The following is a 230,686-nucleotide window of genomic DNA, read 5'->3' as shown; positions in this document are numbered from 1 at the left end:
TAAAGCTACAACATTCCCCCTACTCAAAGGGAACTTATACGGAGCCTAAGCCAGGTACAGAAGCCAATTTGTAGCACCTTCAGTCCCCTCTCCTTTTGGGAGAGGGCTAGGGTGAGGGGCGTCACTGTGCGTATTGTGATGCATTGCTTAACTAACAGCCATTATCGTAACTTACTACTAATGCTCATCCACAAGGATTGATGATGACAGCACAAATACCAAGCACAGTTTTTACTGTCTGTGTCTCTGTGAGTGACTGGACATGTTGCCCTGACGAGTACGGCCCTTTCTTCCCTAATACAGATTTAAAAGCAGTGCTGGAGGCCATGCACATCAGTCTTAATCTCTGTGGTCTGTGCGATTACTATTTTGACGAAATTGCGGTAGGGACTGGCGATATCCTAGTGTTCACATCATCCAGATTTACAGAGACCTACTTCATCGCTGACCTGTATCGAGGGATGACCGACCAACTAGACTCTGTCACCTTTTATATAAGTTGCCCTCACCCAGAAGTTTTTGAGCAGGTAAAAACTTACCTACGGCGCTTCTTCGATAAGGCTAACCATCAATTTTCCTACGAAGAAAGCAGTGCATCAATGACCGTCGGTGACATTATTGAAAGCCAATCGGGCGATACCTATTGCGTGATAGAAGAAACGGGTTACCAACAAAAAGTAATTTTTCAATCCGGGGATTTTGCCCACGGAGTGGCAGTTCCATTGGTGCCCTAGATAACAGTCCCGTAATCGCCTTACTGAGTGGGGTATTTGATAATCCAAACGGTCCTGCGCTGGCACCGGAATATCATTCGTTTGAATATATGAAACCCGAATGGTGGCGGAAACTGTTTCCCAATAGCCCATCTTGACAGCGCGCAGTATTCGTCCGATCTTAGGTTTGTCGTGACACCAACTTAAGGAAGATACTATGGTGATTTACAGTTTTTTCGTGAAGGGCGAGCAGATTGTGGTACTGGATAACTCTGTACCCGATTTCGCAGATAATCAAAAGCACCTGCTAGATAAAGGCTATGCCAAGCAATTTGAAGAGTTGCAAGCCACCTCCCCGCAGGCGGCCCTTGCCAGATTTAAAGACATCAAGGGTGAGGAATACAAAACAGCGCATGCCTTTACCACTGGGGGCGTGTTTACCTCACTGATTGGTGCTTTATTGTCGAAAGGATGACAGCACAGTTTGCTGGGGGCTCAGGCGAATGACTTATGCCCCCACCCACCAATCAAAGACTGTCCCACTCCGGCAACTTATTTACCCGTTTTCGCCAATAATGAAATAACGCCATTGATAAGCCAAACAATACCCCAGCCAGCAAGCTTGTCTGCAGCGCCATCAATACGCTGTAGCATTGGCTTTTCCAAGTCGTAAACCACATGAACAGACCCCATACAGAGCCAAAAAAGCCACCGAAGCACAGCACATTCTGCCAGAACGGCATAAACGGCGGCGGTGGGATCTGGACGCCTAACTTCCACAGCAGGCGCAGGAGCGGTGGAGCATAATTGCTCCGCCACATTTTTTTCTCTGCCATCAACGCTAATGCCCGTTCTTTCTTCTCTTGAAACGCCATCGTCGAATCCCTTCATTGGAAACAGGTCTTCTTTTTTATCAGGTAGAAACATGTTTGAAAACTAGTGGAGAAAATTTTTTATTTACCACCTGGATATCTAGCCGCCTAAAGTAAACTTAATTATCGGTAAAGGTTATGCTAACAATTAATACCTTTCCTGCTCAAAAAACACTTAACTAAAATAGTAAAAAGCACTTTCAAAACAATCAGCTATACTGTAATGATAATATTCACCTTTGGGAAAGTCACCGTGCAGACAAAACTAGACCTCAACCTTGCGCGTATTCTTTGCGAGGTAATTGAAGCAGGTTCCGTTTCTGCCGCCGCAATGAACCTTAAAACCAGCATCTCTGCGGTCAGTATCGCGCTAAATAAACTGCGCAAGCACCATAATAACACGCTGTTTTTCAGGCAAGGGAATGGCATGATGCCGACGGCTTTGGCGCTGGAGCTATACAAACTTTATCAGCCAGCGCTCAATCTGTTTGACGAAGCAGAGAAACTCCAGGCTGATGCCTTGTTGCCTAACCGTGTACAAAAGCTACGCATTGCCACCGTTCCACTGTTTGATTTATTCCTGGTAGACAAGTTTTTGGATTCCCCTGGCTTTTGCAATGGGGCGGGTTGGGATGTGCTTGCCATTTCTCAGGATCCCACGGTGCGGATAGAGCGCCTGCGCAGAAAGCAGATCGATCTCGATATCGGCACGGCGCTGCCAACCGACAGATCGTTGCTCAGTTATCCTATTTTTTATGGGGGTATGACGGTGGTTTGTGCGAAAGATCATCCCCGCATCACACAGTCGGTGACGTTAGAACAATTTCGCCAAGAGTCATTATTAGGCTTTATCTACTCGGAAGAAAAACTGGGTAAGGAAATACCCGGTATTCAGCATAATGATGAAGAGCTATTATTCCGCAACTTTCGCTCATCATCCATTGTTACTATCCTGCTGCAAACGGCAAAAAGAGATCTGGTTACGATGATACCCTCCCCATTGGCACCCTGGGTGTGTGAAAGGTTCGGTTTACGCGTGGTGGAACATGATTTCCCCGTTAAACATACCGTTGGTTATTACACCCACATTCATCGCTCAGAAAAAAACAATCCTTTGCTACAAAAAATAATCAACTTTTTATCTGAGCTAGGGTAATTTTATCAGCATCATTCACTGAGTGAAAAGATCGGAGAACACTAGCGATATAACCCCGATATCAAAGTGGTTATATCGAGCGTGTCAACGTTCTATATCTGATATTGCCTGTATTACTTCCAGTTTATTGTTTATACTCAAAAGCTACGGAATGGAACCTGCCGATAACAATGTATGTTTTTCATTAATAAGGATATGGCTATATGCATACTATGACTAATTGAGAGGTCACAATGACAAATCGCAAATATCTTACCTTATCTGAGGTGGAACGCCTGCTGGAGGCAACAAGACAAGGTTCTGACCCGGAGAGAGATTACTGTTTAATCTGGATGTGCTTTATCCACGGATGTCGGGTCAGCGAGATCAACAGTTGGCGCCTGTCCGATATCGATCTGCCCAATAACCGCATATTTATACACCGATTAAAGAATGGCCTGTCTACCATCCATCCCCTTTACGATGTTGAGCTCAAAGCACTTAATGGCTGGATGAACGTTCGCTCCCGGCATAAGTACGCAGACAGTGAATGGTTCTTCCTGTCGCAAAAAGGCAACCGGCTCTCACGCCAGCGAATTTATGACATATTGCGTGATTGCAGCAGCCGTGCAGGATTAGAAGTGGATGCACACCCTCACATGTTACGCCACGCCTGTGGTTTCGCGCTGGCGGATAGAGGTATGGATACGCGATTGATCCAGGATTATCTGGGCCACCGCAATATTCAACACACCGTGCTTTATACCGCGACCAACGCCCAACGCTTCCTGCGTGCCTGGTAATCAATAACCAGATAGGAAAACCACTCGGAAGGAATGTAATAATTTGTGATTCTATGGACATATTGTTCCAAACTGACCACGATACTAAAGAGTAATAATTTCCTTGTCAATAACCCTATATTTTCCGCAGTTTCCATTCATTTAAACCAATAAAATCAATCAATTATTTGTAAACCCTCCAAATCCTCCTTTTTATTCCAACAGAACTTAACAGATCTTTTAACAATAAAAAAAATCCCATAGCGAGTTTGTTAAACAAATTATCGGAATAAAAAACCACATTGAAGCGCTAAACACCGTTAAAACTCTAGGAAAACCCCTCATCCAGTTTGAAAACCAGTGGTAACCACCAAACTGGTCAAATTGGAACAAAATGAACAGTTATCTGCTCACTTCGTAACCCGAACAACCAAGGAAAACATGCGTTGAAACGCATAACTATCAATGAGATGCGCGCATCTCGACCCAAAAGGAAGTTTTACATGAAAAAGAATCTGATTGTTGCTGCTCTGATGACCGCCGGTGTTCTGTCTGCTTCTGCCTTCGCTGCTGACGGCAAAATCAACTTCATTGGCGCCATCACTGACGACGCTTGCACCGTAGTTAATGACATGAGCAACCCACTGGACGTTACGCTGGGCACCGTTAAGAGCTCCGCGTTCACCACCGGTTCTCTGACTGCAGCACCGACCAAGTTCACCATCAAACTGACTAACTGCCCGGCCACCGTCACTTCAGCCAAAGTGAAGTTCGATGGCCTGGCTAATGCCAACGATAACACCATTCTGGCCCTGACTCAGGAAACCGGCGTGGCGACTAACGTGGGTATCCAGTTGATGGATAAATCTCAGACTGTAGTTCCGTTGTACACCGCGTCTACCGCGTATGCACTGACTGTTGGTGACAACAACCTGGACTTCGTGGCCCGTTACCTGGCGACTTCTCTGCCAGTAACAGCTGGTCCTGCGAACTCTACCAGCAACTTCACCATCGTTTACAACTAATCGGTTGTTCCTTCCCCACTGTGTCCTGGTCGGGAAGGCATCCCCACGGGCCGACTTCGGTCGGCCCGTATTTTTTCGGAGTACTGCATTGTCATGAATATCGGATTTAAACTTCTGGGCCTTTCCTTATTACTCACCGGCGCGTTGGCGCAGGCGGCCGAGACCGGCGGCGTCACCGTGGGCGGCACCCGCCTGATTTACAACGGCGGTAAGAAGGAGGCTTCACTGAGCGTCACCAACACTGACATCAATCCCTATCTCATCCAGTCCTGGGCGGAGACCCAAAACGGTGGCGCTGAGAAAGCCCCCTTTATTATTACGCCTCCGCTGTTTCGCCTCGACGGTAACCAGCAGAACCTGCTGCGTATCGTGCGCACCGGCGGCAACCTACCTGAAGACCGCGAGTCTCTCTACTGGCTCAATATCAAGTCCATCCCGGCCGGTAGCAAAAAGGAAGGCTCCAACTCCCTGCAAATCGCCGTCAAGACCCGCATCAAGCTGCTCTACCGGCCACAGGGCCTGAAGGGCGTGCCGGAAGACGTGGCAGGCAAGCTGACCTGGGCACAGAGCGGCACCCAACTGACCGTCACCAACCCGACGCCGTTCGTCATGAACTTCCAGCAGATCAAAGTCGGTGGACGTGAACTCAAGGACATCACCTACGTGCTGCCGATGGGGCAGACCACCTTCACCACCCCGGCCGGCGTCAGTGGCCCGGTCAGTTGGAAACTCATCAGTGACTACGGCGGTACGGGGGCCGAGCACACCCCGGGGCACTAACAGCATGTTGATGCGGAGCATGGACATTCAGGAGCGGGAGGGAAATATCCCCCCGCACGCAAGGAGTAGTGAAGGATGAACAATAATAATAAACCCCGAGTGCGGCTGCGCTTGAGCCGGGTGGCCTGCTTTGTGGCGGCCCAGATGGCGCTGATGTCCGGGACAATGATGAATGCACAGGCGCGGGACTACTTCAACCCCGCGCTGCTTGAACTGGGGACGCCCGGGCAGAAAGCCGTGGACCTCACCTCCTTTGAGGACAAGGGCGGCCAGTTGCCCGGCACCTACCGCGTCGACGTGTTTCTCAACAACGAAAGGATGGACACCCGCAACGTGGAGTTCCGCCTGGGCAAGGACGGCAAGGGCAACGAGACCCTACAGCCCTGCATCCCGGTCGACGACCTCGCCAACTGGGGCGTACTGACCAAAAAATTCCCGGAACTCGGCGCACCGGGCAGCGCCTGCGCCAACCTGGCGGCCATTCCCCAGGCCAGCAGCGATTTCCGCTTTGCCCGCCAGCAACTGTTGCTGAGTTTCCCGCAGTCGGCGATCAACAACTCCGCTCGTGGCTGGGTGGACCCGAAGTCGTGGGACGAGGGCATTCCGGCGGCCCTGTTGAACTACAGCGTCACCGGTTCTAACAATTACGCTAAAAGCGGGCACGGCACTGACAGCAGCAGCCAGTACGTCAACCTGCGGCCCGGTATCAACATCGGTCCGTGGCGCCTGCGTAACTACACCACCTGGACCCGCAACAGCACGGACGGTCCCAATAGCAAGACCACCGACAAGTGGGACACGGTCTACACCTATGCCCAGCGCGACATCATTGCCCTCAAGGGCCAACTGACCGCCGGGGACACCACCACCGCGGCCGACGTGTTTGACAGTATCCCGTTCCGCGGGGCCCAGTTGGCCTCCGATGACGACATGCTGCCGGAAAGCCTGCGCGGCTATGCGCCCATCGTGCGTGGGATCGCCCGCACCAATGCGCAGGTCACCATCCGCCAGAACGGTTATGTGATTTACCAGACCTACGTGTCGCCGGGCAGCTTTGAAATCACCGACATGTTCCCCACCGGGGGCTCCGGTGACCTGAACGTCACCATCAAGGAATCCGACGGCAGCGAACAGCTGCTGGTCATTCCGTACGCCTCGCTGCCGGTGTTGCAGCGTGAAGGACGCCTGAAATACTCGGCCACCACCGGGGTGTACCGCTCCTACGACAACAGCGTGGACAAGACCCCGCTGAGCGAAGGCACGCTGATTTACGGCCTGCCGGGCGGCTTCACGATTTACGGCGGCGGCCAGTTCAGCAGCAAGTACCAGTCGCTGGCGGCCGGGGTCGGCAAGAACCTGGGCGACTTTGGGGCACTGTCCGTCGACGTGACGCAGGCCTGGGCGAAGCAGAAAGATCTGCAGAAAGAGAGCGGCCAGTCCTGGCGGGTACGTTACAGCAAGAACTTCGTGGCCACCGGCACCAACTTCTCGGTGGCGGGCTACCGCTATGCCACCGACGGTTACTGGGGCATGCAGGAAGTGCTGGACACCTACACCAGCGGCAACAGCTATGCCTTGCAGGAGCGCCGGCGCAACCGGGCGGAGCTGACGCTGTCGCAGGACCTGTGGGAGGGCGGCGGCAACCTGGGGATCACCGCGGCGCGGGAAGACTACTGGAGTACCGACCGGCGCATGGAATCCTACGGGGTGAGCTACAACAACTCGTGGGACGGCATCAGCTACGGGCTGACCTACACCTACAACCGCAACTCGCAGGTGACCTACGGCACCGCCGAGTCAGGCAGTAGTGGCCGGACGTACGACAAGGATCAGTTGGTCTCCGTCAGCCTGAGCGTACCGTTGAGCAAGCTGTTCGGGGATAAACACCCGACCTATGTCAACTACATGGGCAACACCAGCAAGAACGGCAACACCACGAACAGCGTGAGCGTGGGCGGCACGACGCTGGCGGACAACAACCTGAGCTGGAGCGTGCAGCAGGGTTACGGGACCAAAGGCCAGGGCAACAGCGGCAGTGCCAACGCCGACTGGCGGGCGACCTACGGCGAAATCAACGGCGGTTATTCATATGACAACAACAGCCAGCGCCTGAACTACGGGGTGCAGGGCGGGATTCTGGCCCACGAGAACGGCGTGACGGTCGGTCAGCCACTGGGCGAAACCGTGGTGCTGGTCGCCGCCCCGGGCGCGAAGGGCGTCGCGGTGCAGGGGCAGACCGGGGTGAAAACCGATTACCGGGGCTATGCGGTGGTGCCATACGCCAGCCCGTACCGCAAGAACGACGTGACGCTGAACACCGAGACCTTCGGCGACGACACCGAAGTGGCCATCACCACCCAGACGGTGGTGCCAACCCGCGGTGCCGTGGTGAGAGCGCGCTACCAGACCAGCGTGGGCAACCGGGTGTTGATGACGCTGCTGTACGCCGGTGGCAAGCCGGTGCCGTTTGGCGCCATCGTGTCGGCGGGCAACAGCAAAGATGCCGAAGGCTTTATCGTTGGCGACAACGGCCAGGTGTACCTGACCGGGCTGGAACAGAGCGGCCAGTTGAAAGTGCAATGGGGCAGCGGCGCGGATGAACAGTGCAGCGTGAATTACAGCCTGCCGCAGAACGTGAATGGCATTGCGACCATCAATGGGCAATGCCGGTGAGGAATAAACCATGAAGTTACTATTTAAATTAACGATCGTTTTAGCGGGGCTGCTGTTTTATACGGGCTACAGTCAGGCTTCGTGCTATTTCAACCAGCTATTTACCAGCACAACGTATATTGGAAATGTCGTGGTGCAACGGGATACGCCCGTGGGAACGACCATTGCCACAGTGTCTACACCCACGCCGCCAGGCCTAGGTACACCCGTTTATACTTGCGATAATGGCGGGGGAACTCTTTTTTATCAATTTACATATTTGGGCGGAACGCCGACGAGCTTCAGTAACGTTTATGCAACAAATGTCCCTGGGGTAGGCATGTCTTTTGGCAGTTTTAGCAACCCAGCTTATAGTTTTTACCTTGGTAACGGTAGTGGAACCCAGTGGGAAACAAACCCACGAATAATAAAACTGGTTAAAACGGGCCCGATAACCTCCGGGGTCTTGCAAACAGGAATGTTTGCTCGCCATTACGCAGGCGGTGATGGAAGGAACGCTGGAGAATACTATCTGGGTAGTGGTAGTGTCACTCAGGTTGCCTGTTCCATTACCACGCCTAATGTTAATGTCCCGTTAGATCCGGTAGCTGCCGCCAGCTTTACCGGCGTCAATTCCACCAAGGGCGATACTCCCTTCACCATTGGCTTGAGTTGCGATCCGGGCGCGCGTATCAACGCCTCACTCAGCTTTACCCAGAATACCAGTACCTCGGATAACAGCGTTATTCAATTGACCGGGGCGGGCACTGCGGGCGTCGCCAGCGGTGTGGGTATTCAACTGCTCTATGGCGGCACCATCTTGCGCAATAACACCAACGTGGTGCTCAAGACCTCCGTCGGCGGCTCCGAATTCCCGGCCGGGGCCTTTACCGCCCGCTATTTCCAGACCGCTGGCACGGTCACCACTGGCGATGCCAATGCCACCGCCACGCTCAACCTGACATACCAATAAGTTTTACCGGCCGGTGCTGTTTTCAGCACCGGCCGCAGAGTCACGCAACCTCAAATAATAAGGATATCGACCATGACTGTTTTGCATTCTGTTAAAAAAGGACTTTGTACCTTAGCCGTAATGGGGGCGCTGGCCAGCAGCGCGTTTGCCGACCCGGTCACCATCAACATCACCGGCCGCGTCACCGCCGCCGCCTGTACCATCGACAGCAGCGGCACCTATAACGTGCCCATGCCCGATGTCACCGCGGCCGTGCTGAACACGACCAACTCCGTCGGCGAAGGGAAGACCTTTGACGTCACCCTGAGCAACTGCCCGGCCGGCACCACCTCGGTCAAGGCCACCTTCGACGGCATCGCCGACGCCGCCAATGCCAACAAGTACGCCAACGCCACCGGCACCGGCTATGCCACCAACGTCTCTGTCCAACTACAGAACCGCTCCGGCACCGTCGCCGACAAGGGCAAGAACAGCACCATGACCGTCAACGTCGACGCCAGCCGCAACGCTACCTTCGACCTGAAGGCCAGCCCGTACAGCACCACGGGCGGGGCGACCGTGGGCAACATCAGTACCGTAGTACTGATGAACTTCACCTACAACTGATTGCACGACCCCCTGGCAGGAGAGCCATTTTATGTTTAAACGTGTTTTTCTTCTCAACATGTTGCTGTCCGCCCTCGCTGTCCTGCCGGGCACGCAGGCGCAGGCCGCTGATGTCAACATCACCGGCAAGGTCATCGCGTCCTCCTGTACCGTCAGCCCGGTGCTGGCGGCCGGGCAGACCGTCGACCTCGGCACCCTGGGCAGAACCCATTTTCAGGCCGCCAATGATGCCGGCACCTGGACGAGCTTTGCCCTCAACCTGACCAACTGCCCGGCCGGTACCACCTCCGTCAAGGCCACCTTTACCGGTATCCCGGACGGTACCAACAGTAATCTGTATGCCAATACCGAACCGGCCGCTACCGCCGCCCCCAACATGGCGGTACAGATGGCTGATGACGCGAACCGCAGTACGGTGCTCAACACCGGCAGCGTCATGAGCGTCAACGTAGACACGCTGACCGGCACCGCCACCTTCCCGCTGGCCGCCCGGCTGTATACGCCCACTGGCGGTGCCCAAGCCGGCCAGGTGTCCAGCAGCGTGCTGGTGAACTTCACCTACCAGTAATTATTGCGTCATCATCCGGTTGCCCGCCCCGGTGGGCAACCCACACCACAAAGAGAGAGAAGCATGTCTTTTCTAATGGAGAATACCGGCGTTCCTGAGCGCACCCTGCTGGTGCTGGAGCCTTACGACATTCCCTGGCTGGGGATACAGCAGATGCTGCGTACCCAACTGGGTCACCGCGTCTCGCTGATACGCCTGCACGACACCGACCGGCTGGCCGAGACCGCCCAGCGCCAGCAGGTGGATGCGATACTGCTCAGCGCCGTCGGCCACCGCACCGAGGTGCTGCCGCTGTTGCAGCAACTGTCCCTCATCCTGCGCTGCCACAAGCAAGCACACATCGCCGCCTACCTGCGCAAAGACCTGCCGCACCTGGAGGATTTACTGCAGGCCTTCGGCGTCGATACCCTGTTCCGCGGGCCGCTGGACGCGGCAGACCTGGCCCATTACCTGCTGCCCCACCCCCCGGCCTGTCCCTTCGTCCGGTTGACCCACCAGGAATGCCGGGTGGCCCAGGCCCTGCTGACCGGCAAAAGCGTCACCCGGGTGGCCCAGTTGATGCACAAGGACATCCGCACCATCAGCGCCCACAAGCAGGCGCTGCTCGGCAAGCTCAACATGGTCAGCCGCGGTGAACTGCAGGTGCTGGGCGGCCGCCTGATGGCCGACGGGGTCCGGTTATGAACCCGGATACCCGCACACCGTTCACCGGCAAACAGGGTATCGTGATGCACGCCTGCCCGCTGGTTCGTCAGGGGCTGCTGTGCCTGCTTACCGCGCAGTTACCGGACTTTCGCTTTCAGACCACCGACGCCTTCAGCCACCTGGGCCGCCTGCCCGGGTTGACCAGCGCCGATCTGGTAGTGAGCGATCTGAGCGATGATGAACATAACGCGGCCTACGGTGCCGACTGGCTGGCGTGGCTACAGAACATTCGCGGCAGCCGCCCGTTGGTGGTCATCACCGAGGAACTGTCACACCCGCAGTGGCTCACCCTATCCCGGCAACCCACGCTCTCGGCGCTGGCCTTGCAGACGCCGCAGGCCGAACTGGGCCAGCAGTTGCACCAGATACTGGCCGGAACACCGCTCATCAGCCCGCGGCTGTTGCAGCAATCACCACCACCACCCGTAATGAGCAGGCTGACCGGGGGCGAGCTGCAGGTGTTCGCACTGCTGCATGCAGGGTACAGCGTGACGCAGATTGCCGCGCATCTGCACCGCAGTGTGAAAACGGTGAGTACCCACAAACGGCACCTGATGTACAAGCTGCGGGTCGACAATGAAATCGCGCTGTTTGCCCGGGTGAAAAACCTCGATGAGCAGACCTGCGTCCTGGATAACGGGCAACAGTTTATCCGGCATTCCCAACTGAACGCGCCGTAACGCACAAGGACGAGCCGCCCACCCCACCGTCAAGGTTGCGGCGGTGGCCCGTTAATAATCTCTCTCACAGGATGTGTCTCATGATTTATCTGGCTACCGATGATTACTATTTTTCCCTGGGTGTAGAAGCCATTTTCCAGGGTCTGAACCGACCTTTCACCCTTATCCCCCTTGATGCGGCGGGTGACACCGGCGTTCTCCCCACGTTGAGCGGCAACGATACGCTGCTGCTGGCCGTGGAACGGACGGAGATGTTGACCCTGCTGCTGGTCTGGGCACGCCGTCAAGGTGCCCGGGCGCTGCTGATGATGGACAATGCCTCCGCCCGGACGCTGGACAACATCACCCAGTGGTCGCAGGGGGTGCTGTCGAAGAAGATGTCGCTGGCCAACTTGCCGTTGTGTGTCGGGGCAGACTGCGCCCACTTGAAAGACCTCTCATTCCTTACGGCCCGGGAAATCAGCATCATGGGGTCGCTGGCCGGAGGAAAAACGCCGCACCGGCTCTCGCGGGAGCTGAACCTGTCGGTAAAGACGATCTTCTCGCACAAACTGAGCGCGTTGAAAAAGCTGGGGCTGAACCACCTCAATGCCCGCTCGGTGCTGATCTTCGGCAAGATCTTCCAGGGTCTGGCGCCGCTGTAACACGCATTGAACAGCCTGGGGCGACCTTACGTTCGACCCGGGCTGTTTCCCCTCCCCAATCGCCAACATTATCACCCCGCCACCAGCAGTAAAATCCTGGTTCTACCAGAATAATCATCACCATCAGCCTTATAGCCCATTGTTTTCCGTAAGCTTTATTAATTCGTAAAAGTGGATTTTATGAATTGCGCGTATCCTGACCTAAGATTTCTCTGTAGATTCTGTCTCACGCCTTAATGAGGCATTCAGAATACCTTACTGGGAATAAACAAATGACACAGAGAAAATACCTGCTGGCAAGTGAAGTAGAAGCCATGATTAATGCCGTGCCTCAAGGGCTGAATTATCATCGCGATCGCTGCTTGATTATGATGTGTTATTTTCACGGTTTAAGGGCCAGTGAATTATGTCACCTTAAGCTGTCTGATATTCAGGGGGAGTATATTTATATTTCCCGTTTGAAAAGTGGACTATCCACTACACACCCTTTGCAGAAATGTGAACTGGAAGCCTTGGCATTATGGTTGGAAAAGCGTAAGGGCTGGCTCAATAACGACACGCCTTGGTTATTTTTGTCCCAACATGGCAACCCACTCTCCCGCCAGCAATTCTATGAATTGATTAAGAAGTACGGCATTGCCGCCAAGCTAAACGTTAAGGCCCACCCACATATGCTGCGCCATGCCTGTGGCTACTCCCTGGCAGATAAGGGGAAAGATACGCGACTGATCCAGGATTACCTGGGGCACCGTAATATCCAGCATACCGTGCTGTATACAGCAACCAACATGGCACGTTTTAACAGTATTACCTTTGACGTTGAGCAACAAGCGGCTTTGTAATCGCTTTTATTCCACAATGGCATAGACAATAGTTTAAGACGCAAAGTAAATAATAAAACTTATTACCCAGCCTATTAACCCTAGTGGACAAGTGCCGCCAAAAATCATTCAGCAGGATATAAAAATGATATATCTGGTTTCCGATGATAGTTTTTTCACCTTGGGCGCTGAGGCTTTTTTCAGCACTGAGAATAAAAATGTTACAGTGATTGATGTCAATATTGAAAAAGAGAGACTAAGTACCCTTAATTTTACTGGTGAAGATATACTGCTGATTGCCATAGAACAGGCGGATATCATTACCGCTCTGCTGGCCATTGCGCGTATGCATGGTGCCAAGGTGTTGCTAGTCATGGACAACGCCTCAGACAAAACGCTCAATAACATCAAGCAATGGTCGCAGAGTGTGCTTGCCAAAAAAATGCCCCTCAACGATCTTCTCAACCTGTTAGAGGCTGATTTTACCTATCTGAAAGATCTGTCATTCCTGACCCGGCAGGAAATAAAAATAATGCAGGAATTAACCACCGGAAAAACACCGCATAATATTTCCAGAGAGTTAAACTTATCGGTAAAAACCATTTGCTGCCACAAGGTCAACGCCCTGAGAAAGCTGGGCTTAAATCACTTGAATGCACGTTCGGTGATGATTTTTGGCAAGATATGCCGCGGGTTATCGTACTTTTGAATGGACAAGCCCTTAACTATCGGTGTGATGCGATTCGCATCTCTTGGACAGGACTAGCCATATCATTGGCGTTTGAGCGCAGAAAGGAAAGCCGAAATGGATCCACTACATGCAATCACCCTGACGATCGGCCTGTTTGTGTTAACGTTTTTCAACCCCGGCGCCAACCTGTTCGTCGTGGTGCAGACCAGCCTGGCCTCCGGTAGCCGGGCAGGCATGCTCACCGGGCTTGGCGTTGCGCTGGGTGACGCCGTTTATTCCGGGCTGGGCCTGTTTGGCATGGCAACGTTGATCACACAATGCGAGGGGATATTCTCGTTCATCAAGGTCATCGGCGGGTTATATCTCCTATGGTTTGCCTATAAGAGTATCAATAAGCAGGCAACGCCACACTCCCCTGCGCTGCAACAACCGCTCAGTGCGCCTTGGTATGTCTTCTTCCGCCGGGGCCTGATCACCGATCTCTCTAATCCGCAGACGGTGCTGTTCTTCATCAGCATCTTCTCCGTAACCCTGAGCACCAATACGCCCACCTGGGCCAAACTGAGTGCCTGGCTGGGAATAGTGCTCAGTTCGGTTATCTGGCGAGTTTTTCTCAGCCAGGCATTCTCTTTGCCAGCGGTACGGCGCACCTATGCCAGCATGCAACGGGTAGCCAGCCGAGCGATCGGTGTGGTGATCGGGGCTTTCGCCATTAACCTGATTTACGAAGGCCTCACGCGCCGCTCCCTATAGCCGTATATATCCAATGGTGTGAATGAGCTCAAGTTTGGGGCTTTGCCTACCGCTTGAAAAAACACGTGCATTTTTCCGTCAATTACTTTAGCATTTACTAAATTTAGCAAATACTAAAGTAATTAATGACAGACGAAAACGCCTCGCTGCTTGCCAGCGCCAACGCCGCCGCGATGTTGCTCAAAACCATGAGCAACCCCCGCCGCCTGTTGATCCTTTGTATGTTGGTGGACGCGCCAGGTACTAGTGCTGGTGAGCTGGCGCTGGCTACCGGGCTTAGCCCATCAGCGACCTCACAGCATCTGGCCAAGATGCGCGAGGAAGGACTGATTGAAAGCACCCGCGATCGGCAGCGCATCAACTACTCAATTAAAAATAGCGCCGTACAGCAGGTCATCAGCACGCTAAAAGCCATCTATTGCCCCTGAGGACACCATGAACATAGAAACGATAACTGCCCAGCAAGCGCAAAAATTAATCATGCAGGGAGCGCAGTTGCTGGATATCCGCGGAATGGATGAGTATGCCCACGAGCATATTGCCCAAGCCAGCTTGCTGTCGCTGCCTGATATTGAGAAAGGTGGTAAGCCGCAGGCGGTTAACGAGCAGGATGTGGTGATTTTTCACTGTCAGTCTGGCCGCCGTACGGCAGAAAACGCAGCGCTATTGGCAGGGGCCGCAACGCCTGCCAAGGTTTATCTGCTTGAAGGTGGTATCAACGGTTGGAAGCAACAGGGATTGGCTGTCGTCAAGGGTAACAACCAGCCGCTACCCATCATGCGACAGGTGCAGATTGCTGCTGGCTCCCTTATTCTGGCTGGGACAATCTTGGGGTACGTAATCTCTCCCCTGTTCTTCCTGTTGTCCGGCTTAGTCGGTGCCGGGTTGCTATTTGCCGGTATCAGCGGATTTTGCGGCATGGCGACGCTGTTGGTCAAAATGCCTTGGAACCAGCCAAAATAGCGAGATGCCCAACCGAAGGGGCGCCGCTACGCCCTCAACATCAAGGTTAGGCAAGATCCAACGAATAGACCCGTGACGACTCGCCCCACGGGTGATAGCCAAGCCCATCAAAGCTGAAACCCAATTTCTCGTAATAGCCCACATGGTCGGTACACAGATGCAAGCGGGGAAATCCCAGTTCGTCTGCGGCCTTGGCTACGTGGTTGACCAACAATGCGCCGCAGCCCTGCCCGCGATACTGCTCATCGACGTACAACGCACATAGCCACGGATACAGCTCCATGCGGCTGATAAAGTCATTGGTAATCAAACCCGCGCAACCCACAACGGTTTCCCCATCCAGCAACAAATACCACTGCGGCAGCGGGTTTACCGCGTCGATACAACGGGTTATCGAGTCCTGATACAGCATCATGGTTTCTGGCGATGCCCACTGACGCTGGAAATAATCGATAGCCACATCGCGATAGGCTGGCTCCTGACGCACCGAAATAATTTTCACTCAGGCCCCTCTATGACAAAGTTTTACACTCATAAATACACACCTATACCCTTTGGATTTCAAGTTGCAGCTAGGCGACAAGCTTGATCATCCCCAGGAACTTACTTTTGTAAGTGACTGGGGTGGACAAGTGCAGGTAACAACGCTGCAGCTTGAAAGACAATGGGGAGAGGCCCTATTTTTATTGGCAGTCTGTTTGCTGAACGAATACCATTAACGCGCCGCGCTGTTATGCGGTTTATTTAATACAGGAGACGTTATGTCGCAAAATATCTATGACAATCAAACCTTCTTCGACGGCTATGCACAGCTCAGCCGTTCCGTGCAGGGTTTAGATGGCGCACCGGAATGGTCAACTATCCGCAGCATTCTGCCAGATTTGCAGGGCAAAAAGGTGATCGATCTTGGCTGTGGCTATGGCTGGTTTTGCCGCAGCGCTCGTGAACAAGGTGCAGCCCAGGTACTGGGAATGGATCTTTCAGAGAAGATGTTGGGCAAGGCAAAAGAGATGACCAAAGATCCGGCGATTGAATACCGCCAGCAGGATCTGGAAGCGCTACAGCTCCCGGCAGCCAGCTTTGATTTGGTCTATAGCTCGCTAACGCTGCACTATATCGAAGACCTCGGCAAGCTGTTCGCAACCATTTATCAGGCATTGGTGAATGGTGGGGAATTCATTTTTACCGCCGAGCACCCGATTTATACTGCGCCAAAGCATCAGGGCTGGTTGGTGGATGAAGCAGGGCAAAAATCCTGGCCAATCAATGGCTATCAGCAAGAAGGACAGCGTATTTCCAACTGGCTGGCGGAAGGAGTGATCAAGCAGCACCGTATGCTGGGCACCTATATCAATTTGCTGGTCCAGCAGGGATTCACCATCCGCTATCTGAACGAGTGGGGTCCTTCGGCTCAGCAAATCGCCGACAACCCGGCACTGGATGAAGAAAAAGAACGCCCGATGATCTTTATCCTGGCGGTACAAAAACTCGCTGCGTAATGGCTATTCGCTTTATTAAATATCGTTAAAACATCCAATATTGGGGAGGCTGCCTCCCCCCAATACTTTCCAGGCTTATTCACAGCGAACGGTTCTGGGCAACTTCAGGACAACACCGTTTCACTGTCGGTACAACTTACTCGCTCGCCATTTCGCCTTCGTGGCTTTCAGGCTCAGGCTCGCTCTGAACTTCCTCAACCGGCGGCATTTCCAAACGCAGATCGATCCAGCGCCCTTCGGGAATATCCATCGGCTCCCCGGCAACGATTGCTGCGGTATCAATATCAAAGCGGCGTTTGCTGACCTTGACCGTGATCGTGCCGTCTTCGGCCGCTTCGGTGGCGACGAAGCATAGGCGGTTACCGTTGACGTCTTGTGGGACTTCGATGTTCCAGCCTTCCAGCGCAAAGCCTAGCGAACCCGTCACTTTGTATACGCCAACGGAGACTCGCTCAGCGGTAACGCCCGCAGCCTCGCCATTTACCGCCGCCAGCCCGGACAGGGTAAAGCCATCCAGGTATTCGTCGGACATTTTCTCTGGGTTGCTGGTGAGGCGGGCGATGGGTGAAGCTTTTTTCAGGAAGCCGTTGGCGTCTACGGTGGTGTTACCGGTAGTAAAGAACTCATAGTCCTTCCCACCATTACCATAATAGCGATACCCCATTCGGCCATTATTACTGAGAATAATATCAACACTTTGGGTAGGGGAAGAATTAGCTCTAAAAATTCTTAATCCGAATCCCCAGGTATTATTACTTATCCATGCAGGAACCGATAATCCAGCAGCAACTGTAGCCGTTACACTTGATGCTTCATAAGAGAAAAATGTAGTTTCTGCCTTACCTGTCGCATGGTTAAACCTATACGTATCGCTTAGGTTATTAGCACCAAGCACATCGCCACCGAGACCATAATCACCTGATTTAACAACGGTCTTAGTCCCAATATATAAATTATTTAAAACGTGCGCAGTCCCTGCACGAGCATTAACAAAGAACACTGGTTTCCCTTGCTCTACCCCTGACCCTAAACCAATTGCAGTTGTAGGGATGACCGAAAAACCGTTCCAAGTACCAATGCTATAATTATTAGGCTTATCAAACCCAGCATAATCTGTACCGCGAAATGTTATGGGTGCGCTGTTAGCTGCAACTATATCAATAACATCTTGGGGCGTTGATATTGCCGTTGCTATAAGATGCCCTTTGGGCACTGAGACCAGACCATCTGTACGACAAGCCATCGTATAAGCTGTACCATTCCAGCGGATATTCATAGCTCCAGTATCGGTCTGGGCATAAACAGCCCCTTTCTCTACACCTGAAATATCCCTAAACCTTAATAATAGGTTAGAGGTTGTCACCCCAGCCTGCATGGATTGGTCGCCGACAGAAACCAAACCACCAATCACAGATAAATATCCAGACCAGCTTAACTTACCAACAAGATTTATAGCCGATCCATCAGTACTCCAGAAGTTCCATCCCCCTTGATAGCCCCCTTTATGAGTAATGAAGTCTGTCGCACCAGTGAGGCCATCATCCATTGATGTCTTCCTGTTCCAAGATACCCACGCTCCCTGAGAGGCCGGTATAAAACCTGTTGAACCAGATGCTGTCGATAATCGAACAGGCTTTGCAAGAAGCACTGTACTAGAAATACTCTGATCTAGAGTGGATGTTCTTGATACATAATCCGACTGGATCTTCGCCAACGTAGGTACGGTTAGCTTTGTGCCATCGTCCTTGGTAAAGGTCATATCCCCAGCCCCGGTAAACCAACTCACCGTATCATTGCGGCTGCCCTGAAAGAAGGTGAGCATCGCGGCAAAGCGAGCGGAGAACTGGCTGATATCACCTTCATAAGTGGTGATAATCGCATAACTCTGCCCGTTAGCCGTTGAACCTGCATAATTGCTGTTTAGGGTCAGAGAGGTATTGCTATTAACCTGTTTAACTTCATACAACTTATTATCCGGGGCCAGTAAAATCATGCCTGGCATTACGCCAAACTTGGCATCGGCCCACGCAGTGCCTGTACCGGTTACGGTTGCGTTATTAGCGGTTAAATTGATAGTTCCTGTTTTGTACCACATAGATATTTACTCCAAATAAAAATCGCTCATAGCGGATTCGGATTGAGAATTAAATTACCTTATATTATCCCGAGTTATTCATTTGTAATTTAACTAAAAATAAGAATACATCTAAAATAAAAAACGCCTTAAAAATCACATAACCATTTTTTTAATTACATTTTGGCATGAATTGATAAAGGTGTTTAAATTCTGGATTAGCATTACTAATCATCTATTGAGCCAGAACTGATTCCGGTTAAAATACTGGCTCAGGCTCATCAGTTGCGGGCATTTCAACGCGCAAATCAATAAAACGCCCCTCAGGGATATCAATCGGAGTACCGTCCGGCATCTCAACAAAGATCGGTTGATTTTTCTTATCGGCTTCCCCGCTATCCATAGCCTCGATGTTACGCGCTGAATATGGCCCTGTGTCGTAAGTGCGGTGATATGTGCGGATCTCGATATCGCCATCCGATAAAACTTTTGACTCTACCCATACTAATGGGCGCTTATTGTCATCGACCGGGATTTCGATGCCGTTTCCAGCTCCTCCCCACGCTCCGTCAGCATTAAAACCACGAACGCCGGATACCAGGTAAACACCTTTACTAATGCGCTCAGTAATAACACCTTGGCTCTGGTCATTAAGTTCACTCTCACCGGTACCGAACAGTTTGACGATAGGGGAAGCAGCTTTGATAAAGCCGTTAGCATCTACAGTCGTGTTCCCACTGTGGCGCAATGATAGCCAGGATGAGAGGGTGCCATTTGGCGCTCTTACTTGCGTTCTCAGATCTACAGTTGCAGATCCCATGGCCCATGCCATTTTAAAGCGGGATGCTCCATCGTACCCACCCATGATACCTGCCCATGCGCTCGTACCTGGTGCACCAGAGGTGTTTGCATTAAATCTGAAAAATTGATTTACACCTGCCGCAGTATTATCAGTGACAGTTTGCGATGTGTAACCACCAATCCCACCATCCCCGGCCTTTAGAACTGACTGTGTTCCAACTTTAATATCATTAAGAGCATAAACGATGCCAGAACGGGCACTGACGGAGAAAACAGGTTTTCCTCTTTCAACGCCTTCAGCCAATCCATCCGCTGATGTAGGGACAATAGCAAAACCAAATGACGTTCCTATATTTACCGTATTCGGCGTACCAGAGGATATCCCCCCTGTATTTGGCCCCCTAAAAATAACAGGCAATACGCCAAGATCAGGGACTGATTCCGCTGTATTGTATGCTGTATTAAATGTTAGACCATTGGACAAGGAAACAAAACCATCAGGTCTGAAAGTAGCGGAATTTGTTATACCATTCCATCTTATGTTTAGCTGCCCAGTGTCCGTCTGTGCATAAATAGAGCTTTTCTCCACACCGTCAACATTTTTAAAACGTAGCAACAAGTTTGCCGTAGATGGATCGGCTTGAATATGCTGATCGCCAATTGAAGACAAGCGGCCTTTTGTTGTTATATTTCCTGTTGCGCCAATAATGGTTAAAATATCTGCTGTTTTACCATCGGAATTCCAAAAATTAAAACCACCAGGACGAGCCCCTTTGTGGTTCATAAATTCAGTTGCGCCATCTGCATAGCCTGGGGTTGCTTGCATTCGATTCCAACCTACCCAAGCACCTTGTGCTCGAGGTAAAAAACCAGGCGAAGTGTTGAGAGAAAGCCCCGTAGGCTGGCTAAATGAGACAGATCCGGCGACATGCTGATTTGCTGTTGATGACCTAGACAAATAATCTGACTGAATCTTTGCCAGCGTCGGTACGGTTATCGTTGTGCCATCATCTTTGGTAAAGGTCATATCCCCGGTGCCAGTAAACCAACTCACCGTATCATTGCGGCTCCCCTGGAAGAAAGTCAGCATCGCCGCAAAGCGTGCGGAGAACTGGCTGATATCACCTTCATAGGTGGTGATAATCGCATAGTTCTGCCCGCTGGCCGTTGCACCTGCATAGTTACTGTTAAGGGTCAGCGAGGTATTGCTATTAACCTGTTTAACTTCATACAGCTTATTATCCGGTGCCAATAAAATCATACCTGACATCACGCCAAACTTGGCATCGGCCCACGCAGTGCCGGTACCGACTACTGCTGGGTTATTAGCAGATAAATTGATCGTACCTGTTTTGTACCACATAAACACTACCTCTATAGAGCTAAAATTAGATCTATTCATTTAAAAATAGACAATGTTAACCAATAAAACAACTTAACATGAGACATGGAAAGCATAGGGAAAATCATTAATAACAGAATGGAGTTAAGCCTTGAACACCATAACAGTAATAATATCAAGTACTGTCGATGGTCCTCCACCACTACGAGATGAGCTATAATAAAGTGACACAGCTTTATTTTCAGGTAATACATATAAAAACGTGCTCATTCCAGTATCTGAGTCCCTCATACTGTTTGTCGATGCTGAAACACTTTTTTCTAGAGCGCCATCAATGTAAATAGATGATATAGAAGATGCGTAATTGTAAATGGGTGCTCCACTTGTTGGCGTTGTGCTCTTTCCTGCAGTACATAATATTACTGGCACAACAATATTACGAGAAAAAGGCTGCGCAGGAATATAAACCGTGTCACCAGACTTAACTACAAACACCTTAGTTATGTCACCAACAATGTTTTGAGCATAAACTGTACCTTTTACAGTACAGTTCTCATTTATCACTACATTATTGAAAGTTCCGGACGATGCATCAATATGCCCCCGAACAGTTGCATTATTAAAAAGAGCACCACCATTTTTATTAATCGCCCATCCAGTGCTGCCATCCTCTCGATAGTTACTTGAAGAGATAACATTACCAATTTTCGCGTTAGTAATCGTCCCATCAGCAATAAAAGCCGAGTTAATAAACGTCTGGCCATTTTGCACGGCGAAGGGAACAGACACATTGCCTTCATCTTTGGTCACCAAGGCAAATCGATCGGCCCGCACCAGGAATTGCCGATTCCCCGCGTCATCCACCCCCAATGCCAAACCGGCAACGCTGCTTTCCCCCTTCTTACTGGTTTCAACTTTTACCGACCAGGTTGCAGAGACCTTGCCATCCAAGGTCGCCTGCGCAGAACTCACCTGTTGGACTGCCGCCTTGTTATCCCCCACCGCCGTATTCAATAACTTGATATCGTTAGCCGTTGCCGATTGGTTATCAGTCACGGTTTTCGACAGCGAGGTAATAGCCGAAGTATTGTCACCAGTAGCGGATTGCAAAGCGCCAATTTGCTGAGCCGTCGCGCTATTGCTATCGGTCAGCGTTTGGCTCAGGGCGGTCACCGAAGCCTCATTCGCCCCTGTTCGGCTGGTCAGATCGTTAATCAGCTTGGCCTGGGCGCTGTCCGTATCTACCAGCACCTGCAGTTGCTGATTGAGTTGGGCATTGTTGTCCCCCACGGTGCCTGCCAGCGCTGTCACCTGCTGGGATAACGCCTTGTCTGCTTCCGCACGTACCGTCTGTTCCGTCATCAAGCGCGCATCAACATCACCAAAGCTTGCCCGTAATTCGGTGATCTGCTGCGCCTGGGCGCGCTGATCGTCCGCCATTACGTTCTGCTGGGTCTTGATCGATGCGGTGACCACGTCATTGCTGATAACGTCTTCCGCCTGCTTTAACGACTGCTCGATATCCGCCTTGGCAATGGCTTCAAGCGAGCTGCTAAGTGAAGCCTGCGAACCGGCCGAGTCGCTTTGTGCCTGCTTAAGCTCGCCGATCGCCGCGCTGTTTTCGCCAGAGGTCGCCGTTAATGAACCAATCTGCTCCGCCATGGCCGAGTCTTGATTCGCCAACGTCTGCAGCCGATCATTGATGGCCGCCGTGTTTTGCCCAACGGTGGAGTCCAGCGAACTCAATTGCCGAGATAGCGCTTCATCCGCCGTGGTCCGCGCTTGCGATTCAGCGGCGATCGCTGCTTTATTTTCGCCACTGGCTGCCTCTAGGCCGGTAATTAACGACGCTTGAGCACTGCCGCTATCCACCAGCGCCTGCAAACGCTGATTCACCTCGGCCTGATTGCTGCCGACATCTGCGCTCAGATGGTCAAAGCGTTGCGACAACGCGCCGGTCTCGCTAGCTCTAGTGGTGATCTCCTGCTGTAACTGCGCAGACACGTCGCCAAAGTTCGCATCCAGCTGCGTGATCTGCTGGGCCTGCGCCTGCTGCCGATCGGCGAAAACGGTTTGCGCCGTGGTTAACCGGGCGCTGCTCTCGTCCAGACGTTGAACATCGTTATCCTGTTTAAGCGCCTGTTCGATATTCGCCTTGGCCGTGGCCTCCAATGCCTGTTGCAGGCTGGCCGTGCTGCTTTCGGCTTCGGTTTGCGCGATGCCAAGGCGGGTGATGGCTGCCGTGTTTTCCTGGCTAGTCGCCTGGATCACGTCAACCCGTTGGCTCAGCGCCCCGTCGGCATCGGCACGGGATTTCGCCTCTGCCTGGATAGCCGCAGTGTTACTGCCCGTGTTGGCTTGCAAACCGGAAATCTGCTGGGCCTGAGCAGAGTCTGTCGCCGCCAGCGTTTTCAGCTGTTGGGTCACCTCCGCCCGGTTTTCGCTAAACTCGGAAGTCAGCCCGCTGAGCTGCTGGCCCTGCGTTTTCTGCTGATCGGCCAGCGCTTCGGTTTTCTGCGTAACCTGCGAGTTAACCTTGTCCTGTTCCGTCTTGTTGCTGCCGATTGCCTTGGCGTTGGCGGAAACATTGGACTCCACCTTAGCCAAAGCAGAATCGGCATCGGCCTGCGCCTGCTCCAGCTTGATAATCAAACCTTGCTGGTTATCCGCCGTGGCTTTCACCGAGCTGATATCCTTGGCTAACGCCCCATCGGCATCCACACGCGCCGCTTTCTCCTGCGCGATTTGCGCAGCGTTCCCTTCGGCCTTGGCAGTCACCACGTCTAGCTTGCTGGCCAGTTGTTGATCACCATCCTGCAATTGGGTGATCTGCGAAGCGACCTCGGCCATTGCCGAGTTGGTGTCACCGGTAAGAGCATCGACCTTAGCCTGCAATTCAGCATCTGCATGCGCCAAACTGGCTCGGGTGCTGTCAATTTCCCCGCGTGCATCCTTGATATCGCTATTAAGTGCCTCCTGAGCCTGGGAGAGTTTTTGGCGGTTATGCTCAATGGTCAGGCTGTTTTCGATGGCGGCTTTGCCCAGCTGCGTCAAATCCTGTTGCAGCACGTCGACAGCATTGCTCAGATCGGCATTCCGGCCCGCCAGCTCGGCGTTAACCTTGTTCAGCGCCGCATGCAGGGTATCGACATCCCCTTGCAGCGCATCCCTGTTCGCCTCGATATCGGCCTGCGCCTGGGCGATCTTCTCGGCCAGATCCTGCACGTTCTGATCCGAAGGCAGGCTGTTGATCTTCTCCAACAGATCTTTGCCCAGTTCGGTCTCGGTAATGCTTTGCGCAATTTGCGCCAGCACCACGTCCGCACTGTCCGAAGCCATTCCACGCACAAACTCGCTCCAGTCGGACTGGTTGCCGGTTTTGTCGGTAAAAGCTGCACGGAAATACAGCACCTGCCCGGCACGCAAGCCCTGCATGTCATAGCGATGCTGCGGATAAGGCACATCGGCCAGTAAGCGTTCGTCGGCGAAATCCGCCCGGCTGGCTACCATCAGGGTGGTTTTCAGGCCGTCGGCAGAGTTCTGACCAAAGCCCCAGGCAAGCTGGATGCCAAACACCACATCCTTGGTTGCCGTCAGCGAAACAATCTTGGGCGGCACACCCGCTTTTCCTGCCAGATAGCTCGGCTCGGCATGACCCCACTGCGAGGAAACGCCCACCGCATTCACCGCTCGTACCCGCACGTCGTAGTTACCGGCATAAATGCCGTTGACGTCAAACCCGAGTGAAGGCGTCGCGCCCACATTTACCCAGTTGCCGTTATCTTTACGCCACTGGGCTTCATAGGTCACCGCGCCAGCAACAGCACGCCACTGCACCCGCATTGAAGCAACGTTAATCCCCTGGCTGACGTAGTCATAGCGCGAGATGGCAATATTCGCCGGAGCAGGCATCGCTCCTGGTGGAGTGACGGTGATTGGCGGCGCGTCCAGGCGGATGCCGTTATCGATAAAGGCGTATTTATCCGGATCGTGCTCAACGGCGTTAATGGCGAAGGTGCCATCATCGTTGGACTGGACCGACACCACGCGGAACTGCTGGATCGCCAGGCTGTCGGAATCGATACTCCAGACCGCTTCAGGCTCTGGTTGCTGGCGGAACGGGGCGGTCAGCGTCACCGTAAGCTTGTCTGCCGCGATACTGGCGATAGTGCGAGTTTGTGCCGTGCCGTCCGGCAGATTGACGATCAGACGATCGCCTTTGCCGAACGCCACTTCACGATCCAGCACCACTACACGATCCTGCGCGGAATGGATACGCCCGCCGTTGGTCTTGCCTGCCAGCATGGCATCTGCAATGCCGATGATCCGAGCTGGTAGCGGGATATTGCCATCTAATCCGACGGTAAAGCTGACGGTACGATCTTTGGCGTTACTCAGGATTGCCCAGCGCCCACGGCGGTGAGCCTCGGTGCGCCGCGTACAGCCAATGGCGGTGATTTCAGTCTGGTTAACGCCGTAGCGCTTCACCAGTTCGTTATCGTAAGCCGCTTCCACCGCGTCGGCATAATGGTTGGCCGGATCGCCCCACTTCACCAGCGCCGAGGTATAGCGATTCTTATAAGACCCCGACGCATAGGCAAATTCACCACCGATGACGTTGGCCCGTGAATAAACGAAATCCACATCGCGCGGCATATCCGCGTAGGCAAACAGCTGATCGTTACCCCAGTAGGTGATGCCGCGGAAGATGGCGGCGATATCACGCAATACGGTGTAGGCATCCTGCTGCGACTGGATATACACGTCGCACAGGAAACGCGGCTCTTTGCCCCCGCCCCCCAAACCATCATCAATCAATTCATCGCAATACTGTGCGATGCTGTACAGCCCCCATTTGTCGATCTCGGCGGCGGTAACCCGGTTGCCTAAGCCGTAATTCTTGTCCAACGCGATGTCGTAAAACACCCAGGCCGGGTTGTTGCTCCAGGCCCATTTAAAGCTGCCATCCCAATTGCCGCTGTAGGTCCGCGCCAGCGGATCATAGTTGGCCGGGACGCGGATGATTTTGCCCTTCGGCTTGAGCGTAATTTTCGGTACCGAGCTGAACTGCTGGGCATCGAACTCGATAAACAGCAAGGCGGTGTTGGGATAGCGGAACTTGGCGTCCACGATCTCGGTGTAGGTCTGGATCTGGGTAGTGTTTACCAGCTTGCTGCTGGTGGAGTCTGGGGTGATGCGCTTGATGCGCAGCGTCCAACTGGTGGTTGCCTTAGGTAGATTAATCCGGTGATCGCGCTCGTACAGACTGGTGGTTTTGCCTTTTAGCGTGCCGGTGACCACGGTTTTATAGGCTCCGCCGTCGGTGGAAAGCTCGATCAGGTATTCCACCAGCGAACCGTTCATATCGCCGTTATCTTCCTGCTGGAACAGCGCCGGGAAGCCCATGCGAATGCGCAGCGCGTCGATATCGGTTCGGGTGAAGGTTTTGGTCCAGACGTTAGTGGTGGTCAGCTTGACGTTGACCGGCGTTTCAGACTCCACATCCGGCATGCCCTGGATATAATCCTGAGCCTGGGTGCCGTTACGCACCTCCCACTTCAGGCCGGTAAAGTTTTCACTGCCATCGGGGTTATGTACCGGGGTGCCGTCGAGCAGGATGCGGGTGCCGTCTAACTCACCGGCAATTTCACCTTCAGACAGCGCCAGCAGGATTTTGATTTTAGCGTTGGACTGCAAATCATCGGGGGCTTCAACCGGCGTATGCGCCGATCCACCACCGCCCTTGCGCCCATGAATAAGTATCTTTGTCATATTGCGCCCATAAAAAAAGGCCGCTATACCCGTCGCCTTTCAAGCTGCAGCGTTGTTACCTGCGCCTAGCTGCAGCTTGAAATTCTTAGGGTATAAAACGACCAATAGAGAAGGATTACTGTTGGTTTTCAGCGTAAATACCGGCGGAAATTACCGCGCCACCGATTTCCCGTTCGCCGTACAGCACCGGCACCGGGTACCCCTGCGCCGTGGTGTTGACCGGTGAACCGAAGGCATAGGAGGGTTTGTTTTCCACCGATTGTGACGAAGACATGCCGAAATTCGGCTGTGGCGTCATCAGTTGCATGACACCACCGAGTACCATCGTTGAACCCAGCAGGGTTAAGTTGGTAACAGCCGCCACGGCGGATGCACTGAGTGTCGCTGTCGCTCCCGACGCGCCAAGTGCACCACTCCAAGCACTCAACGACCAACCTGCGGTGTAGAATGCCCCGACCAACGCCGCCACGCCGATGACAATCTGGAACATCCCGCCACTCTTACTCCCCGCAATCACCGGCATAATGCGGATATCAGCGCTGCCTTTAGAGGTAGCAAACTCGGCCAGGCCGATATTCTGCGAGCCATTGAAGAAGGCAAACTGCACGCCGTCCTTATGGGCATTCATCATAAAACTCTCAAATCCGGGCAAGGTGATACACAGCGCCCGCAGCGCTTCGCGCGTATCCGCCACCACCAGCCGATGAGTTTTACCGAACTTTTTACCCAGTTGGCCACCCAACCGGATCAGTCTTGTCGTTTGCATCATAGAAGCTCCTTTCTGCGGACTACGCGTACCGTCCGCTCCTGAAAATATCCGCTGTAGGGATAACGCTGGCTGAGCTGGCCGAACAGGTGATGCAGCATCATGCCGTCCCCCAGATAGATGCCCGCGTGGTTGGTAACCGGGGCTGAAACCTGCATCATGATCATATCGCCCGCGCGCATCGGCCCCTGAAATTCCCGGAACCCTTCGGCGTACCAATGATCGTCATACAGGCGGGTTTTGCCGTCGATCCACCATTCATGCTCCACCGAGTAATCGTTCAGCGCGATGCCGTGTTCCTGGCGATAGTAATCCCGGATCAATGACCAGCAGTCGGCATGCCCCAACAGCCAACTGCGCCCAACCAACGGGCGCTCACCGCGTGGCACAACTTCGGTGTAATCTCCTTCCGGCCACGAGACGATGCCCCAGACAATGCCCGAGTGATCGCACTGCAGGCGATCCATCTCCGAAGGGATCAAAACGGGCACATCTGGGTGGCTGTGGATGATGCGAATGATCTCGCCTTGATCCTCCGCCTGCGCGTATTCCTGGGGGGAAATGACAAAGTTATCCAACGCGTTTTCCGCCACATTGCGGCACGGCAGATAACGCGCCTTACGCCCGTTCTGCACCACAAAACCGCAGGACTCATTGGGATACTCCGCTGCGGCATGCTCACAGATGGCCTGCATGATTTCAGCCTGCATCATTACCTCCCCAACAGGTTGGATCCTGGGAACCCGCCAAAGGCCAGGGGTTGCGCATCACCAAAGCGTTTTTTACAGGAGGACACCCGGCCACCGCAGACGTCCAACGCCGGATCGTCGATCGGTTCATCGTCCTTATCAAAACAGGCGCCGCCGCTGTAATCGCAACCTCTGCCGCTGCGGTACCAACCCCGGATACACCAGGTGCAAAGCCCGTGAATTTGTCGCGAGGGCAGTTGCTGGCCTTGCAGATCGAACGGTGTGCAGAGCTGGAACTCCACCACGCTGTTGGTTTCGGTGCTTTTGCTGTCAATGTAGAAAACCTGCACTCGCTCCTGCGAAGCATCGGCAAGGGCATTCCCCTCGGGGAAGTTGACCGCATCCAGGTATTTGGCAAAGGTGTCATGCACCCGCACTTTAGCCTGCACCATGTCGTTGAAGGTAAGGCACAACGAAGACACCAGATTGCTGAGGTTGGCGACGCTGAGCCTGGGCGTTGGTTGCGAACCGTCGCTGGTTGCTGCCAGGCCGGTGATCTCGTAGGGATAGGCTTCATACTCGTTTCCCTGCCACCAGATCGATTTTGGTTTCAGCCGCTGGGCATCGGTGCCCGCCGCCGCGATCTCGGCCTGAGTGTGGGGAATATTGTGCGCATGAAAGCGCATGATGGCCGCGCCAAAGGCAGTGCCATCAATTTCAATCAGCTGGATCAGTTCCCCAGGTGCCAGCTTTTGCACTTCACTGTTAAATGACATGATTGCACCTATACGCCGAAGGCTTGTTCAAAGGCAAAACTCAACGCCTCCACATTGCGCGCAAGCGGTGTGACGGAGATTGAATCCGATTTGACGCGAAATAGCGCTTTCTTGCCGTTGGGCGGCGTCCAGAAAAAGGCGACGAGCACGTGTTGATTTAAAAAGGCCAGCATCGACTGGGTCACGGCCGGATGGCCGGTATAGGCCAACTGCCACTGCTGCACCGCCTGGTTCAGCCCATTGCTGCTGACCTGTTTATAGCCGTCGCCGAACTGCGCACTTCTGACGTTATGGACAAAGTTACCGCTAGGCGAGGCCTGGGTTTGCCATTGAAAGGTATCGATAAGCATAAAGACTCCGAGCAGTAATAACCGTCAGTCACAGGGCCAGAATGACCCCTCACCCTAACCCTCTCCCACAGGGAGAGGGGACAGTACGTGCCACATCTTGGCTAATACGTTCATCCTCCCGTTCCCCCCGGTTACAGCCTGAACAAGGGAGAGGGGACTGTACGTGCCACATCTTGGCTAATGCGTTCATCCTCCCGTTACAGCCTGAACAAGGGAGAGGGAACTGTATGTGTCACCAATTGGCTACAGCACTGATCCTCCCTATCACCGCTGCAACTGAATACAGCTCCGGAGCAGCTCCCTCTCCCTGTGGGAGAGGGTTGGGGTGAGGGGAAATAACGATTGAGGTGCAATTAATAAGGCCAGATGCCAGACCGCGGTTGTTACTATTGATGATTGATAAGAAGATTCAGCGGGCCGCTGAGGCATTCCAGATCAGGCCGCCCGGCTTAAGCTCTTTGCCCAAACGTTCGGTGATTGCCTGATTAACGATGCCCTGCACCAGCTTACCCATGCCGTTACCGGCAGAGGAGCTATTGGCCGCATTCGCCGAGCCATCATTGTTCATTACTACGGTGCTGTTGACCGTAATGCCGCCCCCCTGCTCTGCCGCCAGGCCGTACATCGGGGCTTTGTTGCCGCCAACTAGGCCACCATCCGCATAACCACGCATCATGGCGTAAAGGTTGCCAACGCCGATCCGCTGGGTGGCTTCTTTGGTCATCACGAACTCGCCACGGTGTACCACACCCGCCTGATCGTATTTACTGCCGTCGCCGGTATAACCACCCGAATCAAATGAGAAGTTCTGAGCTGTGCTCGAGGCGAAAAAGCCTGTCAGTGTTTCCCCACCTGTGACCAGTGATTTAGGAGGAGTAAACGCATCCTTAAGCCATCCCATCGCGGCTTGTATGGCATAAGCCACCAGCATTTGGTTTATTATCTGGACAATCATGGTGATAATCGACGTGCTAAACTCCTTGAAGTTAGCTTTACCGGTCGTCACCAATTCGGTCAGATTGTCAGATAATCCTTTGTGGGCCGCCTGGCCAATTTCATTGAGCCCTTTATAACCATCGGTGACGCTTTCGAAATATTCCTGCCAGGTTTTCTTATCCTCATCCAGCTTCTCCTTGGTGGGATCCTCTTTTGCCTCTCCGCCACCACCTTCTGCTAATGCTGCGGCATCGGCCCCGCCCACCGCCGTTTTGGCAGCGTTATCCGTAGCCGTCTTATTGGGATCCGCCGCAGGGAAAAAGGTTGAGTCTATCCATTTCACCGCTTTATCAACCGCAAATCCGCTAATGATCTTGCTGAATAACCCGGCGGACATCTGCAAAATAGAAGAAGAAAAAGTATGAAAACTAAAGCGGCCCGTAGTAAGTAATCGGGTAAGGATCTCCGTCAGCCCCTCGTGGCTGGCCTTGGCCACCTGAACTACCGCAGCAGAAATATCGGTTACGCTATCCAGGTAGCTCTGCCAGCTTTTTCTACCAGCCTCGGCCTGTTTATCTGAAATATAGTCACTCAGCAAACCCGGTTCTTTTTTCGGATCTACTTTAAGTTCATAAGCTGGCAATGGACGCAATGATTTAAGAAGGTTCTCTCTTCTTAACCTATCCCCATCCATACTTTTCTGAAGCTCACCCAACGCCGGAATGAGCAGCATCTGCCGAACTCCGGAGTTCTCATTAATAGTCCTCAACCCCAAAACGAATTTTTCACCCGCCTCATTGTACCGAGCGGTAATCCTCCTAAGACCATCTATTGCTTTAGGAATATCTTTATTATATAGCTGCTGCATCTTATTGATGTTCTCACGCAGCAACATAGAGTCTGAATTGGCCATACTGCCCTCCAACCAACTTAATGCTGGTATAAGTATTTATTTACTATGAATGATCCTAAGTGCTGCGCTTTCCATTACGCGAATATCACTGAACGCGCTTGCCTCATCGTCCACGCCATAAAGCGTCATCAGCCAAGGCAGGCAGTTATAATCCAGCCCGCTGACACCCTGCATACCTATGCGCCACTGAGTTCCCATGGCCTGAAAAACCTGAAACGCTGGCCAGATATCGGGCCAGGCTTCAACGATCTCCGGATCATAATCGGCGGCGCTCAGGCCAAAGGCTCCGAGATCTTCAATGGCAGGCTCTGGCGTATAAAACGCTTCGGCAAGCGCTATCAGTTTTTTCCGCGTGCGGCCATCAGTTCGCGGGTAAACAGAGTGGCAATTGAATCAAACGCCCGCGGGTAGTTATCCAACAACACCAGCATGTTTTCGCGATTAAACTCGTCAGGCAAAGCCCAGCCAGCGCAGATTTCCAGCAAAAAATCCGCCATCGGCTCATTGCTGTAAATACCCGTTTCGCTCTGCTGTTCCAGGGTTTCACGCAAAGACTTTTCCAACAGCTCTAGCTGGGTACGCTTTTTATGCTTGAAGGTAAAAGTCAGCACGCCATCTTCATCTCCCGGGCGCGGAACGGAGACATCCGCCTTAAACGTCGGCTTGGGATTCAATTTAAATTCAACCATGATTTCCTCATTTTCCAGATTAACTCATCCTTATTAGCCCCTCGGGCAACCAAGCCTGAGGGGGAAATAGACGTGTTTAAGCAGTCACTTTATAGAACGTCATATCGCAAGACTGCACCGCCAGCGCCACCTGCACGGTTTCAACCTGGTTAACCGCGGTGGTGGGTTGCGGATCAAAAGCCGGTACCGCAGACCAGTAGCGCAACTCCTTGGCTTTTGGCACGTGCATGTAGAACGCCAGCGTGACGCCATTGCGATCGGCATCCTGCAGCAGGCTGTAGATCGGCTGAGAAGCATCGTGCGCAAAGGTAAAGGTCTGCGTTTTGGCCGCTTTAAAGGTGGCCAGGTTACGCTGACGATCGTCTTCCAGGAACTGTACCTGCACGTATTGCTGATCGCCGCCAGACTGCGCTACCTCGGTGATCTGAGGAATTTGCGTCCAGTTGGCGATCTTCTGCAAGGAGCCTTTGCCGCCACCGGCCGGGAAGAAGCTCACGTCGGTAGTATTGATGGCACCGATGGTGATACTGGTATCCACTTGGGCAGTGATCTTGGCCACCAGGCTGTCGATCAGGCCCCAACCGGAGCGTACCATTACGATGTCACCCACTTTCAGAGTGTGGCCGGTGGCCACGGTAAATACGGCGCCGTTAGCATTGCTGACTGCGGTAGTGACTACGCCTGGTGCTGTTGGCGCGCCAGCAAATACGGTGGCGCCATTTGGTAATGCAAAACCCATGGTAATTCTCCAATTTCAGATATTAAAAAACCGCCGGATGGCGGTATGCTTGGTTTACTTGCTGGATAATCACTCCAGCGATGTTTACAACGTTATACATCTTTATACCCTATGGATTTCAAGTTGCAGCTTGAAAGACGACGGGTATATTAATAACCAGCCCAATAACCGATAGTCACCGGCAGGGTATATAATTCATCTTTGGCAATCGCTGGCAGGATATTGCCACCAGCATTGACATAACAGTTAAAAGCATCGTCCGCCAGCACCAACCCCCTGGGAAATAATGAAATTATCTCTTCCGCCAGTTGATAGCCCGTTTTCGCGCCGGTTCCTTTCTTCATCACAATATTAACCTGATAATTCCCGCTGTAGGTCTGCACTTCTTGGGAAATACCTAACGCCACCGCAGGCTCCGGAGCAATAAACGGTTCCAGATGAAGATCGTCATCCGCCGTAAACGTCACGTTAGCCAAGGTGTATTTAATATTTTTCTCTTCAGCCCAGGCCGTTAACCTGGACTCAAATAAATCATTGATACGCAAGGTGCTCATAGCGGCTCCTGGTTTAACCCTATTGATAAGAGTGCATCACCTTGGGTTAAACCAGTAATAGCACTCTAGCTGATATATTTCGTAGCGAGAAGTTTATTTTTATATGCCCGTCGTATTTCGAGCTGCAGCGTTGTTACCTGCACTTGCCCACCCCAGTCACTTACAATAGTAAGCTCCTGGGGATAGGCAAGCTTGTCGCCTAGCTGCAACTCGAAATCCATAGAGCATAAGCATTATTAAAAGCCCAAACATCAAATAACCACGCTATCAATTTACTAGATAAAACTCGTAGCGAATAGATTTTTATTAAATTATTTTTCGCCATTAATTTAAAATAACAAAACCACCCCGCATTGCGGGGTAGTAATTACTTCAATTTAAAAAGTCTTTAATTTTTATTATCGGTAATAGTTTATCTATCCATTTCCAAACGAATATTCTGGCTGACCAGACAACCCTCGATAAAACTTTCTGCCACCTGCATCTGTTGCCTTACCCGGCCTTCCGAACATTTCCAGCCACGAGCAATGGCGGACTTCGATTGCCCATAAACGTAGTAACGCAAGATCAGTTCCAACTCCTCCGGCTGACGTAGGGCCTGGAGGTGAGCAACAGCGCGATCAACGACCAAGCCGTCCTCGTCACAGCAAGAGGCCTGCTGTTTGGTACTGCCCGGCAGCAACCCTTTAAAACCGGCGGCGATAGGCGAATATCCCAGAGAAGAACTTTCCCGCGCCCACACGCCCCAACGCCCCAAAACCTGTTGAATGTCCCGCATAAGACCTCCTTATTTTTATTGGCTCTAGTGTAACCAGACGAGGCAAAGCCGCACATCGATGGGTGTTGTAGGAAACCTCACAGGACAAAGCAGGGGGAAAACCGAGCAGAAAATGAAGGTATTGGTGCAGCACCATCGCGGGAAGATAGCGCCAGCGGTGGAAAAAAGCATTAAATCTCAACCTTCGGAGGAGATGCCTCCCCCAAAGAGGACGCAGATCAAGACATGGCAAACTGCTCGAGTACCTTGCCTTCCATACGATAGCGCACCCATTCATCTTGCGGAGCCGCACCAATGCTGAGATAGAAATCAATCGCTGGCTGATTCCAGTCCAGCACGCTCCATTCCAGGCGTCCGCAACGGCGTTCGCAAGCAAGCTGAGCGATATGGCGCAGCAAGGCTTTGCCCGTTCCCGCCCCACGGAACTTGGGCGTGATGTACAAATCTTCCAGATAGATGCCGTTTTTACCCAGCCAGGTCGAGTAGCTCATAAAGAACACGGCATAGCCTGCTGGCTCGCCGTTGACACTGCAAATCAGCGCCTCTGCGCAGGCGTTGGGGCCAAACAGGCTTTCCTCGATCTCTGCCACGTTAGTGCGTACTTCATCGCGGGCCTTTTCATACACGGCCAGCTCGATGATCATATCCAGAATTAGCTTGGCATCGGCTTTCACCGCCGGGCGAATTTCAATTGTCATCATGTTCCCTAAATAGAGTGATTTTCCTGCCGCCAGCATAATACTTAACCAATTCAGGCACAAACGGCAATTTACCGGGCATCTGAGTGGACGCGCCCCTAGTAAGGTGGCAGTTGAGGAATGTTGATAGAGGAATGCCTGCGGTCTCCTATACTCAGTTTTCCCCCTAACAGATCTGGAGAAACGATATGTCATTTAGCGTGGGTGATTTTGTGCAGCGTAAAACCGGTGGGCCAAAAATGACCGTTATCGAAGAGGATGGAGAGGCGCTGATATGCAGTTGGGTCGAATTGGGGGTCGAGCAACGCACCGAGGTGCAGGCCAATGAAGTGAACCCCTATCACGAAGACGACGACTTCGGCGTCTGCTGATATTCCGTGAGCTCTCTCACGCCATCTCCCTAGATAAAATGTGAAGTTGATCTAGTATTTACCAGGTACAGCAACCTATTTTGGGTAGTGGTTAAGGGGTTCACAATGAGCGAAAGTTTAAAAGACGGCACCATTCTGTTGGCCAGAATTTTGCTGATGATCCTGTTTCTGATTTTCGGTTGGATGAAGCTGACCAACTTTGGTGCCACGGTCACGGCAATGGAGGGCTACGGTACGCCAATGCCTTACCTGGCCGCGGTTGTCGCCGTGGTGGTGGAGTTCATTTTCGGTATCTTCATCGTACTGGGGGCCTTCACCCGGCCCTTAGCCATCATCTATGCACTCTATGTGCTGGGCACCGCCTTTATCGGCCACCCGTTCTGGCGCTTTAGCGGGGCAGAAATGATCGGCAACGAAATCAACTTCTTTAAAAACATCAGTATTATCGCCGGTCTGCTGCTGCTTGCCGTCACCGGTGCTGGCCGTTACTCTCTGGATTATAAGTGGTTTAAACGCTAGCTCTCCCCTATGGCGGCGCTCCCCTGCGCCGCCATGCTCATACCTTAGCGGCTATGTTTGGCATGGCGTTCGAAGTTATCCGCCTTGGCTGCGGCAGACTTACGCAAGGTGACGTAGCACGCCCCTTCACCACCGTCACGTGGCAGTGCCCGGCAAAACGCCTGCACTTGCTCAAACTGCCCTAGCCATTTGGCCAGGTAGCTGCGGATGATATTCGGATGGCTTTGATCTGTGCGCCCACGGCCATGCACAATCAGCAACGAACGCAGGCTGTCTTTCTCCGCCTGGATGATAAAGCGGAACAGCGCCTGGCGGCAGTTCTCGACCGGCTGGCGCAGCAGATTGAGGCTGACCTGTGGCGGATAGTGGCCGTGACGCAGCTTATCCAGCACCCCCTGCTGAATACCTTCGCCCTTATATTCCAACGGAGTATCGCAGGGAATGATGTCCAGAAAGCCAGTGCTGAGGAAGTTCTCCAACTGTAACGCCTGAGCTTCCCGGCGAGCGCGTTTATCGACGGGATCCTGCGCCTTGAGGTACAGCGTGGATTGCCCCGCGGATAACGGCCTCACATCTGCCATCGCCTGGGCAAAAAAATCGTTCTCTTCGTTGCTCATTTCACATCACTCTCGGGAGATTTCACCCACCGGCGGACTATTGCTTTTAGTGGGAATGGCTTGATTGTAAGACGCCTTGCCAGGGTTGCAAGTAAGGAATTGACGGCAACGGGTGAGGTTGTGAGCGGTTTTCGTTATACTGCAGGCCATTATTGAGTGCCGCAAAGGATCCAACCCATGAATATGCGCGAGCTGGAAATCCAGTTTCAGAATGCAATGAATGAGTTACAAGCCAGCTTCGAACAGCAGCACCGTGAATGGCAACAAAGCTACCAGGCTCTGCAACAGCAGCTGGCCGAAGCGCAACGGCGTGAAATCGCGCTGCGCATGCAGAATGAACAACTGGTCAACAAACTAAGCACCGCCAGTTCGGTGCCGGAACAGCATGCCCTGGTCAAGCAGATCAAGATGCTGGGTGCCCATTTGGATGCGCTGGCACAAGATGCCGCCACCTTTAATCGCCATGTCCATAATAAACAACGGGCCGCAGACAATTTCAGCGGCGAGCAACACTGACAATTTCGGGCGCGGATGCTGCGCACCAAGACGGTAAAAATCATACATGACGTGGATCATCATCGCCGCCCTGATCGTAGTTTTCATTATTGGCTATCGTGTCCTGACCTCCGACACCCGCAAGGCGATAGATTCACTGGCGCATTTGCTGAAAGTAAAACCGATGCTGGTGGAGTCCATGCTGCAGGAAATGGGCAACCGCCACAGCCAAAGCTTTATCCGCATGTTGAACAACGGTTATACCGAAGAGATGCATCAGGCCGCCTATATGCTGTTTATCTACCTGACGTTTATCAAGCAGGCGGACGATGAGCAGATTGGCCTGTGGCGGGAAACGCTGCTGCGCGCCGGGCTGTCGCCGGAACTGCACGCCGAGCACACCGAGGCGGCGCTGTTTTACTTTGCCGAACTGGATCTGGATGCGTTTGAACTGGCGCAGTTCCGCCGGGCCTACAACGAACGCTATAACCGGGAAGCGCTGGGCAACTGGTGAAGCTTTCCCCCGCTCACGGGGGAGAGTTTAAAGGAACATGCTGTAGAGATAGCGCGAGAGCGCATCGCGGGAGCTGAAACCGTGAGGAATGCCGTAACGCGTGTTGGGCGTATCACCGCTTAAATCCAGGGGAAACTCAAGATACTGCTCGCTGTTACGCATCAACGAGGTGGGCGTGGCAAAATGGAGGCTCTTCTCTTTTAGCGCCGGGTGGATCACCAACGCCATTCTGCCCATTCGCGCTTCCCGATTCACATACACGTAGTGCTCGCCCTTGCGAAAACCGTAGGTCTGATCGGTGATATAATCACGCTCAAAACCGGTACTCTCTAACACCTTAGCCACTTCATCCGGCCGTAAATACATCTATTTCTCCTCTCAGTTCTGGGTAGCTTTGCGACCTTACCGTAATCAGGAGATGAAACAATTAATTTATCCGTACTCATTCTGGTTTAGGAATAATCTGCAGCTATAGGCCCCCCGCCTGCTGTCTACGCCATTCGCTGGGGCTCATCCCCTGAACCCGCAGAAACTCACGGTTAAAGTTGGATTTGGTGCTGAAACCGGCCTCCAGCATAATCTCGGTCACCGGGCGATCGCTGCTGCTCAACCACTGCGCCGCTTGCTGAATACGTAATTGATTCACGTATTGGGATACGTTCATCCCCGCCTGCTGGTTAATCGCCTGGGAGACCTTACGTGCCGGTATGCCCACCTTGCGCGCTAACCGTGCCAGGTTCAGCAACGGTTCCAGATAGAGATCGTCCTGGCGTAGCCGTTGGTTGATCAGTTCAAAGCAGAGCTCGTCATCCTCTGTTAGCGCCTCGACTTTCGCTGGTGGCAAGGGCTGTTCTTCGGGTTCCGGCTGTTGGCGATCACGGCCAAGCACCAATCCGACTCCCAAGACCATCATCACATTGCCAAAGGCCGCCAATGCGCCAGCATGTCTCCCGGCTAATAGCGAATAATCCAGAGTGATCGCCAATTCGGTCAGGCCGCAGACGATCAGCAGGCCGCCCAATCCGCACCATAAGCGATAGCTCAGCCAACTGTCCGCCAGCGCCACCTGCTGCAAGGCATTCTCGCCGCGCCGCAGGTACAGCAAAATAGCTGCGCCATAACCGAGATAGCCAATAACGATCAGCCCATCCAGCGCCGCCAAGGCGCGCCACTGTACCAATAACACCAGCAGCGGGAACGTCAGATGCCCAACAATGCGCCAGCCCATCGGCCCACGGGCTTGCAGCATTAGCACCAGATAACACAAGGGCGGGATCAGGGCAGCCCCCAGCGGTTGCAAAATAGCGACCCAAGGTTGCTGATAGCCAAAACGGCTCCCCACCAGCAGGCTTTGCCAGGCGCAGATCAACAGCAACAGCTGTAGCAGCCAACGGTGTGGCCGTGGCCAACCAAGACGCACGATCAACGCCAGGCACAACAGGCTGAAGAGAAAAGACAGCGGGATAAGCGGCATGTTACCTCAGTGGTGATTCGGGGACGCCCCAGTGTAGAGACCATAATCAGCTAAAACAATCGCTTAACGACCTGGATCGCGATCGAGGTCGCGCCAGGAGAACGCGGATGCGATGGTTTGATTTTCCCCTTGAAGGAGTCATCATGAAAAAGTTATGGATCTTGTGCCTGCTATTTAGCAGTTTAGCCACCGCCGCGCCCTGGCAGGTTGCCAGCCGCCTGCAAACGTTTTATAACGGCGAACGCCCATTGGTCACCCGTATCTATTACCCCACAAACGCTCAAGACCAGCTGCAACAGGTTGGCGGCAGGCCGGTATTTGCAGGGATCCCTGCTCTGCCAGACGCCCCGCCAGCAACCGGGCATTTTCCCTTGGTGATCATCAGCCACGGCAGCGGTGGCAACAATAGCAGCCAAGCCTGGCTGGCGAAGGCGTTGGTGGAACAAGGAACGATCGTGGTTGCAGCCAATCATCCGGGCAGTACCAGCGGTGATTCCATCCCGGCAAAATCGCTCGAACTGTGGCAACAAACGCGCGATATCTCGGCGCTGATCGACGCCATGCTCAAGGATGGCACATGGCAGGTGCGGATCAACGCACAGGCCATTGGCGTGGCGGGGCATTCCAAAGGGGGTTACAGCGCCATCTCTGCGATTGGTGGCCGGGTCGCGTTAAAGGATTTTATTGCCGGTTGCCAACATCAACCACGCTCGCCTAACTGCCTGTTTTATGCCGGTGTTAACAAGAACAGTATCTCTGCCACCCAGTTTGACGCTAATTACACCGATGCCCGCATCCGCTTCGCCATCGCTCTGGACCCAGGCATGGTGCCCTATCTGCAACCGGCCAGCCTGCACCAAATCAGCGCGCCGCTGCTGGTCATCGCCGCACAACATTTTATGCCGGGTAACGATCCGGAAAGTCTGGGAGCTGAGTCGCTAGCAACGCACAGCGGGCAGCAGCCAATCAAGGCCGTCGTTTTGCCGGGCAGCAATCACTTCGATTTCTTACAGCTTTGCACCCCAGCCGCCCCGGAGATATTAGCAGAAGAAGGGGAAGCCTTTATCTGTGGCTCTTCTCCCACCGAGCGTGAACGCGCCCACCAGCAAACCATCGCTGCCGTGCTGGCTTTTATTCAGCCATGGCTATCCGCGCCCGCAGGAAATCGATAAACGCCCGGACCTTCTCCGGCACATGGCGCGTGTTGGGATAGAGCGCATAAATGCTCTGTACCGGGAACTGGTGATCAGGCAGCAGGTGGCACAATTGCCCGTTAGCAATAACGGGCCGTACCAGCCATTCTGGCAGCAGGGCCACTCCCGCCCCCTGTAACGCGAAAGTCAGCAACGCAGTGGCACTATCGGCCATCAGCCTGGCGTCATCTTCCACCCTGAACAACACCGCCTGACGTTCAGGGGTGAGCACTGGCCAACTCAGCGGCGAAGGGAGGCGGCTGTGGGCCAGCCAGGCAGCCTGAGCCAGTTGAGGCAATGACGCGATCGGCCACTGTGCCAGATAGGCCGGTGCCGCCACCGGCAAGATAGCGAAGTTATCGATCAGCGCTGCATGATGATTGGAGTCCGCCAACTGACCCAAGCGGATAGCCACGTCAAACCGCTCGGAAATCAAATCCGCGTGGTAGGAAGAAGATACATGCTGAATGCGTAAGCGCGGATGCAACTGCGCGAAGGCGGCCAAGGCCGGAACCACCACCTGCGCACCATATTCCGGCGTACTGGTAATGCGCAGAATGCCACTCAAGCCATGATGATCGCGGCGCACATCGTCGAGCAGGTATTCCGCATCCTGTAATAGCCGTTGGCAACGTGGATAAAAACGCTCGCCAGCATCGGTCAGTGACAGCCGCCGCGTACTGCGCACCAGCAATGAAACGCCTAGCTCGCTTTCCAACTGTTTGATATTAAAGCTGACCACCGCCTTGGTTTGCCCCAGTGCCTCCGCCGCAGCGGTAAAACTGCCGGTGTCGACCACCGCCGCAAACATCGCTAACCTGGCTAAATTGAGCATCTTTCGCCGACCCACTGTCAAAATATTTTTGACAGTGTAATCGCCCAGCGCCGATTTATCAGCCCTTTCCCGCCCGCTACACTGCACGCCTTCAACCGGAGGCTTCATGGCTTATCGCACTAAAGTGGCAATCGTCTATCTGCTCGGATTCTTTGTCGATCTGATCAACATGTTTATCGCCAACGTCGCCTACCCGGCGATTGGCCACGCCTTGCAGGCCAGCATCAGCCAACTGGCCTGGATCAGCAACGGTTACCTGCTTGGCCTGACGCTGGTGATCCCGCTCAGCGCCTGGCTAGCGCAACGCATTGGGGGGCGGCGGGTCTTTCTGCTGTCGTTGGTGCTGTTTATGTTGGCTACCACGGCGGCAGGCCGCGCTGGCTCGATCGAAGCACTGATCGGCTGGCGGGTGATACAAGGTATGGGCGGAGGGTTGCTGATCCCGATTGGCCAAACGCTCACCTATCAGCTGTTTCGCAGCCATGAACGCGCCGGGCTTTCTGCCGCCATCATGCTGGTGGGGCTGCTGGCTCCGGCGCTATCCCCGGCATTGGGCGGCCTGATTGTCGACCATCTTGACTGGCGCTGGGTGTTCTTCAGCAACCTGCCGCTGGCGGCGCTGGCTCTGCTGTTGGCTGTTCTGTGGCTGCGTAACGAGCCTGCGGCCAGCGAGGTTAAGCGGCTGGACGTCACCGGGCTGATTAGCGCCTGCCTGGCACTCACCTTGATCCTGCTTGGCCTGACCCGTCTGAGCGAACCCCATTTGCTGTTGCAAGGCGCTATCTTGCTGTTCGCTGGGCTGTTAGTGTTTGCTTACTACCTGCGGCACAGCCTGCGCCATCCACACCCGCTGCTGAACCTGCGGTTGGTGCGGGACCCACAATTGCGTATCGCCATGATCGTCTACCAGTGCATCCCTGGTCTGTTCATCGGCGTCAGCCTGGTGGCTATGCTGTATCTGCAAAACCAGCTAGGTATGTCGGCCACTCAGGTGGGCGGGCTGATGGTTCCCTGGTCACTGGCCTCTTTCGCCGCCATCACCCTGACCGGCAAGGTTTTCAACCGTTGCGGCCCGCGTCCGCTGTTTATTGCCGGTTGTGCTTTGCAAGGGCTGGGGATGCTGGCCTTATCGCAGATCGGCGATGCCGGGCAGCATAGCTGGCAAATCTTCGCGTTTGCCTTGATGGGGCTGGGTGGCAGCCTGTGTAGCAGCACGGCACAAAGCTGCGCCTTTCTCACCATTGCCGACACCCAGTTGGCCGATACCAGCGCCCTATGGAATATCAACCGCCAGTTGAGCTTTTGCTTTGGCGTTACCCTGCTCAGTCTGTTGCTCAATCTGTTGCTCGGCCATATGGAAGCGCTCGTGGCCTATCGTTACTGTTTTTATCTCGCCGCAGCCAGTACGCTGTTCCCGATGCTGCTGTGCCTGCGTATTACCAACCGCGCCATCGTGCGCCATCTCAACGCTGAACAGGGATCCTGATGAATCGTTATTTTACCGAAGTGATTGACGCCCATGTGGCTATCGCCGACTGGCTGGGAAAAGGGGCTGGGGAATTGCAACCGCTCTTGGCGCGGTTTCAGGCAGATTTTTGCATGATTGCCCTAAACGGCAGCAAGCTGGGGTCCAACGAACTGGAGGGATTTTTCCAGACGCATCGGGCTGCAAAGCCGGGGCTGGAGATTGCGATCGAAGAAATGAAGATGGTCGCAGAATGGCCAGAGGGGGCCGTAGTCAACTATCGCGAGAAGCAAACGCTGCCAGGCCAACCTGCGACCCTGCGTTATTCTACCGTGGTCTTTACCCAAAGCGCAGACGGGCTACGCTGGCTGCACCTGCACGAAACGCCTATCGGGCAATAATTACAGGAAGCTGCTGGCCAGGAACAATTGCCAAGCAACCACCAGACCACATAACGTGACGGCACTGAAGATCACTTCAAACAGGTAGCGGTTCATCATGATGACCTCACCTCAAAAAGAAGACACCCGGAAAACCGGGTGTCAGAGTATTCAGCAGAGGATGCGGAACCTTTGACGGCTCCGCTATCTTCACTTATTTAGCTGCAGGAGCTGCGGCTTTCTTGCTTGATTTGTGGTGTTTTTTAGCAGCCTGGGCTTTCTGAGCGGGTTTAGCTGCGGCTTTGTGATGCTTTTTAGCAGCCTGAGCTTTCTGAGCTACTGGAGCTTTGGTCGCGGCAGCTTTGTGGTGTTTTTTAGCGGCCTGAGCTTTTTGAGCGGGTTTGGTGGCGGCTTTGTGATGCTTTTTGGCAGCCTGAGCTTTCTGAGCTACTGGCGCTTTTTTGCTGTGCTTTTTAGCGGCCTGAGCTTTCTGCTCTGTTGCTTTTTTGGTGGCTTTCTTGTGTTCTTTCTTGTGGTGAGTCGCTTTAGCTGGAGCTTTCTCAGCCGCAGGAGCCGCAGTAGTTGGAGCCGCAGTGGGTGCCGGTGCAGCCGCAGTATCAGCAGCGAAAGCAACAGAAGACAGGCCCATGGTGGCAGCAACGATCAGCGCTAATACTTTTTTCATCTTTAAATCCTCAGATTGTGTTTTTCGGTAAGCCCGGTTGGGCCGTTGAGGAGATAATAGAGGAATCAATTCGCCGCTTCCGTGAGTGATTGGTTTCGCTGAGTAACCAAATGTACAGAGCTTGTAGTCAGGCCCTCAGGCTGGGGTCAGGCCCGAAAAAAGCTTCGTTTTTCGTGGGGATAGCCATTAATTTTCGTGATCGCCAGCACACTTCCCAAAATGGTCTACACTTAAAGGACATGTGTCGTAACGGAGAGTCGAATGTTTAACAAGACAGATAAAGTAGAACGAGACATCGATCAGGACGTGAACCTGCTGGCCGATACGCTGGATGAAGTATTACGCGATTCCAGCAGCAAGACCAAAGAAGAACTGCATGAACTGCACAGCAAGGCAAAAGGGATATTGCGCGATGCCCGTGCACGCTTCAGCGGTTCCAGCAGCCTGACACAACATGCTCGCGACGTAGTTGGCAATGCCGATAGCTATGTACGAGACAAGCCTTGGCAGGGCGTAGGCATCGGTGCCGCTGTTGGTATCGTCCTCGGCGTCTTGCTTGCACGGCGTTAACCCATGTAGCTGGTTTTAACCATAAAAACAGATGTGCGTCTGGCCCACGGTTTTCCGTGGGCCGCTTTATTTTCCGCTCTCGATAATCGCCGCCAGCCGTTCCACCGCGCGCTCCGCTTCGCTATAGCTGGTGAAGTTGCCAAAGCCCATCAATAAGCCATTATCGGCAGGCGTAGACATTTGCCAATCCGACAATGCCTGTATCGATAACCCCTGTTGCCAAGCTCTCTTCGCCAGCTCGCGGTCATTGAGCCCTGCTTGCAAATGAGCCAGCATCTGGATGCCCCCTGCCTGCGGTGCCACCGTCAAATAGTCTGCAAGCCGCTGTGTCAGGGCCTGCACCAACCATGCGCGACGCTGGCGATACAGCAACCGCATGCGCTTCAGATGGCGGTAAAAATGCCCGCCGTTGATAAAATCGGCCACTCCGGCTTGCAGTAACGGTGGGCAACCGCAGCCTCGCAGCTGGCTACAGCGCTCAAAAGCCGCCGTTTGCTCTGCGGGCACCACCAGATAGGCCATGCGTAACGCCGGAAACAGGGTTTTGCTGAAGGTCCCGGCGTACAGCACCCGCCCCTGACGGTCGAGGCTTTTTAGCGGTGGCAAGGGTTTGCCGTAGTAGCGACATTCGCTGTCGTAATCGTCTTCGATGATCCATGCCGAGTGACGGGTCGCCCAATCCAGCAGCGCCATACGCCTGGCCAGGCTGAGGGTAACCCCCAGTGGGCTTTGGTGAGTCGGCGTCAGCACCGCCATGCGGGCGTCTGGCCGGGTGGCAATACCTGCATCAATATCCATCCCTTCCTCATCAACCGGCACTGGGACAATTTGCATTCCGGCGGCGCTAAACAGCGGCTGGGTAACCGGATAACCTGGGTCTTCCAGCCAGACCGCCTCTCCCGGCTGCAACAACGCGTTGATCACCAGCTCTATCAAAGCCTGATAACCCGCGCAGATAAATACCTGTTCCGGCCGACAGACGATGCCACGGGAAAGGTGCAGGTAATGCACGATTGCCTCGCGCAGTTCCGGCAGGCCATTAGGTGGCGGGTGTGCCAGTGAGGCCATCGTGGTGCCACGCAGCTGTCGGGCAACGATGCGCTGCCATACCGCCCGTGGGAAGGCATCCAGCGCGGGTAGGCCAAGCTGGAAGGGTTGAGTCGGCCCGGCGGGATGAGACTGAAATGCGGAGGGGGCAGGAGTCGCCAAGGTGGGTACCGCTGACAGCTTGGGGCGCTCAGGCATTTTCAGCAACTGGGAGGAGACATAGGTTCCCGCCTGGCCCCGGCTTTGCAGAAAACCTTCGGCCACCAGCGCAGCGTAGGCATTCTCAACCGTTGCACGGGCTACCCCCAGATCGCTAGCCAAGCCGCGCACCGAAGGCAAACGGCTGTTAGCTACCAGGGTTCCCTGCACGATAGCATCTTTGATCCGCAGATAGATCTGCCGGTATAGGGGCTCTGCCTGTTGGTGATCCAGGCATAAGGAAGCAAAAATATGGCGTGTCATGGCCTGGTTAAATAATCATTTTATGGCTCTATAGCATAGACCATATCGCGGCTAAAGTAGCGCCATACATTGGTTACGTCATTAATCCGAGGTTTGAACATGATCAAGCAACGTTTGCAGTACGCCGAACTGTCACCGGCTCCTTATAAAGCCATGGTGAGCGCATTGGGCGGGTTAGAGAAAAGCTCGCTGGATAAAGCGATCATTGAGTTGATGTTTATGCGCGTTTCGCAGATCAACGGCTGCGCTTTCTGCCTGGATATGCACGGCAAGGCGCTGCGTGCAGGGGGAGCGAGCCACGCCAAGCTGGATACGTTGGCGGGCTGGCGCGTCAGCCATGAATTCAGCGAGGCAGAACGTGCCGCGTTGGAATGGGCCGAAGCGGTCACCCTGATTGCGGCAACCGGCGCACCGGACAGTGCCTTTGACGCCCTGAAAGCCCATTTCAGCGATGCCGAAATCAGCGATCTGACCTTTGCCATCAGCATTATGAACGCCTTTAACCGCCTGGCAGTCAGCATGCGGCAGTAATTTTGCTGGCCGGGGCAACCCGGCCTGCTCGATCCTCATCGCAAAAAATATTTCCCCACCGATTTTCCAGCCTCGGCGCGGCCTGCGCACCAAAAACCGAAAAACACCACATATAGTGATGTTGATAATATAAATATCCACATATAGTATTCATTCATCAACACAGGGGGAAACGCTTGGGTTGGTGACGCCGTCAGAAACGCCCTATCATGCTCAACTTTCTGACTTATCCGCCTTTCCTTCAACACAAAAGGTAAATGCGAATCATGAGTATTATTATTTACACTAAACCAGATTGTGTCCAGTGCAATGCCACCTACCGTGCCCTGGATAGACAAGGGATCGACTATCGCGTGGTCGATCTGACCCAGGATCAGCAGGCGCTGAACCATGTTAAAGCACTGGGCTATCAGCAGGTTCCGGTGATTATCGCCGGTAACGATCACTGGTCTGGTTTCCGCCCGGACAAGATCGGCGCGTTAGCTAACGCCCTAACCTCCTGAGGTGTGCCATGGATCCGCTGGTCTACTTCTCCAGCAGTTCGGAGAACACCCACAGATTCGTTGAGAAGCTGGCACTGCCCGCGATACGCATCCCGATCGCGGGCAGTAAAAAAGTGCTGATGGAGCACCCTTATATCCTGATCGTGCCCAGTTACGGCGGCGGCAGCAGCGTCGGTGCCGTACCGATCCAGGTGATCCGTTTTCTCAATGATCCACAGAATCGCGGTTACCTGCGCGGTGTGATTGCCGCAGGTAACACCAATTTCGGCGCAGCGTATGGCATCGCCGGTGACATCATCGCCAAAAAATGCCAGGTACCGGTGCTTTATCGTTTTGAGCTACTCGGCACCACACAAGACGTCGCTATCGTTCAACAGGGAGTCACCGCATTTTGGCAACGACAGAACTGACCAGACCCGCCAGCGCCACGCTGGATTACCATTCGCTCAACGCGATGCTCAACCTTTACGACGCCGAAGGGCGCATCCAGTTCGATAAGGATCGGCTGGCCGCCAGGCAATACTTTTTGCAGCACGTGAACCAAAACACCGTGTTCTTCCACAATCTGGCGGAGAAATTGCGCTATCTGGTGGATGAGGGCTATTACGAAGCGGCGGTGCTGGAGCAGTATGAGTTCCCCTTTATCAAGCAGCTGTTCCAGCAGGCCTATGCCAGGAAATTCCGCTTCGAGACCTTCCTCGGCGCCTTCAAGTATTACACCAGCTATACGCTGAAAACTTTCGATGGCCAGCGCTATCTGGAACGCTATGAAGACCGGGTGTGCATGGTTGCGTTACGGCTGGCGGCGGGCGATACCGCGCTGGCGCAGGATCTGGTGGAAGAGATCATCTCCGGGCGCTTCCAACCCGCGACGCCCACCTTCCTCAACTGCGGCAAACAGCAGCGCGGCGAGCTGGTTTCCTGTTTCCTGCTGCGTATTGAAGACAATATGGAGTCGATTGGCCGCGCGGTGAATTCGGCACTGCAACTCTCCAAACGCGGCGGCGGTGTGGCCTTTCTGCTGAGCAATATCCGCGAGGTTGGTGCGCCGATCAAGCGCATTGAGAACCAGTCTTCCGGAGTGATCCCGATAATGAAAATGCTGGAGGATGCCTTTTCTTACGCCAATCAGCTGGGGGCTCGTCAAGGCGCCGGGGCGGTGTATCTGCACGCCCATCACCCCGATATTCTGCGCTTCCTGGATACCAAGCGGGAAAATGCCGACGAAAAGATCCGCATCAAAACCCTGTCGCTGGGGGTAGTGATCCCGGATATCACCTTCGAGCTGGCAAAAAACAACGAAGAGATGTACTTGTTCTCTCCCTACGACGTGCAGCAGGTATACGGCACGCCGCTGTCAGAGATTAGCGTTAGCGAAAAATACCGTGAGATGGTGGATGACAAACGCATCCGCAAATCCCGCATCAACGCCCGTGAGTTTTTCCAACTGCTGGCGGAGATCCAGTTCGAATCCGGTTATCCGTACATGATGTTTGAAGATACGGTCAACCGCAGCAATCCGATCGCCGGGCGCATCAATATGAGCAACCTGTGCTCGGAGATCCTGCAGGTCAACAGCGCCAGCCGTTACCATCAGGACCTGAGCTATGCCGAGATCGGCAAAGATATCTCCTGCAACCTTGGTTCGCTGAACATTGCCAAAGTCATGGATGCGCCAGACTTCGGCAAAGCGGTGGAAACCGCGATCTACGGGCTGACGGCGGTAGCGGATATGAGCGATATCGGCTCGGTGCCGTCTATCGCCGCCGGGAATCAGGCCTCCCATGCCATCGGCCTGGGCCAGATGAACCTGCACGGCTATCTGGCACGCGAGCGCATCTTTTACGGTTCGGACGAAGGGATCGATTTCACCAATATCTATTTCTACACCGTGACCTACCACGCCCTGCTCGCCTCAAACCGGCTGGCAATAGCTCGCGGCAGCAGTTTTACCGGTTTCGAGGACTCCAACTACGCCAGCGGAGAGTATTTCAGCAAATACATCGAGCAGGCGTGGCAGCCAAAAACCGCGCGGGTGCGTGAGCTGTTCGCCAACGCCAATATCGCCATACCTGGGCGTGAGGAATGGTTGGCACTGCGCGCTGCGGTGATGATGCACGGGCTGTATAACCAGAACCTGCAGGCGGTGCCGCCTACCGGCTCCATCTCCTACATCAATAACTCGACCTCCAGCATTCATCCGATCGTCTCACGCATCGAGATCCGCAAGGAGGGCAAGATTGGCCGGGTCTATTACCCAGCCCCCTACATGACCAACGACAACCTGGAGTATTACCAGGATGCCTACGAAATTGGCCCGGAAAAGATTATCGATACCTACGCCGCCGCCACGCAGCATGTGGATCAGGGGTTGTCGCTGACGCTGTTCTTTCGCGATACCGCCACCACCCGCGATATTAACCGCGCGCAAATCTACGCCTGGCGTAAAGGCATCAAGACCATTTATTACATCCGCCTGCGCCAGATGGCGTTGGAAGGCACCGAGGTGCAGGGCTGCGTGTCCTGCGCGCTGTGAGGAAAATTATGACAATGCAACGAGTGCAGGCCATCAACTGGAACAAGATTGATGACGACAAGGATCTGGAGGTGTGGAACCGCCTGACCAGCAACTTCTGGCTGCCGGAAAAGGTGCCGCTGTCGAACGATATTCCGTCCTGGGCTACGCTGACCGCCAAGGAACAACAGCTCACCATCCGCGTGTTTACCGGGCTGACGCTGCTGGATACCATCCAGAATACTGTTGGCGCTCCGGCGCTGATCGCCGATTCCATCACCCCGCACGAAGAGGCGGTGTATTCCAACATCAGCTTTATGGAGGCGGTACACGCCCGTTCCTACAGTTCGATATTCTCCACCCTGTGCCAAACCCGGGATGTTGACGAGGCTTACCGTTGGAGCGAGGAAAACGCCACGCTACAGAAAAAAGCCAGCATCATTCTGGCGCACTATCGCAGCGACGATCCGCTGTTGAAAAAGGTCGCCAGCGTGTTTCTGGAGTCGTTCCTGTTCTATTCCGGCTTTTACCTGCCCATGTACTGGTCGAGCCGGGCCAAGCTGACCAACACCGCCGATCTGATCCGCCTGATCATTCGCGATGAGGCGGTGCATGGCTACTATATCGGCTACAAGTTCCAGAAAGGTTTAGAGCAGGCCAGCCCGGCCCGCCGCCAGCAGGTGAAGAACTTTGCCTTCGATTTGCTGCAGGATCTGTACGACAACGAGGTGCGTTATACCGCAGAGCTCTACGACGGGGTGGGCTGGACGGAAGAGGTGAAAACCTTCCTGCACTATAACGCCAACAAGGCGCTGATGAATCTGGGCTACGAGGCGCTGTTCCCACCGGCAATGGCACAAGTGGATCCGGCGATCCTGTCGGCGCTGTCACCCAACGCCGATGAGAACCACGATTTCTTCTCCGGCTCCGGCTCTTCCTATGTGATGGGCAAAGCGGTGAATACCGAAGATGAAGACTGGGAATTCTGAGCCTGATAGGGAACAGGATGCTGCGCCTCTAGCTAAAACCTCAACAATTAATAACCCAGTTCCTTCTGGCTACGGATGGCCAGAACAAATACCGTATCAATATCGGGCACGTACTTATAAAGCGCCAAATATCCTCGCGTTTGCTGGCCAATAATCAACTCACGCGTTCCTGAGCCAAGTGGCCTGCCAATCAACGGATTATGTTCCAGTACCGTAATCGCCTGGATAATCTCCTGAATTCGCTGCCCGGTATCGGCTACCTCATAATGCGCCAAATCGTCGAGAATACGCTCGATATCATCCCTGACCTCTGGCGCCAACTCGATTTTGGTCATCGCCCCCCCAGTTTTTTCGCTACAGGCTGGGTGGCCGTGCTATTTCCGGCTACATAGCTTTCCAGATAACCGCGCATATCGTCCCAGGAAATGGTCTCACCCGTGGCGATAATGTTGGCATAACGCTGTTCCGCCTGTTCCTCGAAATCGCGACGTAACTCTTCCCGCTGAGTTTTTTCCGTAATAGCCTGCAGAATAAAACTGTGAGAACTCACGCCAACATTGTCTGCTGCGGCCGCGACGCGAGCTTTAAGTTCTTCAGGCAGGCGGATGGTGGTGGTTGACATGGTCAAACCTCGGCGATGACAAAAAATGTAGCTCAATTGTGCTACACCACTCTTGAATACTCAATAGCTATGGTTGTTTTTTAATCAGCAAGAGTCACTTAACCTCACCGCCAGACCCCTCACCCTAACCCTCTCCCACAGGGAGAGGGGACTGAACGAGCCACCTCTCAACGACTATGTTCTACTTATACATCAACAAATTACAGATTAATCCCTCAAGATTGGTATGAAAGTACCAGGACCTATCATGTACATTAGTCGACCCACCTTCGCTGAGATTTTCGCCTATCTCCCAACAGAGCAGGGGCTTTCAGCTCCCTCTCCCTGTGGGAGAGGGTTGGGGTGAGGGGTCATCAATAGAAATGCGACAGCACCAGCAGCGACAGCGAAACGTTGATCGCTCCGCCGATGCGCGTTGCGATCTGGGCGAAGGGCATCAGTGACATCCGGTTGCCCGCCGTCAGGATCGCCACGTCACCGGTTCCGCCTTGTCCGCTCTGGCAGCAGGAAACAATGGCCACGTCGATCGGATGCATACCAATCTTCTTGCCAACCAGGAAGCCAGTGGCCACCAGCGTGCTTACCGTGGCCACGATCACAATCAGGTTCTGCACGGTGAAGGCATCCACCAGCTCTTGCCACGGCGTAATAGCAACCCCTACGGCAAACAGGATCGGATAGGTCACGGCGGTGCGGAAGAATTTATACACCACCTGCGATCCTTGCTGAATACGTGGCGAAACGCCGTGTGCCAGCTTCACCGCCACCGCGGCAAACAGCATCCCTACCGGGGCCGGCAAGCCGATCAGCCGGTGTAACAACATGCCCACCATATACAGCAGGATGGCCAGCAGCGCGCCACAGGCAATAGTGGCGACATCCACGTTACCGCTCAGTTTCTCCGTTGCCGCGACCTGGCTATCGCCCTGCTTGCTCGGCATCAGGCTGCCTTCGCCGGTAAGGTGTGGATAGCGTTTCCCCAATTGGTTCAACAGGCCAGCAATCACGATCGCCGTCAGGCTGCCCAACATCACGATCGGCAGGATACGCCCCAAAGCTACGCCCTGCTCCATATGCAAAATGGCGGCATAGCCCATCGACAACGGGATCGCCCCTTCCCCTACGCCACCGGCCATGATCGGCAGGATCAGGAAGAAGAAGATCTGGAACGGATCCAGGCCCAACGCCATACCCACCGCCATCCCGACCAGCATTCCGGCCACTTCACCGCACAACATCGGCACAAAGATACGCAGGAAACCCTGGATCAGCACCTGGCGGTTCATGCTCATAATGCTGCCGACGATGATGCAGCAGATGTAGAGATAAAGAATATTGGTCGACTTGTAGAATTTGGTGGTGGATTCAACCACCACGTCCGGCAGCAAACCATAGTGCACCAGTGCGGAAGGTATAAAGGTGGCGCAGATGGCGGCAGCCCCCATTTTCCCCACCAGCGGCAGGCGCTTGCCGAACTCACCGCAGGCAAAGCCGAAGAACGCCAGCGTCGCCACCATCACCACGATATCGCTGGGTAATTTCCCTGCCAGGCAATCGAGCAGGATCAGCACTCCGGCCAGCACGAAGAAGGGCAGCGGTATAATTCCTATTTTGTAATTATCCAGAATATGCCACCATTTTTCACGCAGCGGAATATCGGCAGTTTTGTCTTTGGCAACAAGGTAGGAATCATCGGTTGTGCTCATAATCTGGCCTCTTATTGTTTGTTCGGCCATCATAGAGAAACGCCTGGAGTCACCGCTGTGATTTTGTTCAAAATAAAAAAGGGTTTTTAATGGGGGTTATGGTTTCTATGGCGTTAATACCCTTTATGTAAAATAGCCCGTGGAGTTAATGGCGTTAATAATAGACTTAGTTTAAGTTTTACTGATTTTATCGCACGTTCGGTGTTCACTACGCCGCTGTGCAATATTCCTCCTTACAATAAAGCCGTGCCGATGCTCACAACTTGATCTTGGGCAATATTACTTCAAGGGCGACTCATGATAGGGTAGTCATCCAAACAGACACCAGGACCCGCGGCAAACCATGCACATCAAACTCTCTTTTCATATCAAGCTGTTCCTGTGCCTGGTCGCCTTTTCCTGCGTGTTGCTGACGCTGATCGGGGTATACACTTACTACCAACTGGATGCGCAGTTGCATCGCGATCTGGGTGCCCGTGCCCAAGTGCAGGCACGTGAGATTGCGCTGATCCCCTCCCTGGTCAGCGCCGTTGAAAATAACGACACGCAATATATCGCCACACTGATGAAAAAAATCCGTGCCAGCAGCGATGCCAGCTATATTGTGATCGGTGACCGCCAAACCATGCATCTTTATCATTCCGAACACCCCGAGCAACTGGGCAAGCCGATGATCGGTGGTGATAATAAAGAAGTGCTGGAAGGCAAAAGTATTATCTCGATCCGCAATGGGGGGATTGGTATTTCATTACGCAGCAAGGCCCCGATCCTGGATGACAATAACCGGGTAATTGGCATCGTTTCCGTCGGCTACCTTAAATCCCATATCGACAGTTTAAATGCCCGCACGCTGACCCAGATCGTGGCCTCGATCGTCTTGCTATTGATGGCGCTGTTTATCTTTTCCTGGCTATTATCGAAAAACCTGAAACGCCAGATGTTTTCATTAGAGCCGAAAGAGATCGCGCTGCTGGTGCGCCAGCAAAAAGCCCTGTTGGAGGCCATCTATGAAGGAGTGATCGCCATAGATCCGCAACTGCGCATCATCACCATTAACCACGCCGCGCGTGAGCTGCTGGATCTGCGCCAACCGGCCAGCAATCTGATGGGCCAGCATATCGGTGAGATCATCCAGTCGCAGCCCGATTTCTTTGCCGCTACACAGCTGGGGCATGACACCCATGACGAGGTGTGTCGTTTCAATCATGTCCGAGTGATTGCCAGCCGGGTGCGGATCATGCAGGAAGAGGAGCTACAGGGTTGGGTGATCAGCTTTCGCGACAAGAACGACATCAACACCCTCAGCAGCCAGCTTAGCCAAGTAAAACGCTATGCCGATAACCTGCGCATCATGCGCCACGAACAGCTGAACTGGACGGCCACGCTCGCCGGCTTGCTGCATATGCAACGTTATGACGAAGCCGTCCGCTATGTGGAGGCCCAGTCGGAAGGCGCACAAGAGATCCTCGATTTCATTTCCCAGCGCTTCAGCTCCGCCGCTCTATGTGGCCTGCTGTTGGGTAAATACTCCAGCGCACGGGAAAAAGGCATTGAACTCCGCTTCGACCCCGCCTGCCAACTGCGCCAAATCCCCGCAGCGCTGAATGAAACCGAGCTGATGTCGATTATTGGCAACCTGCTGGATAATGCGTTCGATGCTACGCTGCGTTGCGCGGCACCGCACGAAGCGGTAGAACTCTATATCAATGACAGCAGCAACGAGCTGGTGATCGAAGTTGCCGATCGCGGCACCGGGATTGCACCGCAGGTTCGTGATACGCTGTTTGAACAAGGCGTAACAACCAAAGATAAGGGCGACCACGGTATTGGCCTGCACTTGGTGGCCAGCCACGTCGCCCAGGCGCATGGCAGCATCGAAGTGTCGGACAACGATCCGCACGGCACCATTTTCTCGCTGTTTATCCCCAAAGCTTAAGCACCCGGATCCAACCTATGCAACCTGAGACACTGGACGTTCTGATCGTGGAAGACGAGCCGCAACTGGCCACGCTGCACGCAGAATTTCTTGAGAAAAATTTCAACCTGCGGGTGGTGGCCTATGCCGCTACCCTGGCGGATGCCAGAGCAAAAGTGAATGCTCACCAGCCCCGGCTGATCCTGCTGGACAACTTTCTGCCGGACGGCCAGGGGATTGCGCTAATGGAAGAAGCCGCGGTGAAAAAGCCCGGCTGCTCGGTGATTTTTATCACCGCCGCCAGCGATATGGATACCTGTAGCCAGGCGATCCGCAACGGGGCCTTCGACTACATCATCAAACCGGTATCCTATAAGCGGCTGCGCAATTCGCTGGAACGTTTTATGCAGTTTGTGCAGACCCAGCGTACCTTCAAGGTCATCGACCAGAGCAGCGTCGATGCGCTGTATAACCTGCAGTCCAAGCAGTTTTCCAACGAGCCCAGCGCCAAAGGGATTGAAACCATCACCCTGGAGTTGGTGCAGGCGTTGTTCATCGATCGGCCGGAGGTAGCCCATGCGGTGGAAGACGTGGTGGCACACGCCGGCATTAGCAAAACTACCGCACGCCGCTATCTGGAATACTGCGTAGCAACCCAGTTTGTGCACGTTGAAATGCTCTACGGCAATATCGGTCATCCGCGTCGTCTATACCGCAAGGCTTAGGCTGACATCTGCCTGTCATATTGCGGGGTTATGCTGATTCACAGATATCCCCTTCGATATCGGCATCAATGTTACATTCAGCTCTTTTTACCCGGCCAAGACTTGGCCGGGTTTTTTATTGGTGTGGTTTAAAAGGTATACCGCAACCCTACGCGGATACGATACTGCTCCTTATTATAATCGTTCCAGCGGTCCAGCCATTGCAGCTCCAGATAGGGCATCCAATGGGTATCGATTTTATAGCTGAACTTATTGGTGATCTCCCAATGGTGACTCTTGCCATTCTTACTGTGGAAATCGTTAACCCGGATAAAGTAATGTGGCTCGAAGGTATAATTTAACTCATCGCTGAGTTTAAAGTTCCAGTAGTTGGCAATTTCATGGGTATCATTACGCGCCGGGTTGCCGTTAAAATCGATGGAATCGTAGTTATTATGGTTATAGCGATAACGTACGGTCAGGTTGAAAAACGGCAGGAATTTATAGTTGTTGTCCAGATAAACGGCACCGCCGGAGCCCGCGCTGCTCGAGTTGACCAACCCGCCGGGAGACACCGTCCATTTATCCGTTGGCCGGAACAAGGGATACCAGCCCTCAAGCTCGTTATAGCTGTGCTTGAGCTGATCAAACTTGCCAATGTTATAGGCGTTGGTGGCCATCACACCGGCTCCGCCATCAAAATTATAGCCGCCGCGCAGGATGATTTCGTTTAATTCCGAGGCGGTATTATAAGCCTCACGAGTTTCCAGATAGGCACGCCCGGCCTGAGCGCTGGTTGAGGCAAACAACGCCGCCACCAGCAGTATCATATTGGTTTTATTGCTGCCAGAACCCCAGAAAGTAGACATGGTTAAGTTTCCTTGTGACATTGTTCCTGATAAAAAGCATGCAGAAATCCCGCCGCCATGCCGTTAGGCATGACAGCTGTGCGTTATTATTGGTAATACCCTGGTTTAGACTTCTTTGATTATTGCCGTATTGATTGCCGGATGAGGCTCGGCCTGTTGGTCGCGGTTTCCTTTTTTGTGATTAATCTCGGTGATGATTTGCATAAATAGCTGCTCATTCAACTTATAGAAAAAACCCATCATGACGGCGGCAACCATCGCCAATACGCAGGGATAAATAAAGATTAACTCGCGCAGGCCTTTCAGCACCGAGGCAGACTGCTCAACATTCGGAATATAGCCGATCTGCGTCAGCATAATGCCCGGTAACAATCCGGCTAGCGCGGCGGAGATCTTGCGTGAAAAGGTATAGCCGGTATACACCGAGCCTTCCGCGCGGATGCCGGTTTTCCATTCGCCGTAATCAACGGTATCGGGCACCAGCGCCCAGTTCAGGCTGTTGACGAAGGCCGTACCGAAGAAGGCCATGCAGGAGAATGCTACGAAAGAGAGCGAGCTGTCGCCCCAGGCGTAGTTACACAGATCGCCCAGGCACCACAGCAACAGGCCACCAAGGTAGACCCGCTTTTTGCCAAAGCGCTTCACCGCCGCTGGCACCATCAGCACACCAATCAAAATGCAGCCCATGCTGAAAAAGCCCATATAGGACAGTAAATGGATATCGTGCAACACGTATTGGGTGTAGTAGACCTGGATCGCCAGCTTGATATTAAACGCCGCCAGCGTACACAGGTTGGCGATGCACAGCACCAGCAACGGCGGGTTTTGGAAAATGGCGCGGAAGGATTTGAAAATGCCAGGTTTATGATGCGCCGGTACCACGTCAACATAGCGCTCTTTGACCCCGGCATGGCACCACCACATGCAAAACACGCCACAGGTCGCAAACACCACCGCGGCAACCAGATAACCTATCTCCGGGCGTGAAGTGAACAGCATCTGGATCGGGACAAAGCCCACGGTGCATAACAGCAGCCCAAGCGTTGCACCGCCCTGCCGCCAAGCGGCCAGTTGAGCGCGCTCCTGCGGGTTTTTGGTGATGGCTGGCACCATCGCCCCATAGGAGCAGTTCATCAGGCTGTAGAACAGACCGAACAGCATAAACAGTACGGTGGCCAGTACGGTTTTGGTATTCAGGCTGAACCCGCTATTGAGGAAATTGGCCACGGCCAGCAAGGCTACCGGCAGCGAGGCATAGAAGATAAACGGCCTGAACTTGCCCTTGGCACCGATATTACGCCGGGAATCCAGCAGCACGCCGGTCAGCATATCGGTGAAGGCGGTGAAGAATTTGGCGATCAAGAAGATCACGCCGCCGTAGATGGCGGGTAACCCCAGAATATCGGTATAGAACTTCAGCAAATACAGGGTACCGATACACAGCATCAGGTTGGAACCGAAGTCCCCCATGCCGTAGGCGAACTTTTCGCGCAGCGGCAACCGCAGCGTAACGGGGTCTTGGTAGGATAAAGAGTTGGCCATCTGACGGGTCCTTATTATTGTCTTACATCCTGCGTTTTTCTGGTTGCAGGGGCGAATACATTCGCCCCGATTAACACCAGGCCGCTTATAGCGCCGGGCTTACCACCCGCTTGCGCTCTTCCAGCTCACCGACGATCTTGAGATAGTTCTTCTCCGTCAGGTGATAGAACAGCCCCATGGTCAATGCGGTCAGCACGGCCAGGCCACAGGGATAGAGGAAGATCAACTGCCGCAAGCCTTCCAGCGTGCCAGGCCCCTGCGCCACGTTGGGAACATAGCCGATATAGGCCAGCATCACGCCAGGGAAGAAACCCGCCAGCCCTTGGGAAACCTTGCGAAAGAAGGTAAAGCCGGTATAAACCGTGCCTTCCGAACGCACGCCGGTTTTCCACTCACCGTATTCCACGGTGTCCGACACCAGCGCCCAGTTGAGGCTGTTAACGAAGGCAGTGCCGAAGAACGCCAGGCAGGAGAACAACACAAACAGTGTGGAGGTATTGCCCCACATATAGTTCATGGCATCGCCCAGGATCCACAGCGACAGGCCGCCCAGATAGACGTTTTTCTTGCCAAAGCGTTTCACCACCGTCGGAACCAGCAGCACCCCGAGCAGGATGCAGCCCATGCTGAAGAAACCCATATAGGACAACAGGGTGATATCGTTGAGGACGTATTGGGTGTAGTAAATCTGGATCGCCAGCTTGATGTTGAAGCCCGCCAGCGTGCACAGGTTGGCCACGCACAGCACGAACAGCGGTTTGTTACCCGCGATGGCCTTGAAGGACTGCAACAGACCCGGCTTGGGTGCGCCCGGTTTCGGGATCTCGACATAACGCTCTTTGACACCGGAATAACACCACCACATGCACAGCATGCCGACGAAAGCGAAGATCGCCGCCGCCACCAGATAACCTACCTGTGGGCGCCCATCAAACAGCGACAGGATCGGCACAAACGCCACGGTACATAGCAACAGACCCACCGTCGCCCCACCCTGCCGCCAGGCAGCCAGTTGCGCACGTTCCTGCGGGTTTTTAGTCATCGCCGGCACCATCGCGCCGTAGGAACAGTTCATCATGCTGAAGAACAGCCCGAACGCCATAAAGATCAGCGTGGCGATCACCGTTTTAATGGTGACATCAAACGAGGCACCCACGCCGATAAAGTTGGCCACCACCAGCAATGCCACCGGCATTGAGGCATAAAGGATAAATGGCCGGAACTTGCCTTTGGGGCCAATATTGCGCCGGGAATCGAGCATCAGCCCGGTGCCCATGTCGGTAAAGGCGGTAAAGAAACGCGAGATCAGAAATATCAGCCCGCCCCACGCGGCGGGGATCCCCAACACGTCGGTATAGAATTTCAGCAGATACAGCGTGCCGACACACAACAGCAGGTTGGAACCAACATCGCCCATGCCATAGGCGAATTTCTCGCGCAGGGGCAATATCAGCTTCACCGGATCCTGGTTAGCTTCACTCATGGTGATTCTCCTTGGAAAACACCTATTCCCAGAGATAGCCGCCCTTGCCGGTTGGGCAACGGGCGGCTGACAGTTGGTGATTACAGCGTACGTAGCGAGGCGAACAACTCCGCCCACTCGCTATCCGCCCGATAGAACACCGGCGGTTGGCCCATTGGTGCTGCTATCGTCACCTCGGCCCCTCCGCTATGCCGCTCACCGGTCCACAGGTTGATCCAGCTATCCTGTGGCAGGTAGAGCGTCCAGTCGGTACGCCCTTCTTCATGCACCGGTGCCACCAGCAGATCGCGGCCAAACAGGTATTGGTATTTCAGGCTGTAAGTGTGGGCATCGTCTTCATAATGCAGGAACAGCGGACGCATCACCGGTAAGCCGGACTGCGCATTGAGCGCCACCGCCTGCTTGATGTACGGCTTGAGGGAGGTGAATACCTGGCTCATGCGGGCAAACTGGCGGATGGTTTCCACGTCATGATCGAACTGCCAGTTATCATCTGGGCGGTTGCCTTCATGGGTACGCATCATCGGCGTGAAAGCGCAGAACTCGCACCAGCGCATCAGCAGTTCTTTGCTGCGTTTCATCTCAAACAGCGTGGTATAACCGCCAATATCGCTGTGGTGCAGACCGTGGCCGGTCATCGCCAACGACAGCGCCGCCGGGATCACCGAAGCCAGGCCGTCGTCCAGGCTCCAGTCCACGTTCTGATCGCCCGCCCACATCATCACCGAATACTTCTGGCTGCCGGTATAGCCCGCGCGCATAAAGAACAGGATCTCGCCCAGCTTGCCGCATTCTTCCAGCGCATCGTAGTTGCACTTGGCCCACAGTGCTGGCCAGGCGTTATGCATGATTTCCGCATCGATGCCGTTATGCAAAACGGTATCGGTCGGCAGATATTCGCCAAAGTCCGCCATCCAGCCGTCGAGGCCAAACTCGATCAGGTTGTTTTTGATGACGTTCTTGTACCAGTCATAGGCTTCAGGCTTGGTAAGATCGACCACGCCAGCATAGAACTCGCCAAACTCGACCTGATAGTCTTTGCCATCGTAATCCTTGGTCAGATAGCCTTTTTCTGCCGCCTCGGCATACAGCTCTTTCTCGATGGCCACGTAAGGGTTGATGTACCCCAGAAAATGTACCCCCTCCTTCTTCCACTGCGGGATGCGCTTATCCAGTTCCGGGTACAGCTCTCTGTCCCAGCGCCAGTTCCACATCAGGCGTTTGCCAAAAGAGGTGATCCGCCGTCCTTCCCAGTCCTGCGCCCAGATCCCGCTGACTTTGACACCGTGCTCGCGCATCACGTCCAGCTTCTGTTGGCAAACTTCGGTGCCGCCCTGAATGCCCAAGATGACGCCGTCATACACCCAGTCCGGCAGTTCTGGCTGGCGGCCAAGCAACGCGGTCAGCTTTTCCAACAGGCTGATGTAGCTGTCGGCGCAGTCAAAGCGCAACACCGCCTGATCCTGCCAGATCGCCAGTTCATGGAACTCTGGGGCAGAAAAATCGAAGTTCATGTAGCAGCTGTTTTCTACGTGGCAGTAATATTTCTGGCTGCTGACAAACGTCGGCTGCGGGAAGAAGGTCCAGTAGTAATCACCACCGGCGTTTTCCTGGCAGTCCGCCTGCCAGGTAACGTAGGTCTGCTTGTTACGGCCAACTCCCTGCTCACTGGTCCATAATGGGAAAGGCTTGCCGCGCAGGTCGAAATAGGAAAACTGTTCGCCGCAGCCATAAACGTGATCTTGCTGCTGAGCAGCCAGGCGCAACCACATGCGGTTGTTCTGCTCGTCGCTGTTGCGCAGCTGCATTTCCAACCGCCCTTGCGCATCGGTAGTGATTGCCAGCGTGCACTGGGCCACATCGCCCCGGCTAAAGCGGATCAGCCAGCCTTTGCCCTGTGGGACGATCTGAGTTTCGGTCAGCGCCAGTTTTTCACTGAGCTGGTCTTTGATGCTGAAGTTGCCGCGGAACATTTCGATATCCGCCTTGCCGCGCCCAATCCACAGGCACGGAGCCGTAGTCGTGTGTTGTATCAGCACACGCTGCTGAAAGGTCAGCGTAAATCCACCTGCGTGTTGCGTAAGTTCCAAGCCTTGCTGAGAAGCCATGATCCATTCTCCAAAAGGTTAAATGCCGTATTGTTCCAAGCGTGGTCGCCCGCTCAGGTCAGTTCAATCACGTCCAAACCAAGCAGACCGGCCACTTTGCGCAGCAGCGGGCGGTGCTCGCCGTAAACCAGCGAGGTATGGTGCTCCATACCCGCCGCAATCAGGCGCTGGCGGTAAGTGTCTGCATCCACATCCAGGCGCGCGGTCCCGGCTGTGCCGGAAAACGCCAGCGGAGCCTTGATCATTTCGCCACCGGCCAGCATCAGGCGCAGCTTGCCCTCGCCCTGTGTGATACGGCATAGCGTGATGCGCCCCGGTTTGAGAGCAAATTCAGACAGCAGAGGAAGCTTGCGGTTGGAATGGATAGTGGCCTGCACCGGGCCATCGCGATCGGCCATTTCTATCGGTGCCTGCCCGCAGTGCCAGAACACCACGCTGTTATCCTGCGGATCGATATCCACCAGGTCGGTATTGAACGCCGCGTTGCCAGAGGCCCACTGCGCCATCAGCGAAGAGAGCACGCCAAACATGTCGGCTTCACAGCCACACGGCACTTTATCTTCGTTCATCAACGCCAATGCCCCGCAGGCAGCGCAGCCGTAATCGGTAAAGAAATCCGGCCAGCAGCGCACGGCAATGCCGGTGTAACCTTCACGCTGCGCTTTTTCACGCAGGGCAGAGTAAACCTTGAGCGTTTTGCGGGTGGCCGTTTGATCCATCTCTGCCAGGTTAGGGAAATCCTTGGCACGGCGGACATAAGGCGCATCGGCCACGCTGTCCGGCAGTGCCTTCACCTCGTCAATAAACTCCAGCACCGGCTGGCGAGTCACCTCAACGCCAAAGTGCTGCGTCAGCTGCTGCTGGTTGTAGTTGCAGGCGTCAAAACCCAGCGGGTGTTCGCCAATCACCATCACCTTGGCCTGTTTGAAGCGCTTAACGATGGCCGCGGCCTGCGCCAGCTGCTGTAATTCGTTAATCACCCGGCTGTCGTCCGGCAGGCCGTGCAGCGTTTGCACGTTGATAGCTTCACGGCTCAGGGCATGGCAAGCCAGATTCACCCCGCAGAAAGAGTTCAGGCGCAGACGGCCACCGGTTCGGGCTTCCGGGAATGACCACATCGCCGTGGGCACCGGGAAATCACGCACCACTTCGGTGGTAAGGGAGGCATCGGTAAAGGTCACTTGCAGGATCAGTAGCAGATCGAGATCGGCCTGTTTGAGTGCGGGCAGTATTTGCAGAGCCGATTCGGCATCAAACTGCAATACCGGTTCCCCCACCAGCTCGATATCCATCCCGCTCAGCGTCTGCCAGGCTTGCGCCAGCATCTCTTGCGCGTAGGGCACGTCGAAGGTCGCACGGCCAAGTGCCAACACGCCCACTTTTGCTTTATTTTTCATCATATTGCTTCCAGTAATCGAATAAATCTATGCCACGGTGCTGAAGCGGTGTTCAGTCTGGCTGTAATAGTTTTCCCCTGGGCGCAGCACCACGTTGCCAAAATGGGCGTGGTGAATGCTGTCTGGGAACGCCTGGGTTTCAAGGCAGATGCCGGAAAACGCCTGATAGCGATGGCCAGCCTTGCCATTCCAGATCTTGTTGGAAAGCTTGAAGGCGTTATAAAACTGCACGCCCGGCAGCGAGGTGTGTACTTCCATCACTCGCCCGGTCTGTGGGCAGATCAAGGTCGCGGCGGGATGTAAAGCACCGTCAGCAGGCTTAAGCACATAGTTCATATCAAAATCCTGTGCCGGGCGGTGCAGCATGGCGTCCCCAAGACGACGGGCGTTGCGGAAATCAAATGCCGTCCCGGCAACGCGGCGGATTTCTCCGGTGGGTAGCATGGTGGTTTCATCTACCGGCGTCATAAAGTCGGCGTCGATCTTGAGCTGCTGATCGTGGATCAGGTGCTGATGCCCGCGCAGGTTGTAATGGCTGTGATTGACCAGGTTGACCAGCGTCGGCTTGTCCGTCTGCGCCTCAAAGCTCAGCGTCATCACGTTATCATCCGTCAGGCCGATGCGGTGGCTAACCTGCAGATTGCCCGGATAACCTTCCTCACCATCGATAGAGGTACGGCTGAAAATAATGCCGTCACCGTCTTCCTGTGCCTGCCAGACATACTTGTCAAAACCCCGACGTCCGCCGTGCAGGTGTTGCCCGGTAGGAAGCTCGTTGGTGGCCAGAATATATTCCTGACCGTCGAGGCTGAAACGTCCACCGGCAATACGGTTGGCGCAACGCCCGGCAATCGCGCCGAAGAACGGATGCCCAGCCTGATAAGCCGCCAAATTGTCGAACCCCATCACGACATCTTCCGCTTGCCCATGGCGATCCGGCACCCAAAGCTGAGTAATGATGCAGCCGTAATCGGTCACACACAGCCGCATCCCGTTGGCATTGGTCAGCGTGAAAAGGGAAACGGCCTGCCCTTGATGTTCGCCAAAATGCTGGCGTTGAATGGTTGTCATAATCTGTGCCCTATGGTGAGCGCGGCAGCTTGCCGCGCAACGGATGCTTAAAACCGAGCGGCTTTACCCTGGCTGCCAAACAGCCTGATTTTTTCGGCGACCTTGGCCTGCATCACATCACGGCCATGCCCGAGCGACACCGCCAAGACAAACTCGTGCGGATCCTTGTCTAGCACTTCAGCCATGCCCTGGGTGAAGGCCTGCCGCAGTTCGGTGTCCACGTTCACCTTGGCGACGCCCAGTGAAACCGCCTTGCGGATCTGATCGTCCGGTACGCCAGAGCCGCCGTGCAGCACAATCGGCTTTTTGACGATCTCGCGGATCTCTTGCAGGCGTTCGAACGCCAGCTTGGGCTCCTGCTTGTACAGGCCGTGAGCGGTGCCGATGGACACCGCCAGATAATCCACCGTGGTCGATTGAGCAAACTGCAGCGCTTCGTCACTGCTGGTGATCAGGGCGTCTTTTTCGTCGACCGAAATATCATCCTCAGTGCCGCCGATCTTGCCGATCTCACCTTCGACCCCAATGTTCAGCGCGTGGGCCACGTCCGCCACAGCACGGGTGATCCGCACGTTTTCGTCAAATGACAGGTGAGAGCCGTCAAACATCACCGACTGGAACCCGGCCTGCACCGCATGCATGGTCTGTTCGAAGCTGCGGCTGTGATCCAGGTGGATGCACACCGGCACCGTGATATCGTGCATAAACGCATCGATCATCGCCTTCATGGGCTCCAGACCCATCACGCTAATCACTTTCTGCCCCACCTGGATCATGATCGGGGCCTGCTCCTGTTCGGCTGCCAGCAAAATGGCGCGAATGGTTTCGGCGTTGTGTGCGCTGAACGCGCCGATGGCATAGCCGTTTTCCCATGCATGTTGGATCATGGTGTTACCAGATAAATAAGGCATTTCTTCTCCCCTCTGCGCGCTGCATAGCAACCGCAATTACGTTAAGTGTTACGCGTGATCCGCTCTGCCCGAAGCAGCCCGAACCTGTTCCAAAATGGCACTCCAATCCTGACGCCCACGCCCGCTGGCCCGCGCCTGGCTGTAAACCTCGCGTGAGGCTGCGCCCATCGGCATGGCAACGTGCAACTGATTGGCCACATCCAGCGCTATGCCCAGATCCTTGTGCGCCAGATCGATCATGAACGCCGGGCTGAGATCGCCCTTCAGCACCTTGTTTGGCCAGGTGGTGGTGAAATGCCCCTTGCCTGCCGGTGTGCCGCTCATGACTTGCAGCGCAACGTCAAACGACAGCCCTAACGCCTCGCACAGCACCGCAGCTTCGGCAGACAGCGCGTTGAGCGCGATGCTCATGTAGTTGTTGATCAGCTTCACGCGGATCCCCATGCCCGGACCACCGGCGTTGATCAGCTCCGAGCCCATCGCCATCAGCACGGGCGTCGCACGCTCCACCTGCTCGGCGGTGCCACCTGCCAGGATCAGCAACGTGCCAGCCTGAGCATGGTCTGAAGTCCGACCGACCGGGGCATCCATCAGGCTAAAGCCCCGAGCCTGCATCTGGGCAATCAGCCGATCCGTTTGCAGTGGGTGGATGGTGGACATGTCCATCACCAATGCCGCAGGCGATAAGGTGCAGCACACCCCCTCGGCACCAAACAGCACCTCATGCACCAGTTCACCGTTAGGCAACATGGTGATGACGAACTCCGCGTCCTGTGTCGCCTGCGCCGGGCTGGCTGCCGCTTTGGCCCCCTGAGCAACCAAGGTGCTGACCGCCGCCGGGCTGATATCAAAAACGTTCAGCCGGTGCCCCTGCTTGATCAGGTTGCTGGCCATCGGCGCGCCCATTTGCCCTAGCCCGATAAATGCGATCTGTGCCATGGTTCTCTCCTGTTGGTTACTAGTGTCATCTCTGTGTCATCTCTCCGGCCACAAATCAGACCGTTTTTGTCTGTTTTTGATCGTATTTGTAATTTATGGTCAAAAAATTGACAGCCGTCACTCTTTTAACATTTGAGTGAATTAAAATGGTGGCAGCGTGATCGGTAGCCACTTTTTGCTGAAAACCGTTCGCTTACACAGTTCAACATCCAGGGATCCAGACCATGACTCGAATCGCATGCGTAGGCATTGCAGTGCAAGACCGCCTGTATTACGTAGAGAAACTGCCTGAAGGCGGGGGGAAATATGTAGCCAACGACTACCGCGAAATTGGCGGAGGCCCGGCGGCAACGGCTGCGGTGGCTGCAGCCAGATTGGGCGCAGAGGTAGATTTCATTGGCCGGGTCGGGGACGATGCTACCGGGCAAACCCTGTTGGCCGAGCTGGGCAGCTATGGCGTCAATGTCAGACATGCCCGCCGTTGCCCACAGGCGCGCTCATCACAATCGGCTGTGCTGGTGGATGCCCAGGGAGAACGCATGATCATCAACCATCCCAGCCCAGATTTACCCGAGGATGCCGAATGGCTGCATGACATCGACTTTAGCCGGTACGATGTGGTGTTGGCGGACGTGCGTTGGCATCAGGGCGCGCTGACTGCCTTCACCTTGGCCCGGCGCGCGGGTGTCACTACCCTGCTGGACGCCGATGTCACACCACAAGATATCCGCCCGCTGGTTGCTTTGGCCGACCATGCCGCCTTCTCCGAACCGGGCTTGCTGCGGATGACGGGAAAAACGGATATTGAGCCGGGATTGCGTACGGCAAAAAATGACAGAAACGGACAAGTTTATGTCACTCAGGGTAAACATGGCTGTTTCTGGCTGGAAAACGCTCAACTGAAACATCAGCCAGGCTTTCCGGTTGAAGTAGTGGATACCACGGGCGCCGGAGACGTTTTCCACGGTGCGCTGGCGGTAGCCCTGGGTTCACAACCCGATATAGCTAAGGCGGTGCGTTACGCCAATGCAGTTGCCGCATTGAAGTGTACTCGTCCTGGCGGGCGCGCGGGCATCCCCAATTGTGATCAAACTGACTCTTTCCTGGCCAGTTTTGTATAATATGGTTGGCCGATGACAATATTAAGGGAGTGGAGCATGAGTCTGACTGAACTTACCGGCAACCCACGCCACGATCAGCTGATCCAGCTGATCGCCAAGCGCGGCTATATGAACATCGACGAGCTGGCGCAATTGCTGGAAGTGTCAACGCAGACGGTCAGGCGCGATATCCGCAAACTGAGCGAGCAGGGGCTGATTAGCCGCCATCATGGGGGAGCAGGTCGTGCCTCCAGCGTGGTCAACACGGCCTTTGAGCAACGGGAACTCTCTTACACGCAAGAGAAGATAGCCATTGCGGAAGCCATTGCCGATTATATTCCCGATCGTTCCACCATTTTTATCACCATCGGCACCACCGTTGAGCATGTTGCCCGGGCGCTGATGAACCACAGCCACCTGCGCATCATTACCAACAGCCTGCGGGTGGCACATATCTTGTATAAAAACACCGAGTTCGAAGTGATGGTGCCGGGCGGTACGCTGCGCCCCAATAACGGCGGTATCATCGGCCCCAGCGCCGTAAGCTTTGTGGAAGGCTTTCGCGCCGACTACCTGATCACCAGCGTAGGGGCAATCGAAGCCAACGGCGATCTGTTGGAATTTGACGTGAATGAGTCCAGCGTGGTGAAAGCGATGATGGCGCACTCCCGTCATATTCTGCTGGCTGCGGACCACACCAAGTTCCATGCTTCGGCGGCAGTAGAAATCGGCAATACCCGACAGGCGACCGCGTTATTTACCGACCTCTCTCCCCCCTCTGCAATGGGATCGGTGTTACAGCAGCAGCAAGTGGAACTGGTCGTTATTCCCACCAGCAGCGAAGAACCCACGCTCTGATCCACGGTGGTAAACCCGCTGATTTTCCTGCCGTTCGTCAATGCACGCAGAACTTTACCATGCGTGCATTAATTACCCGTTTGACGCTGCCAATATTCCCTTCAAATAGCTGCCGTAGTCACCAATATATCTGGCCATTTTCTATTGCTCATTATGGTTAAATAACCGCGTAAAAATCGGGTAATTATGCCCAATCATCAAACCGGATATCACTAGAAAAATCTCACGATATGAACATTGAGGGTTGTCTCAGAATGTCAGTGTGTTAGGGTATAGGGCACTCTTATTTTCTATTAGGACAACTTTAGCGTTTGATAATAAACCAAAGGAAACAGCGAATTGCATGGCAATTAAACTAGAAGTTAAAAATTTATATAAGATATTTGGTGAGCACCCGGAACGCGCATTTAAGCTGATAGACAAAGGTTTGACGAAAGACCAGCTGCTGGAAAAAACGGGGTTATCACTTGGCGTCAAGAACGCCTCTCTGGCCATTGAAGAAGGCGAGATATTTGTCATCATGGGGCTTTCCGGTTCCGGTAAATCCACCTTGGTACGCCTTCTCAATCGTCTGATAGAACCCACCCGCGGTGAGGTGCTGATTGACGGCGAGGATATATCCAAAATATCCGATGCTGCGCTGCGCACCGTACGGCGTAATAAGATCAGCATGGTGTTCCAGTCATTCGCTTTAATGCCGCATATGAACGTATTAAATAATACCGCATTCGGCATGGAATTAGCGGGTATTCCTTTACAGGAACGCCAGGAAAAAGCGTTGGACGCTTTGCGTCAGGTTGGGCTGGAAAATTATGCCAATGCCTATCCCGATGAACTGTCCGGTGGTATGCGCCAGCGTGTCGGCTTAGCCCGCGCCATGGCTAACGATCCGGATATATTGTTAATGGATGAAGCCTTCTCTGCGCTGGACCCATTAATTCGTGCCGAGATGCAAGATGAGCTCGTCAAATTACAGGCGAAACATCAGCGCACCATCGTCTTTATTTCCCACGATCTGGATGAAGCGATGCGTATTGGCGATCGCATTGCCATTATGCAAGGCGGCGAAGTGATCCAGGTGGGTACCCCGGATGAAATATTAAATAATCCGGCCAACGATTATGTGCGCACCTTCTTCCGCGGCGTCGATATCAGCCACGTTTTCAGTGCCAAAGATATCGCCAAACGTCGCCCGGTGACCCTGATCCGTAAGACCCCCGGTTTTGGTCCGCGCTCTGCGTTGCAGATCCTGCGTGATGAAGACCGTGACTATGGCTACGTGCTTGAACGCGGCCAGAAATTTATCGGCGTGGTATCGATAGACTCTCTCAAGCAGGCGCTGGCGGCCAATCAAACGCTGGACGATGCCTTGCTGGATGCCCCACTGCCCGTTCCGGCGGATATGCCGCTGAGCGAGCTGATCTCACTGGTAGCACAGGCTCCTTGCGCCGTGCCGGTGGTCGGGGAAGACAACAACTATATCGGTATTATTTCCAAAGGCATGCTGCTGCAGGCTTTAGATAAAGAGGGCCCTACGAATGAGTGATAATCAGGATCCATGGGCAACAGCTGCCACATCCCCTAACGACGCCTCGGCAACTCAGGCTGCTACCAGCAGCGATCCCTGGTCAACCGGCGCACCGGCAGACAGCGTACCCCACGATGCCGCTAATCAGGCCGCATCGAGCGCTGACTGGCTTAACAGCGCCCCAGTGGAGCCCGAGCACTTTAGCCTGCTGGATCCGTTCCACAAGGCTTGGGTGCCGTTTGACAGCTGGGTCACCCACGCCATTGATTGGCTGGTGCTGCACTTCCGTCCGCTGTTCCAGGGCATTCGTGTGCCGGTGGATTTCATCCTCAGCGGTTTCCAGCAGTTTTTGTTGGGTATGCCTGCTCCAGTCGCCATTTTGCTGTTCTCGCTGATCGCCTGGCAGATATCCAGCCTCGGCATGGGAGCCGCCACGCTGCTGTCGTTAGTCGCCATCGGCGCTATCGGGGCCTGGTCACAGGCAATGGTCACGCTGGCGCTGGTGCTCACCGCCCTGTTCTTCTGTATCCTTATAGGTCTGCCGTTGGGCATATGGTTGGCACGCAGCAAACATGCCGCCAAGGTGATCCGGCCACTGCTTGATGCCATGCAGACCACACCAGCCTTCGTCTATCTGGTGCCGATCGTCATGCTGTTCGGTATCGGTAACGTGCCGGGGGTAGTCGTCACGATCATCTTCGCCCTGCCGCCCATCGTGCGTCTGACGATCCTGGGCATCAAACAGGTGCCGGAAGATCTGATCGAAGCCGCCGAATCCTTCGGCTCCAGCCCGCGCCAACTGCTGTTTAAAGTGCAGTTGCCGCTGGCCATGCCAACCATCATGGCCGGGGTTAACCAGACGCTGATGCTGGCGCTGTCGATGGTGGTTATCGCCTCGATGATCGCCGTGGGCGGTCTGGGCCAGATGGTGCTGCGTGGCATCGGCCGCCTGGATATGGGGCTGGCCGCCGTGGGTGGCGTCGGTATCGTTATTCTGGCCATTATTCTCGATCGCCTCACCCAGTCACTGGGGCGCGATCGCCGCAGTAAAGGGCTAGGCCGCTGGTATACCCACGGCCCAATCGGGTTGATCGCTCGCCCGTTTATCAAAAAAGCCTGATCGCACTTCCCGCCAGCGGCTTACTGCACTGGCGGGCTATCTCCAAACAACATCAATAACAGAGGAAAAACTATGCGCACTACAGGGATCTGGGCTATTGCCCTTACCACACTGCTTGGTTCACAGGTTGCTTCCGCTGCTGATTTGCCAGGAAAAGGTATTTCGGTACAACCGATACAGAGCACCATCTCCGAGGAGACCTTCCAAACGCTGCTGGTCAGCAAGGCATTGGAAAAACTCGGTTATGACGTGAAAGAGCCGCGTGAGGTGGACTACAACGTGGCCTACACTTCCATCGCCGCTGGGGACGCCACTTTTCTGGCGGTGAACTGGGATCAGTTACACGCCGATCAGTATCAGGCCGCCGGGGGCGATAAAAAATTCTATCGCGAAGGGGCTTACGTCAGCGGTGCCGCTCAGGGCTACCTGATCGACAAAAAAACCGCCGAGAAGTATCACATTACCAACGTTGAGCAACTAAAAGATCCGAAAATTGCCAAGCTGTTTGATACCAACGGTGACGGCAAGGCCGACTTGACCGGCTGTACCCCGGGCTGGGGCTGTGAAACGGTGATTAATCACCATATTGACGCCTATGGCTTGGGCAAAACCGTGGAGCATAATCAGGGCAACTACGCCGCCATGATCTCCGATACCATCACCCGCTTCAAAGAAGGCAAGCCGGTGCTGTATTACACCTGGACGCCTTACTGGGTCAGCGATGTGATGGTGCCAGGGCGTGACGTTGTCTGGCTACAGGTGCCGTTCTCTTCCCTGCCGGGCGAGCTGAAAGATGTCGATACCAAGCTGCCGAACGGGGCCAACTATGGCTTCCCGGTCAACAACATGCATATTGCCGCCAATAAACAGTGGGCGCAGGCCAACCCTGCCGCCGCCAAGCTGTTTGCCATCATGAAACTGCCAATTGCCGACGTCAACGCGCAGAACCTGCGGATGCATGCAGGCCAGTCATCCGAAGCTGACATCCAAAACCATGTCAATGGCTGGATCAAGGCTCACCAGGCCGCGTTTGACGGCTGGGTGAAAACCGCCGCCGAAGCCGCCAAGTCATAATAAGCCCTCACCCCAACCCTCTCCCACAGGGAGAGGGAGCTGTTAGCCCCTGCTCTTTTGGAAGTAAGGGGCTTTCTCAGCAAACTCGATTGTCCCCTTATCCAAGGTATATCTCAGCAAACTAGATTGCCCCCTTTTCCAAGGTAAATCACCGAATTTTCAGACCCGCTCGATCGGTTCCCTCTCCCTGTGGGAGAGGGTTAGGGTGAGGGCCCGTTTTCTTTGCTTAACTGTCCGACATCCCTCCTGCGGCATACTGATAAAAATTATACATTGCCTTAACATTCTGTTGTGTCTGATACTTTGATCACAAATTTCCATTATTGAACAATTATGAACCAACCAACCGAACACCCGGGGCTTAGCCCTGCACTGACGCTGTTAATCGCGATGGCCACCGGCCTGGCGGTTGCCAGCAACTACTACGCCCAGCCGCTGCTGGAAACCATCGCACAAAACTTTAATCTCTCGGTTAACCAGGCCGGATTTATCGTCACCGCGGCCCAGCTAGGCTATGCGGTTGGCCTGCTGTTTCTGGTGCCGTTGGGCGATATGTTTGAGCGCCGCGGGCTGATCGTCTTTATGACGCTGTTAGCTGCCGGGGGCATGCTGATCACCGCTTCCTCCAGCACCTTATCGATGATGATCCTCGGTACGGCCCTCACCGGCTTGTTCTCTGTCGTGGCCCAGCTTTTAGTGCCACTCGCCGCTACCTTGGCGCACCCGGCAAAACGAGGTAAAACCGTCGGCGTGATCATGAGCGGCCTGCTGCTCGGCATTCTGCTGGCACGTACCGTCGCCGGTGCTTTGGCGGCCCTCGGCGGCTGGCGTACCATCTACTGGGTGGCCAGCGTGTTGATGATCCTGATGGCCCTGCTGCTGTGGCGCGCCTTGCCACGCTATAAGCTGCATTCCGGTCTGAACTACCCGCAGTTGCTGAAATCCATCTTTTCCCTGTTCTGCTTCACCCCGTTGCTGCGTACCCGCGCGATCATCGGCGCTTTATCATTCGCCAACTTCAGCGTGCTGTGGACCTCAATGGCTTTCCTGCTGGCTTCCCCACCTTTCAACTATTCCGAAGGTGTAATTGGGCTATTTGGTCTAGTGGGTGCTGCTGGCGCCTTGGCTGCCTCACGTGCCGGTCATCTGGCCGATAAGGGCAAAGCAGGGCTAACCACCAGCGTCGGATTGGTGCTATTGCTGTTGTCGTGGATCCCGATTGCGTTGGCACCGTACTCTCTCTGGGCGCTGATTATCGGCATTTTGGTGCTGGATCTGGCGGTGCAGGGGGTGCATGTCACCAACCAAAGCGTGATTTACCGCATCATGCCGGAGGCGCGTAATCGCCTGACCGCCGGTTACATGACCAGCTATTTTATCGGGGGTGCCGTGGGTTCAGTGCTTTCCGCCGCCGCTTATCAACATGCTGGTTGGAACGGCGTAGCGGCGATTGGTGGCGTATTGTGCGTGCTGAATCTGCTGACCTGGTGGCGTGGCAAGCGCTATGACCCGCAGGGTCCGGCCACTATCTAGTTAGCAAGAAAATAATAACTCAGGAAATTTATTAGGCCGCAGGGTGTGAAAATTACTTACACTCTGGTAATATTGTCGCGGTAAATTATTGGCGACCTATGCACCCTGCGCCCCGGACCACCATGAACGACCTTACTCAGGTAAGTTTTCTTTCTATCCCCTCCGCAGGATGCCGTAGTGCCCCGCCCAGTGACTTAAACAAACCTTACCTATCTCAGCCTGCGGAACGGCAGAATTTGTGCCTTCAATCACAAGACCTTAGAGTCTGTGGCGTTAAGCATTTACAAACAACTTACAAATGACACGAATTGCTAAATTATTCCCCTGGCTGAAGATTTACATTATTAATCACTATCGTTACTATACCGAACGAAATTAATGAGGCACTAAATTATGGAAAGCTCGTTTACCCCCATAGAGCAAATGCTGAATTTCCGCGCCAAACGTCAGAAAGACTTCCCATACCAGGAAATCCTGCTGACCCGCCTGTGCATGCATATGCAAGGCAAGCTGTTGGAAAATCGCAATAAAATGCTGAAAGCACAGGGAATCAACGAAACCTTGTTTATGGCTCTCATTACGCTGGATGCGCAGGAAAACCACAGCATTCAGCCTTCTGAGCTAAGCTCGGCCCTGGGTTCGTCACGCACCAATGCTACCCGCATTGCCGATGAACTAGAGAAACGCGGTTGGATTGAGCGCCGGGAAAGCGATCACGATCGCCGCTGCCTGCATCTGCATATGACCCAGGCTGGGGAAGCGTTTCTCGAACAATTGCTGCCACCGCAGCATAAATGTCTGCACTTTCTGTGGTCTACGCTGAACGACGAGGAGCAGCAGCAGCTTGAAATGCTGACGCGCAAATTGTTGACCCGTTTGGATCAGATGGAAGTTTCAGAACAGTTATCCCAATAATTCCTGTTCAGGTAATCATTTTATGCGATCCCCGTTAAACTGGAGAGTCACCCCGCTGTTCGCCGTTCTATTGCTGGCGGGGTGCGCATCTACCGATAATATTGCCCCGCAATCCAAGATGATGGAACCGCAACAGTTGCAGCTTGCCCAGTCGAAAGTCAGCTCGCTGGCCATCAGCCCGCAATGGTGGCGCACGCTTAACGATCCCCAGCTTGATAGCCTGATGACCCAGACGCTGCAAAACTCGCCTTCGCTGCAACAGGCGGGCGCTCGCGTGCGTGAAGCGCAAAGCGTGGCGGGGGAAGCCAGTGCCGCCAACGGCCCCAACCTGGATCTGAATGCCAGCATCAACCGTCAGCGTGTGGCGCAAAACACCAACCTGGGCTTTGGCTATTTACCCAACCCGGTGTATGAGTCCTCTAACTCCCTGGGCCTGAATCTGGCCTATGAGTTTGACTGGTGGGGAAAATATCGCAATCAGGTCAATGCGGCAAAAGCGCAGATCGACGCCGCACGTGCCGAGCAGGCGCAGGCCGCTCTGACGCTGACCAGTTCGGTAGCTTCAGCCTATTACCAGTTACAGGCGAATTACGCGCTGGAGAATGTGCTGCAACAAGAGGTGGATAATAATCAACGCCTGGCCGACCTGCGCCAAAAGCAATATAAAGCCGGGATCTACGGCGTGGAAATCCCGCAACAGACCCAGGCACAAGCAGACAGTGCCAAGCAGCAGATCATCCAGCTGCAGTCACAGATTGAACAACTGAAACACCAGTTGGCCGCCCTGGCCGGTCTTGGCCCGAATGCGATGCAGTCTGTGCATCCGGTGGCCATGCCAAACGAAGAACAGTTAGCCCCCAAAGGCGAACTCACCGCAGAGTTACTGGGTAAACGCCCGGACATCGTGGCACAGCGCCAACTGGTAGAGTCCTATAACCAACGGGTCAGTGCGGCACGCAAAGAGTTTTACCCTAGCCTGTCGATCTCGGCCTTTGCTGGCTTGACCACCACCAACGTCGGCGGCACCAGCCCGAATCTGTTTGAAGCCGCCAGCCAGGCGTGGGGCGTGGTTCCAGCCATTTCCCTGCCTATCTTCCATGCCGGTGCGCTACGCAGCAAGCTGGGGGAAGAGTCTGCGCTCTACGATCAGGCGGTGGGTTCCTATAACCAAACGCTCGTTAATGCGTTACAGGAAACGGCCGACGCCATCACCATTCAACAGAACAGTAGCAAGCAGCTGCTGCAGGCAACCTCTGCCTCCCAATCCATGCAGGATGTGTACCGGGTCGCCAACGCCAAATACCAGGCAGGGATTATTGGGCGTGATGAACTGTTGACCAGCCAGACGCAGCTATTGCAGCAGCAACAGGCACAACTGAATGCCAGCAGCAACTTGATGCAGGCGAAGATAGCATTGGTACGCGCGTTGGGGGGTGGCTACCAGGCCCCGGCGGCAGCGGAACCTAAAGCATAATTTTAGAGCGTGGAGAATACCATGAGTGCAAGTGCGGAAACTCAAACCCCGCAGCAACCGGCTGGCAAAAAACGGCAGCGTAAATTCTGGCTGCTGCTGTTAACGTTTATTTTTGTAATTATTGGGGTGGCCTATTTAGTTTATTGGTTCCTGGTGCTGCGTCATCACCAGGAAACCGACGATGCCTACGTGGCCGGTAATCAGGTGCAGATCATGGCCCAGGTTTCCGGTAGCGTGAACAGCGTGACCTTCGATAACACCGACTTTGTCCGCAAAGGCGATGTGTTGTTAACGCTGGATCCTACCGACGCCGAACAGGCGTTTGAGCGGGCCAAAACCGCGCTGGCCAACAGCGTGCGCCAAACGCATCAGTTGGTGATCAACGGTAAGCAGTATCAGGCTAACATTGCCCTGCGCAAATCCGAGCTGAGCAAGGTAGAAAACGATCTCAAGCGTCGTATCGTGCTGGGCAACGCCGATGCCATTGGCCGCGAAGAGCTGCAACATGCGCGTGACGCGGTAGACAATGCCAAAGCGGCACTGGAAGTCGCAGTGCAGCAATACAATGCCAATCAGGCGATGGTGCTGAATACTCCGTTGGATAAACAGCCCGCCGTGCTGCAAGCCGCCGCACAAATGCGCGACGCCTGGATGGCACTGCAGCGTACCCGCATCGTCAGCCCAATCACCGGCTTCGTTTCACGCCGTAGTGTGCAGGTGGGGGCACAGATCTCCCCAGGGACGCCTCTGATGGCCATAGTGGCACCGGACCATGTCTGGGTGGATGCCAACTTTAAAGAAACGCAGATCGCCAATATGCGTATCGGCCAAGAGGCCACCGTGGTGAGTGATCTGTACGGCAGCGACGTGGTGTTCAAAGGCAAGGTCGTGGGTATCGATATGGGTACCGGCAGCGCGTTCTCACTACTGCCTGCACAGAACGCGACCGGCAACTGGATCAAAGTGGTGCAGCGTTTACCCGTGCGTATCGAACTGGATGCGCAACAGGTTGCTGAGCATCCTCTGCGTATCGGTCTTTCTACGCTGGTCAAAGTCGACACCACCAATCTGGACGGCCTGGTGCTCTCCGATACGGTACGTCAAAAACCGCTGTTTGAAACCAACGCGCTGACGCTGGATCTGGCACCGGTGAATCAGATGATCGCCGATGTGATCCATGCAAACGCCGGTTAAGCGAGCGGGAGGCTACCTTGGCACAGAAACCGCTTGAAGGTGCCCAGCTCGCCTGGATGACGGTCGCGCTCGCCATGGCGACCTTTATGCAAGTGCTGGACTCCACCATTGCCAACGTGGCGATACCGACCATTTCGGGTAACCTCGGGTCTTCCAACTCACAGGGCACCTGGGTGATCACCTCGTTTGGGGTGGCCAACGCCATCTCCATTCCGATCACCGGCTGGTTGGCGAAACGCGTGGGTGAAGTTCGCCTGTTCCTGTGGTCCACGGCGCTGTTTGCCCTGGCCTCCTGGCTGTGCGGTATCTCCAACAGTCTGGGCATGCTGATCTTCTTCCGCGTGATCCAGGGCATCGTCGCCGGGCCGCTGATCCCGTTGTCGCAAAGCTTGTTGCTGAATAACTATCCCCCCGCCAAGCGTTCGATGGCCCTGGCGCTATGGTCGATGACCGTGATCGTCGCGCCGATTTTCGGGCCGATCCTGGGCGGCTATATCAGCGATAACTATCACTGGGGCTGGATCTTCTTCATCAACATCCCGATTGGGCTGTTCGTGATCCTGGTCGCGATGTCGACGTTGAAAGGCAGGGAAACCAAAACCGAGATCAAACCGATCGATACCGTCGGGCTGGTACTGCTGGTGGTTGGTATCGGTGCGCTGCAGATTATGCTCGATCAGGGCAAGGAACTGGACTGGTTCAACTCGACCGAGATCATTGTCCTGACCGTCGTGGCCGTGGTGGCGTTGGTGTTTCTGGTGGTGTGGGAGCTCACGGACGATCACCCGGTGGTGGATTTGTCGCTGTTCAAATCGCGCAACTTTACCATCGGCTGTCTGTGTATCAGCCTGGCCTATATGCTGTATTTCGGGGCGATCGTGCTGCTGCCACAGTTGCTACAGGAGGTCTATGGCTACACCGCCACCTGGGCTGGCTTAGCGTCTGCGCCGATCGGGCTGCTGCCGGTGATCTTGTCACCGATTATCGGCCGCTTCGGTCATCGGCTGGATATGCGCCGTTTGGTTACCTTCAGCTTCATCATGTATGCCGTGTGCTTCTACTGGCGCGCCTACACGTTTGAGCCGGGGATGGATTTTGGCGCTTCCGCCTGGCCGCAGTTCTTCCAGGGCTTTGCGATTGCCTGCTTCTTTATGCCGCTGACGACCATTACCCTGTCTGGGTTGCCGCCGGATCGCATAGCGGCAGCATCGAGCCTGTCGAACTTTACCCGTACCTTGGCGGGCTCTATCGGCACCTCGATCACCACCACGCTGTGGACCAGCCGGGAGGCGATGCATCACTCGCAGCTGAGCGAGTTTGTGAATCCATTCAACCCGCAATCGCAGGAGATGTACAGCAAACTGGAGCAGCTCGGCATGAGCAAGCAGCAGGCTTCGGCGTATATCGCCAACGAGATCACCGCGCAGGGGCTGATCATCTCGGCCAACGAGATATTCTGGCTTTCGGCGGGGGTGTTCCTGATATTGCTGGCGCTGGTCTGGTTCGCCAAACCCCCGTTCAGTTCCGGGGGCGGCGGGGGCGGAGCCCACTGATCGAGTCACGCCCATAAACTCCAATGGAAGTGGCTAAAGATCTTCTGTGATATGGGGCGGTTCAAAGATGGACCGCCTTATAGAATTGGATGATTATTACTAGGTTTGTAAAGCTCATAGCAGCGCTGCCAGGGCCTCGGCTACTGTAATAACATGAGGTATTTTAGCCGCGACTTGTTCTGACGGTATGCACGATTAATTAAATCTGACTGTCGGCGAAGAGCAGACGTTAGCGCTTTCGGTTCATAATTACGAAAATGCTATTGGATATCTCCATCGAAGGTATAGTGATTCAGACAAAATCCATCAGTTGAAGATACCAATAAGTGCCTGCAGGGAATTGATTTCAATAATGGGGATAGGCACGGTGAGCATCGGTGTTAACGCCATTGAAAGCGCAGTGCCGGCAGTCGCCCGATATGGCAAGGGCCAGAGAGCAGGGGCTCTTGTGCCCCCCTGCTACAGCGTGTTCACTGATGGAGGGATAAATACCACTCGTTTAGCTCTCGAAACGATGCATAAGCTACAGAAAGGCGTCATTTTATTGCAATAATTTTTTCAAAAGTATATAAAAATTAAGCCTCATAGACATTACAAACACATTATAATAACTTGTCAAAATACATAGTCTACAAGGGAGCAGAATGGTGTATACAATCCAAACGGATACAGTAACGAATGACGTTATTAGCGACATTTTTGCCCGGGACTGCGTTCTCTGGCTCACAACCAAAAACTTACAGCCCGGTAGTGAATTTGACTCATTGTTAAACTTGATAGATGGTCCATGGCGAGCAATTTTTGTTGAATCAACTTCCGGAGCTTTTGGTCAGATTCTTGCCGAAAAAGCGCGCACAATATTATCTTCAGGCCAGGCGAATGGATTTAGCCATCTTATCGCTAGTGATCCACTATCACTTACACTTCAGCGCCACTCAAAACCAATTTTCTTTTTAAATGGTCGTGAAGATCTTTCAGGATTAGAGTCTAACAATCTTTCAAAACGGAGCATTGATCGTCGACGACTAAATATGACAGCTCGTTTGAAGGATTTAGAGCCAAGGCGCGTAATTATTGTCGGTGAATGCCCTACCTTAGCGATAGAGGATCTTGCAGATCTCTGGCAAGATGATTTTCGCTCCCTAATCAGCATCGTTTCCACAGATGTAACTGAAGTACAAACGTCGATTGAGAATTTTGAAAAACATACAAATCTAAAGCTCATTCACTGGCTCACCCAAACAGTTACACAATTTACTGACAAGCTCAATGTTAGGCTCGAACAGCTACTAGCAAGCTCCAATATACTTGTCAATGTAAAACTACCAGGAAATATAACAGTAGAGGTTGATCTTAAAACAGCAGAGTTTGCGGAATCTCCTCTTCAAGACTTTTGCGATTTTATTAGAGTCTCGGACACTCTTCCATTAGCAGCCGAGGATTTAAAAGAAGAAGAGTTTCAATCTTTCTTTTCACGCCAAGGTTCTGGATGGAGAAATTATGCGGCTGGACTCCCTTGGATTCCAGATCCAGAACCCCAGAGAAATCTATTAAAAGGGCTCAACAATCAGCTTGCAGATGCTCCAGGGTCAGTACATGTATACTCTATAGTGTCAGAAGCAGGGGCAGGAGGTACGACTCAAGCACGAATACTTGCATTCGCGGTTGCAAAAGAAGGGTTCCCAACTCTTGTTTTAAAACAAGAGTCTCAAATACCTGACGCAATTGAGCTTACTGGTTTCTTTTTCCGAGCAGTGGCCGAGACTTCTGGTCGTGCACTAGAGACTGGACTTACGGACGTGGGTGAGCCAGTGTGGGTGCTAGTTCTGGACGTGCAGCATGCGGACAAATCTACAGACGAACTTGAGCGTTTGTGTGGAGAATTTGTGCGAAGCGGGAGGAAGGTAGCCATTATAAAAGTTACGCCACCAAACCGCCCATTAGACCTCCCCAAACCAATACCTCATCAAGAATTAGTGTACATCCGCCACTCACTTGAATCAGCCCAGGTTTTACATCTTGGTAAACATCTCAACTTATTTCTACGTAGATTTGGCAAAGAAAAAACTGACGAAGAATGGGAGAGATTTTGGCGCTCGCATAGTCCTGAGTTAAACTCAGGCCTTGCAAGCTTCTGGATCACTCTTGAGTTTTGGCTGCGTGGATTCTTAGATATCGGAGAATCTGTTCAAAGTTGGATCATGCAACAGTTTAAATCTCTTCCAACGATAGAGATTCAATATGCAATAATGGAAATTGCATCACTTGCAATTGAAAGAAAATCGACCCCTGAGAGACTATTAAAACCTCTAGCATCACCAAAGTATCCTTGGTCCTATGCTCTAGAAGAAGCACGATCCGAATCACCCGGATTGGGACTTATGGAGGGAGAATCCTTCCCAAATGGGCGCGTCTGGATCATCGCTCACGATTTGCTCGCCCGCTATTTAATGAACGGCATCTGGAATGATCGTTTACTGTGTGAAAAGTTGAGTCTGCCACTATATGAAGACACTATTGCTCTTCGCTTAGCAATGATATCCAAGCTCGCCAGTCGAACGGCAATGGGAGAAGCATTTGCTAGATCGTTTGCGGTTACATTAGCGATGAATGTATTAAAACTGGACGAGAGTAGTGGTAATGCAGAGTTTTTTAAACACTGGAGGTCAGCACTTTCAATTTTAGAAAGTATCCCACTAGAAGTGACTGTTAGTAGCCGCTCGTTCAATCATCACCTAGCTATTTCCAAAAGACGCGTCACCCAGGATGACCTATTCCAAATTGACGATAATGAGAAGCAAAGACTGCTAAAGGAAGCTGCTATATCGGTAGAATTTGCAATAGACAATATCGCGTCAACGCCAGAAGATGAGACCAACTTAAATCTATTCAATACATTAGCTCTGATTTACCAAGATCTAGCCGAGCTTGAGAGAAAAAATGGAGACCAAGTAAGGCTGAATCAGCTTCTCGAAAAATGTAACGAAGTTACCAATAGGGCTCTCAAAGAAAACCCAAACAGCCCCTATGTCCTAGAGACAGTAGCAAAAAATCTCCTACGTCAAGGAATGACGGGCGAGGCATCTAATGAACGGATTGAGTCAGCAGCTAAGGCCTTATCGTTCGTCTTTCAAGCATCTCAACTTGATAGCGCATTTACCCGTAGAATGAAACTTGGACAGTTGGCTGCACAGGCGCTTAAGATACTACGTGATGATAATGCAAGCTCAAAAATAGATAGTTTGTGCGCTCAAGGAATATCCTATGGCTACATAGCTAAGGCTTGGTGCTCTCTACCTATATCAACTGCCCAAGCATCGCTACTGCTTGATGATATTAATGCCGAATTGGCAGCACCAGCTATCGAAATACTGAGAGGCTCGCCAAACCGAGACTGGCTTCTAGTCCGGATACTGTACGATTTAGTAGTAATTGCTGAGCCCAAAAACTTCCAAGAGCAATTACACCTTTTGGATGAGCTATCAGGAACAAAAGGGTATCAGCTTTCATTACAGCAAGTTTTAGAAAGAGCTATATTACTCATGATTGCGGGACAACATAAACAGGCAGATGAAGAGTTTAAATGGCTCAGACCAAGGGTGAAGGAATCACAAACTCCTGTTTTTGTGCCAAATAGGTTGAGGTGGTTGCTTACACCCGAAAGCATGACACGGGCTGTTTGCACAGGGCAAGTAGTCGACAGCGCGGCTTCGTTACGAGGGATGGCTAAGGTTAAGGAACTTAGTAATATTTGGGCTCCTTACAATCCACAAGAGTTTGGGAAAAGCAGAATGGGGCCAAATGAACACTTCAAATGCCAAGTGACCTTTGGAGCGATGGGGCCATTCCTCAAACCTGTTGAAACTAGCCATAGATGAGGAATTAACCATGACAGGGAAAAGACCTGAAATATCTGGTTGCGAGTGGTTTGCTTCACAGCGTGGCTGGAATTTGAAGCGTGGTAATGTGATGGTCGAAGGTACTTCAGATGTAGATTATTTCAGCCATGCCTCACTGCTTTATGAAATTGCTAATGGAATCCCTCTTCTTGATGAAGATTTTTCTATTTTCGCTGCTGGTCTAGGTGATGAGGGGGGAACTTACGGTATTTCTGAAAGATTTCCGACTCTATTTAATCTAGCCGATATTGACGTAAAGAATAACCCTAAAAAAAAGTACTCAGTAATAGCACTAGTAGACGACGATAAAATGGGGAAAGCAGCTGCTAGCGGTATATCTAAAGGTCACAGAAGTATAATCGAGTACGAGGTCATCTTCAGACTACGAAGGAAAATGCCTTTACGCGCAGGCTCTTCGAGAGTATTAGAACAGAAAACGAAAGAGGTTAACTCTGAATATATGAACCTTGAATGTGTTATCGAGGATCTAATCTCGTTAGATTTTCATGAGAAATTCATCACAAAAATGCCACATGCGCTCAGAAAAGCTAGCATTTATAAAGGTACTGGCGCGCATCACTATCTCACTGATGATGGTAAACGAGAGTTCTTAAATTTCACTATCAAATCAGCGACAATTTCTGATCTGCAAGCTGTAATTGATGTCCTTAAAAGTCTCCGCAGCTATGTAGGGCTTCCTCCAAACTGAGGTTATTAACAGGACAACACCATACTTCTCAAGCCCCATTTCTCAATGAAAAGGGGCTAATTTGGTAAAATGAATCTCAGGGTGAAATGAATCGCCACGGATAATCTAGACACTTCTGAGCCGTTGATAATATTGATTTTCATATCCCGTCGGTGACATCAGATCACTCGAACCATGCCGACGCTTACTGTTATAAAACATTTCGATGTAATCAAAAATATCACTGCGAGCTTCTTCCCGCGTTCCGTAGATCTTTTTCTTTATCCGTTCACGCTTCAGTAGCTGGAAAAATCTTTCTGCAACTGCGTTGTCGTGACAGTTACCACGACGGCTCATACTGCCCTCCAGTCCATGTGATTTCAGGAATGACTGCCATTCATGGCTTGTGTACTGACTACCTTGATCAGAATGAACCAGCACCTGTTTTTGAGGATTACGCCGCCACACGGCCATCAGAAGCGCATTCAGGACAATATCTTTTGTCATCCGGGGTTGCATTGACCAGCCGATAACTTTGCGCGAGAACAGGTCAACAACCACGGCCAGATACAGCCAGCCCTCGTGGGTTCGGATGTAAGTTATGTCCGTTACCCAACGTTCATTCGGTGCTTCCGAGTTGAACTGCCGCTGGAGTCTGTTGGGTGTCACGATACTGGCTTCCCCTTTACGTGCTCTTGGGCTTCGGTACCCGACCTGAGCCTTTATCCCGGCACGCTTCATCAGCCGCCAGACTCGGTTAATCCCGCACTGTTGCCCGCTATCTCGCAGGTCGAGATGGATCTTACGATAGCCATAAACGCAACCGGACTCCAACCAGAACTTTTTGATTTGTCCTGTCAGCCTCATATCCGTCTGATGCCGTGGTGAATGTGGCTGCTGAAGCCAGGTGTAAAACCCACTCGGATGAACATCCAGCACCCGACAGAGCAGACGAACAGGCCAGCAACAGGTGTTATCACGGATAAAGGCGTACCTCAGTCGGACAGCTTAGCAAAGTACGCCGCGGCTTTATTTAATATGTCCCGTTCGTCAGTAACCCGCTTCAGCTCTTTTTGGAGTCGGCGGATCTCGGCCTGAGCATCTGACTGTTCTTTGTTGGTGGAAGAGTCAGGCCCGTACTTCTTTATCTAGGCGTAAAGACTATGGGTGGTGTAATGGTCAAGTAAAACAGGACACCGATTTAGGCACATTGTTGTAGTCGTCGTTCGTATTCATCCGGCGAGATGTTTCCCAGCCGGTAATGCCGCCGCTTCAGATTATAAAAACTGTCGATATAATCGATAACGTCTGCAATACCCTGACTTCGGGTTTCATAGCGACGATAGTTAACTCTCTCTGCTTTCAGACTGCGGAAAAACCTCTCCGTAACCGCATTATCCAGGCAGTTACCCTTACGGCTCATGCTGCCCGTCACAGCAAGTTCCTGCTGGCAGGATTGGAACTGAGTACTGGTATATTGCGCCCCTTGATCGCTATGGAATACGACTGGACCTGTTGGCCGTCGTTTATTGATCGCCAGCCGTAATGCCCGCGTAGTCAGCGCGCTGTCCGGTTTGTCTGAGAAGGCCCAGCTCACTATTTTTCTTGAACATAAGTCCATGACAATAGCCAGATACAACCAGCCCTGAGCCGTGCGAAGATAGGTGACATCACCTGACCACCAGGTATTCAATGTCTCTGGATTAAATTGCCGATTCAGTAGGTTATCTGCCACTACAGCCGGTTTTCCACCACGGGGATAACGGTGACGTCCGGGACGCTTCGCAACCAGCAACAGGGCTTTCATTACCTGACGGACGCGGTATCGGCCTACGTTAAAACCCTGTTCACGCAACTCAATACACATACGCCTACTGCCGTACGTCGCATCCATTTCAGCATGAACATGTTTAGCCGCTGCGTGAAGCATAAGAACATCGGCTTTGAGCGCTGGCCGGCTGCTCCGTGCGTAAAATACGCTGCGCGTAAGCGACAGGCAGCGACATACCTGCTGGATATTTGCACCAGCCTTCTTCAGCTTTACCGCGACTTTTTGTCGTTGTTCATTTCCATGGCGAAGAAGGCCGAAGCTTTTTTTAACAGGTCATTGTCGCTCTGTAGCTGACGTACCTGCTTTTCAAGTTCCTGTATTCGCCGTTGTTCAGGTGTAATGGCACTGGCTGCTGGCGTCTCGCCCCGTACTTCTCCGCGATACTGGCGTAGCCAGCGCTGCAATGTGGAAAGACCAATATTCATTGTTTCAGCAGCTTGTGTCACCGGGTAGTTGTGCTGAAGGACCAGATTGACACATTCCTGTTTGAACTCATGGGTAAACGTTTTTCTGCGCATTCTCACCTCGTTAGTGCTGCTTATTATATCTCTAACAAAGTGTCCGGGATCATTAGACCATTACAGTTAAACCCGTGGCGATTCAAAAAATTAATTTTTAGTCCTATCTCCTCTTGTTGCTATTTTGCCCAATCCTCCAGTATCAGATCTGTTACCCGCTCAAACTCCCGCGTGTTATTGGTTACCAGAATCGCACCGGCCGCAATGGCATGACCAGCGATGGCGGTATCATTGGGGCCAATAGGTGTGCCAGCCGCAGCAAGCGTAGCCTTAATGTTTGTTGTCGCATCAACAGCAGCCCGATCCCAAGCCAGCACCGCATCAAGACGGCTACAGAACGCTTCAACCAACCGGGCGTGGCGCGGTGAGGCCTTTTTACCAATAGTCCCGAAACACATCTCGGCGTAGGTAATAGCCGACACCACGATGCGGTGATTGCGCATCACGGCCTGCTCCAGGCGTCTGATCACGGCCTCTGGTTGCTCACGCATGATAAAGGAGCAAATATTGGTATCCAGCATGTAGGTTTTGTTCATAGTTCAAAACGTCCCTCGTCGCTGACAATCTCCTCGCGTTCTGTCATAAAGTCCGCGTCGGCCTTTTCTTCCTGCAGGAATGAGCCCCAGCTGGGGCGAACCGGGCGCAGAATGATGCTATCGCCTTCACGGGTAATTTCCAGTTCACTGACACCTTCAAAGTCCATATCTCGGGGCAAACGGATAGCACGGTTATTGCCGTTTTTAAATACCGATACAATTCTCATAGTGATCCTTCCCGAAGTTATTTATACATGCAAACCCTATACACAGAAGCCGCTAGCACGGCAGGTTTCTGTACGTATGTTGTACAGTATAAGGATATGCTTAGCATATGTATAGATGAATGCGAATGAGGGGGAGGGATCTTTTTGAGCATAGTAGCCAGTCGGTTTTTGTACTGACTCTGATAGATCAAAGCCCTGGCTTTGCGGCCAGGGCTTTGTCATTAATCGGCTTTTGTCGCGTAAAGCATTACGCCTGGTTCTGACGCCACCAATCGGCCAACAGAATACCGGTAGCTACCGAGACGTTCAGGCTTTCTACTTTGCCAGTCCCGCCGATAGACACGCTCATATCACCCTGTTGCCAAGCACTGTCGCTCAGGCCATCACGTTCCTGGCCCAACACCAGCACCATCTTGGTTGGCAGTTTAGCCTGCGCCAACGGCGTGCCTTTATGGCTGGAGGTGGTGACGATGGTGTAACCCGCTTTGCGGAACGTATCCAGCACGGACAGGAAGTCATCGGCATTGATTGCCTTGATGTGTTCCGCCCCGCCTTCAGCCGTACGCACTGCTGCGCCAGATTCCAGCACCGCTGGATCCTGTAGCAATACGCCGTTCACGCCAAAGTGTGCACAAGAACGAACGATCGCACCCAGGTTGTGTGGGTTGCCCACTTCTTCCAGTGCCAGCACGCAATCTTTGGCCGGTGCATTCTGCAGGTAAGTCTGCGCATCCAGACCTTGACGTTTTTTAATCAGGAAGCACACGCCGCCGTGATGTTCGGTACCGGACGCTTTGGCCAGTTCCTCTTCATCCACCACGTGGTAAGCCTTGCGGTTAGCCGCCATCCAACGCAGTGCCTCACGGAAACGTGGGGTTACGGATTGCACAAACCAGGCACGGACGATGGCATCTGGACGGCTGGCGAACAGGGCTTTACAGGCGTTTTCACCGTAAACACGGGTTTCTTCCGCACGTTGGCGGCGCAGCTGCTCGGGATCGATAAAGCTTTTGCCACTGATGCCACCATGATCGAACGCCGGTTCTTCTTGCGGAGCACGGGACACGGTTTTCCACGGTGATTCATAACCACCGCTGTCTTCGGTACGCGCCGGACGGCGAGGACGATCGCTTTCACTGCTGCTGCGACGGGGATCGGCACCCCGACGGTCACCACCGCGCGCCTTATCCTGACCGGCACGGCCAGAGCGTGCATTGTCAGCCGGGCGGCCTTTGCCGTCAGGTCGTTTATTCTTGTTACGGTTGTCGCCGCTATCGTCGTCACTACGGACGAACATCACTTTAACCTTACCGTTCTTGCCACTAAATGAATCGTTCATTGTCTTCTCCACCAACGCGCAGGGCGCGAAGATTACCTGATGTTGGTGCGCTAAGCCACCAACTTGCGCTAAAAGCTAGCATCTATCAAATTCATCGAACAAATCACTTGGTCGAATGCCACGCTTTTACCGATAATAAGCAACATTAAGGATACATATACGCGGCTAACATGCTGCGTCAGCCCCAGAGGTAACCATGAATACAGTTTGTGCAGCTTGTAATGCCACCAACCGCGTGCCGGAAGAACGTCTGGCGGACGGCGCTAAATGTGGCCGCTGCGGCCATGAATTGTTCGACGGTGAAGTGATTAACGCCACCGCCGCCACGTTGGACCAGCTCCTGCAAGACGACTTGCCGATCGTGGTCGATTTTTGGGCCCCGTGGTGTGGCCCGTGCCGCAGCTTCGCGCCGATCTTTGAAGACGTGGCACAGGAGCGTGCTGGCAAGGTGCGTTTCGTGAAGGTCAACACCGAAGCCGAACCCGAGTTGAGCGCCCGCTTCCGCATTCGCAGCATCCCTACCATCATGGTGTTCCGTGAAGGCAAGATGGTCGATATGCTCAATGGCGCGATGCCGAAAGCGCCGTTCGATAACTGGCTTAACGAGCTAGTTTAACGCAAAAGCGCTTACTATGCCGCCAGTTGTTGTCGGCATAACATCGCCCAGATAGCCCGTGCGCCTCTCCCGCCGGGCTTTTTTCTGCGCTACAATGGCGGTTTTTCAGGATAGTTATGACTGACAACGCCGTACTTCGTCTGCGCCAAGACCGTTTAGACCGCGCCACCCGCCCGTTTCTGGCCAGAGGTAGCCGCGCCGTGCGCTGTCAGGGTTGTTTGCTACCGCAGCAAAACTGCCTGTGTGCCACCATCAAACCGCAGCAGGCCAACAGCCGCTTTTGCCTGATCATGTTCGGCGCAGAGCCGTTGAAGCCCAGCAATACCGGCCGCCTGATCGCCGATATCCTGCCAGATACCCAGGCGTTTACCTGGTCACGCACCGAAGTCGATCCGGGCCTGCTGGCAGCCATCAACGATCCCACTCGTCAACCCTACGTGGTATTCCCGGCCTCTTATGCCGATGCGGATCGCCCGGTGGTTAGCAGCGTGCCCACCGGCGGCAAGCCGCCTTTATTTATCATGCTCGACGGTACCTGGTCGGAAGCGCGCAAGATGTTCCGTAAAAGCCCCTATCTGAATCAGTTCCCGGTCTTTTCACTGAACGTGTTGGCCTCATCGGACTATTTGCTACGTGTTGCCAGCCGCCCCGAACAGCACTGTACGGCAGAAGTCGCTGCCGCCCTGCTCCAACAGGCAGGCGATGAACAGGCCGCGACCGGGCTGAGCCAACATTTCAATTACTTCCGTGAACAGTATCTGGCCGGGAAACCTCACCGCCCAGAGGCACCGGTCACAGCAAATCTGCCACAAAGCGCCTAGAATCAGACGATAATTTGCCTCTTTCAGGCAAACCTATCAGGAGCAGGAGCCGCACATGAGCCAGAGAGGGTTAGAAGCGCTATTACGTCCCAAATCAATTGCCGTGCTCGGCGCTTCGCAACAGCCCGGCCGGGCTGGCTATCTGATGATGCGCAATCTGCTGGCTGGCGGTTTTACCGGCCCGATACTGCCGGTCACGCCTCGCTACAAGGCAGTCTGCGGCGTAATGGCCTATCCCGACGTAGCCAACCTGCCGCTAACCCCCGATCTGGCCGTGCTGTGTACCAATGCCCAGCGTAACCTGGCACTGATAGAAGCCCTGGGTGAGCGCGGCTGCAAAACCGCCATCGTACTTTCCTCCCCCGTGGAACAATTCGCCGAGCTGAAGGCCACCGCACAACGCTACTCAATGCGCCTGCTGGGGCCAAACAGCCTGGGCTTGCTGGCGCCTTGGCAAGGTATCAACGCCAGCTTTTCGCCGGTCCCCATTCAGAAAGGCAAGCTGGCGTTTATCTCCCAGTCTGCCGCCGTGGCGAACACCATTCTGGACTGGGCGCAACAACGGGAGGTTGGCTTCTCCTACTTCATCGCGTTAGGGGATAGCCTGGATATCGACGTCGACGATCTGCTCGACTTCCTGGCCCGCGACAGCAAAACCAGCGCCATTCTGCTGTATCTGGAAAACATCAACGACGCGCGGCGTTTCCTTTCCGCCTCCCGCAGTGCCTCACGCAATAAGCCGATCCTGGTGATCAAAAGTGGCCGTAGCCAACAGGCACAGCAGCTACTCAACAGCCAGCAGGGATTAGACGCCGCCTACGATGCTGCGATCCAACGCGCCGGTTTGCTGCGCGTGCAGGATACTCACGAGCTGTTTTCCGCCGTGGAAACCTTAAGCCATATGCACCCGCTACGCGGTGAGCGGCTAATGATTATCAGCAACGGTGCGGCCCCCGCAGCCATGGCGCTGGACCAATTACTCTCCCGCAACGGTAAGCTGGCAACGTTGACGGATGAGACTCAGGAGAAGCTGAGCGCTGCCCTGCCGGAGTTTATCCGGCCAGGAAATCCTATCGATCTGCGTGATGATGCAACCCCCAAGCGCTATCTGGCCGCTCTGCAACCGCTGCTTGACAGCCACGACTATGACGCCCTGCTGCTGATCCATGCCCCTAGCGCCGCCTCTCCGGGCACTGAGACCGCCGAACGGCTGATCGAGGCCATCCGCCAGCACCCACGTGGGAAACGCATTACGCTGTTAACCAACTGGTGTGGCGAATACTCCTCTCAGGAGGCCCGCCGCCTGTTTACCGAGGCCGGGATCCCAACCTATCGCACGCCAGAAGGCGCGGTCACCGCGTTTATGCATATGGTGGAATACCGCCGTAACCAGAAGCAGCTGAAGGAAACCCCGGCGCTACCGATTGGGCTTACGGCCAATACCGCTGCCGCGCACCAGTTAATCCATCAGGCATTGGCCGAAGGGGCGAGCCAGTTGGATACCCATGAAGTCCAACCGATTTTGCAGGCTTACGGCCTCAGCACCCTGCCAACCTGGATTGCCAGTGACAGCGCTGAAGCGGTGCACATTGCCGAACAGATTGGCTACCCGGTAGCGCTCAAGCTGCGTTCTCCGGATATCTCGCACAAATCCGAAGTTCAGGGGGTCATGCTTTATTTACGTACCGCCACCGAGGTGCAGCGGGCAGCGGAAGCGATCCTCGATCGGGTGAAACGTACTTATCCTCAGGCACGCATCCACGGTCTGTTAGTGCAAAGCATGGCCAACCGTGCCGGAGCACAAGAATTGCGGATTGCCGTTGAACAGGATGCCACCTTCGGTCCGCTGATAATGCTCGGCGAAGGCGGCATTGAATGGCGTAAGGAAAACCAGGTCGCCGTTGCCCTGCCGCCGCTGAATATGGCGCTGGCGCGTTATCTGGTGTTGCAGGCGGTGAAAGGAGGCAAAATCCGTGGGCGCAGTGCGCTGCGGCCGCTTGATATCCCCGGCTTAAGCCGCCTGTTGGTGCAGGTTTCCAACCTGATCCTTGACTGCCCAGAGATCTCACGCCTCGATATTCATCCGGTATTAGCCTCCGGTAGCGAATTTACCCTGCTGGACGTTTCCATGCAGTTAACGCCTTTCAGTGGCGATCCACAGGCGCGCCTGGCGATCCGCCCTTATCCCCATGAGCTGGAAGAAGCCATTGAATTAAAAGACGGTTCTCAATGCCTGTTCCGCCCGATCCTGCCGGAGGATGAACCGGCGCTGAAGCACTTTATCGACCGCGTCACCAAGGAAGATCTCTATTACCGCTACTTTAGTGAGATCAACGAGTTTAGCCACGACGATTTGGCTAACATGACCCAAATCGACTACGATCGAGAAATGGCTTTCGTAGCGGTACGCGATGGCGAAGAGATCATCGGCGTGACGCGCGCTCTGTCAGATCCGGACAACACCGACGCCGAATTCGCCGTACTGGTACGTTCCGATCTGAAAGGCCTGGGTCTGGGCCGACAGCTCTTGATGAAAATGATTGGCTATGCGCGAGCGCAAGGTCTGACCCGCCTGACAGGCATTACCATGCCGAATAACCGCGGAATGGTCACGCTGGCACAAAAGCTGGGGTTCAAGGTCGATGTGCAAATTGATGAAGGGATTGTCAATTTAACCCTGCCGCTACAGGATGGGGCGACGCCGTGACCGCTGTCGCAATGTAATACGAATCCACTACTTAACGCCAAAACATACGCACAATCGGGGCAACTAGTGGTATTATCGCCCGATTGTTCGAAGCATTTTATTCATGGAAGTGGCGTTCCGGCCATCCAAATATGAGAGAAGAAGCGCACTGTGATGTTGTCAAAATTTAAACGTAGCAAACATCAACAACACCTTGCACAACTGCCCAAACTCCCCCAGACGGTTGCTGATGTCCGTACCCTTTTTACGCCGGCTGATTTCCGTGCAACGCTGCTGGAATCGATCGCTAACGCAACAACCCGTATTTATCTGGTAGCGCTCTATCTGGAGCATGACGATGCGGGCCGCGATATCCTCAATGCGCTCTATCAAGCCAAGCAGCAGCGCCCTGAGCTGGAGATCTGCGTGTTGGTAGACTGGCATCGTGCTCAACGTGGGCGTATCGGTGCGGCAGCGGCCAATACCAATGCCGACTGGTACTGCGCTATGGCGGCACAACACCCGCAGGTTTCGGTGCCGATTTACGGCGTTCCAGTCAATACTCGCGAAGCGCTGGGCGTACTGCATTTGAAAGGCTTTGTCGTTGACGATACGGTGATCTACAGCGGTGCCAGTATTAATGATGTCTATCTGCACCAGCATGATAAGTATCGTTACGATCGCTATCAGCTGATCACCAATAATCTGTTGGCGGTAACCCTGTGCGATTACATCAAACAGCATCTGTTAACCGCCGGTGCCGTACAGCGTCTTGATCGTGCTGACAGGCCCAAGAGCCTCGAGATCAAGAACGAAACCCGCATGTTCCGCTTTGCCCTTCGCCGTGCCGCCTATCAATTTCAGGGGAGCGCCAGTAATGATGAGCTGGCCGTCACCCCGTTAGTCGGCCTGGGCAAACAGAGCATTCTGAACAAAACGATCCACCACCTGATGTCCAGCACCGATCAGAAACTGACGCTGTGCACGCCTTACTTCAACCTGCCAGCCTTGCTGGTGCGCAATATCATTTATCTGCTGCGCCAAGGGAAACAGGTGGAGATCATCGTGGGGGACAAGACGGCCAATGACTTCTACATTCCTGAAGATCAGCCGTTCAAGATTATCGGCGCACTGCCTTATCTTTACGAAATCAACCTGCGACGTTTCCTGAGCCGCCTGCAACGCTATGTTGATACCGGCCAGCTGATTGTGCGCCTGTGGAAAGACGGCGATAACAGCTATCACCTGAAAGGGATGTGGGTCGATGACGAGTGGCAATTGATCACCGGTAACAACCTCAACCCGCGCGCCTGGCGGCTGGATCTGGAAAACGCTATTCTGTTCCACGATCCCAAGCACGAAATGCAGGAACAACGGCATAAAGAGTTGGAAACGATCCGTACCCATACCACAGTGGTGGGCCACTATCTCGAATTGCAAAGCATTCAGGAATATCCGGTCAAGGTGCGTAAACTGATCCGTCGTCTGCGTCGGATCCGTATCGATCGCTTGATTAGCCGTATATTGTAAACTCGCTATAATTAACTGCACCACAGCCCGGCAATGCCGGGCTTTTTTGTCCATATTGAAACAGGATGTTTTCACTATGCGCCCACTCTGCCTGTTTATCCTCCTTCCAGTCCTGTTGTTCTCCAGTGGCTGTACCCATATGGCTAATGATAGTTGGACCGGTAAAGACAAGGCTCAGCACTTTGTCGCTTCCGCTGCATTTGCCGCCGCTGGCGCAGCTTATGGCGATCATCAGAACTGGAATGAGGCACGTAGCCGCAGTTTTGGCCTGCTATTTTCGATTGGCTTGGGCGCGGCGAAAGAGCTGTATGACAGCCGGGAAGGCGGTACGGGCTGGAGCTGGAAGGATTTTGCCTGGGATGTGGCAGGGGCTGCAACGGGGTACAGTATTTATCATCTGGCACGTTGAGGCTTGGTAATGACCCCTCACCCTAACCCTCTCCCACAGGGAGAGGGAACCGATCGAGTCCGCTGGTATTCCTCAGAACTTCTTATCTTTCTGATTACTCATCACTGCCGAAACGGCATGGGTTCATCAAAGGTTCCGACTTGCCGAAGCCGCACTCACTCATCCACGACGCCGGACTGCTCCCTCTCCCCCGCACGGGTGTTCAGTTGTTCTCAGCTGGTACTCTGGGAGAGGGTGGGGGTGAGGGGCATTTCTGTTTCCGACACATAGCAAAAAGGCCATCCTTGCGGATGGCCTCTTGGCTTAATTGATGCCTGGCAGTGTCCTACTCTCGCATGGGGAGACCCCACACTACCATCGGCGCTACGGCGTTTCACTTCTGAGTTCGGCATGGGGTCAGGTGGGACCACCGCGCTATTGCCGCCAGGCAAATTCGTTTCATTCCAACCGCTTCACTCTCGTGTCGCCATCGGAACCAATCTCGGAACGTCGCTGAAAATCTCTACAATCTCTCTAAAACACCTTTGGTGTTGTAAGGTTAAGCCTCACGGATCATTAGTACTGGTTAGCTCAATGCATCGCTGCACTTACACACCCAGCCTATCAACGTCTTAGTCTTAAACGTTCCTTCAGGGGCCTTAAAGGCCCAGGGAAGACTCATCTCGAGGCAAGTTTCGCGCTTAGATGCTTTCAGCGCTTATCTTTTCCGCACTTAGCTACCGGGCAGTGCCATTGGCATGACAACCCGAACACCAGTGGTGCGTTCACTCCGGTCCTCTCGTACTAGGAGCAACCCCTCTCAATCTTCCAACGCCCACGGCAGATAGGGACCGAACTGTCTCACGACGTTCTAAACCCAGCTCGCGTACCACTTTAAATGGCGAACAGCCATACCCTTGGGACCTACTTCAGCCCCAGGATGTGATGAGCCGACATCGAGGTGCCAAACACCGCCGTCGATATGAACTCTTGGGCGGTATCAGCCTGTTATCCCCGGAGTACCTTTTATCCGTTGAGCGATGGCCCTTCCATTCAGAACCACCGGATCACTAAGACCTACTTTCGTACCTGCTCGAGCCGTCACTCTCGCAGTCAAGCTAGCTTATGCCTTTGCACTAACCTCACGATGTCCGACCGTGATTAGCTAACCTTCGTGCTCCTCCGTTACTCTTTGGGAGGAGACCGCCCCAGTCAAACTACCCACCAGACACTGTCCTCACCCCAGATTATGGGGCCGAGTTAGAACATCAAACATTAAAGGGTGGTATTTCAAGGTTGGCTCCATGCAGACTGGCGTCCACACTTCAAAGCCTCCCACCTATCCTACACATCAAGGCTCAATGTTCAGTGTCAAGCTATAGTAAAGGTTCACGGGGTCTTTCCGTCTTGCCGCGGGTACACTGCATCTTCACAGCGAGTTCAATTTCACTGAGTCTCGGGTGGAGACAGCCTGGCCATCATTACGCCATTCGTGCAGGTCGGAACTTACCCGACAAGGAATTTCGCTACCTTAGGACCGTTATAGTTACGGCCGCCGTTTACTGGGGCTTCGATCAAGAGCTTCGCCTTGCGGCTGACCCCATCAATTAACCTTCCAGCACCGGGCAGGCGTCACACCGTATACGTCCACTTTCGTGTTTGCACAGTGCTGTGTTTTTATTAAACAGTTGCAGCCAGCTGGTATCTGCGACTGGCTTCAGCTCCGAGAGCAAGTCTCTTCACCTACGCGCCAGCGTGCCTTCTCCCGAAGTTACGGCACCATTTTGCCTAGTTCCTTCACCCGAGTTCTCTCAAGCGCCTGGGTATTCTCTACCTGACCACCTGTGTCGGTTTGGGGTACGATTTGATGTTACCTGATGCTTAGAGGCTTTTCCTGGAAGCAGGGCATCAACTACTTCTGCACCGTAGTGCATCGTCATCACGCCTCAGGGTTAGTAAGTAACCGGATTTACCAGGTCACTCCCCCTACACGCTTAAACCGGGACAACCGTCGCCCGGCTAGCCTAGCCTTCTCCGTCCCCCCTTCGCAGTAACACCGAGTACAGGAATATTAACCTGTTTCCCATCGACTACGCCTTTCGGCCTCGCCTTAGGGGTCGACTCACCCTGCCCCGATTAACGTTGGACAGGAACCCTTGGTCTTCCGGCGAGCGGGTTTTTCACCCGCTTTATCGTTACTTATGTCAGCATTCGCACTTCTGATACCTCCAGCAAACCTCACAGTTCACCTTCAACGGCTTACAGAACGCTCCCCTACCCAACAACGCCTAAGCGTCGCTGCCGCAGCTTCGGTGCATGGTTTAGCCCCGTTACATCTTCCGCGCAGGCCGACTCGACCAGTGAGCTATTACGCTTTCTTTAAATGATGGCTGCTTCTAAGCCAACATCCTGGCTGTCTATGCCTTCCCACATCGTTTCCCACTTAACCATGACTTTGGGACCTTAGCTGGCGGTCTGGGTTGTTTCCCTCTTCACGACGGACGTTAGCACCCGCCGTGTGTCTCCCGTGATAACATTCTTCGGTATTCGGAGTTTGCATCGGTTTGGTAAGCCGGGATGGCCCCCTAGCCGAAACAGTGCTCTACCCCCGAAGATGAGTTCACGAGGCGCTACCTAAATAGCTTTCGGGGAGAACCAGCTATCTCCCGGTTTGATTGGCCTTTCACCCCCAGCCACAAGTCATCCGCTAATTTTTCAACATTAGTCGGTTCGGTCCTCCAGTTAGTGTTACCCAACCTTCAACCTGCCCATGGCTAGATCACCGGGTTTCGGGTCTATACCTTGCAACTATTCGCCCAGTTAAGACTCGGTTTCCCTACGGCTCCCCTATACGGTTAACCTTGCTACAAAATATAAGTCGCTGACCCATTATACAAAAGGTACGCAGTCACACCACGAAGGTGCTCCCACTGCTTGTACGTACACGGTTTCAGGTTCTATTTCACTCCCCTCGCCGGGGTTCTTTTCGCCTTTCCCTCACGGTACTGGTTCACTATCGGTCAGTCAGGAGTATTTAGCCTTGGAGGATGGTCCCCCCATATTCAGACAGGATGTCACGTGTCCCGCCCTACTCATCGAACTCACAGTTAATGCATTTTAGTGTACGGGGCTATCACCCTTTGCTGCGCGACTTTCCAGACGCTTCCACTAACACAAGAACTGATTCAGGTTCTGGGCTGTTCCCCGTTCGCTCGCCGCTACTAGGGGAATCTCGGTTGATTTCTTTTCCTCGGGGTACTTAGATGTTTCAGTTCCCCCGGTTCGCCTCGTATGGCTATGTATTCACCATACGATAGTGTGTCGAAACACACTGGGTTTCCCCATTCGGGTATTGCCGGTTATAACGGTTCATATCACCTTACCGACACTTTTCGCAGATTAGCACGCCCTTCATCGCCTCTGACTGCCTAGGCATCCACCGTGTACGCTTAGTCACTTAACCTCACAACCCGAAGGTGTTTCTGTAAACAGAAAACACTGTCGCGCTGTTTATTTGAGAGACTCTATGACAGGTTAATCCTTACCCCAATACATCTACGGAGGGATAAGTTTCAGCTGTCATGTTTCAATTTTCAGCTTGTTCCAGATTGTTAAAGAGCAAAATACTTCGCAGCATACTGTTGCCAGTACACTCTGAAGTATTATCAAGGACTATATGGATATGGTGGAGCTAAGCGGGATCGAACCGCTGACCTCCTGCGTGCAAGGCAGGCGCTCTCCCAGCTGAGCTATAGCCCCATACAGTCACTTGCAGAAACCTTTATTTACCACTCGCGTGAATAACAGTCTTTCCTGTTGGAAATCCTGTTAATTCGTGCTTAGGCAAGGCATGCGGAAGGGAAGTTTACTGTTGGGTAAACGACCGCGCGCATAACGCAGCATAAGTGCGAATTTGGTAGGCCTGAGTGGACTTGAACCACCGACCTCACCCTTATCAGGGGTGCGCTCTAACCACCTGAGCTACAAGCCTATAAAGGTATTTCTGCTCGTTACTTTTTCATCAGACAATCTGTGTGGACACTGCACTCAACTGCATATCTTTAGGTAAGGAGGTGATCCAACCGCAGGTTCCCCTACGGTTACCTTGTTACGACTTCACCCCAGTCATGAATCACAAAGTGGTAAGCGCCCTCCCGAAGGTTAAGCTACCTACTTCTTTTGCAACCCACTCCCATGGTGTGACGGGCGGTGTGTACAAGGCCCGGGAACGTATTCACCGTAGCATTCTGATCTACGATTACTAGCGATTCCGACTTCACGGAGTCGAGTTGCAGACTCCGATCCGGACTACGACATACTTTATGAGGTCCGCTTGCTCTCGCGAGTTCGCTTCTCTTTGTATATGCCATTGTAGCACGTGTGTAGCCCTACTCGTAAGGGCCATGATGACTTGACGTCATCCCCACCTTCCTCCGGTTTATCACCGGCAGTCTCCTTTGAGTTCCCACCATTACGTGCTGGCAACAAAGGATAAGGGTTGCGCTCGTTGCGGGACTTAACCCAACATTTCACAACACGAGCTGACGACAGCCATGCAGCACCTGTCTCACAGTTCCCGAAGGCACCAATCCATCTCTGGAAAGTTCTGTGGATGTCAAGAGTAGGTAAGGTTCTTCGCGTTGCATCGAATTAAACCACATGCTCCACCGCTTGTGCGGGCCCCCGTCAATTCATTTGAGTTTTAACCTTGCGGCCGTACTCCCCAGGCGGTCGACTTAACGCGTTAGCTCCGGAAGCCACGCCTCAAGGGCACAACCTCCAAGTCGACATCGTTTACAGCGTGGACTACCAGGGTATCTAATCCTGTTTGCTCCCCACGCTTTCGCACCTGAGCGTCAGTCTTTGTCCAGGGGGCCGCCTTCGCCACCGGTATTCCTCCAGATCTCTACGCATTTCACCGCTACACCTGGAATTCTACCCCCCTCTACAAGACTCTAGCTTGCCAGTTTCAAATGCAGTTCCCAAGTTAAGCTCGGGGATTTCACATCTGACTTAACAAACCGCCTGCGTGCGCTTTACGCCCAGTAATTCCGATTAACGCTTGCACCCTCCGTATTACCGCGGCTGCTGGCACGGAGTTAGCCGGTGCTTCTTCTGCGAGTAACGTCAATCCAACAGCGTATTAAGCTATTGGCCTTCCTCCTCGCTGAAAGTGCTTTACAACCCGAAGGCCTTCTTCACACACGCGGCATGGCTGCATCAGGCTTGCGCCCATTGTGCAATATTCCCCACTGCTGCCTCCCGTAGGAGTCTGGACCGTGTCTCAGTTCCAGTGTGGCTGGTCATCCTCTCAGACCAGCTAGGGATCGTCGCCTAGGTGAGCCATTACCTCACCTACTAGCTAATCCCATCTGGGCACATCCGATGGTGTGAGGCCCGAAGGTCCCCCACTTTGGTCCGAAGACGTTATGCGGTATTAGCTACCGTTTCCAGTAGTTATCCCCCTCCATCGGGCAGTTTCCCAGACATTACTCACCCGTCCGCCGCTCGTCACCCAGGAGCAAGCTCCCTGTGCTACCGCTCGACTTGCATGTGTTAGGCCTGCCGCCAGCGTTCAATCTGAGCCATGATCAAACTCTTCAATTAAAAGCTTGATTTGCTTACAATGAGTAAGCGATGCTCGAAAATTAACTTTCGTAATAATTCATTCGCATGAATTACTGCTTGGTCACTCTTCAAGACTTGATATTTTTTTGCTACCGAAGCAGCTGGATATCGTCTTGTGAGTGCCCACACAGATTGTCTGATAAATTGTTAAAGAGCAGTGAGTTACGCGCTTTCGCTTGCTAACTCGAGGTGGCGTATATTACGCTTTCCTCTTTCAGAGTCAACCTTAATTTCAGGTTTTTTCTCTGCGACCCCCGGATACTCTGTGAAGTTGTTCACATGTTCCGTGTCGATGGAGGCGCATTATAGGGAGCTGGTTCAGAATGACAAGGGATAATATGCACTTTTTTTCTGACCGCTCACTATTCATGCATAACGCTGCTTAAACCCGCTTTTTAATCGCTGCAGGCAGCTCTTGCAGGCTGTTTAGCACCCAATCCGCCGCTTTCTCACCTTCTTCAGTGACTGGCTTGCCGGTGCGCACCAACACTTTAGTGCCTACCCCTGCAGCTGCAGCCGCCTGCATGTCCTCGATTTTGTCGCCAACCATATAAGAAGCGGCCAAATCGATGTTCAGTTCTTTCTGCGCCTGCAACAACATGCCCGGCTGCGGTTTGCGGCAATCACAAACCTGGCGATACTCTTCTATTACTGCTTCAGGATGATGTGGGCAGAAATAGATGCCGTCCAGATCGACGTCGCGGTCAGCCATCGACCAGTCCATCCATTCTGTCAGACGCATAAACTGGTCTTCGCTGAATTTACCACGGGCAATGCCAGACTGGTTGGTGACCAGCACCAGTGCGAAGCCCATGCTTTTCAGTTCACGGCAGGCGTCAATCACGCCATCGATAAACTGGAAATCATCTATTTCATGGACGTAGCCATGATCGATATTAATCGTGCCGTCACGATCTAAGAAAATTGCTGGAACGCGTTGTGTCACCGGTATGCTCCTGAAAGCCTGAAAACCGCCACAGTATCGCATGTTTTCGCCGAGACTGAGAATGATGAAGAATAGCGTTAACGTTGACTTGGACGTCTAGACGCCTTAACATCTGATCCAGACCTTGGCGCTGATCAAGGTCTCTCTTTATTAGGCCACGGCAACCAAGCTAAAAATAAGAAGAATATGATTAAACTTTCCAACATCACCAAAGTGTTCCAGCAGGGGTCGCGTTCCATTAGCGCACTCTCTGACGTGACTCTTCACGTTCCTGCCGGACAGATTTATGGCGTCATCGGTGCCTCAGGCGCCGGTAAGAGTACGCTGATCCGCTGCGCAAACATGCTTGAGCGCCCAACGTCAGGTACCGTTCTGGTTGATGGCCAGGATCTGACCTCCCTGTCTGAAGGTGAGCTGACGCGCGCACGCCGCCAGATTGGCATGATCTTCCAACACTTTAACCTGCTCTCTTCACGTACGGTCTTCGGTAACGTTGCCCTACCGTTGGAGCTGGACAACACCCCACGCGCGGAAATCAAAAAACGCGTGGTCGAGCTGCTGGAGCTGGTTGGTCTGTCAGACAAGCACGATGCCTACCCTGCCAATCTGTCAGGCGGCCAAAAGCAGCGTGTGGCCATCGCCCGAGCGCTGGCTAGCAATCCTAAAGTGCTGCTGTGCGACGAAGCGACCAGTGCGCTGGATCCAGCCACCACCCGCTCCATTCTCGAACTGCTGAAAGATATCAACCGCCGTTTGGGGCTGACCATCCTGCTGATCACCCATGAAATGGACGTAGTGAAACGTATCTGCGATCAGGTCGCGGTTATTAGCCAAGGTCAATTGATTGAGAAAGACAGCGTCAGCGAAGTGTTCTCACACCCTAAGACGCCGCTGGCACAGCAGTTTATCCAGGCTACTTTGCATCTGGATATCCCGGACGACTACGCCGCGCGCCTGGTGTCTGAACGTACCGGAGGCCGTCAACCGCTGTTACGCCTGGAGTTTACCGGCCGCTCGGTCGATGCACCGTTACTGTCAGAAGCGGCTCGTCGCTTTAACGTGAACAACAATATTATCAGCGCACAGATGGATTACGCTGGCGGCGTGAAGTTCGGCGTGATGCTGGCTGAACTGCACGGCTCCGATGAAGATGCACAGGCAACGATTAAGTTCCTACAAGAAAATCAGGTAAAAGTAGAGGTTCTGGGTTATGTCTGAGGCAATGATGTGGTTAATGGCACGTGGCGTGTGGGAAACCGTTACGATGACCTTTGTCTCCGGCTTCTTTGGCTTTGTTCTTGGCTTACCGGTTGGCGTACTGTTATATGTGACCCGCCCTGGGCAAATCATTGCCAACAATACCGTCTATAAGGTGTTGTCCGGGTTGGTGAACATTTTCCGTTCCATCCCGTTCATTATCCTGCTGGTCTGGATGATCCCGTTTACTCGCATGATCGTTGGCACCTCTATCGGTTTGCAGGCGGCTATCGTTCCACTGACCGTGGGCGCGGCTCCCTTTATCGCCCGTATGGTAGAAAACGCCCTGTTGGAAATTCCGTCAGGTCTGGTTGAAGCCGCTCGTGCCATGGGTGCGACCCCAATGCAAATCATCACCAAAGTGCTGCTGCCTGAAGCGCTGCCAGGTTTGGTGAATGCCGCTACCATCACGCTGATCACCCTGGTGGGCTATTCTGCAATGGGCGGTGCCGTCGGTGCCGGTGGCTTAGGTCAAATTGGTTATCAGTATGGTTATATTGGTTATAACGCTACCGTGATGAATACGGTATTAATATTACTGGTGGTGCTGGTGTATCTGATCCAGTTTGGTGGCGACCGTATCGTGAAGGCCGTTACCCACAAATAGTTTTACCCACGCGCTGACATCTACTCGATAGCTTTGCTGCATCTGGCAGGATAAAGAGTAAGGCGTATTTCATATGCGAGTCTAATTGAGGAAGGGATATGTCGTTAAAGTTTAAATCCATCGCAACAATCGGCGCACTGATCGGTACTCTGGCTCTGGCCGGTTGTGGCCAGGATGAAAAAGATCCAAACCATATCAAAGTGGGTGTTATTGTTGGTGCTGAGCAGCAAGTGGCTGAAGTGGCACAAAAAGTAGCAAAAGATAAGTATGGCCTGGACGTTGAGCTGGTCACCTTCAACGACTACGTGTTGCCAAACGAAGCCCTGAGCAAAGGCGATATCGATGTCAACGCCTTCCAGCACAAGCCTTACCTGGATCAGCAGATCAAGGATCGTGGTTATAAGCTGGTTACGGTGGGTAACACCTTCGTATACCCGATCGCCGGTTACTCCAAAAAGATCAAATCCATTGATGAGCTGCAAGAAGGTTCACAGGTAGCACTGCCTAACGATCCAACCAACCTGGGCCGTTCACTGTTGCTGCTGCAAAAACAGGGTCTGATCAAGCTGAAAGACGGTGTTGGCCTGCTGCCGACCGTGCTGGACGTGACCGAGAACCCGAAAAACCTGAAGCTGGTTGAACTGGAAGCACCACAGCTGCCACGTTCACTGGACGATCAGCAAATCGCTCTGGCCATCATCAACACCACTTACGCCAGCCAGATTGGTTTGACGCCGGCCAAAGACGGTCTGTTTGTTGAAGATAAAGACTCACCTTACGTCAACATCATGGTTGCCCGTGAAGATAACAAAGACGCGGAAAACGTGAAGAAACTCGTTCAGGCTTACCAGTCTGACGAAGTTAACGAAGCGGCCAACAAGATCTTTAACGGTGGCGCAGTAAAAGGCTGGTAATCATTCATTAGCCATTTTATTCCGATAATTGCAAGACGGGCTACGGCCCGTCTTGTTATTTGTGCCAGAGATTGCTTCAATAGCGCCACTTTGATTATAAAATGGCAGGGACTCTCAATGCGTGTTTTACCTCTCTGTTTGTTAGCGCTCGCGCTGACTGGATGCTCAACGCAGCACACGGCTCCATCCACAACAAACAGCACAACAACTACGGCCGCTCCCGCTCCGGTAAAAGCCACCCCAGCAGCCCGCCCGGCCCCGGTAAAACTGTACAAGAGTGCAGAAGAACTGGTCGGCAAGCCTTTCCGCGATTTAGGTGAGGTTTCTGGCGAATCCTGTCAGACCACGGTTCAGGACTCTCCGCCAAATCTGAATACCGCACGTAAGCGTATGCAGACCCGAGCTTCCTACATGAAGGCCAATGCGGTGCTACTGCATGACTGTCAGATTGTCAGCGGCGTCGCCGGTTGTTACCAGCAGGCCATCTGCCAAGGCTCTGCGCTTAACGTCTCAGCCAAATGACCGATTTTGTTTTTGAGCAGATCGGCACCATCCGTTCTCCGTATAAAGAGAAATTCGCGGTTCCCCGTCAGCCAGGGCTAGTTGAAGACGGCGGCGGTGAACTGGTGTTGTTGCCGCCTTACAATCAGCCCGAAGCGGTACGTGGCCTCAGCGAGTTCAGCCATCTGTGGGTGATGTTTGTGTTTCATCAAACCATGGAAGGAGGCTGGCGTCCCACTGTGCGGCCTCCTCGTCTGGGCGGCAATGCGCGTATGGGCGTGTTCGCCACCCGTTCGACCTTTCGCCCAAACCCGTTGGGTATGTCCTTGATCGAACTGAAAGGCATACGGACTCAAGGGGGCGAGGTGGTACTGGAGCTGGGCAGCCTGGATTTGGTCGACGGTACGCCGGTGGTCGATATCAAACCCTATTTGCCGTTTGCCGAAAGCCATCCGCAAGCGCGAGCCGGGTTTGCACAGGCGGCTCCGGCCGGTGATATGCCGGTGTATTTCTCGCCCGAAGCGGAACAACAGCTGCAGCAACATGTGCGGCGCTACCCCAACCTGCGCCGTTTTATCACTCAGGTTCTGGCGCAAGATCCTCGCCCCGCCTATCGAAAAGAAGAAGCCAGCGGGCGCGAATATGCGGTATGGTTGTTGGAGTTCAACGTGCGCTGGCGGATCGTTGATAGTCAAAGCGAAGTGTTGTCGCTCGACGCCCGTTAAAATTCCGCCCGCTCTCTTTTGACAACCGGCTCGCGCTGGTAAACTAAGCCACTTTTGAAAATTTTGGCGGCCAACCCTGGCAGCCCGATGCAATTTGCAGTTCTAACGGAACCAAAACACCATGCGTACAAGCCAATATCTGCTCTCCACACTGAAGGAGACACCTGCCGACGCCGAAGTGATCAGCCACCAGCTGATGCTACGCGCCGGGATGATCCGCAAGCTGGCCTCCGGTCTTTACACCTGGTTGCCGACCGGCCTGCGCGTTCTGAAGAAGGTTGAAAACATCGTTCGCGAAGAAATGAACAATGCTAACGCGATCGAAGTTTCCATGCCGGTAGTTCAGCCCGCAGACCTCTGGCTGGAAAGTGGCCGCTGGGAGCAATATGGCCCGGAATTGCTGCGCTTTGTCGATCGCGGCGAGCGTCCCTTTGTGCTTGGTCCAACCCATGAAGAAGTGATCACCGATCTGATCCGCAACGAAATCAGCTCCTACAAGCAGCTGCCGCTGAACTTCTTCCAGATCCAGACCAAATTCCGTGACGAGGTTCGCCCGCGTTTTGGCGTAATGCGCTCGCGTGAATTCCTGATGAAGGACGCCTATTCCTTCCACACCACCCAGGAATCCTTGCAGGTCACCTACGACGCGATGTACGAGGCCTACAGCAAGATCTTCAACCGCATGGGTCTGGATTTCCGTCCGGTGCTGGCCGATACCGGTTCTATCGGTGGCAGCGCTTCACATGAGTTCCAGGTGCTGGCAGACAGCGGTGAAGACGATATCGTGTTCTCAACCGGTTCCGACTATGCTGCCAACATCGAGCTGGCCGAAGCGGTTGCCCCTGCTCAGCCACGTGCTGCGGCAACCGAAGAACTGCGCATCATCGATACGCCGAACGCCAAAACCATCGCCGAACTGGTAGAGCAATTCCAACTGCCAGTAGAGAAAACGGTGAAAACCTTGATGGTGCACGCCCGTGAAGAGAGTGGCCACAAGCTGGTTGCCCTGCTGGTGCGCGGCGATCACGAGCTGAATGAAATCAAGGCCGAGAAACTGCCACAGATCGCGGCTCCACTGACTTTCGCCACGGAAGAAGAAATCCGTGCAATCGTCGGCGCAGGCCCAGGCTCCCTTGGTCCTGTCAACCTGCCGATCCCAGTGGTTGTCGATCGCAGCGTAGCGGCCATGAGCGACTTTGGCGCGGGCGCCAACATCGATGGCAAACACTACTTTGGCATCAACTGGGAGCGTGATCTGCCGCTGCCACAGAGCGCCGATATCCGTAACGTGGTGGAAGGCGATGCCAGCCCAGACGGTAAAGGTACGCTGCTGATCAAGCGCGGTATCGAAGTGGGCCACATCTTCCAACTGGGTACCAAGTACTCGGAAGCGATGAAAGCCACCGTACAGGGTGAAGATGGCCGTAATCAGGTGCTGACCATGGGTTGCTACGGCATCGGCGTAACGCGCGTGGTAGCTGCAGCCATCGAACAGAATCACGATGACCGTGGCATTATCTGGCCGGACGCAATTGCCCCGTTCCAGGTAGCTATTCTGCCAATGAACATGCACAAGTCATTCCGCGTGCAGGCTCTGGCTGAGGAACTGTACGATACCCTGCGTTCACACGGCATCGACGTGATCCTCGACGATCGTAAAGAGCGCCCAGGCGTGATGTTTGCCGATATGGAACTGATCGGCGTACCTCACTCCATCGTGATCGGCGATCGTAACCTCGACAGCGAAGAGATTGAGTATAAAAATCGCCGTGTTGGCGAGAAGCAGATGATCAAAACCGGCGAAATCGTTGATTTCCTGCTGGGCCAGATCCAACGCTAATCGCTAGACAAAGCCCCCCAGATGGGGGGCTTTATTAATGGATGTTGTTGTTAAAGGATTAACTTATGCCATTACGCAGCCCCTCGGCTACCCGCCTGTTTGCTTTGCTTTCGGTGTTTTTGACCGGTTGCACCATGGATGTAGGCTTATCCGACCGTGAAAAACACCCCATTAATCCCGTCAACGTTCAGTTCCAATCGTTAAGCTCCGCCCCTGGAAAAACTCTGCGAGAAATCAATCAGGCCGATCTGCAAGAGGGAGACCTGCTGTTCTCCTCAACTATCGGTTTGAAATCACTCGGGATCCGTATCTTGAGTACTTCGTCAGTCAGCCATGTGGCCGTGTATATTGGCGAAGGTCAGGTTGCCGAAGCGGTAGGGGAAGGCGTGCAGATTATCAGCCTGAAAGACGCGCTGACCCATAGCGACAAGATGTTTGCTTTGCGCATCCCCGATCTGACACCGGAGCAGGCTAGCCAGATCCGCCATTTCGCCAGCCAAAAGGCCGGCAGCCGGTATAACTATCTGGGCATTGCCGAGATGGTGCCCTTTATGATGACCAAGCAGCTGTGTTCGCTGAACCCCTTCTCTGCCGATTTCCGCCAGCAATGTGTCAAAGGCTTGGCCGCAGCCCAGCTCAAGTCGCCGACCGGCACCGAGTCGTCCTATTTCTGTTCGGAGTTTGTGATTGCCGCGTTTGAAAACGCCGGGCATCCGTTGACGTTGGCCGCCCCAGGCTGGGTCAGCCCAGGCGATTTACTGCATATGCGGGAAGGGGATATTGCCACGCTGGCACCTAGCAAAGCGCTGGTTTACGTTGGCCATATCAAGCCGGGGATCTATTTACGTTCGCGGACGTTAGCAAAAAACCAGGGCCCTCACCCTAACCCTCTCCCACATGGAGAGGGAACCGATCGAGCTCGCTGATTCTTCTGCGTATTACCTGTTTACTCCTCCATTTCCGAAGTTGCACAGGCCAGCCAAACGCCACAAACTGCGCCCACAGGGAGAGGGAACCGATCGAGCTCGCTGATTCTTCTGCGTATTACCTGTTTGCTCCTCCATTTCCGAAGTTGCACAGGCCAGCCAAACGCCACAAACTGCGCCCACAGGGAGAGGGAACCGATCGAGCTCGCTGATTTTTCTGCGTAATACCTTATCTTTTTATTCCTACGCCCTACATTCCGAAGCCGCACGAACTAATCAACAACTCCGGGCAGCTCCCTCTCCCTGTGGGAGAGGGTTGGGGTGAGGGGAATCAGTTAGCACAGCTCTTATTGCTATCAAAGGCGATTTTGCCACCCGGCTCCGGGATCAGCGCTTTTTCCATCTGCCCTTCTTCCATAGAAGGTTGCACGCTGAAATGCCCGTTCAACATCAGGAATACCGGTTCGCCCGGTGCCCGCTGAGCCTTCAGATAGCCCTGCTCCAACGCGATATTATTCGCTACCGGGAAGGTTTTGCCAGTGGCACAATCCTGGAATACCGCCGCGTCGGCCATATAGGTATACAACCCGGTCAACGGCATCGGAGTTTTCGGCAAGGCTTTGGTCACCGGCGACAGCACATAATTAAGCTGGGAGACAATCGGTGCTCCACTGCGGTCCAGCATTCTCAATTGCTTGCCTTCCGGATGGAAATAACGTTTTTCACCGTTGCTTTCGGTCAGCACCAGCTTGTCTGCCGTACGCGCCCATGTGCCGTAGCTAGCAAAGGTGCTGTCGCCATCTCTTGAGCCGCGATAGGTTTCCTGCAAGATAAAGGTGCCGTCTTGATCGAGGAACAGTGTGGTATCCAGCCCAGTGCAATCGGCACAAGGCAATAATCCCTGATAGCTCTGTTGCATCGGCTGAAGCGGCTGTTCTTTTGGCTGGTATTGATTGTTACATCCCAGCAATGAAAGGGCTCCTGCCGCTAAAAACAGGGCAATGGTTATTTGCTTCAAGTTATTCTCCTGTTGTCATCCGTTGATGCCAAGACGCCGCCTAAGGTAAAACCTTGCCGCGCAGCGCCTTGGTCGCGCCTTTACGCACTTTGCCTTCGAGACGGCGTAATTTGGCACCTTTACTCGGTTTGGTGGCCCTGCGCGTCTTTTCGACCACCATCGCCTGTTGGATCAGCGCCACCAGCCGGGCCAGTGCCGCTTCACGATTCATTTCCTGGCTGCGATACTCCTGCGCTTTGATAATCACCACCCCATCACCGGTCACTAAATGATGATTAAGCGCCAGCAGCCGTTCTTTATAGTACTCTGGCAGGCTGGACGCCCGGATGTCAAAGCGCAAATGGATCGCCGTTGAGGTTTTGTTCACATGCTGGCCACCCGCACCCTGCGCGCGGATCGCCGTTAATTCTATTTCGCTGTCCGGTATGGCTACGTTTCTTGACAGTTCCAGCACCGGTTATTCCTGCGCCTGCTGCCATTCGGCAAATTGAATTTCCAGACTATTCTGAAGGTCTGACAGCCAGATAGTGCCTTCCTGCAGCGTGGCCTGTAGCGTCATATTGCGGCAGGCTAACGCGGTCAAGCGGGACAGTTGTTCATCATCGAGAAAACGGATGCTCAGGTTCTTGTGGTTGGCCACCTTGCTCTGCATAGACTGCCACCAGACATGCCCAGCGCGATCGCCATAGGCGTAAAGCACCACCCGAGGTGACTGATTACAGGCCTTTTTGATGCGTTTCTCATCCGGCAGCCCCAGCTCTATCCACATTTCCAGCCCGTTATGGTCGTTACGCCGCCAGATTTCCGGCTCGTCTTCCGCACTCAGGCCTTTGGTAAACGCCAGGCGTTCATCGGCATGGCAGATCCAGGCCAGCAGGCGCAGCATCATGCGCTGTTCGGTTTCTGAAGGATGCTGGGCCAGGGTGAGTGTGGTATCAAAGTAAAAGTGACGATCCATATCAGCGATATTGAGCGTGGCTTTGTAAATTGTTGCTTTCAGCGCCATGGGTAACCTCTTTATTAACAAGCCACATTGTACTTGATCAGGGCAGCCCGCAGCCAGCACGGGGAGCGTCAGGAGTGGACTAATGCCCAAAAAGAGGAACTAATAACTCACTAACACCTGTGCTATAGTCCTTTAGATAGGATTTAACCCCGAGTGTCTGTGCCTTATTGCAGCCTGCGTGGCGATAATGCAGAGATCCTAAAGGGAGGCCATTGTGCAACAATACTGTGAGTTAGTACGACGTTTTTACGCTCAGATCGGCAGTGGAGATCTAGGCTACGTGCCGGATGCACTAGCATGTGTGTTAAAGGCATTGGACGAGGTTGCCGCGAATAGCGAGCTACCGTCCTCCGTTAGGGAACAGGCGGCATTTGCCGCCGCTAACTTATTGGTGAGCGACCATGTTGATGAATGATGAGTACCAATCCATCAATTGCGATGACTATGAAAGCCTGGAACTCGCCTGTCAGCATAACTACATTCTGAAGCTAGAGTTACGCGACGGAGAGAAGTTCGAAGGCATTGCCACCGAGTTGAAATTTACCAAGGGCGTTGAGTACCTGATTGTCGATCAGGCCGGTAGCGCTCTCAGCTTGCGTCTGGATCACATCCTCAGTTTCAGTCATCCGGAAATCGGTACCGTGGTTGTCAGCCTGTCAGACTGACTTTGCGGTAACGCCATCTCCACAGGGCAGCCCACGGGCTGCCCTCGTCATTTAAGGCTTCAGGCTGGCGTAATAGGCCGCCAGGTCGGCAATATCCTCATCCGACAGACCCGATACATAGGCCTTCATCACTTCAGCCTGCCCGCCAGAGCGCTCTCCTTTCTTGTAAGCCTGCAAAGAGTGCTCCAGGTACATTTGATTCTGCCCGGCCAGGTTCGGGTACATAGGTACCGAAACCTTACCTTCCGCGCCGTGGCAGGCCATGCAGCTGGCCGATTTATTCTTTCCTGCCGCCGCATCGCCCGCCGCCATGGCGGAAAAACTCAGCACGCCGGCCATCACTACCATCAAGCTCACCAATTTCATTGCCCACTCCTCACAGCAGATTGTTATTATTTTTTTTCCAGCCAAGCCGCCAAGCCGGTTGCCCCGCAGACGCTTGCCCTTCCTCAGTAATAAATACGCCCACGGCAGCGATTAACTGCTCATCATAGTAGAGCAATGGGATACGTTCACGCTGCCACGGTGGAATCGCCAACTCTTGCCACAGTTTTTTTATCGGACGTGAACCGGCACGGCCAACAATCCGCGCCCTACCCTTGGCGGTAAAACGCACGCTGACCGACTCATGCTCTAAAGGGGCACGTACCTGGCATTCACCTTCGCCCACGTACAGAGTACCCAGTCCGTCTGGTAACGCCAATGGAGCCTCATTAGGCCAGGGCAATTGTGTGCCGCTAAGATCAGGCATCAGCGGTAGCAGATATAAGCGCTGGCGAAAACGGCGGATCTGGTAGTTGCCGAGTTGCAGTTGCGGTTCGGCATCTTCCCGGCTTAACGCCACTTCCTGCCATAGCCGATGCAAGCCATCTCGCGCAGGCATGGTGACGCTAAACAGCCCAATCCAGCGCCGTAGCAAAGCATAGCGCCTGGCCGCAGAACAGGTAGCCAATTCGGCGATAGCGAGCGAGTTTTCGCCATCCAGCAGTTGGGCCAATTGCTCGGCCAGCAGCTCATCCAGCAGTTGCTCCTGCTCGGCGCATAATTCAGCGCTGCGGGCGGTGGCGGCAGCAAAATGCGGCCAACGCTGATTCACTATCGGCAGAACGTTCAGACGTAAGAAGTTGCGATCGAAGCGGGGATCCTGATTGCTGTCATCCTCGATCCACTGCAATTGATGCTGGTGTGCGTAAGCTTCCAACTGCTGGCGCGATATTCCCAACAGCGGGCGCAATAAGGCATTGTTCCCCAAACGGGTTTGTGCCGCCATGGCAGACAGCCCCGCAGGGCCGCTGCCCCGTTTTAAGGCTAGCAAGAAGGTTTCACATTGATCGTCAAGATGCTGCGCCGTCAGCAAAGTCTCGTCTACGGCCAACGTTTCTGCGAAAGCAGCGTAGCGGGCCGAACGGGCCGCGGCTTCAATGCCTCCTGGCCGTCCCTCAAGCTGCACATGTTGCACCACCAGTGGCACCTGCCAGCGTTCGCATTGCTGCTGGCAATGTGCCACCCAATCATCGGCAAAACGGCTCAGGCCATGGTGGACATGCACCGCGCGCAGGGCAATGTCCGGTTGCTGCTGGCGCAACAGCACCAGCAGATGCAACAGTACGCTGGAATCCAGGCCGCCGCTGAACGCCAGCAGCAGTTGGCGCTCAGCCCCTAGATGGTCGGCAATCTGTGTCAGGAGGTGGTGGGTCTTCATCAATTGGGCTTAGTGACATCTACATAGCTGCACGTTAACCAGCCCACCGCCATCAATCAAGCATTAACCGCACTATCATTGCGCCGGGTCATTCCCCACCACAACGCCAGAGCCGCCAGCACCAAGGCGGCACTGCCTGCAGCTCCCCAGCCTATCTGGGTGAAAACCTTGCCGTAAGCTTCAATCATCGCATTACCCAATTGGCTTTCGGTGGTCTGGTTGGCAATCAGGCCCGCGAGATAATTAGCCACCGAGCCGGTCGCCAGCATATAAATACCGGTCAACACGCCGGTGACGCCAGGAATATCCAACCGGGTGATTTGGGCCATCGCCACCGGGTCGATAAACAGTTCGGCAAATCCCATCACCGCCAGCCCCGCCACCATCATCCCCATCGAGGCCTGGCCATGCAGTTCCCCCCAGCGCGCATTTAGCGCCATCAGCATAAAGCCCACCGCAATCAACAGCAGGCCAAAGGCAAACTTGCACCAGATGCGCACGGTCTGAGCGTTTCCCTGGCTGCTACGCATCAGCCAGGCCAGCAGCACGCCGCCCAGCATGACCGCAAAGGCGTTTACCGACTGGAACAGCGCCGTAGGCACCGACCAGGAGAACCATTGCCGGTCAACAAAGTGATCGATAAACAGGCTGATCGAACTGCCGCCCTGTTGGGCAAAGGCCCAAAACAGCGTCCCCAGCAGCATCAAGATGATGATTTGCCATAACGCCCGACGCTGTTCACCACTCACCCGCCAGAGGATACGCATGACGATCACCACTGCCGCGGCGCACACAACACCAAGCAGATACCCGGCCCAGTTGTGAATAAACAACAGCGCGAAAAACAGTGGAGCACACAACACCCCAACCACCAGCCAGAACCAATGCGGCAAGCGTAGCGTGGTGGCCTGTATCAGCGGGATATTCACCCCGCGCGTATGCCGAAAATGTTTACTCCCCGACAGGAAGATCATCAGCCCGGCAAACATCCCTATTCCCGCCAGCGCAAAGCCGACGTGCCAGCCATAACGTTCAGCGGCCAACCCACAGGCGATCGGAGCCAGGATAGAGCCAACGTTCCCCGCAGCATACAGCAGAGAAAACCCGCCTTCCCGCCGTGGGTCCTGCGCCTGATACAGCTCTCCCAGCAGGCAGCTGATATTGGATTTAAACAGGCCGTAGCCGCAGATGATAATGCCCAGCGCCAGATAAAGAGAGTTGGCAGAGACCGCCCCCAGCCCCAGAACGATGTGACCCAAGGTCATCAAGGCCGCCCCGGCAATCACCGAGACGCGGTTGCCCAACAGGCGATCGGCCAGCAGGCCGCCCAGAATGGGGGTGACATAAACCAAAGAGGCGTAAGCGCTGAAAAGGGTGATGGCGTGGCTATCGGAATAGCCTAACTGGTGGGTCAGATAGAGGATCAGTAACGCGCGCATGCCGTAAAAACTAAAATACTCCCAGATTTGGATCGCAACGACATAGTAGATAGCGCGCGGCTGTGAGGGTGTTTTCATGGTGTACTCCCATCAGGATAACCAAGGGGAAAGCGTCTATGCTTTCCCCTGTGATGCCATTATTCCGCTTTCAGCACTTTCACCGTGTAGCGGCCATCCGGCTGGCGGTACGCCCCGTGAATATCGGTCTCAAAGCCCGGATAATGCGCGCCGATTTCACACAGCATTTGCAGGAACTCCAACACCGGGCGGCTTTCTTCGGTCAGCATTTCCCCCGGCATCACCAACGGTACACCTGGAGGATAAGGCAGGATCATATTGGCATTGACCTTGCCGACCATATCCTCCAGATAGACTTCCTCCACTTCGCCGTGCAGCTCTTTCTGGAAGGCGTGGTAAGGGTTCATCACCATGGTTGGCAGCACTTCAAACGCACGGTACATCAGGTCCGGCAGGTTGTGATGCTCGACCAGGCGATGAATGTTCTGCGCCAGATCCTGGATGCGCATGTTTTCATAGAACTCAGGCGCTTCCTGATACAGCGATGGCAGCATGTTTTTCACCCGCAGGTTCAAATCGAACGAGCGTTTGAAATCGGTCATCGCGCGCAGCAGGCTCAACGCTTTAGTTTTATCGATACCAATGCTGAACAGGAACAGCAGGTTGTACGGGCCGGTTTTCTCCACGATGATGCCGCGCTCATCCAGGTATTTGGCGACCAGGCTGGCCGGGATACCGAACGGCTGCATCTCACCTTCTTTGCTCATCCCTGGGGTGAGAATGGTCACCTTGATCGGGTCGAGATACATGTGTTCGTTATCGATGTTTTTGAAGCCGTGCCAGGCGCTGTCGGAACGCAGCGGCCAGCATTCTGGCTCATCGATATGCTCCGGCTGCCAGACGTCGAAGAACCAGCCTTCGGACTCCACTTTCAGCCGTTTGATTTCCTTACGGAACTTGATGGCACGCTCGATGGAACCGTTAATCATGCGCTTACCGGCGTTGCCCTTCATCATCGCAGCGGCGGTTTCGGTGGACGCCACGATACCGTAATGAGGCGAGGTAGTGGTGTGCATCATATAGGCTTCGTTAAAGGTCTCTTCGTTGATGTCCCCTTTAACGTGGATCATCGAAGCCTGCGAGAACGCCGCCAGCAGTTTGTGGGTCGACTGGGTTTCATAGATCACCTTGCCTTCAACCCGGCCCCCGCTCATACCGCATTTGCCTTTGTAGATCGGATGGAAGTTGGTGTAAGGCACCCAGGCGGAATCAAAGTGGATCGATTTAACGTCCAGAGTCTGTTTGATGAAATCGGTGTTGTAGAGCAGGCCGTCGTAGGTGGAATTGGTGATCACCGCGTGCGCTGGCCAGCTGGCGTTCGGCGTTTCTTTCACCCGCTTGGCGATAGTGGCGTGGCTGAATTCGCTCTGCGGGATACCGCCGAGAATACCGTAGGCATTGCGGGTTGGCCGGAAGTAGATCGGCGTGATGTCACTCATCATCATCAGATGGGTCAATGATTTGTGGCAGTTACGGTCGATCAGCACGGTGCTGCCTGCCGGAGCGGCATACATACCAACAATCTTGTTGGCGGTGGAGGTGCCGTTGGTCACCATGTAGCTGCGTTCGGCATTGAACACGCGGGAAATGTACTCTTCGGCCTCTTTGTGCGGGCCGGAGTGATCCAACAGCGAACCCAGTTCGGAAACCGAAATGGAGATGTCAGACTTCATGGTATTCGGGCCAAAGAAGTCATAGAACAGGCTGCCCACCGGGCTTTTCTGGAAGGCGGTGCCGCCCATATGGCCTGGAGTACAGAAGGTATATTTGCCTTCACGCACGTATTTGAACAGCGCCTTGGTCAGCGGTGGCAGGATGGCATCGATATACTCGTCGGTGTTCTGTTTGATCTTGTCGGCGATATCTTTTGCCGCGCCCAGCGCGTATTCGAAGAAGCGCACCTGCATGCGCAGATCGTTAAGGCTGACATCGAGCGTCGAATAGGTGTTGGCAAAGGCATACAGCGGCATGTATTCATTGAGTTGGCTGATCTCTTCGCACAGCTCAAGGTTGTATTTGTCCCAGTCGAAAATCACGCCGCACAGGCGGGCATTGTTTTCGATCAGCTTTAATAAATCTTCACGGTCATTAGGGTAGACGATGCGGAAGTCCAGGCTTTCCAGCGCCTGATGCAGTTCGCGGATCGGCTCTTCTTTGAAGTAGACACCCATGTGATTCATGATGGCAATAACGTTCATAATCATTTCTCCAGGCAGTCGGGCCCCTTCCCGTCGCGGCTGACAGGTCGGAAAGAAAGGGGCTGGGTAAATTCAGTGGGTCAGAGCACGCAATCTCAGTGCGCTTTGGCCGTGGCGCTGTCGTTGACCGCTGCGGCTGCTTTGGCAACCTGGCGGGTATTCATTTTGCGGGCATAGAACATCAGGATGATCAGGCTGACGATAAAGGTGCCGGACAGCTCGAAGGAGTTGGCGCCCATCAGGGCGATAAAGCAGAATCCACAGCCCAGTACCGACGCCACCAGGCTTAGCAGGTTACGCACGTTGACGCCTTCAAAGCGGATCAGGTCAACGCAGGAGTAGAAGTAAGGCAGCATGGTCAGCAGCACCGCGATACCAGTCAGTTCGCCGAACAGGTCGGAAGCCTTGCCGCCGCTGGAGTTCATCACGGTGATCAACACCATCAGCGCGGTCATTTTGCAGCTTGCCAACAGCAGGCCCTTCTTCGGAATGCCGTTTTTATCCAGTTCGCCATACACTTTCGGGAAGTTGCCGTCGTTGGCCGCACGCACCCCGGCCTGACCTACCAGCATCATCCAGGACCCCAACGAGGTCAGGCAGGCAAAGGCGGTGAAGGCGGATACCATCGGAGCTGCCCAGTTACCCATAATGGCGGAGGCGCTGATGGCGAATGGCGCACCGCTGGCGGCCATTTGCTCCGCAGGGAACATCCCGCTCATCACCTGAGTGGCGGCAATATAGATAATCCCAGCCAGGCCGGTACCCAGCATGGTTGCCAGCGGCACGGTACGTTTGGGGTTTTTCACCATCCCGGTGCTGACGGCGGCGGATTCAACGCCGATAAACGCCCACAGGCAGAGCAGGATACTTTTCACCACTGCATGGCTATCGGTGGTGCCCGAGGTATTCCAGTTGGCTTGATAGGTGGCAACATCAAACCAGTGCCAACCGGCCACGGCGGTGACCACTACCGGGATCAAGACCAGCACCAGGCCCAGCGTGGTCAAGCGGCTGACCCAGGTGCCTCCCAGCAGATTGACAAAGGTGAATATCCAGACGATGGCGATACAGGCAATCCCGGCCGGTACCGGATTATTCAACGCGGGGAAGAAAGTCGAGAGATAAGAAACGGCGGTAATGCCGATTGCCAGATTACCGATCCAGTTGGCATGGTAGTAAAGTACGCCAGTCTGGAAACCGAACGCCGGGGAGATTTCCCCCGCATAGGCAATTGGCCCACCCTGCTGCGGGTTTTTGGTCGCCAAACGGGCGTAAACATAAGCCAATGACATCGCGCCGATGATAGAAATCACCCATCCCCAGATGGCGATAGATCCCAGACTTGCCAGGTTTGCCGGTAATAAGGCAATCCCGCTGCCCATCATATTACCGGCGACGACGCCGGTGCAGGCAATAAGCCCTATTTTCTTGGATGAAGCCATGGTCAGTTTCTCCTGATTATCGATGCTGGTAAGTGCTGAGCATTAAGAGGCGAGATTAATGAACAGACTTGATAATCAGGATGCTAACGATCGGCCAAAATAAAGTCCTAAAGATAAGGTGAAATTACGCTCAGGGTGCGACAAATGATAACCGGAGGTTTTTGGTGAAAACATCAAGATGGCAGGATGAGCTAAAGAAAATATAAAGCTTGTTTATAATCAAAAAGATAATGACATAAGGTCGCGGGGATTAACAGTGAAGCAGAGGGGAGCCATACAGAACGCCGACACGCCGTAAACCCGTCCATGGGGGCTCGAATCGCGCATCCCTGCGCTCAACGGTCGGCTAACCTGTATGGCTCCCCTCTGCCTTAAGCTTTAGGTGGTGCTGTATTTATGGTAATGGTCAACAATGAAGTTATTTTTGCGTGTCGTAATTGTCCAAATAAGGAACAACTGCGGTGACTGAGGTCTGGAATACGCCATTACGGATCCAATGCAGCGTATTTTCACCGGGGCGAAGGTTGAAAGCCGTAATATAAGAATCCGCAGCCTGATGGTTATGGCCCTGCATTTCGTAGACTTTGCCTAGTAATACATAGTTCAACCATGACATCTGTAGATCGATAGCTTTATTAATGGCGCGATAAGCCTCATCGGTTTTTCCCTGCGACAAGGCATCGACGGTAACTATCTGCTGCAAGATGGGTGAATCTACCAATGCTGGTAACGTCCCCAGGCGGGTAATATCCGTTCGTAGCTGTGCTAGTTCGGCCGCATCAAGGGGTTGGTAGGAGTTACGCAACAAATCCACCAGCGCTTTTTCGGCGACAGCATACTCAAAGTCCGGCGAGGCTTTGATTATCGCCTCCAATTGGCTGCTGGCGCGGGTCAGTGAGTCCGCATCTCCCTGTACCAGCAACTGATGTGCCTGATAGAAACGCTGCAGCGCCGGGCCATTTTGCGGCAGCAACTGCGCCAAACGCTGTGCCAGTTGCTGCGGCCAAGGCTGTTTCAACGCTGCCGACAGGCTGGTAAGGAAATCCTGCTGAATTTTTAGCTGATTATCGGTGGTAATAAAGTAGCGCTTATCCAGCATGATCGAGCTGTCGGCATTATCCACCAGCCGCACCGACAGGAAGCATTGCTGGGCACGGTAATGGCGTTGGTTAACGAACTCGATATACAGCGACTTGCCGGAGCTGCTCGGCCCGGCAAAGTTGTAATTGGTCTGATCGTGTACCAGGAACGTGGAATAGGTATTCAGCGCGTCGGTGACCAGTTCACTCACGCCAACCACGTAAGAGAGCTGTGGCGTCCAGTTGCTGCAACTGTTACCCCCCTGGATACGAATATCGATATCACGCGGGTTGAGCAACACCGGCATAGTGGACACCGGTATGCGCTGAGACAGGGTCGCAATGCCAACAAAGGCGACGCAGGCAGACAGCGCCGCCAGGAAAGCCAGCCAGACCCAAAAGGGTGAGCGTTGATAAAAACGGCCTGCCGCAGTAGGTAACAGGGTCTTTGGCTTGGTGGCCGGGCGCGGCGGTATATAGGCGGGAGCCTCTTCCTCGCTGCCATCTTCCGGCTCATGCATTACCACGGCCACCTGGGGTAGCAACGGCGGCGCGTCTTCCCCCTCTTCACACCACATGACCGGTGCCGTCAGTTTATAACCGCGTTTGGGGACGGTGATGATGTATTCGGGGCTGTCTGGATCGCCGTCTTTCAGATATTTGCGCAGTTCGGAAATACACTGGGTCACCACATGGTTGGTGACGATATTGCGCTTCCAGATGTTATCAATCAGCTCGTCGCGGCTGAGCACCACGTCCGGGTGCTGAGCAAAGTACTGCAACATATCGATCAGGCGCGGTTCCAGCGTCCGTTGACGCCCATCACGGCTTATACGGTTGTCGGCCGGGGTGATCAGCCACTCCCCGACGCGGAAAACAGGCTCTTGCATGGTGGAAATAACTCTGTGGACACTGAGGGCAAGGGCGCGATGATAGCATAACGACCCATAACTTGGGCCGTTCTCAGCAGATTAAGCATTCATAGTTCATATAATTCGAGCGGTAATCCGTCAGGATCGCTGAAAAAGGTAAAACGGGATTGGGTATAGGGATCGACCCGAACCGGCTCGCAAACGACCCCTGCCGCCTGTAAATGCGCGATCGACGCCTCGATATCCTCTACGCTGAATGCCAGGTGACGCAGGCCACAGGCCTCCGGGCGGCTCGGCCTGGCAGGAGGGGATGGGAAGGAGAACAGTTCAATGACGTATTGGCCATTCAGTGCCAGATCGGCTTTCCAGGAGTCACGCTCTTCGCGGTAATATTCCGCTAACAGGGTGAACCCCAGGATATCGCAATAAAAGTGCTTACTGGCGGCGTAATCAGAACCAATCACCGCTATATGGTGAACCTGTCGTAATGCCAACATGGATGGACTCCGTAAGTTATTTAGTGACCCCTCACCCCAACCCTCTCCCACAGGGAGAGGGAGCTGGTACAGAGCCGTTTTCAGGTACAGAAGTCTGTCTTTAACCAGGCTAGTGTTGAGGACCAATGCAGTAGCAAAGATGTGGCACTATCGGTCCCCTCTCCCTGTGGGAGAGGGCTAGGGTGAGGGGCCATTATTACCTAACTGGTTTTCAGCACCTTCACCAGATAGCGCCCATCCTCGGTCAGTTTAGCGCCGTGGATATCGGTTTCAAAACCTGGATAGTGTTCACCGATCGAGCACAGCATCAGCAGGAAATCGAGCACCGCACGGCTCTCTTCGGTGATCATCTCCCCCGGCATCACGACCGGTACGCCCGGCGGATAAGGCAGGATCATGTTCGCCGCCACCTTGCCGATCAACTGATCGATCTCGCAGGTTTCCACATTGCCGCGTACCTGCTGCTGGAACATCTCATAAGGCGTCAGCTTCATTTCTGGCAATACGTCAAACGCACGCAGCATCAGGCCCGGTAAATCGTGCTGGCGGATCAGCTGGTGGATCCCGGCAGCCAGATCCTGAATGCGCATATGGCGGTAGAAGTCCGGATCTTCAGCATACAGATCCGGCAGCATGTTTTTCACCCGCAGGTTAAGATCGTAAGCTCGTTTGAAATCCGTCAGGCTGCGCAGCAGGCTCATCGCCTTGGTCTTGTCGATACCAATGCTAAACAGGAACAGCAGGTTGTATGGACCGGTTTTTTCCACCACGATCCCGCGCTCATCCAGGTATTTCGCTACCAGCGCGGCAGGGATCCCGCTTTCCTCCAGCTCACCCAGTTCGTTCATCCCCGGCGTCAAAATGGTGACCTTGATCGGATCCAGATACATATGATCGCTGTCGGTCTGGCCAAAGCCATGCCAGTTGTCGTCCGGGTTCAGCGGCCAGCACTGTGCCTCGTCAATCTCTTCCGGCTGCCAGATATCGAAGAACCAGGTGTCACTCTCGGCACGCAGGCGTTGCACTTCACGGCGAAAATGCAGGGCTCGCTCCACCGAGCGGTTAATCATGCGCCGCCCCGGATTACCACGCAGCATCGCCGCGGCGGTTTCCATCGAAGCCACAATGCCGTAATGCGGCGAAGTGGTGGTGTGCATCATGTAAGCTTCGTTAAAGGTATTCTCGTCATAATCCCCTTTAATGTGGATCATCGAAGCCTGAGAGAAGGCAGCCAGCAGCTTGTGGGTCGATTGAGTTTCATAGATCACCTTGCCAGGGATGCGATCGCCACTCATGCCGCTCTTGCCGTCATAAATCGGGTGGAAATTGGTATAAGGCACCCAAGCCGAATCGAAGTGGATCGACGCTACGTCCAGCGTTTGCTTGATGTAATCGGTGTTATACAGCAGACCGTCATAGGTAGAGTTGGTGATCACCGCATGCACCGGCCAGCTGGCGTTGGCGGTGTCTGCCACCCGCTTGGCGATGCTGTCGCGGATAAATTCGCGCTGGGGAATACCGCCTAAAATACCGTACGCGTTACGCAGCGGGCGCAGGTAAATCGGCACGATGTCACACATCATCAGCAAGTGACACAGCGATTTATGGCAGTTACGGTCAATCAGTACCGTACTACCGGCAGGGGCCGAATACATGCCAACAATCTTGTTGGCGGTAGAGGTGCCGTTGGTCACCAGATAACTTTGCTCCGCGTTAAACGTGCGGGCAATGTACTCTTCCGCCTCCAGATGCGGGCCGGTGTGATCCAGCAGCGAGCCGAGCTCCGTCACCGAGATGGAAATATCCGCCTTCAGGGTGTTGGCACCAAAGAAATCGTAGAACAGGCAGCCCACCGGGCTTTTCTGGAACGCGGTGCCCGCCATATGGCCCGGCGTACAGAAGGTATATTTCCCCTCCTTCACATAGGTGAACAGCGCCTTGGTCAGCGGAGGGGTAATGGTATCCATATACTCATCGGTATACTGGCGAATGCGCTGGGCGATATCGTCGGCAGCGTTCAGACCATACTCGAAGAAATAGAGCACCATACGCATTTCGTGCAGGTGAACGTCGAAGGTGGAGTGAGTGTTGATAAACGCATACAGCGGCAGGTATTCATTCAGCTCGTTGATTTCGCTGCACAGCTCCAGGCTGTATTCGTCCCAGTCGAAGATCACCCCACAGATACGCGCATTGTGTTCGATCAGCTTGAGCAGATCACCGCTGTTCTTTGGGAACACCAGTTGGAAACCCATTGAGGCCAGCGCCACGTGCAGCTCGCGGATAGGCTCGTCTTTGTAATACACGCCCATCGGGCTCATGATCGCAATGATATTCATCGCAGCTATCCTTCAGTTAACTACCAATAGCTTATAACAACATAAAAAGCCGGGGCTGTCCTACGCGCATAAAAAAACCGCCCCGAAAGGCGGTTAGTCATCAGGCGTACCAACTCAGCAGTAGCCGTAGTTCATCAGCCGTTGATAGCGACGGTTGAGCAACTCTTCGTTGTTCAGGCCATCCAGATCCGCCAGGTCCGCCAACAGTTGGGCTTTCAACGAAGCCGCCATTGCCGGTACGTCGCGGTGAGCGGAGCCCAAAGGCTCTGGGATCACAGAGTCGATCAGCTTCAGCTCTTTCAGACGCGGTGCAGTAATGCCCATCGCTTCTGCGGCAATCGGTGCCTTATCGGCACTTTTCCACAGGATCGAGGCACAGCCTTCCGGCGAGATCACCGAATAGGTGCTGTATTGCAGCATATTCACTTTATCGCCCACGCCGATCGCCAATGCCCCGCCGGAGCCGCCTTCGCCGATCACGGTGCAGATCACCGGGATATTCAGGCGAGACATTTCACGCAGGTTGCGGGCGATCGCCTCAGACTGGCCACGCTCTTCCGCACCCACGCCAGGATAAGCACCTGGGGTGTCGATGAAGGTGATCAGCGGCATCTTGAAGCGGGAGGCCATTTCCATCAGGCGCAGCGCTTTGCGATAGCCTTCCGGTGCTGGCATACCGAAGTTGCGGCGGATTTTCTCTTTGGTTTCACGCCCTTTCTGATGACCAATGATCATCACCGGGCGGCCATCGAGGCGCGCAATACCACCGACAATGGCTTTGTCATCGGCATAGGCGCGATCGCCTGCCAGCTCTTCAAAGTCGGTAAAGATGTGTTCGATATAATCCAGGGTATAAGGACGGCGCGGGTGGCGTGCCAATTGGGCAATCTGCCAGGCCCCAAGATCGGAAAAAATCTTGCGCGTCAGCTCAACGCTCTTCTCACGCAGGCGCTGAACCTCTTCGTCCAGATTAATATCTAATTTTTCGTCTTGACGGCTGACTGCGGTCAGCGAGTCAATTTTCGCTTCCAGCTCTGCAATCGGCTGTTCAAAATCAAGAAAATTCAGACTCATAGCATTCCTATTTTAGTCAAATTCCAGTTCCACCTGCTCATTACCTACCAAGGTCCGCAAATCTATCAACAAGCGGTCGGTCGGCGTCACGCGCCAAGTTGCACCAAAGCGCAATCTTGCCCGTGCATCTTCCCGTTGATAGTAGAGATGCACTGGAATCGTCCCCGAGCGATGGGGTTCCAAAGACTGACGGAGACGGTTCAAAAGCTGGTCATCAATTTGCCTGTCCGTCAGCGAGATAGCAAGCCCGCGAGCGTATTTTTCACGTGCTTCACTGATGTCCATTAATTCACGAGCGGTCATTTTAAGCCCGCCGTTAAAGTCATCAAAGCTGACCTGTCCAGTCGCGATCAGGATACGGTCTTTTTCCAACAAATGCTGGTATTTTTCCAAGGCATCGGTGAATAACATGATGTCCAGACGCCCAGAACGGTCATCCAACGTACAAATGCCGATGCGGTTACCGCGTTTGGTCATCATGATCTTGGAAGCAATCACCAGTCCGACGGCGGTAGTCATCTTGCCGCGATCCGTCGGGTGCATATCCTTCAGACGCTGGCCACCGGCATAGCGTTCGATTTCTTTGAGGTACTGGGTGATCGGGTGGCCGGTAAGATACAGCCCCAGCGTTTCTCGTTCACCATCCAGCACCACCTGTTCCTGCCAAGGGGGAACGTTGGCGTAGGATTGCTCCACCTGCTCCGGCGCTTCCGCCAGCACGCCAAACATATCCGCCTGGCCGATGGCTTCGGCTTTGGCGTGCTGATCGGCCGCTTTAAGCGCATCCCCCAGGGAGTTCATCAACGCGGCGCGGTGTGGCCCCAGGCGATCGAACGCCCCAGACATGATCAGCTTTTCCAGAATACGGCGGTTGAGCTTTTTAATATCGGAGCGGGCGCACAGGTCGAACAGATCTTTGAAATACCCCTGCTCGCCGGAATTGCGCGCTTCGATAATCGCTTCGATCGGCCCTTCCCCTACGCCTTTGATCGCACCGATGCCATAGACGATCTCGCCCTCGTCATTAACATGGAAGTGATACTGCCCGCTGTTGATGTCCGGCGGCAGGATTTTCAGGCCCATGCGCCAGCACTCATCCACCAGCCCCACCACCTTATCGGTGTTATCCATATCGGCGGTCATGACCGCGGCCATAAACTCGGCCGGATAGTGGGCCTTCAGCCACAGCGTCTGGTAAGACACCAACGCATAGGCAGCGGAGTGCGATTTGTTAAAACCGTAACCCGCGAACTTCTCTACCAGATCGAAGATTTTTACCGACAGTTCGCCGTCAATGCCGCGCGATTTCGCACCATCTTCAAAACCGCCGCGCTGCTTGGCCATCTCGACCGGGTTCTTTTTACCCATGGCGCGACGCAGCATGTCCGCACCGCCCAACGTATAGCCAGCCAGTACCTGAGCGATCTGCATTACCTGTTCCTGGTACAGGATGATGCCATAGGTCGGCTCCAGAACCGGCTTCAACGATTCATGCTGCCACTGGATATCAGGGTAGGAGATCTCTTCGCGCCCGTGCTTACGGTCGATAAAGTTATCTACCATGCCGGACTGTAACGGGCCGGGGCGGAACAACGCCACCAGTGCGATCATGTCTTCGAAGCAGTCGGGCTTCAGACGTTTGATCAAATCCTTCATGCCGCGCGATTCAAGCTGGAATACCGCAGTGGTTTCCGAACGTTGCAGCATGTCGAAGCTTTTCTTGTCTTCGAGCGGAATGGCCGCGATATCTATCGGCTCCAGCCCGGTCTTGGCGCGACGGGCATTGATCATCTCCAACGCCCAGTCGATGATGGTCAGGGTACGCAGGCCGAGGAAGTCGAACTTCACCAGCCCGGCATATTCCACGTCGTTCTTGTCAAACTGGGTGACCGGATGGTTACCTTCGGCATCGCAATAAAGCGGGGCAAAGTCGGTGATCTTGGTTGGCGCAATCACCACGCCCCCGGCGTGCTTACCGGCGTTACGCGTCACGCCTTCCAGCTTGCGCGCCATGTCGATCAGCGCTTTGACCTCTTCGTCTGCCTCATAAATTTCCGGCAGCTGCGGCTCTGCGGCAAAGGCTTTTTCCAGCGTCATACCCGGATCGGGCGGCACCAGCTTGGAGATACGGTCAACGAAGCCATAAGGATGGCCCAGCACGCGCCCCACGTCGCGGATCACCGCTTTCGCCGCCATGGTACCGAAGGTGATGATCTGCGATACCGCCTCACGGCCATACATGTCCGCCACGTGCTCGATGACCAGGTCACGCTTTTCCATGCAGAAGTCGACGTCGAAGTCGGGCATCGAGACACGTTCCGGGTTCAGGAAGCGTTCGAACAGCAGGTCAAACTCCAGCGGGTCGAGATCGGTGATTTTCAGCGCATAGGCCACCAGCGAACCGGCACCGGAACCACGCCCCGGGCCTACCGGCACATCGTTATCTTTCGACCACTGGATGAATTCCATTACGATCAGGAAGTAGCCCGGGAATCCCATCTGGTTGATCACTTTCAGTTCCAGATCCAGACGCTCATCGTATTCAGGACGGCGCTCGGCACGGACTCCCGGATCCGGGAACAGGAACTCCAGACGTTCTTCCAATCCCTCTTTGGACTTGAGCACCAGGAAATCTTCGGTGGTCATATCGCCAGTTGGGAACTGTGGCAGGAAATATTCGCCCAGACGGATGGTGACGTTACAGCGCTTGGCTATTTCCACACTGTTTAGCAACGCTTCCGGGATGTCGGCAAACAGCTCGCACATCTCCTCTTCGCTGCGCATGTACTGTTGCGGGCTGTAGTTTTTCGGGCGTTTGGGATCGTCTAGCGTGAAGCCATCATGGATCGCTACGCGGATCTCATGGGCATCAAAATCATCTTCTACCAGGAAACGGACGTCGTTGGTGGCAACTACCGGCAACCCGCGTTCGGTTGCCAGGGCTACGGCGGCGTGCAGATAGTTTTCTTCATCCGCACGGCCAGTGCGGATCAGTTCGAGATAATAGCTGTCCGGGAAATGCTGCTGGTAAAACTCCAGGCATTGATCGACCAGGGCCTGGTTGCCACGCAGCAGAAACTTGCCGACGTCGCCCATGCGTGCACCGGAAAGCAGGATCAACCCGCTGCGGTGTTCTATCAGCCAGTCGCGATCGATCACCGGACCGGCCGGGCCATAGCCGCGCTGATACGCCCTGGAGATTAATAGGGTGAGGTTTTGATAGCCAACGTTATCGGCTGCCAGCACGGTAAGCTGCGCCAGCTCATCGCCCAGCTCTTCGCTTTGCACATGGAAATCCGCACCGATGATCGGTTTGATCCCGGCACCGTGCGCACTGCCATAAAACTTCACCAGACCACACATATTGGTGAAGTCGGTGACGGCCAAGGCTGGCATGGCTAACGCGGCAGCTCTTTTCACCAACGGGCCGATCTTGGCTAATCCATCAATCATGGAGTAGTCACTGTGGACGCGCAGATGAATAAAACGAGGTTCGGCCATATCCAGATACCAACGTGTTGGGGTTCAGCACACTGAACCAGGGTTACATTAGGGTATGGGGAAGATCACCGTAGCCATTTCCCCTCACCCCGACCCTCTCCCAAAAGGAGAGGGGGCGTAATTTTAAGCATCGTGTGAACTATGCGAACGAGCCAGACTCCAGCACTCGTCTGACCGGGGCAAAACTGCGGCGATGATGCTCGGTGGCACCCAGAGCAGCCAGCTTTTCCAGGTGGAACGCGGTGGGATAGCCCTTGTGTTGGGCAAAGCCGTAATCCGGGAAAATCGCATCCAGCTCGGTCATCTCGCGATCGCGGGTCACCTTCGCCAGAATCGATGCGGCACTGATCTCCGCCACCCGGCTATCCCCTTTCACCACCGCTAACGAGCGCATCGGCAATTTGGGGCAACGATTGCCGTCAATCAACACCATGTCCGGTGCGATATGCAAACCCGCTACCGCGCGCTGCATCGCCAGCATGGTGGCATGCAGGATATTCAGTTGGTCGATCTCGACCGGCTCGGCCCGCCCCAGGCTCCAGGACATCGCCTTTTCCACGATCTCGTCGTATAACGCCAGGCGGCGCTTCTCGCTGAGCTTTTTGGAATCCGCCAGGCCAACAATCGGCCGTGCAGGATCGAGGATCACCGCAGCGGTCACTACGGCACCCACCAAAGGCCCGCGCCCCACTTCATCCACACCGGCAAACAGCCGGGCGGCAGGGTAAACAAAGGGTTCCATCATGCTTTTGCCAGCTCCAACACAGCCTGAGCGGCCTGTTCATCGGCACCACAGCGAATGCTCTGATGCAGTTCAAGGAAGGTCTGTTTCAACAGCTCCGCCTGCGGGCTGTCTTCCAGCAGCGGCAATAACGCCGCGGCCAGCTTATCCGGTACACAATCGTGTTGCAGCAGTTCGGTGACGATTTCACGCCCCGCCAGCAGGTTAGGCAATGAGACATACGGGGTTTTCACCAGCCGCTCCGCCAGCCAGAAGGTAAATGGCTTCATGCGGTAGCCCACCACCATCGGGCATTTTGCCAACATGCATTCCAGCGCTGCGGTGCCGGAAGCCAGCAGTGCCGCATCGCTGGCCACCATCGCCTCACGCCCTTTGCCATCCAGCAAGTGAACCTTGAGCTCCGGCGCAACCTCGGCCTTGATGCGCTCAAACTGCTCACGGCGCTTGGCATTGACCAATGGCACCACCACTTCCAGATCGGGATAATGCTCGCGTAGCAGTTGGGCGGTACGCAGGAAATCACCACTGAGCATTTCCACTTCGGCATTACGGCTGCCGGGTAGCAATGCCAAACAGCGAGCGCCCGGAGCAATGCCCAGCGTAGCGCGTGCGGCCAGCTTATCCGCCTGCAATGGCATCGCATCGGCCATGGTATGACCAATAAAGCGGCAAGGGACGTTGAAACGATCGTAAAACGCTTTTTCGAAAGGGAGGAACGCCAACACCAGGTCGGTCGCTTTACCAATTTTGAAAACGCGTTTCTGACGCCAGGCCCATACGGACGGGCTGACATAGTGAATAGTGCGGATACCGCGCTGTTTCAGGCGGCCTTCCAGCGTGAGGTTGAAGTCTGGCGCATCAATACCGACAAACACGTCAGGCTTCAGCTCACTGAACCGGCGGGTCAGATCCTTGCGGATCTTCAACAGGCGTGGCAGACGCTCAAGCACCTCTACCACGCCCATCACCGCCAGCTCTTCCATTTCGTACCAGGTTTCACACCCTTCGGCCTGCATCAGCGGGCCAGCGACACCGACAAAGCGGGCGCTTGGGTAGTGCGTCTTAAGCGCACGAATTAATCCGGCACCCAGAATATCCCCGGAGGTTTCCCCGGCGACCAATCCGATAGTCAATGGACGATTTGGCATAACTCAGCGAATAATCCCACGGGTAGAACGCGCAAAGAAATCGAGGAACTGCTGCACCACGGGCTGCTGTTGCGCCAGGGTTTCGATCTCTGCTTTAGCCTCGTCGAAGGTCTTCTCGCTGCGATAAAGGATTTTGTAGGCATTGCGGATCGCCTGCATTTCATCCTTATCAAAACCACGGCGTTTCAGGCCTACGGCGTTAATACCAAATGGCGTCGCGTGGTTACCCTGCGCGATGACAAAAGGCGGTACGTCCTGAGCGACACCGGAGCAACCGCCGACCATTACATGGGCACCAATCACACAGAATTGGTGGATCGCGGTCATGCCGCCAATGATGGCGAAATCGTCGATCTCCACGTGACCAGCCAGCGTGGCGTTGTTGGCCAACACGCAGGAATTACCCACCACGCAGTCATGAGCAACGTGCACGTTGACCATCAGCAGGTTGTCATTACCGACTTTGGTCAGGCCCGTTCCCTGCGCAGTACCGCGATGAATGGTGACGCTCTCACGAATGCGGTTACGATCGCCGACTTCAACCCGAGTCGGTTCGCCAGCGTATTTCAGATCCTGATTCACTTCGCCGATAGAGGCAAACTGATAGATCTCGTTATCGCGGCCAATCTTGGTGATACCGTTCACCACCACATGCGATTTGAGGACCGTACCCGCGCCGATTTCCACCTGGGAGCCGACGTAGCAGAAGGGACCTATATGCGCACCAGCGCCGATGACGGCGCCTTCTTCAACGATCGCACTTGGATGGATAAAGGCGGTTTTATCAATCACGGATTATGCCTCCCGGCTGCGGGCACACATCATGGTTGCTTCGCAGACAATTTTTCCATCGACGGTCGCCACGCCTTTAAAGCGGGTCAGACCACGACGGGTTTTCTCGAAAGTGACTTCCATAATCATCTGATCGCCAGGCACCACAGGGCGCTTGAAGCGAGCTTCGTCAATACCGGCGAAATAGTACAGCTCGCCCGGTTCCAGTTTACCCACGCTCTTAAATGCCAGGATACCCGTGGCCTGAGCCATAGCTTCCAAAATCAGCACGCCTGGAAAAATCGGTTTACCAGGGAAATGCCCCTGGAAAAACGGCTCATTAACGGATACGTTCTTCACTGCACGCAGATATTTATGCTCTTCGAAATCCAATACACGGTCAACCAGCAAGAATGGATAACGGTGAGGAAGCAGTTCCAGAATTTCTGCAATATCTAGAGTATGAGTGTCAGTAGTCAAAATACTCTTCCTGTCTCTAAAAACTGATGGCATCAACAACACGGCCTGCGTTGACCCCAAAAAGGAGATCATCAGGCAGGCCGCAAATTAACAACTCTTTGCGCTTTTGGCATCATTGCCAACGCGTTTCGTTTTATACCCAGCATCCCGGGCCGTGGTGATTAGTCTTTTCCGACTTTTCGTTCGACAGCTTTCAAGCGCTTGCTAATCTCATCGATATTCATCACCAACGCCGCGGTTTTACGCCAAACTTTGTTGGGTTGTAACGGAATGCCAGAGGAGTATACCCCAGGTTCGGTGATTGGTCGCATAACCATTCCCATCCCGGTGACAACTACCTGGTCAGCAATCTCCATGTGACCATTGATCACACTGGCGCCGCCAATTTGGCAATAGCGCCCGATTTTCAGGCTACCCGCCATGATCACACCGCCCGCAACGGCGGTATTCTCGCCAATCACCACGTTGTGTGCAATCTGACACTGGTTATCTATGATAACACCATTCCCAATCTGGGTGTTATCCAACGCGCCGCGATCGATGGTGGTACAGGCCCCAATCTCAACGCGATCGCCAATAATCACCGTGCCAAGCTGCGGGATCTTGATCCAGTTGCCACGCTCGTTGGCGTAGCCGAAACCGTCCGCACCAATCACCGTTCCCGATTGGATCAGGCAGTGCTGGCCGATTTCCACTTCATGATAAATCGTCACGTTGGCCCACAGACGCGTACCTGCGCCGATGCGTGCCTGCTTGCCGATAAAGCAACCCGGGCCGATGACCACGTTATCACCCAGTTCAACACCGGATTCGATAACCGCGTTCGCCCCAATAGCAACGTTCTGTCCCAGCTTGGCCTCAGGCGAGATCACCGCGCTTGGCGCGATATCTGCTGCGGGTGCTGGCGTGGTGTCCATCAACTGCGCCATACGCGCATAGGTCAGGTAAGGGTTTTTAACCACCAGCGCTGCGCTACGGCAGTGAGGTAGGTCTGCTTCGGTGAGTACCACGGCACTCGCCTGGCAGGAAGCCAGCTGCTGTTGGTAGCGGCTGTTTGACAAAAACGTGATTTGGCCAGGCTGTGCGGAATGCATAGAAGCAATGCCGGTGATGACGAGATCGCCATCACCGTGCAATTGTGCATCCAACTGCTGCGCTAAATCAGCCAGTCGAATTGAAGGCATGGCGTTATTTAACCTGTTTCAGCACGTCTGCAGTAATATCTTTAGAAGTTCCTGCGTAAGCAACTGCGTTGGCGTCGATCACGACGTCATAGCCTTCTTTGCTGGCAACGGCTTTCACAGCATCCTGAATACGGCTCAGGATCTTGTTACGCTCTTCCATCTGGCGACGACGATTGTCCTGCTCGAAAGCCTGCGCTTTCTGAGAGAACTGCTCACGCTGAGCCATCACGTCTTTTTCCATCTTGGTGCGATCGCTGGCTTTCATGGTAGAACCATCACGCTGCAGTTTCTGCATTTTGGTTTGCAGATCGCGTTCCATGTTCTGGAGTTCGCTTGCACGGCCTTTGAATTCGCTTTCCAATTGCTTGGCTACGGTTTCACGAGCTGGCAGCTGTTGGAAAATGCTAGAAACGTTAACAACAGCAATTTTGTCAGCTGCCTGAACGCCTGCAGAAGCAGCCATTGCTAAACCGAGGCCTGCGGCACATAACCACTTTTTCACTATAAACTCCTTACCATCACCCATTTGTGTCACATGACACTTTTGAAAGTACACAATCTGCCAGACTTATCACATTACACAATGAGATTTCTCTCGCTATGAGCTGGTTTAAGCCTGGCATTTGCGATTCTTGTACCGCTATGCCCACAGGTGAAACCGGTTATTACCAGGTTTTACCGATGTTAAACTGGAACTGCTCTGACCTGTCGCCGTCGTATTTCTTGATCGGATCCGCATAGGAGAAGACCAACGGCCCCAGTGGAGACATCCACTGCAGCGCAAGACCGGCAGACACGCGAATGTTGCTCGCCTTGCTGTAGTCTGGCACCCCGTACATCAGCGTCTGATCGGTGTTTTCCCAGTGGGTATCCCACACGGTACCGGCATCGACAAACAGTGAAGTACGCACCGAGTTGGCGTATTTCTCGCTGAGGAATGGCGTAGGCGTGATCAACTCCATACTTGCCACGGCCATGGCGTTACCGCCTACCGCATCGTTCGAGCTACAAATCGGCTGAGCGGTGCTGGTGCCTGGCGCGTACTGGCAAGAATACGAGTTGGAATTGTAGTACACGGCTTTTGGACCAATGGTGTTGGACTGGAAGCCACGTACGGTACTTGAACCACCCGCATAGAAGTTTTCATAGAACGGCATTTCTTTACCGCCCAACCCATCGGCATAGCCCAGACGGCCACGACCCAGCAACACCCAGGTCTTGTCATCGTTAAGCGGCATATACTGCGCGGTGTCCAACGTCATCTTGTAGTATGAGTTGTCGGAACCCGGCACCGTCACCTTGGTATTGAACGTGGTGCGGTTACCCTGGGTAGGGAAGTAGCCACGGTCCAGATTATTATAGGTCCAACCCAGGTTCAGCGTGAAGTCATCGGCTGTAAAGCTGGCACGATCCATATAGTTAGGATAATCGCCCATCGAGTTCAGATAGCGCCACATGGCAATCTGCGGCTGCATTTCTGACAGGGAGTTATGGACGTAACCCAGGCCAGCGCGCAGCGAGTTGTTCTCGTTGATTGGGAAGCCCAGCGTGCCGTCAATACCGTAACTGCTGTTGGTATAGTCGGACAGATCGGCGTTATCCGCTTTAAAGTCGTTATAGAAGATACGGCCGCCCAGACTCACACCGTCAACGGTGAAGTACGGGTTGGTCACCGACAGCTCGGTATAGGTCTGGTAGTCGTTCTTGGTGCCGCTGATGCCAACAGAGTAGCCCGTGCCCAGCCAGTTATCCTGCTGTACACCCGCCTGGAAGCTGACGCCACTTTCGGTACCGTAACCCACACCAAAGTTCAGCGTCCCGGTGTTACGTTCTTTCACCTTATAGGTGATATCAACCTGATCGGGAGAACCCGGTACACGCTGGGTTTCAACATCGACCGTCTCGAAGTAACCCAGACGGTTCAGACGCTCTTTACCCTGCTCGACCTGATCGTTACCCAGCCACGCCCCTTCCATCTGGCGCATTTCGCGGCGCAGAACGGAATCTTTACTGGTGTCGTTGCCTTCGAACTTGATGCGACGCACATAGAAACGGTTACCCGCATCGATGTTGACGTTCAGCTTCACGGTTTTATCCGCGTCGTTGATTTCAGGCTGAGTCTGTACGCGAGGATAGGCGTAACCATAACGGCCAAACATCTTCTTGATGTTATCTTCCATTTTGGTCACTTTGGTGCCGTTAAACAGTTCACCTGGCTCAATCTTGGTCAACTGGGCCACTTCTGCCGAATGACCGGCCAGGTTGCCATTGACCACCACGCCGGAAAGCTTGTACTGATCGCCTTCGGTGATGTTAACGGTGATATAGATGCCTTTTTTATCTGGCGTCAGGCTGACCTGCGTCGAATCGATATTGAAACGGGCATAGCCGCGATCCAGATAGAAGCTACGCAGGCTCTCAAGGTCCCCCGCCAGCTTTTGCTTCTGGTATTTGCGATCGGCTACTACGTTCCACCACGGCACATCATCACGCAACTGGAAGTGCGCGATCAGCTCATCGTTGGTGAAGGCCTGGTTGCCGACAATGTTGATTTGTTGAATCTTGGCGGAAACCCCTTCCGTGAACACCAGTTTCAGGTCAACACGGTTACGCGGCAACGGCGTGACAACGGCTTTCACCGAGGCACTGTATTTACCGACGCTGTAGTAGAAGTCTTCCAACCCTTTTTCAATGCTGGATAAGGTGGTGCGGTCGAGTGCTTCACCAACCCGGACGCCAGAGGCTTCCAGGTTTTGCTTGAGCATGTCATCTTTCACCGATTTGTTACCGGAGAAAGTGATGCTGGCAATGGTAGGGCGTTCCTTAACCTGAACAATCAGCGTATCACCATCGCGCAGGACGCGAACGTCCTCGAAGTTGCCAGTGGCAAACAAGGCACGGATGGTATTACCGATATCATCATCAGAGACGGTATCGCCTACGCGAACCGGCATGTTGAGTAACGCCGCACCGACGGCGACTCGTTGCAGGCCTTCGAAATGAATATCCTTCACTACGAACCCGTCTGCACCGTATACGGTGGCGCTGCCAAACAGCAGCGACGCTATGAGCAACTTTTTCATCGCCATCGTTGTTATGCGTTCTTCCTAACCTGTCCCCGCCCCTAAAGACGAGAAAAATCATTGAAAAGTGCAAGACCCATCAGCAGTACCAACAAGATCGAACCAATGCGGTAGCTGTAGTCCTGTACTCGCTCAGAAACTGGCCCCCCCTTCAGCTTTTCTATCGCCAGGAAGAGGAGATGCCCACCATCTAATACCGGTAATGGGAAGAGGTTGATGATCCCTAAGTTGACGCTAATCAACGCCAGAAACATCATATAATACACAAAACCCACCTCTGCTGATGCCCCTGCTCCCTGTGCAATGGAAATCGGGCCACTCAGGTTGTTCAGCTTCACATCACCGGTAATTAATTTACCTATCATGCTGACCGTAAGGTGCATCAGCTGCCAGGTTTTGTCCCCCGCCTGATACAGCGCAGAGAACGCCCCATATTGACGGATGGTCTTGTACTCATCCGGCAGAGGGATAACTTTAGGGATAATCCCGGCAAACCCCACCGCTTTGTCTTTTCCCACCGGCTTTGTATCTGGTATCAGCGTTAAAGACAAGGGGGCGCCGTTTCTTTCTATCTCTAAAACCAGCGGAAGCCCTGGAGCATTGTGGATACGTTTAACCAACGTAACCCAACGACCAAGTGGCTGACCATCGACTTTAACGATCCTGTCCCCCGCTTGTAAACCTGCCTTTTGCGCAGCCGACCCGGCCTGGACTTCTGCCAGCACGGATTCAATCTGCGGGCCACGCGGGATCATGCCTAGAGAACGCACGGGATCTTCTTTGTCCGGTTCAAAGCTCCAGTGGCGCAAATCCAGGGTCTTGCTCACCTTTTGTGAGGTACCAAACGGAGCAATTTCTACCTCGGTTTGCGCATCACCGATTTTGGTCACCAACGCCAGACGAACAGATTCCCAATCAGGCGTTTCGATACCGTCAACGGACTTAAGTTCCATTCCCGGAGAAATTTCGGCATGAGCGGCAATGGATTGCGGAGTAATTTCACCGATGACCGGGCGGTAACTCGGCACGCCAATGATAAAGACGATCCAATAGGCAAGAATGGCAAACAGGAAATTTGCAATGGGGCCCGCGCTGACAATCGCCGCGCGCTGCCAGACGGTTTTATTGTTGAACGCCTCATGACGCAGCTCGGGAGCTACCGTTTCAACGCGCTCATCGAGCATTTTGACATAGCCGCCAAGGGGGATCATGGCGACGACATATTCGGTGCCCTGGCGATCGGTGCGGCGCCATAGCGCACGGCCAAAGCCAATAGAGAAACGCTCCACGCGGACGCCACAGCGGCGGGCCACCCAAAAGTGCCCGAACTCATGCACGGTGATCAATATACCCAGAGCGATAATAAACGCGACCAAGTTCCAGAGTACGCTGACCATAGAATCCCTTTACTCCCCCCGCCGATGACGGATTAAAACACTAACAGCATCAAGCAGGCAAATACCGGTACCGCTGCGGTCAGGCTATCAATACGATCCAGAATGCCGCCGTGCCCCGGGATCAGATGACCACTGTCCTTGATACCGGCTTCACGTTTGAACATGCTTTCCGTCAGATCGCCCAGCACCGAAGCCAGGGCCGCAATCACCGAACAGACCAACAGGGTCATAGGCACCACGTTCAGCGGCGCATAGCGGCCAAACAGCCACGAAATCACGGCAGACGTGACCAGCCCGCCGATCAGCCCTTCCCAGGTTTTGCCCGGGGAGACCTTCGGGGCCAGCTTGTGTTTGCCAAACAGCTTGCCGAACATGTAGGCGCCGGAATCTGCGCCCCAAACCAGCAGCATAACGTACAGCAACCACCAGGCACCGGTAAAATGATTCTCTTCATAGCCAAACTGACGCAGTGCCAGCATGCCCCAGAAAAACGGCACGATGGTCAACAGGCCAAAGACCAGCCGCAAGGTGCGCGAATTACGCCACAGCGCCGCCGAGCCTGGATAGAACAGCACCAGCAGCAGAGCCACCAGCCACCATCCCAGCGACAACCATAGCGGGCCAGCGATCTGCAATTGGTGAACAGACTGATGGTAGGCAGGCACGCTGAGCATCATCAGCGCCAATAGGAAACCGCACAATATCGCCAGCCAGATACGTTGGGGACGGGCAGCAAAGCCAGCCAACTGCCCCCATTCCCAGGCGGCTAACATGCACACAGCGAGTGTTACCAGGGCAAAGCCCATCGGCGGCAGCAAGAACAGCGCTGCGATAACAATCGGAATTAAAATCAGAGCCGTTATGATGCGAGACTTCAGCAAAAGTTCCCCCTAGGACGCATTGGCGTCGATAGGTGTTGTTCCTCCGAAGCGACGCTCGCGTTGTGCAAATGCATTCAGCGCACCTTCAAAGACAAGTTCATCAAAATCTGGCCAGAGTACATCAGTAAAGTAAAGCTCGGCGTAAGCAATTTGCCACAACAAAAAGTTACTGATGCGATGTTCGCCACCGGTACGGATCACCAGATCCACCGGAGACAGATCGCTCATGCAGACGCGCTCGCCCAGTAACTCTTCGCTGATCTGGTCCACACACAGCGTACCCTGCTGCACTTGCTCAGCCAGATCCTTCACTCCCTGAATAATATCCCAACGACCACCGTAATTGGCGGCAACGTTAAGCGTCAGGCCATCGTTATTTTCTGTCAGTTGCTCCGAGCGGCGGATACGCTCTTGCAAACGTGCGCTGAACCGGCTGACATCGCCGATCACACGCAACCTGACATTATGTTTATGCAGGCTTTTTACTTCGCTGTCCAGTGCGCGGACAAAAAGCTCCATCAGCGCGGAGACTTCCTGCGCCGGGCGGTTCCAGTTTTCGCTGCTGAAGGCATAAAGCGTGAGTGCATCTAAATGGTGACTGGCGGCAAAACTGACCGCACGGCGTACCGATTTCACCCCTGCTTTATGACCGAAGACACGTAACTTGCCCTGGCGTTTAGCCCAACGCCCATTGCCGTCCATAATGATCGCGACATGACGTGGCCCATGAGCAGAAAGATTAGCTTCTTGTTGGTTTGCGGACGACATAACTCGTACTTATTTCCTCGGTAGAAACACCACAGCCTTGCCGGAATATCGGACCTTACGCGCAAAAAAAGCCGTGTGCCTGACACAGCTTTTCAGTCTGCCTGCCTGGTGCCCCAAGGAGCTCCCGGCAAAGATTGGCGTAAGTTTTCCCCGCTCTCTGGCTTGGCACTGCCCTATTGGCCGCGTTTGTCAGGTAAAAAGGGTTGCCAATCCGGCCATTATTCAACGGTATAACCGGTGATTATGGCGCAGACTATAACACCTCCGTGAAGCCTGAACAAACGGCCACACGGCGGCCTGGCGAGTTTACCAGCAAATTCAGACAATGTAGCAGAGCCGAATTTGCCCTCGGTACAACCCGCTCAAGTGATTAAACCCGCAGGTTACGAACCAAACCGCTAGCCACCTCACGCGCCTGGCGATCGATCTCCAGCACCATCTCAATGCTGGTTGGCTCCGGCAACGCCATACATTCAACAACCTTTTGGTTCACGGCTGAAATATCAGTAAAACAAATTTGTTGCTGCAAAAATGCCGCTACGGCAATTTCATTGGCCGCGTTGAGCGCGGTGGTCGCCGACTGGCCTGCATCGAAGGCTTCGATCGCCAAATACAGGCAAGGATAGCGCTCACGTTCCGGCTCCGAGAAGGTCAGCGCCCCGATACGGCAGAAATCGAGCGCAGCCACCCCGGAGTGGACCCTCTGCGGATAAGCCATGGCATGGGCGATAGGCGTGCGCATATCCGGCGTGCCAAGCTGGGCCAGCACGCTACCATCGGCATAGCGCACCATGGAGTGGATCACCGACTGCGGGTGGAGGATCACTTCCATCTGCTCTGCCGAGGCGTTGAACAGCCAGCGAGCCTCGATATACTCCAGCCCCTTGTTCATCATGGTGGCAGAATCTACCGAGATTTTGCGCCCCATCGACCAGTTGGGATGTGCACAGGCCTGATCCGGCGTCATAGTGGCGAACTGTTCCATTGGCGTAGTACGGAACGGGCCACCGGAGCCGGTCAGCACGATGCGCGAAACGCCATGGGCTTCCAGCGAGCTATACCCCAGTTGGCGTTGGATGCTTTCTGGCAGGCTCTGGAAGATAGCGTTGTGCTCGCTGTCTAGCGGCAGCAACTGTGCCTGGCTCTTTTGCACCGCGTCCATAAACAAGCGGCCACAGGTAACCAGAGACTCTTTGTTCGCCAACAGTACCTGCTTACCGGCACGGATCGCGGCCAGGGTGGGCAACAGCCCAGCGGCCCCGACAATGGCGGCCGTCACCTGGTCGACGTCGTCTAATGCAGCCAGCTCGCAGGCTGCCTTTTCACCTGCCAGTACTTCGGTTTTCACACCGTTTTCTACCAGCATAGCGCGCAACTCATTGGCGGCCTGCTCATCGGCCATTGCCGCATAGCTCGGGCGGAACTCTATGCACTGCTGCGCCATGACCGCTACATTACGGCCAGCTACCAGTGCCTTGATCGCGAAAAGGTCGGGATTTTCCCTGACCACGGCCAGGGTGCTGGTGCCAACGGAACCGGTGGAACCCAGAATTGTCAGTTGCTTCATGAGGTCGCTCTGAATCTACTGCATGATGAGATCGGAGGTACACCACAGTGTAACTTGCATCACGGCTGGTTTACGCTCTGTACGTACGATAAAACGAGATCTGCACCACAAAAAATAAAGCGCCGCCAAGGCGACGCTCTATTTCAAGGCGATGGAGATTAGAAATCCATCAGTTCTTTTTCTTTATCGGCCAATGCCGCATCAAGCAGTTTGATGTAGGCATCGGTCATTTTCTGGATATCGTCTTGTGAACGGCGATCTTCATCTTCGCTGATTTCTTTGTCTTTCAGCAGCGCCTTCACTTTATCGTTGGCATCGCGGCGCACGTTACGCACGGCCACACGGCCCTGCTCGGCTTCGCCACGTACGACCTTGATCAGATCCTTACGACGCTCTTCCGTCAGCGGAGGAAGCGGAACGCGGATCACGGTGCCAGCCGAACTTGGGTTCAGGCCCAGATCGGAAGACATAATGGCTTTTTCTACCGCCGAGCCCAGAGAACGGTCAAACAGGTTGATCGCCAGCGTACGGGAATCTTCTACCGTGACGTTGGCCAGTTGGCGCAGCGGCGTTGCTGCACCGTAGTATTCCACCATGATGCCGTCCAGGATGCTTGGAGAAGCACGGCCAGTACGGATCTTGCTGATTTGGTTTTTGAATGCTTCGACGCTTTTTTCCATGCGTGAATCAGCATCTTTTCTGATTTCATTAATCACGTTGCGAACCCTTGGAAGCTGGTTACTTGGCAGGCTGTACTGAAAAGTATAGCCCGTGAATTTTACTTATCAGAAGCACACAACGCCTGGCGTTACCCGCTCCTGCGAAATTTGGCCAAACAGCCGTTATTTGGTGATCAGAGTACCTTCGTTCTCACCCATCACCACGCGACGCAGTGCGCCCGGCTTGTTCATGTTGAATACGCGGATCGGCAAGCCATGGTCGCGGGCCAGCGTAAACGCCGCCAGATCCATCACTTTTAACTCACGCTCCAACACGTCCTGGTAGGTGATCTGTTCGTACAGCGTTGCGTCCGGGTTTTTCACCGGGTCAGCGGAGTATACACCATCCACTTTAGTCGCTTTCAATACCACATCGGCTTCAATTTCGATGCCGCGCAGGCAGGCCGCAGAATCCGTGGTAAAGAACGGGTTACCCGTACCGGCGGAGAAAATCACCACGCGGTTGTTACGCAGCAGGCTGATCGCCTCTGCCCAGCTGTAGTTGTCACATACGCCATTCAACGGAATGGCTGACATCAGGCGGGCGTTCACATAGGCACGGTGCAGTGCATCACGCATAGCCAGGCCGTTCATCACGGTAGCCAGCATTCCCATGTGGTCGCCCACTACGCGGTTCATGCCGGCTTGTGCCAGACCTGCACCACGGAAAAGATTGCCACCGCCAATAACTACACCGACCTGGATGCCCAGCTCGACCAGCTCTTTTACTTCCTGAGCCATGCGATCCAAAACGCTAGCGTCGATCCCAAAGCCTTCTGCACCTTGCAGGGCTTCACCACTCAGTTTGAGCAGGATACGCTGATAAACGGGTTTTGCATTGGTTGCCATGGTGTTCTGTCCTAAGAAGCAGTAGTAATAGTATTGGGGTTTTCAACCGATTAGCCTGGGCACGCGGGGCCCATCATCGACGTTTCTCTGGCTGGATAAAATGGAGCCGCCTCGCGGCGGCTCCATTAACAGCATTAAGACTGTTTGCTCATTGCTGCAACTTCAGCAGCAAAGTCAGCTTCAACTTTCTCGATGCCTTCACCCACTTCAAAGCGGATGAAATTGGTTACGTCAGTGTTGTGCTCTTTCAGCACCTGAGCAACGCTCTTGCTTGGTTCGATCACGAAAGGCTGACCGGTCAGAGAGACTTCGCCGGTGAATTTCTTCATGCGGCCTTCAACCATCTTCTCTGCGATTTCTTTCGGCTTGCCAGACTGCATGGCGATGTCCAACTGAACTTGGTACTCTTTCTCTACCACTTCAGCAGACACATCTTCAGGCTTGACGAATTCAGGCTTGCTAGCGGCAACGTGCATTGCCAGCTGCTTAACCAGCTCTTCATCAGCGCCTTTGGTAGCGGCAACCAGAACACCGATGCGAGCACCGTGCAGGTAGCTACCCAACACGTCGCCTTCCAGAGCAGCAATGCGGCGAATGTTGATGTTCTCACCGATTTTTGCCACCAGCGCAACGCGCTCTTCTTCGAACTGCGCTTTCAGCACGTCAACGTCAGTGATTTTGCCAGCAAAAGCCGCATCCAACACTTTGTCAGCGAAAGCCTGGAAACCGCCATCTTTAGCAACGAAGTCGGTCTGGCAGTTAACTTCCACGATCATGCCGAAGTTGCCTTCGATCTTGGTTTTGATCACGCCGTCAGCAGCTACGTTGCCTGCTTTTTTCGCCGCTTTGATCGCGCCAGATTTACGCATGTTCTCGATTGCCAGCTCGATGTCGCCGTTAGATTCGATCAGCGCTTTTTTGCAATCCATCATACCTGCGCTGGTACGCTCACGCAGTTCTTTTACCAGGGCAGCGGTAATATCAGCCATTTCTTTTTCCTCGGTTATCTCGCTCGGAGATAGTTCTCATTCAGATAAGCAAAGGGGGCCCTTAAAGGCCCCCCTAACCAACATATTCAATACCTGGTTAATAAGGGCTTGACCTTATTATTCAGCTTCTACGAAGCTTTCTTCCGCCTGAACGGCCAGATCTTGAGAACGACCTTCACGGATGGCGGCAGAAACGGCGGTCAGGTACAATTTGATTGCACGGATTGCGTCGTCGTTACCAGGGATGATGAAGTCAACGCCGTCTGGATCGGAGTTGGTATCAACGATAGAGAATACCGGGATACCCAGGTTGTTGGCTTCTTTGATCGCGATGTGTTCGTGATCGGCATCGATAACAAACAGAGCGTCTGGCAGACCACCCATGTCCTTGATACCACCCAGGGAGTTTTCCAGCTTGGCCAGTTCACGAGTGCGCATCAGCGCTTCTTTCTTGGTCAGCTTGTCGAAGGTGCCGTCTTGGGACTGGATTTCCAGATCTTTCAAACGTTTGATTGACTGACGAACGGTTTTCCAGTTAGTCAGCATGCCGCCCAACCAGCGATGGTTCACGAAGAACTGATCGCAGCCGTTAGCATATTCTTTTACCGCTTCGCTTGCTGCGCGCTTGGTACCAACGAACAGGATCTTACCTTTACGGGAAGAGATCTTGGTCAGTTCAGCCAAAGCCAGGTTGGCCATTGGTACGGTTTTTTCCAGGTTGATGATGTGAACCTTGTTACGTGCGCCGAAGATGAAAGGCTTCATTTTCGGGTTCCAGTAACGGGTCTGGTGACCAAAGTGTACACCAGCCTGGAGCATGTCGCGCATGGAAACAGTTGCCATGATTAAAACCTCTATTAGAGTTGATTGGGGTTATGCCTCCACGTATCCCATAACGCCGACCCGGACAATGACGCGAGTCATCTCAAGGCACCCCGGCGGATGTGTCGATACGTGTGTGTTATTTACACAATGTGAGTGCAGTTAAAACTACTTCGGTCATTTCCACACCGGCACTCAAGGCCGAATGCGGATCTGCCGGCGCGCTTTATACCATAAACCCGCCCCAGACACCAACTTTTGTTGCAGTTGGCCTGGCCCTTCACAAATGAAATTTGGCAGCCTCAAGCCGGGCTGATACCATAACTCAATGCCTTATCTTTCTACCTTGTCGACCATAACGACACCTGCGGACTAACTTTCATGGCAATTTCAATTAAAACACCTGATGACATTCAAAAGATGCGCGTTGCGGGCCGCCTGGCCGCAGAAGTGCTGGAAATCATCGAGCCCCACGTTAAACCCGGCGTCACCACCGGCGAGCTGGACAGGATCTGCCACGAGCATATCACCAATGAACAGCAGGCGATCTCGGCCTGCCTGGGCTACCACGGCTTCCCAAAATCGGTCTGTATCTCGGTGAACGAAGTGGTGTGCCACGGCATCCCAAGTGACGACAAGGTGCTGAAAGACGGGGATATCGTCAATATCGACGTGACCGTGATCAAAGACGGCTTCCACGGCGACACCTCCAAGATGTTCATCGTCGGTAAACCCACCATTCTGGGCGAGCGCCTGTGCCGCATTACCCAGGAAAGCCTGTATCTGGCCTTGAAGATGGTCAAACCGGGTATCCGCCTGCGCACTCTGGGTAAAGCCATCCAGCAGTTTGTTGAAGCAGAGAAATTCTCCGTTGTGCGCGAATATTGCGGCCACGGCATCGGCGAAGGTTTCCACGAAGAGCCGCAGGTACTGCATTACGATGCCGATGACGGCGGCGTGGTGCTGCAGGCCGGTATGGCCTTCACCATTGAGCCCATGGTCAACGCCGGTGATTACCGCATCCGCACCATGAAAGACGGCTGGACGGTGAAAACCAAAGATCGCAGCTTGTCGGCACAGTATGAGCATACTATTGTGGTGACTGATAACGGCTGCGAGATAATGACGTTGCGCAAGGATGACACCATCCCCAACATCATTACGCACGAGATGTAAGAACCACAGGGTTCTTGTGACAAGCCGGCCTATGCCGGCTTTTTTTATGGGCGGCGAAACATGTCTGAAAATTATCGTGAGCTAGAGACCCCGGCCGTACCCAAGAAGCCGGATGCTCCCAGCACCTATGGCGATGAAGAGATCAATTGCCTGGCCCTCAAACAGCGGCTTGAGCAGTTTCAGCAGTGGCTGGCAGCAGCCTTCAATGCCGGTGCCAGTGCCGAAAGCCTGGTGGCGGCGCGCAGCAAGTTTATCGATCGGCTATTGCGGCGGCTGTGGCTGTTTTACGGCTTTGACACTATCCCCGAAACGGCGCTGCTGGCCGTCGGCGGCTATGGCCGTGGTGAACTGCACCCGCTGTCTGATATCGACGTGCTGGTGCTCAGCCAGACTCGCCTGAACGATGAACAGGCCGCACGCGTCGGTGAATTCATTACCCTGCTGTGGGATCTCAAGCTGGAAGTCGGCCACAGCGTGCGCACGCTGGAAGAGTGCCTGCTGGAAGGCTTGGCGGACCTGACCGTTGCCACCAACCTGATCGAATCCCGCATGATCTGCGGCGACGTCGCCCTGTTCCTGCAATTGCAAAAGCACATTTTCAGCGACGGCTTCTGGCCTTCGCCCAAATTCTTTGACGCCAAGCTGATCGAACAGCAGCAACGCCACCAGCGCTATCACGGTACCAGCTACAACCTGGAGCCGGATATCAAGAGCAGCCCCGGTGGCCTGCGTGATATTCATACGCTGATGTGGGTGGCCCGCCGCCATTTCGGCGCCACCTCGCTCGATGAGATGGTCGGTTTTGGCTTCCTGACTCAGGCCGAGCGCAACGAATTGAACGAATGCCAAAGCTTCCTGTGGCGTATTCGTTTTGCCCTGCACCTGGCGCTGCCGCGTTATGACAACCGCCTGCTGTTCGATCGCCAGCTCAGCGTGGCCCAGCTGTTACGCTACGAGGGGGAAGGCAATGAACCGGTAGAGCGCATGATGAAGGATTTCTATCGCATGACGCGCCGCGTCGGCGAGCTGAACCACATGCTGCTACAGTTGTTCGATGAAGCGATCCTGGCATTGGACGCCACGGAGAAACCCCGCCCGCTGAACGATGATTTTCAGCTGCGTGGCGATCTGATCGATTTGCGCGACGAAACGCTGTTTATCCGCCAGCCCGAAGCCATCATGCGCATGTTCTACCTGATGGTACGCAACCGCGAAATCAAAGGCATCTACTCTACCACCGTACGCCAGTTGCGCCATGCACGCCGCCACCTGAAACAGCCACTGTGCAACATTCCCGAGGCCAGAGAGCTGTTTATGGCCATTCTGCGACACCCAGGCGCGGTCTCACGGGCGTTGGTGCCAATGCATCGCCACAGCGTGCTGTGGGCCTATATGCCGCAATGGGGCAGCATCGTCGGCCAGATGCAGTTTGACCTGTTCCATGCCTATACCGTCGATGAACATACCGTGCGCGTGCTGCAAAAGCTGGAAAGCTTCTCCGATGAGGAAACTCGCCCACGCCATCCGCTGTGCGTGGAGCTTTATCCTCGCCTGCCTCACCCGGAATTGCTGTTGCTAGCGGCGCTGTTCCACGATATCGCTAAAGGACGTGGCGGCGATCACTCCATTTTAGGCGCGCAAGACGCCCTGGAGTTTGCTGCATTGCATGGCTTGAACTCACGCGAAGCACAGCTGGTTGCCTGGCTGGTTCGCTGCCACCTGCTGATGTCGGTTACCGCGCAACGGCGTGACATTCAGGACCCGACCGTGATCCAGCAGTTCAGCAGCGAAGTGCAAAGCGAAACCCGGCTACGCTACCTGGTTTGCCTAACGGTCGCCGATATCTGTGCCACCAACGAGACCTTGTGGAACAGTTGGAAACAGAGCCTGTTGCGCGAGCTGTATTTCGCCACCGAGAAGCAACTGCGCCGTGGTATGCAGAACAGCCCGGACCTGCGCGAGCGGGTGCGCCACCATCGTTTACAGGCGCTGGCACTGTTGCGCATGGACAATATCGATGAAGAAGCGCTGCACCATATCTGGAGCCGCTGCCGCGCAGACTATTTCCTGCGTCACTCGCCGAATCAGCTCGCCTGGCACGCCCGCCACCTGCTGGCCCATGACTCAACCAAGCCACTGGTGCTGGTCAGCCACCAGGCCACGCGTGGCGGCACCGAGATCTTTATCTGGAGCCCGGATCGCCCTTACCTGTTCGCCGCCGTTGCCGGTGAGCTGGATCGGCGCAATCTCAGCGTGCATGACGCCCAGATCTTCACCAACCGCGACGGCATGGCCATGGACACCTTTATCGTGCTGGAGCCGGACGGCAGCCCGCTGGCTCAGGATCGTCATGCCGCGATCCGCCATGCGCTGGAGCAAGCTATCACCCAGCGAGATTATCAACCGCCGCGCGCTCGACGACCGTCGTCCAAACTACGCCATTTCAGCGTACCGACAGAGGTCAGCTTCCTACCAACCCACACCGATCGCCGCAGCTATCTGGAGCTGATCGCCCTCGATCAGCCCGGCCTGCTGGCACGCGTGGGTGAGGTTTTCGCCGATCTGGGCCTGTCGCTGCACGGTGCACGTATCTCCACCATCGGCGAACGGGTCGAGGATTTGTTTATTTTGGCCGATGCCGATCGCCGGGCGCTGGATCCGCAAACACGCAGAAAATTAGAACAACGGTTGACAGAGGCACTCAATCCAACCGATAAAATGTGATAAAAGTAACCTTTCGTAAATAAAATCAGGACAGAGAACAGCATGCAGCAATTACAGAACGTTATTGAAAGCGCCTTCGAACGCCGCGCGGATATTACCCCGGCCAACGTAGACACCGTAACGCGTGAAGCGGTAAACCAGGTGATCGCCCTGCTGGACAGCGGCGCCCTGCGCGTTGCCGAGAAGATCGAGGGGCAATGGGTTACCCATCAGTGGCTGAAAAAAGCCGTCCTGCTGTCTTTCCGTATCAACGACAACAAGGTAATGGACGGTGCAGAAACCCGCTATTACGACAAAGTGCCGATGAAATTCGCTGACTACGATGAAGCTCGCTTCCAGAAGGAAGGCTTCCGCGTAGTGCCACCGGCTACCGTGCGTCAGGGGGCATTTATCGCTCGTAACACCGTGCTGATGCCTTCTTACGTCAACATCGGTGCCTACGTCGACGAAGGCACCATGGTAGATACCTGGGCCACCGTAGGCTCTTGTGCGCAGATCGGCAAAAACGTTCACTTGTCCGGCGGCGTCGGCATCGGTGGCGTGCTGGAGCCATTGCAGGCCAACCCAACCATCATCGAAGACAACTGCTTTATCGGCGCGCGTTCAGAAGTGGTTGAAGGCGTGATCGTGGAAGAAGGTTCGGTGATCTCAATGGGCGTTTATCTGGGCCAAAGCACCCGCATCTACGATCGTGAAACCGGTGAAGTGCACTATGGCCGCGTACCTGCTGGCTCCGTGGTCGTATCCGGCAACCTGCCTTCAAAAGATGGTTCCTACAGCCTGTATTGCGCGGTGATCGTCAAGAAAGTGGACGCCAAGACCCGTGGCAAAGTCGGGATTAATGAGTTATTGCGCACTATCGACTAAGCTTGAACGGCGGGTGCATTACCCGCCATTTTTTTGCCTTCAATACGCGGGCCGTCACAGTCTGTGACGGGCGTTTTCGCCATACTCTCTGGCAGTGGAATATTCCTGATGTGTTTCAATTTGCAGCTTACAACACTGCATATTGGCTAATCAGGCAAATATAGTTGATTAAAAGGTGGCGCTATTATGTATGACAACCTGAAAAGCTTGGGTATCAATCAACCGGAAGATATCGATCGCTATAGCCTGCGTCAGGAGGCCAATAACGACATCCTCAAGATTTACTTCCGCAAAGATAAGGGCGAGTTCTTTGCCAAGAGCGTGAAGTTCAAGTATCCACGCCAGCGCAAAACCGTGGTGGCAGACAATGCCGGCCAGGGTTACAAAGAGATCCATGAGATCAACCCTAACCTGCGCTACGTGATCGATGAACTGGATCAACTCTGCCAGCGCGACCAGGTGGAAGTGGATCTGAAACGCAAGATCCTCGATGACCTGCAGCATCTGCAAAACGTGGTCACCAACAAGATTGCCGAGATCGAATCCGATCTGGAAAAGCTGACGCGCGGTAAATAACCACCACATCGGCTTAATACTTGTCAGTTTAGGACGATTGGTCGCCCCTCACCCCTGCCCTCTCCCGCTGTAGAGTCCAGGGATCTCATAAACACAGAGATTGGGAGAGGGAGTGAGTCCGCAGTCGCAGGCAGGTACAGGTGGTAAGTTGTGGCACGTTAAGTCCCCTCTCCCGCTGTAGAGTCCAGGGATCTCATAAACACAGATATTGGGAGAGGGAGCGAGCCCGGAGTCGCAGGCAGGTACCGGTGGCAAGTTGTGGCACGTTCAGTCCCCTCTCCCTGTGGGAGAGGGTTAGGGTGAGGGGTGAATAGGGTAAATCGGTAATCGATAGGGTTATTACTGCTCCGGCAGGCAAAGCCTAATTCTTTAACGCTTGCTGGCTGCGGCCTTGAGTGCGTAAGGGATTAGGTTTTTTTTATTTTATCTTCACCACAGGAGATAGCAGGAATAAAGTCGTGCCTGGCCGCTCGCCACCAGGCATCGAGAGGCTATTTCAACAAGGCGCCCCACTGCTCTACCCACGGGCAGGAAACCACTTCTGGTTCAGGTTGCTCGATCGCATCGATCTCCAGCACTTCACCAACGCGCGTCGCTCCCTGCTCTTGCAGCAAAGCATCAAAGGTACGCCCGGCACCGCAGAAGTTGTCATAGCTGCTATCGCCCAGAGCAATCAAGCCATAACGCAGCTCCGGCTGATAGCCCACCTGGTCGCGGATAGCCTGGAACAGCGGTGCAATACTGTCAGGTAAGTCTCCTTGCCCGGTGGTGGAAGTCACGACCAGCGCATAATGCTGGCGGTAAAACTGCCACTCTGCCAGCGTCCCTTCCTCAAACACTTTGACCTCATGGCCCTGTTGTTGCAGGATATTTTCTGCCTCTTCCGCCACTAACAAAGAGTTACCGTAGACCGTTCCGACGAAAATGCCGACCTGAGCCATCGTTGCTGCTCCCTTATGACCGTTAAAAAATGATTAGCTATCCTGACCGTTAGCCTGCGGAAACTCAAGTTCTGGCAGCACGTTATGCCAGCCAAATTGTGACATGACACCTTGCCAATCCGCTTCCCAGGGCGCGGAAATATGCAGCGGTTGGCCGCTCACCGGATGAGTAAGTTGAAGATGGCTGGCGTGCAGCATCAGGCGTGAACAACCAAAATGTTCGGCCATCCCACGGTTTTGCCGCAAATCGCCGTGAGCGGTATCACCAATAATCGGATGGCGCAGATGCACCATATGACGACGCAGCTGATGCTTACGCCCGGTCTCTGGTTTCAGCTCAACCAGGCTATAGCGCGAGGTGTCATAGCGGCCAATCGCCACCGGCATCTCCACCGTTGCCAAGGGCTGATAATGACTTACCGCCGGTTTTGGACCTTTATCCGGATTGGCATGTTTATCCGCCAACTTATCCAACTCTTCCGTCAGCGCATAATCAACGGTGCCGCCCTCTAAAACATAGCCCCGCACCACCGCGTGATAGGTTTTCTGTACCTGATGCAGTTCAAACTGTTGCGACAATAACCGAGCCACATCGCTGGACAACGCCATCAGCAATACGCCGGAAGTAGGACGATCCAGACGGTGTACGGTAAATACGTGCTGGCCAATCTGATCGCGCACGGTTTGCATGACAAACCTCGTCTCGTGACGATCCAGCCAGCTACGATGTACCAGCCAACCTGAGGGTTTGTTAACGGCGATCAGATGTTCGTCCTGGTACAACACCTTCATAGAGTGATTTTTTCCATAGATTAATCATGCATTTTATCTCCTTGCCCCTGCAAGCTACTGCCTGCTGGCCGGTTTGCAGGGGCAAGGAGATAGGTAATTGATTGATTCTATCGTCAAACATAAATAATAACGAAACGAAAATCCCGTTTGGCGCTCTCGTTTTTGCCCCACGGGTCAGTAGTGCCTACACTGTACAAAAAGTAGCAAGGAGAGATAACAGTGAATTGGAATATAACGCTTTTGATAACCCCCCTTTTACTGTCTATGTGCGGCATTCTGTTTTCACCACAGTTGGCAATGGCCTGTACTCGCGCGGTCTACCACGGCGAAGATAACCTGGTGATCACCGGCCGCACTATGGACTGGAAAGAACAGCTGCACTCTGACCTGTGGATTTTCCCACAAGGAATGGAGCGCAGTGGTAATGCAGGCAGCAACTCGATCAAATGGACATCTAAATACGGCAGCGTCGTGACTTCCGCCTATGGTGTTGCAACCACCGATGGTATGAATGAAAAAGGTCTGGTAGCCAATATGCTGTGGTTGGTTGAATCTCAATACCCGGCATTCGATGGCCAGCAGCCAACCTTATCATTGGCAGCATGGGCACAGTACGCATTGGATAACTTCGCCACTGTGCAAGAAGCGGTTAACTCACTGGAAAAGGCCCCTTTTATCGTTGTGACCGGCGGTGTACCTGGCCAGGAACGTTTGGCCTCCCTTCATTTGTCGTTGTCCGATGCCAGTGGAGACAGTGCCATTTTCGAATACATTAACGGCAAATTAGTGATTCACCATAGCCGCGACTATCAGGTCCTGACCAATTCCCCTACCTTCGAGCAGCAGTTGGCCATCACCAAGTACTGGCAAGGGATTGGGGGTAACGTCATGCTGCCTGGCACAAACCGTGCTGCCGACCGTTTTGTTCGCGCGCAGTTTTATATCAACGCTATCCCGAAATATCATCAGGCCAGGCTGGCAGCCTCTAGCGTGCTGAGCGTTATGCGCAATGTTTCTGTGCCCTTTGGCATCACGACCCCTGAAGAACCCAATATTTCTTCCACTCGTTGGCGCACCTTGGCCGATCAAAAGAACAAGCTGTACTACTTTGAATCGGCACTGGGCAGCAGTACTTTTTGGGTAGACCTGAAACGGGTCGACTTTGCTGCTGGGGCTCCGGTTAAAAAACTGGCGCTGGGTAAAGATGAGATGGCGGATTTTACCGGTGAGGTTTCCGCTGAGTTTAAAACCAGCCCTCCCTTTGAGTTCCTTGCTGCCGACGTCATAGATAACGGCTGAGCCCGATCGATGTTGACTGGTGGCCCCCGCCACCAGCCCTACCTTTGTATTCATCAGTCAAGAATACTTATTCAGTCACATTCTCACACAAATTGACTAAAATTTAATCATTTGTGCATTTGCTAAGTTCCTTCCTCTTGTTACGCTGATGTTCACTCTTCAAACTCCGGACCATTGTTGCTTATCGATAAAATAGAGTAGATCTGAACGTTCCAGGTAAACACCGATATGGCATTAAAATAACCGGCAGAAAAAAGAGAACACCATAACAGGGAGAGAAAAACATGAGCGTTGAACGAGAATATTTGTTGCCAGCGATCTGGGTACGTGAACACCTGGTCCAGGTCCCGCTGAATTGGTTCAATAACAAGGATACCCGCACCATTGAGATCTTTGCCCGTGAGTTGGTTGACCCGTTACGCCGTGATGAACAACTCCCTTGTCTGCTGTTTTTACAAGGTGGTCCCGGAGGGAAAAGCCCACGCCCTACGGCACGCAGCAGTTGGATTGCCGAAGCCCTCAAAAGTTATCGGGTGATCCTGCTCGATCAGCGTGGCACCGGGCGCAGCAGCCGCATTGAAGGTAAGAGTCTGGCCGGGCTAACCGCCCACCAGGCGGCAGATTACCTGGCCTGCTTCCGCGCCGACTCGATAGTGAGCGATGCCGAATATCTGCGTAAAAACTGCTTTGGCGATCGCCCGTGGAGCACGCTGGGGCAAAGCTATGGCGGCTTTATCACGCTGACCTATCTTTCTCAGGCTCCGGAAGGCCTCCACTGCTGCTTTATGACCGGCGGCCTGGCAAGCCTGCAGCCCGATGCCGATGAAGTCTACGCTCATACCTATCCGCAGGTGATCGCCAAAAATCGCATCTTCTATCAGCGTTACCCACATCTGGAGCCGCTTATCGGTCAGATTGCCGACAAGCTGGAGCAGGAAGAGGTGTTGTTGCCCGATGGCGACCGGCTGACCGTACGCCGCCTGCAAAGCCTGGGGATCGATCTTGGCATGAGTGAAGGCTACGAGCGGCTACTTTGGCTGTTTGACGAAGCCTTTAACCCTGACGGCGAATTCAGCGACACCTTCCTGTCTCAGGTGATGGCGTTGACCAGTTACGCGGAGAATCCGCTGTTTGCCGCGCTGCATGAAAGTATTTACGCGCAGGATAAGGCCACCAACTGGGCCGCCGAGCGGCAACGGGGCAACTTCAATGCTTTCGCCGAGGATCGGCGCCCGCTCTACCTGACCGGGGAAATGATCTATCCCTGGATGTTCACCGAAATCGCCGCTCTGCGCCCCTTCAATGAACCCGCTAAGCTGCTGGCCGATCGCCGCGTGTGGTCACCGCTGTATAACAGCGATCGCCTGCTCGACAATCGGGTACCGGTATTCGCCGCCATTTATTTCAGCGATATGTATGTCGATTTGAAACTCTCGCTGGCGACGGCGCAACAGGTGGGTAATTTGACGCCGTGGATCACCAACGAGTATGAGCATAACGGCTTACGCGTTGGTAATGTTTTTGGTCATTTGCAGACGATGGCGCAGAAAGCGGGCATTTACGCCCCCTCATCCCAACCCTCTTTCGCAAGGATAGCGAGCTGATGGCCCTGCTCTTTTGGCAGTAAAGAGAAAATCTCAAGCAAACTCTAAAGCTGTTTTGGAAGTAGAAGCAAACTCAATAACCTTCTTTATCCAAGGTAAGTCACTACCATTTCAAACACGCTCGATCTGTCCCTCTCCCTGTGGGAGAGGGTTAGGGTGAGGGGAGAGGCATCTTAGTTCACCAGCTCAATGGTGATCAGGCGGCTATCGGCCCGGCCATGATCGTCCACCGCCCGGATGCGATACTGGCCATTGTTGACCGGCCGCCAATCAATAGCGGTTTTACTGGCGCTGCTGCCAAGATAAATATCATCGACAAACCAATACACCGTTTTACTGTCCGCGTCCGTCACCGCATTGAAGGAGATTTTGTCACGCCCCTGCTGCGACTGCCGCAAGGTATAGGTAGTATTTTTCAGCGGCGAGGTAATGCGCGGCGGGCTGCCACCGATCGCCACCGCATTATCCTTGCAATGGTTTACCGGCGGAGCCCGCTTGGGTAATCCAGCCTGCGCAAACACGTTAGCCAGATCGGAAGGCCAGAACTCAAACACTTCGGTGCGGGTTTGTGTTTCATCATACGGCGGGCAGGCCACCTCACCGCTGTGAATATCCAGCACCACCGGACGATAGACGGTATCGACCTTGATCGGCGACTTGCCGGGGATAAACCAGGTTTTGCCTTTCTGCTGGCACCACTGCGTCGGCAGGTTGCCGCTGGCCAGGCAAATCTCCACCCGCTTCAACTGTTTCGGGAAGGGGTGTTTCGGCTCCTGCAAGGCTGGATAGCTGGCGTTAATGCTGTCGATAATATTGAAAAATAGCGGGGCTGCCGCATCGGCCCCCACAAACACGTTGTTGCCTCTGCTGTCGAAATTCCCTTCCCATACCACCAGCACGTAAGGCCCGAAGATCCCGACGCTCCAGGCATCGCGGAAGCCCCAGGAGGTCCCGGTTTTCCAATAGACCGGCAGGGATGACGAGCGTTGTGCCAAAGTGTCACCAGGCCGGCGGTGCTGGCGCAGCATATCCAGCGTAGTAAAGCTGGCTTCTTCGCTGAGCAAACGGATTGGTGGCGGATAGGCATCACTTTTTTGCATCCGTAATGGGCGCAATGCGCCCCGGTTGGCCAACAGCGCATACAGCTTCGCCAGTTCCTGAGCAGTGATTTCACCGCCCCCCAACACCAGCGACAATCCATAATGATTTTCACTGGCCAGGTTGGCGATGCCGGACAGGCTTAAAAACTGATAAAACGTCGGCTGCCGTAGCTGTGAAGCTACGTACACCGCTGGAATATTACGGCTGAAATTCAACGCGTCCGTCGCCGTTACCGGCCCCAGGAAACGTCGGTCAAAGTTTTCTGGCGCATAGGCGCCAAAGGATGAAGGCACGTCCTTCAGGATGGTCATCGGATGCAGCACGCCCTGCTCCATCCCCAAGGCATAAATAAAGGGCTTGAGGGTCGAACCAGGGGAGCGCTTGGCATTGGTCCCGTTCACCTGCCCCTGGATCTCGCGGTTGTAATAATCGGCAGAGCCTACCAGCGCCCTTATCCCCATATCACGGCTATCCACCAACAGCACCGAGGCATTATGGATCCCCCGGCTCTGGTTGCGGACGATAAACGCGTTTACCTGCCTTTCGATCAGCCGCTGGAGCCCGGCATCCAACGTGGTATCCACACGGGTATCCAACTGCACTAACTGCTGGGTCTGTTGGCGCAACTGTTCGATAAAGTGTGGAGCAATGTACGGCATCCGTTCTGGCTGGCGCAGTGCCAAAGGGAGTTGAAACAAGGCTCTCTGGCTGCTGTCGGTGCTATACACGCCCTGCCAGCGTTGAAACAGGCGGTTACGGGCCTGCGTCAGGGCTTGCCCCAACACGCCGGTTTTAGGGTCGATACGATAGCTGGGTGACTGCGGCAACACCGAGAGCGTCAGCGCTTCCGGCAAGGTCAGATCCTGCGGTGCCTTGGCAAAATAGATCAGGCTGGCCGCACCGATGCTTTCAATATTGCGGCCATAAGGGGCGTAATTGAGATAGGCTTCCAGAATATCGTGCTTGGAGTAGCTGAGTTCCAACTGCACGGCCCGCAGAACCTGCATCAGTTTACCGCCAGGTGTACGGGTATTCAGATGCCAATGCATGCGCGCCAGCTGCATGGTGATGGTCGAACCACCCTGCATTTTGCCACCGGCTACGTAGCTGCGCCAAAAGCCACGCAGCAGGCTGACAGGGTTAAATCCGGGGTTGTAATAGAACCAGCGATCTTCATGCAGCAAAATACCCTGCACCGCCAGCGGCGAGATCTTTTCCAACTGCGTCCACAGGCGATAACGGTCGTCATTGGCCAACGTGAGGCGCATCAGCGTCCCGTGGCGATCGTAGTAAACCGTAGAGAAGGGCACGCCCTGCGAAAGGGGAGGATGCGGCCACAGCCGCGCACCTACCAGGCCCAGCGCCAGCAGAAATACCGCCATCAGGATATTTTGCAGCCAGCGTTTTGCCACAGCAGATACAGGAAGGATTTTCATGGAATCTCGGTAGCCACGAACCCCGCAGCTCAACGCTGCGGGGCATCGCGATGGCTTATTGACTTTCCGCCGGTACAACCACCAGTTTACCGCTGCTGGCCGACATGGCCTGCACTTCACGATCGTACATGGCTTCGCCATAAGCCGGAGGGATCACAAAGCTACCGGTGTTGGTCGCTTTAATCTGGTAGACAAACTCCTGCACGTCGGTGCTGGCGCTGCCATAGATGATCACCCGGTCTTCGCGGATATCGCTGTAATCAGGTGCCCAAGTGGAGCCCGAGGCAGCCAGTGGTGACTGCCACCCTGCGTCCGTATTCTCGCTGGCTTCACCGTCTTCGCCGGTCGATTCTGGCTCTGGTGCCGTTTGCTGCACCACTTCAAATCCGCCAGGCAGCAGATCGACAATCGCCAGGTTGCTCTGCCCTTCTTTCGAATTGGCGCGGATTTTCAGATGAACGTTGATCTTCTGCCCCAACGTTACCTGAGTCACCGGTTTACCCTGTTCATCGGTGTAATCACGGGTAATTTCCAAACCGCGAGCAATGGCTTTCTGTGGAGCAGCCAGATCGTAACCGGCCTGAGTGACCACATACCAGGCCGGAGCGTCGGCGCTGTTGTTAAAGCGAATAGCCTTGGCATCGGCAGTAAACTGGCCTTTGGCAAACAGCCCTATCATCTCTGAAATCACCTGCGGATCGACGTTACCTTGCTTGCCGAGCTGCGCAATCGTCAGCGAATCGCTGGCATTGGCCTGCGCCGCCACCTGAGCCGAGTAGCTTTCCAGCGCCAGGATACTCATCGCCGAAGAATAGGTGGTGTAGCGCTCTTCTTTCAACGCCTTGACCATGTTCTCCAACACCTGCGGAGGGATGGAAGAAACCTTCTCCGGGAAGTGGCGAGCGATCAGGTACAGACGCGTTGCGTCCTGCACCAGCGGATCGAAGTAATTCTGCGTCCACCAGCCTTTGTCATAGGCTTTGCTCAGTTGCTTCCAGCTAGGCTGCAACAAGGCATTAGCCTCATCGTCCATTTTCAGCAGACGGTAAGACGATGCCAGATACAGGGCGCTCAGATCGGTTTTCCAGCTGTCTGGATACAGTTTCTGCAACGTATCCTGCACCGAGGCCAGCGAGTTGGTGGTAATTTCGCCCTGCAAGGTCAGCAGGTAGACCGCCCAGGTACGCAGACGCAGATGATACATATCATCATAACGGTTGGCTGCCAGTTCACGCAGCGCGCCGTTGGCATCTTCCAGCATCCCCACCGGCAAGGCATAACCCGCCGCTTTGGCTTCCAGCAGGTATTGCACCACGTATGGCGTGACGAAAGGATCGGTTTCCGGCGATGAACGCCAGGCACCAATGGCCCCGCTGTCATTCTGGCGGGAACGCAGTACGCCGAGCAGGTTTTTCAGCTGTTTGCTGACTTCGGCATGGCTCAGGCTGCTTTTCATTTCCGGATGCTGGCTTTGCATGATCAGCGGAATGGAACGGCTGACGATCTGCTCAGAACAGTAGTACGGATAATCCGCCAGATACTGCGCCAGGCCGTTGGTCAGCACCAACGGGGAGTGAGATACCGCCGCGCTACGCTGCGCATAGGCATCAAACATCTGCCGCAGATTATCAATATTCTGGCTGCTACCGCTCATCCGGCCCATCACCGTCTGGGTGCGGTAAGGCATTGCCGGACGTACCGAGGTGCTAACGGTACGGCGGCTGGTTTTATCACCGTAACGCGCATCAAACACCAGCGGAGCATCGCCCAGAGCCGCCTTGGCACGCAGGCGGAAGTTGATCACGCCTTCACGCTTCTCCGCCAATGACAGGCTTTGCTCGGCCTTACCCACCACTTCCAACTGCGGTGGCGGCGTCAATTGCACGGCGATCGCCACAGGCTTGCCGTTCAACCCTTCGAGGTTATTGCTAACCCCTACGCTGACATCAAACTCATCCCCTGGTGCCACCATGTAAGGCACGTTCGGCGTCATGATGAAGTTGTCACGTACCGTCGCGGAGGTTTGGGCCTTGCCGATTTTGCCTGGCGTAACCGAAATGGCCATCACGCGGATCTTGCCGTTGAAATAATCCGGCACCGGATAGGTAAACTGCTTCTCGCCGCTCACTTCGGTAATGCCAGACCAATAGGCCACCGGCTTGTCGCGCTTGCGCTTGAACGGATTCAGGTTGAGATCCAGCCCTTCACCCGCATCACCGCCCGGTGCCGCAGAAAGCGCCATCAGCTTGCTGAATTCCGGCAGGATCAGATCGAGGATCTGCGAGCTTTCCACGCTCAGCTCACGCTTACGGAAGAAGTACTCCAGCGGATCTTTCAGGCGGTAACGCGCAACCTGCAAGATCCCTTCATCTACGGCAAACAGTGCCACCTGCTGTGGACCATCGGTTTTCACCGTCATCGTCAGGTTATCACCCGGCTTAATCACCTCAGGCGTCACTATTTCCAGGCCGTTTTGCCGGGCTTTGGTGCTGATTTTAAACGGCATGACGCCATAGCTCAGCGGGCTCATAAAGATCTCGCTGGAGTTCACGTCGCGCACAAACTGCACGTTGATATACCCGTTGCCTTCCATCCCGGCCGGAACCCGGATTTTTTGCACCGAGCTGGTGGTGTCGGTGTGGAACCACTGCCAGGCATAGACACGGTCTTTTTCGATGGTGATCAAACCGCTGCCGGTATAAGGCGCGTTGATCGCCACTTCAATCTCTTCACCCGGCTGATATTCCGCCTGGTTCAGCTTCAGCTTCAGTTCGGCATTGCGATCCAGCGAACGGCTGAGGTTGGCATTGCCCGCCACGCTATAGGCGATACGGTTGAGCACCTTGCCCTGTGCATCTTCGATCACCAGGACGAAGTCACCCGGGGTGTCGGTTGCCAAGGTCAGATCGGTGCCCTGCTCGCTCAGCGCCAACGGCTGCTCGGACAGCTGCACCTCTTTCATCTTCGACTGGTATTTATAAACGCCAGAATCCTGCTTGGTCAGCACCGAGATGTATTTCTGCTCGATCAGCACCTGCTTCAGATCGGCAAGTGCAATCTGTTTCAGGGAAGGATCGACGGCAATCACGTTCAGATTTCGCGCCGAACCCCGGTTGATATAGCCTAAATCACCGTCTGGTTTCACGCCCACCAGATAGTCATACGGCGATACCAGCACCCGAGCGGTGGCGGCAACGGAACGCCCGCCACCCGCTACAAAGGCTTCTGACAGCAGTTGCAGCTGATAGGTGGCATCCGCATAGGACTTCAGATCCAGTGGGATATTCGCCACGCCCTGCTCGTTGGTGGTACGGTCTTCCAGTTCCGTTTCAAAACCGTCGCTATTCTGGCGGTTCTCAAAGAAGGCGTAATCCGGGAAGCGATCGAAGCTTGGATACATCGGCCGCAGCGTCAGCTTCGAGGTAACTCGGCGATCCTGGGCAGGCGTGCCAAACAGGTTCTGCACATCGATGTTCGCCTGCAGCTCAGAAGGTTTTACCCACCCTTGCTGCCGGTTCGGCGTCAACTCCAGCTTCACCTTCAGTTGGTCTGGCTCAAACTCTTTCACGTTGACGGCGGTATGGCCGAGCAAGGTGGAAGTGTCGTTATTTTTGCCAATCAGATACAGGTAGACGTTCCATTCGCCCGTGGGCGCATTCTCGTCGGTGGTGTAACTCAATTCATTGAAACCACTGCCACCGAGAGTCAGCGGCACCGTTGTCATCAATTTGTCGCGCGGATCGCGGATCTCGGCACGTACCGGTACGCCAGCCAGGGCTACGCCCCAATCGGCAGCACGGGTAATCAGACCAATATTGAAAGTATCGCCCGGACGGTACACGCCACGATCGGAGAACAGGTAACTGCTCAGGGTGCGTGGATCGATCGGAGTTTCTTCGCCTTCAATATCAAAGCGGGAGAAATCCAGCCCGCGGTCGTTGTAGCGGGTGGTCGGCAAGAAGGAGACATCGCCCTCTTTTTCCACCAGGAACATCACTGGCTCGCGTTCGTTGGTATACACGTCCAACGATGGGAAACGCACGTGCCCATTGGCATCGGTCACCTGGCTAAGCAGCGTCACGCCGTTTTTGGCGATCACTGAAACCTTGGCGTTACCGACTGGCGCACCGCTGTGGATAGATTGGACAAACACATCACGCGTTTTATCCTGTGAACGTTTGGCAATGATGCCCAGATCGGTTACGACAACAAAGCGCGAATCTCCCACGCTAGGTGAATCATCCCCTTCTTGCTCGCCCTGATCGCCTTCATCCTCTGCGGCCTGCGTCTTTTTCTTTTCTGGCTGCCATTCCGACAGCGTCAGCAGGAACACGCCACGATGGGAATCCGTGCTGGTGGACAGGTAACGTGAGAGGTCGATGCCCTTATAGCTCACTTCACCTGGTTGATCGTTGTTGATGACCGTTTGATATTTAAAGTGTTCGGTAAAATATTCATCGTTAAGCTGGTTGAACTGGGCCGAAGAGTATTCGCTGCTTTTGAATGAGACGATATGTTGCAGCTGGCTTGGGATCACCCGCTTGATATCCAGACGCAGGCCGGGCACGTTACGCGCCGCCACGCTGATTTGCTTGTCACCATTCACCGACAGCAGAGAACCCTGTGACATAAACTGCAAGGTTTTCGGGAAGTCTGGTACTTCGACGATACGGTAGACCTTCTCCGGCATTTTATAGCCGCCCGAAGAGGTCATCAGGTTGGTGATTTCCAGCAGCATAAAGCGGTGAGCCGGTGCGTCAAACTTGAAGCTGAACTGCGGTTGATAGGTCTCTTCCGCTTCATTCAGGGTCAGCGTCAGCGGCGTAGACTGGGCCATTACGCTGTTTTCGATGCTCTCGGTCCCGCCCCACTGATAAAAATCGTCCGGTTCGTTACTGGCTTCGGAATCGTTAGGATTATGCTGCGGCAACAGCCAGGCCTTGACCGCACGCCCGGCATCTTTGTCTTTGATCGCATCGCTGAAGGCGACGATCAGCGCACGCTGGCCTTTGCTGCCATCGCTATCGACCACCTGGGCGCTAGCATCCTTCACCGTGAGGCTATACAGAGTTGGCACCGACACCCAGCTGTCTTTCGATTGAGAGATTTCATTGGCAGACACCACCGACTTGATGCCCTTGCCCAGTACCAGATGCACTTTACCACCGTGATCCAGCGCTTTCAGCGGTTCAGAATGCACCCAGGCGTTCAGCTTCTTGGCATCATAGACCAGGGAAAAATTGAGTTTCTTTTCAGATTTGGCGTTGGCTTCGATCAACCCCATGGCGATCTGCTTTTCAAAGCTGGCCACGTCCAATGGCGCATTGAATTTGACGTTGAAGATAGCGCTGCGCTTTTGCGGATCTTGTGGGTCTTGAAAATACTCAGCTTGCCCAAGTTGATAGTCAAAAGCCGGGGCACTAAAGCTGTAGTTGGTGTTGGCGAGTTTAATCTGCGGGGTCAGCAACACGGCGGGCTCGAGCTTAACCTCATATTTGCTGCCCATCGGCAATGGATTTTTCGGCGTGAAGACCAGGGTCCAGGCGTTATTCCACTTCCACTGCCCTTCAAGGGCCGGGCTGATGGAGATGCCTTTTTCCACGACCTTGCCAGCATCGGTCAACGGTGCCACGGAGTTTCTAAAGGTGAGAGTGACCTGCTGCGGCGCAGGTTTCTGCACGGCATAGTTAACCGGCTCAGGATCGGATACCCGTACGCTGGTTTCCTGGTAAACCATCGGTGCGGGTTCAATCGGCTGTGGCCGATTCAGCCACCAGTGCCATCCATAGAAGGCTCCACCAGCGGCACACAACAGCACCAGCAACGCCATGCTAATGGCTTTGGGATATTTGTCTACCCCACCTTCCAGCCGCAGGAAGCCGCGCTTCACCCCGCCGGATACCGCTTCCCACCAGGCAGGTGCATTCCAGTTCAGGTTGCCCACCACCGGCTTGAACAGCCGCCCCAACAGGCCAAAAATCAGGGCCAACAGGCGGAACAGGCCTTTTATCAACGTAAAAGGCAAACGGAGGATAAACTTCAGCAAATCCATGATTGCAGCACCTTCTTAATCCTTGAAAAAACCCAGAGAGACAACATTCTCAACGCAGGAACCACGAATGCGCATATTATCTACTAGTTCCACACGGCGGTGGAAACTCTATTTTAGCCATACCGCGTGAATTGCGCATTGCTACGCATAAATCGGAAATTGCTTATAACCCCCAACGGGCTAACAACGAGAGGCGCAGCAGGCGGCGCGATTACAGCTCGATATTAAGTAGTGAATCCAGCTGTTGTAACAGCAACAGCAGTGGCAGGCAGTTCGGCTGTTTATCCTTTAACGCTTCTTCAAAATAGGGGGTGATGGCAAAACGCGTAGGCAGTGGCGCATTGGCATCGAGCAGCGCATGCATCCTTGGCAACAGTATCCACTGCAACCACTCTTCGGCCTGCATGCTGTCGATGCAAAAGGGTTCCGTGCTGGCAAAAGCCTCGGCTTCCGGCGGCGTCAGTTGCCACAACGCCAAATCCCGCATGGACTGTTCAATCGCCTGTAAATTGTGGCGAACCTGGTTGGATATACTCATCGACATTCCCAATCTGTTTAAGCTTGTTAATCAGCCTGTGGCTGAGAACGGCAAAGCATAGCATTTAAGCCCAAAGCACCCAATTTTATCTGGTGGCGCCACGCCTGGCACGGCACAATACGCGCACCCAAAAATCACACATGATAAAAGACATGCCCGCAACATCACTCAATAAAAATCACGCTACGCCCGGTAAAGCCATGCTGGCTTCGGTTACCGGTTATGCTATGGACGGCTTCGATCTGTTGATACTCGGCTTTATGCTGCCGGTGATCACCACTGAGCTGGGTCTCACCTCATCACAAGCCGGTTCGCTGGTGACCTGGACATTGATCGGCGCAGTGATTGGCGGCGTGATCTTCGGCCATCTCAGCGACCGTTTTGGCCGTATCCGCGTGTTGACCATCACTATCCTGATGTTTTCGCTGTTTACCGGCCTGTGCGCCGTTGCCGTCGGCTACTGGGACTTGCTTGCCTACCGCACCCTGGCGGGGATTGGGCTGGGCGGTGAATTCGGTATTGGCATGGCGTTGATCGCCGAAGCCTGGCCCGCAGAGAAGCGCAATCGTGCCTCGGCCTATGTGGGCATGGGTTGGCAGCTCGGCGTGCTTGCCGCGGCCTTCCTCACCCCGCTGTTGCTACCTTATATCGGCTGGCGTGGCATGTTCCTGGTTGGTCTGCTACCGGCGCTGGTTTCCTTCCTTATTCGCCGGACCATGGGCGAACCCAAAGAGTTTACGCAGCAAAAAACCAGCGAACAGCAACTCTCCTTTACTCAACGATTAAAGCTGCTATTTAAAGATCGTGCCACCAGCAAGGCCAGCCTGGGGATCTTTATCCTCTGCTCGGTGCAGAACTTTGGCTATTACGGGCTGATGATCTGGATGCCGACCTATCTGGCCAAAAACTTTGGCTTCTCGCTGACCAAATCCGGCGTCTGGACGGGGGTCACGGTGATCGGCATGACCTTCGGTATCTGGCTGTTCGGCGTATTGGCCGACCGCTTTCCCCGTTGGATCATCTTTGTCATTTATCAGGTTGGCGCCGTGGTGATGGTCATAAGCTATGCGCAACTCACCGATCCCACGCTGATGCTGTTTGCGGGTGCACTGATGGGGGTGTTTGTTAACGGGATGATTGGCGGCTACGGCGCGCTGATTTCTGACACCTACCCGGTACAGGCTCGCGCCACGGCGCAGAATATCCTGTTCAACCTGGGCCGCGGCGTCGGTGGGTTGGGGCCATTGGTGATCGGTGCGCTGGTCACTCAGGTTTCCTTTACCGCCGCGATCAGCCTGCTGGCCGCTATTTACCTGTTGGATATTTTCGCCACGCTGTTCCTGCTACCGAAGAAACAAAGCACGGGCGATACGTTGGGGGCAATCGGGTAAACCTTGAAGGGGAAGCCAGGCAGAATTTGCTGTCTGGCCTTTGCTCCAGACAAAAAGTTGGGGGCACTGCGTTAACAGTGCCCCCGGTTCGTTTTATAGCTAATCCCGCTACAAGTGTGCTCCCTGCTCAATCCCTGAAAACTTTTCCTTTCGGCCATCCTGACCAAAACAATCCTTCGCAAAATCCTTTAGCATCATCCTGACGCGGTTCCTCAGCCTTCCTGACCCACCAACAATCCTGTGCTGGCTCTCTATCTCCGTCCTGGAGGTGTCCTTGGTTTCAATCCTGAAACATCCTGTGTATCATCCTGATACCAATCCTTTCCACTCTTCCTGAGTGCATCCCTTTCTTCTTCCTGAAGCTGCATCATCCTGACGCTTTCCTGCTCCATCCGGCTTCCTTCCGGTAGACATAAGATCGCTTATTTCCTTCCCGTTAACAAGGGCATGTAGGACGGATTACAGTAAATTTGACTTAACCCACATCGACAAAAACACATAACAACCTGATATATATAACTAATAATTAAAAAATAGCTAACTAAAACGAAAAATTAAAAGCGATCTCTCACAGCTTTTGTAAGAGATCTCGCACACGCACTAAAGGCAAATTAGCCGATTAATTAACTCTGGGGCGTAAAGCATTGAGAAAATCGCCCAAACTGGCGGCTAATAGCGTGCGTTTTTTGCTGCCAAATTGCTCAAGCAGCACGTTGCCGCTGACATTACACAGCGACACCACCGTCATTTCCGATTCTGTGGTCGCCAGGAACAACGTAGGCGATAGCTTAAGGCGTTTTTGCGTCACCAGATGCCCAATCAGATTCTCCTGCAGCCGAATAAAGTCGTCTTCACTCCAGACCTGCAATAGCGTCAACGGATGCTCGCCAAACTCCGCACTCATATCCCCGGCATACTGTTGGGTATAGAAGGTGTGGATATCCGGCTGTAGTTGCAGTTCCAGCGCCTGCGCCACCTTTTCCAGGCTGGCCGCTGGCGTAAAAGGCTGTGGCAGCCACAGCACCGTATCATCGCGATTTTCGACAATACAGGGGGAAGCCACGCCGTACAGTTCCTGGCTAGCCGGGGCATGGCCATACTGCTGCTGCCATTTGTCGACATAGCGCTGGGTAAATTCACGCAGGGCGTGCGATACATCATGGTCCATATTTTTTCTCGCATACGGTAAACTGGTGCCTATTGTACCTATCTAAGACCAAGGTGACAGCTCATGTCCTCCTATCAAGATCATCAGGTTCTGGCGGCACTGACGCTGGGCAAGCCAACCGCATACCGTGACTGCTACGATGCCTCACTGTTACAAGCGGTTCCTCGCAGCATGAACCGGGAGCCGCTGGGGCTTTATCCCGATAGCCTGCCGTTCCACGGTGCCGATATCTGGACGCTGTATGAACTGTCCTGGCTCAATGCCAAGGGGCTGCCGCAGGTCGCGGTGGGAGAAATCAGCCTGAACGCCAACAGCGTCAACCTGATCGAGTCCAAAAGCTTCAAGCTCTATCTCAACAGCTTTAACCAAACCCACTTCCCAGACTGGGAAGCGGTACGCTCTACGCTACAACGCGATCTCGCCGCCTGCGCACAAGGGGATGTCAGCGTGAGCCTGTTCAGCGTCGATCAGATTGAAGGCAGCCCTATCGCCCGGTTGGAGGGCGAATGCCTCGACCAGCAAGACATCAGCATTGATAACTACGAGTTCGACACGGGTTACCTGGAAGGCGCAGCCGGTAGCCAAATCGTTGAGGAAACGCTGGTCAGCCATCTGCTGAAGTCCAACTGTCTGATCACCAACCAGCCCGATTGGGGCTCGGTGCAAATCCGCTATCGCGGTCCGCAGATCAACCGTGAAGCCCTGCTACGCTATCTGGTTTCGTTCCGCCATCACAACGAATTCCATGAACAGTGCGTCGAGCGGATCTTTAACGATCTGCTGCGTTTCTGTCAGCCGCAACAATTGAGCGTTTATGCCCGCTACACCCGGCGTGGTGGCCTGGATATCAACCCTTGGCGCAGCAATGTGGCGTTCGAACCGGCGCATGGCCGTCTGGCTCGCCAATAATGCTCAACAACTGAGCTAACAGGCGGTTTGTATTGGTAAAAATCCGGAGACGGCGGTAAGGTTAAATCAAGAGTGCCCGCTTTTTGCTCAGGCATTCCAGTAGGCAATACAAAATTCTTACCGCAGTGCTCAAAGACAGGTAAGGATTATTATCGCCCTATTTATGGGCGCAAAGGAGTTACCTTGATTACACATATCAGCCCACTTGGCGCTATGGATTTGTTGTCGCAGTTGGAAGTAGACATGCTGAAGCGTACCGCCAGCAGCGACCTGTACCGTTTGTTCCGCAACTGCTCCCTGGCGGTGTTAAACTCCGGCAGCCAGACCGACAACAGCAAACAGCTGCTATCGCGTTATGAAAACTTTGATATCAACGTGCTGCGCCGTGAACGCGGCGTAAAACTGGAGCTGGTGAACCCGCCAGAAGAGGCTTTTGTTGATGGCCGCATTATTCGTTCACTGCAGGCCAACCTGTTTGCGGTGCTGCGCGATATCCTGTTTGTCCACGGCCAAATTGACAGCGCCGGGCGTTTCCAGCACCTGAATTCGGAAGACTCCATTCATATCACCAATCTGGTGTTCTCCATCCTGCGTAATGCCCGCACGCTGCACCTCGACGAAGACCCGAATATGGTGGTGTGCTGGGGTGGCCACTCGATCAATGAAAACGAATATCTGTATGCCCGTAAGGTCGGAAGCCAACTGGGCCTGCGCGAGCTGAATATCTGTACCGGCTGTGGGCCAGGGGCGATGGAAGCGCCAATGAAAGGGGCCGCCGTCGGCCATGCGCAGCAGCGCTACCACAACAGCCGCTTTATCGGCATGACCGAGCCCTCCATTATTGCCGCCGAGCCACCGAATCCACTGGTTAACGAGCTGGTGATCATGCCAGATATCGAAAAACGTCTGGAAGCCTTTGTGCGGATCGCGCACGGCATCATCATTTTCCCTGGCGGGGTCGGTACTGCGGAAGAACTGCTGTATCTGTTGGGCATACTGATGAACCCGGAAAACAGCGAGCAGGTACTGCCGCTGATCCTCACCGGGCCGAAAGAGAGCGCCGATTATTTCCGCGTGCTGGACGAATTCATCATGAATACGCTGGGCGAGAAGGCCCGCCGTCACTACACCATCATCATCGACGATCCGGCCGAAGTGGCCCGTCAGATGAAAAAGGCCATGCCGCTGGTGAAAGAAAACCGCCGCAATACCGGTGATGCCTACAGCTTTAACTGGTCGATGCGTATTGCACCGGACCTGCAGCTCCCCTTCGAGCCAAGCCATGAAAACATGGCCAACCTCAACCTGTACCCGAATCAACCTGCAGAACAGTTGGCCGCGGCCCTGCGCCGGGCATTCTCAGGGATCGTGGCGGGTAACGTGAAGGAGAACGGCATCCATGCCATCGAACAGTTCGGCCCTTACAAGCTGCATGGCGATCCGTTGATGATGAAGCAGATGGATAACCTGTTGCAGGGCTTTGTCGCCCAGCACCGCATGAAACTGCCGGGAACTGCCTACGTGCCTTGCTACGAGATCGTAGCCTGATCATCACCTCTGGGCGGCGTAATAGTCGCCCTTATTTTCTGACGTTGTTGCCTTGCCTATGCCTATACATTTACTGATTGTCGATGCTCTGAACCTAATCCGCCGCATTCATGCGGTGCAAGGCTCCCCTTGTGTCAACGCTTGCAAGCATGCGCTACAGCAGTTGATTCAACACAGCCAGCCCACCCACGCCGTGGCGGTGTTCGACGAAGACGACCGTAGCGAGAGCTGGCGCCATCAAATTCTGCCCGATTACAAAGCCGGACGTTCGCCGATGCCGGAAAACCTGCATCAGGAAATGCCGCAGCTACGCGAAGCGTTTGCCGAGCTTGGGGTGGCCAGTTGGCATTCGGCTGGCAATGAGGCGGACGATCTGGCTGCGACGCTGACGGCCAAAATTGCCGCAGGTGGCCACCAGGTGACGATTGTCTCTACCGACAAAGGCTACTGCCAGCTGCTGGCACCCAGCGTACAGATCCGTGACTACTTCCAGAAACGCTGGTTGGATATGCCGTTTGTGCAGCAAGAGTTTGGTGTGTTACCGCAACAGCTCACGGATTATTGGGGGCTGGCAGGCATTGGTAGCAGCAAGATCCCAGGCGTTGCCGGTATCGGGCCAAAAACGGCGGTATTGCTACTCCAACAGATGGGGAGTCTGGATGGTCTGTATCAACACCTGGAGCAGGTGCCGGAGAAGTGGCACAGCAAGCTGTTAGAGCACCGCGAGCTGGCCTATATCAGCAAGCAGGTCGCCACTTTGCGTACCGATCTGACGCTGGACGGCAATCTGCAACAGTTACGTTTGCCAATAAATTAAGGGCGCTGCCAGCAGCAACGCCCTTACGCCTTACTCGCGCTCGTCGCGGCGGCCGGGAATGGCCGACCACATGCGGCGCACGTGTACGGTGATCTCTTCACGATCGTGGTACAGCTGCTTGGCGTGGATCTCTGCGCTAATCCCCTCGTTGGCCAAGGCTTCGTGGATGCTTTGCAGGTTCTGCGCCACCTCTTCGTAGCGCTTCTTCATCGGCAGCTTCAGGTTAAAGATCGCCTCACGGCACCAACCTTTAAGCAACCATTGGATCATCAGGCTGGTGACTTTTGCCGGTTTCTCCACCATATCGCACACTACCCAGTAGTTTTTGCTGGTGGTCGGTTCAAAACGGAAGCCGTCGACACGATGATGGGTCACCTGCCCGGTATCCATCAGGCTCGGGGCCATCGGGCCGTTGTCCACCGAATGCACCATCATGCTGCGTTTGACCAACTGATAGGTCCAGCCGCCAGGGCAAGCCCCCAGATCGACCGCAAACATCCCACTGCCTAAACGCTCGTCCCATTCGTCTGCCGGGATGAAAACGTGGAAAGCCTCTTCCAGCTTCAGCGTAGAGCGGCTTGGCGCATCGGACGGGAACTTCAGGCGTGGGATCCCCATATAGAACGGGGAGTTGTTGTTGCTGTAGGAATATCCCACGTAGCAACAGCCCGGCGCGATAAAGAACACGTGTACCACCGGGCGAGAGGGATTCTCACGCGCCATCAGCACTTTCTGCTCACGCAATGCGCCGCGCAGCGGCACAGTCAGCTTGCGGCAGAACTTCAGCAGCTCTTTGCTTTCGTTGGTATCTGGTACTTCTACCCGTAATTCACCGCCGCGATCGACCACGCCCATCAGCATGCCGACAATCGGTGAAACCCGATCTTCCGGCGGCAAATCACGCAGCAGTTCTCCCACCACCAGCATCTGGCGGGCAAAGATCAGCTCACGGAACGGGATTTCTTTCGCCAGGCGATCGGCATCGTCCGGCTGATAGCATTCAAACAGCACATAGCCGCTGTTGTCTTTAACCCTGGCAAAGCCAAACACTTCCAACTGGGCGGCCTTGTCGGTAATTTCCGCCGCGCACTCTTTCTCAAAGCCTTGGCGGCAGTACAACGCGATCTTATTCATGGCGCTCGGCCTTTTTCCTCAGACGCAAAGCGCCAATCAACATCAATGCCCAACCGATCAGGAAGCAGGTCCCGCCCACTGGCGTGACATAAACCCAAACCTTTTGGTGAGACAGCGCCAGACAGTACAGGCTGCCGCTGAACAACACGGTGCCGAGCGCCAACAGCGCTCCGCTCCAGTAAAACCACAGGCTGACCCGACGCTGCATGGCAACGGCCAGCCCCAGGATCGCCAGAGTATGGAAACCCTGGTAATCAAGCCCGGTGCGGATCCAGGCCATTTCATTGACCCCAAGCGCACTACTCAATACGTGCGCACCAAACGCGCCCAGAGCAACATAGACAAAACCACTGATAGCAGCAAAAATCAGCATAGAACGGCTACTCATCATTATTCACCTTAATCGAGATCCACCAGCCACAACGTCACCGCAGCCGGCCTTATTGTTCATAGCGAAAGCGGAACTTCTCCTGTTCGCTGGCCGCACGCGCCAAGATCCATTGGCGAAAGGCGGCTATTTTACCCAGTTCTGCCTGGCTGTCATGACATACCAGATAAAAAGCGTTTTTACTTACCAACACATCGTTAAACGGGCAGACCAGCCGACCGGCTTCGATCTCGGTTTGCGCCATCACGTTATTCACCAGCGCAATCCCCTGGCCATGAACGGCCGCCTGAACCACCATGGCACTATGGCTAAAGATTGGCCCTTGCTGCACGTTGATATGCTGTAACCCCAGCTGGCGGGTGTATGCCAGCCAGTCGCGGCGTGAAGTATCATGCAGAAGCGTATGATAAGCCAGATCGCCCGGCACTTTCAGTGCATGATCGCCCATTAACAGGCTGGGAGAACAAACCGGCAGCAGATATTCCGCATACAGACGCTCGGCACGCACTCCCGGCCAGTTGCCACGGCCATAAAAGATCGCCACGTCAACGTCATCCGCCAGCTTTTCTTCTTCGCGGTCAATGGCCTGGATGCGCACATCAATCCCCGGATAAGCTGAGTTAAAGCTGGAAAGACGTGGCACCAGCCACTGAATGGCGAAACTGGGCGGCAGGCTGACGGTCAAAGCCCCCTTGGCACTGCGTGCCTGAAGCTTGCGTGTTGCCTCATTGATCGAAGAGAAAATCTCTTTGATATCCAGGTAATAACTCTGCCCCTCTTCCGTCAGCAACAGCGAACGGTTACGCCGTCGAAACAGTTTCAGCCCCAGGAAATCCTCCAGAGACTTGATCTGATGGCTGACTGCGGCCTGGGTAACAAACAGCTCCTCTGCCGCCTTGGTAAAGCTCAAATGGCGGGCTGCCGCGTCAAAAACCCGCAGAGCATTAAGAGGAGGGAGACGTTTAGACATTCATTGACCCTTTTGTATGGCAAACTGCGGCGTTGTCGGCTGAACGCGCCCTACCGCTACCTGGCTGTGCCGAAAAATGCCGCGAGCGCAGGCACACGCCAGAGCGGCCAATTTGCAATTCATCGGCTTTAGTTACATTTATGTAACAAATGACCGCCGGGTTTCGCAAACGAGATCAGGCTGCATGATACATAACGCCACTAGCCCATCCGCGTGGACTATTGCCATTAGTTTTTTTAATCCGAGCCATTATAAATTGTCCGTTGAGCATGCGCCAGTAAATACCTATAGTGGCGACACTTCCTGGGCCGGAACGAAAAGGGATTGGGTGTCGAAGACGCCGATGAACTTTTGGCTTGTGGTTGTGATGTTGTGTTTGCAATTTGTCCGCCAATTCGGACATGGTAGCTAGGCTACTGTTTTTCACTTCCTGTACATTTACCCTGTCTGTCCATAGTGATTTTATGCAGCACCGCCAACTTCGCGGTGCTTTTTTTTGCCTGGAAGTTACTGATTACCTTCAACCATTTCCTTCACGTCGGCACGGTTAATCTGCTGCTCAACGCCGTTGGCATCTTTGTAGCTGATCATCCCGGTGTCGTCATCCACCTTGGGTTTTCCATCGGCGACAATGGTGCGTCCATCGCTGGTATGCATGACGTAGTTGCTTGAGCAGGCTGCCAGGGTAAACGTGAGCATCAGGGCAGAGATAACTGCGGCTGTCTTGTTCATTTGTGACTCCTTGTAGATAAAAATGCTGTAAAAATCATTTCTGTTATTTAAGGGACTCATTCGAACGCCAATATTCAGCATAACAAACTTTCGTCAGATTTCCAGGAAACAGCGACAATTGTTCGGGATAACTTGTCTCTGACGGCAAAATAGGACAGGATCAATGGCTGACAAAGCCACTGATAATCAGCCGATGAAGCCTTTTGAGCCTACCTTGTTCCGCAGCCAGTTCCCGGCCCTTCAACAGGCAGGAATTTATCTGGACAGTGCCGCTACCGCGCTAAAACCGCAGGCGGTGATCGACGCCACGCAGCAGTTTTACAGCGCAGATGCCGCCACCGTCCACCGCAGCCAACATCGTGCGGCACAGGATTTGACCCAGCGCTTTGAGCAGGCACGCCAGCAGGTTGCCACCTTGATTAATGCCCCCTGCGCGGACGATATCGTTTGGACCCGCGGCACGACGGAAGCCATCAATCTGGTCGCGCAGAGCTATGCTCGCCCACGCCTGCAGCCGGGGGATCAGATCCTGGTTAGCGAGGCGGAGCATCATGCCAACCTGATCCCGTGGTTGATGGTGGCAGAACAGACCGGTGCCGAAGTGGTGAAGCTGCCGCTTGGCCCCGATCGCCTGCCAGATTTGACGCGGCTCCCTACGCTGTTGTGCGAGAAAACCCGCATTCTGGCCTTGGGGCAAATGTCCAACGTCACGGGAGGCTGCCCGGATATCGCGCTGGCTATTGAGCTGGCTCATGCGGTGAACGCGGTAGTGATGATCGACGGCGCACAGGGTATTGTGCATTGCCCTGCCGACGTTCAGCGGCTCGATATCGATTTCTACGCCTTCTCAGCGCATAAACTCTATGGCCCAACTGGCATTGGTGCGTTGTATGGCAAAACCGCGTTACTGGCCCAAATGGGGCCATGGCAAGGCGGGGGAAAAATGCTGACGCAGGCTTCTTTCAGCGGCTTTACGCCACAAAAACCGCCGCACTGTTTTGAAGCCGGTACGCCAAATATTGCCGGAGTGCTGGGGCTGGGCGCCGCGTTGAGCTGGCTGGAAACGCAGGATATGGCCGCCGCCGAGCAATACAGCCGCGCCCTGGCGCAAAATGCCGAACAGCGTTTGCAGCAGTTACCCGGATTTCGCAGCTTCCGCAGTTCCGGCTCCAGCCTGCTGGCCTTTGATATCGCCGGGATCCACCACAGCGATATCGTCACCCTGTTAGCCGAACAGAACATCGCGGTACGCGCGGGCCAACACTGTGCCCAACCTTTGATCGCCGCATTAGGGGTCAGTGGAACGTTACGTGCGTCGTTTGCGCCTTATAATACGCCGCAAGACGTCGATGCACTGGTGCTGGCGTTAACTAACGCCATCGAATTACTGGCGGAATAAGATGCACAACGGAGAACCGATGCTTGCCCCTCACCCTTTTGGCCGTGAAATCACCGCCGAGACGCTGATAACAACCTTCAGCGCGCTAAAACAGTGGGAAGACCGTTACCGCCAACTGATCATGCTGGCGAAACGCTTGCCATCGCTGGCGGCCGATCTGCGGCAAACGGAGATGGAACTGAGCGGTTGCGAGAACCGGGTCTGGTTGGGGCACCAGCGGTTGGCGGATGGAACACTGCATTTTTATGGCGACAGCGAAGGACGCATTGTGCGCGGCCTGCTGGCGATCCTACTGACCGCAGTCGAAGGCAAAACGCCTCAGCAGGTCTTAGCTATCGATCCTTTGGCCCTGTTTGATAGCTTGGCGCTGCGTGCCCAGCTCAGCGCCACCCGAGCCAGCGGCCTGGCAGCCTTGGCGGCCAGGGTGCACGCTATTGCTGCCAGCTATACCTGACGTGCTGCCTTTGCCACCATCTTCTTCAACGCGTGGGAGACGGCAATAAAGCCAAAGGTCGCGGTGACCATGGTCGCCGCGCCAAAACCCGCGCTGCAATCCATTCTCTTCGGCCCTTCTGCGGTACTGCGTGAGGCGCACACTGAACCATCCGGCTGCGGATATACCAGCGGCTCGGTGGAGAAGACGCAGTCGATCCCCAGCTTGCCTTTGCTGTTTTTCACCACGTTAAAGTCGTTCTTCAACCTTTCACGCAGCTTGGCTGCCAGCGGATCCTGGATGGTTTTGGCCAGATCGGCCACGGCGATCTGCGTAGGATCGATCTGCCCACCGGCACCGCCGGTAGTCACCACCGGGATCTTGAAGCGTCGGCAATAGGCCAACAACGCCGCTTTGGGCCGCACGCTGTCAATAGCATCAATCACATAGCTGAAATTATGGTTCAACAGCTCGGCGACGTTGTCCGGGGTAATAAAATCATCCACGCAGGTCACCCGGCATTCCGGGTTGATCGCCAGGATCCGTTCCGCCATCACTTCGGTTTTCGATTGGCCAACATGCTGGCGCAAAGCATGGATCTGCCGATTGGTGTTGGTGACGCATACGTCATCCATGTCGATCAGGGTGATCGCACCAATGCCGGTGCGTGCCAGCGCTTCAGCCGCCCATGAACCGACCCCGCCAATGCCGATCACACAAACGTGCGCCTGGGCAAACAGGGCCAATGCCGGCTGGCCATACAGGCGTGCCGTGCCGCCAAAACGCTGTAGATAGGCCTCTGAATAGGCTGTACTCATTTTGCTTTACTTACCTTGGTTGCAAATAGTCAGGGCCGGAAGATCCGGCCCTGCGGGTCAAGCTATATGCCATCGTTCTCAGCGGGTAACCAGCTGGGAACCACTCGAGGCGGTCAACGGTTGATTGGCGCTAAACAGCTGTGCCCCAGGATTACCGCCTTTCAATACCCAGACCCGGCCATAGTGATTATAGAACCCTGCCGAGTGACCGGCTTCTGGGCCAATCCCCTGGTACATATCAAAGTGCTGGCCCTTGATGGCTCCACCCACGTCGAGCGCGACCATCAGGCGCATTTCATATTTTCCCGTGAACTTGCCCTTGTTGTCCAGTAGCGGGACTTCTGCCAGCAACGTGGTACCGGCCGGGATCAGGGAGCGATCGGAGGCCACGGAGGCTTTGGCAATCAACGGCACCGCGCTGGCCCCTTTCACCGGAGCAAAAGGCACCGGGTGGAAGAACACGAACGACGGGTTTTGCTCCAGCAGTTCGCGCACCTCGGCTTCGCTGTGGGTATCCGCCCACTGGCGAATGGCCTGCATGGACATATCGGCTTTGGCCACTTCACCGCGATCGATCAGCACCTTGCCGATACTACGGTAAGCATGGCCGTTCTTGCCGCTATAACCAAAGAACACCAATGGCTGGCCATTGCCGAAATCGACATAGCCGCTGCCCTGCACTTCCATCATGAAGTTATCCATCAGGGAGTTGGTGTAAGCGATGATGTAACGGCTGTCCAGCGCCCCTGAGTAGATTCCGGCACGATCCGGCAGGCGGCGCTTGCCTTTGGCTGGCATGCTGTACAGCGGGTAGCGGAACTCGCCCTGTTGGGTATAACGCGCCTGCAGCACCGGGGTGTAATAGCCGGTGAACTGGACGTTGCCATAGCTATCGACGCCTTCCATCTGATAGGCGCTGAGGCCGAACTGGTTCAGCTGGCGCGTATCCGCCCCCGCCGCCATCCAGTTTTGCACCGCCTGATAGGTGGAGTTATTGCGGTTAAACAGCGACGGCGAAGCGTATTTAATCTCCATCAGCTGGTTGGAGTAATCCTGGCCGTTGATCGGGGCGCCTCTGGCATTGGGGCGATTCACCAACTCCAGCGACTGATCCAGATGACCATCTTTATACTGCTGCCCCCGGTCGGTCGGTTTTGACGAACAACCGGCCAGTACCGCAATCACTAACCCACCGAGCAGGTATTTGCCCCAACGTCCTTTCATTGCACACTCTCTCAGACTGATATGTTCCATACCCAATGGATACGGGTAAACTGGCTGAACGATAACAAACGGCCATAGATAAAGGAATCGCTACCGCTAAAAATTCCCAGCCAGATGATTATGATGAAAAAAAACGCAAATTGGGGACTAATGCAGCATAAAAATGGCTTTCAGCGAATTATATGCAAAAAGGGTTTGCAACAAAATGCCTGGAGAGTATAGTGCGCTTCCATCGGACGCGGGGTGGAGCAGCCTGGTAGCTCGTCGGGCTCATAACCCGAAGGTCGTCAGTTCAAATCTGGCCCCCGCAACCAACCGATACTGTGATAACGGTATCAAAAATGTGTTGGATTCGATGAAAGAAAAGGTATTATACGGACGCGGGGTGGAGCAGCCTGGTAGCTCGTCGGGCTCATAACCCGAAGGTCGTCGGTTCAAATCCGGCCCCCGCAACCAACCGATACGGCAATAGCGGTATCACATGAAAGGTTGGTTCGATAATATCAGTATCAAGACGGACGCGGGGTGGAGCAGCCCGGTAGCTCGTCGGGCTCATAACCCGAAGGTCGTCAGTTCAAATCTGGCCCCCGCAACCAATCTTGATAACATCAGACAAGCACCTTAACGGGTGTTTTTTTGTATCTGAATTTCCCCTACCTTCCCAATTAACCACGCGCCCCTCCTTGGGCTACGCCTGGTTTAACGCCGTGCCAATGCGCCACCGTTGGCGAAATAGGCTTTGATCCCGGCCAGAATAGATTGCGCCACCTGCTGCTGAAAATGGCTGGTGCGCAGTTTGCGCTCTTCTTCCAGATTGCTGATAAACGCCGTTTCCACCAGGATGGACGGAATATCCGGGGCTTTCAATACGGCAAAACCGGCCTGATCGACACGATTCTTGTGCAGACGGTTAATTTTACCCATCCGATTCAGCACTTCCTTACCGAATTTCAGGCTGTCATTGACGGTCGCGGTCTGCAATAGATCGAACATGGTGTGATCCAGGTAGCGATCGCCACTCTTGCTGACCCCGCCGATTTCGTCGGCGGCGTTCTGGGTCTGCGCCAGAAACTTGGCGGCGTTGCTGGTTGCCCCTTTGGTAGAAAGCGCAAACACCGAGGAACCGCGTGCCGCACGGTTACTGAAGGCATCGGCGTGGATCGAGACAAACAGATCGGCCCGCTGCTTACGCGCTTTGGCTACGCGTACCTTTAATGGGATAAACACGTCTTCATTACGCGTCATAAACACTTTCATGTTGGGTTCGCGTTTAATCAGCGCACTGAGACGGCGGGCAATCTGCAGCACGATATCTTTTTCACGGGTTTTATTTTTGCCAATGGCCCCTGGATCTTCCCCGCCATGCCCAGGATCGAGCATGATCACAATCGGCCGATCGCGCCCTGCCTTACCGGCCTGCGGTGCTTCCGCCGGTAACGTCCGCTCCAGATCGCCCTTGTTGTAATCTTCCAGTAACGCCAAAAGCGGATCATACTCTTCCCCGCTGCCCCCCTTGGTAGGATAAAGATCCATTACCAGGCGGTTGCGATATTCGGAGACGGGAGTCAGAGTAAACATATTTGGGCTGACGCTTTGCTTGAGTTCCAGCACCAGCCTGACGGTATTCTTGTCGAACTGGCCGACCCGCGCCTGTTTCAGATAGGGATCTTCTTTGCGTACCTGTCCGGCGATGCCTTTAAGCACGCTATTCAGCTGTACCCCTTCCACATCCACCACGATGCGCTCTGGATTGGTCAGGGCAAACTGTTTGTATTTCAGCGGGACATTGGATTCCAGCGTGACTCGGGTATAGGTCGAGGAAGGCCAGACACGGACGGCAATCACATGAGAAGCAGCGGCGAAACCAACGCGACTCACACTCAGCAACCAGGTTGCAGCAACCCCCTGCAACAAACGACGGCGACCCGGATTGTGATTAGAGTTAGGCATGCGGCTCCGGTAAAAATAACGATTAAAAAAACAGCAAAAAAAAACAATGGCAAAAACTTTACCCAATCCATTCACCGCTGTCATCAGAAAATCTTTTTATGATCTTTCAATTTATTAATCAGTTAGCGTATTTGTCAGAAAAATCACTGTCATTTCCTGCTTGCCTTTGGCGCAATAAAAGAATAAAAATACAAAAATATCGTATAAATATGCAAATGAGGTCTTGCCGTGAAGGAACGTAGTACAGAGCTGGTGCAAGGATTCCGTCACTCAGTTCCCTATATCAATACTCACCGTGGCAAGACCTTTGTCGTCATGCTGGGTGGCGAAGCTATTGAACATGAAAACTTTTCCAGTATCGTCAACGATATCGGGCTGTTACACAGCCTGGGCATTCGTCTGGTGGTGGTCTACGGTGCGCGGCCGCAGATTGACGCCAACCTGGCGCAGCATAACTACGAGCCGATTTACCATAAGCATACCCGGGTGACCGACGCCCATACGCTAGAGCTGGTCAAGCAGGCCGCTGGCTTGTTACAGCTGGATATTACCGCACGGCTTTCCATGAGCCTGAATAACACCCCATTGCAAGGGGCACACATCAACGTAGTGAGCGGCAACTTTATTATCGCCCAACCGCTGGGTGTGGATGACGGCGTCGATTATTGCCACAGCGGCCGTATCCGCCGTATTGATGAAGAAGCCATTCATCGCCAACTCGACAGTAAGGCCATCGTGCTGATTGGCCCGGTAGCGGTATCGGTAACTGGCGAAAGCTTTAACCTGACCTCGGAAGAAGTTGCCACCCAGTTGGCAATCAAGCTGAAGGCCGAGAAAATGATCGGCTTCTGTTCATCTCAAGGGGTGACAGATGCGCAAGGCAATATCCTTTCCGAACTGTTCCCCAACGATGCACAAAAACGTATCGAGCAGTTGGAAGAGGCTGGTGACTACCATTCCGGCACCGTGCGCTTCCTGCGCGGCGCGGTAAAGGCCTGCCGCAGCGGGGTACGCCGCAGCCATCTGATCAGCTATCAGGAGGATGGTGCACTGGTACAGGAGCTGTTTTCACGTGACGGTATCGGTACCCAAATCGTTATGGAGAGCGCCGAGCAGGTACGCCGGGCGACCATCAATGATATCGGTGGGATACTTGAGCTGATCCGCCCATTGGAGCAACAGGGGATTTTAGTCCGCCGTTCGCGCGAACAGTTGGAGATGGAGATCGACAAGTTCACGATTATCGAACGCGATAACCTGACCATTGCCTGCGCGGCGCTCTATCCGTTCCCGGAAGAGAAGATTGGTGAGATGGCCTGCGTGGCGGTGCATCCGGATTACCGCAGCTCGTCGCGGGGCGAGATGCTGCTGCAGCGGGTAGAAAGCCAGGCGCGCCAGATGGGGCTACAGAAGCTGTTTGTACTGACCACACGCAGCATCCACTGGTTCCAGGAGCGCGGCTTCACTCCGGCGGAAGTCGACGTGCTGCCGATGCAGAAGCAGGCTCTATATAACTACCAGCGCCGCTCGAAGATCCTGTTGGCCGATCTTTGAACGTAGTGGGACAAGCTGAGTAAATGTTAAAGGCCAGGGTGTGGTTAACCCTGGCCTTAGCTACGTTTCCGCTATCAGTCGATCAACCGGCGGATCAGTTCCAGCAGCGCGACGAGCGCTTTCAGAACGATGAGAACTTTATCGATCAAAGTTTTCATCCGTCTCTCCATCATATGGAGCGAGATCGCCGCTGCTTACCCTTCCATTTGCCTGTCACAACGGCTCCTTCCATTGTTAGTAAGGAAGCACCTCGCTCCGGCCAGAGCACTGAACCCGGCACCACCCGCAATTCAGCCAGGACTTCAAGACGTTATACCGCCATACAGAAGGCTGAAACGAAGCATCTCCATAACTAACTCAATGACTATACAACATTAAATTTTCTCGGGCGAGGCTTGGAACTTGTCCAAAAATGCTTCTCTATGATTTGCCTTTATCCGCCGCTGTTTATATACTGAGCACGTTAGTAAGGAAGCACCTCGCTCTGGCCAGAGTTACCTCTCCGTGCTGGAACACTAAAAAACCTGACCTCACCAGTCAGGTTTTTTTACGTCTATATGGCAAACGCCCACCGTTATTATCTCCCAATCTGCAAGCGTTCTGCCAACCCGCTGCGGCGCTGCGTGGGGGTGCGGATAGCGCTTACCAACACCTTGTCTACCGCATAGAGCGACAACCGCTGGCGCGCGCGGGTAATGGCGGTATAAACCAATTCACGGGTCAGTACCGGCAGAAAATGATTCGGCAGCACCAGCGCCGTATGGTCGAACTCCGAGCCCTGTGATTTATGCACCGTCATCGCATAGGCGGTTTCATGCGCCGGTAAGCGGCTAGGCTGTACCGATTTGATGCTGCCGTCCGGTAATTGGAAATGCACGCGCAGATCGCCGCCCTCACCGGGCAAGGCAATGCCTATATCACCGTTAAACAGCCCCAGCGCGCTATCGTTGCGGCCAATCATCACCGGTCGCCCTAAATACCAGCGCCCAGCGGGGCCAGGATTACGCCGAATCAAACCGGCACGCTGCAGCCCACTTTCGATACGCTCATTCAGCCCGGCAACGCCAAATGGCCCTTCGCGCAGGGCGCAGAGCAACTGGAAGCGACCAAAGGCATCCAGGATCGTTATGGCCCCCGCCCCTTCTGCTACCAGCCGCAGATAGTCGCGATAACCGGCAACGCAGTTATCCAACAGCCGTTGATAATCTTCGGTTTCTGCCAGTGGGTAACCCGCCACGTCGGCATAGCTGCCGCTCAACGCCGCCAGGGCGCGCTTGCTATCGCCAGCATTCACCGCCAAAGCCAACTGGCCAATGCCGGATTTGGCGTCAAACCGGTAACTCTTGCGCAGCAGGCACAGGCTGTCGCGCACCGCTGCCTCGGCCTGCGCTGGTTGCCCTTGTAAGGGGCAACCGGTCAGGCGCGCCAACTGTGCCGCACGGGTTTCGCTATATCCCTGCTCGGCAAACCGGCAGATATCCCCCAGCACGGCTCCAGCTTCCACCGAGGCCAGTTGATCGCGGTCGCCAAGGAAGATGACTCGCGCCTTGGGGGGCAAGGCGGCAATCAACCTTGCCATCATGGGCAAATCCACCATCGAAGCCTCGTCCACCACCAGCACATCCAGATGCAGCGGGTTCCCCCGGTGATAGCGCATGCGCTGGCTGTTTGGCTGGGCCCCCAGCAACCGGTGTAACGTCGCCGCTTCCGTAGGAAACAAGGCCCGTTGCTCCGGGGTTAAGTCCAACTGACGGCTAGCGCTTCCCAAGGATTCAGTTAGACGAGCCGCTGCTTTACCGGTAGGCGCAGCAAGCTGGATACGCAGACGCTCCCCGTCCGCCAACTGCACCAGCGCCGCCAACAGCTTGGCAACGGTGGTCGTTTTGCCGGTGCCGGGGCCGCCGGAAATAATCGCGATGCGGCGCGTGGCCGCTACCGCTGCGGCAATTTTTTGCCAATCGGGTTCGTCCGTGGCCGCGCCAAATAACCGATCGAGGATAGTGCGCAACTGCGCCTCTTCAAGTTCCTGTGGCACGCTATCGCTGCTGATAAAAGTGGCGACGTCACCTTCGCTCTGCCACATGCGTTGCAGATACAGCCGCTGCTGTTGCAGTACCATCGGCGTTGCCATACTGCCATCGCTAATTGCAGGCGAGACTGCCAGACGCTGTTGCCAACTCGCCACGTCCGGTTGCCCGCAGGCCTGCCAGGCAGCCAAGGCCAACTCCGGCTGGCGGCCACCAAACAGATTTTCCGGCAATAGTTGTTCGAGCAACAGACAAACGTGGCCCGCACCGGCCTCAGAGCTCAGACAGGCGGCGGCCAGCAGGATATCCGGCTCATCATCGTTGGCGACCACCTGGGCAAATTGCACATCCAGCGGTCGCAAGGCGCCCAGAGCCAACGCCTGATGCAAAATCTCAATCATTGCCCATCCTCAACGTCGACCTTTTCACCGCTAAACAGGCGATCCATTCCTTCAACCAGAGCGAACTCCGGACGACAGGCAAAAATACCGTTGCCCTCATGCTCGGCATCTACCCCGCGTAAAAACAGATAAATTACCCCACCAAAATGGCGCTGGTAATCGTAATCCGCCAGACGATGCCCCAGATAGCGGTGCAGCGCCAAGGTATAGAGTTGGTATTGCAGATCGTATCGGTGTTCCGCCATCGCCCGCGCCATCGCCTCTTGGGTATAGGCGCTGCTGTCTTCGCCCAGCCAGTTGGATTTGTAATCCAGCAGGTAGTATTTACCCTGCCAGCAGAACACCAGATCGATAAAGCCTTTCAGCATGCCCTGAACCTGTTGGAAATCCAGCGCCGGGCAGCCAGCAGAAAGGGGATCGTAGCGTTTTACCAACTCATCCAACTGCTGCGCTTGCAGCAAGCCACCGATCGGCAGATAGAACTGTAATTCTGCCTGCCTGGCTCCCGCCGCTAAGGCGGATAGCGCAACGCCGCTGCTATTAAGCGGCGCATTCAGCAGCACCTGCATCCAGCCGGATAATACTGGCAACCAATGCTCCTCCAGCCCTTGCTGTTGTAACTGCTCCAATAGCCATTGTTCATCTAGCGGTTGGGTAAAGTCCAGTTCCTCAAACAGGCTGTGGAGGAAGGTTCCAGGGGCTGCGCCACGCGGGAAAGTATGGGGAGTAAATGCGGGAGGTGTAGCCGTATCGCCCTCACCAACGGCATCAACGTCCAGGCGCGGTAACAGCTCCTGCATCCGGCTTGAGCCATGCTGTTGCAAACCGGTATAGCTGGTAACCCGCCAGAAATCCTGCATCCTGCGTGGAAACTGCCTGGCCGTCAGTTCTGCGGCGGCGGCCATCTGGGGTTGCCAGCTCTGTTCACCCGGTGCATCCACCAGCGACAGCGCGATACCTTGGGTTGCCAGCTGTTGCAGGCAGGTTTGCAGATAAGCCGCATCGCCCGCCTGCCCGGCCTGCACCAGATATCCCAGCGCGCTGCGGTGCAAATCCGTATCGCCCTGCTTCTTGCGCGTACCGAGGAACAACGGCGCAATACCGATGCTGCAGTGATACACCGAACGGGTCAGCGCCACGTACAGCAGGCGCAAATCCTCTGCCAACCGTTCCTCTTCCGCCCAGGCCACGCTTTCTTCGTTGGCATTCAGATCCAGCAGGGCTTTAAAGGTCTGGCGATCGTGGTACAGCACCTGCTGCTGCTGGCGGAAATTCCCCACAAAAGGCAGCCATACCAGATCGAACTCTAACCCTTTCGACTTGTGGATGGTGATCACCTGCACCAGATGGCGGTCGCTTTCCAGCCGCAGTTGCTGATTGTCCGACTGGCGATTCGGCTGAGCGATCTGCTGTGCCAACCAGCGCACCAGCGCGTGTTCACCGTCCAACTGCGCCGTGGCTTCCTGCAACAGTTCCCCCAGGTGCATGACATCGGTCAAACGGCGCTCACCCCCAGGGCTGGCCAGCAGGTTTTCTGCCAAATGCCGCTTGGCCATCACCTCACGCAGCATCGGTAACACGCCACGGCGCAACCAATGGCTACGATATTCATCAAACTCGTTGACCAAATCATCCCAAGCGGACTCGTTATGGTTTAGCCCATCCAGTGTCAAGGCACCCAACCCCAATAGCCCAGTGGCCAAAGCGCAACGCAAGGTTCGCTCCTGTTCGGGTGCCAGTACCGCCTGTAGCAGCCACAGTAAATCTTTGGCTTCCGGCGTATCAAACACGCTGTCACGGTTGGAAAGGTAAACCGAGGGAATGGCCAGCGCGCTCAGTGCATCACGCACCAACGCCGCTTCGGCGCGGCTGCGCACCAGAATGGTAATATCCGACGCCTGAACGTGGCGGCGTTGATCTCCTTTGACCAGCCAGGCTTCTCCGGCCTGCCCGGCACTCAGCCAGTCGCGGATCTGGGCTGCACACAAGCGCGCCATTAATTGTTGGTAATCACTTACTCCGGCCCCATCCCCAGGTTGCAGCCAAAATTGCATAGCCGGTTGCGGCTTATTCTGCCACTCGAAGAGCAGCTCCTGATTCTTCGCTGCGGCAGCCACCTCGATAAACGGGATTTGGCCAAACAAAAACGGTTTTTCCACCTGAGCAAACAGGCGGTTAACGCTGCCAACCATCGCCGGTGATGAGCGCCAGTTGGTCTCTAAGGTATAGTGGGCACTTACCTCTGAACGAGCCTTCATATAGGTAAAAATGTCTGCCCCACGGAAGGCGTAAATCGCTTGTTTGGGATCTCCGATCAGCAGCAGGCCACACTCTTCCCGGCCAACATACAGTTTCTGGAAGATCCGGTACTGCTGTGGGTCGGTATCCTGAAACTCATCGATCATCGCCACTGGATAACGCTGACGGATCGCCAGCGCCAGTTGTTCACCACCGGCGCTTTGCAGTGCTGCATCCAGCCTGCTGAGCAGGTCGTCAAAACCCAGCTCGGCACGCTGGCGTTTTTCCTGTTGAATGGAAAGGCGTATTTCACTCAGCGCCCGTGCCATGATCAGGTCACGCAGGGTCAAGGGTTCGGCAAACAGCTCATCAACCGCCACAAACAGCGGATGCCGCGGGGTTTCACCTTTCTTGGTTTTCTCCAGCAGCACCGATTGGCGGAACTTCTCCAGCTCTTTGGGTAACTGGTAATCTTCGGTTTCCTGCCCCGCCCATTCCCCCACCTTATTCAGCCAGTTGGGTAAATGTTTGCTGCTGTAGCTGCGTTTGTCGACGCCAGACTGACTGATGAGTGCTTCCAGATCGGCCGCCGCCTGCCATTGCGCCTTGAGGGCATCGATCCGCGCAACGATCTTTTCATGGCGCATCAGCACCGTTTCTTCATCTTTCGGTGGCTGACGCAGAGTGGGAGCTTCGCCATGCAGATAGCCCGAGAGATCGCTCAACAAAGCCTCTGGGCCGCTCCACTCCTGGCTAACCGCCCGGGCAACGCCCAGTGGCAATGGGTAGCAGTGACGCCGCCAAAAATCGGCGCAGGCCTGACGGCGCAACGGCAGTTCGTCCTGCACCAGCGTTTGTTCAAACAGAATGCCCGACTCGAATGCGTTGTGAGTAAGCATTCGCTGACAAAAACCGTGGATAGTGTAGATCGCCGCTTCGTCCATCTGGCGCTCGGCAGCCAGCAATTGTGCTGCGGCCTCTGGCAGATCGCCAATCTCCGCCATCAGCGCGGCAAACAGCGGGTCTGAGCTATGCCCGCGTACGCAGGCAATGCGTAATGCGTGGATATTGCTGCGAATGCGGCCCCGGAGTTCCTCCGTCGCCGCTTCGGTAAAGGTCACTACCAGGATCTCTTCTACCGTGAGCGGCCGTGGAAACGCCGCTGCCTGGCCTAAGCCAAGCAGCAGGCGCAGATACAAAGCACCGATAGTGAAGGTCTTCCCTGTCCCTGCCGAGGCTTCGATCAGCCGTTCACCAAACAGCGGCAACGTCAGTGGATCAAGCCGCTGAGGAACGCCTTTCGTCATGGCGTCGCCACTTTACGAGGCAGCGTTTTTTGTAGGGACGAGGCATTAGGGTAGGTCACCCAACCCTCACCCGGCGCCGCAAAATCAGCTTTCTGCTGGCTGCTGCCACTCACCTGAGACAACAGTGCCAGGCCCTGTGGCTTAATCACCGCCTGATGGAAATAATCCGCCAGCTTGGCAGGCGTCAGAGTCTGTACCTGAGCGATCAGCTTTTCTCGGGTATCGAAGGCAAAATTACCGCGATCGAAATCGCTGCTAAAGCGGCCTGCTTCTTCACCTAAGGTCTGTGGACGCTGTTGCAGTTCATTGATCATGGCCTGTTTGTATTGGGCAAAATCGGCATCACTCAATTCACGCAGACGCTTTTCCGTTTTCGGGTAGAAATCTTGATAGCGCTGGTAGAGGTAGGCTGGCTGCTTACTGTTGCTTTGCAGCAGGAAACCGATGCCCCACTGGCGGCCAACCGGCATCGCAAAGGAGAACACCGCATAGCCGAGCTGCTCTTGTGTACGCAATTGGCTGTAGAACCACGGCTGGATGATCTGCCCCAGCAATGAGCTATACGCCATGCTGGTCACTTCGTCATACCCCGTTGGGACATACACCGCCGCCAGCGCCGAATCGGTGCTGCTGCCAGGGCGCTGCAGGTTGGCAAACTGGTTTTTGGCAATCACGACGTTTTCGCCGTGCCACCATTCCAGACCAGTACAACCCAGGCTCTGCTTCAGTGAAGAAGCCAACGTATCCACCTGTTGCTTGCTCATATTGCCCACTACCAGTAACTCCGGCGTGGCCCCGGCCATCAGGCTGTCACGGTAAGCCAGCACGTCTTGCAACGTTATGGTTTTCAGCACTTCGCGGCGTTCGCTACGCTCGGAATAAGGCACGCGGGACAGCATCTGTACCGGCTGGATCGCCAGCTCAAAGGCTTTGCCCTTCTCGGCGGAATCCAACTGTTCCAGATACCAGGATTTAGCCTGTTCCAACTGCTCTTGCGTTGGGGTAAAGCTGGAGTAGCCTTCAATCAGCGAGGTCAACAGCTGTGGCAGACGCTGGGTAAAGCCATTGGCGCTAAACATCAGGCCGTTATTAGGCGAGGTAGAGAAGCTAATTCCGCCCACCGAGGCCTGATAGCTCAACTCATCTAGCGAGATCCCCGCCAGATAATCCATCAACGAGAACAGCACCTGATTACGTGCTGAATCCATGGTTTTGGCGTTACGCAACGCTACCGTCACATCGGCCTTGGGTTCATCGGCAAAATAGCGGCTTGGCATATACAGCACCCGCAGCCCTGGCTGGTTCACCACCATTTCCGGTTTGGTAAACTCATGTGAGGGCTTGTTCAGGGTAAACTCATCCGGAATATAAGGGTTCAGCCCCGGCAGAGAAAGTGCGATATCTTTACCCAACTGTTGCCATTTCGCGAAGCGTTCCGCGCTGATTTTCTCGACCTGATAAGGTGCCTCAACAAAGTAAGCCGTTTTGTTGTGTGGCTCATTCGGGCTGACAAACCAGATACGCGCATTTTGTGGCGTCATCTGCCCCAGGCGTTCAGCAATGGCTTCAGGATCGTAGCGATCGGCCAGGTACGGCGCATCCAGCGTATGCTCTACCGGCACGCGCAACATGGTGTCCACCAGCCATTCGATGTAATTCATGTCGCGGGTAATCGACGGATAGCGGAAATCCAGATTCAGCACATGGGCGATCTCGTCAAAATAACTTTGCTTGATCCCTTCACCACGCAGCATTTTCAGATAGCTGAAGATCGCTGCCACCACTTTGTCACGCTCCGCCAGCCCCTTGTCGGTCAAGGAAACGCTGATTGAGAACACGCCGCCGTTGCGATCGATCATCGGGTCGGCACCCGCATTGATGGCATCTGCCAGCCCCTGCTTCTGTAGCCAGTCGGAAAGCGTATTGGTGCTGCGGTTGCCAATCAGGTAGCTGATATAGGTATCGGTTTTGCTGCGGAACTCGGCGCTGTTGTTATCGATACGGAATTCGACTTTCAGCTGTTTGCGCGGCTGCGCCGGTACATAATGAATAATGATGCCCTGCTGCTCCGAGGTGACCGCCGGAACGGTGATCGGTGGCACTTTCGCATCGTGATTAGGAATGCGGCCGAAGGTTTTGACCGCCAGCGCTCTCAGGTCAGGCAAGGATTGGTTACTGTACAGCACGCCCTTCATCAGGTTGGCAGAATAGTAACGCTTATAAAAACTAACCAGTTCTTCATGCAGCTTGCTGCCTGGCTTGTCCTGCAACGTCTCGAGGTTGCCGCCAGAAAAACGTGCGCTAGGGTGAGCCGGATTGAGGGTTTCTGCCCCAACCTGCGCCATGCGCATACCGTCACGAGAGCGCGCCATCGTCAACTCGGCATTCACCGCGTTGCGTTCGCGGTCCGCATTGCCGGGATCCAAAATAGGTTCGGCAATGGCATCGGCCATACGATCGACAGCGGGTTCTAAAGCGTCATTTTCCACTTCCAGATAGTACGCAGTGCGGTAAGACGCGGTGCTGGCATTGTGGCTACCACCGTGCTTTTTCAAAAACTCGGAGAGGTTCTCGGGTTCTGGATAGCGCTTGGAGCCCATCAGTACCATATGTTCCAGGTAGTGAGCCAGGCCAAGTTGGCTATTGGGATCTTCCAGCGAGCCTACCGGCAGCGCCAGAGCAGCCAGTGACTTTGGTGCCAACGCGTCGGACACCAGCAGTACGGTCATGCCGTTATCCAGTTTGATAGCCTGGTATTCACGCGGATCGTGATCGCTTTTGTTGATCTTTTCCGCCAGCGGTTGCCAGCCTTGCGCGGCCCAGCTTAACGGCGCCCAAAACATAACCAATAACATCAACCCGGTAATGCGGGTCAACAGTCTGCGCATATCCAAAATAAACCCCTGTTCTCTGGCTGTCCCGCCAACTCCCTGACGGTGACAGCACGGTGCAAAATGACACAACCGAAAGCGATGCCCAATGAAATTCAATTTCTAACTCAAAGCATTACGGTTTTAAACACTCAACTCACTATAGCCCACATCGTTGGGGGCGCAGCGTACGCCACTCTACAACGTATATGCCTATACGTTATGTAAGACCAGACTTAACCTCAATGGTTGAGTATAAAAGCGTAAAATTTTTATCACCTCACTGCGACCTGTGCCACCGTGAGGGGTGTTACCCAAGATTATTACGGGCCACGGGCAGCAGGTAACGCTCTGTTTCTTTGAGAATTTGTTCAAGGCGAACGTTATCCATTTGGCGGAAAACGCGCTGGGTATAGGGATCTGCCCCCTCGCCCGGGATCCGCTGATCGCCCTGCCAGGCTTGCAGCAGCTTGGCACGCGCCTTGATCTGGACTTCTTCATCCCAGTCTATCTCCTGCGTTTGTGCCTGATAACATTGGCTCAACCAGGCCCAGCCGCTTTTATTGAGCAGCATCAGCGGCTGCGACAGGCCACGGCGGTAGCCCGCCACCAGCTCCGCCAACTGCGCGTGGGCATCCTCGCTTGCGAGCGCAGCGAAGCGCCAGGCGGAATTCTTGCTGCCAAACATACGGCTTTCCCCGCTACCGCCAACGCAGCAATACACCAGGTGCTCCAGCCAAAGTAAGATACCGTCTACGGCAGAAAGCGTTGCCGGCCGCCAGCGTAGCAAGCCATCCTGCTGTACCTGATGCAGCCAGCCGGTAATACGCATGCCCGCCACGTCGATATCCAGCTCCAGGCTGCCATTCTCCTGGCGCTGTTCACGCACCCGTTCGGCCAGTTCCGCCATTTCTTCCTGCTGCTTTTGCCAGTAAATCTCACCGAAAGCCCCGTAAGGTAATCCCCCCGATGCACGCACCCGTTGGTATAACTTGCCTGCGTCCTCCCCCTCGATCAGCGTGTTCAGCAATTGGCTGTTGAACTGATAGCGGCTGAGGTTATCCAGCGTAAAAGGCTCGTCTTCCGGCAGATCGGTCTCTTCCAGAATGAAGTTAACGCCAAGACGTAGCTGGAAGAAGGCACGGATCGGATGGCGATAAAAACGGAGCAGCTCATCCAGAGAAACCTGGGTTTTCTCTTCCGCCGCCAGCGGTTGATTAAATTCCGGATGTGCAGCGCCACGGCCATCGGCAGCGGCCAACCATTCTGCCGCATAGCTTTGATCTTCGCTCCCCGGCAGGAAGTTTTCCGCAGCAAACGGCATGCGGGCATGGCGTTTAAGCAAATGCTCACCGACCCTGCGTGCGCTGCCGTCCGCATCCAACCCTTCATCGCCGGGCAGGCAATAGCTTTGCTGCAGATATTCCAACAGTTCAGTGACCAATACGGAAGGATAGCGCTCGCTGTTGTCCTGAATGGAACGGCCAATAAAGCTGATATACAACTGCTGCTGGGCAGAGAGGATCGCCTCCAGGAACAGGTAGCGGTCATCGTCACGGCGGCTGCGATCGCCGCGCTTAATCTGCTGCGCCATCAGGTCAAACCCCAGCGGCGGCAAGGTGCGAGGGTAGACACCGTCGTTCATGCCCAGCAGGCAGACCACCTTGAACGGAATGGAACGCATGGGCATCAAGGTACAGAAGTTGATCTGGCCAGCCAGGAAACGCTGGCTGATGCGCTGCTGATCGAGCCGTGCGGCCAGTTCATCGCGCAGCAACGTCAACGGTACAGCATCGGGATAACGCGCCGCCAGGCCAAAGCTGGCCACTTTCTGCCACTGCTCTTCGATCAGCGCCAACGCCTCTTCCGTTTCGCTGTCCGTCTCAAAGAAGCTATTGAGCAATTGGCGGCATAGGGGCAACCATTCGGCTAATGGCCGCTCTTCACTGAGGATTTGCCGCCAACGGCTGAGTTGTGCCAGCAGATCGGCCAGTTGCCCGGCCAGTTCGGCTACTAATCCACTCGACTCATCGTAAGGTAATACGCCCTGCCAATCTCCGGCGTTGCTGTCCATGGCGTAGCCCAGCAGCATCCGCGTCAGGCCAAAACGCCAGGTATGTTGCCCGGTTGCGGGCAGATCCAGCTCACGCACATTGTCATCATCCAACCCCCAACGTACCCCGGATTCGCCAGTCCAGTGGCGTAACAGGCTTAACCCCTCCTCCTGAATCGAGAAACGTGCCGCTAGCGCGGGCACGTCCAACAGCGCCAGTACCTGCTCTGAGGTAAAACGGCTTTGCGGCAGATCCAGCAGGGAAATAAAGGCTTGTAGCGCAGGATGCGCCTGCCTGGCCTTGCGGTCGGAAATGGCAAACGGCAGATAGCGCCCGGCGGGGGCATTGCCAAACACCGCCTGAATATACGGGGTGTAGCTGTCGATATCCGCCACCATCACGATGATGTCACGCGCGGTAAGTTGCGGATCTTCTGCCAGCATGGTCAACAACCGATCGTGCAGCACCTCGACTTCGCGCTGCGGGCTGTGGCAGGCATGCAGACTTATGGAGCGATCTTGCGGATCTAGCTGGCGTTTATTGTCACTGCGCTCCAGGGTTTCCGGCGTGGTGCCGATCAGTGCGTGATCTTCCAGCTCCAGCATGTCGTGCTGAATGGCGTGCAGCAAGCTATCAGCCGGGATCTCGACAAAGGCATCGACTTCCTGCACCGCCTCCATCTGCGACAGTAAATACAGATGATCGCGCCCCAGCTTGCCCCAGGAAGCCAGCAACGGGTTACTCAGCTGTTGCTCGCCCTCGGCATCAAATAGTTGGGCTGCCTGTTCCGGCTGACGGAACAAACCTTGCTCCCGTGCCTGGTGATAGTGGCGGCGTTTGCGGCTCTGCAAACGGGCCAGGAAGGCGTAGTCCTGAATGTCGCCCCAGTAATAGCGGCAGGGGTTGGTAAACATCAGATGGATATCAATATGTTTACCCAAGGCCTGCAGTGCTTCCAGGTAGATTGGCGGCAGGGCAGAAATCCCGCAGATAAACACCCGGGGCGGCAACCCCGCTGGGCATTGAGTGGCATTCTCCAGGGTACTAATAAACCGGCGATATAAGTTGGCACGGTGCCATTCAGGCTGACCCAGCTCGTGGGTATATTCCACTAGCCGATGCCACAGAGGAGCTTGCCAGCTTTGTGCCTCTGCCAGCCCTTCTACCGTTTCCCCACGCTGCCAACTTTCCAGCCACTGCGGGCGATAAACCAGATATTGGTCAAACAGATCGGCAACGCGCCCGGCGAGCTGGTGGATCTTGCGCTTATCGGCGTCATCGGTCAGGTAATGCTGTAAAGGAGCAAACTCGGGCCGGGTCAGCATGCCTGGCAGCAGCCACATCAGCTTCCAGGTCATGGCATCTTTGCTAAAGGCGCTCTCTTTGGGAATGCCGGGTAATACCTTGGTGAACATGTCCCAGATAAAGGTCGCCGGTAGCGGGAAAACGATATTCGCAGCAATGCCAAACTGCTCGGCCAGCTGCATCTGCAACCACTGCGCCATACCGGGGCTTTGCACCAGCACCACTTCCTGTTGAAACGGATCGGCCAAAGGCTCTCTGGCTATCAGCGCGCTGGTCAGCGTTTTCAGCAAGTCCAACTGATTGGAATGATAAACCGTAAACATGAGGCTCCTTGGAAGCGAAAAAAGGCACTACCGACTACTGACTCAACGGCCCCTCACCCTAACCCTCTCCCACAGGGAGAGGGAACCGATCGAGAACACCTCGACCAAAAGAGTCTGGGGCAAGTCTAACCACACTCGTGCTTCTGGTCGTAATTTTAGTGACCAAATTCCCCCTCACCCTAACCCTCTCCCAAAGGGAGAGGGAACCGATCGAGAACACCTCGACCAAAGAGAAAGAGGAGCAGATCAAGACGACTGACAAACCTCACCGGCCCACTACGCAGGGGCACTGCATGTGCTGCGCCCGTGCTACTGCCCGCAATACCAGCGGCTGAGTTCAATCTGTTGGTGCAACGGCGTTTGTATCTTCACCGTACGCCGCAGGCATGAGCCTTGCGCTTGGCGGGTTTCGACTTGGTAGTGCCAATTTGGCGGTAGCGATATGGCATGGCTTATTTCGGCACCGGCACTGAATATTTCGAGCTGTTGGTGCGCCAGCGACCAGGCCTGTCGATATTGCCACTGCCGTTGAAATGCCTGCAACAGCACCTGCTGATATTGTAACAGCCCTAGCAGCGAGACGGCGAACAACAATGCCGCGATCAACACTTCGGGCAGGCTGAAACCCCGTTGAGTTCGCCGGCCAGCTGGTTTATTCAGCACAGTCGCTTTCCCGCTTTTCCGGACAAAAATCCAGCCAGCCGCCTTTTTGAGCTTTCAGCAGGTGGCCACCAGCCCCGCCTTGCTGTGTAGCCAGTTGGTATAGCCACAAGGGCTCCGCTCCCGCGATATCCCCAGCTCCACGCACCATTACCAAACCGGTACGGGCCGATAGCCGGGCGCAGGCTTGCAACGCCTCGCCGCTTATCTGCTGACAGGACCAGTGGCTCGCCTGTAGAGACTCCCGTGGCCACGGTTGCGCCAGCCCCCAGCTTAGGGCCGAAGCCGCCTGGTTGTAGGCACGCAGATAGCGCTGCTGATCGACGGCCAGCAGTAGCGCACTGTCCAATTGCCGCTGCTGGGCGGTGAGCAGCATCAGCCCCATCACCAGCAACAACATCACCGCAGCCAATGTGCTGCCCCCCTGCTGCCTATCCATCTTTAGGGTGCCTCCATGCTAACCGCCCACTCCAGGCGGCGTTCTATATTTGCCCGCACCGTTGAGCGGCCACTTAAGGTAAACAACAGCAAGGACTTGCCATCGCGCCCTGCAATCTGGCTGACAGAAAAAGACTCAATCCGTACCTCTTCCTGATCCAGCAAGCGTTCCCAGCCGCTGCCCTGGCACTGGGTCACGCCGCTTTGCCCCTCCAGCCCGCCGGCCCGCAGGCGGTAACCAAAATACTCGGCCTCGCCACCGCTGTCCCAGTTGCCATTGCGGTTAAGATCGTAGGCCACGATCACACAGCTGCCCGGCGCTTCCCCCGCTGCATGGCCAATCAGCAGCGAGCGCCCCTGACACTGCCCGGCACAAAATCCGCTGCGGCGCAGATCCTTTTCAATCCCGAAAGCCAACTGGCGCAACACCAGATCCAACCGATAATGACGGCCCATATCAACCGTCTGCTGACGCAGCATCGGTAAGGTTTTTGCCGCCGCCAATGCAATCAGGCTGCCGAATGTCATCGCCAGCAGCACCTCCGGCAGGGTAAAGCCTTGTTCTAAGGTGCGCATAAGGGCAGGCTCCGGATGGCGGTTTCTTCGCTGCACAACCGCAGCCGTCCTTTGGCGGAGAGCACCAGACGTATGCGGCCAGCCGGATTGCCCAGCAGGATATGCCCGGCCTGCGCATTGTTGCGCACCCCATAAAATCCCATCTCCTTTTGGGTATAACCTTGTAACTCCACATCCGGGTGTTCTGGGGTAAAGACCCGGTCCGCCATCGCAGTACAAGGTGCCACCTGCGGGCCGCTGCCTATGCACCAGATTTTCCCAGGCCGAAACCACAATAACGCGTTGCGGTTATGCCAGTTGGCATCGGCCTGTAAGCGCGTTAAAAATGCCAGCAGTTGCTGGGCGGTCTGCTCCAGCCGCAGCGCCTGTTGATAATGATGCCATTGGCTAACCCCCCAAGAGGTCAGCATCCCCGCCAGTACCATCACAATCATCAGTTCGATCAGCGTCAGGCCTTGCTGGTGTTCGGGGCTATTTTTATATCGGTTCATACGGCGAGTGTAATCGGCCAGAGGCGTGATGAAAGGCACCTTTTCTCAGGCTGGCAAATGATGCGCAGAATTTTTAGTTAGCAGGTAACAAGCTGGGGGAAGTTGAGTACGGCTTCGCATTTTTGGCAATGCAGCACGAGCACAGCATGCGGCGTGCCTACTTTCAGTGGGAGTAAGAAAGAGGGCCGGATACGGCCCTCAGCAAATCAGATAGCGACAGGAGCCTTGATCGGCGGGTGCGGATCGTAGCCTTCAATCTCAAAGTCTTCAAAGCGGTAATCAAACAGCGAGGCTGGCTTGCGCTTGATCACCAGCTTCGGCAACGCACGCGGCTCGCGGGTTAATTGCAGCTGCGTCTGCTCCATGTGGTTGCTGTACAGATGGGTATCGCCACCTGTCCAGACGAAATCGCCCACTTCCAGATCGCACTGCTGCGCCATCATATGGACCAGCAACGCATAGCTGGCAATATTGAACGGCAGGCCGAGGAACACGTCGCACGAGCGCTGATACAGCTGGCAGGAGAGTTTGCCGTCTGCCACATAGAACTGGAAGAAGGCATGGCACGGTGCCAGAGCCATCTTATCCAGCTCACCCACGTTCCAGGCAGAAACAATAATACGACGTGAATCCGGATCCTGTTTCAGCTGTTGCAACACGGTGCTTAGCTGGTCAATCTCGCGACCATCCGCCGCGCCCCAGGCACGCCATTGCTTGCCATAGACCGGGCCAAGATCGCCATTTTCATCGGCCCATTCGTCCCAGATGCTGACGTTGTTTTCGCGCAGATACGCCACGTTGGTATCGCCGTTCAGGAACCACAGCAGCTCATGAATGATCGACCGCAGGTGGCATTTCTTGGTGGTCACCAACGGGAAACCTTCCTGCAGGTTAAAACGCATCTGGTGGCCGAAAATCGACAACGTGCCAGTGCCGGTACGGTCGGCTTTAGGGGTGCCCTCGGCGAGCACTTTGTTCATCAAATCCAGATACTGTTTCATTTTTCCTCACGACTGTTGTTGCTGTGGACGACGGCGATACGCCCAGATCATCATAATAATACCGGCGAGCACCATCGGCACGGACAGGATTTGCCCCATGCTGATCACCCCGTCAAACAGGCCAAGCTGGGCATCCGGCTGGCGGAACGCCTCGACGATAATACGGAACGTGCCATAGCCAATCAGGAACAGGCCCGAAACGGCCCCCATCGGACGCGGCTTGCGGATGAACAGGTTCAGAATGATAAACAGCACGATGCCTTCCAGCACCATTTCATACAGCTGCGACGGATGACGTGGCAACACGCCATATTCGTTGAGCAGCGGCAGCAGTTGAGGATTGGCGGCAGCGATAGCGATATCTTCCGGACGCGAGCTTGGGAACAGCATGGCCCAAGGTGTATTGGTAGTAACACGCCCCCACAGCTCACCGTTGATAAAGTTACCGAGGCGGCCAGCGCCCAGACCAAACGGGATCAGTGGGGCAATGAAATCAGAAACCTGGAAGAAGTTACGCTTGGTGCGGCGGGCAAACCACAGCATCACCGCGATCACGCCAATCAGGCCGCCGTGGAATGACATACCGCCATCCCAGACTTTGAACAGGTAGAGCGGGTTATCCAGGAACAACGGCAGGTTGTAGAACAGCACATAACCGACACGGCCGCCGATAAAGACCCCAAGGAAACCGGCATACAGCATGTTTTCCACTTCGTCTTTGGTCCAACCGCTGCCGGGCTTGTTCGCGCGGCGTACCGCCAACCACATGGCAAAAACAAAGCCAACCAGGTACATCAAACCGTACCAGTGCAAAGAGACCGGGCCGATAGAGAAAATCACCGGATCAAATTTTGGAAACGCCAGATAGCTAGTGCTCATCTATCACCACAATATGTCTGTTATTCATCCCCAAGCGGGGGCGGCAGGTGCCAAACGCGGTGCAAAGCCCGTGCAACGGGAGCACCGCATTGAGATGGCGCATCATAACATAGGCTTAACCACGTCCGGGCTTGCCGGCAGGGAAAAGTTCTGTAAAAAAATCGGTCAACTCTTAATAGACTGCGCAACGCCTAATCAACGGCCGCCGCGGATCAGCCCCCCCATGCCACGGCGTTCCATAAACGCCGCTACCTGGTGGCGAACCTCGGTGGTCATCTGAGCACTCAATACCCGTTGGGCCAACCCTTGCGCGTCTTCCAGTTCGATATGGCGCAACAGATATTTGATACGTGCGACGCTGCGCCCGTTCATACTCAGATTGCGGTAACCCATACCCACCAGCAGCAGAGCACCCATCGGGTCTCCCGCCAGTTCACCGCACAGGCTGACCTGCAGCCCGGCCGCCGTCCCCTGATCGATGATCATTTTCAGCACCTGCAACATGGCTGGATGCAGGCTGTCGTACAGCGAGGCAACGCGGGTATTATTACGATCCACCGCCAGCAGGTACTGGGTTAAATCGTTGGTTCCCACCGAGATAAAATCGACGCGTGCGGCCAGATAAGGGATCAGGAAGATCATCGACGGCACTTCCAGCATGACGCCAATCCGCGGCTTGGGAATGTCGTATCCCAGCATCTCTTCCACTTCTCGCCCGGCGCGATCGATCAGGCGCTTGGCCTCGTCGATCTCTTCCAGGCTGGTGATCATCGGCAACAGGATCCCCAGATTGCCGGTTCCCGCATTGGCACGCAGCATGGCGCGCACCTGGATCAGAAAGATTTCCGGCTGATCCAGTGTAATGCGGATCCCCCGCCAACCGAGGCACGGGTTTTCCTCGCTGATCGGCATGTAGGGCAGTTGTTTATCCGCGCCGATATCCAGCGTACGCAGCGTCACCGGCTTGTGCGGATAGAAGAGTTGCAGCATGCCCTGATATTGCGCCACCTGCTCCTCTTCCGACGGGAAGCCGCTTTGCAGCATGAACGGGATCTCGGTGCGGTACAGGCCAACGCCGTCCACGCGCGCACCCAGCAGTTGTTCATGTTCCGGGCTAAGGCCGGCGTTCAGCATCACCTGGATCCGCTCACCGCTTTTCAGCTCTGCGGGCTGTTCAACATCGTCTTCTGCCAGCTTGCTGAGCTCCTGCTCTTCGCTGATCAGACGTTGATATTCCTTCACCAGCACCGGTTCCGGATCGACCAGCAGCTCGCCACGATAGCCATCAACAATCAGCATTCGCTGGGCCAACAGCGCAGGCTGGATGTCCGCCCCCATCACCGTTGGCACGCCCATGGCCCGCACCAGGATCGCGGCATGGGAGTTGGCAGCACCGTCCCGTACTACCACGCCAGCCAGGCGATCCTGCGGCACTTCGGCCAACAGGGTTGCCGTCAGCTCATCGGCGACCAACACAAAACGGGCTGGCCATTGGCTGGCCCCTTGGGTGGTATCGTCGAGGTGGAATAGCAGACGTTGGCCAAGCGCACGCAGATCGCTGGCACGCTCGCGCATATAGGTATCTTGTAAGGTAGCAAACTGGGCAGCGAAGGCTTCAATCACCTGTTTTACCGCCCATTCGGCCACCGAACCGGCATCGATCTCCGCGTACAGTTCACGTTTGAGGCGAGCATCGTTGAGCAGGTGGGAATAGAGATCGAAGATCGCCGCGCTCTCTTTTTGCGAGCTGGCGCTAAAACGCTTACTGAAGCGGCGGAACTCTGCCCCAGCCTCTTCCAACGCCTGTGTCAGGCGTTCACGCTCGCTGACGGTATCCAGCGTGGAGGCTTTATACACCTGATCGAGTGAAGGCTGGCTGCTATCTAACCATCCCTCCGCTACCGCCACGCCAGGAGCCGCAGCCAGCGCCCGAATGCGGGTCTGGCGATACTGGCCAAAAATGGCGTTTAGCTGTGATAACGAGAGGATCCCGGCCATTTGGGTGGCCAGGGTAACCATGAAGGATTCTTCGCTTTCGTCAAACTGGCGCAGTTCACGTTGCTGCACCACCAACACGCCAAGCAGCTGGCGGCGATGAATGATCGGCACGCCAAGGAAGGATCGGAAACGATCCTCTTTGACCTGCGGAATATATTTGAAGCTGGGATGGCTTTGGGCATCCGCCAGGTTGATCGGCTCTGCCCGCCGCCCGACCAGGCCGACGATGCCTTCGTCAAAGGCCAGGGCAATAGTACGCCCACGGGGCTTTTTCAACCCGCGCGTCGCCATCAGGTAATAACAGCGGCGGTCGTTGTCTGCCAGATAGATGGAGCAGACTTCGGTGTCCATCGCCAGACAGGTTTCATTGACCAAAAGATCCAGCGCATCTGTCAGACTGGCCGCCGCGGCCACTTTCTCAACAATTTCTCGCAAGCGCGTGAGCATAGTCGGTTTGACTTAACCTCTCTTTCGGCGATAAGCAGGAGGCTGCCGCTGCGCTGCCAGTTCCTGCATAGGCATGACGGTTGCGGCAAACTCTTTCATAACCCGGCGGTACACGTCGCGTTTAAACGACACCACCTGGCGCACCGGATACCAGAAGCTCACCCAACGCCAGCCGTCAAACTCCGGCGTACTGCTGCGCTGCATGTTGATATCCGCGTCATTGCACATTAACTGCAGCAGAAACCATTTCTGCTTTTGGCCGATACAAACCGGCTTTGTGTCCCAACGCACCAAACGTTTTGGCAATTTATAGCGCAACCAGTTGCGGGTTGAGGCCAGGATACGCACATCCTTTTTACTCAGCCCCACTTCTTCGAACAGCTCACGGTACATCGCCTGCTCAGGCGTTTCGCCAGGGTTTATTCCCCCTTGGGGAAACTGCCAGGAGTGCTGACCGTAACGGCGGGCCCATAGGACCTGCCCCTGACGATTACAGATTACGATACCAACATTCGGGCGGTAGCCATCATCATCGATCACCGGACTACCTCGATAAGCATAAATTCGTATTGATAACCTGATTGTTTCACACAAGCCACAGGCGGTAAACCACTGCTTTGCAGCGCCGTCGTACGGATAACATTGGGATAACTCACAGATAATGGCAAAGTTATAAACATGTAACGCGATTCCAGGGCGGTTTTATTCACTTTTTCTGTGGATAGGTGTGTGAAGAACTCTAGGGATAAGCCGGGAAAACTCGATTGAACTTAAAATCCGCCGTATTTTTAATTTTTTATTATTCCTTTAAATACAATGTAATAATAACTTAAACACAGTTATGAACAGGGTAAAAATGTGATCTATGCACGCTTTGGATCTTTCTCTGGCGAAAGATCAACCAATGCGGTTTTTATCCACAGATTATTATACCCAGTGACCTATAAAACCGCCAAATTCGTAAAAAATGCCCCGCGTCAAGGCTGTAAATCAAACCAGTGATCGGCAAAAAGTTGGGTTATCCCAGAAATCTGTGGATAAATAGGTGTAAGATCCTGTTTATTGTCGGTGGCTACAGGTGCACAACCCCGCATTGAAATTTTTCTACCGCGATTGGGTAGCCAAAAAGTCATGCAAAATCATGCTACTATTGTTGTTTTCCCCAGCCTGCTTTTCCCTTTTAAGGCTGTGAGTAAATTCGGTACATTTTTTAACCATAATGCATAGGTCTGATTTATGGCGTGTTTATCCCCGCTGCCGCCAGAAAACGAGCAGCAATTATTAGCCCGTGCCCAGGCGCTGGCTGGCTTTAACCTTGGTGAACTGGCAGCTCGTGCCCAGGTCAGCATTCCCAAGGATCTCAAACGGGATAAAGGTTGGGTCGGCATGCTGCTGGAGCTCTATCTGGGCGCCATGGCGGGCAGCAAGCCTGAACAGGATTTCCCAGAGCTGGGCATTGAGTTGAAAACCATCCCGGTCGACGCCGCCGGTAACCCGCTGGAAACCACTTTCGTCTGCGTAGCCCCACTGACAGGCAATAGCGGCGTCACTTGGGAAAGCAGCCACGTACGCCACAAGCTGGCACGCGTGCTGTGGATCCCGGTGGAGGGTGAACGACAAATCCCATTGGCACAGCGCCGCGTAGGTTCCCCGCTGCTGTGGCAGCCCAATCAGGAAGAAACCGAGATGCTGCGCCGGGATTGGGAAGAACTGATGGATCTTATCGTGCTCGGCCAGGTTGAGCGGATCACTGCCCGCCATGGCGAAGTGCTACAGCTGCGGCCAAAAGCGGCCAACAACAAGGCACTGACCGAAGCCACCGGCGAACAGGGCCAACCGATCCTCACCTTGCCGCGCGGCTTCTATCTGAAGAAAAACTTCACCCGGGCGCTGCTGGCCAGGCACTTTACGCTTTGATTAGCACTGCGCCCCCTGATTTCACCGTCATTTCTCCTTACACAGATGGGATACGTCCGAAAGCCATCTTTGGCAGAGTTTGCTACTCTATTAAGACAATTAATCCAGGTATATAAGGTGTTCGGCATGAAAAAGTGGGTAATGGCTATTTCCGCCCTGATGATGGTCGCCGGATTAGCAGGCTGTTCCAGCGACTATGTGATGGCCACCAAAGATGGCAATATGATCCTCACGCAGGGTAAGCCTAAAATCGATAAGGATACCGGCCTGATCAGCTATCAGGACGAGCAAGGCAACCAGCGCCAGATTAACGGCGATCGGGTCTCGCAGGTTATCGAGCGTTGATCCCAGCCCCGCACCATCCTGACCCCTGACGGATTATCAATCAGGGGTTTAGCCCTACCCCCGGCAGTTATATTCCTCTTTCACCATCTTCTTAGCTTGGTTATAGTCAAGTAAGGCGTGTTACGCCGTTGGATCTCTGGCTTCTGTTTTACCGGGCATCACGCCCGTAAGCGCTAACATTGAAGGAAGGCCGTTAATGCAATACCACCGTATTCCCCACAGTTCTTTAGAAGTGAGCGTGCTGGGACTGGGCACCATGACCTTTGGCGAACAAAACAGCGAAGCCGATGCCCACGCACAGCTGGATTATGCATTAGCCGCTGGCATCAACCTGATTGATACCGCAGAGATGTATCCAGTGCCGCCGCGCCCGGAAACCCAGGGGCTGACAGAGCAATACATTGGCAGTTGGATCAAAGCGCGCGGCAACCGCGATAAAATCGTGCTGGCAAGCAAGGTCTCCGGGCCGATCCGGGGTAATGATGCTGGGATCCGCCCACAGCAGGCGTTGGATCGCAAAAATATCCGCGCCGCCCTGGATGCCAGCCTGAAACGGTTAAATACCGATTATCTGGATCTGTACCAGCTACACTGGCCGCAGCGCACCACCAACTGTTTCGGCAAGCTCAATTATCAGTACACCGATGAGAAAGCCACCATCCCGCTGTTGGAAACCCTGGAAGCGCTAACCGAGCAGGTCCGCGCCGGCAAAATTCGCTATATCGGCGTCTCTAACGAAACCCCTTGGGGCGTGATGCGTTACCTGCAACTGGCAGAAAAACACGAACTGCCGCGCATCGTATCGATCCAGAATCCCTACAGTCTGTTAAACCGCAGCTTTGAGATTGGTCTGGCAGAGATTAGCCAACATGAGGGTATCGAACTGTTAGCCTATTCCAGCCTGGCCTTCGGTACGCTGTCCGGCAAATATCTCAACGGTGCCAAACCGGCCGGGGCGCGCAACACCCTGTTCAGCCGCTTTACCCGCTACTCTTCCGCCCAGAGCCAGGCGGCGATCGCCGAATACGTGGCGCTGGCGAAAAAGCACGGTCTGGACCCTTCACAGATGGCATTGGCATTCGTGCGCCAGCAGCCGTTCGTTGCCAGCACCTTGCTGGGTGCCACCACGCTGGAGCAGTTGAAGATAAATATCGACAGTTTTGACGTGGTGCTGAACGAGGAAGTGTTGCAGGCTCTGGAAGAGATCCACAGCCGCTTCACCATTCCAGCACCATAATTGCCCCTCACCCTAACCCTCTCCCACAGGGAGAGGGGACCGATCGAGTGCGATTTCGGTTGCAGAAATCTACCTGACTACCGCACCGAATCAGCTTTCTTTTATTGAGTACGCTACCTGACCACCGCACCGAATCAGCTCTTTTTTATTGAGTACGCTACCTGCCCACCGCACTGAATCAGCTCTTTTTTATTGAGTACGCTACCTGACCACCGCACTGAATCAGCTCTTTTTTATTGAGCACGCTACCTGATTACGACACCATTCCAGCTCCCTCTCCCTGTGGGAGAGGGTTGGGGTGAGGGGACCATGTTTAGGCTTTCGAGCGGAATTGAGATATCCACAGTACGGTGATGGCAAGGCCGAACACGACGCCAAAACCGATCCCGACGCCGATCACCGGTACGCCTAATTTGACCACCAAAGAGTAAAGGCCAAGCATCAGCAACATGGCGGTGTTTTCACCCAGGTTCTGTACCGCAATGGCGTTCCCCGCCCCAACGGAGCGTTTGCCCCGCTCTTGCAACAGCGCATTCAGCGGCACCACAAAGAAGCCACCCAGCACACCAATCACCAGCAGCACGCCATAAGCATTCAGCATGCTGGTTTGCACGGCAAAGAAGGCCACGGCGATGCCGATCAGGATCCCGGCAGGCATACAGCGCTTAACGGTTTCCAGCGTCACAAAGCGGGCTGCCGCCCCGGCCCCGACCACGATACCTATTGCCACCATCGCGTTGAGCATGGTTGGCGTGGCGTTATCGCTAATGCCCAGCGCTACCGGCACCCACAGCACCAGCAGGAAGCGCAGGGTAACCCCAGCGCCCCAGAACAGGCTGGTACCAATCAGTGAGAAACGGGTTTGCCCATCGCGCCACAGCACCACGCAAGCGTTGAAGAAAGTGCTCCCCATGACGCGCGGGTGCCAGGAGGCCACCTTATGGGCAACAGGCAAGCGCGGGATATACAGGTTGGCAACGACTGCCGCGCCGTAAACCACGGCACACACCGCCAGTGCAGCCACAATATGCCAGTCTGCCAACATGCCACCGGCTACCGAGCCCACCAGGATGGCGGCAATGGTGGAAGCTTCCATCAACCCATTGGCCTTCACCAGCTTATCGCCGCTGGTAATCTCACCCAGGATGCCGTACTTCGCCGGTGAATAAGCCGCCGCCCCGATGCCGACCAGGGTATAGCCCAGGAACGGGTTCAGCCCAAAGCAGATCACCAGCGCACCTGCCAGCTTCAAGCCGTTGGCGACCATCATCACCCGGCCTTTGGAGAAGCTGTCGGCGATTTGGCCCACAAACGGAGCCAGGATGATATAGGTAGCCACGAAGGCCATTTGCAGTATCGGTTGGCTCCAATCGGGGTACATTTGCTGTTTGATCAGCGCCAGGGTAGCAAACAGCAAGGCGTTATCGCCGAAGGCCGAGAGAAACTGGGCACAGATCACCGCGATCATCGAACGTGACAGCAGTGGGGAATCAGTTGCATTCATTATGCCTTCTCCGGCTGTTCAGCCATTTGGCGCAAAGTAACGAAATCCGGTTTGCCGCTGCCCAGTAACGGCAACGCCTTCACCAGGCGAATATCACGCGGCACCGCCAGCTCCGGGGTACCCTGCTCACGAGCCACCCGCAGCAAGCTATCACGGGTAATGCTGGCGTCGTTGGTGAACAACACCAGCGCTTCGCCTTTGCTGCTGTCGCTTTTCACCGTGGCCGCATGCAGCCCTTCCGGTGACAGGCGCACCGCCAACTGTTCCACGCTCTCCAGCGAGATCATTTCCCCCGCCAGTTTGGCAAAGCGCTTCACGCGGCCACGAATGGTGCAATAGCCCTGTTCGTCGAAGCTGACAATATCACCGGTATCGTACCAGCCAGCTTGCAACACGCCGTTTTCGTCCTCGGCTGCCGGAGTTTCCAGTTCGCCTGGGCGTTCAACCCGCAGGTAGCCCTTCATGATGTTAGGGCCTTTCAATTGCAGACGGCCGCCGTTATCGATCCCGGCCATCTTGATCAAACGTGCTTCCATCTTCGGCATAATGCGGCCTACGGTGCCAACTTTGACCGCCAGGGGCACGTTGATCGACACCACCGGAGCGCACTCCGTAACGCCGTAGCCTTCTAAAATACGAATGCCGTATTTGTCCTGATAAATCTGTTTGGTGCTTTCGGCCAGCTTCTCGGCCCCGGCCACCACATAGCGCAGGCGGGCAAAATCGTAAGGATGGGCGAAACGGGCGTAGTTGTTGAGGAAGGTCGCTGTCCCAAACAGCACGGTGCAGTTGCGGTCATAGACCAGTTCCGGCACCACGCGGTAATGCAGCGGGCTTGGGTAGAGGAATACCCGGCTACCGGTCATCAACGGGGTGATCAACCCGACAGTCAGGCCGAAAGAGTGGAACAGCGGCAGCGAGGACATAAAGCGATCGCGCGGGGTGAAATCCGCAATGGTTCGGATCTGCTCCACGTTGGCCAGCAGGCTGGCATGGGAATGCACCACGCCCTTCGGATGGCCTTCCGAGCCGGAGGTAAACAGGATCAGCGCCGCATCTTCTGGCTGCTGCGGCACCATTGCCCGATGTGGCTGGAACAGGTGACGCAGGATCCACAGCTTGTCGTCGCGGGTGACGGTATCTTTCAAATCTTCCAGATAGACCCAGTTGGCTTCCGGCACCTGCTCTGGCAGGTGAGTCAACTTACCCTTTTCCAGGAACTGGCGCGAGGTGACGATGGTTTTAATGGTGGCCGCGGTCATCGCGCTTTTCAGCCCATTCACCCCGGCGGTGTAATTGAGCATCGCCGGAATACGGCCCCGCAATGAAGCGCCAAAGATGGCGGCAGCGGTAATAGTGGCATTGGGCAACAGCAGGCCAACATGCTCTTTCGGCGCGGTAAAGCGCTCCAGGATGCGGCTGACGCCCAGCGATTTTTTAAGCAGCGTATGATAGCTGTCTTCCTTGAAACCTATGTCTTCGATGCAGGGCTTGAAGCGGCCATAACGATGCTGCGCGGCCAACAGCGCGCCGAACAGGGTTTGCGGTTTGAGGGTATCCATGCGCGCCTGCATCATGATCTGATGCAGCCTGTCACCGGCCAACTGCCGGCGTTGACTGGCTTTTGGCGCCTCTGGCATCGGTAACGTGGTTGGCGGCAGAATGCTGATGGTGGTCTGTGGGAAGGCGCGGAGTTTATACACCCCGGCCATACGGCCAAACACGCTGAACTCCGGGCCATCGATACGTACCGGCACGATGGTGGCGCCAGATTTGGCGGCGATAAAGGCCGCCCCATCGTAGACCTTCATCAATGAGCCGGTTACCGTAATGCGCCCTTCCGGGAACACCACGATCGGCCTGCCCTGTTCAACCATGCGCACCAGATGCTTGATGGCCATCGGCTTGGTGGGATCCAGTGGCACAAAATCGATATAAGGCTTCAACCAGCGCATAAACCAACGTTCGGAAATGCTGGAGTAAACGGCAAACACCGGTTTGATCGGTAAGAACAACGCCAGCAGCGCGCCATCCATGAAAGAAACGTGATTCGGGGTGATCAGCAGTTTCTGTTGCTCAAAATGCTTGGCGTCGCCTTCGACACGAACACGAAACAACAGGCGAAACAGTGCACGTAACACGGTATATATCATCCCACTCTCCCTCGGGGTTGATGGCCTTAAAAATGGTCTGAGGGAAGAATACTATACGGCAGGCAAAAAAAAACCTACGCATCCGCGTAGGTTGGTGCAATTGAAAATGGCTTCAACATACAGAGTATGCCGATTGCTCACCAATCAATACCTCTGGGACAGTCAATTTACCCCGCCACGCCAAACTCTCGCCAGCGGCCAATCGCAACAGTCAGGCGCAAAGTGTAACCAGCGATGTAGTTTTGCCTTTGATAGACATGGTTATTCTTTTGGTTTCTTTAATGCTGCGACGGGTATTTCTGCAACGGCTGCCACAAGTTAGCTATACCGCCCCTTGCGGCCCCCGGTTTTTTCCGCAAAACTGAGGGATGTAAGCGATTACCCAGGAAGTGTTGCAGATATGGCCACGATTAAGGATGTTGCCAGGCTGGCGGGTGTTTCCGTCGCCACGGTGTCCCGCGTAATAAATAACTCCCCAAAAGCCAGTGAAAGTTCACGGACCGCCGTGCTAGCCGCCATGGAGGGATTGCAGTATCACCCCAACGCCAATGCCCGTGCGCTGGCACAGCAATCCACCGAAACCCTGGGCCTGATTGTCTCTGACGTTTCCGATCCCTTCTTTGGCGCCATGGTAAAAGCCGTCGAGCAGGTGGCCTACGCCACGCATAATTTTCTGCTGATTGGTAACGGTTACCACAATGCCGAAAAAGAGCGCCAGGCCATTGAGCAACTGGTGCGCCATCGCTGTGCGGCCCTGGTGGTGCATGCCAAGAAGCTGACCGACGATGAGCTGACCGTCTGGATGCGTCAGATCCCAGGCATGGTGCTGATCAACCGTACGCTGCCTGGGTTTGAGCCCCGCTGCGTAGCGCTTGACGATCGCTACGGTGCCTGGCTGGCCACCCGCCATCTGATCCAGCAGGGCCACCAGCGGATCGCCTTCATCTGCTCCAACCACCAGATTTCAGATGCTGCCGATCGACTGCAGGGTTACCTGGATGCATTGGAAGAACACGGTATTGCGGTGGATGAAAAGCTGGTTGCCTACGGCAAGCCGGATGAGATTGGCGGCGAGCAGGCCATGACCGAGTTGCTGGGCCGTGGTAAGCAGTTTACCGCCATCACCTGCTATAACGATCCGATGGCCGCCGGGGCGCTTTCGGTGCTCAGTGATAACAGCGTGGACGTTCCGGGCCAGATTTCGCTGATTGGTTTTGACGACGTGCTGATTTCGCGCTATCTGCGCCCACGCCTGACTACTGTCCGCTACCCGGTGGTGGCGATGGCGACGCAAGCAGCAGAGCTGGCATTAGCGTTGGCCAACAACCAGCCGCTACCGGAGATCACCAATATGTTCAGCCCGACGCTGGTACGCCGCCATTCGGTCGCCAGCATCAATAACGCTTTCGATCAGAGCTAATCTAGTCGGCGGTGGTAGAGGCGTACGGGACGATCCGGGTACTCCAGCGCCTCGCCGATGTGCTGCCAGCCATGGCGTTCGTAATAACCGCTAAACTCGGCGTACAGATACAGCTCCTTGAACCCGGCTTGGCGGCTGTACTCCTGCACATATTGCTGGAGCTGCAACCCCAGCCCGCTGCCGCGCTGGCTCTCTTCAACGTAAAGCGCGGCCAGCCACGGCGTTAAATCCTGGCGGCTGATCAAATCACAGCGCCACAGCCCCACGGTACCCACCGGCTTGTCATCCAACAGCGCGACAAAGGTGATCGGCAAACCTTCATGCCGCAGGCTGCTGGCCACCACGCTGGCAAAGAATGCCCGGCTGTTTTCGCTGCCAAACGCCTGCCACTGCCAGTCGATAACCTGTTGCTGATGCTGCGGATAGTCCGCCAGATGCTCAATACGAAACACGCTAATCCCCTCGGAAAAATGCCTTAAACGCCAGCACCGTCAGTGTACGCCAATCAATGCATGGGTGCCCCAACAACATAGGTTGCTGAATTTGTAGGGGTCGAACATGTTCGACCCGATCTAACCCTATGCTAGACTCAGCACTATTTACCGCAGCGGACGTTGGAAGAGGTTAGCCATTGATGATCACCATGTTGGATGTTTCCATGCGCGCAGGGGTGTCCAAAGCCACGGTTTCCCGCGTTTTAAATGGCACCGGCCAGGTGAAGAAGAGCACGCGCGATGCGGTATTCAAGGCAATGGATGAGCTGGGCTACCGGCCAAACTTTCTCGCTCAATCGCTGGCCAATAAAAGCTCCAACAGCATTGGGCTGGTAGTGTCCAATTTTGACGGCCCCTACTTTGGCCGCTTATTGCGCCAGGCCGCCAAACTGATCGAAGCCAGCGGCAAGCACCTGATCGTCACCGACGGCCACGACACGCCAGAAGATGAATTACAGGCGGTAAGGTTGCTGGCGGATCGCCGCTGCGACGCCATTATTCTGTACACCCGCTTTATGAGCGAAAACGCCCTGATGGAGCTGCTGGAAACCCTGCCGGTTCCGGTGATGGTGATTAACCGCGATCTGCCACAGGCTCCTGAACGCTGCGTATTCTTCGAACAGCAACAGGCCGCCTTCAACGTGGTGGATTACCTGATCCGTCAAGGGCACCGTGAGATCGCCTGCATCACCGGGCCTATTGATACACCCACCGCCCAATCCCGTTTGGCGGGTTATCGTCAGGCGTTGGAACACCACCAGGTTGCGTTCAATGATGCCTTGATCACCAACGGCGACAGCAGCGTACCCGGCGGATACCTCAGCTGTAAGGCACTGCTGGCTAGCGGCAACTCATTCAGCGCGCTGTTTGCCAGCAACGATGATATGGCCATCGGCGCGATGAAGGCCCTGCACCAGGCTGGCAAACGCCTGCCTGAGGACGTTTCGCTGTTTGGTTTCGACGATGAACCAAGCGCCGCCTATCTGCAACCGGCGTTGTCCACCGTCTACCTGCCGATCGACGCGATGATCGAAGCGGCGATCGCCCAAGCCCTGCGTCTGATCAACGGCGAAGCGCTACAACCGCTAACGCCGTTTGTCGGTGAGTTAAAACTGCGTGAGTCCGTGATACCTGGCCCCTACGCTTAAATTAACTCCAGCCCGATCAATTCTTCAATCGTCTGACGGCGACGGATCAGCCGTGGCTCACCGTTTTCAAACAGCACTTCCGGCAGCAGCGGGCGGCTGTTGTAGTTGGAGGACATCGACGAGCCATAGGCCCCGGTGTCATGGAACACCAGATAATCCCCGACCCGCACCTGCGGCAACGGACGGGTTTCAATACCGCCACCCGCCTGCTGGGTAAACACATCCCCTGACTCACACAGCGGCCCGGCAATCACGGTGTCTTGCAGCGGTTGATGATCAGTATTGCGGCCGTCGGCAGGCAGTAGGGAGATATGGTGATAGCTGCCATACATCGCCGGACGCATCAGATCGTTGAACCCAGCGTCTACCAGAACAAAGTGGCGGCTGCCCATCTGTTTTACCGAACGCACTTCGGCCACCAGCACGCCCGCTTCCGCCATCAGGAAACGCCCCGGCTCGATTTCCAACTTCACCGGATGGCCCAGATGTGCGGCAACTCGCTCACGTGCACGGTTCCACAGGCCGTAATAGTGTTCGGTATTAATCGCCTCTTCCCCTTGCTGATAAGGGATAGAAAGGCCGCCACCGGCGGAAATCGCCGTAATGTCCTGCCCCAGGGCAATCACCTGCTGCACCATGGCATCACACACGCGCTCCAGGTGCTGGTAATCCACCCCGGAACCGATGTGCATATGCAGCCCGATCAGTTTCAGTCCGTATTGCTGGACCTTGGCGACCGCCTGCGGCAGATCGGCATACCAGATACCGTGCTTGCTGTTTTCACCGCCGGTATTGGTTTTCTGGCTATGGCCGTGGCCAAAACCAGGGTTGATGCGTAGCCACACCGGATGCCCGGCAGACACTTGGCCAAGCTGTTCCAGCATATCGATAGAACCAGCGTTGACCGGGATTTTCAATTCGCTGACGCGCGCCAGCGTGGCGTGATCCAGCACGTCGGCGGTAAATACAATATCCTCGCCACCCGGCTCAAAACCGGCTTTTAACGCGCGCTCAATCTCACCCAGCGACACCGAATCCACCTTGACGCCCTGCTCGCGCATCAGGCGCAGAATATGAATATTCGAGCAGGCTTTCTGGGCAAAGCGGATCACGTCAAAGTGCTGCAACTGGCTGATACGCTGGCTGATGATATCTGCATCATAGGCCCAGACCGGGCAACCAAAGCGTTGGGGCAGCGCCAGCAGATTGGCGGCGTTCAGGGCGGTAGAGGTATCGTTCAAGGCGCGTGGCATGGTTCGGTTCCCATAATCAAATTTTCCACCATCATGCCGCAGCGGCCTCGGTGTGAAAAATATCTATTTCGCCACAGTCTATTCATTTATGATATGGCTTTCCCTCTCCGTGGAGTTTCGCCATGTATGCCATTACCCTACGCCAGATTGAGATTTTCCACGCGGTGATGACCACCGGCAATCTGACTGAAGCGGCGGCGCTGCTGCAAACTTCACAACCGACCGTCAGCCGCGAACTGGCCCGCTTCGAGAAGCTGATCCAACTGCAACTGTTTGACCGCGTACGTGGTCGCCTTTACCCCACGGTGCAAGGCTTGCGGCTGTTTGAAGAAGTGCAGCGCTCTTATTACGGCCTGGATCGCATCAAGAATGCAGCGGCAGGTATCCGGCAATTCCAGCAGGCGCAGCTTTCCATTGCCTGTCTGCCGGTGTTTTCCCAATCGCTGCTGCCTGCCGTGTGCAAACCTTTTGTCGATCGTTACCCGGAAGTGAGCTTCAGCGTGATCCCGCAGGAGTCACCGTTGCTGGAAGAATGGCTTTCGGCACAGCGCCACGATCTGGGCCTGACGGAGAATACCCTGACGCCCGCTGGCACCGAGCGCATGACGCTGATGACAATGAATGAAGTGTGTGTGCTGCCTGCCGGGCACCCATTGCTTGCGAAAAGCACGCTGACGCCGCAGGACTTCAACGCAGAAAACTTTATCAGCCTGTCGAGCACCGACAGCTATCGGCAACTGCTGGATGCATTGTTCCATGAACAAGGCATCGAGCGCCGGATGGTGATGGAGACCCACAGCGCCGCTTCGGTCTGTGCGATGGTCAAGGCCGGAGTCGGCATCTCGATCGTCAACCCACTGACCGCGTTGGATTACGCCAATAATGGCGTTCATGTGCGGCCCTTCAGCGTCGAGGTGCCGTTTACCGTGAGCCTGATCCGCCCGCTGCACCGCCCCTCTTCCGCGCTGGTCACCGCCTTTGTGCAGCACTTGCAGCAGCAGGCGCAACGGTTGCCCGCCCGCCTCGCTTCGGTGATCCAACGCTAGCGCAGCGTGGCACGCCAGCCAGGATCGGTGGCAAACCATTCCACCAGGAAATCCAGCATGGTACGCAACGTGGCGGGCATTTGGCGGCGCGAGGTATAAATGCCGTAGATCCCCATCGTCTGTGACAGATACCCCGGCAGCAGTTCCACCAACTCCCCCTTTGCCAACAGTGGCGCAGCGGAATAGTAAGGCTGCATGGAAATCCCCGCCCCTTGCAGCGTTCCTGCCAACAGCACCACCGACTCGTTGGCGCTGAGGTTGCCACTGACCGCCACCGCCGACTTCACGCCTTGCTCATCAAAGTGCCACAGGCTTTTACCAAAGTAGGAGTAGGTCAGGCAGTTGTGCAGGGCTAAATCCTGCGGGTGACGCGGGGTGCCATGAGCGGCCAGATAGGCTGGAGACGCACAGATCACTGAAGCGCAGTTGGAAAGCGGCCGGGCAATCAGATTAGGATCCAGTTCATTGGTGATGCGTAACGCCAGGTCGATCCGTTCTTCCACCAGATTGACCGCCCGGTTATCCATTTGCAGATCCACCGCAACCTGAGGATGACGCTTCAGATACTGCGCCACCGCCCCCACCACCGCCGTTTGGCCAAGCGATTGCGAGCAGCTGATGCGCAACAGGCCGCGTAAATCGTCACTCTGCTCGTTTTCCACCAGATCGATATCTTTCGCTACCGCCAGCATTTGGCGGCAACGTTCCAAGGTGCGCTCCCCGGCATCGGTCAGGCTGAGCCTGCGCGTAGTACGGTGCAACAGCCGCGCCCCAGCCCATTGTTCCATCTGCGCCAGATAGCGCGTCACCATCGCCCGCGATATAGCCAAGGTATCCGCTGCCGCAATCATGCTGCCGCGTTCGACGATAGTGACAAAAACTTCTGCAGCGGTAATGCGATCCATGATTCGCTCGATTTGCGCAATGAATAATTGCTTATTATCCGGTTTTTCTCTCGTTCTATGCAACCTATCATCTGGCCAACGATAACAAATACCCAAAAGGCACCTGCACATGTTCAAGAAATCATTACTGACCCTGGCCGTAACCGGCTTCGTTTCATTCAGTACCTTCGCCAATGCGGCTAATACGTTGACCCTGGAAGTGTACAACCCAGGCGAAAAGAGCGTTTTCCCGGTCTCTTCCGAGATTGTCAGCGGCCCACACGAAGTGGCGCTGATCGATGCCCAATTCCAGCGTAACGACGCGCAGGAGCTGGTGAAAAAGATCAAGGCCACCGGTAAGAAGCTGACCACGGTCTATATCAGCCATTCGGATCCGGATTTCTATTTCGGCCTGGACGTGATCAAAGCCGCCTTCCCAGAGGCAAATATCATTGCTTCACCGGAAACGATCAAAGCGATCAATGCGACCCAGGCAGGTAAACTCGCCTATTGGGGGCCGATCCTGAAGGAGAATGCACCGAAAACCGTGATCGTGCCGCAGCCGTTGCAGGGCAGCAGCTTTAGCATCGATGGCCAGCAGGTCGAAGTGAAAGGCCTCAATGGCCCAACGCCAGACCGCACCTTTGTGTGGATCCCATCGTTGAAAGCCGTGGTGGGTGGCGTACCGGTAGCCGGTGACAATATTCATCCGTGGATTGCGGATAATCAGACCGTCGAGTCACGTGCTCATTGGCAGCAAACGCTGGAAAGCATCAAGGCGCTGAAACCGCAGGTGGTGGTTCCGGGGCACTTCCTGCCGGGAGCGGCACAAACGCTGGAGTCGGTGACCTTTACCCACAATTACCTGACCACGCTAGAAAGCGAGTTGCCAAAAACCAAGAACTCCGCAGAATTGATCGCGGCCATGCAGCAGCACTATCCAAAGCTGCAAGATGGTTCCAGCCTGGAACTGAGCGCCAAGGTGCTGAAAGGCGAAATGAAGTGGCCGCAGTAAAACGGTAGGAGCAAAAACATGACGACCCTGCATTACATTTTCGATCCGCTGTGCGGCTGGTGTTACGGTGCAGCCCCGCTGGCCAAGGCTGCGCAGGCTATTCCAGGCCTGGCCGTTGCCCTGCACGCCGGTGGCATGATGACCGGCAATGCCCGCCGAACCATCAACGAGGAATGGCGCAATTACGTGATGCCGCATGATAAACGGATTGCCGAGCTAACCGGCCAGCCCTTCGGCGACGGTTATTTCAACGGACTACTGCGTGACACCACGGCGGTGATGGACTCTGAGCCGCCGATAGTCGCGATCCTGGCCGCTGAACAACTCGCCGGAAGGGGCCTGGATATGCTGCACCGCATTCAGGAAGCTCACTACCGGGAAGGACGACGTATTGCCGATACGCCGGTGTTGGAAGCGCTGGCGAAAGAGTTGGGCCTGGATCCTGCTGCCTTTATTGCCGAGATGCGTTTGAACAGCGGCGCGCCAACGGCACAGCATATTGCCGACAGCCGCGCCCTGCTCGCCAAAGTCCGTGGACATGGCTTCCCAACCTTTGCCCTGGAGGATAATCAAGGGCGGCTATCCCAGATCCCCGTGCAGGAGTATTTGGGGAATGTTGAAGGCTGGAAAGCCTTGCTGAAAGATGCCGTGAAATAAATCTGTCGGGGCGAACACATGTTCGCCCCGAACATAGTTGTAACAATTTCATTTTGTGTTGTGATTTACCGCCGCGCCAAAGACGCCCTCGCCTTACGCTACTCAACGTTGCTTGCGCTCGTTTTATCTCCGCTGTATTGCAAATAATGAACCACGTCAAAACTGCTTACATGTGGCGGTTTGTTTGTTACCAGCCTCGTGCCCATGCTAGAAGAAAACGATACCTTCTGGATTTTCATGAACACGAGCACCACACAAAAACGGGCCGTCTGGCAGTTGATCAAACCCTTTTGGGTTTCGGAAGAAAAATGGCGCGCCTGGGCGATGCTGATCGCCATCGTTGGCCTATCCCTGGGGCTGGTCTATATCAGCGTGCTGATCAACCAGTGGAACCAGGTGTTCTACGATGCCCTGCAGAATAAAAACTATCCGGTATTCAAAGCCCAACTGTGGCGCTTTACCTATCTGGCGTTGGCTTTCATCGTGCTGGCGGTCTACAAGATCTACCTGACCCAGGGCCTACAGATGCGCTGGCGGCGCTGGATGACGGAAAAGTTTATGGGCAAGTGGCTGGCGCACCAGGCCTATTACCATACCGAACAGCAGCAGATTATCGATAACCCCGACCAACGTATCTCCGACGATCTCAACGTCCTGACCCAGTACACCTTATCTTTGTCGCTCGGCCTGCTCTCCAGCCTGGTGACGCTCTGTTCGTTTATTACCATTCTCTGGCATATCAGCGGGCCGATGACCTTTGTGATCGCCCAACATACCATTACCCTGCCCGGTTATATGGTGTGGTTTGCCCTGCTGTATGCGGCGCTGGGATCGTTGCTGATCTGGTGGGTCGGCAAGCCGCTGGTTATGCTCGGCTTTAATCAGGAACGCTATGAGGCGAACTTCCGTTTCGGGCTGATCCGTATCCGTGAAAATAACGATGCCATAGCGCTGTATCACGGTGAACCACGAGAAAAACAGCAGCTAAGTAACCGCTTTGAAGCCATCCGCAGCAACTGGTGGTCGATCATGCGCATCACCCGGCGGCTAAATATCGCCAGCAACTTCTACGGCCAGTTTGCCATTGTCTTTCCGCTGCTGGTGGCGGCACCACGCTATTTCTCCGGTGCGATCCAGATGGGTGGGCTGATGCAGATCTCCTCCGCGTTTGGCCAGGTGCAAGGCTCGCTGTCGTGGTTTATCGACGCGTTTTCCAATCTGGCCACCTGGAAAGCCTGCGTTAACCGTCTGGCTGGCTTTAACGCGGCGGTGGACGAAGTCCATAACCTGACCCGTGGCATCAGCCTGAAACAGGAAGACCACTCACCGCTAATGCTGCGCGATGTTGGCCTGACATTGCCCGATGGACAGCCGCTGTTAAGTGCGGCAACCATGACGCTGCAACGCGGCGAGCGCGTGCTGGTCGTCGGCCCTTCTGGCTGTGGTAAATCTACGCTGCTACGTGCGATTGCCGGGATTTGGCCTTACGGTTCTGGTAAGATCGGCCTGGATAAACATCTCACTACGCTGTTCCTGCCGCAGCGCAGCTATATCCCGATCGGTACGCTGCGTGAAGCGCTGAGCTATCCACATCAGGATAAAGACTACAGCGATGAGCAGTTGTTGAAAGTCCTGGAAAACTGCCGGCTGAAGCACCTGCAACGCTGGCTGGATACCAGCGCCAACTGGAGCCATCGCCTTTCACCGGGCGAGCAGCAGCGGTTGGCGTTTGCCCGTGCGATCCTTACCCGCCCGGATGTGCTGTTCCTGGATGAGGCCACCAGCGCGTTGGATGATGAAACCGAGCAATTGATGTATTGCCTGCTGGTTGACGAACTGCCGGAGGTCACGCTGGTCAGCGTGGCACACCGCAACAGCGTGGCGAAATATCATCAGACCTGCTGGCGTTTCAGCCGTGACGAACATGGCTCGGCCCAGATGGCGCTTAGCCCGTTGCCGATACCTAGTTAGCCTCAACATACCCCTCACCCTAACCCTCTCCCACAGGGAGAGGGAACCGATCGAGTTTTGCTGAAAGTATCGTGACCCTTCATAAGCATCGACTGATCCACCTTGGATCTGGAGTGCTCGAGGTTGCTGATATGATCTCTACCACAGGGAGAGGGAACCGATCGAGTTTAGCTGAAAGTATCGTGATCCTTCATAAGCATCGACTGATCCTCCTTGGCTCAGGGGTGTTCGAGGTTGCTGATATGATCTCTATACTTCCAAAAGAGCAGGGGCTATCAACTCCCTCTCCCTGTGGGAGAGGGTTGGGGTGAGGGTCAAATCCCATCAGCCTCGGCGTTGACGCATTTCACCTTACGCCGTTCATGCCACAGGCTGGTCAAGCCGCGTTTACCGCAGGCCAGCGCCATGTCGCGAAACTCGGTCAGGCTCAGCCCTTCGCGTTCCAGCATCATTTCGGCAGCCAACTGCATATTCACCCCGGTCAACACCTCACAGTTGCCATGCACATCGGCTAACTCGCAGGCACTACGGAAAGGCGATCCCCCCAGCATATCGGTAAGGAAAACCACGCCGTCCGCTTGTTCTACCGCTTGCAGTGCCGCACTCAATGCCACTTTCAGCTCCGCCGTGCCCATATGGACAGGGAAGTCCACCGCGATACAGGCAGGCTGTTCCCCTACCACCTGCTCTACCGCCTGTAGCAGGCCACTGGCGAAGCCGCCGTGGCCGGTAATGACAATTCCTGGCATGTTCTCTTCCTCACAGCAAACCGATAAATTTACCCACTACGCCAATCACCACCGTCACACCGATCAGTTTCACCGGTGAGAAACCGCGCTTCATCAGGAAGAACACCAACAACGTGAAACACAGCGGCAACAGGTTGGGCATCAACTTATCCAGCACGTCCGTTTGCAGAGCCACGGTGGCCTTACCGGCATGCATGATCAGCGGCGTAGAAAGATGTACATAAGAGGCCACCAGCGCACCGATGACCGTCATGCCCACGATCGACGCCGCATGGGATATTCGTTTGGTATGGGTTTTCAACAGCGTCAGCGCACTGGTACCCGCCTGATAGCCATAGTGCGCCAGCCCAAAACGCAGCCCGAAGTGGAACACGTTGAACAACAGCAGGAACACTATCGGCCCGAACAGGCTGCCTTCCAGCGCCAGAGATGCCCCAATGCCCGCACAAATCGGCAACAGCGTCAGCCAGAACAGCGCATCACCAATGCCTCCCAACGGCCCCATCAGCGCCACCTTAACCGCTCGAATGGTGGAGACTTTCTCCTTGTTTTGCTCCATCGCCAGCACCAGCCCCGAAAGGAAGGTGACGTCGAAGGGATGCACGTTGATAAACTCCATATGCATCTTCATCGAATTCGCCAGATCCTGAGGATTGCGGTGGATCTTGCGCAAGCCAGGGATCAGGGTGTACAGCCAACCACCGGCCTGCATACGTTCATAGTTGAACGATGCCTGCAGCAGCAGCGAACGCCAGGCCATGCGGTTGATATCGCTGCGCGTCAGCGCTTCTGCCGGGCGGCTATCAACGTAGTCGTCCTGCTCTACCTGGCTGGTGGCCAATGCCTGCTCCAGGCGTTTTGCTGCCTTTTGCGCCAGCAGATCGTCAGAATCATCAAATGCCATCTTCGGCGTCCTCCGGTTGAACAGGCTTTCTGGTCACGTCCGCATCTGCCCGTTGACTGTTAAAGAAATCGATCAGCGCGATCGCCAATGCCCCCAGCGCCACCGCCAGGATCGGCAGCTTAAGGAACGTCACCGAAATAAAGCCGAGGATGAAATACGCCACGTAGGTTTTCTTCATCATCACTTTCATCAGCAGTGAAAAGCCGATCGCCGGCATCATGCCACCCGCCACCGCCAGCCCATCCAGCAGCCAGGTCGGCGCTTTCTGCACCATGGCACTGGCCGCATCGGCACCGAAGTAGATCGGCAAAAACGCCACCACAAAGTAGAAAACAAACAGGATGCTGATGCCGAGGTAGTTCACCCGCTCAACGCCGCGCCAGTTCAGTTCCTGCACCATGCGATCGCAGCGGTGCATCATGGGTGAAAACGCGGTGAACAGCAGAGTGATGCAGCCCTGTACCGCAATGGCGAACGGCACCGCCACGCCAATGGCCACCTTGGGATCGGCCTTGGTGAGAATGGCAAACGCCGTGCCGACCACCCCGCCGATCACCACGTTCGGCGGCTGCGCACCGGCCAGTGGCACCATGCCCATCCATACCAGCTCCAGCGTCCCGCCCACCAGCAAGCCGGTGGTGACATCCCCCAGGATCAGGCCAACCAGCGGCCCCATCACTACCGGGCGGTGGAAGTGGGTCAGGCCGTCGAACAGGTCGACCCCGGCCAACCCCGCCAGCAATGCAATCAATAACGCGTCAGTTAACATGCTTCCCCCTGCGCTCAAGCGAGCAGTTTGCCTATCGCTTCACCGGCTTCATCCGGCACCCGGCGCACCTCGCAGGCTACGCCCAACGCCGCCAGCTCACGAAAGGCGGCAATGTCATCGTCATCCACCGAGACCGTCTTGTGGATTTGCCGTTTCCCTGCGGCGAAGTGCATATTGCCAACGTTGACGAAGGTGATGGGCACCCCGCCCTGCACCAGCTTCAATACGTCCTGCGGCGTTTTGCACACCAGAAAAATCTTTTGCCGATCCGCCGCCTTATGGATCACGTCTATGGTTTTTTGCAGGGTGAAGTACCGAGTCTGAACACCTTCCGCTACCACCATGTCCATCAGGTTTTGCTGTACCGGATCGGCAGCGGCGTCATCGTTGGCCACCACCACCAGATTGGCGCCCAACGTGTTGGTCCAGGTCACCCCGACCTGGCCATGCACCAGGCGATTATCGATACGGGTCATCAGAATATTGGGCATATCAGCGCACCTCCGGGTAACAGGCTGAGTGGTAGTCGTTGAGCACCTGGGTCACTTTGTGGATCACCCAGTCGTGCGGATCCTGGCTCAGCTCACCGGCATTCAAGGCCCGTGCCTGATCGGGTAAATACTGGCTGAGTAAGGCCAGCGGGATTGGGTTACTGCGTAGATTGTCCATCAGCGCATCCACGGCCTGCTGAACCTGTGGCTGCGGCCAGTAATAGCGCACGCGATCGCTCAGGCTGTAGTGCCGATCCAGATACTGTTGATGCGGGCTGCCGTGATAATAGCGGCTCCACTGCTGCGGCTGTTCGCGCATCACCTGCTCAAGCGTGGCGCACAGCTGGGCTGAACGATGCTCCCCCAACCACTCACGTTCGATACGATCGAGGGCAAACAGCGCCTCACGCAGCGCAAAGGTGAGCGCCGGGCCAACTTTCAGAATGGCGAAATGGTCACGCACCAGCTGCGAATAAGCCTTCGGTGCCTGGTAGTCGGTCGAATGGGCCTCATACAGCAGCCCCGGCTGGCGTTCGATAAAGCGGCTTAACTCCTGCGCCGCCTGCGGTTGGTAATGTTCGACGCTGTGATGGTCGAACTCGACGCCGGGTTGCACCACCAAGGCGATCACTCGTGACCAGGCGCTGCTCAGCTCTGCCTGCTGCCAGGCATGACGATGCGCTTCTAACGTGGCGGAGACTGCCTGTGGCGTAGTCACCTGGATGCCTTGCAGCGTTTCCTGCGCACCGCCCGGCACCGGTACTTCGGTTCCGATCACATACACCGGAGCTTCACCACCCGCTTGCTGCCAGGCTCGCTCTGCCACCGCACACAGACGCGCCGCACGCTGCGCCACCACTTCATCACCCAACGGGGTGGGATCGTCAGCGCAGGACATGGAGCAGTCGAGATGGATCTTGCGAAATCCGGCGCGCACATAGTCGTCAATCAGGGTTTCGGATAGCGCCATCGCCTCTTGTGCCGGGCGGTCTTGCCAGGCGTTGGGGCCAAGATGATCGCCCCCCAGCCAAATAGCGCTCCTTGGCAACCCGATGGCATCCGCCATCTGCCACAGCGCATCACGAAACTGTGCGGCGGTCTGGCCGGTGTAGCCGCCAAACTGGTTAACCTGGTTTGACGTCGCTTCGATCAATACCGGCGTGCCGCGTGCCTTTGCCTGCCGCAAGGCGGCCTGCAATACCCAAGGATGCGCGGAGCAAACGGAAAATATCCCCACCGGCTGGCCGGCCTTGTGCTGTGCTACCAGTTGTAACCACTGCTGCATGAATCCCCCATGAGGGCGCCCTAGTCGCGATCGGCTATCACCACATCTACGCCTAAATCGCTGAGCGCCTGCTGATAATCTTGTGGAAGACGGCTATCTGTGATCAGCCGATGAATTTGCCCGACTTCGCGGATCATGCAAAAGCTCTTGCGACCAAACTTGCTGGCATCCGCTACCGCGATAATTTCGCGCGCCACCTCGCACATCACACGATTGAGGTGTGCCTCACCGGGGTGAGGCGTAGTGATCCCCGCAACCAGATCGAAACCGTCGACGCCCAGAAACAGTTTGTCGAAGCGGTACTGGCGCAATTGCTGCTCAGCAGCCGGGCCATAGAGCGAATAGGAGTTCTGCCGGACGCTTCCCCCCAACACCATCACTTCCACCCCGTCGTAACCTGAAAGCTCATAGGCAATGTTCAGCGCATTGGTCATCACCACCAGATCGCGGCGCGGTTTCAACCAGGGCACGATCTGGGCCGTGGTGGAACCGGAGTCCAGGATCAGCGCATCGCCGTCCCGCACGTAGCTTGCCGCTCGGCAGGCAATCTGTGATTTCACATCGCGGTTCAAGCGCCCTTTGTCATGTAACGGGCGGTCAAAAGCAAACTGCTGGTTGAGCATCGCCCCGCCATAGGCACGCAGCGCACAGCCTTTGCGTTCCAGAAAGCGCAGATCGTTGCGGATCGTCACCGTGGAAACGGCAAACTGTTTGCTGAGCTGTTCCACCCGCACGCTTCCGTGCTCGCAGAGCAGATCGATAATGTGTTCACGTCGTTTAGCGGTGTTCACTGGCATGAGCAATAGGTCCTCAGGTTTCCGGTTTTGGCCGGGAGATGATGGCTTTCGCTCTACTGCGGCGGTATTACAACAAAGCGAAAGCAATGAAATTGTGATCGGCATTACAGGGCAGTTTTAGCAGCAAATGGGGGTAAAAAGCTTTCGGATCGAAATGAAATGAAACTATTTCCTCGGCGGGTGCGAGAAAAGTGAAATCTGCCGCAGGCCGATAGGGCGGCAGGTTAAGAGTATGTGAAAAATAGCACAGTGAAAGCGGCTTTGGCGGGCAGCAGCGAAAAGGCTTTTCTTTCCTTAGGTGATCAACATCACAAAACTGTTAATTGGCTCAGTTTAGCCAACCAACACCCAGGTGGGTCACCAGACCGACAATCACCAAAATCACGATCACGGCGATGGTGTAAAGCACAATACGGCGGGGGCTGTAGAAAGAAGACATAGCGATTCCTCAAAATAAGTTTACTGCTGTTACTATCCGTTATGGCGGGCATTGCTGCCAGCAATAATTACCCTCACGTTTATCAAAGTCACCTGGTAGGTGCCAAACGCGGTTTCCTTAACCTCTTGTCAGGCGAGGCGATCTTTCCTAAACTGGCACGCAGATACTGGCAGCCCTGCCAGTACGTAAGCGTTAACGTCAATCAACGCATCTCGTCATGCAGTAATGATTGGCTGCATGCTTGGTGCGAGGATCTCATGCCCCAACCCGAACCATCCGCAAATTGTGTTGTTAAACGCAACCGTTTGACGCGTTTCTTATTACTGGCCGGCATCATGCTGGTGGCGGCTAACCTGCGCGCTCCTTTAACCAGCGTAGGCCCGTTACTGGAACAGATCCAGCACCAACTAATGCTTTCTGCCACCGCCGCCGGGTTACTCAACTCCCTCCCGCTGATCCTGTTTGCGGTGTTATCGCCATTAACGCCGTCGCTGGCCAAGCGTATCGGGATTGAGCGCACCCTTGGGCTGGCGCTGGCACTGCTGATCGCCGGGATCGTGCTGCGTTCACAACCGTGGGATGGCATGCTGTGGTTGGGGACGGTGCTGATAGGCGCGGCCATCGCCTTTGCCAACGTGGTATTACCCACGCTGGTAAAACGCGATTTTCCTCATCGGGCGGCGGTGATGATCAGTACCTATGCGGCCGTGATGTCACTGGTGGCCGCTATCGCCTCCGGCATGGCTGTGCCGTTAGCGGCATTCAACGATAACGGCTGGCGTTTTTCATTGCTGTGCTGGAGCCTGCCGGCGATTATCGCGCTGGCGATCTGGCTACCCCAACTGAAGCGCAAGCCCACCCCGGTTACCCGAACCGGCACGCCGGTGGCCGCAGAAACCTTTCGTTCCCCCTGGAGCAGTGCCCTGGGTTGGCAGGTGGCCTTGTTCATGGGGCTGCAATCCATCACCTTCTACACCATTATCGGTTGGTTCAGCGCCTTTGCCGCCAGCCACGGCACCTCACCGCAGCAGGCGGGGTTCGAGCTGTTTGTTTATCAGATCGTGGCGATCGCCGCCAACTTTGTGATGGTGTTTGCACTGCCGCGTGCACGCGACCAGCGGGGGATTGCCCTGGTCAGTTCACTGTTGATCTTTATTGGCGTAGGCGGATTGCTGTTGCTGCCTGCCCACTCGCTTATCTGGCTGATATTTGCGGGGCTGGGGGCGGGGAGTTCATTGGTGCTGGCGCTATCATTCTTTGGTCTGCGCAGCCAGCACCATCATCAGGCGACGGTGCTGTCAGGGATGGCGCAGTCCATCGGCTATCTGCTGGCCGCACTGGGGCCGACCTTGTTTGGCCTGGTGCATGATTTGACGCAAGGCTGGACGGTGCCGTTGACGATTTTGCTAGGGTTAACGCTGCTGCAGATGCTGTTCGGCATCTTGGCCGGGCGTCGCAAGATTATCGGCTGAACCGGGCACGGCATGATCTTCCTCCAGCCAAAGAGCTTCAATAAAGCGCTGTTGCCGCTCATTGAGCTGCCAGGATGGCGGAAATCTTAGCGTTTCCGCTAGTGGGACCTCTGTGGTGGGAATGAGTGAGTGATTATCCATCGGCGCGTTCCTGCTCCCCTGGCTACCCTGTTGCCAATTAAAATCGGTACCACGAGCGCAATGCCATGTACCGTTTTCCCCAAGACACAGAGTAAATCATTGGCGCCGATTTTGATTATCGATATAAACAATCACTCAACTAGCCTAAACCTATGAGGCGAGAGATATTCCCCAACCGACTCGCTATGTCGGGGCGAACGCGTGCGCCCCGACAAATTCAGCAATTCAATCAAGCTGGCTAACGGAGTCCCGGCTCGCCTGATGGCGCTCATCCCCAATCAGTTCGCTCAGATGGCCATCTCGCATTTGCAGCAGGCGATCCGCATGTTCAAAGTAATGGTCATCATGGCTGATGGCAAACACGGTTTTTCCCATTTCGCGCAGCTGAGGCAGTAACTCGCGGTAGAAAGTACGGCGGAACTGGGGATCCTGATCCGCCGCCCACTCATCCAGCAGTAAAATATCCCGCTTTTCTGCCACCGCCAGCAGCAGGGCCAGGCGCTTGCGCTGCCCTTGTGACAGTTGCGGATTGGTGACGCGCGTACCGTCGAACTCCAATTTGCTTTTCATTTTCAGGCGCTGCAACCAGGTTTCCACCAGTTCGGCGTCCGGCTGTTCCCCTTGCGGCCCCAACAGATGGTGAAACTGGTGGAAATCCGTAAAGATGGCAGAGAACAGGCGGCGATAATCTTCACGATCGGCAACCGTAATCGGTTGGCCATCCAGCAGGATCTGCCCACTAACGGGCACATACAGCCCAGTGAGCAGCATGGCCAGCGTCGATTTACCGCTGCCGTTACCGCCAATCAGGAACACCAGTTCGCCCCGCCGTAACGTCAAATTGATCGGCCCAACCGCAAACCCGGATTGCTGTTCGCCCGCCGCATAGTGGAATGCTACGTCGCGCAGTTCCAGCGTTTGCCACGCTCGAGCCTGTGGAGCCGGAAATGCCGGATCATAGTCCGCCAGTTTGAGCGCCTTCACTTTATTGAAGGCCACTTCGGCCGCAATCAGCGTCGGGAATGCCCCAACCGCCTGTAATAAGGGGGTACGCAGGAACAGTAAGGTCAGGGAATAGGTCGCGGCCACCGTGGTGTTCGCCCAGCCCAGGCTGTTTGCCATATAGAACACCAGGCCGATAGCGCCCAGCATCATGATATTCGACCAGTTCACGGCGCTAAGGTGGAAGGTATCTGCGCGGATAATATGGTAACGGTAGTCACCGGCATCGGGCTGGTAAGCCTGCTGGAATAACATTTTTGCCCGATCGCGGTTCAGCGCCAATTCTTTGCGCCCGTCGATCGCCGCTTGATAATGCAGATAGAGTCGCTCTTCCGCTTCGCGCACGCAGCTCAGGTGGCTATAAACCCGCGAGACCAGATACCAACTTCCCAAAATGGTGATCGTCACCCATATCGCGGTCACGCCCAGCATGGCAGGCGACAGCCAGCCCAGATAGGCAGCCGATCCCAGGGTCAGGATCACCCCCTGAACCAACTCCGGTAGGCGGACAAAAGCAATGGTGATATTGCGAATATCGCTCGACAGGCTAGCCAACAGTGAGGCACTGCCCAACTGCTCCAACCGTTCAATATGGGTATCCAATATGCGCTTGACCAGTTGACCACGCAGCCGGTAAACAAAATAGTGCCCCAAAGTGGTCAACGCTAACTGAGAGCCGAGCGTAACCACCATCAACAGGGCCAACAGGCCGAGAAACTGCGGCAACACCACTAGCGGGTTACCCGCCGCGCCCATCAGTTGCACGTTAATAAATGCAATGATGCCTATCCCCAACGCCGCACTGGCCATGGTTAACGCCATTACCGCCAGAAACGGCCAGCGATACTGCTGGAACACTACCCGTAACAACTCCATCAGAAACCCTATTCAAAAATCATGCACTGGCGGGCATTGTAGTGGGCGAAAGCGTGATATCAATAACAATTCTCATTTTGTTGGCGGGGCAGATGCTGGCCCTGGCCTGCCCGTGCAGGCCAAACGCGGTGTGATAACTAAAGCAAATAGAGAGCAAGCAGCTGTTTGTCTAGCTAAAAATATTATTAACACAATAATAAAAATCTCAAAAATAGGTATAAGCCCAAAGATGTTCAAGTCTATTTAGATAAACAACTAACCTGTTAGATTGAGGGGTTATTTATAAACATACGGTTTTTAAGCCCATCAAACTGGGTATCCTGATGATCAAGTGAGTTGATTTTTTCTTAATAAATAACCATTAACCCCGCTTCAAACCTAGTAATAAGATAATGCTGCAGGATTAATCCCGCAGTAACACTGCTATTTTGTTTGCTGATAAGGGTATTCAATGTTTAAATGAATAAACACCCGTCATATTTTCTTTATTTAACTTAGGGATAAGAGAATGACAAAACGCAAATATCTCAGCCATATTGAAATTGAGAGAATGATCTCCGCCGTCCCGGACGGCGCCAACGGTTGCCGCGATCGCTGTATGCTGCTGATGTGCTTTATTCATGGGTTACGCGTCAGTGAACTACGGGGGCTGCGGCTGGAGGATATTGACCTGGCCACCAACCGCTTACACGTATCCCGCCTAAAGAACGGTTTTTCGGTCCAGCATCCTATTCAAATCCGTGAGCGTATCGCGCTGGGCCGTTGGCTGGCAAAACGCCCAAGCTACCTGGAGCCTGATAGCCCCTGGCTGTTTCTTTCTCGCCACGGAGGGCAAATTTCACGCCAACAACTTTACCGATTAATAAAGTCCTACGGTGAATTAGCCGGTATCGACGTCCAGGTCCATCCCCATATGCTCCGCCACTCCTGCGGCTATGCCCTGGCCGATAGAGGGATCGACACCAGGCTCATTCAAGATTACCTGGGCCATCGCAACATTCAGAACACCGTTATTTATACTGCCAGCAATGTTGAACGCTTTCGGGTAATACATCTTTAACCCAAGGCAGGCCATCGATTCAAACTGGCAGCGCATTTTTTACTTCGCAGATGTCGCTAGCTGTGCAACAGCCAATATTCTTACGTTATATATCAGAGTCGATCACGCTGGGCGGTATACCCCGCCATACTTGATGACAGCAAGGCGGGGCAACGGTTTCTAGCCATCAATCAATCGGCAAACTGCTGGCTAATGTTTTTTCTCAGCGAGAACAGCTCGCTGTCGTTCTTAACCTGTAATTTGCGCATGGCATTACATTTATGCGCGCTGATGGTCTTGATGCTGCGTTGTTGCAGTTCAGCAATTTCCCGCAGGCTCATCCCGTTGAACAAGAACGACAGGACATCATTTTCGCAACGGGTCAGATGATGCAGGCTTGAAACATCTTCAGGATCGCTACGCGCCAGATAAGAGCCGATCAACGGGCTCAATACGCGCTCACCGTTAAATACCCGGTGAAAGAACTCCCCGACCAGCGGCAATTCATCCCCACGGGACACTACGCTGATATTGGCCACATCAAGCAGCTTGCACAAATCCTCCCCTGTCTGGCTGCGGGTGTAAACAATGACCCGTAACTCAGGCTGCTGCACACATAAATTAAGTAGAACTTCCCGGCACTGCGCGATGGTTTCATTCAGGCCATTAAGTTCGGTGATGAGAATATCGACGGGTTGGTACAGCAACCTTTCGGCAACCGCGGCCATGCTGGTTTCCTGCACGATAATCTCATTGGCGACGTTAAGCGTGCCAAGAAAGCAAGACAGCCCAGTAAGCGTGAGTGGGCTGCGATCCATTAACGCCAAGCCAAGCGGCTTTTGTGACAACGGTTGCATAGACGGCTCCTGTATAAATATCTCGTTGATCCCATCCAGAGAATAAGTGCATAGCGGAATCAAGGGTTAGCGGGCAAACACCGGGCCGGTCTTTGCCATCCACTTGCCTTGCAAATAAAGTTCACCATCATTCTGAAAGCCCAACTTGTGCATCGCATTGCGCTTATGGGTGCTGACGGTGCGGACATCACGGTGCATCATCAACGCCGCGGTGGTCACGCTTTTGCCGGAAAACAGGTGCGTCAACACATCCAGTTCACGGGACGTCAAGGCTTTGCCAATGGCAGACTGACTGCTCAGCAATTGCCGCACCTTATGGCTATAGCTGCGACAACCCGATAAGACCTGCTTTACGCATTGCGCCAGTGCAACGCCAGGCTCCTGTTTGAGCACCAGCCCTTTGATGCCTGATGCGGTCAGCAATTGCAGCACCCGAGGATCGTCAAGAGCGGTACACACGATCATCGCCGTGGTTGGCCAATGCTCCAGACACTGCGCAATCAGCCTTAAACCATCCAGAACCGACTCTTCTTCACCACACAGTTCCATAATCAACAATCGGGCCGGGCGGTGGCGCATCAATCCTGGGATTTGCTCCAGATTACTGACTCGTTGTACTTCATCCGTCAGGCCACAGGACTGGGCCAGAATATTACGCATTCCGAGTGCCGTGATGGGGCAAGACTCCATAACAATCACAGCGTCCCCTTTTAACCCATAAGGGCTGGGGGAATGTGCACTCCCTCTCTGATATGTATGAGCCATTGACATATTTTGAACCTCCCATTTCTGCTAAATACCCTTTTTTACTTCCTTGATAAATTGGTGTGCAAAAATGTTATTCCCTCTGATATTTATGAGGGCTATCTCTTCTTGTTTTTATTGATAAAAAACACATTTAAAATAAAGCCAGCCAACAACAGTTAATAAGCCCCAGACAATTAATTCAACAGACACAGGTAAAACTAAAGCGACCATAAAAAAATGGGGCCAGGTTTTCTTATGGCTAGAGGGTATTACTGGTGATTACTGATAGGTGAGTGCCACCTGCACAACGCCCTCAATACTGCCTGGGGTTGCACCACCGTTAGTGCTGAAGGCGCGCGCCTTCAGCGGGAAGCTCGCCTTATTGGAGGAGTGATCGACAGCCACGGTCATATCACTGCCGTTGCCCAACCGGCGATTAGCTCCTGATGTACCCCCATCAACCATTTCAATCTGCACGGCAGCAGCAGGATTGGCCGCGGCGTTCTTATACAAATCCGCGCTTTCATCTGCTGCCGTACCGGTGAATGTCGCAGTAACGTTAGTGGTTGAAACTGGGCAGTCACTCAGATCCACACTAAAACTCTGCCAATCGCTCCCCGCACCCGCAGTCAGAGTATGTGCCTTGATCTCCCCCAAATTCACGTTTACATCCCCCCCCACGGCATCAACCGTACAAGGCGAAGCCTTAACCGTACCGGTGATCTTTATGCGTGCATCGACCGCCAGAGCCGAGTGACTGATCCCCATACCACCAAGAGCCAGGCACAATGCCGTCGTTTTAATCATTACTTTCATATCCATAATAACCATCCTTCTCCATTTTAATTAAACTTACTTTCGCAGAAAGTCCGAGATTGCCGAGGCAAATGGGATTATTCCATGTTTACCGTAATAGTTGCGGTTGCCTCAAAGTCTCCAACTATCGGTGCTTTGCCGGTCGTGCTAATAGGGTAGATATTCAATGTCGTCTGACTGTCACTATTGATATTGCCCAAGCCATTCATTTCCATAGACAGCTTGTCTCCAGGCGAAATAACCCGGGTGTTTCCGCCGCGTTTTTCTTCAATTCTGATCGCAATATCATCATTATTCGACGTCACCGAACCATTGGTGGTGGTGGTCTTCAGGGCAGTAGGATCATGAGGATTTACCTCGCCCTCAAACAGCAAGCTGATTTTTGCGCGCGTCGACAGGTTGGTGCACTCCAGATACAGGGTTTCTTCATGTATCTGGACGGTACTTGGCTTTTGGCCCTTAACTTTAAAATCGGTGGACATAATGCTGCCAAAGGGCACGGTAATCATTGGGTTTTTAAGTTCGCATTTTTGCGGCACGGTGATCTTACCACTCATGCTCACCGACGCCGTTGGCCTGTTCCCCCGGCCTACATTGGGATCCGAATTAATATAAACGTCCAACAAGGGAGAATGGGCTATTGTCGAGGTGCCAATAACCGCCTGCCTGAAATAGAGATGAACCAATCCTTGTGCACCACTATCATAGAGTACACCCTTACAATCCTGAGGCCGGTTAAAAAAACCATTCCCCTTCCATCCATTACCGGGGAAAGGTACAGGGAAATAGCGATTGACAGCACCGGCAATATACACCTCCATAGCAGCAGAAAAATCATCGCTACCGCTCAACGAATAGAACTGCCTACTCCCATCCCCATCCGGCAGAGGCGCCCCTCTTGGCACAGCCATAATAAACGACTCTTTCATCCGAGTTTCGCTACCGCAGTCGCAGTTGACCAGATACCCGTCTCCCTCGTTCTGCCACACATTTTCGACCTTATTCACCTCATAAAACGTCTTGCCAGCGGTGTTCTTATCCGGATGGTCGAACAGCTGATTGAACGTAAAGTGATAACCCATGGTCGAGCCTGCAGGTTCGCACTGCCCAACCGCTGCCTGCACCGACGGCAGGAGCCCCAACCCCAAGGCGATAACGCCCCCGATGGCTGAATAATGCACTAACGATTTCCATTTATTCATCATTAAAGCCTTTATAAACATTGGCCATTCATCAAACGGATCCCGGTGCTATCTTTTTGCTCCGGCACGCTGTAAGACACCTGGCATTGTTGCGACGCTGCGTTGCCCCATTTGACCTGCAACTTGCCGCTACCGGCCATCCCAGAGAGGAATACCTGACCACCGTCACCGACAATGCTGCCGTTGTCATCCCCATTGCTATCGGTTACGGTGGCACCAAACGGTACTGGCCCCCCCTGCCTCAACAGGGTCATCAATACCCGTTGACCGACATTAGGTTTGAACTCGGCGCGCACTATGGCACCACGGGTTGGGATCACCGTCTGACTGGTTATCGTCATATCGACATCATCTGGCAGCGTAGTGGTGTTTATCGCAATATTGTTTTTGCGATAAACCGTGGCATAAGGCACCACGGCATAGCCACGCCAGTCGGTAGTCACCCCTGATTGGTTGGCTATATTGACATCCTTGGCTCCCGGTGCTTTTACCAGCACCGCCGTCTCATTCATCTGTTGCGAGAGTGTCAAGCCGTCTTCGTGCAAGAGGATCCCGCCCTGCACACCGTAGTTGAGGCGTTGATCGGAACGGTTATAGCCATACCCCACGTTGACTCTGCCCAAGCCGCCACGATAGCCAAGGCTGCTATTGCCGTAAGCCCCGACGCCCTGGCTGGTGTACCCCTGGCTGACGTTGTAGCTCAGGTTATTACTGGCTAATGCGGTACCGTTAAGTCCGACTGAGTTACTGGTGGTGCCTTTGCGGCTGGTATTCAGGTTGTAGCTTGCATAGCTGTCAGACAGCCTTCCGCCCAAAGGCATGCTGATATTAAAAGCGAGAATATGGTCGTCGTAGTTGACGCGTTCGCCGCGGCTGTCATAGCCATCTCTGCTGAAGGTGTAGTTCAGGCCATAGCTGATACTGTTCCAGCTATTGTTATACCCGACGGTCACAGACTGGTTACGGCGCCGATCGTTCCAATAATCTTCGTTGTACAGACTGAGCGACAGTGAACCGGCACCTTCCCATAGCGCCTGGCTCATCGACAGTTCAGCACGGCTCTTCTTGTGATCCTGACTTCGCGATGTTTTGCCGCCGGTATAGGTATTTAACGTTTCCTGCAGCGTATAGAACCCCTCCGTAGAGTAGCGATAGCTGGCCAAGGTGAAGCTGGTACCCGTTTCGACAAAGTTCTTGCCGTAACGCATACGCCACGACTGGCCGCGCTCTTTGGCAGCAAATTCAGGTTTAGACCAAGCCTGGGTAACATCGGCAGAAAACGCGCCGATAACCCCCATGTTTTGCCCCCAGCCGACAGCCAGTGCCTGATATTTACTGGCGGCCTGCACGCCGCCGTAGAGGGTGGCCCCCCTCGGCAAGCCGTAGATCGCCGTGCCTTGAGTAAACCACGTATCATCCACGTTACTGTTGGATGAACGATATTGGCCGCTGGTCAGGCTGTATTTGAAACGCCCTTGCCGCTGTAACACCGGGACGGAAGCAAACGGCACCACTAACCTTTGCTCGCTGCCATCGCTCTCTTTAATGCTCACTTGCAGATCGCCGCTGCCCGCCGTCGGATAGAGATCGCTGATTTCAAAAGCCCCAGGTGGCACATAGCTCTGATAAATGACATAACCGTTCTGACGAACAGTGACCTGAGCGTTGCTACGGGCAATGCCGCGCACCGTCGGTGCATACCCCCTTAAACTCTCTGGCAGCATGTCATCGTCCGAGGCTAGCTGACCGCCACGGAAAGGCACGCTGTCAAACACCTCACTTTGCGAGGAGCTATCGCCTAGTATCAACTGGCTCTTCAGCGCCACGATGTCGCGTTGCAAATAGGTATTGATGGAATCCCAGTGGCTTTCACCCTCAGAGTCACGATTCCAGGTTGAGTAGTTACGTAGACGCCAGGCACCGAGATTGATCCCTGAACGCAGGTTGAGATAATAGGTATTGCTGTCCGAGCTCTTACTGCTGCGTGCCCAGCTGTTGGCACCGCTAAAGTTATAGTTGACCAACAGCGCCGGTATTCCCTGATCCCACTGGTCTGGCGGAACATAGCCACGAACGCTCGAGTTCAATGCCGCCTGAGGGATACTGATGTCCAACCGCTGTTGATTAAAACGGAACGAGGCCGATGCCTGGGGAATGATCTGTGCCAGATTAACGCACTGCCCAGAGGCCAGGATAGCGGGGAAGGAAGCGATCTTCACGCCCATGGCCTCCAGCATATCGCTGCTTAGGCAAGGTTGCAGGCTATCCTCACCTGCCGGGCTTCGCTGCAGAGAGAAATCAAGATCCTGGGTATCGACCATCGCCCCATTCAGATAGATATCAACCCGGTACGTCCCTGGGGCCTGAGTCCGGCCATCTTCAAAAACCGTCAGATCAGCCCCTCGCTGAGACGGATTATCAAGCTCCAGCAGTGCCGGGTTAAAGTAATCGCGGGCCTGTACGCTACCGGACATTCCCATTAACATGGCAACCTGACATGAGATCAACCACGCCAGCGGGGTACGGTTAAATCCGCGCGAGCCTATACGCTTCGGGTTTTTCATCCATTTAACTCCATTTATCAGCCGCGCCAGTAAATTCCGGCAAGCCGCGTCCCTTCCCTGTACTACCTGTGCAGGGATTAGCTGTATTTAATCTGGTGAATGCCTTATAGAACCCCGATAAACGGTTTAGTAATACCGCCGTAATCGTTAATAACTTCCCAGCTCAAAGCCCCTCCGGGACTACCGTCGGGTAGCTCGAAGCGTGCACTGGACTTCGGTGCAACCATGCTGACTTTTTTCAGCGGACTCCCATTAACCTTGACTGAGAATAGAGTGATAAAATAGGGCGATGCATTGGTCACCTGAACCGCGTTACCGCTACGCTGCCAGCTCAATGTCTTGGCAGCGTCCTCTAACGTACCGGGTAACCCCTGAGGGCGATAAATCAGCTTGATGCGCGTCTTGACCGCAATTTGCAAACTGTTTTCCTGTTTCTTGGCCGAAGGAATAGATTTGATGTTCAGCCAATAGAGAGATTCTTTATCGGTCGGTAAATTCCCCCCGGCACGCACTACGCGTAGAATATTATTCTGCTCACCATCCAAACGGAATAAAGGGGGGGTAATGATAAATGGCACCTTGGAGGTATCCCCTTCGTGCGTATCAACCCAGGACTGAATGAGATAGGGCACCTTATCCGGGTTATTGATCCCCAGGGAGGCCTCTTTTTTAGCACCGTCATAAACCAGGCGCGTTCCGCCGACAATAATGCCCGCCTGTACCTGTGCACCAAAGGTTAGTAACAGCGCTGCGACTATTGTGCTCCGCCAGACTTTCATTGCTTTTTCACCACTTCGGCCATTGAGAGAAAGGCCAGGGGATGGCTTCCGCTCCCCTGACCAGCCTTATACCGCCCGTATCAGCCGAGCGGATAAAACTTACTGATAGATAATGGTAAAGTTGCTCACTGCGTTAGCCTTGCCCGCAGTGACGGTGGCTGAAGTCGCGTAGTAACGTGCAACAAACCCGAGCACGTTATCTTCGGTGCTGCTCAGTGGGTAAACGCTTGAATCCGTGTGCAGGTTAATCACTTTGTTGTTGTTGTCAGCAATCTGAACACCAACGCCAGTGGCAACACCTGGCTCATCGGTCAGCGCCAGAACGGCATCGTTACCTGCGACCTGGATACCATCAAAACGCACTGTCGCCGCTTTAACCGTATCTGGGCAGTCTTGCAGGATCAGGGAGAAATCCTTAGAGGCCGCAGTGACGCCAGCGCCCCCCTTGAATGCGCCGACAAATACTTTACCCAGAGTAACGGTCTGATTTTCTGAATCAGAATGCACGGTACAAGCTTGATCGATGATTTCACCCGCGAAGTTTACTTTGCCGTCTGCAGCGAACGCAGCGGTGGAAAACGCAGAGGCCGCCAGTACGGCCACGGCGAGCAGATTCTTGTTCATAGACTACTTTTCCTTTTAAATAATGCCCTTCAAATGCGCGCATTTGTTTATTTTTGACATAACCCTATGTCATTCCTTTTTATTTAGTTCATCGACTGAAACACGCCTCCGAAAATAGCAATGGGGCAGAATACCTTTCCAGCCAAACGATTCATTTTGAACTAAAGTGACTCCTTTGGTTTAACATGCCAAGGATGGCCTTAAAACAAGAAATGAACAGCTTAATACTCTGCAGGATTGAGAAATAAAGGAATTATAGACTGGATATAAAGTAGACGGGTTTATGGCTTGGCTTTTTTTAGGTGATTAAGTAAGAAAACACTTAAGTCTGGATGAGAGGATTTTATGGCAAAAACAATTTAACCCATTGTTATTTAATGAATTTATTAATCAAGGTGAAATATTGAATAGTTAGTGTTGACATTATTTTTGAGTATCCTTAGAGTATGTTGCAATTTAGTTCAAAGTGACTCATTAGACATATTTTACTTACTCAAATCACCATACTTCCTTGAACCTTCTGGCATTACTCGCCGTATATAACACCGTATTCTGAATATTCCTATGGCCAAGAAAATCCTGAATCAAACGCGTATCAATTCCCCGGTCCGCCAAGGCAAAACCGCAGCCATGGCGCAGCATATGGGGATGTGCATTGACCTCAAGATTGGCCGCCTCACTGTAATTACGAATGAGCCAATAAATACGTTGGCGTGATAAACGAGATCCTCGGTTAGAAAGAAACAACCACTCGCTATCCGCACCACGATAATGTTTTCTTTTGGCCATCCAACGCTGTAAACACTTCCGCTCGCGCACATACAAAGGATGAACCGTTGAGAAGCCATTTTTCAATCGATGAATATAAATATTGCCACCTTCAAGATCGATATCTGACAGCCGCCAGCTATTAATTTCACTCACGCGGCAACCATGGATAAAACACATATAAATCAAACAGTAATCTCTCTCTGGATTCTTGCCTTTCAGCGTTGCCTCTAGCAATTTTTCCACTTCGGAAGGCGTTAAATGTTTACGACTGGTCATACTACCTCTTTGACTTTTTACCAAAAGTATGTGGATTTCTCCTCCCTTTTATTTCCACAACAACGCTCAGGAGCATTGGCCCCTGCCTTCGGATAACATCCTGGATCCTAAGCGGAGTATAGCCGATAAGTAATCACGAAACAGCCAGGTCATGGAACAATGATAATTACCCATGATCTAACGCAAATTAGCTAACATTTAGATTAAAATCAGTAGTTCAGCTCATTCGCAGG

At 54.5% G+C, this 230,686-nt stretch carries 197 protein-coding genes, 5 tRNA genes, 3 rRNA genes and 2 pseudogenes; 88 read left to right on the top strand and 119 right to left on the bottom strand.

Annotation, left to right across the window (positions count from 1 at the left end; genetic code table 11):
- Positions 1-200: 200 nt before the first annotated feature.
- Both ACX9GU_RS06185 and ACX9GU_RS06180 read left to right on the top strand, forming a co-directional pair.
- On the top strand, positions 201-734 hold the full coding sequence (locus ACX9GU_RS06185; RefSeq protein ID WP_473194169.1) for a hypothetical protein: 534 nt from the start codon (positions 201-203) through the stop codon (positions 732-734).
- A gap of 196 nt (positions 735-930) precedes the next feature.
- Positions 931-1,188, top strand: coding sequence for a hypothetical protein (locus tag ACX9GU_RS06180; RefSeq protein ID WP_473194168.1), 258 nt, complete (start codon positions 931-933; stop codon positions 1,186-1,188).
- A 52-nt stretch (positions 1,189-1,240) separates the two neighbouring features.
- On the opposite strand, the gene ACX9GU_RS06175 is transcribed toward ACX9GU_RS06180, so the two are convergent.
- A complete protein-coding gene (locus ACX9GU_RS06175) occupies positions 1,241-1,588 on the bottom strand; it encodes a DUF6404 family protein (protein ID WP_473194167.1) in 348 nt (115 codons plus the stop codon).
- Between the two features lie 250 nt (positions 1,589-1,838).
- On the opposite strand from ACX9GU_RS06175, the gene ACX9GU_RS06170 reads away from it, so the two are divergent.
- The 17 genes and pseudogenes from ACX9GU_RS06170 to ACX9GU_RS06090 all read left to right on the top strand — a co-directional run bounded on the left by ACX9GU_RS06170 (position 1,839) and on the right by ACX9GU_RS06090 (position 15,363).
- A complete protein-coding gene (locus ACX9GU_RS06170; protein ID WP_473194166.1) occupies positions 1,839-2,741 on the top strand; it encodes a LysR family transcriptional regulator in 903 nt (300 codons plus the stop codon).
- A gap of 233 nt (positions 2,742-2,974) precedes the next feature.
- Complete coding sequence (locus tag ACX9GU_RS06165; RefSeq protein WP_473194165.1) at positions 2,975-3,523, top strand: tyrosine-type DNA invertase; 549 nt, start codon at positions 2,975-2,977, stop codon at positions 3,521-3,523.
- A 482-nt stretch (positions 3,524-4,005) separates the two neighbouring features.
- Positions 4,006-4,527 (top strand): fimbrial protein, encoded by a 522-nt coding sequence (locus ACX9GU_RS06160; RefSeq protein WP_473194164.1) that lies wholly within the window; start codon positions 4,006-4,008, stop codon positions 4,525-4,527.
- 93 nt (positions 4,528-4,620) lie between these two features.
- Entirely contained in the window at positions 4,621-5,307 is a 687-nt protein-coding gene (locus tag ACX9GU_RS06155) for a fimbrial biogenesis chaperone (RefSeq protein ID WP_473194163.1), read from the top strand.
- Between the two features lie 75 nt (positions 5,308-5,382).
- Complete coding sequence (locus ACX9GU_RS06150; RefSeq protein WP_473194162.1) at positions 5,383-7,980, top strand: fimbria/pilus outer membrane usher protein; 2,598 nt, start codon at positions 5,383-5,385, stop codon at positions 7,978-7,980.
- A 10-nt stretch (positions 7,981-7,990) separates the two neighbouring features.
- Positions 7,991-8,416, top strand: a pseudogene (locus tag ACX9GU_RS06145) (hypothetical protein); the annotation flags it as partial.
- 21 nt (positions 8,417-8,437) lie between these two features.
- On the top strand, positions 8,438-8,932 hold the full coding sequence (locus ACX9GU_RS06140; RefSeq protein ID WP_473195122.1) for a fimbrial protein: 495 nt from the start codon (positions 8,438-8,440) through the stop codon (positions 8,930-8,932).
- A 72-nt stretch (positions 8,933-9,004) separates the two neighbouring features.
- Complete coding sequence (locus tag ACX9GU_RS06135; protein ID WP_473194161.1) at positions 9,005-9,538, top strand: fimbrial protein; 534 nt, start codon at positions 9,005-9,007, stop codon at positions 9,536-9,538.
- Positions 9,539-9,569: 31 nt separating this feature from the next.
- Positions 9,570-10,106, top strand: a complete 537-nt coding sequence (locus ACX9GU_RS06130) for a fimbrial protein (RefSeq protein ID WP_473194160.1) — start codon at positions 9,570-9,572, stop codon at positions 10,104-10,106.
- Positions 10,107-10,169: 63 nt separating this feature from the next.
- Complete coding sequence (locus tag ACX9GU_RS06125) at positions 10,170-10,790, top strand: helix-turn-helix transcriptional regulator (RefSeq protein ID WP_473194159.1); 621 nt, start codon at positions 10,170-10,172, stop codon at positions 10,788-10,790.
- Positions 10,787-11,491, top strand: coding sequence for a helix-turn-helix transcriptional regulator (locus ACX9GU_RS06120; protein WP_473194158.1), 705 nt, complete (start codon positions 10,787-10,789; stop codon positions 11,489-11,491). The genes ACX9GU_RS06125 and ACX9GU_RS06120 overlap by 4 nt, the downstream gene beginning before the upstream one ends.
- A 71-nt stretch (positions 11,492-11,562) precedes the next feature.
- Positions 11,563-12,135, top strand: a complete 573-nt coding sequence (locus tag ACX9GU_RS06115; RefSeq protein ID WP_473194157.1) for a helix-turn-helix transcriptional regulator — start codon at positions 11,563-11,565, stop codon at positions 12,133-12,135.
- Positions 12,136-12,407: 272 nt separating this feature from the next.
- Positions 12,408-12,977, top strand: coding sequence for a tyrosine-type DNA invertase (locus ACX9GU_RS06110; RefSeq protein ID WP_473194156.1), 570 nt, complete (start codon positions 12,408-12,410; stop codon positions 12,975-12,977).
- Between the two features lie 124 nt (positions 12,978-13,101).
- Positions 13,102-13,665 carry a helix-turn-helix transcriptional regulator gene (locus ACX9GU_RS06105; RefSeq protein ID WP_473194155.1) on the top strand — a complete coding sequence of 188 codons (564 nt, stop codon included), beginning with the start codon at positions 13,102-13,104 and terminating at the stop codon, positions 13,663-13,665.
- 96 nt (positions 13,666-13,761) lie between these two features.
- Positions 13,762-14,400, top strand: a complete 639-nt coding sequence (locus ACX9GU_RS06100) for a LysE family transporter (RefSeq protein ID WP_473194154.1) — start codon at positions 13,762-13,764, stop codon at positions 14,398-14,400.
- Between the two features lie 125 nt (positions 14,401-14,525).
- Positions 14,526-14,828, top strand: coding sequence for an ArsR/SmtB family transcription factor (locus ACX9GU_RS06095; protein ID WP_473194153.1), 303 nt, complete (start codon positions 14,526-14,528; stop codon positions 14,826-14,828).
- Positions 14,829-14,835: 7 nt separating this feature from the next.
- Complete coding sequence (locus ACX9GU_RS06090) at positions 14,836-15,363, top strand: rhodanese family protein (RefSeq protein ID WP_473194152.1); 528 nt, start codon at positions 14,836-14,838, stop codon at positions 15,361-15,363.
- Between the two features lie 46 nt (positions 15,364-15,409).
- Here ACX9GU_RS06090 and ACX9GU_RS06085 read toward each other — a convergent pair whose 3' ends face one another.
- Entirely contained in the window at positions 15,410-15,865 is a 456-nt protein-coding gene (locus ACX9GU_RS06085) for a GNAT family N-acetyltransferase (RefSeq protein ID WP_473194151.1), read from the bottom strand.
- A 259-nt stretch (positions 15,866-16,124) separates the two neighbouring features.
- On the opposite strand from ACX9GU_RS06085, the gene ACX9GU_RS06080 reads away from it, so the two are divergent.
- Positions 16,125-16,862, top strand: coding sequence for a class I SAM-dependent methyltransferase (locus ACX9GU_RS06080; protein WP_473194150.1), 738 nt, complete (start codon positions 16,125-16,127; stop codon positions 16,860-16,862).
- 136 nt (positions 16,863-16,998) lie between these two features.
- Here the strand turns inward: ACX9GU_RS06080 and ACX9GU_RS06075 are convergent, their stop codons facing one another.
- The 14 genes from ACX9GU_RS06075 to ACX9GU_RS06010 all read right to left on the bottom strand — a co-directional run bounded on the left by ACX9GU_RS06075 (position 16,999) and on the right by ACX9GU_RS06010 (position 34,739).
- Positions 16,999-18,957, bottom strand: coding sequence for a phage tail fiber protein (locus ACX9GU_RS06075; RefSeq protein ID WP_473194149.1), 1,959 nt, complete (start codon positions 18,955-18,957; stop codon positions 16,999-17,001).
- A 238-nt stretch (positions 18,958-19,195) separates the two neighbouring features.
- Complete coding sequence (locus tag ACX9GU_RS06070) at positions 19,196-21,100, bottom strand: phage tail fiber protein (protein WP_473194148.1); 1,905 nt, start codon at positions 21,098-21,100, stop codon at positions 19,196-19,198.
- Between the two features lie 123 nt (positions 21,101-21,223).
- Positions 21,224-26,851 carry a TipJ family phage tail tip protein gene (gene gpJ, locus ACX9GU_RS06065; RefSeq protein WP_473194147.1) on the bottom strand — a complete coding sequence of 1,876 codons (5,628 nt, stop codon included), beginning with the start codon at positions 26,849-26,851 and terminating at the stop codon, positions 21,224-21,226.
- Positions 26,852-26,966: 115 nt separating this feature from the next.
- Entirely contained in the window at positions 26,967-27,617 is a 651-nt protein-coding gene (locus ACX9GU_RS06060; RefSeq protein ID WP_390900772.1) for a tail assembly protein, read from the bottom strand.
- Complete coding sequence (locus ACX9GU_RS06055) at positions 27,617-28,327, bottom strand: C40 family peptidase (RefSeq protein WP_021807649.1); 711 nt, start codon at positions 28,325-28,327, stop codon at positions 27,617-27,619. Before ACX9GU_RS06055 ends, ACX9GU_RS06060 begins: the two co-directional genes overlap by 1 nt.
- A 2-nt stretch (positions 28,328-28,329) precedes the next feature.
- Positions 28,330-29,082, bottom strand: coding sequence for a phage minor tail protein L (locus ACX9GU_RS06050; RefSeq protein ID WP_473194146.1), 753 nt, complete (start codon positions 29,080-29,082; stop codon positions 28,330-28,332).
- Positions 29,083-29,090: 8 nt separating this feature from the next.
- Positions 29,091-29,432 (bottom strand): phage tail protein, encoded by a 342-nt coding sequence (locus ACX9GU_RS06045; protein ID WP_024486957.1) that lies wholly within the window; start codon positions 29,430-29,432, stop codon positions 29,091-29,093.
- Between the two features lie 409 nt (positions 29,433-29,841).
- Complete coding sequence (locus ACX9GU_RS06040; RefSeq protein ID WP_473194145.1) at positions 29,842-31,281, bottom strand: phage tail tape measure protein; 1,440 nt, start codon at positions 31,279-31,281, stop codon at positions 29,842-29,844.
- Positions 31,282-31,317: 36 nt separating this feature from the next.
- Complete coding sequence (locus tag ACX9GU_RS06035; RefSeq protein ID WP_473195121.1) at positions 31,318-31,509, bottom strand: DUF1799 domain-containing protein; 192 nt, start codon at positions 31,507-31,509, stop codon at positions 31,318-31,320.
- 110 nt (positions 31,510-31,619) lie between these two features.
- Positions 31,620-31,970, bottom strand: coding sequence for a phage tail assembly chaperone (locus ACX9GU_RS06030; protein ID WP_473194144.1), 351 nt, complete (start codon positions 31,968-31,970; stop codon positions 31,620-31,622).
- 76 nt (positions 31,971-32,046) lie between these two features.
- Complete coding sequence (locus tag ACX9GU_RS06025) at positions 32,047-32,709, bottom strand: phage tail protein (RefSeq protein WP_059201585.1); 663 nt, start codon at positions 32,707-32,709, stop codon at positions 32,047-32,049.
- A gap of 149 nt (positions 32,710-32,858) precedes the next feature.
- Positions 32,859-33,263 (bottom strand): phage tail terminator-like protein, encoded by a 405-nt coding sequence (locus tag ACX9GU_RS06020; RefSeq protein ID WP_115160036.1) that lies wholly within the window; start codon positions 33,261-33,263, stop codon positions 32,859-32,861.
- A 412-nt stretch (positions 33,264-33,675) separates the two neighbouring features.
- Positions 33,676-34,041: an antiterminator Q family protein gene (locus ACX9GU_RS06015; RefSeq protein WP_473194143.1), complete on the bottom strand. Its 366-nt coding sequence runs from the start codon at positions 34,039-34,041 to the stop codon at positions 33,676-33,678.
- Positions 34,042-34,259: 218 nt separating this feature from the next.
- On the bottom strand, positions 34,260-34,739 hold the full coding sequence (locus ACX9GU_RS06010) for a GNAT family N-acetyltransferase (protein ID WP_074029561.1): 480 nt from the start codon (positions 34,737-34,739) through the stop codon (positions 34,260-34,262).
- Between the two features lie 188 nt (positions 34,740-34,927).
- Between ACX9GU_RS06010 and ACX9GU_RS06005 the strand changes: the two genes are divergently transcribed.
- A complete protein-coding gene (locus tag ACX9GU_RS06005; RefSeq protein WP_021178943.1) occupies positions 34,928-35,110 on the top strand; it encodes a YodC family protein in 183 nt (60 codons plus the stop codon).
- Positions 35,111-35,215: 105 nt separating this feature from the next.
- Complete coding sequence (locus ACX9GU_RS06000; protein ID WP_473194142.1) at positions 35,216-35,629, top strand: DoxX family protein; 414 nt, start codon at positions 35,216-35,218, stop codon at positions 35,627-35,629.
- Positions 35,630-35,673: 44 nt separating this feature from the next.
- Here the strand turns inward: ACX9GU_RS06000 and smrA are convergent, their stop codons facing one another.
- Entirely contained in the window at positions 35,674-36,246 is a 573-nt protein-coding gene (gene smrA, locus ACX9GU_RS05995) for a DNA endonuclease SmrA (protein ID WP_037376550.1), read from the bottom strand.
- Positions 36,247-36,423: 177 nt separating this feature from the next.
- Between smrA and ACX9GU_RS05990 the strand changes: the two genes are divergently transcribed.
- The gene (locus ACX9GU_RS05990) at positions 36,424-36,762 is read left to right on the top strand and encodes an MbeD/MobD family mobilization/exclusion family protein (RefSeq protein WP_021178945.1); all 339 of its coding nucleotides are present in this window, start codon (positions 36,424-36,426) and stop codon (positions 36,760-36,762) included.
- A gap of 46 nt (positions 36,763-36,808) precedes the next feature.
- Positions 36,809-37,255 (top strand): DUF1198 family protein, encoded by a 447-nt coding sequence (locus ACX9GU_RS05985; RefSeq protein ID WP_059201588.1) that lies wholly within the window; start codon positions 36,809-36,811, stop codon positions 37,253-37,255.
- A 27-nt stretch (positions 37,256-37,282) separates the two neighbouring features.
- Here the strand turns inward: ACX9GU_RS05985 and ACX9GU_RS05980 are convergent, their stop codons facing one another.
- Together ACX9GU_RS05980 and ACX9GU_RS05975 are read right to left on the bottom strand one after the other, a co-directional pair.
- Positions 37,283-37,621, bottom strand: coding sequence for a DUF2002 family protein (locus tag ACX9GU_RS05980; RefSeq protein ID WP_021807637.1), 339 nt, complete (start codon positions 37,619-37,621; stop codon positions 37,283-37,285).
- A gap of 103 nt (positions 37,622-37,724) precedes the next feature.
- Positions 37,725-38,729: a helix-turn-helix domain-containing protein gene (locus tag ACX9GU_RS05975; protein WP_473194141.1), complete on the bottom strand. Its 1,005-nt coding sequence runs from the start codon at positions 38,727-38,729 to the stop codon at positions 37,725-37,727.
- Positions 38,730-38,872: 143 nt separating this feature from the next.
- Between ACX9GU_RS05975 and ACX9GU_RS05970 the strand changes: the two genes are divergently transcribed.
- Entirely contained in the window at positions 38,873-39,901 is a 1,029-nt protein-coding gene (locus tag ACX9GU_RS05970) for an alpha/beta hydrolase family protein (RefSeq protein WP_473194140.1), read from the top strand.
- Here the strand turns inward: ACX9GU_RS05970 and ACX9GU_RS05965 are convergent.
- On the bottom strand, positions 39,861-40,757 hold the full coding sequence (locus ACX9GU_RS05965) for a LysR family transcriptional regulator (protein WP_473194139.1): 897 nt from the start codon (positions 40,755-40,757) through the stop codon (positions 39,861-39,863). The genes ACX9GU_RS05970 and ACX9GU_RS05965 overlap by 41 nt on opposite strands.
- A gap of 106 nt (positions 40,758-40,863) precedes the next feature.
- Between ACX9GU_RS05965 and ACX9GU_RS05960 the strand changes: the two genes are divergently transcribed.
- On the top strand, positions 40,864-42,243 hold the full coding sequence (locus ACX9GU_RS05960; RefSeq protein ID WP_473194138.1) for an MFS transporter: 1,380 nt from the start codon (positions 40,864-40,866) through the stop codon (positions 42,241-42,243).
- Positions 42,243-42,623 carry a DUF4440 domain-containing protein gene (locus ACX9GU_RS05955; RefSeq protein ID WP_473194137.1) on the top strand — a complete coding sequence of 127 codons (381 nt, stop codon included), beginning with the start codon at positions 42,243-42,245 and terminating at the stop codon, positions 42,621-42,623. Before ACX9GU_RS05960 ends, ACX9GU_RS05955 begins: the two co-directional genes overlap by 1 nt.
- Before the next feature lie 193 nt (positions 42,624-42,816).
- On the opposite strand, the gene asr is transcribed toward ACX9GU_RS05955, so the two are convergent.
- Positions 42,817-43,287, bottom strand: coding sequence for an acid resistance repetitive basic protein Asr (gene asr / locus ACX9GU_RS05950; protein WP_473194136.1), 471 nt, complete (start codon positions 43,285-43,287; stop codon positions 42,817-42,819).
- A 261-nt stretch (positions 43,288-43,548) separates the two neighbouring features.
- Here asr and ACX9GU_RS05945 point away from each other — a divergent pair, with 261 nt between their 5' ends.
- Complete coding sequence (locus ACX9GU_RS05945; protein ID WP_179247050.1) at positions 43,549-43,857, top strand: ElaB/YgaM/YqjD family protein; 309 nt, start codon at positions 43,549-43,551, stop codon at positions 43,855-43,857.
- 66 nt (positions 43,858-43,923) lie between these two features.
- On the opposite strand, the gene pdxR is transcribed toward ACX9GU_RS05945, so the two are convergent.
- Positions 43,924-45,366, bottom strand: a complete 1,443-nt coding sequence (gene pdxR / locus ACX9GU_RS05940) for a MocR-like pyridoxine biosynthesis transcription factor PdxR (protein ID WP_473194135.1) — start codon at positions 45,364-45,366, stop codon at positions 43,924-43,926.
- Positions 45,367-45,465: 99 nt separating this feature from the next.
- Between pdxR and ACX9GU_RS05935 the strand changes: the two genes are divergently transcribed.
- The 5 genes from ACX9GU_RS05935 (at position 45,466) to nrdF (ending at position 49,904) form a co-directional block, all read left to right on the top strand.
- Positions 45,466-45,897, top strand: a complete 432-nt coding sequence (locus tag ACX9GU_RS05935; protein ID WP_473194134.1) for a carboxymuconolactone decarboxylase family protein — start codon at positions 45,466-45,468, stop codon at positions 45,895-45,897.
- A gap of 266 nt (positions 45,898-46,163) precedes the next feature.
- Positions 46,164-46,400 (top strand): glutaredoxin-like protein NrdH, encoded by a 237-nt coding sequence (gene nrdH / locus ACX9GU_RS05930; RefSeq protein ID WP_473194133.1) that lies wholly within the window; start codon positions 46,164-46,166, stop codon positions 46,398-46,400.
- A gap of 8 nt (positions 46,401-46,408) precedes the next feature.
- Entirely contained in the window at positions 46,409-46,810 is a 402-nt protein-coding gene (gene nrdI, locus ACX9GU_RS05925) for a class Ib ribonucleoside-diphosphate reductase assembly flavoprotein NrdI (RefSeq protein ID WP_021807625.1), read from the top strand.
- Positions 46,792-48,936: a class 1b ribonucleoside-diphosphate reductase subunit alpha gene (gene nrdE / locus ACX9GU_RS05920; RefSeq protein WP_473194132.1), complete on the top strand. Its 2,145-nt coding sequence runs from the start codon at positions 46,792-46,794 to the stop codon at positions 48,934-48,936. The genes nrdI and nrdE overlap by 19 nt, the downstream gene beginning before the upstream one ends.
- 8 nt (positions 48,937-48,944) lie before the next feature.
- Positions 48,945-49,904: a class 1b ribonucleoside-diphosphate reductase subunit beta gene (gene nrdF, locus ACX9GU_RS05915; RefSeq protein WP_473194131.1), complete on the top strand. Its 960-nt coding sequence runs from the start codon at positions 48,945-48,947 to the stop codon at positions 49,902-49,904.
- A 47-nt stretch (positions 49,905-49,951) separates the two neighbouring features.
- Here the strand turns inward: nrdF and ACX9GU_RS05910 are convergent, their stop codons facing one another.
- From ACX9GU_RS05910 to ACX9GU_RS05900, 3 genes are all read right to left on the bottom strand, one after another.
- The gene (locus tag ACX9GU_RS05910) at positions 49,952-50,239 is read right to left on the bottom strand and encodes a type II toxin-antitoxin system RelE/ParE family toxin (RefSeq protein WP_473194130.1); all 288 of its coding nucleotides are present in this window, start codon (positions 50,237-50,239) and stop codon (positions 49,952-49,954) included.
- Positions 50,236-50,526, bottom strand: coding sequence for a CopG family ribbon-helix-helix protein (locus tag ACX9GU_RS05905; RefSeq protein ID WP_179247043.1), 291 nt, complete (start codon positions 50,524-50,526; stop codon positions 50,236-50,238). Before ACX9GU_RS05905 ends, ACX9GU_RS05910 begins: the two co-directional genes overlap by 4 nt.
- Positions 50,527-50,879: 353 nt before the next feature.
- Entirely contained in the window at positions 50,880-52,232 is a 1,353-nt protein-coding gene (locus tag ACX9GU_RS05900; protein ID WP_473194129.1) for a 2-hydroxycarboxylate transporter family protein, read from the bottom strand.
- A gap of 343 nt (positions 52,233-52,575) precedes the next feature.
- Here ACX9GU_RS05900 and ACX9GU_RS05895 point away from each other — a divergent pair, with 343 nt between their 5' ends.
- Both ACX9GU_RS05895 and ACX9GU_RS05890 read left to right on the top strand, forming a co-directional pair.
- Positions 52,576-54,168 (top strand): ATP-binding protein, encoded by a 1,593-nt coding sequence (locus ACX9GU_RS05895; protein WP_473194128.1) that lies wholly within the window; start codon positions 52,576-52,578, stop codon positions 54,166-54,168.
- Between the two features lie 17 nt (positions 54,169-54,185).
- Entirely contained in the window at positions 54,186-54,872 is a 687-nt protein-coding gene (locus ACX9GU_RS05890) for a response regulator (protein ID WP_473194127.1), read from the top strand.
- A gap of 128 nt (positions 54,873-55,000) precedes the next feature.
- On the opposite strand, the gene ompL is transcribed toward ACX9GU_RS05890, so the two are convergent.
- The 8 genes from ompL to yihU form a co-directional block, all read right to left on the bottom strand.
- A complete protein-coding gene (gene ompL / locus ACX9GU_RS05885; protein WP_473195120.1) occupies positions 55,001-55,681 on the bottom strand; it encodes a porin OmpL in 681 nt (226 codons plus the stop codon).
- Positions 55,682-55,825: 144 nt separating this feature from the next.
- Complete coding sequence (locus ACX9GU_RS05880; protein WP_473194126.1) at positions 55,826-57,262, bottom strand: MFS transporter; 1,437 nt, start codon at positions 57,260-57,262, stop codon at positions 55,826-55,828.
- Between the two features lie 85 nt (positions 57,263-57,347).
- Positions 57,348-58,745 (bottom strand): MFS transporter, encoded by a 1,398-nt coding sequence (locus ACX9GU_RS05875; protein WP_473194125.1) that lies wholly within the window; start codon positions 58,743-58,745, stop codon positions 57,348-57,350.
- An 80-nt stretch (positions 58,746-58,825) separates the two neighbouring features.
- Positions 58,826-60,853, bottom strand: coding sequence for an alpha-glucosidase (locus ACX9GU_RS05870; protein WP_473194124.1), 2,028 nt, complete (start codon positions 60,851-60,853; stop codon positions 58,826-58,828).
- Between the two features lie 53 nt (positions 60,854-60,906).
- A complete protein-coding gene (locus ACX9GU_RS05865; protein ID WP_473194123.1) occupies positions 60,907-62,253 on the bottom strand; it encodes an L-fucose/L-arabinose isomerase family protein in 1,347 nt (448 codons plus the stop codon).
- 24 nt (positions 62,254-62,277) lie between these two features.
- Positions 62,278-63,321 carry an aldose epimerase family protein gene (locus ACX9GU_RS05860; RefSeq protein ID WP_473194122.1) on the bottom strand — a complete coding sequence of 348 codons (1,044 nt, stop codon included), beginning with the start codon at positions 63,319-63,321 and terminating at the stop codon, positions 62,278-62,280.
- A gap of 47 nt (positions 63,322-63,368) precedes the next feature.
- Positions 63,369-64,232, bottom strand: a complete 864-nt coding sequence (locus ACX9GU_RS05855) for a class II fructose-bisphosphate aldolase (RefSeq protein ID WP_473194121.1) — start codon at positions 64,230-64,232, stop codon at positions 63,369-63,371.
- A 48-nt stretch (positions 64,233-64,280) separates the two neighbouring features.
- Positions 64,281-65,171 carry a sulfolactaldehyde 3-reductase gene (gene yihU, locus ACX9GU_RS05850; protein ID WP_473194120.1) on the bottom strand — a complete coding sequence of 297 codons (891 nt, stop codon included), beginning with the start codon at positions 65,169-65,171 and terminating at the stop codon, positions 64,281-64,283.
- A gap of 224 nt (positions 65,172-65,395) precedes the next feature.
- Here yihU and ACX9GU_RS05845 point away from each other — a divergent pair, with 224 nt between their 5' ends.
- The 12 genes from ACX9GU_RS05845 (at position 65,396) to ACX9GU_RS05790 (ending at position 82,128) form a co-directional block, all read left to right on the top strand.
- Complete coding sequence (locus ACX9GU_RS05845; protein ID WP_473194119.1) at positions 65,396-66,292, top strand: sugar kinase; 897 nt, start codon at positions 65,396-65,398, stop codon at positions 66,290-66,292.
- 36 nt (positions 66,293-66,328) lie between these two features.
- Positions 66,329-67,129 carry a DeoR/GlpR family DNA-binding transcription regulator gene (locus tag ACX9GU_RS05840; RefSeq protein WP_221035245.1) on the top strand — a complete coding sequence of 267 codons (801 nt, stop codon included), beginning with the start codon at positions 66,329-66,331 and terminating at the stop codon, positions 67,127-67,129.
- 343 nt (positions 67,130-67,472) lie between these two features.
- Complete coding sequence (gene proV, locus ACX9GU_RS05835) at positions 67,473-68,675, top strand: glycine betaine/L-proline ABC transporter ATP-binding protein ProV (protein WP_021807606.1); 1,203 nt, start codon at positions 67,473-67,475, stop codon at positions 68,673-68,675.
- Positions 68,668-69,777: a glycine betaine/L-proline ABC transporter permease ProW gene (gene proW, locus ACX9GU_RS05830; RefSeq protein ID WP_473194118.1), complete on the top strand. Its 1,110-nt coding sequence runs from the start codon at positions 68,668-68,670 to the stop codon at positions 69,775-69,777. The genes proV and proW overlap by 8 nt, the downstream gene beginning before the upstream one ends.
- Before the next feature lie 72 nt (positions 69,778-69,849).
- Positions 69,850-70,851, top strand: a complete 1,002-nt coding sequence (gene proX / locus ACX9GU_RS05825; protein WP_473194117.1) for a glycine betaine/L-proline ABC transporter substrate-binding protein ProX — start codon at positions 69,850-69,852, stop codon at positions 70,849-70,851.
- Positions 70,852-71,184: 333 nt separating this feature from the next.
- The gene (locus tag ACX9GU_RS05820) at positions 71,185-72,384 is read left to right on the top strand and encodes an MFS transporter (protein ID WP_174334735.1); all 1,200 of its coding nucleotides are present in this window, start codon (positions 71,185-71,187) and stop codon (positions 72,382-72,384) included.
- 393 nt (positions 72,385-72,777) lie between these two features.
- On the top strand, positions 72,778-73,299 hold the full coding sequence (mprA, locus tag ACX9GU_RS05815; RefSeq protein WP_021178983.1) for a transcriptional repressor MprA: 522 nt from the start codon (positions 72,778-72,780) through the stop codon (positions 73,297-73,299).
- Positions 73,300-73,321: 22 nt separating this feature from the next.
- A complete protein-coding gene (locus tag ACX9GU_RS05810) occupies positions 73,322-74,773 on the top strand; it encodes an efflux transporter outer membrane subunit (protein ID WP_473194116.1) in 1,452 nt (483 codons plus the stop codon).
- 21 nt (positions 74,774-74,794) lie between these two features.
- Positions 74,795-75,967, top strand: a complete 1,173-nt coding sequence (gene emrA / locus ACX9GU_RS05805) for a multidrug efflux MFS transporter periplasmic adaptor subunit EmrA (protein WP_024484847.1) — start codon at positions 74,795-74,797, stop codon at positions 75,965-75,967.
- 56 nt (positions 75,968-76,023) lie between these two features.
- Positions 76,024-77,520: a multidrug efflux MFS transporter permease subunit EmrB gene (gene emrB, locus ACX9GU_RS05800; RefSeq protein ID WP_235050830.1), complete on the top strand. Its 1,497-nt coding sequence runs from the start codon at positions 76,024-76,026 to the stop codon at positions 77,518-77,520.
- A 644-nt stretch (positions 77,521-78,164) separates the two neighbouring features.
- Positions 78,165-81,398 (top strand): hypothetical protein, encoded by a 3,234-nt coding sequence (locus tag ACX9GU_RS05795; protein WP_473194115.1) that lies wholly within the window; start codon positions 78,165-78,167, stop codon positions 81,396-81,398.
- Between the two features lie 10 nt (positions 81,399-81,408).
- Positions 81,409-82,128: a hypothetical protein gene (locus ACX9GU_RS05790; RefSeq protein ID WP_473194114.1), complete on the top strand. Its 720-nt coding sequence runs from the start codon at positions 81,409-81,411 to the stop codon at positions 82,126-82,128.
- Between the two features lie 105 nt (positions 82,129-82,233).
- Here ACX9GU_RS05790 and ACX9GU_RS05785 read toward each other — a convergent pair.
- From ACX9GU_RS05785 to ACX9GU_RS05760, 6 genes and pseudogenes are all read right to left on the bottom strand, one after another.
- A pseudogene (locus tag ACX9GU_RS05785) lies at positions 82,234-83,279 on the bottom strand (IS3 family transposase); the annotation flags it as partial.
- 29 nt (positions 83,280-83,308) lie between these two features.
- The gene (locus ACX9GU_RS05780; RefSeq protein ID WP_473195119.1) at positions 83,309-84,145 is read right to left on the bottom strand and encodes an IS3 family transposase; all 837 of its coding nucleotides are present in this window, start codon (positions 84,143-84,145) and stop codon (positions 83,309-83,311) included.
- A 2-nt stretch (positions 84,146-84,147) separates the two neighbouring features.
- Entirely contained in the window at positions 84,148-84,456 is a 309-nt protein-coding gene (locus ACX9GU_RS05775; RefSeq protein WP_025384143.1) for a transposase, read from the bottom strand.
- A 119-nt stretch (positions 84,457-84,575) separates the two neighbouring features.
- A complete protein-coding gene (locus ACX9GU_RS05770; RefSeq protein WP_223498271.1) occupies positions 84,576-84,992 on the bottom strand; it encodes a PIN domain-containing protein in 417 nt (138 codons plus the stop codon).
- Positions 84,989-85,219 (bottom strand): type II toxin-antitoxin system VapB family antitoxin, encoded by a 231-nt coding sequence (vapB, locus tag ACX9GU_RS05765; RefSeq protein WP_223498272.1) that lies wholly within the window; start codon positions 85,217-85,219, stop codon positions 84,989-84,991. The genes ACX9GU_RS05770 and vapB overlap by 4 nt, the downstream gene beginning before the upstream one ends.
- Positions 85,220-85,466: 247 nt before the next feature.
- Entirely contained in the window at positions 85,467-86,558 is a 1,092-nt protein-coding gene (locus ACX9GU_RS05760) for a tRNA/rRNA methyltransferase (protein ID WP_473194113.1), read from the bottom strand.
- Between the two features lie 196 nt (positions 86,559-86,754).
- Between ACX9GU_RS05760 and trxC the strand changes: the two genes are divergently transcribed.
- The 5 genes from trxC (at position 86,755) to ACX9GU_RS05735 (ending at position 92,620) form a co-directional block, all read left to right on the top strand.
- Positions 86,755-87,174, top strand: coding sequence for a thioredoxin TrxC (trxC, locus tag ACX9GU_RS05755; RefSeq protein ID WP_021807597.1), 420 nt, complete (start codon positions 86,755-86,757; stop codon positions 87,172-87,174).
- Positions 87,175-87,290: 116 nt separating this feature from the next.
- Positions 87,291-87,995, top strand: coding sequence for a tRNA-uridine aminocarboxypropyltransferase (locus ACX9GU_RS05750; protein WP_473194112.1), 705 nt, complete (start codon positions 87,291-87,293; stop codon positions 87,993-87,995).
- A gap of 55 nt (positions 87,996-88,050) precedes the next feature.
- Positions 88,051-90,702: a bifunctional acetate--CoA ligase family protein/GNAT family N-acetyltransferase gene (locus ACX9GU_RS05745; RefSeq protein ID WP_473194111.1), complete on the top strand. Its 2,652-nt coding sequence runs from the start codon at positions 88,051-88,053 to the stop codon at positions 90,700-90,702.
- 153 nt (positions 90,703-90,855) lie between these two features.
- On the top strand, positions 90,856-92,211 hold the full coding sequence (gene pssA, locus ACX9GU_RS05740; RefSeq protein ID WP_473194110.1) for a CDP-diacylglycerol--serine O-phosphatidyltransferase: 1,356 nt from the start codon (positions 90,856-90,858) through the stop codon (positions 92,209-92,211).
- Between the two features lie 76 nt (positions 92,212-92,287).
- Entirely contained in the window at positions 92,288-92,620 is a 333-nt protein-coding gene (locus ACX9GU_RS05735) for a YfiM family lipoprotein (RefSeq protein ID WP_473194109.1), read from the top strand.
- A 312-nt stretch (positions 92,621-92,932) separates the two neighbouring features.
- Here ACX9GU_RS05735 and rrf read toward each other — a convergent pair.
- The 6 genes from rrf to gmhB form a co-directional block, all read right to left on the bottom strand.
- Positions 92,933-93,048, bottom strand: a 5S ribosomal RNA gene (gene rrf, locus ACX9GU_RS05730).
- Between the two features lie 106 nt (positions 93,049-93,154).
- Positions 93,155-96,062, bottom strand: a 23S ribosomal RNA gene (locus tag ACX9GU_RS05725).
- 220 nt (positions 96,063-96,282) lie between these two features.
- Positions 96,283-96,358 (bottom strand) — tRNA-Ala (locus tag ACX9GU_RS05720).
- 155 nt (positions 96,359-96,513) lie between these two features.
- Positions 96,514-96,590 (bottom strand) — tRNA-Ile (locus ACX9GU_RS05715).
- A 75-nt stretch (positions 96,591-96,665) separates the two neighbouring features.
- Positions 96,666-98,206, bottom strand: a 16S ribosomal RNA gene (locus ACX9GU_RS05710).
- Together the 16S, 23S and 5S rRNA genes with 2 tRNA genes alongside form the textbook arrangement of a ribosomal RNA operon.
- A gap of 403 nt (positions 98,207-98,609) precedes the next feature.
- Positions 98,610-99,173, bottom strand: a complete 564-nt coding sequence (gmhB, locus tag ACX9GU_RS05705; protein WP_021179944.1) for a D-glycero-beta-D-manno-heptose 1,7-bisphosphate 7-phosphatase — start codon at positions 99,171-99,173, stop codon at positions 98,610-98,612.
- A 186-nt stretch (positions 99,174-99,359) separates the two neighbouring features.
- On the opposite strand from gmhB, the gene metN reads away from it, so the two are divergent.
- The 7 genes from metN to ACX9GU_RS05670 all read left to right on the top strand — a co-directional run bounded on the left by metN (position 99,360) and on the right by ACX9GU_RS05670 (position 105,943).
- The gene (metN, locus tag ACX9GU_RS05700; protein ID WP_473194108.1) at positions 99,360-100,391 is read left to right on the top strand and encodes a methionine ABC transporter ATP-binding protein MetN; all 1,032 of its coding nucleotides are present in this window, start codon (positions 99,360-99,362) and stop codon (positions 100,389-100,391) included.
- Positions 100,384-101,037 (top strand): methionine ABC transporter permease MetI, encoded by a 654-nt coding sequence (locus ACX9GU_RS05695; RefSeq protein ID WP_021179942.1) that lies wholly within the window; start codon positions 100,384-100,386, stop codon positions 101,035-101,037. The genes metN and ACX9GU_RS05695 overlap by 8 nt, the downstream gene beginning before the upstream one ends.
- Positions 101,038-101,135: 98 nt before the next feature.
- Positions 101,136-101,951: a MetQ/NlpA family lipoprotein gene (locus ACX9GU_RS05690; RefSeq protein WP_473194107.1), complete on the top strand. Its 816-nt coding sequence runs from the start codon at positions 101,136-101,138 to the stop codon at positions 101,949-101,951.
- A 117-nt stretch (positions 101,952-102,068) separates the two neighbouring features.
- The gene (gene rcsF / locus ACX9GU_RS05685; protein WP_024485562.1) at positions 102,069-102,473 is read left to right on the top strand and encodes an Rcs stress response system protein RcsF; all 405 of its coding nucleotides are present in this window, start codon (positions 102,069-102,071) and stop codon (positions 102,471-102,473) included.
- Entirely contained in the window at positions 102,470-103,177 is a 708-nt protein-coding gene (tsaA, locus tag ACX9GU_RS05680; protein ID WP_473194106.1) for a tRNA (N6-threonylcarbamoyladenosine(37)-N6)-methyltransferase TrmO, read from the top strand. The genes rcsF and tsaA overlap by 4 nt, the downstream gene beginning before the upstream one ends.
- A 121-nt stretch (positions 103,178-103,298) precedes the next feature.
- Entirely contained in the window at positions 103,299-105,017 is a 1,719-nt protein-coding gene (gene proS, locus ACX9GU_RS05675) for a proline--tRNA ligase (protein WP_473194105.1), read from the top strand.
- 65 nt (positions 105,018-105,082) lie between these two features.
- Complete coding sequence (locus ACX9GU_RS05670; protein WP_473194104.1) at positions 105,083-105,943, top strand: YaeF family permuted papain-like enzyme; 861 nt, start codon at positions 105,083-105,085, stop codon at positions 105,941-105,943.
- A 331-nt stretch (positions 105,944-106,274) separates the two neighbouring features.
- Here ACX9GU_RS05670 and nlpE read toward each other — a convergent pair whose 3' ends face one another.
- The 3 genes from nlpE to ACX9GU_RS05655 are packed head-to-tail and all read right to left on the bottom strand — an operon-like array spanning position 106,275 to position 107,967.
- A complete protein-coding gene (gene nlpE / locus ACX9GU_RS05665; protein ID WP_473194103.1) occupies positions 106,275-106,961 on the bottom strand; it encodes an envelope stress response activation lipoprotein NlpE in 687 nt (228 codons plus the stop codon).
- 40 nt (positions 106,962-107,001) lie between these two features.
- On the bottom strand, positions 107,002-107,415 hold the full coding sequence (arfB, locus tag ACX9GU_RS05660) for an alternative ribosome rescue aminoacyl-tRNA hydrolase ArfB (RefSeq protein WP_473194102.1): 414 nt from the start codon (positions 107,413-107,415) through the stop codon (positions 107,002-107,004).
- 3 nt (positions 107,416-107,418) lie between these two features.
- The gene (locus tag ACX9GU_RS05655) at positions 107,419-107,967 is read right to left on the bottom strand and encodes a YaeQ family protein (protein WP_473194101.1); all 549 of its coding nucleotides are present in this window, start codon (positions 107,965-107,967) and stop codon (positions 107,419-107,421) included.
- 214 nt (positions 107,968-108,181) lie between these two features.
- On the opposite strand from ACX9GU_RS05655, the gene ACX9GU_RS05650 reads away from it, so the two are divergent.
- The gene (locus ACX9GU_RS05650) at positions 108,182-108,382 is read left to right on the top strand and encodes a YaeP family protein (protein WP_024529521.1); all 201 of its coding nucleotides are present in this window, start codon (positions 108,182-108,184) and stop codon (positions 108,380-108,382) included.
- Positions 108,375-108,632: a Rho-binding antiterminator gene (gene rof / locus ACX9GU_RS05645; RefSeq protein WP_223499701.1), complete on the top strand. Its 258-nt coding sequence runs from the start codon at positions 108,375-108,377 to the stop codon at positions 108,630-108,632. The genes ACX9GU_RS05650 and rof overlap by 8 nt, the downstream gene beginning before the upstream one ends.
- Positions 108,633-108,683: 51 nt before the next feature.
- Here rof and ACX9GU_RS05640 read toward each other — a convergent pair whose 3' ends face one another.
- The 25 genes from ACX9GU_RS05640 to rpsB form a co-directional block, all read right to left on the bottom strand.
- On the bottom strand, positions 108,684-108,998 hold the full coding sequence (locus ACX9GU_RS05640) for a c-type cytochrome (protein WP_209528788.1): 315 nt from the start codon (positions 108,996-108,998) through the stop codon (positions 108,684-108,686).
- A gap of 10 nt (positions 108,999-109,008) precedes the next feature.
- On the bottom strand, positions 109,009-110,334 hold the full coding sequence (tilS, locus tag ACX9GU_RS05635; RefSeq protein ID WP_473194100.1) for a tRNA lysidine(34) synthetase TilS: 1,326 nt from the start codon (positions 110,332-110,334) through the stop codon (positions 109,009-109,011).
- Positions 110,335-110,390: 56 nt separating this feature from the next.
- A complete protein-coding gene (gene dtpD, locus ACX9GU_RS05630; protein WP_473194099.1) occupies positions 110,391-111,851 on the bottom strand; it encodes a dipeptide permease DtpD in 1,461 nt (486 codons plus the stop codon).
- Between the two features lie 59 nt (positions 111,852-111,910).
- The gene (gene cadA / locus ACX9GU_RS05625; protein ID WP_473194098.1) at positions 111,911-114,049 is read right to left on the bottom strand and encodes a lysine decarboxylase CadA; all 2,139 of its coding nucleotides are present in this window, start codon (positions 114,047-114,049) and stop codon (positions 111,911-111,913) included.
- A gap of 95 nt (positions 114,050-114,144) precedes the next feature.
- Positions 114,145-115,491, bottom strand: coding sequence for a cadaverine/lysine antiporter (cadB, locus tag ACX9GU_RS05620; RefSeq protein WP_473194097.1), 1,347 nt, complete (start codon positions 115,489-115,491; stop codon positions 114,145-114,147).
- A 418-nt stretch (positions 115,492-115,909) separates the two neighbouring features.
- Positions 115,910-117,460, bottom strand: coding sequence for a lysine decarboxylation/transport transcriptional activator CadC (gene cadC / locus ACX9GU_RS05615; protein ID WP_473194096.1), 1,551 nt, complete (start codon positions 117,458-117,460; stop codon positions 115,910-115,912).
- Positions 117,461-117,549: 89 nt separating this feature from the next.
- Positions 117,550-117,939: a VOC family protein gene (locus ACX9GU_RS05610; protein WP_098929928.1), complete on the bottom strand. Its 390-nt coding sequence runs from the start codon at positions 117,937-117,939 to the stop codon at positions 117,550-117,552.
- A gap of 200 nt (positions 117,940-118,139) precedes the next feature.
- Complete coding sequence (locus ACX9GU_RS05605) at positions 118,140-120,278, bottom strand: lysine decarboxylase LdcC (RefSeq protein WP_473194095.1); 2,139 nt, start codon at positions 120,276-120,278, stop codon at positions 118,140-118,142.
- A gap of 114 nt (positions 120,279-120,392) precedes the next feature.
- Complete coding sequence (accA, locus tag ACX9GU_RS05600; protein ID WP_021179924.1) at positions 120,393-121,352, bottom strand: acetyl-CoA carboxylase carboxyl transferase subunit alpha; 960 nt, start codon at positions 121,350-121,352, stop codon at positions 120,393-120,395.
- A 12-nt stretch (positions 121,353-121,364) separates the two neighbouring features.
- A complete protein-coding gene (dnaE, locus tag ACX9GU_RS05595) occupies positions 121,365-124,853 on the bottom strand; it encodes a DNA polymerase III subunit alpha (protein ID WP_473194094.1) in 3,489 nt (1,162 codons plus the stop codon).
- Positions 124,854-124,992: 139 nt separating this feature from the next.
- Positions 124,993-125,598: a ribonuclease HII gene (gene rnhB / locus ACX9GU_RS05590; protein ID WP_473194093.1), complete on the bottom strand. Its 606-nt coding sequence runs from the start codon at positions 125,596-125,598 to the stop codon at positions 124,993-124,995.
- A complete protein-coding gene (gene lpxB, locus ACX9GU_RS05585; RefSeq protein WP_166733227.1) occupies positions 125,595-126,743 on the bottom strand; it encodes a lipid-A-disaccharide synthase in 1,149 nt (382 codons plus the stop codon). Before lpxB ends, rnhB begins: the two co-directional genes overlap by 4 nt.
- A 3-nt stretch (positions 126,744-126,746) precedes the next feature.
- The gene (gene lpxA / locus ACX9GU_RS05580) at positions 126,747-127,535 is read right to left on the bottom strand and encodes an acyl-ACP--UDP-N-acetylglucosamine O-acyltransferase (RefSeq protein ID WP_021179920.1); all 789 of its coding nucleotides are present in this window, start codon (positions 127,533-127,535) and stop codon (positions 126,747-126,749) included.
- Positions 127,536-127,538: 3 nt separating this feature from the next.
- Positions 127,539-127,994, bottom strand: a complete 456-nt coding sequence (fabZ, locus tag ACX9GU_RS05575) for a 3-hydroxyacyl-ACP dehydratase FabZ (protein ID WP_021179919.1) — start codon at positions 127,992-127,994, stop codon at positions 127,539-127,541.
- 161 nt (positions 127,995-128,155) lie between these two features.
- Complete coding sequence (gene lpxD / locus ACX9GU_RS05570) at positions 128,156-129,178, bottom strand: UDP-3-O-(3-hydroxymyristoyl)glucosamine N-acyltransferase (RefSeq protein ID WP_024484321.1); 1,023 nt, start codon at positions 129,176-129,178, stop codon at positions 128,156-128,158.
- A 4-nt stretch (positions 129,179-129,182) separates the two neighbouring features.
- Complete coding sequence (gene skp / locus ACX9GU_RS05565; RefSeq protein WP_021179917.1) at positions 129,183-129,680, bottom strand: molecular chaperone Skp; 498 nt, start codon at positions 129,678-129,680, stop codon at positions 129,183-129,185.
- A gap of 163 nt (positions 129,681-129,843) precedes the next feature.
- A complete protein-coding gene (bamA, locus tag ACX9GU_RS05560) occupies positions 129,844-132,267 on the bottom strand; it encodes an outer membrane protein assembly factor BamA (protein ID WP_418337169.1) in 2,424 nt (807 codons plus the stop codon).
- 35 nt (positions 132,268-132,302) lie between these two features.
- Positions 132,303-133,658 carry a sigma E protease regulator RseP gene (gene rseP, locus ACX9GU_RS05555; RefSeq protein WP_473194092.1) on the bottom strand — a complete coding sequence of 452 codons (1,356 nt, stop codon included), beginning with the start codon at positions 133,656-133,658 and terminating at the stop codon, positions 132,303-132,305.
- Positions 133,659-133,690: 32 nt separating this feature from the next.
- On the bottom strand, positions 133,691-134,539 hold the full coding sequence (gene cdsA, locus ACX9GU_RS05550) for a phosphatidate cytidylyltransferase (protein WP_368439243.1): 849 nt from the start codon (positions 134,537-134,539) through the stop codon (positions 133,691-133,693).
- Positions 134,540-134,548: 9 nt separating this feature from the next.
- On the bottom strand, positions 134,549-135,307 hold the full coding sequence (gene ispU / locus ACX9GU_RS05545; protein WP_021179913.1) for a (2E,6E)-farnesyl-diphosphate-specific ditrans,polycis-undecaprenyl-diphosphate synthase: 759 nt from the start codon (positions 135,305-135,307) through the stop codon (positions 134,549-134,551).
- Positions 135,308-135,677: 370 nt separating this feature from the next.
- A complete protein-coding gene (ispC, locus tag ACX9GU_RS05540) occupies positions 135,678-136,874 on the bottom strand; it encodes a 1-deoxy-D-xylulose-5-phosphate reductoisomerase (RefSeq protein ID WP_473194091.1) in 1,197 nt (398 codons plus the stop codon).
- Between the two features lie 158 nt (positions 136,875-137,032).
- Positions 137,033-137,590 (bottom strand): ribosome recycling factor, encoded by a 558-nt coding sequence (gene frr, locus ACX9GU_RS05535; protein WP_024484316.1) that lies wholly within the window; start codon positions 137,588-137,590, stop codon positions 137,033-137,035.
- A gap of 126 nt (positions 137,591-137,716) precedes the next feature.
- Positions 137,717-138,442 (bottom strand): UMP kinase, encoded by a 726-nt coding sequence (pyrH, locus tag ACX9GU_RS05530; RefSeq protein WP_021179910.1) that lies wholly within the window; start codon positions 138,440-138,442, stop codon positions 137,717-137,719.
- 134 nt (positions 138,443-138,576) lie between these two features.
- Positions 138,577-139,431 (bottom strand): translation elongation factor Ts, encoded by an 855-nt coding sequence (gene tsf / locus ACX9GU_RS05525; RefSeq protein WP_021179909.1) that lies wholly within the window; start codon positions 139,429-139,431, stop codon positions 138,577-138,579.
- A 117-nt stretch (positions 139,432-139,548) separates the two neighbouring features.
- A complete protein-coding gene (gene rpsB, locus ACX9GU_RS05520; RefSeq protein WP_021179908.1) occupies positions 139,549-140,274 on the bottom strand; it encodes a 30S ribosomal protein S2 in 726 nt (241 codons plus the stop codon).
- Between the two features lie 360 nt (positions 140,275-140,634).
- Here rpsB and map point away from each other — a divergent pair, with 360 nt between their 5' ends.
- The 4 genes from map (at position 140,635) to ACX9GU_RS05500 (ending at position 145,596) form a co-directional block, all read left to right on the top strand.
- Positions 140,635-141,429 (top strand): type I methionyl aminopeptidase, encoded by a 795-nt coding sequence (gene map / locus ACX9GU_RS05515; RefSeq protein WP_021179907.1) that lies wholly within the window; start codon positions 140,635-140,637, stop codon positions 141,427-141,429.
- Positions 141,430-141,489: 60 nt separating this feature from the next.
- Positions 141,490-144,153, top strand: a complete 2,664-nt coding sequence (gene glnD, locus ACX9GU_RS05510) for a bifunctional uridylyltransferase/uridylyl-removing protein GlnD (protein WP_473194090.1) — start codon at positions 141,490-141,492, stop codon at positions 144,151-144,153.
- 42 nt (positions 144,154-144,195) lie between these two features.
- Positions 144,196-145,020, top strand: coding sequence for a 2,3,4,5-tetrahydropyridine-2,6-dicarboxylate N-succinyltransferase (gene dapD, locus ACX9GU_RS05505; protein WP_021179905.1), 825 nt, complete (start codon positions 144,196-144,198; stop codon positions 145,018-145,020).
- 186 nt (positions 145,021-145,206) lie between these two features.
- Positions 145,207-145,596, top strand: a complete 390-nt coding sequence (locus tag ACX9GU_RS05500) for a DUF3461 family protein (RefSeq protein WP_021179904.1) — start codon at positions 145,207-145,209, stop codon at positions 145,594-145,596.
- Positions 145,597-146,087: 491 nt separating this feature from the next.
- On the opposite strand, the gene ACX9GU_RS05495 is transcribed toward ACX9GU_RS05500, so the two are convergent.
- Both ACX9GU_RS05495 and truC read right to left on the bottom strand, forming a co-directional pair.
- Positions 146,088-146,537 (bottom strand): flavodoxin, encoded by a 450-nt coding sequence (locus ACX9GU_RS05495; protein ID WP_021806110.1) that lies wholly within the window; start codon positions 146,535-146,537, stop codon positions 146,088-146,090.
- 33 nt (positions 146,538-146,570) lie between these two features.
- Positions 146,571-147,329, bottom strand: coding sequence for a tRNA pseudouridine(65) synthase TruC (gene truC / locus ACX9GU_RS05490; RefSeq protein WP_065684162.1), 759 nt, complete (start codon positions 147,327-147,329; stop codon positions 146,571-146,573).
- Positions 147,330-147,548: 219 nt separating this feature from the next.
- Between truC and ACX9GU_RS05485 the strand changes: the two genes are divergently transcribed.
- Both ACX9GU_RS05485 and ACX9GU_RS05480 read left to right on the top strand, forming a co-directional pair.
- Positions 147,549-148,628 (top strand): linear amide C-N hydrolase, encoded by a 1,080-nt coding sequence (locus ACX9GU_RS05485; protein WP_473194089.1) that lies wholly within the window; start codon positions 147,549-147,551, stop codon positions 148,626-148,628.
- Positions 148,629-148,912: 284 nt separating this feature from the next.
- Complete coding sequence (locus tag ACX9GU_RS05480) at positions 148,913-150,232, top strand: alpha/beta fold hydrolase (protein WP_473194088.1); 1,320 nt, start codon at positions 148,913-148,915, stop codon at positions 150,230-150,232.
- Between the two features lie 173 nt (positions 150,233-150,405).
- On the opposite strand, the gene pbpC is transcribed toward ACX9GU_RS05480, so the two are convergent.
- From pbpC to ACX9GU_RS05465, 3 genes are all read right to left on the bottom strand, one after another.
- The gene (pbpC, locus tag ACX9GU_RS05475) at positions 150,406-152,769 is read right to left on the bottom strand and encodes a penicillin-binding protein 1C (protein ID WP_473194087.1); all 2,364 of its coding nucleotides are present in this window, start codon (positions 152,767-152,769) and stop codon (positions 150,406-150,408) included.
- 55 nt (positions 152,770-152,824) lie between these two features.
- Complete coding sequence (locus ACX9GU_RS05470) at positions 152,825-158,821, bottom strand: alpha-2-macroglobulin family protein (RefSeq protein ID WP_473194086.1); 5,997 nt, start codon at positions 158,819-158,821, stop codon at positions 152,825-152,827.
- A 211-nt stretch (positions 158,822-159,032) separates the two neighbouring features.
- The gene (locus tag ACX9GU_RS05465; RefSeq protein ID WP_024484306.1) at positions 159,033-159,359 is read right to left on the bottom strand and encodes a YqcC family protein; all 327 of its coding nucleotides are present in this window, start codon (positions 159,357-159,359) and stop codon (positions 159,033-159,035) included.
- Between the two features lie 152 nt (positions 159,360-159,511).
- Between ACX9GU_RS05465 and ACX9GU_RS05460 the strand changes: the two genes are divergently transcribed.
- On the top strand, positions 159,512-160,750 hold the full coding sequence (locus tag ACX9GU_RS05460) for an MFS transporter (RefSeq protein ID WP_024484305.1): 1,239 nt from the start codon (positions 159,512-159,514) through the stop codon (positions 160,748-160,750).
- A gap of 619 nt (positions 160,751-161,369) precedes the next feature.
- On the opposite strand, the gene syd is transcribed toward ACX9GU_RS05460, so the two are convergent.
- Positions 161,370-161,918, bottom strand: coding sequence for a SecY-interacting protein (gene syd, locus ACX9GU_RS05455; RefSeq protein ID WP_473194085.1), 549 nt, complete (start codon positions 161,916-161,918; stop codon positions 161,370-161,372).
- 63 nt (positions 161,919-161,981) lie between these two features.
- On the opposite strand from syd, the gene queF reads away from it, so the two are divergent.
- From queF to xni, 3 genes are all read left to right on the top strand, one after another.
- Positions 161,982-162,827 carry an NADPH-dependent 7-cyano-7-deazaguanine reductase QueF gene (gene queF, locus ACX9GU_RS05450; RefSeq protein WP_473194084.1) on the top strand — a complete coding sequence of 282 codons (846 nt, stop codon included), beginning with the start codon at positions 161,982-161,984 and terminating at the stop codon, positions 162,825-162,827.
- Positions 162,828-163,010: 183 nt separating this feature from the next.
- A complete protein-coding gene (gene ppnN, locus ACX9GU_RS05445) occupies positions 163,011-164,375 on the top strand; it encodes a nucleotide 5'-monophosphate nucleosidase PpnN (RefSeq protein ID WP_021179892.1) in 1,365 nt (454 codons plus the stop codon).
- Positions 164,376-164,433: 58 nt separating this feature from the next.
- Entirely contained in the window at positions 164,434-165,192 is a 759-nt protein-coding gene (gene xni / locus ACX9GU_RS05440; RefSeq protein WP_021806119.1) for a flap endonuclease Xni, read from the top strand.
- Between the two features lie 30 nt (positions 165,193-165,222).
- Here xni and rlmM read toward each other — a convergent pair whose 3' ends face one another.
- The 4 genes from rlmM to ACX9GU_RS05420 all read right to left on the bottom strand — a co-directional run bounded on the left by rlmM (position 165,223) and on the right by ACX9GU_RS05420 (position 168,416).
- Positions 165,223-166,326 (bottom strand): 23S rRNA (cytidine(2498)-2'-O)-methyltransferase RlmM, encoded by a 1,104-nt coding sequence (rlmM, locus tag ACX9GU_RS05435; RefSeq protein ID WP_021179890.1) that lies wholly within the window; start codon positions 166,324-166,326, stop codon positions 165,223-165,225.
- Entirely contained in the window at positions 166,319-166,714 is a 396-nt protein-coding gene (locus ACX9GU_RS05430; protein ID WP_024484299.1) for a DUF423 domain-containing protein, read from the bottom strand. The genes rlmM and ACX9GU_RS05430 overlap by 8 nt, the downstream gene beginning before the upstream one ends.
- Before the next feature lie 52 nt (positions 166,715-166,766).
- On the bottom strand, positions 166,767-167,684 hold the full coding sequence (locus tag ACX9GU_RS05425) for a transcriptional regulator GcvA (RefSeq protein ID WP_021806120.1): 918 nt from the start codon (positions 167,682-167,684) through the stop codon (positions 166,767-166,769).
- Between the two features lie 507 nt (positions 167,685-168,191).
- Positions 168,192-168,416 carry a YgdI/YgdR family lipoprotein gene (locus ACX9GU_RS05420; RefSeq protein ID WP_021806121.1) on the bottom strand — a complete coding sequence of 75 codons (225 nt, stop codon included), beginning with the start codon at positions 168,414-168,416 and terminating at the stop codon, positions 168,192-168,194.
- 193 nt (positions 168,417-168,609) lie between these two features.
- Between ACX9GU_RS05420 and csdA the strand changes: the two genes are divergently transcribed.
- A complete protein-coding gene (gene csdA, locus ACX9GU_RS05415; RefSeq protein ID WP_473195118.1) occupies positions 168,610-169,815 on the top strand; it encodes a cysteine desulfurase CsdA in 1,206 nt (401 codons plus the stop codon).
- Between the two features lie 19 nt (positions 169,816-169,834).
- Entirely contained in the window at positions 169,835-170,269 is a 435-nt protein-coding gene (gene csdE, locus ACX9GU_RS05410; protein ID WP_473194083.1) for a cysteine desulfurase sulfur acceptor subunit CsdE, read from the top strand.
- Here csdE and tcdA read toward each other — a convergent pair.
- Complete coding sequence (gene tcdA / locus ACX9GU_RS05405; RefSeq protein WP_473194082.1) at positions 170,260-171,066, bottom strand: tRNA cyclic N6-threonylcarbamoyladenosine(37) synthase TcdA; 807 nt, start codon at positions 171,064-171,066, stop codon at positions 170,260-170,262. The genes csdE and tcdA overlap by 10 nt on opposite strands.
- Positions 171,067-171,144: 78 nt before the next feature.
- Positions 171,145-172,290 carry a murein transglycosylase A gene (mltA, locus tag ACX9GU_RS05400; protein ID WP_065684152.1) on the bottom strand — a complete coding sequence of 382 codons (1,146 nt, stop codon included), beginning with the start codon at positions 172,288-172,290 and terminating at the stop codon, positions 171,145-171,147.
- Between the two features lie 237 nt (positions 172,291-172,527).
- Here mltA and ACX9GU_RS05395 point away from each other — a divergent pair.
- The 3 genes from ACX9GU_RS05395 to ACX9GU_RS05385 all read left to right on the top strand — a co-directional run bounded on the left by ACX9GU_RS05395 (position 172,528) and on the right by ACX9GU_RS05385 (position 172,886).
- Positions 172,528-172,604, top strand: a tRNA-Met gene (locus ACX9GU_RS05395).
- Positions 172,605-172,669: 65 nt separating this feature from the next.
- A tRNA-Met gene (locus tag ACX9GU_RS05390) sits at positions 172,670-172,746 on the top strand.
- Between the two features lie 63 nt (positions 172,747-172,809).
- A tRNA-Met gene (locus ACX9GU_RS05385) sits at positions 172,810-172,886 on the top strand.
- Positions 172,887-172,989: 103 nt separating this feature from the next.
- On the opposite strand, the gene amiC is transcribed toward ACX9GU_RS05385, so the two are convergent.
- On the bottom strand, positions 172,990-174,240 hold the full coding sequence (gene amiC, locus ACX9GU_RS05380) for an N-acetylmuramoyl-L-alanine amidase AmiC (protein WP_179250633.1): 1,251 nt from the start codon (positions 174,238-174,240) through the stop codon (positions 172,990-172,992).
- 228 nt (positions 174,241-174,468) lie between these two features.
- Between amiC and argA the strand changes: the two genes are divergently transcribed.
- On the top strand, positions 174,469-175,794 hold the full coding sequence (gene argA / locus ACX9GU_RS05375; protein WP_473194081.1) for an amino-acid N-acetyltransferase: 1,326 nt from the start codon (positions 174,469-174,471) through the stop codon (positions 175,792-175,794).
- Between the two features lie 74 nt (positions 175,795-175,868).
- On the opposite strand, the gene dinQ is transcribed toward argA, so the two are convergent.
- The 13 genes from dinQ to rppH form a co-directional block, all read right to left on the bottom strand.
- Positions 175,869-175,952, bottom strand: coding sequence for a damage-inducible type I toxin DinQ (dinQ, locus tag ACX9GU_RS05370; RefSeq protein ID WP_363135930.1), 84 nt, complete (start codon positions 175,950-175,952; stop codon positions 175,869-175,871).
- Between the two features lie 419 nt (positions 175,953-176,371).
- Positions 176,372-178,222, bottom strand: coding sequence for an exodeoxyribonuclease V subunit alpha (recD, locus tag ACX9GU_RS05365; protein ID WP_473194080.1), 1,851 nt, complete (start codon positions 178,220-178,222; stop codon positions 176,372-176,374).
- Complete coding sequence (gene recB, locus ACX9GU_RS05360) at positions 178,219-181,767, bottom strand: exodeoxyribonuclease V subunit beta (protein WP_473194079.1); 3,549 nt, start codon at positions 181,765-181,767, stop codon at positions 178,219-178,221. The genes recD and recB overlap by 4 nt, the downstream gene beginning before the upstream one ends.
- Positions 181,764-184,655 (bottom strand): pitrilysin, encoded by a 2,892-nt coding sequence (ptrA, locus tag ACX9GU_RS05355; RefSeq protein WP_473194078.1) that lies wholly within the window; start codon positions 184,653-184,655, stop codon positions 181,764-181,766. Before ptrA ends, recB begins: the two co-directional genes overlap by 4 nt.
- A 292-nt stretch (positions 184,656-184,947) precedes the next feature.
- Positions 184,948-188,319: an exodeoxyribonuclease V subunit gamma gene (gene recC, locus ACX9GU_RS05350; RefSeq protein ID WP_473194077.1), complete on the bottom strand. Its 3,372-nt coding sequence runs from the start codon at positions 188,317-188,319 to the stop codon at positions 184,948-184,950.
- 309 nt (positions 188,320-188,628) lie between these two features.
- Positions 188,629-188,982, bottom strand: coding sequence for a prepilin-type N-terminal cleavage/methylation domain-containing protein (locus ACX9GU_RS05345; protein WP_261454374.1), 354 nt, complete (start codon positions 188,980-188,982; stop codon positions 188,629-188,631).
- Positions 188,972-189,418 (bottom strand): YgdB family protein, encoded by a 447-nt coding sequence (locus ACX9GU_RS05340; protein WP_473194076.1) that lies wholly within the window; start codon positions 189,416-189,418, stop codon positions 188,972-188,974. The genes ACX9GU_RS05345 and ACX9GU_RS05340 overlap by 11 nt, the downstream gene beginning before the upstream one ends.
- Positions 189,419-189,420: 2 nt before the next feature.
- The gene (locus tag ACX9GU_RS05335; RefSeq protein WP_473194075.1) at positions 189,421-189,993 is read right to left on the bottom strand and encodes a prepilin peptidase-dependent protein; all 573 of its coding nucleotides are present in this window, start codon (positions 189,991-189,993) and stop codon (positions 189,421-189,423) included.
- Positions 189,981-190,484, bottom strand: coding sequence for a prepilin peptidase-dependent protein (locus ACX9GU_RS05330; protein ID WP_473195117.1), 504 nt, complete (start codon positions 190,482-190,484; stop codon positions 189,981-189,983). Before ACX9GU_RS05330 ends, ACX9GU_RS05335 begins: the two co-directional genes overlap by 13 nt.
- A 206-nt stretch (positions 190,485-190,690) precedes the next feature.
- Complete coding sequence (gene thyA / locus ACX9GU_RS05325) at positions 190,691-191,485, bottom strand: thymidylate synthase (protein WP_021179872.1); 795 nt, start codon at positions 191,483-191,485, stop codon at positions 190,691-190,693.
- 6 nt (positions 191,486-191,491) lie between these two features.
- Complete coding sequence (gene lgt, locus ACX9GU_RS05320; RefSeq protein ID WP_021179871.1) at positions 191,492-192,364, bottom strand: prolipoprotein diacylglyceryl transferase; 873 nt, start codon at positions 192,362-192,364, stop codon at positions 191,492-191,494.
- A gap of 195 nt (positions 192,365-192,559) precedes the next feature.
- A complete protein-coding gene (gene ptsP, locus ACX9GU_RS05315) occupies positions 192,560-194,809 on the bottom strand; it encodes a phosphoenolpyruvate--protein phosphotransferase (RefSeq protein ID WP_473194074.1) in 2,250 nt (749 codons plus the stop codon).
- A 12-nt stretch (positions 194,810-194,821) separates the two neighbouring features.
- Positions 194,822-195,349, bottom strand: coding sequence for an RNA pyrophosphohydrolase (gene rppH, locus ACX9GU_RS05310; RefSeq protein WP_021179868.1), 528 nt, complete (start codon positions 195,347-195,349; stop codon positions 194,822-194,824).
- A 696-nt stretch (positions 195,350-196,045) separates the two neighbouring features.
- On the opposite strand from rppH, the gene mutH reads away from it, so the two are divergent.
- From mutH to ACX9GU_RS05295, 3 genes are all read left to right on the top strand, one after another.
- Positions 196,046-196,726, top strand: coding sequence for a DNA mismatch repair endonuclease MutH (mutH, locus tag ACX9GU_RS05305; protein ID WP_021806136.1), 681 nt, complete (start codon positions 196,046-196,048; stop codon positions 196,724-196,726).
- A gap of 126 nt (positions 196,727-196,852) precedes the next feature.
- Positions 196,853-197,071 (top strand): YgdI/YgdR family lipoprotein, encoded by a 219-nt coding sequence (locus ACX9GU_RS05300; protein WP_024484278.1) that lies wholly within the window; start codon positions 196,853-196,855, stop codon positions 197,069-197,071.
- A 196-nt stretch (positions 197,072-197,267) separates the two neighbouring features.
- Positions 197,268-198,308 (top strand): NADP(H)-dependent aldo-keto reductase, encoded by a 1,041-nt coding sequence (locus ACX9GU_RS05295; RefSeq protein WP_021179864.1) that lies wholly within the window; start codon positions 197,268-197,270, stop codon positions 198,306-198,308.
- 313 nt (positions 198,309-198,621) lie between these two features.
- On the opposite strand, the gene lplT is transcribed toward ACX9GU_RS05295, so the two are convergent.
- Both lplT and aas read right to left on the bottom strand, forming a co-directional pair.
- Positions 198,622-199,812: a lysophospholipid transporter LplT gene (gene lplT / locus ACX9GU_RS05290; protein ID WP_024484276.1), complete on the bottom strand. Its 1,191-nt coding sequence runs from the start codon at positions 199,810-199,812 to the stop codon at positions 198,622-198,624.
- Positions 199,812-201,965 (bottom strand): bifunctional acyl-ACP--phospholipid O-acyltransferase/long-chain-fatty-acid--ACP ligase, encoded by a 2,154-nt coding sequence (gene aas / locus ACX9GU_RS05285; protein ID WP_473194073.1) that lies wholly within the window; start codon positions 201,963-201,965, stop codon positions 199,812-199,814. The genes lplT and aas overlap by 1 nt, the downstream gene beginning before the upstream one ends.
- A gap of 400 nt (positions 201,966-202,365) precedes the next feature.
- Between aas and galR the strand changes: the two genes are divergently transcribed.
- Positions 202,366-203,385, top strand: a complete 1,020-nt coding sequence (gene galR, locus ACX9GU_RS05280) for an HTH-type transcriptional regulator GalR (RefSeq protein ID WP_473194072.1) — start codon at positions 202,366-202,368, stop codon at positions 203,383-203,385.
- On the opposite strand, the gene ACX9GU_RS05275 is transcribed toward galR, so the two are convergent.
- Positions 203,382-203,837, bottom strand: a complete 456-nt coding sequence (locus ACX9GU_RS05275; protein WP_473194071.1) for a GNAT family N-acetyltransferase — start codon at positions 203,835-203,837, stop codon at positions 203,382-203,384. The genes galR and ACX9GU_RS05275 overlap by 4 nt on opposite strands.
- A 182-nt stretch (positions 203,838-204,019) precedes the next feature.
- On the opposite strand from ACX9GU_RS05275, the gene ACX9GU_RS05270 reads away from it, so the two are divergent.
- Positions 204,020-205,027, top strand: a complete 1,008-nt coding sequence (locus ACX9GU_RS05270; RefSeq protein ID WP_473194070.1) for a LacI family DNA-binding transcriptional regulator — start codon at positions 204,020-204,022, stop codon at positions 205,025-205,027.
- Here ACX9GU_RS05270 and lysA read toward each other — a convergent pair.
- Complete coding sequence (gene lysA, locus ACX9GU_RS05265) at positions 205,024-206,280, bottom strand: diaminopimelate decarboxylase (RefSeq protein ID WP_166733253.1); 1,257 nt, start codon at positions 206,278-206,280, stop codon at positions 205,024-205,026. The two genes, ACX9GU_RS05270 and lysA, sit on opposite strands and share 4 nt — an antisense overlap.
- A gap of 122 nt (positions 206,281-206,402) precedes the next feature.
- Here lysA and ACX9GU_RS05260 point away from each other — a divergent pair, with 122 nt between their 5' ends.
- A complete protein-coding gene (locus ACX9GU_RS05260; RefSeq protein WP_473194069.1) occupies positions 206,403-207,326 on the top strand; it encodes a LysR family transcriptional regulator in 924 nt (307 codons plus the stop codon).
- Here ACX9GU_RS05260 and ACX9GU_RS05255 read toward each other — a convergent pair.
- Positions 207,323-208,231 (bottom strand): LysR family transcriptional regulator, encoded by a 909-nt coding sequence (locus tag ACX9GU_RS05255; RefSeq protein WP_473194068.1) that lies wholly within the window; start codon positions 208,229-208,231, stop codon positions 207,323-207,325. The two genes, ACX9GU_RS05260 and ACX9GU_RS05255, sit on opposite strands and share 4 nt — an antisense overlap.
- 109 nt (positions 208,232-208,340) lie before the next feature.
- Between ACX9GU_RS05255 and ACX9GU_RS05250 the strand changes: the two genes are divergently transcribed.
- From ACX9GU_RS05250 to ACX9GU_RS05240, 3 genes are all read left to right on the top strand, one after another.
- Entirely contained in the window at positions 208,341-209,225 is an 885-nt protein-coding gene (locus ACX9GU_RS05250) for an MBL fold metallo-hydrolase (protein ID WP_473194067.1), read from the top strand.
- Between the two features lie 18 nt (positions 209,226-209,243).
- Entirely contained in the window at positions 209,244-209,882 is a 639-nt protein-coding gene (locus ACX9GU_RS05245) for a DsbA family protein (RefSeq protein WP_473194066.1), read from the top strand.
- A gap of 237 nt (positions 209,883-210,119) precedes the next feature.
- Positions 210,120-211,853, top strand: coding sequence for an ABC transporter ATP-binding protein/permease (locus ACX9GU_RS05240; RefSeq protein ID WP_473194065.1), 1,734 nt, complete (start codon positions 210,120-210,122; stop codon positions 211,851-211,853).
- Positions 211,854-212,167: 314 nt separating this feature from the next.
- Here ACX9GU_RS05240 and agaF read toward each other — a convergent pair whose 3' ends face one another.
- The 6 genes from agaF to agaR are packed head-to-tail and all read right to left on the bottom strand — an operon-like array spanning position 212,168 to position 216,848.
- Positions 212,168-212,602: a PTS galactosamine/N-acetylgalactosamine transporter subunit IIA gene (agaF, locus tag ACX9GU_RS05235; RefSeq protein WP_473194064.1), complete on the bottom strand. Its 435-nt coding sequence runs from the start codon at positions 212,600-212,602 to the stop codon at positions 212,168-212,170.
- Positions 212,603-212,612: 10 nt separating this feature from the next.
- Entirely contained in the window at positions 212,613-213,506 is an 894-nt protein-coding gene (locus ACX9GU_RS05230; protein ID WP_202672071.1) for a PTS system mannose/fructose/sorbose family transporter subunit IID, read from the bottom strand.
- A complete protein-coding gene (gene agaW / locus ACX9GU_RS05225; protein ID WP_021179850.1) occupies positions 213,496-214,275 on the bottom strand; it encodes a PTS N-acetylgalactosamine transporter subunit IIC in 780 nt (259 codons plus the stop codon). Before agaW ends, ACX9GU_RS05230 begins: the two co-directional genes overlap by 11 nt.
- 14 nt (positions 214,276-214,289) lie before the next feature.
- Positions 214,290-214,766 carry a PTS N-acetylgalactosamine transporter subunit IIB gene (agaV, locus tag ACX9GU_RS05220; RefSeq protein WP_024529457.1) on the bottom strand — a complete coding sequence of 159 codons (477 nt, stop codon included), beginning with the start codon at positions 214,764-214,766 and terminating at the stop codon, positions 214,290-214,292.
- Position 214,767: 1 nt separating this feature from the next.
- Positions 214,768-216,051: a D-tagatose-bisphosphate aldolase, class II, non-catalytic subunit gene (locus ACX9GU_RS05215; RefSeq protein WP_473194063.1), complete on the bottom strand. Its 1,284-nt coding sequence runs from the start codon at positions 216,049-216,051 to the stop codon at positions 214,768-214,770.
- Between the two features lie 20 nt (positions 216,052-216,071).
- Positions 216,072-216,848 (bottom strand): transcriptional repressor AgaR, encoded by a 777-nt coding sequence (gene agaR / locus ACX9GU_RS05210; RefSeq protein WP_141132856.1) that lies wholly within the window; start codon positions 216,846-216,848, stop codon positions 216,072-216,074.
- Between the two features lie 696 nt (positions 216,849-217,544).
- On the opposite strand from agaR, the gene ACX9GU_RS05205 reads away from it, so the two are divergent.
- A complete protein-coding gene (locus ACX9GU_RS05205; RefSeq protein ID WP_473194062.1) occupies positions 217,545-218,759 on the top strand; it encodes a CynX/NimT family MFS transporter in 1,215 nt (404 codons plus the stop codon).
- A 366-nt stretch (positions 218,760-219,125) separates the two neighbouring features.
- Here the strand turns inward: ACX9GU_RS05205 and ACX9GU_RS05200 are convergent, their stop codons facing one another.
- A complete protein-coding gene (locus tag ACX9GU_RS05200; protein ID WP_473194061.1) occupies positions 219,126-220,778 on the bottom strand; it encodes a multidrug ABC transporter permease/ATP-binding protein in 1,653 nt (550 codons plus the stop codon).
- 508 nt (positions 220,779-221,286) lie between these two features.
- On the opposite strand from ACX9GU_RS05200, the gene ACX9GU_RS05195 reads away from it, so the two are divergent.
- Entirely contained in the window at positions 221,287-221,838 is a 552-nt protein-coding gene (locus tag ACX9GU_RS05195; RefSeq protein ID WP_473194060.1) for a tyrosine-type DNA invertase, read from the top strand.
- Positions 221,839-222,008: 170 nt separating this feature from the next.
- Here ACX9GU_RS05195 and ACX9GU_RS05190 read toward each other — a convergent pair whose 3' ends face one another.
- The 8 genes from ACX9GU_RS05190 to ACX9GU_RS05155 form a co-directional block, all read right to left on the bottom strand.
- Entirely contained in the window at positions 222,009-222,674 is a 666-nt protein-coding gene (locus tag ACX9GU_RS05190) for a response regulator transcription factor (RefSeq protein WP_473194059.1), read from the bottom strand.
- Between the two features lie 66 nt (positions 222,675-222,740).
- Positions 222,741-223,334: a LuxR C-terminal-related transcriptional regulator gene (locus ACX9GU_RS05185; RefSeq protein WP_021179842.1), complete on the bottom strand. Its 594-nt coding sequence runs from the start codon at positions 223,332-223,334 to the stop codon at positions 222,741-222,743.
- A 366-nt stretch (positions 223,335-223,700) separates the two neighbouring features.
- The gene (locus tag ACX9GU_RS05180; RefSeq protein WP_473194058.1) at positions 223,701-224,243 is read right to left on the bottom strand and encodes a fimbrial protein; all 543 of its coding nucleotides are present in this window, start codon (positions 224,241-224,243) and stop codon (positions 223,701-223,703) included.
- A gap of 71 nt (positions 224,244-224,314) precedes the next feature.
- Entirely contained in the window at positions 224,315-225,460 is a 1,146-nt protein-coding gene (locus tag ACX9GU_RS05175) for a fimbrial protein (protein WP_473194057.1), read from the bottom strand.
- The gene (locus ACX9GU_RS05170; RefSeq protein ID WP_473194056.1) at positions 225,451-228,003 is read right to left on the bottom strand and encodes a fimbria/pilus outer membrane usher protein; all 2,553 of its coding nucleotides are present in this window, start codon (positions 228,001-228,003) and stop codon (positions 225,451-225,453) included. Before ACX9GU_RS05170 ends, ACX9GU_RS05175 begins: the two co-directional genes overlap by 10 nt.
- A 104-nt stretch (positions 228,004-228,107) precedes the next feature.
- On the bottom strand, positions 228,108-228,782 hold the full coding sequence (locus ACX9GU_RS05165) for a fimbrial biogenesis chaperone (RefSeq protein WP_473194055.1): 675 nt from the start codon (positions 228,780-228,782) through the stop codon (positions 228,108-228,110).
- A gap of 99 nt (positions 228,783-228,881) precedes the next feature.
- Entirely contained in the window at positions 228,882-229,406 is a 525-nt protein-coding gene (locus tag ACX9GU_RS05160; protein WP_021806160.1) for a fimbrial protein, read from the bottom strand.
- Between the two features lie 498 nt (positions 229,407-229,904).
- Positions 229,905-230,453 (bottom strand): tyrosine-type DNA invertase, encoded by a 549-nt coding sequence (locus ACX9GU_RS05155; RefSeq protein ID WP_021179836.1) that lies wholly within the window; start codon positions 230,451-230,453, stop codon positions 229,905-229,907.
- Between the last annotated feature and the right edge of the window lie 233 nt (positions 230,454-230,686).

This window comes from Serratia sp. K1WW1 (assembly GCF_055790865.1).
The sequence above is the reverse complement of the archived record's forward strand: the minus strand, read 5'-3'. Positions and strand labels throughout refer to the sequence as shown.

Excerpts from the sequence above, each read along its gene's own strand:
- ACX9GU_RS06185 (WP_473194169.1), top strand. The coding sequence starts at position 201 with ATGATGACAGCACAAATACCAAGCACAGTTTTTACTGTCTGTGTCTCT.
- ACX9GU_RS06180 (WP_473194168.1), top strand. The coding sequence starts at position 931 with ATGGTGATTTACAGTTTTTTCGTGAAGGGCGAGCAGATTGTGGTACTG.
- ACX9GU_RS06175 (WP_473194167.1), bottom strand. The coding sequence starts at position 1,588 with ATGGCGTTTCAAGAGAAGAAAGAACGGGCATTAGCGTTGATGGCAGAG.
- ACX9GU_RS06165 (WP_473194165.1), top strand. The coding sequence starts at position 2,975 with ATGACAAATCGCAAATATCTTACCTTATCTGAGGTGGAACGCCTGCTG.
- ACX9GU_RS06160 (WP_473194164.1), top strand. The coding sequence starts at position 4,006 with ATGAAAAAGAATCTGATTGTTGCTGCTCTGATGACCGCCGGTGTTCTG.
- ACX9GU_RS06155 (WP_473194163.1), top strand. The coding sequence starts at position 4,621 with ATGAATATCGGATTTAAACTTCTGGGCCTTTCCTTATTACTCACCGGC.
- ACX9GU_RS06150 (WP_473194162.1), top strand. The coding sequence starts at position 5,383 with ATGAACAATAATAATAAACCCCGAGTGCGGCTGCGCTTGAGCCGGGTG.
- ACX9GU_RS06140 (WP_473195122.1), top strand. The coding sequence starts at position 8,438 with ATGTTTGCTCGCCATTACGCAGGCGGTGATGGAAGGAACGCTGGAGAA.
- ACX9GU_RS06135 (WP_473194161.1), top strand. The coding sequence starts at position 9,005 with ATGACTGTTTTGCATTCTGTTAAAAAAGGACTTTGTACCTTAGCCGTA.
- ACX9GU_RS06130 (WP_473194160.1), top strand. The coding sequence starts at position 9,570 with ATGTTTAAACGTGTTTTTCTTCTCAACATGTTGCTGTCCGCCCTCGCT.
- ACX9GU_RS06125 (WP_473194159.1), top strand. The coding sequence starts at position 10,170 with ATGTCTTTTCTAATGGAGAATACCGGCGTTCCTGAGCGCACCCTGCTG.
- ACX9GU_RS06120 (WP_473194158.1), top strand. The coding sequence starts at position 10,787 with ATGAACCCGGATACCCGCACACCGTTCACCGGCAAACAGGGTATCGTG.
- ACX9GU_RS06115 (WP_473194157.1), top strand. The coding sequence starts at position 11,563 with ATGTGTCTCATGATTTATCTGGCTACCGATGATTACTATTTTTCCCTG.
- ACX9GU_RS06110 (WP_473194156.1), top strand. The coding sequence starts at position 12,408 with ATGACACAGAGAAAATACCTGCTGGCAAGTGAAGTAGAAGCCATGATT.
- ACX9GU_RS06105 (WP_473194155.1), top strand. The coding sequence starts at position 13,102 with ATGATATATCTGGTTTCCGATGATAGTTTTTTCACCTTGGGCGCTGAG.
- ACX9GU_RS06100 (WP_473194154.1), top strand. The coding sequence starts at position 13,762 with ATGGATCCACTACATGCAATCACCCTGACGATCGGCCTGTTTGTGTTA.
- ACX9GU_RS06095 (WP_473194153.1), top strand. The coding sequence starts at position 14,526 with ATGACAGACGAAAACGCCTCGCTGCTTGCCAGCGCCAACGCCGCCGCG.
- ACX9GU_RS06090 (WP_473194152.1), top strand. The coding sequence starts at position 14,836 with ATGAACATAGAAACGATAACTGCCCAGCAAGCGCAAAAATTAATCATG.
- ACX9GU_RS06080 (WP_473194150.1), top strand. The coding sequence starts at position 16,125 with ATGTCGCAAAATATCTATGACAATCAAACCTTCTTCGACGGCTATGCA.
- ACX9GU_RS06075 (WP_473194149.1), bottom strand. The coding sequence starts at position 18,957 with ATGTGGTACAAAACAGGAACTATCAATTTAACCGCTAATAACGCAACC.
- ACX9GU_RS06070 (WP_473194148.1), bottom strand. The coding sequence starts at position 21,100 with ATGTGGTACAAAACAGGTACGATCAATTTATCTGCTAATAACCCAGCA.
- gpJ (WP_473194147.1), bottom strand. The coding sequence starts at position 26,851 with ATGACAAAGATACTTATTCATGGGCGCAAGGGCGGTGGTGGATCGGCG.
- ACX9GU_RS06060 (WP_390900772.1), bottom strand. The coding sequence starts at position 27,617 with ATGCAAACGACAAGACTGATCCGGTTGGGTGGCCAACTGGGTAAAAAG.
- ACX9GU_RS06055 (WP_021807649.1), bottom strand. The coding sequence starts at position 28,327 with ATGCAGGCTGAAATCATGCAGGCCATCTGTGAGCATGCCGCAGCGGAG.
- ACX9GU_RS06050 (WP_473194146.1), bottom strand. The coding sequence starts at position 29,082 with ATGTCATTTAACAGTGAAGTGCAAAAGCTGGCACCTGGGGAACTGATC.
- ACX9GU_RS06045 (WP_024486957.1), bottom strand. The coding sequence starts at position 29,432 with ATGCTTATCGATACCTTTCAATGGCAAACCCAGGCCTCGCCTAGCGGT.
- ACX9GU_RS06040 (WP_473194145.1), bottom strand. The coding sequence starts at position 31,281 with ATGGCCAATTCAGACTCTATGTTGCTGCGTGAGAACATCAATAAGATG.
- ACX9GU_RS06030 (WP_473194144.1), bottom strand. The coding sequence starts at position 31,970 with ATGGTTGAATTTAAATTGAATCCCAAGCCGACGTTTAAGGCGGATGTC.
- ACX9GU_RS06025 (WP_059201585.1), bottom strand. The coding sequence starts at position 32,709 with ATGGGTTTTGCATTACCAAATGGCGCCACCGTATTTGCTGGCGCGCCA.
- ACX9GU_RS06020 (WP_115160036.1), bottom strand. The coding sequence starts at position 33,263 with ATGAGCACCTTGCGTATCAATGATTTATTTGAGTCCAGGTTAACGGCC.
- ACX9GU_RS06015 (WP_473194143.1), bottom strand. The coding sequence starts at position 34,041 with ATGCGGGACATTCAACAGGTTTTGGGGCGTTGGGGCGTGTGGGCGCGG.
- ACX9GU_RS06010 (WP_074029561.1), bottom strand. The coding sequence starts at position 34,739 with ATGACAATTGAAATTCGCCCGGCGGTGAAAGCCGATGCCAAGCTAATT.
- ACX9GU_RS06005 (WP_021178943.1), top strand. The coding sequence starts at position 34,928 with ATGTCATTTAGCGTGGGTGATTTTGTGCAGCGTAAAACCGGTGGGCCA.
- ACX9GU_RS06000 (WP_473194142.1), top strand. The coding sequence starts at position 35,216 with ATGAGCGAAAGTTTAAAAGACGGCACCATTCTGTTGGCCAGAATTTTG.
- smrA (WP_037376550.1), bottom strand. The coding sequence starts at position 36,246 with ATGAGCAACGAAGAGAACGATTTTTTTGCCCAGGCGATGGCAGATGTG.
- ACX9GU_RS05990 (WP_021178945.1), top strand. The coding sequence starts at position 36,424 with ATGAATATGCGCGAGCTGGAAATCCAGTTTCAGAATGCAATGAATGAG.
- ACX9GU_RS05985 (WP_059201588.1), top strand. The coding sequence starts at position 36,809 with ATGACGTGGATCATCATCGCCGCCCTGATCGTAGTTTTCATTATTGGC.
- ACX9GU_RS05980 (WP_021807637.1), bottom strand. The coding sequence starts at position 37,621 with ATGTATTTACGGCCGGATGAAGTGGCTAAGGTGTTAGAGAGTACCGGT.
- ACX9GU_RS05975 (WP_473194141.1), bottom strand. The coding sequence starts at position 38,729 with ATGCCGCTTATCCCGCTGTCTTTTCTCTTCAGCCTGTTGTGCCTGGCG.
- ACX9GU_RS05970 (WP_473194140.1), top strand. The coding sequence starts at position 38,873 with ATGAAAAAGTTATGGATCTTGTGCCTGCTATTTAGCAGTTTAGCCACC.
- ACX9GU_RS05965 (WP_473194139.1), bottom strand. The coding sequence starts at position 40,757 with ATGCTCAATTTAGCCAGGTTAGCGATGTTTGCGGCGGTGGTCGACACC.
- ACX9GU_RS05960 (WP_473194138.1), top strand. The coding sequence starts at position 40,864 with ATGGCTTATCGCACTAAAGTGGCAATCGTCTATCTGCTCGGATTCTTT.
- ACX9GU_RS05955 (WP_473194137.1), top strand. The coding sequence starts at position 42,243 with ATGAATCGTTATTTTACCGAAGTGATTGACGCCCATGTGGCTATCGCC.
- asr (WP_473194136.1), bottom strand. The coding sequence starts at position 43,287 with ATGAAAAAAGTATTAGCGCTGATCGTTGCTGCCACCATGGGCCTGTCT.
- ACX9GU_RS05945 (WP_179247050.1), top strand. The coding sequence starts at position 43,549 with ATGTTTAACAAGACAGATAAAGTAGAACGAGACATCGATCAGGACGTG.
- pdxR (WP_473194135.1), bottom strand. The coding sequence starts at position 45,366 with ATGACACGCCATATTTTTGCTTCCTTATGCCTGGATCACCAACAGGCA.
- ACX9GU_RS05935 (WP_473194134.1), top strand. The coding sequence starts at position 45,466 with ATGATCAAGCAACGTTTGCAGTACGCCGAACTGTCACCGGCTCCTTAT.
- nrdH (WP_473194133.1), top strand. The coding sequence starts at position 46,164 with ATGAGTATTATTATTTACACTAAACCAGATTGTGTCCAGTGCAATGCC.
- nrdI (WP_021807625.1), top strand. The coding sequence starts at position 46,409 with ATGGATCCGCTGGTCTACTTCTCCAGCAGTTCGGAGAACACCCACAGA.
- nrdF (WP_473194131.1), top strand. The coding sequence starts at position 48,945 with ATGACAATGCAACGAGTGCAGGCCATCAACTGGAACAAGATTGATGAC.
- ACX9GU_RS05910 (WP_473194130.1), bottom strand. The coding sequence starts at position 50,239 with ATGACCAAAATCGAGTTGGCGCCAGAGGTCAGGGATGATATCGAGCGT.
- ACX9GU_RS05905 (WP_179247043.1), bottom strand. The coding sequence starts at position 50,526 with ATGTCAACCACCACCATCCGCCTGCCTGAAGAACTTAAAGCTCGCGTC.
- ACX9GU_RS05900 (WP_473194129.1), bottom strand. The coding sequence starts at position 52,232 with ATGAGCACAACCGATGATTCCTACCTTGTTGCCAAAGACAAAACTGCC.
- ACX9GU_RS05895 (WP_473194128.1), top strand. The coding sequence starts at position 52,576 with ATGCACATCAAACTCTCTTTTCATATCAAGCTGTTCCTGTGCCTGGTC.
- ACX9GU_RS05890 (WP_473194127.1), top strand. The coding sequence starts at position 54,186 with ATGCAACCTGAGACACTGGACGTTCTGATCGTGGAAGACGAGCCGCAA.
- ompL (WP_473195120.1), bottom strand. The coding sequence starts at position 55,681 with ATGATACTGCTGGTGGCGGCGTTGTTTGCCTCAACCAGCGCTCAGGCC.
- ACX9GU_RS05880 (WP_473194126.1), bottom strand. The coding sequence starts at position 57,262 with ATGGCCAACTCTTTATCCTACCAAGACCCCGTTACGCTGCGGTTGCCG.
- ACX9GU_RS05875 (WP_473194125.1), bottom strand. The coding sequence starts at position 58,745 with ATGAGTGAAGCTAACCAGGATCCGGTGAAGCTGATATTGCCCCTGCGC.
- ACX9GU_RS05870 (WP_473194124.1), bottom strand. The coding sequence starts at position 60,853 with ATGGCTTCTCAGCAAGGCTTGGAACTTACGCAACACGCAGGTGGATTT.
- ACX9GU_RS05865 (WP_473194123.1), bottom strand. The coding sequence starts at position 62,253 with ATGATGAAAAATAAAGCAAAAGTGGGCGTGTTGGCACTTGGCCGTGCG.
- ACX9GU_RS05860 (WP_473194122.1), bottom strand. The coding sequence starts at position 63,321 with ATGACAACCATTCAACGCCAGCATTTTGGCGAACATCAAGGGCAGGCC.
- ACX9GU_RS05855 (WP_473194121.1), bottom strand. The coding sequence starts at position 64,232 with ATGCCTTATTTATCTGGTAACACCATGATCCAACATGCATGGGAAAAC.
- yihU (WP_473194120.1), bottom strand. The coding sequence starts at position 65,171 with ATGGCACAGATCGCATTTATCGGGCTAGGGCAAATGGGCGCGCCGATG.
- ACX9GU_RS05845 (WP_473194119.1), top strand. The coding sequence starts at position 65,396 with ATGACTCGAATCGCATGCGTAGGCATTGCAGTGCAAGACCGCCTGTAT.
- ACX9GU_RS05840 (WP_221035245.1), top strand. The coding sequence starts at position 66,329 with ATGAGTCTGACTGAACTTACCGGCAACCCACGCCACGATCAGCTGATC.
- proV (WP_021807606.1), top strand. The coding sequence starts at position 67,473 with ATGGCAATTAAACTAGAAGTTAAAAATTTATATAAGATATTTGGTGAG.
- proW (WP_473194118.1), top strand. The coding sequence starts at position 68,668 with ATGAGTGATAATCAGGATCCATGGGCAACAGCTGCCACATCCCCTAAC.
- proX (WP_473194117.1), top strand. The coding sequence starts at position 69,850 with ATGCGCACTACAGGGATCTGGGCTATTGCCCTTACCACACTGCTTGGT.
- ACX9GU_RS05820 (WP_174334735.1), top strand. The coding sequence starts at position 71,185 with ATGAACCAACCAACCGAACACCCGGGGCTTAGCCCTGCACTGACGCTG.
- mprA (WP_021178983.1), top strand. The coding sequence starts at position 72,778 with ATGGAAAGCTCGTTTACCCCCATAGAGCAAATGCTGAATTTCCGCGCC.
- ACX9GU_RS05810 (WP_473194116.1), top strand. The coding sequence starts at position 73,322 with ATGCGATCCCCGTTAAACTGGAGAGTCACCCCGCTGTTCGCCGTTCTA.
- emrA (WP_024484847.1), top strand. The coding sequence starts at position 74,795 with ATGAGTGCAAGTGCGGAAACTCAAACCCCGCAGCAACCGGCTGGCAAA.
- emrB (WP_235050830.1), top strand. The coding sequence starts at position 76,024 with ATGACGGTCGCGCTCGCCATGGCGACCTTTATGCAAGTGCTGGACTCC.
- ACX9GU_RS05795 (WP_473194115.1), top strand. The coding sequence starts at position 78,165 with ATGGTGTATACAATCCAAACGGATACAGTAACGAATGACGTTATTAGC.
- ACX9GU_RS05790 (WP_473194114.1), top strand. The coding sequence starts at position 81,409 with ATGACAGGGAAAAGACCTGAAATATCTGGTTGCGAGTGGTTTGCTTCA.
- ACX9GU_RS05775 (WP_025384143.1), bottom strand. The coding sequence starts at position 84,456 with ATGCGCAGAAAAACGTTTACCCATGAGTTCAAACAGGAATGTGTCAAT.
- ACX9GU_RS05770 (WP_223498271.1), bottom strand. The coding sequence starts at position 84,992 with ATGAACAAAACCTACATGCTGGATACCAATATTTGCTCCTTTATCATG.
- vapB (WP_223498272.1), bottom strand. The coding sequence starts at position 85,219 with ATGAGAATTGTATCGGTATTTAAAAACGGCAATAACCGTGCTATCCGT.
- ACX9GU_RS05760 (WP_473194113.1), bottom strand. The coding sequence starts at position 86,558 with ATGAACGATTCATTTAGTGGCAAGAACGGTAAGGTTAAAGTGATGTTC.
- trxC (WP_021807597.1), top strand. The coding sequence starts at position 86,755 with ATGAATACAGTTTGTGCAGCTTGTAATGCCACCAACCGCGTGCCGGAA.
- ACX9GU_RS05750 (WP_473194112.1), top strand. The coding sequence starts at position 87,291 with ATGACTGACAACGCCGTACTTCGTCTGCGCCAAGACCGTTTAGACCGC.
- ACX9GU_RS05745 (WP_473194111.1), top strand. The coding sequence starts at position 88,051 with ATGAGCCAGAGAGGGTTAGAAGCGCTATTACGTCCCAAATCAATTGCC.
- pssA (WP_473194110.1), top strand. The coding sequence starts at position 90,856 with ATGTTGTCAAAATTTAAACGTAGCAAACATCAACAACACCTTGCACAA.
- ACX9GU_RS05735 (WP_473194109.1), top strand. The coding sequence starts at position 92,288 with ATGCGCCCACTCTGCCTGTTTATCCTCCTTCCAGTCCTGTTGTTCTCC.
- metN (WP_473194108.1), top strand. The coding sequence starts at position 99,360 with ATGATTAAACTTTCCAACATCACCAAAGTGTTCCAGCAGGGGTCGCGT.
- ACX9GU_RS05695 (WP_021179942.1), top strand. The coding sequence starts at position 100,384 with ATGTCTGAGGCAATGATGTGGTTAATGGCACGTGGCGTGTGGGAAACC.
- ACX9GU_RS05690 (WP_473194107.1), top strand. The coding sequence starts at position 101,136 with ATGTCGTTAAAGTTTAAATCCATCGCAACAATCGGCGCACTGATCGGT.
- rcsF (WP_024485562.1), top strand. The coding sequence starts at position 102,069 with ATGCGTGTTTTACCTCTCTGTTTGTTAGCGCTCGCGCTGACTGGATGC.
- tsaA (WP_473194106.1), top strand. The coding sequence starts at position 102,470 with ATGACCGATTTTGTTTTTGAGCAGATCGGCACCATCCGTTCTCCGTAT.
- proS (WP_473194105.1), top strand. The coding sequence starts at position 103,299 with ATGCGTACAAGCCAATATCTGCTCTCCACACTGAAGGAGACACCTGCC.
- ACX9GU_RS05670 (WP_473194104.1), top strand. The coding sequence starts at position 105,083 with ATGCCATTACGCAGCCCCTCGGCTACCCGCCTGTTTGCTTTGCTTTCG.
- ACX9GU_RS05655 (WP_473194101.1), bottom strand. The coding sequence starts at position 107,967 with ATGGCGCTGAAAGCAACAATTTACAAAGCCACGCTCAATATCGCTGAT.
- rof (WP_223499701.1), top strand. The coding sequence starts at position 108,375 with ATGAATGATGAGTACCAATCCATCAATTGCGATGACTATGAAAGCCTG.
- ACX9GU_RS05640 (WP_209528788.1), bottom strand. The coding sequence starts at position 108,998 with ATGAAATTGGTGAGCTTGATGGTAGTGATGGCCGGCGTGCTGAGTTTT.
- tilS (WP_473194100.1), bottom strand. The coding sequence starts at position 110,334 with ATGAAGACCCACCACCTCCTGACACAGATTGCCGACCATCTAGGGGCT.
- dtpD (WP_473194099.1), bottom strand. The coding sequence starts at position 111,851 with ATGAAAACACCCTCACAGCCGCGCGCTATCTACTATGTCGTTGCGATC.
- cadA (WP_473194098.1), bottom strand. The coding sequence starts at position 114,049 with ATGAACGTTATTGCCATCATGAATCACATGGGTGTCTACTTCAAAGAA.
- cadB (WP_473194097.1), bottom strand. The coding sequence starts at position 115,491 with ATGGCTTCATCCAAGAAAATAGGGCTTATTGCCTGCACCGGCGTCGTC.
- cadC (WP_473194096.1), bottom strand. The coding sequence starts at position 117,460 with ATGCAAGAGCCTGTTTTCCGCGTCGGGGAGTGGCTGATCACCCCGGCC.
- ACX9GU_RS05610 (WP_098929928.1), bottom strand. The coding sequence starts at position 117,939 with ATGTTGGCATTACGACAGGTTCACCATATAGCGGTGATTGGTTCTGAT.
- ACX9GU_RS05605 (WP_473194095.1), bottom strand. The coding sequence starts at position 120,278 with ATGAATATCATTGCGATCATGAGCCCGATGGGCGTGTATTACAAAGAC.
- accA (WP_021179924.1), bottom strand. The coding sequence starts at position 121,352 with ATGAGTCTGAATTTTCTTGATTTTGAACAGCCGATTGCAGAGCTGGAA.
- dnaE (WP_473194094.1), bottom strand. The coding sequence starts at position 124,853 with ATGGCCGAACCTCGTTTTATTCATCTGCGCGTCCACAGTGACTACTCC.
- rnhB (WP_473194093.1), bottom strand. The coding sequence starts at position 125,598 with ATGATGGAACCCTTTGTTTACCCTGCCGCCCGGCTGTTTGCCGGTGTG.
- lpxB (WP_166733227.1), bottom strand. The coding sequence starts at position 126,743 with ATGCCAAATCGTCCATTGACTATCGGATTGGTCGCCGGGGAAACCTCC.
- lpxD (WP_024484321.1), bottom strand. The coding sequence starts at position 129,178 with ATGCCTTCAATTCGACTGGCTGATTTAGCGCAGCAGTTGGATGCACAA.
- bamA (WP_418337169.1), bottom strand. The coding sequence starts at position 132,267 with ATGGCGATGAAAAAGTTGCTCATAGCGTCGCTGCTGTTTGGCAGCGCC.
- rseP (WP_473194092.1), bottom strand. The coding sequence starts at position 133,658 with ATGGTCAGCGTACTCTGGAACTTGGTCGCGTTTATTATCGCTCTGGGT.
- ispU (WP_021179913.1), bottom strand. The coding sequence starts at position 135,307 with ATGTCGTCCGCAAACCAACAAGAAGCTAATCTTTCTGCTCATGGGCCA.
- ispC (WP_473194091.1), bottom strand. The coding sequence starts at position 136,874 with ATGAAGCAACTGACAATTCTGGGTTCCACCGGTTCCGTTGGCACCAGC.
- pyrH (WP_021179910.1), bottom strand. The coding sequence starts at position 138,442 with ATGGCAACCAATGCAAAACCCGTTTATCAGCGTATCCTGCTCAAACTG.
- tsf (WP_021179909.1), bottom strand. The coding sequence starts at position 139,431 with ATGGCTGATATTACCGCTGCCCTGGTAAAAGAACTGCGTGAGCGTACC.
- rpsB (WP_021179908.1), bottom strand. The coding sequence starts at position 140,274 with ATGGCAACTGTTTCCATGCGCGACATGCTCCAGGCTGGTGTACACTTT.
- map (WP_021179907.1), top strand. The coding sequence starts at position 140,635 with ATGGCAATTTCAATTAAAACACCTGATGACATTCAAAAGATGCGCGTT.
- glnD (WP_473194090.1), top strand. The coding sequence starts at position 141,490 with ATGTCTGAAAATTATCGTGAGCTAGAGACCCCGGCCGTACCCAAGAAG.
- dapD (WP_021179905.1), top strand. The coding sequence starts at position 144,196 with ATGCAGCAATTACAGAACGTTATTGAAAGCGCCTTCGAACGCCGCGCG.
- ACX9GU_RS05500 (WP_021179904.1), top strand. The coding sequence starts at position 145,207 with ATGTATGACAACCTGAAAAGCTTGGGTATCAATCAACCGGAAGATATC.
- ACX9GU_RS05495 (WP_021806110.1), bottom strand. The coding sequence starts at position 146,537 with ATGGCTCAGGTCGGCATTTTCGTCGGAACGGTCTACGGTAACTCTTTG.
- truC (WP_065684162.1), bottom strand. The coding sequence starts at position 147,329 with ATGAAGGTGTTGTACCAGGACGAACATCTGATCGCCGTTAACAAACCC.
- ACX9GU_RS05480 (WP_473194088.1), top strand. The coding sequence starts at position 148,913 with ATGAGCGTTGAACGAGAATATTTGTTGCCAGCGATCTGGGTACGTGAA.
- pbpC (WP_473194087.1), bottom strand. The coding sequence starts at position 152,769 with ATGAAAATCCTTCCTGTATCTGCTGTGGCAAAACGCTGGCTGCAAAAT.
- ACX9GU_RS05470 (WP_473194086.1), bottom strand. The coding sequence starts at position 158,821 with ATGGATTTGCTGAAGTTTATCCTCCGTTTGCCTTTTACGTTGATAAAA.
- ACX9GU_RS05465 (WP_024484306.1), bottom strand. The coding sequence starts at position 159,359 with ATGAGTATATCCAACCAGGTTCGCCACAATTTACAGGCGATTGAACAG.
- ACX9GU_RS05460 (WP_024484305.1), top strand. The coding sequence starts at position 159,512 with ATGCCCGCAACATCACTCAATAAAAATCACGCTACGCCCGGTAAAGCC.
- syd (WP_473194085.1), bottom strand. The coding sequence starts at position 161,918 with ATGGACCATGATGTATCGCACGCCCTGCGTGAATTTACCCAGCGCTAT.
- queF (WP_473194084.1), top strand. The coding sequence starts at position 161,982 with ATGTCCTCCTATCAAGATCATCAGGTTCTGGCGGCACTGACGCTGGGC.
- xni (WP_021806119.1), top strand. The coding sequence starts at position 164,434 with ATGCCTATACATTTACTGATTGTCGATGCTCTGAACCTAATCCGCCGC.
- rlmM (WP_021179890.1), bottom strand. The coding sequence starts at position 166,326 with ATGAATAAGATCGCGTTGTACTGCCGCCAAGGCTTTGAGAAAGAGTGC.
- ACX9GU_RS05430 (WP_024484299.1), bottom strand. The coding sequence starts at position 166,714 with ATGAGTAGCCGTTCTATGCTGATTTTTGCTGCTATCAGTGGTTTTGTC.
- ACX9GU_RS05425 (WP_021806120.1), bottom strand. The coding sequence starts at position 167,684 with ATGTCTAAACGTCTCCCTCCTCTTAATGCTCTGCGGGTTTTTGACGCG.
- ACX9GU_RS05420 (WP_021806121.1), bottom strand. The coding sequence starts at position 168,416 with ATGAACAAGACAGCCGCAGTTATCTCTGCCCTGATGCTCACGTTTACC.
- csdA (WP_473195118.1), top strand. The coding sequence starts at position 168,610 with ATGAAGCCTTTTGAGCCTACCTTGTTCCGCAGCCAGTTCCCGGCCCTT.
- csdE (WP_473194083.1), top strand. The coding sequence starts at position 169,835 with ATGCTTGCCCCTCACCCTTTTGGCCGTGAAATCACCGCCGAGACGCTG.
- tcdA (WP_473194082.1), bottom strand. The coding sequence starts at position 171,066 with ATGAGTACAGCCTATTCAGAGGCCTATCTACAGCGTTTTGGCGGCACG.
- mltA (WP_065684152.1), bottom strand. The coding sequence starts at position 172,290 with ATGAAAGGACGTTGGGGCAAATACCTGCTCGGTGGGTTAGTGATTGCG.
- amiC (WP_179250633.1), bottom strand. The coding sequence starts at position 174,240 with ATGCCTAACTCTAATCACAATCCGGGTCGCCGTCGTTTGTTGCAGGGG.
- dinQ (WP_363135930.1), bottom strand. The coding sequence starts at position 175,952 with ATGAAAACTTTGATCGATAAAGTTCTCATCGTTCTGAAAGCGCTCGTC.
- recD (WP_473194080.1), bottom strand. The coding sequence starts at position 178,222 with ATGATTGAGATTTTGCATCAGGCGTTGGCTCTGGGCGCCTTGCGACCG.
- recB (WP_473194079.1), bottom strand. The coding sequence starts at position 181,767 with ATGACGAAAGGCGTTCCTCAGCGGCTTGATCCACTGACGTTGCCGCTG.
- ptrA (WP_473194078.1), bottom strand. The coding sequence starts at position 184,655 with ATGCGCAGACTGTTGACCCGCATTACCGGGTTGATGTTATTGGTTATG.
- recC (WP_473194077.1), bottom strand. The coding sequence starts at position 188,319 with ATGTTTACGGTTTATCATTCCAATCAGTTGGACTTGCTGAAAACGCTG.
- ACX9GU_RS05340 (WP_473194076.1), bottom strand. The coding sequence starts at position 189,418 with ATGGATAGGCAGCAGGGGGGCAGCACATTGGCTGCGGTGATGTTGTTG.
- ACX9GU_RS05335 (WP_473194075.1), bottom strand. The coding sequence starts at position 189,993 with ATGCGCACCTTAGAACAAGGCTTTACCCTGCCGGAGGTGCTGCTGGCG.
- ACX9GU_RS05330 (WP_473195117.1), bottom strand. The coding sequence starts at position 190,484 with ATGAACCGATATAAAAATAGCCCCGAACACCAGCAAGGCCTGACGCTG.
- thyA (WP_021179872.1), bottom strand. The coding sequence starts at position 191,485 with ATGAAACAGTATCTGGATTTGATGAACAAAGTGCTCGCCGAGGGCACC.
- lgt (WP_021179871.1), bottom strand. The coding sequence starts at position 192,364 with ATGAGCACTAGCTATCTGGCGTTTCCAAAATTTGATCCGGTGATTTTC.
- ptsP (WP_473194074.1), bottom strand. The coding sequence starts at position 194,809 with ATGCTCACGCGCTTGCGAGAAATTGTTGAGAAAGTGGCCGCGGCGGCC.
- mutH (WP_021806136.1), top strand. The coding sequence starts at position 196,046 with ATGGCGTGTTTATCCCCGCTGCCGCCAGAAAACGAGCAGCAATTATTA.
- ACX9GU_RS05300 (WP_024484278.1), top strand. The coding sequence starts at position 196,853 with ATGAAAAAGTGGGTAATGGCTATTTCCGCCCTGATGATGGTCGCCGGA.
- ACX9GU_RS05295 (WP_021179864.1), top strand. The coding sequence starts at position 197,268 with ATGCAATACCACCGTATTCCCCACAGTTCTTTAGAAGTGAGCGTGCTG.
- lplT (WP_024484276.1), bottom strand. The coding sequence starts at position 199,812 with ATGAATGCAACTGATTCCCCACTGCTGTCACGTTCGATGATCGCGGTG.
- aas (WP_473194073.1), bottom strand. The coding sequence starts at position 201,965 with ATGATATATACCGTGTTACGTGCACTGTTTCGCCTGTTGTTTCGTGTT.
- galR (WP_473194072.1), top strand. The coding sequence starts at position 202,366 with ATGGCCACGATTAAGGATGTTGCCAGGCTGGCGGGTGTTTCCGTCGCC.
- ACX9GU_RS05270 (WP_473194070.1), top strand. The coding sequence starts at position 204,020 with ATGATCACCATGTTGGATGTTTCCATGCGCGCAGGGGTGTCCAAAGCC.
- lysA (WP_166733253.1), bottom strand. The coding sequence starts at position 206,280 with ATGCCACGCGCCTTGAACGATACCTCTACCGCCCTGAACGCCGCCAAT.
- ACX9GU_RS05260 (WP_473194069.1), top strand. The coding sequence starts at position 206,403 with ATGTATGCCATTACCCTACGCCAGATTGAGATTTTCCACGCGGTGATG.
- ACX9GU_RS05255 (WP_473194068.1), bottom strand. The coding sequence starts at position 208,231 with ATGGATCGCATTACCGCTGCAGAAGTTTTTGTCACTATCGTCGAACGC.
- ACX9GU_RS05250 (WP_473194067.1), top strand. The coding sequence starts at position 208,341 with ATGTTCAAGAAATCATTACTGACCCTGGCCGTAACCGGCTTCGTTTCA.
- ACX9GU_RS05245 (WP_473194066.1), top strand. The coding sequence starts at position 209,244 with ATGACGACCCTGCATTACATTTTCGATCCGCTGTGCGGCTGGTGTTAC.
- ACX9GU_RS05240 (WP_473194065.1), top strand. The coding sequence starts at position 210,120 with ATGAACACGAGCACCACACAAAAACGGGCCGTCTGGCAGTTGATCAAA.
- agaF (WP_473194064.1), bottom strand. The coding sequence starts at position 212,602 with ATGCCAGGAATTGTCATTACCGGCCACGGCGGCTTCGCCAGTGGCCTG.
- ACX9GU_RS05230 (WP_202672071.1), bottom strand. The coding sequence starts at position 213,506 with ATGGCATTTGATGATTCTGACGATCTGCTGGCGCAAAAGGCAGCAAAA.
- agaW (WP_021179850.1), bottom strand. The coding sequence starts at position 214,275 with ATGTTAACTGACGCGTTATTGATTGCATTGCTGGCGGGGTTGGCCGGG.
- agaV (WP_024529457.1), bottom strand. The coding sequence starts at position 214,766 with ATGCCCAATATTCTGATGACCCGTATCGATAATCGCCTGGTGCATGGC.
- ACX9GU_RS05215 (WP_473194063.1), bottom strand. The coding sequence starts at position 216,051 with ATGCAGCAGTGGTTACAACTGGTAGCACAGCACAAGGCCGGCCAGCCG.
- agaR (WP_141132856.1), bottom strand. The coding sequence starts at position 216,848 with ATGCCAGTGAACACCGCTAAACGACGTGAACACATTATCGATCTGCTC.
- ACX9GU_RS05205 (WP_473194062.1), top strand. The coding sequence starts at position 217,545 with ATGCCCCAACCCGAACCATCCGCAAATTGTGTTGTTAAACGCAACCGT.
- ACX9GU_RS05200 (WP_473194061.1), bottom strand. The coding sequence starts at position 220,778 with ATGGAGTTGTTACGGGTAGTGTTCCAGCAGTATCGCTGGCCGTTTCTG.
- ACX9GU_RS05195 (WP_473194060.1), top strand. The coding sequence starts at position 221,287 with ATGACAAAACGCAAATATCTCAGCCATATTGAAATTGAGAGAATGATC.
- ACX9GU_RS05190 (WP_473194059.1), bottom strand. The coding sequence starts at position 222,674 with ATGCAACCGTTGTCACAAAAGCCGCTTGGCTTGGCGTTAATGGATCGC.
- ACX9GU_RS05185 (WP_021179842.1), bottom strand. The coding sequence starts at position 223,334 with ATGCGTAATATTCTGGCCCAGTCCTGTGGCCTGACGGATGAAGTACAA.
- ACX9GU_RS05180 (WP_473194058.1), bottom strand. The coding sequence starts at position 224,243 with ATGGATATGAAAGTAATGATTAAAACGACGGCATTGTGCCTGGCTCTT.
- ACX9GU_RS05175 (WP_473194057.1), bottom strand. The coding sequence starts at position 225,460 with ATGTTTATAAAGGCTTTAATGATGAATAAATGGAAATCGTTAGTGCAT.
- ACX9GU_RS05170 (WP_473194056.1), bottom strand. The coding sequence starts at position 228,003 with ATGAAAAACCCGAAGCGTATAGGCTCGCGCGGATTTAACCGTACCCCG.
- ACX9GU_RS05165 (WP_473194055.1), bottom strand. The coding sequence starts at position 228,782 with ATGAAAGTCTGGCGGAGCACAATAGTCGCAGCGCTGTTACTAACCTTT.
- ACX9GU_RS05160 (WP_021806160.1), bottom strand. The coding sequence starts at position 229,406 with ATGAACAAGAATCTGCTCGCCGTGGCCGTACTGGCGGCCTCTGCGTTT.
- ACX9GU_RS05155 (WP_021179836.1), bottom strand. The coding sequence starts at position 230,453 with ATGACCAGTCGTAAACATTTAACGCCTTCCGAAGTGGAAAAATTGCTA.